Here is a 230,686-nt window from a genome sequence, read left to right as displayed (position 1 = left end):
GCGCAGGCCGGTACGGCGATGCTTGCTCAGGCGAACCAGCTCGGTCAGGGTGTCCTCCAGCTGCTCCGCGGCTGATACCGCTCTCTCCGAACGCGATTCCCGGAGGCCTTCTGGCCTCCGGGAATTTCGGCGTACTGCCGATACTTGAGATGGTTGCTCTCGTCGGCGGTTCGCACGTAGACTCGGGATTCGGCATTTATAGTTTGTTTATTTACAGTTATTGTATTAACTGAGACTCGACAATGGCGTCTGCTCCGATCGGAACCGTGCAGGGTCTTGCCAGCGGCATTCAATGGCAGGACATGATCGATCAGCTCATGCAGGCTGATACGACGTCGCAGATCACGCCGATCACCGACAAGATCACCGCGGAGACGAATCAGGAAACCGCGTGGACCACGTACGGCACGGCCGTTTCGACGCTGCAGTCGACGCTCAAGACGTTGATGGACGGCACGGCGTTCAGCGGCTTTACAGTGAACGCGCCGGCCAGCGGCTCGACGGGCCGCACGGTGTTGACGGCGACCGCCGGCTCCACGGCGACTCCCGGCACGTACGGCGTGCAAGTGCTCGACACGGCGGCCGCGCAGCAGCTGAGCGGCAACCTCGTCAGCGACGCCACCGCCGCGCTGAACGTGAGCGGACAGATGGCGGTCGGCGGCAAAGTGATCACGATCGCCGCGTCCGATTCCTTGAACAGCGTGCGCGACAAGATCAACGCGCTCAATACCGGCGCGACACCCACGCACGTCTCGGCCTCGGTGTTGTTCTCCGGGGGCGCAACCGCGCGTCTCGTGTTGACCAGCGACATCGGCGGATCGGCCGGCCTGGATTTGCGCGACGTGCGCGCCGCGAACACCGACCCAAGCGTTCTCGCGGGCCTCGGATTCTTCGACGGCAAGACGGCCAACGTCGGCAGCGACGGCACCGTGAACAGCGCCGCGTTCTCGAGCAGCTCCCAAACCATCTCGACGCTGATCAGCGGCGTGACGAGCTACCCCGCCGCGTCGACGATTCTCGTGAACGGCCAGGCGGTGACGATCGACGTTCAGAACAACAGCCTCACCGACATCGCCGCGGCGATCAATGCGAAATCGCCGAATAGCGCGTCGGTGCAGTCGAACACGTCGGGCGGTGTCACGACATACAGTCTCAAGATTTCCGGCACCGTCACCGCGTCTGCAAACGCCGGCTCGCAACCGATCCTGGATCTGCTCGGATTGAGCCGAGGGACGACGGGAGCCGTCAACCAGCAAGTGACGACGACGAACGTGCTGCAGGATTCGGGCGGCTCGACCGCCGGAAGCCTGACCACGCTGCTGGGCCTCAAGATCGCCGGCGGCAACGGCGCGCAGCTCGGCGACACGTTCACGATCTCTGGAACGAAGGGTGACGGCAGCGCGGTATCGCTCACCGAAACGGTCGACAACACGAAGACGGTCGCCGACATGCTGAACGACATCAGCGCCGCGTTCTCGGTGGCCGGACACAGTGCCACCGCAGCGATCGTCGGCGGCAAGATTCAGCTGACCGATGCGACCGGTGGTGACTCGCAGCTGTCGTTCTCGATCGCCGCGAACAACGAGAGCGGCGTCGCCGATCCCGTCAACGGCGCGAACGTGAGCTTCGGCTCGACGACCGTGACCACCGGCCGGCTGCGCCAGCTCACGGCGGGCAAGGATGCGCGGATTCTGGTGAACGGCGTGCTCGTGACGCGAAACACGAACAGCATCAGCGATGCAATCACCGGCGTCACGCTGAATCTGCAACAGGCGGAAGTAGGAACGACGATTCCGGTGCTCGTGGCGCGCGACAACAGCAAGGTGATATCCGCGGTACAGAACGTCGCCAGCGCCTACAACGCTGTTCGCTCGCTCGTGACGTCGTCGACGGCGCCGGACGGCGCACTCGCCTACGACAGCTCCATGCGATCGTCCTTCAACGCGTTGAAGACCGCCATCCTCGGCAACGTGCCGGGCGTGCCGGTGGGTAACGCGTACAACAACGTGGCGCTCATCGGCGTGACGGTCGACAAGACCGGTGTCCTGAACGTCGACACGACGGCGTTGACCACCGCGCTCACCACGAACGCGGATGCGGTGAAGGCATTGTTCTCGACGAACGCCGCGGTCACCGGCGCGAACCTGAGCTACGTCGGCTCCGGCAACGCGACGGCCACGGGCGGCTACGACATCCAGATCACACGCGCGGCGACCAACGCCTCGGTGTCGAGCACGGCGAACAATTTCTCCTTCGCGGCCGCCGGCGCCGGCACGAACACGATGACCGTCGGCGATGCGTTCACGGGCCATTCGGCCAGCATCACGTTGACCAACGGCGACACACCGGACCTGGTCGCCGCGAAACTCAACGCGAGCTTCCTCGCCCAGGGTGTGCGCGCGACAGCGTCGAGCAGTGCTGGAACGCTCAAGATCACCGGCCAGGACTTCGGCGCGTCAGCCACGCTCAGCGTATCGTACGCGTCCACGGACGCGACGGACATCGCCGGCCAGCTCGGCATCGCGACCGGCACGGTGAACAACGGCCTCGACGTGCAGGGGACCTACTCGAGCGGCGGCACGACCTACGCCGCGACGGGCAGCGGCCAGGCGCTGATCGGCGCCGTCGGCACGCCCGTGGAAGGCTTGATCATGAACTACGCGGGCCTGGTGGACGTCGCCTCTGGCCACGTGGATTTCGCGACCGGCCTCGCGGGCCTCATGAGCAATCTCGCAAATTCCGCGACGGCGGCCGACGGAACGGTGGCGACTCAGAACACCTTCCTCGCCAGCAGCATCGCCACGCTGCAGCAGCGGCAAACCGATACGCAGTCGCGGCTCGACGCGAAGCGGGCGTCGCTCACGGCGCAGTTTACGGCGATGGAGTCGGCGATCTCGAAGCTGCAGTCGCAGGGCACGTATCTCACACAACAATTCAGTCAGCTCTCCTCGCTCAACTCCTCGGGCGGGTAAGCCGATAGTAGGAGTATGAGCTATTCCTCCTACGCCCACGCGGCGACGGCCTATCGCGAACGCGAAGTGTTGACGGCGTCGCCGGCGCGCCTCGTGGTCATGGTCTACGATCACGTGATCGCCAACCTGCATCGCGCGCGCGTCGCGCGAGACGCGAACAAGGTCGACGTTCGCGTCGAGGCCATCAGCAAGGCGCGCGAGGGCATCACCGAGTTGCTCGTGACGCTCGACATCGAGCGCGGCGGCGCGTTGGCCACGCAGCTTCAGTCGCTCTACACCTACATGCTCACCGAGCTCGTTGACGGTGCGCGGCTCGAGGGCGTTCGCCTGGAGCGGATCACCAAAATGGTATCCGAGCTCCGCGACGCGTTCTCGACGATCGCGACCGGCGCCGCCCAGGTTCCGGCAGCCTGATGTCCGCCTCGCGCGCGGGTTCGCTGGCCGTTCACGTCGCGGCCGCCAAGCGGCTGCTCCAGGAACTGGAGCAGCACGCCGTGTCGGCCATGGATGCGATCGGGCAGGAGACCGGCGCGCCGTTTCTCGAGGCGATCGATGAGCGCGACCGGATTCTGACGGAGCTCAGTGAAGTCGTCGAATCGCTCGCGCATGCGCGCGCCGAAGTGCCGAGCGACAAGACCAACGAGCAGGACGCCGAGGCGAATGCCATGCTCGCCGAAATGGCGGAGGCGGCCGCGGCGGCGCTCGAATCGCACGAGCTGTTGCTCGAACGCACGCAGCGCGAGCGCGATCGATTGGCGGCGGCATTGAAGCTGACGCATCGCCCGGATTCAGTCGCCAATCAGTATGCGGCGGCGACGGCGGCTCCTCGCGCCGGCTCCATTTCGGTGACGGGGTGACCGGTCATGCCGGAGGCCAACTTCACGCCGGTGCCGTCCGTCCCGGAGCAATACGAGCTGCTACTTGCCAAGCTGGCCAAAGCTGAGCGCGAGCTCGAGGATCCCGAGTCGGCGGGCCGGAGCCGGCATCTCGAGGAGGCCTCAGGGATCGTCTTCGATCTGCTCTACACGCTCGATTTCCGGCACGGCGGCGAGTTGGTGCCGCGTTTGGCGGCGCTCTACGGCTACATCGCGAACGAGTTATTGAATGTCGGACGGACAGGAGACAGGACACAACTCGTACATCTTCGCGACATGATATCAACACTCATGCAGTCGTGGCATAGCGGTCAGCATGCGGCATAAACTATTGTTTGTTATCGTGCTGCAATCTCAATTCAGTCGCTAAAGAAAATTCCCGTCGCGCCGATACTCAGGTGCGGAGGATATCAATGCACATCTACCCGAAGAACACCGGGCCCATCCGCCCGGAGACGACTCGCCCCTCGGCGCCCAGCGACACGCAGGACGCCGGACAGGTCAGCCCGATCGCTCCGGCGCCTTCGGGAACGGACCGCTCGGACAAGGTCCAGATCTCCGACGCTGGCCGCGCGCTCGCCGCGCGTGACACGAGCGATTCGTCGAGCACGTCGAGCCTCGACCCCGCTCGTGCTGGCCGCATTCGCAGTCGCGTCCTCAGCGGCGCGTACGATACGCTCGAGGTCGTCGACACGGTGGCCCGCCGACTCCTCGATAGCGGCGATCTGTAGCCGCCGGCTTCGCCTGCCTCATCCGCTTCGCCTGCTTTCGCTGCTTCCGCCGCTTTCCTCAGCCCTCGAGTTGGTGCTCATTCCATGAAGTTTCTCGTCGTCGACGATTCCGCCACGATGCGGCGGATCATGATCAACGCGCTTCAGCGCATCGGTTACAACGATGCCGTGGAAGCGGCCGATGGCTATGAAGCGCTCTCGTTGTTCGACGAGAGCATTGGGTTCATCATCACCGATTGGAACATGCCGGTGATGAGCGGGCTCGATTTCGCACGCGCGGTGCGCGCGCAGCCCAACGGCATCACCGTCCCGATTCTGATGGTCACTACTCGCGGCGCCCGCGAAGACATCGTCACCGCGGTCGAGGCGGGAGTCAACAACTACATCCTCAAACCTTTCACGCCGGCCATTCTGAAGGAGAAGATCGACCGTCTTCTCGCAGGAATGGGTGCCGCCGCCTAAGGAACTGTCTCCATGAGACCCCCGGAAGCGTTGCTGTACGACTCGGAAGCATCGTTGCGGTTGGTCGATCACGCCATCGAAGAGCTGAACACTTCGGGGGCGAAGCTCGACAACGACGCGCGCGGCTTCCTCGAGCACGTGGCCAATCAGCCCGGCGGTTTCGCCGAGTTGTCGAAGACGCTTCTCCGCGCGTATGCCGAGACGGTGGGTATCGTCCAGCGCATTCGTGAGAGCACCGGCATGGGTGACGACGCCGGCATCGACAAGCTCCAGCAGATGCACGGCCGCCTGCACGAAGTCTCCACGGCCACCGAGTCGGCAACGACCGACATCCTCGACGCGGTGACGCGCACGATCACCCTGGTCGACAAGCTCGACGACGTGGACGCCGAGACGCGGAAAACCATGATCGCGTCGATCAAGGAGGAGCTGGGCGGGTTGACGAATCACCTCCAGTTCCAGGACATCACGGCGCAGCAGCTCCAGCACATCGCCAGCCTTCTGGCGGACATGCGCCGGCGTATCGCGCAGATCATCACGATCTTCGCGCCCGGAACGCAGCTCCCCGCCGAGTCGCCGCACATCGACGCGACCGCGTTCGATCCGCACGCGACGGCCGTCGCCTCGCCGGAAAGCCAGGCGGTGGCGGACGAGATCTTCTCGGTTCGCAAATCCCAGAAAAAGTCGGCGTAAGCCTCGCCGGCACCGGTACTCTGCACCATCAACGCCCGGGCCTCGGCCCGGGCGTTAGCATTTGTATATGGGCATATCGGCGGAGCCGGGTACGGAGCGGCGCGCGCGCGTCGTGGCGATCTCCGGATCGAGCGGGCTCGTAGGCTCGGCGCTCACTCGGTCGCTCGAGGCAAGCGGTCATTCAGTGCGGCACCTCGGCCGCGGCGCCGCGGCGGCGACGGGACTCGACGGCGCGGACGTCGTGGTGAATCTCGCGGGCGAGAACATCGCGCAGCGCTGGAGCGCCAGTGCGAAGCGGCGCATTCGTGAGAGCCGCGTGGTGACGACAACGAGCATCGCGGAGGCGATGGCGAGCATGCCCCACGGGCCGCGCGTCCTGGTCAGCGGATCGGCGATCGGGATCTACGGCTCTCGCGGTGACGAGCTGTTGGATGAGGCGAGCACGCTCGGCGACGATTTTCTGGCGTCGGTGTGCCGCGACTGGGAAGCGGCGACGGAGCCGGCGCTCGGCGCCGGCGCGCGCGTAGTTCATTTGAGAACTGGCATTGTGCTGTCGCCCCACGGCGGCGCCTTGGCCAAGATGCTGCCGGCTTTTCGGCTAGGCGCGGGTGGCCGAATGGGAAGTGGCAGGCAGTGGATGAGTTGGATCTCGCTGCCCGACATGGTGCGCGCGATCGAGTTCGTGATCGAGCACGCGGATGCGAACGGGGCGGTGAACATCGTCGCGCCCGGTCCCGTCACCAATGCGGAATTCACGACGGTGCTGGCGCGCGTGCTCCATCGGCCGGCAGTCGTGCCGGTGCCGAAATTTGCGCTCTCGTTGATGTTCGGCGAGATGGCCGATGGGACGGTGCTGGCGAGCCAGCGTGTGACGCCGACGCGGCTCGAGCGCTTGGGCATGGAGTTCGAGCACCCCGTGCTGGAATCGGCGCTCCGAGCCGTTCTTGACTAGCGACGACCTTACGCGATCAATGCGCTCAACCGATCGCTGAACACGCGGCTTGCCGTCAGGCGCGTACCGTCGCGCATGATCACGATGTACTCGCCGTGGAACCACGGCTCGAGCTCCTTGATTCGATCGATGTTCACGATCGCCGAGCGGTGAATGCGCACGAAGACCTTGGGATCCAAGCGCGCCTCCATGTTCTTCATGCTTTCGCGCAGCAGGTGCGCGTCGTTCTTCGTGTGAATCTTGACGTAATTGCCGCTCGCTTCGACCCAATCGATCTCTTCGGTGCGCACGAAGAAGACGCGGCCGCTCGACTTGACGATCAGGCGCTCGGAGTACTTCCGCTCCTCGCGCAATTCCTCGAGCAGCGAGACGAGGTGCGAGTCGATCACCGCGGTGGTTTGAGACGATGCGACCTTCGTGCGCGCGCGCTCGAGCGCCTTTTCGAAGCGCGATTGATCGAACGGTTTGAGCAGGAAGTCGAGCGCGTGGATCTCGAACGCGCGGATGGCGTGTCCGTCGTGCGCGGTGACGAACACCACGGCGGGCATGCGGGCCGGATCGAGGTTTTCGACGACCTCGAAGCCGTCCATGCCGGGCATCTGCACGTCCAGGAACACGAGATCGGGCTGCGTACGCTCGATCATCTCGAGCGCGGCGATTCCGTCGCCGCACACGCCGACGATCTCGACGTCCGGCTGTTCTTCGAGCAGCGACTGCATGCGGTCGCGTGCGAGCTCTTCGTCATCTACGATGAGCGTGCGGATCTTGGTCGATTCGGTCATGATGGTTCCTCATTGCGGCGCTTCGCGCCTTCACTCGGAATTCCGCCGAGAGGGCTCATGGATTGTTCCTCATTGCGGCGCTTCGCGCCTTCACTCGGAATTCCGCCGAGAGGGCTCATCAGTCGGCCGCCGTGCGTTCGAAGGGGTGAAAAGGGATTGCCATCGTGACATGGACGCCTTCGCCCGGAGCGCCACGAAGCGCGAACATCTGGCGTTCGCCATAGAGGTGTGCCAGACGCTGCCGCGTGCTTGCCAGGCCCACGCCTTCCTTGTGGCCTTCGCGAAGTCCACGTCCATTGTCCACGACGTCGCAGCGCAGCATGTCGCCTTCGCGCCGAACGGTGATCGCGATCGAGCCCTGGCCCAGATCGCCGAAGCCGTGGCGGAAGGAGTTCTCGACGAGCGGCTGCAGAAACAGGTTCGGCACGCGCGCATCGCGCGTCTCGGGATCGACGTCGATCGACACCTTGAGGCGGTCGCCGAACCGTAATTGCATGATCTCGAGATAGCGTTGCAGAAACTCCAACTCGGATTGCAGCGGAACTTCCTGCGCGCCGATGTTCTGGAGGGACATGCGCAGGAGATCGCTCAACGCGGCGACCATGGAGTCGGCGCGTCGCACGTCCTTGTGCATGAGCGCGGAGATCGAGTGGAGCGTGTTGAAGAGGAAGTGTGGTTGCAGTTGCATGCGGAGCATCTGCAGCTGCGCCTGCGCCAGGCGCGCCTCGAGCTGCGACGCGCGCAACGCGCGATCCTTGGAGACGCGATAGTAGATCACCGCGTGATGCACGGCGACGAGCATGCAAAACACGACGGAGTCGAGCACGGTCCACGCGACGAGCAGGCGCATGAACACGAGCGGAAACGACTGGATGCCGCTGGTGGGATCGAGCGTCGTCGACGCGAGCGCGAACAACCCGATGTGCACGACGACGAAGCCGACGAGGCCGGCGACCTGCACGAGCCAATTGCGCGCCCGCTGATGCCCCCACACGGGATAGCGGCGCGCCAGCGCCATGACGAGCGGCGCGAGCAAGGCCCACGCGTACGTGAACACCAGCTCGCCTGGAACGAGGCGGAGCAGCGACACGGGCTCGCCGACGAGCCGGCTGTAGACGTAGCGCTCGATCGAGTACAGCACCGCGACGATCGTCGCGACGCCGAACAGCAGCAGCGTGAAGCCGACCTGGCGTTCGCGCACGACCGCTTGATCGGCGGCGCGCGTGAGCCCGAAAATGCTGTATTCGCCGGTTTGCGCCAGGGCCTCAGGCGCGGGGACCGTGCGCGGTGACACCGGGGTGCGCGGGCGCGGGTTGGGCGAGAACGAGGCGTTCAGAAAATCCGAATCCGGCGTAGAGTCTATCATTCCCTACTGGTGTCGATGTCCGGGGGTTTCGTCCCACCGCTCATCCGTTAGACACCAGAAGGTGAAGAACTGTTTTCAAAGCGCTGTAGAGCTTTTGTAAAAGCGGCGTCGCCATCGTACCGACGTAATCTCGCTGCTCGCGCCGTGTCCGAAAAATACAGAGCCCCTCCGGCTGTGTGCCGGAGGAGCTCTTGTCTTTGACGGCCGGAGCGCCCTCGCCCTCCTGCGAGCCATCCGGGCCTGGGGAACCGCATCGCCCATGCCGTACGGCGCGTGCGATCGCGGATTCACCTCAACCGAACATCACGGAAACTGCGGCGGCGTCTTCTTGTGGAAGTCCGTGGCCGCCTGGAAAGCGTGCGCGACCGACAGAATCTTCTCGTCCTGGAAGATCGGGCCCATGATGTACATGGAAGTCGGCAGCGGCAGCACCGGAGCCGGCGGTGCTGCGGGCGCCGCCGGGACTGGCGCCGCCGTCCGCGTGGTGTCGCCGCCACGGCCGGCGCCGCGACCACCGCGGCCGCCACCGCCCCCGCCGCCGCGACCGAAGTTCTGCGGAATCGCGAATCCCGTCGGCACGACGATCGACGGCGTGCCCACAATGTTGGTGACCGACGTGTCCTCTCCCGGCGAAAAGATCACATCATACTTCTGGAACAAGTCCCACCACTTCTGGCACACTTGCGTGCGCACGCGGTTCGCGTTCACGTAATCGGCCGCGCTGTAGAACTGGGCGACGCGGAAATAGTCCGGCCAGGTACTGAAGAACTCCGTGCGGCTGCGCATCATCACATCCAGCTCGCTCTTGAGCGTCGCCTGTTGGAACGCGGCACCCGATTCCGCGCGCAGAATGAAGTCGTCGAGATAGTCGTAGCCCGGTGTCGGATCGCCGACTTCCTCGACCCTGGCGCCGAGTGATTCGAGAACTTTAATGAAGTTCTGGGCTTCGGCGTTGGGGATCGTGGCGCCCGTCGAGTCGCGGCGCTCGAACATGTTCTGGGTGCCGCGCATCTTGAAGTAGCCGATTCTTAGCTGCGACGGCTTCACGTTCGCATTCCAGTTGAACGGATACTCCTTCACTGAATAGTCGAATCCGTCGGGACCTTGAATGGCGGCGAACACGAGCGCCGTGTCCTCCGCGCTGCGGCAAATCGGGCCGAGCTTGTCGGTCGTCCACGACAACGCCATCGCTCCCGTGCGAGGCACGCGGCCGAAGCTCGGACGGAAGCCGGCGACGCCGCACGTTCGCGCCGGCGACGTGATGGAGCCGTTGGTCTCGGAGCCGATCGCGAAACCGACGCAGCCGGCCGCGACGGCCGACGCGGGACCTGCCGAGGAACCGCTCGATCCCGTGGCTGGATTCCACGGGTTGCGCGTGCGCTCGCCGAACCAGATGTCGCCCTGTGCGAGCGCGCCGAGTGTGAGCTTGGCGACGAGAATCGCGCCGGCGTCGTCGAGGCGCTTGACGACGGTCGCGTCGTAGTCGAACGCCTGATTCTTGTACGGCAGCGCGCCCCACGTCGTGGGATAGCCTTTGACGGCGAGCAGGTCTTTCGCGCCCCAGGGAATGCCGTGCAGCGGTCCGCGATATTTCCCGCGCGAGATCTCGGCGTCCAGGTCCTTCGCCTGCCGGCGCGCCCGATCTTCGGTGAGATTGATGACGAAGTGCAGCTGCGGATCGTACTTCTTCAAGCGAGCGAGATACATCTCCGTGAGCTCGGAGGGTTTCACCTTGCGCGTGCGCACCAATTCAGAGAGTTGTGATACCGGCGCATACGCGAGCTCGTCGAGGCTCGTCGGACGCGCCATGACGGGCGCGTGACTGCGCTGCATCATCGCCTTCGATTTCGGCGCGAGCTTCTGGCCCGGCGGCACAGGGTCGAAGACGATCGCGGGAAACACCGTCATGTCGAGCGGCACCGCGTGCAACGCCTGCGTTTCGCCGCGCAGGCCGCGCAAACCCTGCGCGATCGCCGTGCGTTGTTCTTCCGTGAACGAGAGGCCGGAGATCGTTTCCGCATCGGCGACCATCTGCGGCGTGATGTCGGGAACCTGCTGCTGTTGAAGCTGAGCCCAGAGCACGCCCGGCAGCAGCGTGCCGCCCAGGCCCACCGAGGCGAAGTACGTCATGAAGGAACGCCGATCGTACGTGTGTTCGGACGTGATGTCAGCCATGACCCAAGAGAGTGAAGGTGAGATGAACCGAGCGATCTAATCCCTACGCGCCGGCAGACGTGCCCGCAAGGCCGCCAAATGTCGAGCCACGGTTGCGCCGGAGTGCGACACGAGACCAGAATGGGTTAGACTCGACAATTCATTCATGCCTTTCACTCAGACGATGGTCGTGATCGGCGAAGAGCAGGCGGGAGAAGGAACCTCTCTGTGCTTCGCCAGAATGTCGACGTGTGTGGCCTGCATTTGTGTTCTGCAGAATACGCTCGTCGGCGTCCACTCGGTGGCGTACAGCTCCGCGAACATGCCTGCCGCATTCGCGGCTGCGCTTGCGCTGATCAACGGCCGGGCGGTCAACGCGCTATACCTCGTGGGATGGCGTCTCAACGACGCGCAGTCCGGGTGGCACGACGTCGCGGGCATTCGGCAGTCGCTCGGATGCGGTGCCGTCCCGGCATACGGAATGGATTTGGCGACCACGCAGTCGAGCACGGACGACTCGAGCTGGTATGTGCCGCACGCGCCGGACGCCGCGCTCGGAAGCGCGTGGCGAACCGTGGCCCCGAAAAAGATCACCGATCTCGCGCTGTTCGCCGATTGGACCGGCGCGACGACCGTCTCGCTCGGCGTGAAGCGGTCGTCGAAAGTCACGATCGGTCCGGCGGATCCCGTGGCGTCGAACGCGCTCGTTCAGAACACGACGGCCAGGACGATGCGCTACTATGCGTTACCCGCACCTGTGAGTACGCCGAGCGTGCATCTGCATCCGCTGACGCAATCCGATTTCACGCAGCTTTGACGGCACGGCCGAGCTTGGCTATGGGCACCGCACCGCGTGATTGACCACGCCGGCCCCAAACGCGAGCTTCCGAGTGCATCGACCCAAGGCATGTTCGTTTTCATCTCGCATCTCACGGTTCCAGTCGAGGATCAGACTGCGTTAGAGCGCCATTTTCATGAGCGCTCGCGCCTCGTCGATTCGTTCCCGGGCTTTCTCTACCTGCAGTTGCTTCGGCCCCAAGCCGGCGAGGCCGCATTCGCGTTCCTGACCGCGTGGGATTCACGCGACGCGTTCTCGCGCTACATGCGAAGCGAAGCGCATGCGATGTCTCATTCGCGCGAGCCCGGCGAGATCATGGCGCGGACGCAGGTGCGGCACGAGGCGTTCGAGGTGCTGATGGATTCGCGCGTCGAGCTGGTATGACGGCGCCCGCCGACGGTCACGGCGCCGCGGAGATCCTGCTGCACGACAAAGAGAGTCTCGCGCGCGCGATCACCGCGAACCTCTACGCCGAGCTGCCGGAGTTGATGGAAAAACACGGCGCGCGCGGACGCGCGAAGTGTCTGGAAGACATGCACTACAACATCGAGCATCTCATCCCCGCCGTCGATCTGCAACAGCCCGGCATGTTCGCGCAGTATGTGCGTTGGCTCGACAGCATGCTGCGCGCCCGAGGTGTCGCGACGCGCGACGTGCGGCGCTGCCTCGAACTGCTGCGCGATGAAACGCATGCCAGATATGCCGAGTCGGATGCGCGTGCGATCGCGACTGTCATCGACGCCGGCTTGGCCACCTTGAGCGCAGATGCCGGCGGATGAAGACGGAAGCCGCGACTTTCCTCGAGGCCCTGGTGCGCGGCGACCGACGGTCGGCGCAACGCCTCGTCGACGGCGTGCTCGATCGCGGCCGCACGCTGCGCGAGCTCTATCTCGACGTCTTCCAGCCCGCGCTGCAGGAGATTGGCCGACGCTGGCAGTACAACGAGGTGACCGTTGCCGAAGAGCATCTCGCGACGGCGATCACGCAGGCAGCGATGGGACGCGCGTTCGAGCGCGTCTACCGTTGGCGTGATTCGCGCTCGCCGTCGTTGATTGCCGCGTGCGCCGACGACGAGCGGCATCAGCTCGGGCTGCGGATGGTCTGCGATCTTCTCGAGCTCGAGGGATGGGACACGACCTATCTCGGCGCTTCGGTGCCGGTCGAGAGTCTCGTGGACATGGTATTGAAGCGGCGTCCCGACGTCGTCGCGCTCTCGGCGTCGATCGGGCCGAATCTGCCGCGTGTGCGCGGCGCCGTCGCCGCGATTCGCGAGAGCGGCGTCTCGCCGATGCCGTTGATCGTCGTCGGCGGCCTCGCGGTTGCGGGCGACGCGAAACTCGCATCGCGGCTAGGCGCGGACCTCACGGCGGTCAGCGCGGCCGACGCGGTGGAATTATTGACGGCGCGCGTCGCACAGCGGGCCTGAACGCGGGTCGCTGACGCCGCACCTCGCGCTCGAACAAGCGCGTCTGCATCTTAGCCCGGCCAACCCCGGTCAACCCGGCCCGCCACAACGGGATACGGCCCGGTGAAACCGCCGGGCCGTCACGTCCGTCATATCTCTCGAAGCATATGACTGAAATCATCATCGAGGGTGTCCTGTTCGCTGCGTTAATCGCGGCTGTGGGCGCCCTTTTCTACTTGGTGCTCTTGTATTTCACACCAGCCGGCGTTCGGGTCCGTCAAGCGCGGAACCGGAGGCGAATCGATCGCGCGGCCGAGCTGGTGTGTCCCATTCACGGCCCGCGCGCCAATTCTGACCTGGTACGCCTCACCAGCGGGGAAGTCATCTGCCCCGATTGTTACAAGGAGACTGTCCATGGGTAGCTCGATCGGTGACCGCCTGTCCTCCGTGCACCTCGGCACTGAAAGTGTCAATGAGCTCGGCCGAAAGGTGCGTCGCATCGTCGGCGTCATCGCGGCGTTGGTGCTCGCGCTGATTCTCTTGCCGACGACGGTCACGTACGTGAATCCCGGCTACGTCGGCATCGTGATCCACCGCGCCGGCGGCGGCGTGGACAAGACACCGCTCGGACCTGGATTGCACCTCAAGAATCCGTTGACGACGGGCATCGAGGAATATCCGGTCTATATGCAAACGCTCGTGCTCTCGAAGAACGCGGTCGAGGGCTCGCCGGCGAACGAGGAGATCAACGTCAACAGCCAGGAGGGACAGCCCCTCTCGCTCGACGTCTCGATGAGCTTCGAGCTGGATCAGGACAAGGCGCCGGCGTTGTACTCGACGTTCCGCCGCGACATTCAGTCGATTCAGCACGGCTACGTGAAGCAGTCGATTCGCCAGGCGCTGCAGGAGGTCATCGGCAACGAGGAGATCGCGGCGGTGATCGGCCCCAAGAAGGCCGAAGCGGTGAACCGGGTGCAGTTGCTGCTGTCACAGCGGCTCGCGCAGTACGGCATCGTCGTGAAGCAATTCACGATCAACGAGCTGCGCGCGCCGCCGGCGGTGATCGAAGCGATCAACCAAAAGAACGTGATGCAGCAGCAGGCGCTCACCGCACAGAACGAGCTTCAGAAGAACACGTTCCAGGCGCAGGGCGACTCGATCAAGGCGGCGGGCTCCGCGAAGGCAACGCTGGTGAACGCGGAAGCGCAGGCGAAGGCGAACGATCTGTTGTCGCGGAGCATCACGGCGAATCTGGTGCAGTACGAGATGGCCAAGCGCTGGGACGGCAAGATGCCGCAGGTCGCCGGCGGAGCGATGCCGTTGTTGCAACTCGGCAAGCCGTAGCGCGATGGTCGTTGGGCGAAAAAAAAGCGGCCGGGCTTATTGCCCGGCCGCTTTCGTTATGACGCCGCGTGCTTCGTTCAGCACCGGTGAAATGTTGCCGGTGTGGCGCCACAGCAGCTTGCCGTCTTTGCCAATTATGAAAGTCGTCGGGACGCCCATGACGGCGTAGCTCTGGCTGATATTGTTGGCTGGATCGTGCGCGACGGTCATTTCGAGCTTGTTCGTCTGGGCGAAGCGGCGGACACGCTCGATGTCGCCGTTGTCGACACTCACCGCGACCACGCGCACGCCGTGCGATGCATACGCATTCTTTAACGAGTCGAGCGCGGCCATCTCTTCCTGGCATGACGCGCACCACGTCGCCCAGACGTTGAGCACCGTCGGTGCTTCGGTCCCACCGACGTGAACCGTGTCGCCGGCGAGCGTTGGCGCGGCGTACGCAGGCACGGCTGCGCCGACGTCGAGCGGATGGAAGGCTCCGCCGTCGCCGCCAGTCTTTGCGCACGCGATCGCGGCCAGGGCCATGAATGCGATTCGTGCGCGCCTCATTGCAACACTCCGCGGCGAACGAGTACCTGTGCGTCACCGATTGCCTCGAGCCCCTTCGGCGCTTTCTTGTCCTTGCTCGCCGCCGCAGCGGCAGCTACCTCGGCGTTCTCGGCGGCGGCGCTCACTTCCGACCATGCGATCGCGACCGAGTCATTGTGCACCGCGAGCACCGGAAACGACGCCGCACGTCCAGCCGCACTGATCGGCATCGCGTCAGCGAAGTGCAGTCCACCGTCGTTGGAGACGCGCACCATGACCTGCGGAATCTGTCGTGTACCGTCATCCCACGCGACGACGACGCGATTGTTCGACGCGAGCGCCATCTGCACGTGAGCCGGCCGCGAGAACTTTGCGGCGCCGAGCGCAGAAGCTTCGCTAAATGTCTTTCCCCCGTCCGTCGAGCGCGCGTAGAACACGCCGGCCGCGCCTTCCTTGCCGGTCCACCACGTGACGTGGAGTGTGTTGTTGTCGTCGACGGCGATCGCAGGCCCCGCGTGCGGACATGCGTCAAAGTTCCAGTTGTCGGCGTGCACGCGAATCGGTTCGCTCCACGTCGCGCCGTGATCGCTCGAGCGCGCGACGACGATGTCGCGAATCGAGCCCGGATACACATGGCGCCACGCCATGAACAACGTGCCGTCCTTCGACGTGGCGAGCGCGGTGCGGCAGCACGGACAGGCCTCGCCCATGTCGACGCGGACGCGCGGCGTCCAGGTCTTGCCGCCGTCGGTCGAACGGGAAATCCACGCGGCGGAGCTTTCGTGGGCACCGTGCATCCCCGCCATCCCCTGCATGGCCGGCGTGTCGTGCATCGAGTGGCTCATGCCCGACATCTCGCTCATCGCCGCCATCGACTGCGCCGAGGTGTCGGCGTCCGATTTGCCGAGCCACGAAACGTAGACCGTGCCGTCGTCCGCGACATGCAACGCGTGGAAGCTGTGCGACCCAAAGATCGCGCCGTCGGTGACCGTAACGGGGACGCTCCACGTCTTGCCGTCGTCGCGCGACGATACGACGCGCAGTGCCGATCGCGGGAAGCGTTCGCCGGGGACGACCTTGCCCACGGTATAGACCGCAAAGAGGCCGCCGTCCGGCGCATAGGCGAGCTTGGGCGGCGCTTCGCCGTGTGCCTCGACGGGCCCCAGCGTGTCGCGCAGCTCGGTGGGAGCGGCGCCGGCGACGGAGACATACAGTCGCCCGTCGGTGCCGCCGTTCGGCGCCGAGACCCAGGCGACCGCCTGTTTGCCGTTCGGCGAGATGGCGAACATCGGCGCGGTGCCGACGCTGGTGGGCGCGCTCAACGTCGCGGCGCCGGCCAGCCGGACCGCCTCGCCTTTCGTGGCGCCGCAGGCCGCGGCGCCAATGAGCAACAGAGTATTACATAATAAGAATGAGTATCTCATATTACCAGAACCGGTAACGAATGCCGCTCGTGAGCGCGCGGCCGAGGCCGAGGAGCTGCCCCGCCGCGCTGGTGGTGGCGTTGTCGGCGTACCGGGCGCCAGTGAGGTTCGTGATCGAGCCGTAGATCTCGAAGCGGTCGTTCGCGCGATACGACGTGCTCGCGTCGAACAGCGTGAACGCCGCTTGATGGATGGTGTGATTGACGTCGAGGAACATGTCCCCATTGAAGCGCGCGCCGGCGAAGGCGGTCCACCGGCGCGTTGGCTGCCAGCTCGCTCCGAGCGTCGCCGTGTTCGCCGGCACGGCGCCGAGCTGGGCGTTCGTCGGGTCGCCCGTGGTCGTGGACGAATAATGGCTGTCGGTGTAGGTGTAGCTGCCGTCGACGCTGACCGCCGATGCGACACGCCACTTTCCGGTCAGCTCGAGGCCCCGCGAGATCGCGTCCTGTCCGTTCGTGTTGAAGTTCACCGATGCGGGACAGTTGGCCAGCGTCGTTCCGCAAATCGCGGTGACCGCCTCAGGCGCCGCGGCGGCATTCGGAATCTTGTATGACGCGATCAGGTCGCTGGTGTTGTACTGAAACGCCGTCGCTCCAAGCGTGACATTCCGCAGCCGATAGTCCGCGCCGACTTCAGCGCCCGTCAGCGTCTCGGGACGCAAGCCGGGGTTGGCGATCGTGATCGACGTCGTCGACGAAAAGCTGCGATAGAGATTGTTGAGTCCCGGCGCGCGAAAGGCGCGGTACGCGGCCCCGCGCAGCGACAGCGCGCTCGTGACCTCGAACCGGGCCGCAAGGCTCGGGTTGAGCGAACCTTCATGCGAGTCGTGGACCGCACCGCCCAAGGTCGTTCCCGCGACGCCGTTGGCAAACTTCGTCATCTGTGACACGCCGCCGGTGTTCGTCCAATAATCGTATCGCAAGCTCCACGTCGTCTCGAGGCGAGGCGTCGGCGTCACCTTCAGTTGCGCGAAACCGCCGAAGAAGCGCTGCGTGCCTCGGCCGAAGTTGGTGCGATTGATCGTCGCGCTCGCGACGTCGGCGGTGGTCGGCCGATTGTACGTGATTGCGCGATCTTCGCCGCCGACGGTGCGGAAGTCAGCGCCGGCCTCGAGGTTCGGAACGCTCGCGCCGAGATCCGTCGTCGCCAGCGTCGCCGACGCGCCGAGCTCGCGATACGGATTGTCGTCGCGCGAGTTCGCGTACTGCACGAGCGGGGCGGTCGTCGCGGTGGTGTTGCAATTCGCCGCCGCGGCCAGATAACAGCCCGCGCCATTCGACTTATCAAAACTCTCATACTGGCCCCACGCGCGCACCTCGGCGCGCGTGTTCTCGCCGAGATACCGGGTGAAGCCGGCCGCGGCGTCCGGACTCTTCTGGAGGTTCGTCCCGAAGCGGTAGCCGCCGACATCCTCGTTCTGCTCGTGATAGCCGGCGCGGAAGAATCCGCTGAACGACCCGGCGGGCGTGTAGTACACGGCGACCTGTGCGTTGCCATTCTTCGCCGACGACGGGCCTTTGCCCGGCACCGTCGAGAGGAATGCATCGGGAGTCGTTTGATAGCCGTCGGTTCGCAACACATCGCCCGAAACACGAATGCCCCATACACCGCCCAACGCGAAGTTCTTGGCGACGGCGGCATTCGTCGTATTGAACGACTGATAGCTGATGTCCGCCTGCGCGCTGTTGTCGATGGGCTTGCGGGTGACGATGTTGACGACGCCCGCGACCGCGAGGTTGCCCCACACGCTCGACGAGCCGCCGCGAAGAACCTCGATGCGCTCGATCGCCGAGAGCGGCACCTTGAACCACTGCGTGGTGCTGTAGAACGGATCGTGAATCGGCACGCCGTCGACGAGCATCAATACTTTGCTGTTGGTGACGCCGCGCAACTTGGTTTGCTGGCCGGTGGGGTCGGTTGTGTAGTATGGCGCGCCGGGGATGTTCATGCCCGGGATGTCGCGCAGCAGCTGATCCAGCGTCCGTGCGGGCGACTGCATGATCTCGGCGCGGCCGATGACAGTAGCGTGGAGCGGAACGCGGTCGAGCGTCGTCGTTGCGCGCGTGGCGGAGACGACGACGGGGCCGAGCGTGGCTTTCGTCGAATCGCTCGGGCGGGTGGGCGCCTGGGCGAGCAGGCGTGACGACGCCGCGAGCAGCGCGCCCATCACAGGCACACACCCGCGGAGGCGGCGTGTTAGAGTTCTGATATTGTTGTGCATTGCCAGGTGTCTGCGTGTAATCGAGACCATTGTTGGCCTCGAGGGTCGGCGAGTGACTTGGCGCGACCTCACGCAGGACGGCGACGGCCATGAGGGCCATCGCGCGGTCGGGATGTGCGAGGGAGCGCCGCGCTAGGCGCGCGGCGGTCCGGTGGTGTAGGGCCGGGCGAATTCCGGCGCGGGCCGCGCAAGCGACTCGACGCTCGGGACCGAGCGCAGCGGGGCGTCGATCAGCGTTGCGATCTCGACGCGCGGCGCATCCGGCGCACGAAGGAGAGCTCCGCCGACCGCGCAGCAGTCGATGCAGGTGCAGTCGTGGTGGTTGTGTCCGGGTTGCTTCGTGTTCGAGCTCGCGTGGTGTGACGCGTGATGCGCATGCATGGCCGCCGCCGAGCTCGTCATGTGCATCGAGCCGTGCATCGAGCCGTGCATCGACGCGGCGATGGCGTGACCGGCGCCGTGCATCGGACACGGCTGCAGCACACCCGGCTCGCCCGCAACGAGCGGGAGCCAGAACGCCAGCAGGCTGGCGAGCGCGCGGAACCACGGTGTACGACGCATTACCTGTAAAATGGCCTGATTCGCGGATTCGTTCCAGAGGACACGTGGCGATGCCCGAACGAAGGCCTTCCGACACGCACGGAATGGAGATACGGCCGTTTGCCGCTCTCGGACTATGGACGATTCAGCACATCCGCCGATTCCGATCCCGGTCTTATTATTCGGGCATGCCGATGGTTCCCTTTGTATCCTTGCCTGATTCCGCGCGCATCTGGGTCTTTGCCAGCGATCGCGCGCTCCGCGGAGCGCCTGCTGACACCATGCTCGCGGAGGTCGATCGTTTTCTTGGCGAGTGGAAGGCGCATGGCGTTCCGCTGCGATGTGCGCGCGAGTGGCGCGACGATCGTTTCCTGGCGATTGGCGTGGACGTGACCGCGGAGAACGCGTCGGGCTGCTCGATCGACGGGCTGTTTCGCACGTTTCAGGAGCTGCAACGCGAGATCGGCGCGCAGCTCATCGGCGGCGGCCGCGTGTTCTATCGTGGCGATGCCGGCATCGAGACCGCGACGCGGGAAGAGTTCGTCGAGCATGTGAAGCGCGGTCACGTGAAGGGCGAGACACCGGTGTTCGATACGACGATCACCGATGCGCGGACGTGGCGGCAGAAGTTCGAGCAGCCGGCGAGCCTGGCCTGGACCCAGCGTTATTTCCAGGAAGGTTTGCCGCGAACCACTGCTTAGAACAACGACCAGATCTGACCAGATCTGACAAGATCTGACAAGAACCGTAACGTCATGGGCGAGATGATACCGCCCGACGCAGCGGTGTCCGCCTTTACAGATCGTGTCAGATTTTGTCTGATCTGGTCGTTGTTATAGTGTTGTTATGCGCACCGGCTTGGGACGCGGCGCACAGACGCTCACGTCAGATCGTCGTCCGTCACCTCGGGATAACTTCGTTCCACCCGCGAGATCTCCTCGGCCTGTCCCGGCGACAACGTCTCCTCCGGATCCAGACACCAGATCCCATCCATCAGCCCCTGTCGCCGTAAGACTTCGTGAATGCCAGGGATGCATCCCCGAAATGCGTGCGTCGCATCGAACACGACGGCGTTGGCGTCCGTGAGTGCGGCACCATACGAGAGCAGCGACGGCTCGTACTCGCCGGTGACGCGCGCTTCCTTGATCGCCGCGAGCAGCGACACCGCGGCGCGCGTCCACACCGCCCACTGTCCGAGCAAGCCGCCGTCGATCCATCGCAAGACGGTCGTTCCACCGACCGCGATCGGAAACGGCGTCAACAAGTCGGCGACGATGTTGTCGTCGTTGCCGGTGTAGAGCGCGATGTCATCGCGTCCCGCCTCGACCACCGCGCGCACGACGTCGATCGTTTGATAACGATTGAATGGCGCGATCTTGATCGCCCACACGTTCGCGATCTCAGCGAACTCGCGCCAGAAACGATGCGATAGCACGCGTCCGCCCACCGCCGGCTGCAAGTAGAACCCGAACAGCGGAATGATCTCGGCAATGGTGCGGCAGTGTTCGAGAATGCGATCTTCACTCTGGTCGCGCCACGCCCCCAGGCTGAGCAAGGCCGCGTCGTATTGGAGCTCGCGCGCGATCTGCGCTTCGGTGGTGGCCTGCGCCGTGTGTCCGACGACGCCGGCGATCATCGCGAACGGACGCGGTGAATCAGCGAGCTGCGATCGCGCTTCGTCCATCGCGATTTCGAGCACCGGCCGAAACAATCCGATGTCGGGATCTCGAATGGCGAACTGTGTCGTGTGCACGCCGACCGCCAAGCCGCCGGCGCCGGCTTCGATGTAGTACCGCGTGAGTCCGCGCTGGCGTGCCTCGTCGAGCCGGCGGTGTTCGTCCAGCGCGAGCGGATGCGCCGGAATGACCTGTCCAGCGCGGAGATGCTCGCGGATGCTCGGGCTCGAGACAGCGGCGTCAAAACTTTCCATCGCGTGCCTCGAACTTGGTGGGTTTGCCTAGCAACGAACCGCCGTTCTTTACCCAATCCGCGACCCAATCGATCATTCGCTCGACGCTGACCTCCGGCGCCGAGAAATTGTCGCGCATGCGCGACGTGTTGCTCACGAGTGCATCGGGTCGCTCGGCGCCAGTGAACGTTGCCGCCTTTCCAAGGTGTTCGGCGAATTTTTCCGCAAGCGCGCGAACGCTGAGCAACTCGCCGCCCGTGACATTGACGACGAACGGCGGCGTCGCCGTCTTCGCCAAGCATTCGATCGCGATCCGATTCGCATCGCCCTGCCAGATGACGTTGACGTACCCCATCTCGAGGGGCACCGGCTCGCCGCGAAAGACGCGAAGCGCGAGATCGACGAGCACGCCATATCGCAGATCGATGGCGTAGTTCAATCGCACGATCGAGACGCGCGTGCCGCGACGCTCGGCGTACCACTCGAACACGCGCTCGCGGCCGAGACATGACATGGCGTATTCGCCGATCGGCCCCGTCGCGTCGGATTCTCGCGCGCCGCCCGACGCCACCGGCGTGAGCGGATACACGTTGCCGGTGGAGAACGCGACGATGCGCGCATCGCGATAGTGCTCGGCGCAATAATCGGGAACCAGCGTGTTCATCGCCCACGTCGTCGCCGGCGCGCCCGCGGTGCCAAATTTTTGTCCCGCCATGAAAATCACGTTCGGCGCACGAGGCAGCGTTGCGACGTCGGCGCGGTCGAGCAAATCGCAGGCGATCGTCTCGACGCCCGCGTCGTTGAGTTGACGCTCGGCGTCGCGCGACGACCAACGGGACACGGCGATCACACGGCGATCGTAGCGCGCTGCACGCCGCACCATTTTCGCGAGTGTCGGCCCCATCTTTCCGCCCGCGCCCAGGATGACGATATCACCGGGGCACGCGTTCAGCGCGGCGGTTGTTTCCGCGCGCGGCGTCGAGAGGAGGTCGTCGAGCTCCGCTTCGGTCATCTCACGCCGCGGCTGCGTTCTGAGCGTAGCGTTTGATGCGGCCGACCATCGCGTTCAGTCCGACTTCGCGACCCGACAAACCAATGCCTTCCATGATCTGGTGCACGAAGTCGTTGGGAATGGCCAGCGTCGTGGCCGGGTCCTGCTCGTTGATCGCCGAGAAGAGAATGGCGAGAAACGCGGCGATGGTCGGCGATTGCCTGATGTTGAGGTCGGCATAAAAGTGCATCTTGCCGTCGCGATATTCCGGGAAGAGGTCGACGCGCGTTTGGCACTCGGGCACCGAGAAACTGCCCCGCTCGACGTCACGAAACCGGTCGGGCAGTGGCTCGAGCTTCTTGGAGTAGTGCACCAGAGCCTGCATTTTTTCCTCACGGCTCATTGCACGAAAGCGTTCGATCACGCGTGCGATGGTCCGAGGGAGCTCTCCCGATGACGTTGCCTCGCTCATGGTCGCATTCAAGTGTGAGCGTGAGGCCGCGTCAAGTCACGCACACTTCCGCAAGGAGCAGCACATGCCGACACGCAGCGCGAGCGCGAAATGGGAAGGCGGATTGAAGAACGGCCGCGGATCGTTCACCGGTCAAACCGGTTTGGGCGGTCAATACAACTTCAGCTCGCGATTCGAGAGCGGAACGGGGTCGAATCCAGAGGAGTTGCTCGCGGCGGCGGAGGCTGCGTGCTACAGCATGGCGCTGAGCGCGGGGCTCGAGCGCAACGGCACGCCGGCGACGAGCGTGGAGACGAAAGCCGATTGCACGATCGACAAGGTCGGCGATGGGTTCGGGATCACGAAGATGCAACTCACCGTGCGCGCGAGCGTTCGGAATCTCGACGACGCGACGTTCCAGCGGATCGCGAAAGAGACGAAGGACGGCTGTCCCGTCTCGAAGGCGCTCAAGGGCGTGGACATTCAATTGGCGGCCACGTTGTCGTCGTGAGAAACGTGAAGCGTTTCTCGAAGACGGTCGGCTAGCGTACTGACTGCCGATCGTCTTCGCCGCGCTCAGTCGGCGTAGTACTCCTTGATGCACATCGTGACGACGCGCTGCAGCAGGCGCACGTGCTCGTTCGGCTCCTTGATCGAGCGGACGATGGGCAACGAGTACCAGATGTCCTTGAGCACGACGAGCAGCTGTTCCGGCAGCATCGACTGCTCGCGGGCTTCAGCGGCCATGGCGTGCAGCGCGCGCCCGAGACCTTCACCGCTCCCCGGCGCGCTGACGTACGCGTTCAGCGCGGAGCGCACGGCCTGAATTGTCGCGTCGGACAGCGAGCCGGGGCCGGGGCTCGAGTCATGGACCATCATCATGATGCACGAATGTTTACCGCGGCGTCATGCGAGTCAAGGGCAGCGGGGAAGAATTACGACTGGTGACGGCAATCTCCGGCGCACTTGAATAGTGCCGCCCGCCGCCGCAGGCTTACTCCTCCGTTCACCACACGAAACATCGCGCTCACCGCTCTCCCCCCGCTCCCCGATTTCACCGTTTTCACCGTTTTCACCGTTTCACAATTCTCATGGCTACCCCTTCAGTCACGCACTATTCGTGGGATGAGATGCCCAAGGAACAGGTCTCGCCGATGCTCGACCGGCGGCTCATCACCGGCGATCGCATGATGCTCGCGCACGTGTACCTCAAGAAAGGCTGCATCGTCCCGAAGCATTCCCACGAGAATGAACAGATTACGTATATCCTCGAGGGCGAGCTGAAATTCTGGATCGGCGATGACGAATCGCAGATCGTGCACGTCAAGGCGGGCGAGGTGCTGCACATTCCGTCGAACGTTCCGCACAAGGCCGAAGCCGTCGTGGACACGCTGGACGTGGACATTTTCGATCCGCCGCGCCAGGACTGGTTGAACAAGACCGACGCGTACCTCCGGAAATAGGCGAAGCCCGCATGGACCTGGGGCTACGCGGAAAGACCGCCGTCGTCGCCGCGGCCAGCCGCGGCCTTGGCCGCGCGATCGCCGATGAGCTGGCGCGCGAAGGAGTGCGACTCGTCATCTGCGCACGGGGCGCCGATACACTCGACGCCGCGCGAAAGGAGATTGCCGACGCAACCGACGCCGACGTTCACTCAGTCGTCGCCGATCTCTCCGAGGCAGCGGGAATCGAACGTGTCGCCGCTGCGGCGCGAGAAGCGTTTGGCCACGTCGACATTCTCGTCAACAATGCCGGCGGGCCACCGGCCGGACCGTTCGAGAAGCATGACTGGGACGTCTGGCAGCAGGCGGTGAATCTCACGCTTCGCAGCACGGTCGAGCTGACGCGCGCCATGCTGCCGGGCATGCGCGAACGAAAGTGGGGCCGCGTGATCAACGTGACGTCGATCGCCGTGAAACAACCGGTGGAAAACCTGATGCTGTCGAACAGCGTGCGCTCCGCCGTGACCGGGTTTGCGCGCACGTTGGCCAACGAAGTCGCGATCGACGGTGTGACGGTGAACAACATCCTTCCTGGCTACACACGAACCGAGCGCGTCGAGCAGTTGGCGGCCGCAAACGCCGCGAAGGAGGGGCTCGCCTCGCAGGACATTCTCGGCCGGTTCGAGCGCGAGATCCCGATGCGCCGGCTGGGTGAGCCGCGTGAGTTCGCGGCACTGGCGGCGTTTCTGGCGTCGGAGCGGGCGAGCTACATAACTGGACAGTCGATCGCGGTCGATGGGGGATGGATTCGCGCGCTGTTATAGCCGCGATCGAGGTGAGGCCCGCGCGCGCAGCGCCGCGGGCCTAACTGCCCCCACCCTGTGGTTGCGCTCCAACAGCCAGGTCCTTCGCGCCCGGCCCGTGATGGAACACCGTTCGGCTCGGCAGCGCAAACTTGAGCTGGTCCGCGTTGAAGCGGCGCAGAATCTCGAGGTTGATCGCCTGCTGAATGTTCATGTACACGTTGTACTCGGGATCGAGCACGTAGTACACCGTCTCGAGGCGGATGCCCGACTCGGTGAAGCTCGCCACGTGACTGCGGTCGAAGCGCACCGGCTTCTGCGCCGTCACGATTTGCTCGAGCACCGTCGGCAGCCGCTCGAGCACGTCGGTGGACGTGTCGAACGGCACATCGAGATTGAACGTGGCCCGCCGCTGGAACATGCGGCGATAGTTTCTGAGCCGCGATTTGAGCACATCGCTGTTGCCGATGATGATCTGCTCACCGGTCACGCTGCGAATGCGCGTCGTCTTGAGTCCGATGTGCTCGACGATGCCATTGATGTTGTCGACGCCGATGTTGTCGCCGACGTCGAACGGCTTGTCGAACACGATCGCCAGCGCGGCGAGCAAGTCGCCAAGAATGTTCTGCACCGCCAGCGCGATCGCGATCCCGCTGACACCCAGGCCCGTGATGAGCGGTGTGATCTCCACGCTGAACACCGATTTCAACGCGGTGATGAAGATCAGCAGCCAGATCACGACCTTGGCGCCGACGCCCATCGCCGTGATCATCGCCACGCTCGTGCGGTCGTGCGTGCCCGTGCGACGCTTGAGATGGAGCTCGACCCAGAACGCGATCGCCGCCACGGACCAGAGGGCGAGCTGCCAGAGGAGAATCAGCTTCGTGAGGGGCGGAATCAGCGGCGCGATCCGTCCGTGCAGCGACAGACTCGAAATGCCGGTCAACACCGCGAGCGCAACGAGCACCCACGTGCGCGTTCCCTTCAGCAGATCGACGATCAGGTCGTCGATCTGATTCGTCGTGCGCGACGCGAGCGCTCCAATGCGTGAGATCAGCACGCGTCGCACCACGAGGGCGACGAGCAACACCACGGCCGTCGTCAGGCCGGCGGTCAACCACGCGCGCAGCGAATTGCTGAGGAATTGCCGATCGAGCAAATCGGCAACAGGTGCGGGCACGATCATGCCCTACAATCTATCTCGACCGAACTACAGCGCTGCAGCCGCTTCCATCTCGGCGGAGACACGGCGGCGTTTGACGACCAAGTCGCCGTCGCACGCATCGCAGGTGCAGCACTGCCACGCCGGTTCCACGTCCTCGCCGAAGTAGTCGAGAATGAAACGCGTGCGGCACTGCGCGCTCTGACAGTAGTTGATCATCGAGCGCAGCTTCGCGCGATCCTGCACGCGCCGCTCTTCGTAGTCGGTGAGGTCGGCGCTCAGATCGACCTGCGTCAGGCGGTTCTGGAGACGCTCCCAGCTGCCGCCGCGATACTCGCGCACGAGCCCATGCCGCTTGAGCAGCACGAGGACGATGCGCGCTTTGCGCCGTGCGACACCGGATTTTTCCGCGAGCTCGTCGATGAGCGCGGTCTCGCCCAGCGGCACCTGCTCCAACACGATGGCAACCTTCGCCGCCTCTTCCACATCGGGATACTTGCCGCCCAGGAAGTATGACTGCACCCGGCTGTCTTCGACGCGGTAAAAGAGCGTACACGTCGCGGGGAGTCCGTCGCGCCCGGCGCGGCCCGCCTCCTGATAGTACGCCTCGACCGATCCCGGAAAATGGTAGTGCACCACGAAGCGAATGTCGCGCTTGTCGATGCCCAGTCCGAACGCGTTCGTCGCGATGATCGCCTTGAACTCGTCGCGCATGAAGCGATCCTGCGTCTCCTTGCGCTCCGGACCGTTCAGCTTTCCGTGATAAAGTCCGATCGGAAAATGCGGCGAAAAATGTTCATGCAGCCGCTCGGCCTCACGCACCGTCGCGACATAGATGACACCTACGCCCGGACTTTCGCGCAGCACCTGCTCGAGCGCCGCATCCTTCATCGCTTGATTGACCGTGCGCTTGACCTCGAAGCGCAGATTCGGCCGCGCGAATCCCGTGACGGTGACGTGCGGATCCTTCATGCCCAGTTGTCGCGCGATGTCGTCGCGCACTTCCTGCGTCGCCGTCGCGGTGAGCGCAAGAATCGGCGGCCGCCCCAGGCGCTTGACCACGGAGCCGAGTGTGAGGTAGTCCGGCCGGAAGTCGTGTCCCCACTGGCTCACGCAGTGCGCTTCGTCGATCACGAACAAGCTCACGGTGCGAGTGAGCAGCCGCTCGAAGAATTCGCGATCCTTGAATCGCTCCGGCGTGAGGTAGAGGATTTCACCGCCGCCGTCGCCGACGCGCTGCGCGAGATCGCGCGCTTCGGCATCGGTCAAGTGCGAGTGCATCGCGAGTGCGTCGACGCCGTGTGCCGCGAGCTTGTCCTGCTGGTCTTTCATGAGCGCGATCAGGGGACTCACGACAACCGTGAGTCCCGGCAGCATCAGCGCGGGCAGCTGATACACGAGCGATTTGCCGCTGCCGGTGGGCATGACGACGAGCGCGTCCTCGCCGCCTAGGACGGCGTCGATCGGCTCCCACTGACCTTTCTGGAAATCCTTATGACCAAAGCGGTCGACGAGGACGTGACGCGCTTTGGTCTTGAGCGACGTAGGCATCGCTCAATAGAAAGGCACGAAACGGACCGTGAGCGAAGCGCGTGGCGACGCCGAGTCACAATGGACACCGGCGTCGTCACATTATCGCCGCTTCTCTACGACGGCTTAGTTGTTCGAGACGTGCGTCTGCGCATCGGTACCGCGGATCTCGATCTTGCGCGGCTGCGCCGCATGGGCCTTCGGGACGGTGACCGTGAGGAGACCGTTCGCGAAGTCGGCACTGATCTGCTCGCCGTCCACGAACTCCGGCAGGCGAATGGCACGCTCGAACGCGCCGAACACGCGCTCGGCGGCGTAGACGCGGAGCTCGCCTTGCTTGGAGGGATCGAGCGGCGACGGCTTGGTGCCGCGAATGACGAGCACGTTCTGCTCGAAGCTGATGTCGACCCTGGACGCATCCACACCAGGCAGCTCGGCGTACATCACATAGGCGTCTTTCTTCTCGACGACGTCGACGGCCGGAACCCAGACGCGGGCATCGCCGGTCCAGTTGGTCGAGAGGGCCTGGTCGATCGCGCGGTTGAGGGTGAGCATGCGATCGAGCGTGGAGTTGAGGCTGTTGGCGTTGCGGTTGGTCAGCATGTTCGGTTGCTCCTGTTCTCCTGTGTTTGTGTCATGAGATCGCCGCCGATCCACGGTGGCGGGGTATCAGAGAAGGCAGCGCGTGTGCCCAGTCGGGTGCGCCAAAGTGGCAAACGTCGCGGGGGGCGGTCGATCACATCGGCAAACCGGGACCCGGGACGTTGTTCGAAATGGCAGTATTTTTCACGTCATCCATTGCTGTGTTCAGGATGACACGACTACGAGGCATCGATGCTCATCAAAAAGCCCGACGACATCAAATCGTCCGAGATCACGACCGAAGAGCAGTACCTGAATCGCCGAAAGTTTCTGGCGGCGGCGGGTGTGGTCACCGCCGGGCTCATGGGCTCGGGCCGCTTGATCCACGCGATCGCTCCCGCGCGCGACCGCGACGCGCGGCAGGACGAGAAGCCGAACACGTACGATGAGATCACGCATTACAACAACTACTACGAGTTCGGCACCGACAAGGAAGATCCGGCGGCGAACGCCCAGAAGTTCCGCACCAAGCCGTGGACGGTGAAAGTCGACGGTCTCGTGAAGAAGAAGGGCGACTATCACCTGGAAGATCTGCTCAAGCCGTACAAGGTCGAGGATCGGACCTATCGCTTCCGCTGCGTCGAAGCGTGGTCGATGGTCATACCCTGGCAGGGCGTGCCGCTGGGCGAGATGATCAAAACGTTCGAGCCGTTGCCGAGCGCGAAATATGTACGTTTTGAGACTATTTATGCACCGGATCAGATGCCCGGGCAGCGCGAGCCGATCCTGCAGTGGCCATACGTCGAGGGGCTGCGCATGGACGAAGCGATGCATCCGTTGACGCTGATGGTCACGGGACTCTATGGAAAGCCGTTGCCGAATCAGGATGGCGCGCCGTTCCGGCTCATCGTGCCGTGGAAGTACGGCTTCAAAGGCATCAAGGCGATCACGAAAATCTCATTCGTGGCGGATCAGCCGAAGAACACGTGGCAGATCGCGAACGCGGACGAGTACGGCTTTTACGCGAACGTGAATCCCGAGGTCGATCATCCGCGCTGGACGCAGGCGAGCGAGCGGCGGATCGGGCAGTTCCGGCGGATCAAGACGCTCATGTTCAACGGCTACGCGGATCAGGTGGCGCACATGTATGCGGGGATGGATTTGAGGAAGAACTTTTAGTGGCGTGTCATCCTCCTGAGCGGGGCCAGGGCCCTGACAGTCATCCTCGCGAGCGCAGCGAGACGAGGATCGGCTTTTGAGTCACGCAGTTGAAACCCGCGTTTCCATGAGCAACTCCTCGTCTCCCTCCCCGTCGCTGCGCTCAGGGTCGGTCGCGAGGATGACCATTCCGTTTGCCCTGTGCCTGACCCCCCTCGCGTACATCGCCTGGAAGTTCTGGCAGAACAAACTCGGCGCGAATCCCATTCGCGAGCTCGAGATCGAGACCGGGCTCTGGACGCTGCGCATGCTCGCGATCACGCTCAGCGTCACGCCGGTCCGCCGCGCATTCGGCTGGAACTGGCTTCAGAAATACCGCCGCATGCTCGGCCTATTCACGTTTTTTTATGCCACGGTTCATATGAGCATGTGGGCCGGCGTCGATTGGTTCTTCGCCTGGGGCGACATGTGGCACGAGATCGTGAAGCACAAATACATCCTGATCGGCATGACGACGTGGCTGATCATGGTGCCGCTCGCGGTCACGTCGACCAGAGGATGGGTGCGCCGGCTCGGCAAGCGGTGGACGAAGCTCCACCGGCTCGTGTACGTCGCGGCGATCACCGGAACCATTCATTACCTGTGGGCGGTGAAGAAGGACACCTTCTTCCCGCTGGTGTACCTGGGCGTGTTCGCGCTGCTCCTGGCCTACCGCGTTATTTCCGCGCGACAGCGATCGTCTCGAGAATCGCGTCCGCGATCGCGCGCATCGGCGGCGGCATAGGCACGTCGTCGCTGCGCGCCGGCCCGGCGCCGCCGCAGGGCCGGTTCGACAAGAAACGGTGAGCGCTTTTGTCATCCGTTACACTTGTCGTGGTGAAGACTCCCGCCCGGCGCCACATCTCACCCAGCCAGCTTTCGATTTTCGCGGTCACCGCGCCCGGCCTCGAGCCGCTTTGCGCGGCTGAGCTCCGCGCGCTCGGCATTCGAGGCAAGGTCGACGAAGGCGGCGTCGCGTGGCGCGGGGACATGGAATCCGTCATGCGCGCGAATCTCTGGCTCCGTACGGCGTCACGCGTGATCGTGCGCGTCGCGGAGTTTCGAGCGAAGGCGTTCTTCGAGCTCGAGCTCAACGCGAAGAAGATTCCATGGAAGCAATACGTTTCGCCCAATGCGCGCGTGGAATTTCGCGTCACGGCGCGCAAGTCGAAGCTGTATCACACCGGCGCGATCGCAGAGCGGCTGGGCGACGCGGTGTCGGCGGCCGTGAAGGGCGTCACGGTCGAGAAGGGCGGCAGCGAGGATGACGACGCCGGCGCGGCGTCGCAGCTGTTCATCGTCCGATTCGCGCACGACGTGGCAACGGTGAGCGTAGATACGTCTGGCGCGCTGCTGCACAGGCGGGGGTATCGGCAGCAGCTCGCGAAGGCGCCATTGCGCGAGACGCTCGCCGCGGCGGTGTTGCTCGGCGCCGGCTGGAATGGAACGACCGCGCTCACCGATCCCATGTGTGGGTCCGGCACGATCGCGATCGAAGGGGCGCGGATCGCACGGCGCATCGCGCCAGGATGTGAACGGAGATTCACATTCCTGGATTGGCCGGGCGTCGATACCGCTCGGTGGGAGACGCTCGTGCGGGCAGCGCGTGAAACTGAGTTGCCGCGATCGCCGGTCGCGATTCAAGCGAGCGATCGCGACGCCGGCGCGATCGATGCGGCGCGGGCCAATGCGGAGCGCGCGCGCGTCGCGAGCGACATCGCGTTCGCCGTGCAGCCGATCTCGGCGTTATCGGCCGCGGAACCTCCGGGACTCGTCGCGATCAACCCGCCGTACGGCGTGCGCGTCGGCGAGCGGGTTCGATTACGAAACTTGTATGCGCAGCTGGGCAACGTGCTTCGCGCGCAGCGGGCGGGGTGGGCGCTCGCGCTGCTCTCGGCGGACACGCAGCTGGAGCGACAAGCGGATCTGGAATTCGAGGAACGGTTTCGAACGAAGAACGGGGGGATCCCGGTGCGGCTCGTCGTCGCGCCGGTGGCGGACGTGACGCGCTGACGCTCCTACTTCTTCACGCCTTCAGTCCCGGTCACGTAGCCAATCGCGAGTGATCCGGCGCGCAGCGGATCCGGCAGGTGCGCCATGATCCACTCGAGAATGCCTTCGGGCGTCTTGATGCGCATGACTGCCTCGAGCAACGCGCGCGGGTCTCCGTTCTGCTGGTAGGCGAAGAGCGCATTCACGGTGGTCGGGTTGTTCAACAACTTCGCCACGTTCTCGAACGCGCCGGGCCAGATGCCGATGCTATCCAGACACGCGACCATCAGATTGATGTGCTCGGGCGTCGCGAAGGGATGCCCGCCGCCCCCGGCGACGCCCATCACGATGGACTCATTGTCGAGAATGGCGAGGAAGTGCCGGGCGAACCCGGCGAGAAAATGGCCGACCCTCGTCAGCGCGTCGAACGACGTGAGCGAGTCGGACGATTCCAGCAACTGCGCCAACAGCTGTTTGAGCCGCACCGGATCGTTGCCGTAGGTGACGAGCGCGTCGAGAAAGCCGCCTGACAGGAGATCCGGCACATCCAGCCAGTTCACGCGCACGCCGCCGTAGGGCACGCACATGATCCAGATCGTCAGAAAGATGACGGGATCGCGGAGCAACTTGAGAATTTCCTCACGTGACCGTCCCGTTTTCGCGGCGATGACGCTCACGAACGCAACGGTGCGGGAGCACTGGTAGAAGTGCTGGCCGAAGTAGCGCGGAATCGCGGCGCCGGAAAACGTGGCGTGAAGACGGCTGTGGCCGAGCGACTTCAACGTGTCGCAGATCATCCTCGCGTCGGGACTGCCAATGTCCGGAACCGAGTCGCGCGGCTTCAGGGACATGTCGTAGCCGAAGTTGAGTGCGAACTCGCTATTGAGCGTCCTCAGGCCCATGAGATCATACAGAAAGCGCCACTGGTCCGTCGTGACGGGAACGACCTGCCCGCCACGCTGTTGCTGCGTCGTGGTCGGAACGATCTGCATGTCCTGCTCGTTGCGCTCCTGCGACGGCTGCGTGTCGCCGCCCAACTGCGTGATCGAACCCTTGGCGAAGCGACGGTCGTTCGAGTTCTGCGTTCCATAAAAGCGTACAAAGCGCACTTTGATGAACTTCACGCGATTCGACGTCAGCGTCACGACAGCCAACGGGCGGTAGCGTGTGCGCTGATTGAACTTCTTCGTCGAGTAGCTCCAGTACTTCTTGGACTTCATCACCTGACTAATCATGACCAGCCCCGCTGTTAGGCGTTCCGCGCCGACTTGATCGTTACCGCGACACCGCGAGACCTTGAGGGTTGGAGCCGGCGGCGTGCGTCGCGACGAGCGTCAAATGACCGGTACTCTGGTTGATCGCGAATATGGAGACGCTGTTGTCGATGCCGTTGCCCGTATAGACCCACTTGCCTTGCGGGTCGCTCACGATCCATTCGGTGCCGACACGTACGCCCTGGGCCGTGCCGATCGACCCGCCCTCCGTGAGCACACCCGTCGTCTGATCGACGGCGAAGGTGTGAATGATGCCGCTGTTCAAGTCCGGCACATATGCCCACCGGCCAGTGGCGTCGACGGCGACGTGCGTCATCGTGCCCGAGCTGGGAGTCGCGATTCCGGTCGCCGTGAGCGTGCCGTCGCTGTTGATCGAGTACGAGTGAACGCGGTTCTGGATGCGTTCCGTGACGTACACGAAGCGGCCGGTCGGATCGACGGTGATGCCGCGAGGCTGCGACGTGAACGGAGGGTTGCCCGGAACGGCAAGCGTGCCGTTCGCCGCGAGCGTCCCGTCGGCGTTGATCTTGTACAGCGAGATCGTGTTGTCGTTCTGATTCGTCGCGTAGACGTAGCGGCTGAGCGGATCGACCGTGAGGGATTGGGCGTGATTGCCGGCCGCCACCGTTCCGATCGCCGTGAGCGCTCCGGTGCTGCCGATCGAGAATTCCGAGATGCTGCTGCCGTTCGCGGCGGAGACGTCGTTCACGACATACACCCAACGTCCCGTTGGATCGACGACGAGCGAGGTCGAGCCCGCGCTCGCGGCGACAGAGCCTCCGTTCGTGAGCGCGCCCGTCGTCTGATCGATCGTCCACTCTGAGACCCGGCCGGCGGTGTGGTCCGCGGCATAGGCGAAATGGCCCGACGGATCGACCGCCACATCATTCGGGCCCGCGGCCGTGCCGGCCGTGCCGGCGCCGATCGCGGTGATGTCGCCGGTCGTCGGGTCGATCGACCACATGCGAACCTGGTTGCTGCCGAACGCACTGGAATACAACCAGCGGCCAGGCTCATTCACGAATACTTGCGACGACGCATTGACGGTGGCGCCAGCGCTCGTCGCGCTCGCCGTGAATGTCTTCGTCGTCCCCGGCGTGACCACCGTGCTGCTCGTGCAGCCGACCGACCCAATGCCGTTGTTGATCGAGCACGTCGGCGCGTTCGCCGCCGTCAGCGCGAGCGTCACCGGTTGCACGATCGTCACATGCGTCGAGAGCGCGGCGAACGACGTGATCGAGGGCGCGATGATGACGTTGAACGATTGCGCGCCGCTCGTGCCGCCACGCGTGTTCACCGTCACGTCTCGCGAGCCGAGCGCGGCGCCCGCATCCACGGTGAAGTCGGCGGTGAGCGACGTGCTGCTCGCGACGTTGACGTTGTTCGCCGTCACGTTCGCGCCGCTCACCGACAGCGTCGTTGCGCCGGGCACGAAGTCCGTGCCCGTCAGCGTGAGCGTCTGAACGCCGCCTTGCGCCCCGTTCGCCGGTGAAATGCTCGAGAGCACCGGCAAGACGGACACGACCGAGAAGGTCGCGGTGTTGCTCGTTCCGTTGCTCGTGCTCACAGTCACGTTGCGCGCGCCGAGATCCGCCGTCGCGCTCACGGTGAATGTCACCGCGAGCGAATTGGTGCTGGTCACGTTGACCGCGCCCACGGTGACGCCGGTGCCGCTGACGCTCACCGATGTTCCGCCGGCGACGAAGTTCGCGCCGGTGATGTTGACGCCCACCGCGGTCGCGATCGCGGCGGCGACGGGATTCATCGACCCGATGAACGGGACCACCGAGAAGACGCGGAACGGAACCGCGGCCGACGTTCCGCCGCTCGTCGTCACCGTGAGATTGTGATCGCCCGCGACCGCCGACGCGGCGATCGTGATGCGTGCCGTCATCGACGTACCGCTCGCCACGTTGACGCTGTCGACGGTGAGGCCCGCGCCGTCGACGTTCACGGTCGCGCCAGGCACGAAGTTGGTGCCGGCGAGCGTGACGGTGACACTCGTGCGCTGCGACCCACCCGATGGCGTGACGGTCGTGACGGTCGGCGTGGGCGGAATGATGGTGAATGACAGCGTCGCCGTGGTACCGCCCGCGTTCGTCACGGTGATCGTGCGTGCGCCCAGCGCGGCGGCGGCGTCGATCGCGAGGGTGGCTGTAAGAGTTGTACTATTAGTAACCGACAATGAACCGACGGTGACGCCCGTCCCGCTGACGGAGACGCTGGTCGCGCCGCTCACGAAGTTGCTTCCGGAAATCGTGACCGGGACGGACGTGCCTAGCACGCCGATTGCCGGCGTGACGCCGGTCGCGGTCGGCGCCGGCGGGTTCACGGTGAACGCCGCCGCGCCGCTCGATCCGCCCGACGTCGTGACCGTGACCGCGCGGCTGCCCACCGCGGCATCGGTCGCGACGGTAAACGTCGCCGTGATCGACGTGGGGCTCGCCACGGTCACGTTGGAGACTGACACGCCGCTTCCGCTGACCGCGACGCTCGTACCCGCGACGAAGTTCGATCCGGTGATCGTCTGGGTGAACGACGTACCGGTCACGCCCGCGCTCGCGCTGAGACTTGCGATCGTCGGCGCCGGCGGATTGATCGTGAAGCCCTGCGTGCCGCTCGTACCGCCGGTCGTCGTCACGCTGATCGTCCGCCCGCCGAGCGCCGCGCTCGATCCCACCACGAGATCCGCGGTGATGGACGTCGCGCTCACCACCTTCGTGTTTTGCACCGTGATGTCGGCGCCGCTCACGGCGACCGTCGTCGAGCTCGCCGAGATGAAGTTGCCGCCGGTGAGCGTCACCGTCGTCGTCGCGCCGCGAACGACGATCGCCGGCGTTACGCCGGTCAGCGCGGGGACAGGCGGATTGATCGTGAACGTCTGCGCTCCGCTCGTGCCGGCGCTCGTCGTCACGGTCAGGCTGCGCGCCCCCAACTCGGCTGTCGATGCGATCGTCAGTGTCACGGTCAGCATGTTCTCGCTGGCCACGCTCACGGAAGACGCGGTGACGCCCGTGCCACTCACGGCGACGGTCGTTCCGCCAGTGACGAAGTTCGCGCCGACGAGCGTCAGCGTCGTGGTCGTGCCCTGCACGCCGGTGCTGTTCGATAGTGACGTGATCGTCGGCGCGGGCAACGGCGCGGAGGTGTGGTCACTCGAGCAGCCCGCCGCGATCAAGAGGGCCGAAACCGTCAACCGCAGCAAGCGGCGTGCATTCACGATGTGCATCAAAACCCCTTTTTGGGCCGCTCGTTTTCGGCCGTGACGAAAGTGTGAAGCGCCAGCGAGCAGGAACTCCGTGCCGGCGGGCAGACAATTATGAAGTGCGGATCAGCGGGACACCACGATGCCGCGCGGGAAATTTCCCGTTGGCCCGGTCCCCACGGCGATCGCGATGCACATCAGGTCCTTTCCTGCCGCTGGCCCGCGACGGCGATGATGTAGCTCAACCGGCCGACTGCTCCTGAAGGGCCATCGCTCTCGATCCCGCGGAGATCCGGAATGGCGAAATGCTCGGCGTCGCCGCCCCAGGCGGTACCGATGACGTCGAACAAGGCGAGAAACGGCTCGCCGATCGGAAGCGAACGGCCGTCACAGAGCAGCCAACCTGCCGGTGCACGCTCACCGCCGAACAACCGGATCTCGCCTACGTATGCGTTGTCGAGCATGACGTCGTCACTCGTTGGATAGAGGCCGTTGCATGCGATGCCGTACTCGATCTTCGAAACCCCCGAGCGGACTGCGGGAAGGCTGAACGTCGTTCGTCCGTCGCCGCCGAACCGCCAGCCGAGCAAGGAGAACAGGGGCTGGTGATCCCCGATTGGCAGCACTCGGCCATCGCACGAGATCCAGTCTTCCGGCAGCCCGCGCGCGAACCGGCGGATTTCACCAACGAAGTGGGACACTTTACGGATTACTCACTGGTCTTGCTCACTGGTCCGGGAGCGTTGTGTAATTGCGAGAACGGTGAACGCGCCATAACGTTGGGCGCCGAGTCTGACCGATTCCTGCCAATTTCTGACTCGCTCTAAGTGATTAACCTCCAAGTACTTGGCCGCCTCGAGCTCACGGGAGCGAACGGGCGCGTTCTCGATTCCGTGCTCGCACAGCCCAAGCGGCAGGCCGTGTTGGCCTACCTGGCGGTGGCTGTTCCGCGCGGCTATCACCGGCGCGACTCGCTCGTGGCGTTGTTGTGGCCCGAGCGTGACGATGAGCATGCGCGCGGCTCGCTCAGCAAAGCGGTCAGTTACCTGCGGCAGGCGCTCGGCGCCGACGCGCTCATCAGCCGCGGACACGCGGAGCTCGGGCTGGATTGGCATTTGGTGTGGTGCGACGCGGCCGGGTTCGAGGACGCGTTCGATCGCGGGGCGCTCGCCGAAGCGATGGCGTTGTATCGCGGCGATCTGTTGCCCGGTTTTCACGTGGACGAAGCGCCCGAATTCGATCATTGGCTCGAGCGGGAGCGCGCGCGGCTGCGCGGACGGGCGTTGCAGGCGTCGCGCATGCTCAGCGAACGCGAAGAGGCCGCGGGTCGGCTCGCTGCATCGATCGAGTGGGCGCGCCGCGCCATGTCGCTCGATGCGTTCGACGAAGCGAGCGTGCGGCGTGTGATCGCAGTGCTCGACAAGGCGTCGGATCGTGCCGGGGCGCTCCGCACGTACGATGAATTCTCAGCGCTCTTGCGTGCCGAGCTCGATGCGGAGCCCGACGCCGAGACGACGGCGTTGATGGAGTCGATTCGCGATCGCCAGACGCCGAGGGCGGAGATGCCCTCCGCACCGCCGATCGATTCGGCCCCGGTGATTGAAACGCAGACGTCGCGTGAGCCCGCCGTCGCCGCCAATTCTGTTCCGCGACCGCGCTCGATCTGGCGTACGCGAATGGCGGCGATTGGTTCGGCGGCGCTGGCGATCGTCCTGCTCGTTGCGTGGGTGATCGTCGGACGAGATCGCGCGGACGCCACGCACGCACGATTCAGCGTCGCCGTTTCGCCCTTCGTCGTCGAGGGCGCGGCCCACGCCCGCGACGTCGGCGAGCGACTCGCACGCGCGATCTCCGCGCGGCTCGATCGAGAAGGCTCGCTGCGCGCTGTTGATGCGGCATCGGCGAGCGCGCGCTTTCGATTGTTGGGGCGTATCGACGCGCGCGGGGACTCGATCGACGTGACGGCGACGCTGTTCGACACGATCGTGGGCCGCGAGCCGATCGCCCACGCCGCCGCGACCGGATTCACGCGCGACGTCGATTCGCTCAGCGCTGACATCGCGTGGCAAATCATGACGTTGCAACCCACCAGCATCGCGCCGCGGGTGCATCAGCCGCCGACGCATTTCACGGCGTCGCTCGTCGCGGTGCGCGCCTTCATGGATGGCGAGCGCGCACTTCGTTCCGGCCGTTTCGCCGAGGCGATGAAAGCCTACAAGTCCGCCGTGGACGCGGACACGACGTTCGCGCTCGGCTACGTCGATCTGAGTCGCGCCGCGATGTGGGCGGGCGATTACGCGATGTCCGACTTCGCGACGCAGCGTGCGTTGCGCTACGCCGATCGGCTGTCGCCGCTCGATCAGACACGCGTGCGCGCGTGGTGGGCCTATGAGGCCGGACGTCCGCTCGAGGCCGACCGGCTGACGCGGCTCGTGCTCGCCAACGACATCGGGACGGCGGATGCGTGGTACGAGCTTGGCGAGCTGCGGTTTCACTGGGGACCGATGCTCGGTTGGACGAAAGACGAGGCGCGCGATGCGTTCGAGCAAGCGTTGGCAATCACGGGCGAAGCGAGCAGCATCGTGCATCTCGCGCGTATCGCTGCCTCGGAAGGACGCGGCGGCGCGCTCGACTCGCTGGTGCGTCGCGCGCTCGCGATGGGAGTGGACGAGCCGCAGGCGCTCGAGCTGCGCGTGTTGCGTGCGCACGTCGCCGGCGATCGTGCCGAGAGCGACCGATTGCACGCGGCGATCGCGCGACTCGACGACAACGCGGCATTCTCGGTCGTATCGTTCGCCGCGGCGAGCACGGCGGAGTATCCGCTCGCGCGCGGATTGGCCGATGCGCTCACATCGCCGCGCCGAGCCCAGGGGTTTCGCGTGAGAGGTGCGATCCTCTCGGCGGAAATGGCGATGGCGCGAGGCAAGACGGCTGACGCGATGACCGCGCTCGTGGCCGGGCCCTTATTGACGCCGGCTCGCTCGATCGAGTATCGCGCGGCGCTTGCGTCGCTCCCGTTTCGCGCGACGCCGAGCGACGAAGCGAGGACGCTGCGAGCGGAGCTCCTCGCGCAACACGATGAAGGGTTGATCGGACCGGGCGCCGACCACTTCGCCGTGAACAGTATTTATCCCCCGCGCCGCGGATATCTGCTCGCGATGTTGTCGCTCAAGATGCAAGACACCGCGAGCGCGATGAAATACGCGCGGCAGCTCGACAGTGCGACCGAGAATGTCGCGGACGCGGCGTACCAGCACAGCGTGGCGCGCCTCGTTCGCGCTGAGGTGCTGCATGGCCAGGGGCGGGCATCCGATGCACTCGCGGCGCTTGGATCCCCGGCGCCGCTGCCCGGCGGTGTGTTGCCCGACGTGCTGCACTATCCGGCGGCGCACGAGCGATTCCTGCGTGCCGAGCTGTTGCGCGCCGTGGGTCGGCCGCGTGAAGCGCTGCGCTGGTACGAGACGTTTCCCGATCCCGGGGCTTATGACATCATGTATCGCGCGCCGGTTTTTCTTGGCGCGGCGTCCGCGTACCAGCAGCTGAGCCTGTCAGATTCGGCGCGACAGATGTCGAGGCGGGCGGCGGCGTTGCTCGCGGACGCGGATGCCGACTGGGCGCCGCTCCTTGCCCGGGCCCGAAGCGGTCCGTGAGGGGTTGAGCCTCAGGGAGCTCGACTGGTCATCGCCAGATTCCTGTGCTCGGTTTTTGCAAGCATCCCTTCGCCGGCCACGGCAAGATGAGGGGCCACCAACCGGGACAGGGAGGAGCGCGCACGACCCGCGCTCGGCCGTACGGAAGAGTCCGGCATCACTCTTGAAGTAATGGAGCAAGCGAGCTCTGGCTCGCAACACCTGGCGTGTCGAAAGCGCCGGGCGGTCGCACACAGACATCACCACTTCGATTTGACCAGCGATCCCCTACTCGCTGGCCATCGGCATCGTACCCCTTTTGTCAGGAGCTGACCGTGGGCGTCGGCGATAGACCCGAATTTCTTGATGATGACGCATCGGCGCCGGTAGAGAATCACGAGCGCGGGCGCGGCGGAAACGGCAATGGCAATGGCGGCCGTCGCGGCGGCAAGAAGGCCGGCGCGAAGAACGGCGGCAAGGCGCGGCGCGCTGAGCGCTCGGCACGCGCCGAAGCGGCCGCGGGCGACAGCGGCGTAGACATCGCCGTCCAGAGCGACAACGACGACGCGATCGACGAATCGCACGAGCCAACGGCCGGGAAGGACCGGCGTGCGTCGCGCGAACGGTCGCTGCATCGGCTCCTTGCCGGCCTCCGCGCGGTGAACGCGGGCGACTTCTCGGTCCGGCTTGCCGCCAACGGCGATCCGTTGATGGCCGAGATCATCGACGTGTTCAACAACGTCACGCAGAAGCAGGGGCGGTTCGTCGAGGAATTGAGCCGCGTCAGCACTTCGGTCGGGCGCGAGGGAAAGATGCGCGACCGCGTGGTGATGGCGGGGATCGGCGGCCAGTGGATGGTGGCGGTCGACTCTGTCAATTCTCTCATTAGCGATCTCGTACAACCGACGTCCGAGGTCTCGCGCGTCATCAAGGCGGTCGCCGAGGGCGACCTGTCGCAGAAGGTGGAGCTGGAGATCGAGGGCAAGCAGGTGCAGGGCGAGTTCTTCCGCATCGGTTCGACGGTGAACCGCATGGTGGATCAGCTCAACTCGTTCGCGAGCGAAGTGACGCGCGTGGCGCGCGAAGTGGGAACGGAAGGCGTGCTGGGCGGCCAGGCGAACGTGCCGGGCGTCGCCGGCACGTGGAAGGATCTGACGGAGTCGGTGAACGCGATGGCGTCGAACCTGACGAACCAGGTGCGTAATATCGCTGTTGTCACGACGGCCGTGGCGAATGGTGATTTGTCACAAAAGATCACAGTCGAAGCGAAGGGCGAAGTGCTGGAGTTGAAGGACACGATCAACATCATGGTCGACCAGCTGTCGGCCTTTGCAAGCGAAGTAACGCGTGTGGCGCGCGAAGTGGGAACGGAGGGCGTGCTGGGCGGCCAGGCGAACGTGCCAGGTGTTGGCGGCACGTGGAAGGATCTGACGGACTCGGTGAACGCGATGGCCGGCAACCTGACCAGTCAGGTGCGAAACATCGCGGATGTGACGACGGCGGTGGCGAAGGGTGATCTGTCGCGGAAGATCACGGTGGAGGCGCGCGGCGAGGTGCTCGCGCTCAAGAACACGATCAATACGATGGTGGACCAGCTCTCGGCATTCGCGGCGGAAGTGACGCGCGTGGCTCGCGAGGTGGGTACGGAGGGCGTGCTGGGCGGCCAGGCGGAAGTGAGCGGTGTGTCGGGGACGTGGAAGGATCTCACCGACAACGTGAACTTCATGGCCGCGAACCTGACCAATCAGGTGCGTAACATCGCGTTGGTCACGACCGCTGTTGCGAATGGCGATCTCTCGCAAAAGATCGCTGTCGAAGCGAAGGGAGAAATCCTGGAGCTCGCGAACACGATCAACGACATGGTCGACCGACTCGGCGTCTTCGCCGACGAAGTGACGCGCGTGGCGCGCGAAGTAGGAACGGAAGGCGTGCTGGGTGGACAGGCGAACGTGCCAGGTGTTGGCGGCACGTGGAAGGATCTGACCGACTCGGTGAACGCGATGGCGAACAACCTTACAGGACAAGTCAGAAATATCGCGGACGTTACAACCGCTGTTGCGAACGGCGACCTGTCGCGAAAAATCACCGTGGAAGCGAAGGGCGAGGTGCTCACGCTCAAGAGCACCATCAATACGATGGTGGATCAGCTGTCGGCGTTCGCGGCGGAAGTGACGCGCGTGGCGCGCGAGGTGGGAACGGAAGGTGTGCTCGGTGGACAAGCCAACGTGCCAGGCGTTGCCGGCACGTGGAAGGATCTCACCGACAACGTGAACGGCATGGCCAACAACCTGACGAATCAGGTGCGTAACATCGCGTTGGTCACGACCGCGGTCGCGAATGGTGATCTATCGCAAAAAATTACGGTCGACGCGCGCGGCGAGGTGTTGGAGCTCAAGGACACCATCAACAACATGGTGGAGAAGCTGCGCATCTTCGCGGACGAAGTGTCGCGCGTGGCGCGAGAAGTGGGAACGGAAGGTGTGCTGGGTGGTCAGGCGAACGTGCCTGGTGTGGCCGGCACGTGGAAGGGCCTGACCGACAACGTGAACGCCATGGCCGGCAACCTGACGGCGCAGGTGCGCAACATCGCGGACGTGACGACGGCGGTCGCTAAGGGCGATCTGTCGCGCAAGATCACGGTGAACGTGCAGGGCGAGGTGCTGGAGCTGAAGAACACGATCAACACGATGGTGGATCAGCTCAACGCGTTCGCGTCGGAAGTCACGCGCGTCGCGAAGGAAGTCGGTACCGAAGGAAAGCTGGGCGGCCAGGCGCGAGTCGAGGGTGTGAGCGGAACGTGGCGCGACCTCACCGAGAACGTGAACGGCATGGCCGCCAACCTGACCGTCCAGCTGCGCGACGTGAGCGCGGTGGCCACCGCCATCGCGAACGGCGACCTGACGCGCAAGATCACCGTCGAAGCGCAGGGTGAGATTCTTCAAATTAAAGAAGTAGTAAACAAGATGGTGGACCAGCTGAACGCGTTCGCGGGCGAAGTCATTCGCGTGGCGCGCGAGGTCGGCACCGAAGGCGTGCTGGGCGGCCAGGCGAACGTGCCCGGCGTCGCCGGCACGTGGAAGTCGCTCACCGAGAACGTGAACGGCATGGCGAACAACCTCACCAATCAGGTGAGAAACATCGCCGACGTGACGACCGCGGTGGCGAAGGGCGATCTGTCGCGCAAGATCACGGTCGAAGCGAAGGGCGAAGTGCTGGCGCTCAAGAACACCATCAACACGATGGTGGATCAGCTGTCGGCGTTTGCCTCCGAAGTCACACGCGTGGCGCGCGAAGTAGGTACCGAGGGCATCCTGGGCGGTCAGGCGAACGTGCCGGGCGTCGCCGGCACGTGGAAGGATCTCACGGACAACGTGAACTTCATGGCGGCGAACCTGACCAATCAGGTGCGCAACATCGCACTGGTCACGACCGCCGTCGCCAACGGTGACCTCTCACAGAAGATCACCGTCGAGGTTCGAGGCGAAGTGCTCGACTTGAAGGACACCATCAACAACATGGTGGAGAAACTTCGCATCTTCGCGGACGAAGTCAGCCGCGTGGCGCGCGAAGTGGGAACGGAGGGCCGACTGGGCGGCCAGGCCAGTGTGCCGGGTGTCGGTGGAACGTGGAAGGATCTGACCGACAACGTGAACGCGATGGCCGGCAACCTGACGGTGCAGGTGCGTAACATCGCCGACGTGACGACCGCGGTCGCGCGCGGCGATCTGTCTCGAAAGATCACCGTCGACGTGCGAGGAGAAATTCTCGAGCTCAAGAACACCATCAATACGATGGTGGACCAGCTGAACGCATTCGCCGGCGAAGTCACGCGCGTGGCGCGCGAAGTGGGAACGGAAGGAAAGCTGGGTGGCCAAGCGAAGGTGCCTGGCGCGGCCGGTGTGTGGCGCGACCTCACCGACAACGTGAACGGTCTCGCGTCGAACCTGACGACGCAGGTGCGAAACATCGCGGACGTCACGACGGCGGTCGCCAACGGCGACCTGTCGCAGAAGATCACCGTCGAAGCGCAAGGCGAGGTGCTCTCGCTCAAGAACACCATCAACAACATGGTGGATCGCCTGCGAGTCTTCGCCGACGAAGTCACGCGCGTCGCCAAGGAAGTCGGTACGGAAGGAAAACTCGGCGGCCAGGCCGAAGTGCCGGGGGTTGCCGGAACGTGGAAGGCGCTCACTGACAGCGTGAACGCGATGGCGAACTCGCTCACCGTCCAGGTGCGCAACATCGCCGACGTCGCGACCGCGGTGACGAAGGGCGACCTGACGCGGCAGATCACCGTCGACGCGCAGGGCGAGCTCGATGAGCTCAAGCAGAACATCAACCAGATGATCGCGAACCTGCGCGAGACGACCGAGCGCAACCAGGAGCAGGACTGGCTCAAGACCAATCTGGCGAAGTTCAGCCGCATGATGCAGGGCCAGAAGGATCTCGAGTCAGTTTCGAGATTGATCATGTCAGAGCTGACACCCTTGGTGTCGGCGCACCATGGCGCCTTCTTCATCGCCGATCAGGACGCGGGCGGGCAGCTGTTGAAGCTCGTCGCGAGCTACGCCTATCGCGCGCGCAAGCATGTGGCGAATCGATTCGCGCCCGGTGAGGGACTGGTCGGACAGGCCGCGCTCGAGAAGCAGCCGATCCTGCTGCAGAACGTGCCTGATGACTACATCCAGATCACGTCCGGTCTGGGTGAGGCTCCGCCACGGAACATCATCGTTCTTCCGATCCTGTTCGAAGGCGAAGTCAAAGCGGTCATCGAGCTCGCCTCGTTCCTGCCGTTCTCGCAAATCCACCAGACGTTCCTCGACCAGCTCGCTGAATCGATCGGCGTCGTGCTGAACATGATTCAGGCGAACATGCGCACCGAGGAGCTGCTGGAGCAGTCGCAGAAGCTGACGCAGGAGCTGCAGTCGCAGTCGAAGGAGCTCCAGCAGCAGCAGGAAGAGCTCAAGAAGTCGAACCAGGAGCTGGAGCAGCAGGCGCGCACGCTGCGGCAGTCGGAAGAGCTGCTCAAGGAACAGCAGGAAGAGCTGCAGCAGGTCAACGAAGAGCTCGAGGAGAAGGCCTCACTGCTCGCCGAGCAGAACGCAAAGGTCGAGCAGAAGAACCGCGAGGTCGAGTCGGCGCGTGTCGCGCTCGAGGAGAAGGCCGAGCAGCTCGCGCTCAGCTCGAAGTACAAGAACGAATTCCTGGCGAACATGAGCCACGAGCTGCGCACGCCGCTCAACTCGCTGCTCATCCTCGCCAAGCTGTTGACAGAGAACAAGGATCAGAATCTGTCGAAGAAGCAGGTCGAGTTCGCGCAGACGATCTACTCGTCGGGCACGGACCTCCTCAACCTCATCAACGACATTCTCGATCTGTCGAAGGTCGAAGCCGGGAAGATGGAGATTAATCCGACCGACCTGCCGATGAACGAAGTGAAGGACTTCGTCGAGCGGACGTTCAAGCCGGTCGCCGAACAAAAGAACCTGAGCTTCGACGTGAACATCGCGGCCGACGTCCCGTCGCCGATCTACACCGACGGCCAGCGTTTGCAACAAGTGATCAAGAACCTGCTCTCGAACGCGTTCAAGTTCACCGAGCGCGGCGGCGTCACGCTGTCGATTCACCGCGCCGAGTCGAACAAGCGGTTCGCGAGTCGTTCGCTGGATCGTGTCGAAGGCGGTGTGATCGCGTTCGAGGTGAAGGACACCGGCATCGGCATTCCGCGCGACAAGCAACAACTCATCTTCGAGGCGTTCCAGCAGGCGGACGGCACGACCAGCCGCAAGTACGGCGGCACGGGCCTGGGTCTCTCGATCAGCCGCGAGATGGCGCGCTTGCTCGGCGGCGAGATCCGCGTCGAGAGCACGCCCGGTCAGGGCAGCACATTCACGTTGTTCGTGCCGGCGCGGTTGCCCGAAGCGGCGATCGACGCGCAGCGCGCACCGAGCGACGAAGGCACGTCACGCCGCCGCGCGTCGCAGCGTGTCGAGTCTCGCGCCGAATCGCCGCGGATTGCGTCGTCACGCCCAACGGCCATCGCTCAACGTCCAGCGCAGGCCTGGGACGACGATCTCGACGATGGCGGCACCGCGACGCAGACGGTCGACGCGCCCGATCTGTCGAACATCGATCTCGAGGATTTGCCACGGCCCGAGGGCTTCGAGGACGATCGCGATGAAATCGAGCCGGGCGATCGCGTCGTGCTCGTGATCGAGAACGAGCCGAGTTTCGCGAAGATCCTGCTCGACATGGCGCGCGACAAGGACTTCAAGGGGCTCGTGGCGCTGGACGGTGACACGGGGCTTCGCATCGCGCATGCGTTCCATCCGGATGCCATCACGCTCGACATCGACATGCCGGGCATTGACGGATGGGCGGTGCTCGATCGACTCAAGCATCACCCCGACACCCGGCACATTCCAGTGCACATCATCACGGGCATTCGTGAACGCCAGCAGGGACTCAAAGCCGGCGCCATCGCGTATCTCGAGAAGCCGGTGTCGAAGGAGGCGCTCGAGGAGTCGTTCACCAAGATCTCGACGTTCATCGACCAGCAGGTGAAGCGATTGCTGGTGGTGGAAGACGACGAGACGCAGCGAAAGAGCATGGTCGAGCTGATCGCGCACGAGGACGTGGAGATCACGGCGGTCGGCACGGCGGAAGAGGCGCTCGACAAGCTGCGCGAAACACGGTTCGACTGCATGGTGCTCGACCTTGGGCTCGGCAGCGGAGCCGACGGCTTCGAGCTGCTCGAGACGATCAAGGCCGACCCGGGCATTCAGGAATTGCCGATCATCATCTACACGGGGAAGGAGCTGAGTCAGGAGGAGGACACGCGCCTTCGCCGCTACGCCGAGACGATCATCGTGAAAGATGTGAAGTCGCCGGAGCGGTTGCTGGATGAGACGGCGCTGTTCCTGCACCGGGTCGAGGCTCGTTTGCCGGAGCAGAAGCGCCGGATGCTCGAGCGGCTGCACAATACCGATGCGGTGTTCGCCGGCAAGAACGTGCTCATCGTGGACGACGACGTCCGCAACATCTTCTCGCTCACCAGCGTGCTCGAAGAGCACGGCATGAACGTCACCTTCGCGGAGAACGGCAAGGACGCGATCGCGAAGCTGGAGTCGACGCAGGGCATCGATCTCGTCCTGATGGATGTGATGATGCCCGAGATGGATGGCTACGAGACCACGCGTGCCATTCGCGAACGGCCCCGGTTCCGGACGCTGCCGATCATCGCGCTCACGGCGAAGGCGATGAAGGGGGATCGTGAGAAGTGCATCGCGGCGGGCGCGTCGGACTACATCACGAAGCCGGTGGACACGGAGCAGCTGTTGAGTCTGATGCGGGTATGGCTGTACCGCTAAGGCCGACGCGATCGCTGCATGGGCCACCGGTCAGTTATGATGCCGAGCTCGAGCGCGTCGAGATCGAGCTGTTGCTGGAGGGGATCTTTCGGCATTACGGCTTCGACTTCCGGTCGTACGCGTATGCGTCGATCCGGAGACGGCTATGGAAGCGCGTCGAAGCCGAAGGGCTGAGCTCGGTCTCCGAACTGCAGGCGGTCGTCTTGCACGACACGAGCGCGATGGAGCGCCTGCTGCTCGATCTGTCGGTGAGCGTCACGGCGATGTTTCGCGATCCGGCGTTTTACGAGACGTTCCGGAACGAGGTCGTGCCGCTGCTCAGGACGTACCCGTTCGTGCGCATCTGGCACGCGGGCTGTTCGACGGGCGAGGAAGTGTATTCCACGGCGATCATGCTGGAGGAAGAAGGGCTGTTGGACCGGACGCGCATCTACGCGACGGACATCAACGATGCGGTATTGCAGCAGGCGCGCTCGGGCATATTTCCGCTCAACCGGATGCAGGAGTACACGGACAATTACATCCGGGCCGGCGGGAAGCGGTCGTTCTCGGAGTATTACACCGCCAAGTACGACGGCGCGCTGTTCAGTCCGTCGCTCACGCGGAACGTGGTGTTTTCGCAGCACAACCTGGTGACCGACCGGTCGTTCAGCGAGTTCAACGTCATCTTCTGCCGCAACGTCCTCATCTATTTCGACCGGAACTTGCAACACCGGGTGCATGCCTTGTTCTACGAGAGTCTGGTGATGTTTGGGGTGCTGGCGCTGGGCAGCAAGGAGTCGCTGCGCTTCTCGAAGTACGAGCCTTGCTACGAAAGGCTGAGTGCGAAGGAAAAGATCTACCGAAAAGTCAGGTAGCGTGGCCTACGAAATCGTGGTGGTCGGGACGTCGTGGGGCGGCCTCATCGCGCTCAAGGAGTTGGTTCGCGGTCTTCCGGCGACGTTCGCGTTGCCTGTCGTCATCGTGCAGCATCGCCATCGACAGTCGGATAATCTGTTGAGCACTCTGCTACAGGACAGCACGCCGCTGCCGGTGTGTGAGATCGAAGACAAGGCGCCGATCGTCGGCGGGCACGTGCACGTCGCTCCGGCCGACTATCACCTGCTGATCGAGGACGGATATTTCTCGCTGAGCACCGACGAACCGGTCCGCTACAGCCGGCCGTCGATCGACGTCACATTCGAGAGCGTGGCCGATGCGTACGGCGCGCGGAGCGTCGGCGTCGTACTCACGGGCGCGAATGCCGACGGAGCGCGCGGCCTCAAGCGCATTCAAGACCGCGGCGGCTTGACGTTCGTGCAACTGCCGCAGACGGCCGAAAGCCCGATGATGCCGGCGTCCGCCGCGGAGTCGGTGCCCGAGGCACGGCAACTGACGATCAGCGAGATCGCACACGCGCTGTCCGCGTTGCCGGCCGCCGAACACACGGCGCGCTCATGACACCGAGCGAGATGGCGAGGCACGCGGCCAAGCCCGATCAAGTCGACATTCTGCTCGTCGACGACCGGGCCGAGAACCTCCTGGCGCTCGAAGCCATTCTCGAGCCCCTCGGCCAGCGCCTGGTGCGCGCGTCGAGCGGCGAAGACGCGTTGCGCTGCCTGCTCGAGCGCGAGTTCGCCGTGATCCTGCTCGACGTGCAGATGCCGGGACTCAACGGCTTCGAGACGGCCGAGCTGATCAAGGCGCGCGAACGCACGAAGTTCACGCCGATCATCTTCCTCACGGCGATCAGCAAGGAAGACGAGTACGTCTACAAGGGGTACTCGGTCGGCGCGGTCGACTACATGTTCAAGCCGTTCCAGCCGGCCATTCTGCGCTCGAAGGTTCAGGTGTTCGTCGACCTGTACGTGCAGCAGCGGCGGATTGCCGAGCAGGAGCAGCGCATACGCGACATCGAGCGGCAGGAGCTCGAGCTGCAGCACATGAACGAGCTGCTGCAGTCCGAGGCGCGGTTCCGCGAGATCGTCAGCTCGGCGATGGACGCCATCATCGTGTTCGACGCGGACGGAAAAGTCACGCTGATGAACGGCGCGGCCGAGCGCATGTTCGGCGTGACGACCGACCACGCGATCAACGGGCCGATTCGCCGGTTCTTCCCCGAAGGGCTCGAGAACGACACGGTTGGTGCGCTGTGTCATACCGCGGATACCGTCCGCACGCAGACCGACACGGTGGCGGTGCAGCCGCACTCGCTCACCGCACGCCGCGCGAACGGCGACACGTTCCCGATCGAAGCCTCGATTTCGTGTCTCGACGGAGCGACGGGGCGCACGTACACGGTCATCATGCGCGACGTGTCCGAGCGCATGCGCCAGGAGCAGGCGCTGCGCGAGCAGGCGACGTCGCTGGCCGAGTCGGCGCGCGAGCTCAAGGAGCTGAACGAGGAGCTGCATCACCGGCAGCTCGATCTCGAACGCGCGATGACGGCCCGCAGCCGATTCTACGCGTCGATGAGCCACGAGCTCCGCACGCCGATCAATGCCGTGCTTGGCTATAGCACGCTGTTATTAGAAAGAATCTATGGCCCGCTGAACGACAAGCAGGCCGAGGGCATCGAACGGACGCAGAAGGCGGCGCGGCACCTGCTCGAGCTGGTGAACGACGTGCTCGATCTGTCGAAGATCGAAGCCGGCAAGATCGATCTGCGTCTGCAGCCGGTCGAGTTCCCCTCGCTCATCGAGGATCTCTTCGTCACCGTCCGCCCGCTGGCCGACGAACACGGCTCGGCGCTGACGCTCGACTTCAAGCCCGAAGAGCCGGTCAAGATCATTTCCGATCCGCGCCGCCTGCGGCAGATCCTGCTCAACCTCCTCTCGAACGCCATCAAGTTCGGCGGCGGCAAGCCGATCGCCGTGTCGTGCGTGTCGAACGACGAGGATGGCGTCACCGTCGAGGTGCACGACGAAGGCGAAGGCATCTCGAAGGAAGATCAGGAGCGCATCTTCCACGAATTCGTCCAACTCGGCAAAACCCAGCTGCAGGACGGCACCGGTCTCGGTTTGCCGATCTCGCGCCGCCTGGCGCAGCTACTGCGCGGATCGCTCACCGTCGATTCCGTGGTCGGGAAAGGCAGCACCTTCACGCTGCGGCTGCCGCAGAACGCGGAGGCGCGCGGCGGCCTGCGTCTCGTCGACCAGGAGATGCCGCGCGAAGCCGCCGACGAGCGCGAAGCGCCGGCGCGCGCCGAGCCGAGTCTGCGCGCCGCGAGCGGTGAGCTCGCGCGCTGATCGCGCTCGTTATTGTTTTAGAATACCAATACTAAAAACTTGCCCCGACGGTCAATTCGGTGGCGTGGTCGCCGAAGCCCGAGCCCATGCCGCGCACCCGCGCTTCGGCGCGCAGGCCGATCGGGAGCAGCGGAATCGAGAATCGCACGCCGGCGGATGCCGAGAGCGTCAGATCGTTCCGATGCGGATCGGGACCGCTGACCGCCCGAAACCAGCCGGCGCCCACGCCGAGATAGGGCCGCACCAGGAGCGGCAGCAGCTGCCATTGCAGCTGCACTTCGGGAATCACGTACGTGCGAGCGGTGTCGTTCACGGTCGGACGGAACACGCCAAGACTGCCTTCCGCGACGAGGGCAATCAGTGGAACGTCGACGCGCAGCGCGCCGATCGGCGCGCTGCCCGACCCATTCAGGTTGTAGTTCGACACTCCACCAACGACCGCAAACGATGGTATCGGCAGCTGCGCCGCCGACGCTTTCGCCGCCACGATCAGGATGACACCGGCCAACATCCGACGAATCATGTCTTGACCTCGGGAATCCGCGCCGTCGCGTGGCCGGCATCATCGAAGAATTCGATGGCCGGCACGCCCGCGGAGTCCACCGCAAGTCGGATGCGCGGCCGGCCTTTCGGATCGGAAAGCAGGAGCATCACCGATTTCGACTCGGTTCGACCCAGGAAGACGCGCCCGACTGCAGCTTGCGTCCAATCCGGCGATCGTCCATCGTCATTCGCTCCGCAGGGATTCGGTGGGATCGACACGCGTCGCACGCATCGCGGGAACCAACGCACTCGCCGCGGCTGCCGACGCGAGGAACAGCGCCACACCGGCGAAGAGTGGGGCGTTGAAGATGTCCTCGTTCGCCGAGAACTGCGCAACCAACATCACGCCATACTTCGTAAAGAGCAGTCCGAGCGCGACGCCGAGCAGCGCGATGATGACGCTCTCACGCAACACCGCGTGCAGGACATCGCGCGCCGTGGCGCCGAGCGCGATACGCACACCAATCTCGCGCCGGCGCTCGGCCACCGAATGCGCGACGACGCCGTACACACCAAACGCGGCGAGTCCCAGACCAAGCGCGGCGAACAGCGTGAAGAGCTTTGCCAGAAAACCGCGACTCTCACGCCCCCGACTCAGGCCCATCGCGTCATCCATGGTGAGGGCGCGCGTGACGCCGGCGGTACGCATCTCCTGCAGGACCGTCGCCGGGTTGCGCGACGTCCGCAGGGTCACGCTCGCCGCCACACCGTACGGACCCATGGCCAGCGTGTCGGCGGGGCCGGGAAGATAGTACACGTACCCGATCGTCGCGCCAAAATCGCTCAGATCCACCAGCTGTGGTTTTCCATGTTCGTCATTCTCACCCACGACGCCGACGATGCGCACGAACGGCCGCTGCGAGCGCGCATTGCCGAGCTTCATGAGCGCACCAACGGGATTGGCGTTCGGCCACAACTTTCGCGCGGTGTATTCGTCGATGACGATCGCCGGTTGATCGCGCTCGCCGTCACGGAAGTCTCGGCCCGCGATGATCGGCAGACCCATCGTGCGAAAGTACGACGGTGAAACGACGTGATATGAATAGCCGGCGACAATCAACTCGCGCACGCCACTCGAGTCCGCGAGCAATGCGCCGCCGCCTGCATACGAGCCGGACATGTCGGCCGCGGCGTTCACGATGCCAGGCAGCGCACGCATGCGTTGGGCGACGGACGAGAGCCACTCGGACTGAAGAATGTATTCCTTTCGCGCCGGCCGACGAATGAAATATCCGGTCGCCAGGCGCATTGGATCGTATCCCAGCCACGCACTCGCTGAATGGATCGCGCCGCGAACCATCACAGTCGCCCCGCTCAACAATCCGAGAGTCAGCGCCAGCTCGGCGACCACGAGAAAACCATATCCGCGCCGATGTCGTCGTGTCGCACCCGTGCCGGCGCCCGACTTCAGCAGCTCATTCGGATCGACGTGCGAAACCTTGATCGCGGGCAGCACACCGACGATGAGAATGCACGCCATCGTTGCGCCGATCGCGAAGAGCAGCACGCGCCAACTCATGCGCGGCTCGACGATGTATTCACCGACACTGGGCGGGATGGATGCGCGAAGCAACGCATTGCCGGCGAACGTCAGCGCCAATCCGAGTCCGAGACCGATCCCCGCGAGCATCAGCGACTCGATAAGCAGGTGCGCGATGATGCGACCACGCGTCGCACCCAACGCCGTCCGCAGCGCGAGCTCACGGCTGCGGGCAATTCCGCGCGCGAGCTGCATGTTCGCCACGTTCGCGCACGCGACGAGCAACACGGCGATAACGGCAGCCATCAACGCATAGTGGAGCGTGCGGATGGCGACTTCTTTCTTGTTTGGCAGATGAATGCGGAAGGCGACGTCGCGCGGTTCTTCACCCGCCAACGCGGCAATCCGCTCGGCCACGACGTCGAGCTCATGCTGTAGCTGCGAGAACGACGTTCCATGCTTGACGCGCATGATGCGCGAGTACATCTCGGCCGGCTTGCTCTTGCCGAGCACCCACGCTCCGGCGTAGTCATCGGCCTGAAAGCGCGAGTATCGCGAGAGCACACCAATCACGGTGTACGTGCTGTCGCCGCTCTTGATTACCGTGCCGACCGGATCGACTCCGGGCGGAAACAGTTGGTCGGCGAGCTGCTCGCCGAGTACCATCGGCTTCGTGCCCGCGTCGACGTCGCTCTGGAGAAAGACTCTTCCCCGAAGAACGCGAGGAGCGAGCAGGCGAAAGTATTCGACACTCACCGGCCCGACGGACGCGTCGGCGTATCGGCCGCCGGCGACCAGCTGAGTGCTGCGATACGACGAGACCGCGTCGAACCACGCTACCTGCTCCACCGCGTGCGTCCCCGAGAGCACCAGGGAGTCGCGCTGCGCGTTGCTGACGCGCAAATGATAATCGCCGAACATCCTGACCGCGAACAATGACTCCGGATCGCGGACGTCGACGCGCGGATGCACGAGGGCGTCGAGCACGCCGTACATGGTCGTGTTGAGCGCGATCGCGAGCGCAAGCGAGAGCACGACGACCGTCGAGAATCCCGCTTGCCTACGAAGCGTGCGAGCCGCAACGCGAACGCGATCGCTGATCATCGGCATTTTCAAAACTCGAAACCTGTTGCAAGGTTCAGATGATTGTTCCTGAACGTACCGCGTGCGTACTCGGTGGACAGGCGCCGCCACTCGAACCCGACGAAGGCGGGTCCCGTCGGATGTACTATGCTATACACCGAGCACGCGTTGTTCTCGTGACGGCTGTTCGCGTCGCGCGCGACGTCCGCCTGTCGAGGCGCATCGAAGCCACAGCCGATACCACCGGACCAGATGCGTCCAACAGGCCGGGCGTTCAACTGCCCCCATCCCGCGACATTGCGAATGGGCTGTCCAAACGAATTGACGCCCTGACCGATCGCTCCGGCGCCCAGTCCGCGCATGAGCTGCCCGCCGTAGAATTCGCCGCGGAACTCGAGCCAGCGCTGGAGTGGCAGACGCAGGTCGCAACCGGCGCCGCGGCTCGCCAGCAGCGAATCGCCGAGCGTCGTCGCGGTGCCAGGAACGGCGAGCCAACCGACGTGGAAGGCGCAGCCGCCTTCTCCAGCGAGTTCATCCTCGCCCCATCGAACGCGAATCCGTGTCTCGAACGACGGACGACGCGAACGCTCGGCGGGGTCGAAGTCCGTGTCGAAGGGCGTTTGCGCATCACCGCTTGCCGGCGCGAGTACGGCGCCTTGCAGCGCGAGCTTGATGTGCGACCCGGTTTCGCCCGTGACACGCAGCTGCGGAAGCCACAACCAAAGATTGCCTGCCCCGACGAAGCCGGGTGTTCCAAACGCCGCGGGACTGATCGGATTCAGAGGCGAGAAGAGCGGAACCTCCTGTCCGGCGAGCACCTCGGCGCGCGACCAACGCAGCGTTCCGTGCGCCGTTCGAATACGCAGCAGAGGAAACGCTCGTCCACCGCTCGACGGTTGTTGGCCGCCATAGAAGTCGACGTCCATGACGCCCGAGAACGTTGCGCCGGCAACATCCGGCACCGTCAGGCGCGCGCCGAGCATCGTTTGGCGAACCGCCATGCCGAAGCCGTGCGCTGAACGCGGCGAGGCGGAGTCGGGGCGAACGAACTGCGGATCATCGACATTGTTCACCGCGCGTTCGTTGCTGAAGGCGTTCATGACGACGCGGCCCGTGATCTCGAACTGCGCGCGGCTATGCGTTTGCACCGCGCTTGCTGCCTGCTCGTTCACCTGCTTTTGCAGCACCTCGACGGCGGATTCGAGCGCCCGGATGCGCGCGATGAGTGAATCCGGCGGCGTCACTCGCGACGTATCCTGCGCGTGCGCGAACGTGGGTGCCGCGCCCAGCGATGCGAGACACGCCGTGATGCAGCGGAGAGAGAAGATCGTCCTTGACGGTAGGGCAATCGGTCCCCAAGAGTAGGAGTGCTCGATTGGGTCCGGCGCCGACCGCGAGTCTCGTTCACGCATCCTTCGCCCTCCGATCATATGTCGTACCGAACACTATTCACGCTGTTCATCGGCGCCGCGCTCGCTGGCGGGGCCACGTCAACCGTTCGAGCGCAGAGTGCCGTCAGCGGCCAGGTCGCGATTCAGGAAAAGGCGAACGATCCGACCGAGGATTTGAGCAACACGGTCATCTATCTGGAACCAACCGGCGGCGTCAAAGGACGACTCGCGCCGACGAATACGTCGATCGCGTTGCAGGCGCGCCAATTCGCGCCGCGCGTGCGCGTGATCACCGAAGGCAGCAAGATCGAATTTCCCAACCAGGATCCATTTACACACAACGCCTTTTCGAAAGCGCCGCAAGGTCCGTTCGATACGGAGGCGTATGGCAAGGGCAAGACGCGCGACAACGTGTTCAAGGCCGCGGGCGTGTATCCCATCTACTGCAACGTGCATCCGAAGATGACGGCCTTCGTCATCGCGGTGAAGACGCCGTACTTCACGCAGGCCGGCAACGATGGACGATTCAACATCGAGAAGGTCCCGGCCGGCAAGTACGCCATTCATGTGTGGCACGACCGCGGCGGCGAACGCGTGGACACGCTCGTGGTTCCCGCGACGGGACTCAAGGATCTCAAGTATCAACTGGACGCACGCGGATACAAATACGTCCAGCACAAGAACAAATTCGGAAAAGACTACGCCAATGGCGGAGACATCTACTGATCGCACGCAGCCGCTGAGCGTCGCGCGGCGCGGCGGGGAACCGACAGTTCCGCTCTCGCCGCCACAACCCACGCCGCCGCCGGCTGCGCCATCGCGCGCCACCCTGGCTCCAAGAGTCGGATTGGCGTGGCGCATCTTCATCGGGACCGCGGTGGTGGTCGCCGTCGTCCTCGTCGTGACGCTCGCGGTTGCGTCGACCGTCGCTTCCAATGCCGCCGATGAAGCGGTGCGCGTGGGCCTCGAGCAAACGGGCCAGCGCGTCAGCGACATTCTCACGCAGCAGCGTGACCGCCTCACTCGGCTCGCCCAACTTTATGCGGCGCAGCCGAGCTTCGCCTCGACCGTCGGCGGCGCGATCGTCGCGAACGATTCGGCGACGCTGTTCGACCAGGCATCCACCGCGGCGGATGAAGTCGGCGCGAACTGGACGCAGATCATCGGCGCCGACGGTATTCGTCTCGCGAAGAGTGACGAGCCGGGCGCGGAGCACGCCGATCTGAATCAGTCGGCGCTCGTGAGCGGCGCGCTCGAAGGCAAGCCGACCGCCGGATTCGGCGTCGTGTCCGACACGATGCTGTTCGACGCCGTCGCGGTGCGCATCGGAAACGGCGCGTTGGCGCCCGTGCTCATGGCCGCGCGAATGATCACCGATACGGTCGCCGCCGGGATCGGCCGGCAGACCGGCAGCGACATCGTGTTTTACGCCATGACGCGGGAGAAGAAGCCGGCGATCATCATCAGTCCACCGAAATTCGGCGGCCTTGCGGAGGTGCAGCGCGGTCTGGAGGGTGCGTTGACCGAGGCGGACACCGGATGGCGGATGGATGCGCACCACATGATGATGATGAGCGGCGAGCGGCGCGAGATCGACCTGGGCGATCGCCGCTACGTCGGCCAGCACGTCGAGCTGCTGAGCGCCGCGGGCACGGAGGTCGGCGGGTTCATCGCGCTGCGCGATCGCGACCGCGAGCTCGCCGGTTATTATAAATTAAGAAATACACTTCTCTTAACAGGCGCGGGCGGCCTGCTGGTGGCGTTCCTGTTGTCGCTGGCGATCGCCCGGCAGATCGTGCGGCCGGTGCGCGCCCTCGTCGGCGCGACGCAGCGCGCCGCGGACGGCGACTACGACGCGGACATTCCCGTCACGAGCCGCGACGAGATCGGAACACTGGCCGACGCGTTCCGGCGTCTGCTCGCCGATCTGCGCGACAAGCAGGCACTCGTCGAGTTTCTCCAGAGCCCGGGGGGTGGACGCACCCTGCCGATTCACGCCGTCACGCCCACGATGGCCGCGCAGGCCATGGGGACTCCTGCGGCGGTGCTCGAGCCGGGACAGACGCTCGCCGTTCGCTACGAGATCACGACAGTGCTGGGTGTCGGCGGCATGGGCATGGTCTACAAAGCCACCGATCGCGAGCTCGGCGAAGTCGTGGCGGTGAAAACGCTCAAACCGGAGCTCGTGCAGCAGGATCCATCCGCGCTCGACCGTTTCAAGAGCGAGATCAGGCTCGCGCGGCGCATCGCGCACCGGAACGTGGTGCGCACGTACGACCTGGGCGAAGTGGGCGGCGTCTACTTCATCACGATGGAATTCGTCGAAGGCAAGTCGCTGAAGGATCTGATTCTGTCTCGCGGACGACTGCCGGCGTCGGTGACGTTACCGATCGCCAAGCAGCTGTGCCGCGCGCTCCAGGTCGCGCACGAAGAGGGCGTCATCCATCGCGACATCAAGCCGCAGAACATGGTCGTGCAGCCGGACGGCGTGCTGAAGGTGATGGACTTCGGGATCGCCCGGCTGACGCAGCGCACCTCCGGCCACACGCAGGCCGGAATGGTCGTCGGCACGCCGGAGTACATGGCGCCCGAGCAGCTGTTCGGCGAAGAGATCGACGAGCGCGCCGATCTCTATGCCGCGGGCGTGGTGATCTACGAGTGTCTCACCGGGCGGCTGCCGCACGAAGCCGACACGCCGATCACGCTCATCACGAAAGTCATCGAGGAGCGCCCGCAGTCGCCGCACGAGCTGGAGCCGGACGTCCCGGTGGCGATTTCTGATATTGTAATGCGAGTTCTCTCAAAGAATCGCGAGCAGCGCCCCCGCGGCGCGAGCGAGCTGCACGATTGGCTGGAGAGCGCCGCGACGACCGACGCGCGACGAACAGCGAGCGTGTGACGACGGTCACGCCCATCGCCCGTCGCGAACGCCCATCGCTATATTCCCCACATGCGTGACCGAAAGATGCGCATCGCCTGCTCTCGGCCATTCACCGCAAGCGGAGCTCGATCAATCTGCCTCCAGTCCTGACGTGGTCGGGCACGAGACCCCTCGCTCAGCTCCGCTGACACCGGACGGCGACCAACGCGCATCTGAGGACGGCGAAGCACTGCGCGTCCTTGCGCATCAGCTCGCCGCCGTGACCGAAACGCCCGCCATGCTCGAGACGCTCTGCCGAGCGGGCGCCGAGCAGTGCGAGGGAAACGGCGCGGCGGTGATGAAGGCCGCCGGCAGCGAAGGAGAAGTCGTCGCGGCGATCGGAGCGCTGATCGTCGCGCGTACGAGGCGCTTTTCGCTTCCGGGCTCGCTCGCGCGCGAGGTGCTGCGCACCCGCGACGTCGTGTCGGTCGACAACTTCAGCGAATCATCACGCCCGCTGACGAAAGTCGTTCCCGAAGTCGCCGTGGGGCCGATGCTGCTCGCGCCGCTGATCGCCCACAACAACATTCTGGGCGTCATCGCCGTGACGCGGGACATCGGCGCGGAACCGTTCGCGCCGTGGCAGGCTCATCGGCTGCGTGTGATCGCCGACTACGCCGCGCTCGCATTATGGAAGTCGGAGCTGTTCGATCGGGCGCAAGCGGCGGATCGCGCGAAGAGCCGCTTTCTCGCGACGGTTTCGCACGAGCTGCGCACGCCTCTGACCGCGCTCGCGGGTTACGAGGAGCTGCTAGTCGACCAGGTGCTGGGTCCGCTCACCGAAAGTCAGCTGGACGTGCTCGAGCGCATGCGATCGGTCACGCAGCATCTCGCCGCGGTGATCGAAGAGGTACTCGCGTTCTCGAGTCTCGACGAGGGCCGCGAAACGGTTCGGCCCACGGATTTTCTGGCCGCGGATCTCGTGCGCGCCGCGGTCGCCGTCGTCGAGCCGCTCGCGCGGCAGAAGCATCTCGAGTTTTCCTGCTCGCTGCCGGCGAAACCCATCCGCATGACGAGCGACGTGGACAAGATCCGGCAGATCCTCGTCAATCTCGCCGGCAACGCGGTGAAGTTCACCGACGCGGGCTCGGTGCATCTCGAGCTGGCGCGGCGCAACGGCGACGTGTGCTTCATCGTGCGTGATACGGGTATCGGCATCGCGAACCGCGACCTCGAACGGCTGTTCAAGCCGTTCGCGCAGCTCGACACGGGACTCACCCGGCGGCACGGCGGGACGGGGCTCGGACTGTACATCTCGCGCGGCTTGGCCGAGTTGCTCGGCGGGCGGATCGAGGTCGATTCGGAGCCGGGAAAGGGGTCGGCGTTCACGCTGGTGCTGCCGATAGACTGAGGCGCGGCGTTGCCGCAGGGAATGGCGCGCTTTGCGCGCGGGCATGGCCGCGTGCAGCGGCGGCAAATGCGCAACGCTGCGTCCCGAGGTAGTGCCTCGCGCGCGTAGCGCGCGGACATCCCCCGGCGCTTCGCGCCGACACCCCCCGCGGCGCAGCCGCGACACACCCGCGCTCCGCGCCGCAGGCGCAGAGCGCCGTTACATTTCTCGTCTATATGTTGCCCATCTCCAGCGTCTACAACGACGGCTACATCGCCGAGCAGTATGACGCGTACCGACGCGATCCCAACTCCGTCGATGAGTCCTGGCGCCAGTTCTTCCGCTTCGCCGAGCAGATCGGCGGACGCGGCGGTGCGGCGACGGGCGTCGACGGATCACTGCTGCGGAAAGCGGCCGCCGCGGCGTCGTTGATCAGTGCCATCAAGAGCTTCGGCCACCTCGCCGTGCAGATCGATCCGCTCGGATCGCCGCCGCCCGGCGCGGCCGAGCTCAAGCCAGAATTCCACGGCATCACCGAAGCCGATTTGCAGGACATTCCGGCGACGGCACTCGGCTATGACACGGGGACGGCGGCCGACGTCGTGCAGCGTATGCGCGATCTGTACTGCGGCGCCATCGGCTTCGAGTTCGAGCACCTGAGCGAAGAAGCGGAGCGCGAGTGGTTCCGCTCGACGATCGAGTCGGGCGCCGCGACCGAGCCGCTCTCACCCGACGAGAAGAAGACGCTCCTTCAGCGCCTCACCGAAGTCGACGGGCTCGAGCGCTTCCTCGGTCTCGCCTACGTGAGCGTGAAGCGGTTCTCGATCGAGGGCGTGGACGCGCTCGTACCGATGCTCGACGAGGCGATCGCGCAGGGCGCGCAGAAGGGCGCGCGGCACATCGTGATCGGCATGGCGCATCGCGGTCGTCTCAACGTGCTCACGAACGTCATGGGCAAGACGTACCGCGCGCTGTTCGAGGAGTTCGAGGGACGGCATCCGGCAACGAACGCCGAGAGCGACACGGGCGACGTGAAGTATCACAAGGGATATCGCGGGGCCCGCGAGGTGCAGGGTGCGGGAACGATCTCGATCGAGCTGGTGCCCAACCCCAGCCATTTGGAAGTTGTGAATCCCGTGGTCGGTGGCGTCGCGCGGGCACGGCAGCGCGTCGAGGGCGGCGCGCCAAACGCGCGCGACGAGGCGAGCGTCCTGCCGATCGTCGTGCACGGCGACGCGTCATTCCCCGGCGAGGGCGTCGTTGCGGAAACACTCAACATGTCGCTGCTGCGCGGCTATCGCGTCGGCGGCACGCTGCACGTCATCGCGAACAATCAGGTCGGCTTCACCACCGATCCGATCGACGCGCGCTCCACGCACTACGCCAGCGATCTGGCCAAGGGTTTCGAGATTCCCGTCGTGCACGTCAACGGCGACGACGCGGAATCCTGTGTGCAAGCGGTGCGATTGGCCGTAGCCTATCGCCATCGCTTTAATAAGGACTTCCTCATCGACCTGGTCGGCTACCGCCGTCACGGGCACAACGAGGCCGATCAGCCGGCGTTCACGCAGCCGCTGATGTACAAGCTGATCTCCGAGCATCCGACGCCGCGCGAGGTATTCGGGGCGCGCCTGGTGCGCGAACGCATCGTCACGGAAGACGACGTCAGCGGCGCCGACAAGGCGCTCAAGGATCGTTTCCAGGCCATCTACCAGGAGATGAAGAAGGCCGACGCGGCGGACACGCACAACGACGAGCAGGCCCCGTCGCCGTCGATGCCCAACGTCGAGACGGCCGTGCGCGCCGAGAAATTGGTGGCGCTGAACGAGCAGCTCCTGAGCTGGCCCTCGACGTTCAAGCTGCACCCGACCATGCAGCGCACGCTGCCGCGCCGGCGCGATGCGATCAGCAAGGGCGGCATCGACTGGGGGCATGCCGAAGCGCTGGCGTTCGCATCGCTGCTCACCGACGGCGTGAGCGTGCGCATCACCGGCCAGGATGCCGAGCGTGGAACGTTTTCGCATCGGCAGGCGGTGCTGCACGACGTGAACACGGGCGAGCTCGTTACGCCGCTCCAGAATTTGCCGCAGGCGAGCGGGGCATTCGAAGTCTATAATAGCCCGCTGTCGGAGACCGCGGTCCTCGGCTTCGAGTACGGCTTCAGCATCGCCGCGCCGGATGAGCTGGTGCTGTGGGAAGCGCAGTACGGCGATTTCGCGAACGTCGCGCAGCCGATCGTCGATCAGTTCATCTCGGCGGGCCGCGCCAAGTGGCGGCAGGAGTCAGGGCTCGCGATGCTGCTGCCACACGGCTACGAAGGGCAGGGGCCGGAGCATTCGAGCGCACGGCTGGAGCGCTATCTGCAACTGTCGGCCGAAGACAACATGACCGTGGCGTATCCATCGACGCCCGCGCAGTACTTTCACATGCTGCGACGTCAGGCCATGCGGCGGCCGCGCAAACCGCTCGTGCTCATGCAGCCGAAATCGCTGCTGCGCATGCCCGAGGCGGCGTCGAAGCTCGAAGATCTCACGAACGGAAGCTTCCGTCCGGTCATCGACGACCCAATCGCTTCACAGAACCGTGATGCCGTGCAGCGCATGGTGTTCTGCACCGGCAAGATCTACTACGATCTGACGTCGGGCGGCGATCGGCCGCCGAACGTCGCGATCGTGCGTGTCGAAGAGCTTGCGCCGTGGCCGCGCGAGATCGGCGATCTCGTCGACCAGTATCCAAACGTCGAAGAAGTGGTGTGGGCGCAGGAAGAGCCGAAGAACATGGGCGCGTGGACGTACGTGCAGCCGCGGCTGCGCGCGTCGATCGGCACGGTGACGACGCTGCGCTACGTCGGCCGGCCGGAGCGATCGAGCCCCGCGGAAGGCTACAAGGCGTCGCACGACGAGGAGCAGGCGCGCATCGTCAAAGAGGCGCGGACCTACACCCCGTCGGCTTCGTCGCGCAAGAAAGCTGGTGTTGCGCGGGGATGATGAAGCGTACGGTATTGCTGTCGCTGATCGCCGCGCTCGTTGCGCCGCGTCTCCACGCGCAGGGACGCGGCGCCGCTGCATTGGGCGAGCTCGCAGCCGGACTCGGCACCACGACGCGCGTGCTGATGATCGGCGCGCATCCCGATGATGAAGACACGCAGCTCATTGCGTACCTCGCGAAAGCGAAGCACGTCGAGACGGCCTATCTCTCGCTGACGCGCGGCGACGGCGGCCAGAACCTCATCGGCAACGAGCTCGGCCCTGTACTAGGCATGATCCGCACCGAAGAGCTGCTCGCGGCGCGGCGCATCGACGGCGGACACCAGTACTTCGCGCGCGCGTACGATTTCGGATTCTCTAAAACGCTGGACGACGCGCTTCAGCATTGGCCGAAGGATTCCATCCTCTCGGATGCCGTGGCGATCGTCCGCGCGTTCCGGCCGCAGGTGATCATCGCGGTATTCACCGGAACGCCGGCCGATGGACATGGGCAGCACCAGTTCTCGGGCGTGATCGCGCGCGAGGTGTTCGACGCCGCGGCGGATTCGGTGCGCTTCCCGCCCTCGAAGCTGGGCGGGCTCGCGCCGTGGACGCCGCTCAAGTTCTATCGACTGCGTCGCGGCGGAGGCGGATCGTTGTCGTTCAACGTCGGCCAGTACGACCCATTGCTCGGCACGTCGTACTCCGAGGTCGCGACGGCGAGCCGGTCGCAGCATCGCTCGCAGGGCCAGGGTGCGCTGCCGCAGCACGGACCGCGATTCAGCGGTGTGGTGCTCGAGGTGTCGCGCGTCTCCGATGTCAACGCGCGCGAGAAAGGGTTGTTCGACGGAATCGACACGAGCTGGGCGCGATTCCACTCGCTTCGGACCGCCGACTCGGTGCGCACGGCGATCGACTCGCTGCCGATCGTCGAAGGACAGGTTCGCGCATCGCTCGATCTGACGCAACCGCAGAAAGTGGTCGCCCCGCTGGAATCGTACGTGCGGCTTGCGTCGCGTGCGGATGCCGGAATCACGTGCACGACACGCGATGTGATCGATCCGGATACGCCGAGTTGCCGGGGAGAGGAAGGAGACCTGGCGCTGGCGCTCAGTGCGACGCGTGAGAGAGCCGTCAACGCGCTGCTCGATGCCGCCGGTGTGATCGTCGAAGCAACGGCGCCGCGCGAGTTGATCGCCGTGCGCGACACCATGCCCGTCACGGTTTCGGTATACAACCGAGGTTCGTCGCCGATCGCGCTCGAGAGCGCGTCGCTGATCGGCCAGCTCGGCGTTGCGTCAAAGCGCGTACCTCCAATTCTGCCCGACAGCGTCGGACGCCAGATGTTGCATTTCGTCGGCGCCGATTCACCGACCATTCCATGGTGGCTGCGCCGCCCGATGCGCGGCGACATGTTCAATCAGCCGTTGTCGGAGATGATCGCGGGCGAGGATCATTTGCAGAGCTCCGGCGTGGAAGTCGTGCTGCGGATGGGCGGTGTGTCGGTGCCTGTCACGGAGGCGCCGATCGTGTATCGGTTCGCTGACCCCGCGCGCGGCGAAGTGCGGCGCCCCGTTGCTACGGTGCCGGAGATTTCGGTGTTGCTGGAGCACGAGATCGAATACGCGCGCGCCAACGCGCCCCTCGACCGCACGCTGCTCGTGTACGTGCACTCGGCCGCCACGGCGCCGCGCGACGTCGAGGTGTCGCTCGCGCTGCCGGCCGGATTGAGCGCCGACAGTTCGCATCGTCACGTGACCTTGCCGGCCTTTGGCGATGCGACGTTGCACTTTCGAGTGCACGGCCGCATGGCGCCTGGCCGCGATTCGATTCGCGCCGTGGCAACGACGAGTGCAAGCCCAGGCCGCACGTTCGCGCTCGGTTTCGTGCCGATCGAGTACGAGCACATTCGGCCGCTGCGCTATTATCGGCGCTCGACCGTCCAAGTCGAGGCGGTGGATGCGACGTTCGCGAATCTTCGCGTCGGCTACATCCGCGGCGTTGGCGACAACGTCATGCCGATGCTCGAGGAGCTTGGCCTCCCCGTCGTCGAGCTCGATCCGGCGACGTTGGCGCAGGCGAAGCTGTCGGGGTTCTCGACGATCGTCGTCGGACCGCGCGCGTACGAAGCGAACAAGGCGCTCGTCACGAACAATCCGCTGCTCATGCAGTTCGTGCGCAATGGCGGCACGATGGTGGTCCAGTACGGCCAGTTTCCGTATCAGCAGCCGGGGATTCTGCCGTATCCGATCACGTTGAGTCGTCCGGCGGCGGATCGAGTCACCGACGAGACCGCGCCGGTGCGTGTGATCGACCCGGGCTCGCCGATCGTGACGCTGCCGAATCGGATTACCGAGCGCGATTTCTCGAATTGGGTGCAGGAACGTTCGTCGTACATGCCGCGTTCGTTCGACGCGCGCTATCGCACGGTGTTCTCGATCAACGATCCGGGTGAGCCGCCGAACGATGCGGCGGTCCTGGTGGCGCCGGTCGGCAAGGGTACGTACATCTATACGACGTTCGCATTTTTCCGGCAGCTGCCCGCGGGGAATCCGGGAGCAGCGCGGTTGTTCATCAATCTGCTGTCGGCGAATCAGAAGGCCGCGACGCGTCCCGCGGTGCGGCGGTCCGAGCAGCCGAAACCCTAGGCTATACAACTTCACTCATGTCGATCGATCCGCGGCTGTTCGCATTCATTGGCGTCGCCGCGGTGTTGACGATTCTGCCCGGCGCGGACATGGCGCTGGTGACGCGCAACGTGCTGGCCTACGGCCGGCGTCGTACGATGCTGACGATCGTCGGCATCTGTCTCGGCTGCGTGGTGCACGCGACGTTCTCTGCGCTTGGGCTGTCGGCGATCCTCGCGACCTCGGCGACGGCGTACAATGTGGTGAAGACCGTGGGGGCGGCGTATCTGGTGTGGATCGGGGTGCAGGCGATACGGGAAAGTGTGGTCATCCCGAGCGGAGGCGCGCAGCGCCGGAGTCGAGGGACTCCCGTCCTGGCGGACGAGCAGCGCTCCGCTGAGAAGGGGGTCCCTCGACTCGCTCCGCTCGCTCGGGATGACATGCCTCTGCTCAAACCCTTCCTCCAGGGCTTCCTCACCAACATTCTCAACCCGAAGGTGGCGATTTTTTATCTCACCTTCCTCCCGCAATTCATCTCGCCCGGCGAGAGCGTACTGCGCCGCAGTTTACTGCTGGCGAGCATTCACATCCCGATGGGCCTCGTGTGGCTCACCGCATACGCGTGGTTCGTCGATCGTCTCGGCGTCGTGCTCACGCGGCCGCGTGTGCGCGCCACGTTGGAGCGTCTCACCGGCGGCCTGCTCATCGCGCTCGGTGCGCGACTCGCGTGGGACCGGCGATGAGTCGCTTTCAACGCAATCTCGCTCGCGTGCTCGGCGTGCAGGTGATCACGCTCGTGCTCCTCTGGATTCTTCAGCGCGTGTACACGCCGTAACGTGAATCCACTCAACTGGGTGATCGTCGTCGGCTGGATCACGTACATCGTGATCGACGGCATCCGCCGCTCGCGCGGGACGAAAGAGATCGAAGGCTACTTCCTCGCCAACCGCAGCTTGCCGTGGTGGGCGGTTGGATTGTCCGTGATGGCGACGCAACTCTCGGCCGTCACGATGATCGGCACGACCGGCCAGGGCGCGACCGACGGCATGCGCTTCATTCAGTTCTATTTCGGGCTGCCGCTGGCGATGGTCATTCTCGGCGTGACGCTCGTGCCGTTTCTGCACGGTGCACGCGTGTACACCGCGTACGAGTTTCTCGAGCGCCGCTTCGACGCGAAGACGCGCTCCCTCACCGCGTTTCTGTTTCTGATCTCGCGCGCCATGTCGTGCGGGACGATCATCTCCGCGCCTGCCGTGGTCTTCTCGGCGATTTTCGGCTGGCCCGTCGCGTGGTCGGTGGCATTGATCGGCGTGCCGGCGATTCTCTACACCATGATCGGCGGCGTGCAGGCGCTGACGTGGGTTGACGTCAAGCAGATGTTCCTGATCGTCGGTGCGTTGATCGCGATGGTCGTCGTGCTGCTGGTGCAGATTCCCGTGACGCCGAGTGCGGCGCTGCATCTCGCGGGGTCGGCGGGGCGGCTCAAGGTGTTCGATTTCTCGTTCAGCCTCACGAACACCTACACGTTCTGGTCGGGCCTGATCGGCGGAACGTTCCTGCAACTCTCGTATTTCGGCACGGATCAGAGCCAGGTGCAGCGCTATCTGTCGGCGAAGTCGGTGGACGAAGCGCGGAGCTCGCTCCTGATCAGCGCCTACTGGAAGATTCCCCTCCAGGCCCTGGTGCTGCTTGTTGGAGTATTGGTATTCGTATTCTATCAATATCATCAACAGCCGTTGTTGTTCAATCCCGCGCACGAGCGCGCGGTGAGACACGCGCAACCCGTGCTGTATGGCCAGCTCGAGCAGCAGTTCGCCGCCGCGTCCACGCCCGCCGCGCGCGATTCCGTGCGGACGCGCGCGCTCGACCTGGCGAGCAAGGTTACCGGGCAGCCGGCCAAGGACGTGAACTACATCATCCCGCGCTTCGTGATCGACCATCTGCCGATCGGCCTCGCCGGCATCTTCATCGCGGCGGTAATCGCCGCGGCGATGAACGCCATCTCCGGCGAGCTGATGTCGCTCTCGACGGCGAGCGTCGTCGACTTCTACAAGCGATGGGTGCGGAGCGACGGCCCCGATTCACATTTCCTCAAGGTGTCGCGGACCGCGACGGCGCTTTGGGGCCTCCTGGCCTGCATCGTCGCGACGTATGCGGTGAACCTCGGCTCGCTGATCGAGGTCGTGAACCGGTTTGGATCGTTCTTTTACGGATCGATCCTCGGCGTCTTCCTGCTGAGCATGATCGCGCGCGCGAACGCGACCGGCGCCTTCATCGGCTTGATCTCGGGCATGTGTGCTGTCGCCGCCGTGAACTTCGGCGCGCCGTCGGTGTCGTTTCTCTGGCACAACGTCGTCGGCGCCGTGACGGTGGTGATCGTCGGCATGCTGGTCAGTTCAGTCACGGGATCGCGCGCCGCGCTGCGCGCCGCCGCTACTCGATAAACCGCACGGAGCTCCCGATGAGCGACGACCGCGAAGTGCCGGCCCTGCCGGATGTACCGACGGTTCGCAAAGGCCAAACCGACGTAGCGCTCAGCAAGAAAGAGTTCGACAAGCGCTTCGACGAACGGTTCTACGATCCCGCGTTCGAAGCAGTCAGTGATGAGATCGCCCGCGCGCGCGACGTCGCGTGGGAGTCGTATCACGAATATCGAAAGAGTCCGCGCACCGAAAAGGCCGGACCCGGCTTCGCCGATCCGGAGCACCCGCTGCCGATCGAATGGCTCGCCGCGCGCCGCGCCATTCACGACGCGCAGCAGGCGCACGATGCACCAGGAGCGAAGCGCCGCATTCTCGTGATCTGCGCGAGCGCGCGTACCGATCAAACCTGCCCGGGCGAGATGTCGAAGACGTTTCGCTTCGCGAATCTGGCAAAGGAGATCGTGGGCGCGGATGCCGAGTGCGAGTGCGACTTTCTCGACCTGAGTGCGCTGACTGCCGAGTATGGGCGTGTGATCTATCCCTGCAAGGGATGTGTGTCGACGGCGATGCCGCTCTGCCACTGGCCGTGCTCGTGCTACCCCAATCATGCAATTGGCCAGGTGAATGATTGGATGAACGAGATCTATTCGCGCTGGGTCGCGGCGCACGGCGTCATCGTCGTGACGCCGGTGTATTGGTATCAGGCGCCGGCCGTGCTCAAGCTCATGATCGATCGGCTCGTGTGCGCGGACGGCGGCAACCCGGATCCGACGACGACGCACGGCAAGCATCCGGACGAGGCGAAGGCCATCGAAGTGAAAGGGTGGGATTATCCACGGCATCTCGCCGGCCGCGCCTTCGGCGTCTTCGTGCACGGAGACGCGGCCGGCGCCGAGACGCTGCGTCGCTCGCTTACCGACTGGATGCTCGATATGCATCTCGTGCAGGCGGGGCGGGCGGTCATCGATCGATACGTCGGCTACATGGACGAGTACGCGCGCAGCCACGACGCACTCGACGCCGACGAAGCGGTGCAGGAGGAAATGCGCAACGTCGCGCGCGAGGTGGTGGCGACGGTCAAGGCGCAGCGGGACGGCCGCTATGACGAACCTGGGCGCGATCTGAAGGATCCACGGCCGAAGTGATCGTCGGCCGTGGATTTCGGCCGCCTAAAGAGTCCGTACCTTTCGAGCATGGCACCGAACCCCACCCGCCCACGCGTCATCATCATCGGTGGCGGCTTCGGCGGCCTGTATGCCGCTCGCCAACTGAAGCATGCTCCAGTCGACGTGACGGTCATCGACCGCACCAATCATCACGTCTTTCAGCCGCTCCTCTATCAGGTCGCGACGGCCATGCTGTCGCCGGCCGACATCGCGGCGCCCATCCGCTGGCTGCTGCGCAACCAAGCAAATACCGAGGTTCTGCTCGGTGACGTGACCGCGGTCGATCCGGCGGCGCACGCGATCGCGACGGGTGATTCAAAGAAATATAACTACGATTATCTAATCATCGCCGCCGGCGCACGCCACTCGTACTTCGGCCACGACGACTGGGAGCGCCTTGCGCCCGGCCTCAAGAGCATCGACGACGCCACCGAGCTGCGCCGGCGCTGGCTCATGGCCTTTGAGCGGGCTGAACGAACCGACGATGCCGCCGAGCGCGCGGCGAACCTCACGTTCGTCATCATCGGCGGCGGGCCAACCGGCGTCGAGCTGGCGGGCATGCTGCCCACCATCGCGCGCCAGGCGCTGCCGCGCGATTTCCGGCGCATCGACACGGCGTCCGCGCGCATCGTGCTCGTCGAGGGTGGGCCGCGCATCCTGCCCGCCATGCCGGAAGAGCTCTCCGAAGCCGCGCGGCGCGATCTCGTCGAGCTCGGCGTCGAGGTGCGCACCAACACACTCGTCACCGACGTCGGCGACGGCTTCGTGAAAATGGGCGACGAGCGGCTCGACTCCCACACCATCTTCTGGGCCGCCGGCAACGCCGCCGCGGCACTCGGCGCCTCACTCGGCGCGCCGTGCGATCGCGCCGGACGCGTGCTCGTGAATGCCGATTTGAGCGTGCCTGGCCATCCGGAGATTTTCGTCGTCGGCGATCTCGCGGCCATGACGAGCCGGGGAAAGCCCGTGCCGGGAGTCGCGCCGGCGGCGATGCAGAGCGGGCGCACCGCGGCGCGCAACGTCGTCCACGCCATTCGTCGCGAGCCGCGCGAGTCGTTTCGCTATCGCAACAAAGGCGATCTTGCGACGATCGGCCGCTACCGCGCGGTCGGCGTGCTCGCCGGACGAAATCTCTCCGGGCCGGTCGCCTGGTGGACGTGGCTGCTCGTGCACATCATGTATCTGGCGGGCTTTCGAAATCGCATAAGTGTTCTCATCGAGTGGGGATACTCGTTCTTCACCTATCAGCGCGGCGCGCGCCTCATCACGACGGGTTCGCCGGCGCCGGCCGCTCGAGGCACGTTACCTCCGGCGTGGTAGCAACGCGGTAGCGACGTGGTAGGTCATCGGCCCAGGGGCAGCGACCTGCGGCCACTCGCCGCGCGATGTTGCGGAATTCCCCGCGAAGCCGTCTAGAAATGGGCCCCGTAGCCCTGTTTTTTGGCCCCCCACCCGGCACCACCAGAGCTTTTTCGTGACGCAGCCCTCCGCCGGCCTCGATTTCGCGCGCATCGGCATTACCGGTGTTCGCTTCGAGGCGCTGTTCGAAGCGGTCCCGCTGGCCATCGCCATTTTCGACGGCGAACAGCGGCTCGTGAACGCGAATGCCCGCTATCGGGAGCTGACCGGCGTCAATGGAACGCCGGTGAAGGTCTCGATCTACGACGCGTTTCCGAACGCGCTCGCCGACCTCACCGATCAGATTGATTCCGCGCTGCGCGGCGGCGCGGTCGCCGCGCCCCTGCGCGTGCCGTTTCAGCATCGCGGCGGACGTCGCCTCATCGAGACGACGTTCGCGCCGCTCAGCGAAGAATCGGGGAGCCGCGGCGTTCTCTTCGCCGGCAACGACGTCAGCGAGCGAGAAGAGCTGCGTGAAACCCTCAGCCGAAACGTCGCGCAGCTCGAGTCGATCTTCGACGTTATTCCCGACTCGGTGCGCGTCTTCGACACCGAAGGGCGCACGGTTCGCTCGAACACGCAGGCGCTGCAGGATCATCCGGGCGGCCAGCCTTCGACGCTGCGCGAGCTGTGGCAGCTCGATCGCCCGCGCACGATCGACGGCACGAGTCTCTTCATGCACGAGCATCCCACCGCGCGCGCGTTGCGCGGCGAGCGCGTGCGCGGAGAGACGCTCGCGGTCCGCCGCGGGGTCGATGGCACGCAGCTGATCATCGAAGTCAACTCGAATCCGCTCTACGACGAGCACGGGAAAATTCGCGGTGCCGTGACCGTCGAACGCGACGTGACGGTGAAGACGCAGCTCGCGAAAGCGCTCGAAGCTGAAGCGAAACGAACCGCCGAGCTCTATGAGCGGGTGTCGACGGAAGCGGAACGTCTCGAGCGAATGGTGCAGGAACGCACCGCCGAGCTGCTGGCGCTTCAGGAAGCGCGGTCGCGCGAGCGTCGCCTTGCCGCCGTCGGCCAGCTTGCGGCGGGCGTCATGCACGACGTCAACAACGCGCTGAATCCGATCATGGCGGCGGCCTATCTGCTCGAGGCCAACGCGGAGAATCCTGACGCGGTGCGCGACTACGCGCAGCGCATCGGCAAAGCCGCGGAGACTGGCGCCGCGACGGCCGCACGCGTCGGGCGATTCATCCGCCAGGAACCGCTCCAGGCCGAGCGCGAGGAGCTCGTCGATCTGTCCGTCGTGTGCGACGAAGTCGTGGCAATGACGCGTCCGCTCTGGGCCGAGCGCGCACGCGGTGGCCAGGTGCACTTCGAGCGCGATCTCGTCGAGCCCGGCACGGCGATGATTCGCGGCATCACCGGCGAGCTCCGCGAGGCGTTGCTCAACCTCGTGCAAAACGCGCTCGACGCCATGGCGGGCGGCGGTACGCTCGGCATGAAGACGCTGGTGTCCGATGGCGAGGTCAAGCTGGAGATTCGCGATTCCGGGATCGGCATGTCGGCCGAGGTTCGCGAGCGCGCGTTCGAGCCGTTCTTCACCACGAAGGGCCGGATGGGCACCGGACTCGGCCTGGCCGAGGTGTATGGCATCGTGAAGCGGCATCGCGGGCACGCGGAAATCGAGTCGACACCGGGCGTGGGGACGACGATTCGGCTGGTTTTCCCAACGGCCGCGGCGACGCCTGTTTCGGAGCCTACAGAAGTGATTCCGCCAAAGAAACGGGTTGCGCGGCGCGTGCTCTTAGTAGAAGATCATCCGGACAGCCGCGAGTTCATGCAGGCGCTGCTCGAGTCCGACGGCCATCAGGTCGACACCGCGATGGGGGTATCGGACGCGACGGCGTTGTTGGAGAAGGCGGATCCCCCGTACGAGGTGCTCGTCACCGACATCGGGTTGTCCGACGGCAGCGGTTGGGATCTCACCGCACTCGCCCGTGGCCGATGGCCGTCGATGCGGATCGGCATCGTCACGGGATGGGAACCACGCGTCGGCGCCGGCGCGGACGGAGATTTCATTCTCCGTAAACCTGTAAGAACTTCAGAGTTACTCGCGCAGGTCGCCGGCGAAGGCTGACCGCGGGAACGATCCGCCTTCACCGCTGGCATTGTGCGCCGCGCGGGGACAGATTCCGTATGATGACAGACCAAGTTTCACGCATCCGCGTACTCGTGGCCGAAGACGATGACAACGCGCGCTCGTTGCTCATCGATCTGCTCAGCACGCTCGGCCACACGATCGTCGCGGAAGTGTCGACGGGCCGCGAAGCGTTCGAGCGCGCCAAGGATGTCGTGCCGGACGTGGTGCTGCTGGACGTGCACATGCCGGATGGATCAGGCATCGAGGCGGCGGAGCGCATCACGCAGACGGTGCCGGGTGTCGCCGTCGTACTGTTCAGCGGCGATCACACGCTGACGTTGAGCGATCGCGACGTCACCGCGACGGCCGCGATTGCCTTCCTTCCCAAGCCGGCGCCGCCGCGCGTGCTCGATTCAACGATTCGCTTGGCCGCGACGCGCGCCAAGGAGTTGATGGCCGCGCGCCAGGATGCCGAGTCGGCGCGCACGGCGCTCGAGAATCGCAAGACGATCGAGCGCGCGAAGGGCATTCTCATGCGCCGTACCGGTTCGTCGGAGCAGGAGGCGTATCGCATTCTGCAGCGCACGAGTCAGGATCGCAGCGTACCGATGGTCGAGATCGCGCGAGCGGTGCTGGCGAGTGAGCCGGGGTTTCAGGAGACGGCGGCGAAAGAAACTCGCTAGGCGCGACACGCGAAGGTTGTCATCCCGAGCGTAGCGAGGGATCTAGCGTCCCGGTATGAGGGCTCAGCCCTCTATCGAGATGTTAGATCCCTCGGTCGTTTCACTCCGGTCGGGATGACTCGCTACTTGCTTCGCACGACGGTGAATTGCACCAACGGCGACACGGGCAACCCACCCGACGTCCAGTCGATCGACGCCTGTGTACCGGCCGGCACCGTGAACCGGAAGTACGCCGCGCCGCCGGCCACGAGCGGCACCGTCGCCGGCGATTGATCCGAAAGTGGCGTGAGCTGCAACGGATATTTGTTGAGCGTCGTGCAATTCGTGTTCGAATCGATGCACAAGTGCGGAAAGATCGAGCGGTGGTTCCAGCTTGGCTCGAGGAACCGCGGGTCCGTAACCCCCGCGACGTCGTCGCTATAGACCGACGTAGCCCAGTCGCGAATCTGTGTCATGATGTTCGTGCCGAACACACCGGCGAGGTTGTTCAGTCCCTCGACCTTGGAGTTGTCGAGCAGCTGCCACGTATCGGCATCCGACGATCCGCGATGGTCGGCGAGGTACCGCAGAAGATTCCAGTCGGCGCCGCGCGTCTCGAGCGAATCGTTGGCTGCATACACGCCGGTCTGTGACGGCATCCCTAGGAAAATCTGGAAGCGGCTGAGATTGTCGCCCTGATTGTTGAAGTACGTCGCCTGATCGTTGATGATGTCGTTGACGCCGATGTTCTGGCGCGGCGACTTGCCGCTCAGACGGTAATACAGCAACTCCTCGGCAATGTGGCTCAAGCCTTCGTTGAGCCACACCGTCTCGAAATCATCCGCATCGTTGATGTAGATGCGGCGGGCGGCGTTGATCAAGTGCTGGTACTCGTGGGCCAGCGTGCCGGCGGTCAGATTGGACACGCCGCTTTTGCTGCGCGAATCGCTGAACACGCCGGCGGGATCGGGCACCAGCATGTAGAACATCTCGCCCTGGTTGCTTCCGGCGCAGCCGCGAACGGTCGTACCGGCGATGACGGTGTCCTTGATCGGGAAGAGATCGCGCTCGAAGGTGAAGCCGCCGATCACGCCATCGCTGCCGCGCGGCGTGAGCTTGTTCACTTCCTTCGTGAACAGGATGAGAATCTTGCCATTCCTGTCGATATCGGTGGGCTGGCCGAAGGCGTTGACGTCGAGCGGATTGATGAGCGTATCGAACGTCGTGGCGAACGATGCGTACTCGGCGTCGGTGAACCCACCCGTCGGATTGGCGCTGTCGGCGACGATGATCGCCGTGTTCGAAGTTGCAACGACACGCGCGCGAACGTTGATGGGTGCATCGCACGCCTGATTGCCGTTCGCGTTGAGCGTGATGGTCTGTCCAATGCTCAGCGACGACGGAATCGCGTTGAACGACGCGCCGGAGGAGGTGCGCTGATTCCGCCATGCACGTGCGGCGGGAATGCGGGCCGCCAATTCGCGCCTCGCCGTTTCACGCAACTGCATGTCGAAGCGCTGCTGCGCGTTCCGTCCCAAACGAAGCGCCGACGACGTGGGCACGACGTTCGCCGATGGCGCCACGTCGGCCGTGGTCAACGGTACGATCCCGGCGGACCGCACCGAGAAGTTGGTCACGGCGAGGCTCGAGTCGGGATTGCTGTTGAAGGCAACCAGCGCGTAGTCCGCGCCGGACGTTCCACCGCTCAAGCAAATGCCGGTGCCGCTCACACCGGGAAGCACGGTGCCGGCGGCCGGCGATTGCACGGCGCCGCCGGTGCTGCACGCACTGGCCGTTGTCGATGTCCCGGCGACGAGATTGAACGTCGTCGACAGCGACGTGCCCGCGACGGTCGCCGTCACCACGACGCCGCCCGCCGACGATCCGAACGTCACCACCGTTCTCGCCTGACCGGCAGCGTCGGTGATCGCGCTTGCGGGTGATACGCTCGCCGCGCCGACCGTGACGACGAAGTTCACCGTCGCGCCGGGCACCACCGTGCCGGCGGTCGTCGTCACCTTCACGACGAGCGGCAACGACAACGCGGTGCCAATGAGGCCCGTCTGTCCATTCCCGGAAACGACGGCAACGGCGGCCGCGTTCGTACCGTTCGTTGTACCAGTTGGCTCGGAGCCGCTGCCGCCACACGCGGACGCAAATACCAGCACCGAGCCAAGGATCAACGCTCCACGCACCTGAGGAGCGAACATGCGACGACCTCCGAAGATCATCAGGACTATTGCCTTGCGGCGTGAATTAAGCCGCCGGAGCGGCTTCGGGTTCGCGCTTGGGACGAGTGAATTCTTCCATACCCAGCCCTAGCAGAATCGTGCCAGCCACGAGCGTGGCCGATGCAAAGAACGGAAGCTCCGGGAAGCGGTCGAAGGCCCAGCCTGCCAGAATTGGAAACACGACGCGAGCAATCCCGCCGAACGTCTGTTGTACGCCCATGTAAAGCCCGCGCTCACGACTGGGAATCACCCGCGACAACATCGCGGTAACACACGGAAACGTGAATGCCGTCCCTAAGGGCAATAGCGCAACGGCGAGGGCGAGCGGCACGAATGGAAGTATCGTCACGGCCGACACCGGCAACAGTCCGCCCAGCTTGGCCGCCAACGCGCCAGGATCGCTCAGACGGTGCGTGAGCGGCATCGCCGCAAGGCCAAGCGCCAACAGCGCCTGGCCGATCCTCGACAGCCGCACCTCGCCGAATCTGTCGACGGCTCGTCCCAGCAGGAACGCGCGCGTCAGCATCGAGATGACACCGATGTACGCGTAGAAATACTGAATTGTGTCCGTCGTCACACCAAACCGCGCCGCCAGAAACAACGCCAGAATCGCATTCAAGCCCTGAAATGCACCAATGCCGATGGCATAGATCCAGATCAGTCTCGGGGCGGCCTCGTTCGAGTGTGTTACGACGCGCAACACCGCCTTTGTCGAGCGTCCAGGAACATGGACACTCGAACGCGCTTCGACCATGTCGCGCGATTCGGCCAGAAAATGGAACGCGAAAATGATGTTCAGGAAACAGAGAACAGCCGCGGCCAAGCCTGGTCCGTGAGCGCCTCCGAAATGCAACGCCTGCCCACCAACCACGGGGCCGAGGGCGACGCCGGCGTTCGTCGCCGCGGACAGCCAGCCCAAGCCTTTCGCACGCTGTTCGGGCGCCACGGCGTCGGCGACGTACGCTTGAATCACGCCGACCGTTCCGCCGCCCGACCCTTGAATCAGCCGCGAGAGAAACAGCAGCCACAATGAATTCGCATATGCGAATACGACATATGCGATCATCGAACCGGTAATGCCGACGATCAGCGCGGGGCGCCGTCCGTATCGATCCGAGAAGCGCCCCCAGATTGGCGCGCTGAGCAGCTGCGCGACGGAAAACGCGGACACGAGCAATCCGACCATGAGTCCGTTCGCGCCGAAATTCTTCGCGTAGAACGGCATGAGCGGAATGATCATCAGCACGCCGACCATGTCGATGAACGCGGTGATCATCAACACGGTCAGCTTGCCGACGTCGGTCTTCTTGGCTTGGGCTCCCCGTTCGGTGGAGGCGGGATTCGGGGATAGAGATTGCGGCATCGAATAAAGGTAGGCCGGTCGCCGAATCCTACTCGGTGACCTTGCCCAGCGCGGCCGGCGGTACGGCGCGTCCGACGACGCCCGCCAGCGCAATGATCGTCAGCGCATACGGGATCATCTCGACGAACTGCGACGGAATCGCCTGCGCGCCCTGCAATTGAATCTGCAATGTTTCAGCGGCGGCGAAGAGCAGGCACGCGAGCGCGGCACGCCAGGGATCCCATCGACCGAAGATCGTCGCGGCCAACGCGATGAACCCGCGTCCCGCGGTCATCTCCGCGCTGAACTGGTGCTGGTCGAGCGCGAGGTATGCGCCCCCGAGCGCGGCGAGCATGCCAGACAACGCCGCCGCGAGATACCGCACGCGATTGAGCGGCACGCCGAGCGTGACGGCGGCCGCCGGATGCTCGCCGGCGGCGCGCACGCGCAATCCGAACGGCGTGTGATACAACAGCCACCCGACATACGCGACGGCGATGAGCCCCAACCAGATCATCGGGTTGCCGGCGAGCGCCGCGATGCCCGTGCCGGTTCGTTCACCGCCGAAACCGGGAATGCGCGGCGAGTTTGCAGAACTGTGAAAGAACAACCGCAGGAAGAATCGCGTCGCGCCGGTCACGAGCAGATTGATCGCGATGCCGACAACGACTTGATCGGCGCGAAAGCGAATGGCCGTCACGGCATACAGCAGCGCGAGCGCGGCACCGCCGGCCAATGCACCAATCAGTCCTATCCAGGGATTGCCCGAGTAATACCCGGCGATCGCGCCGCAGAACGCGCCGCCGAGCATGTAGCCCTCGAGCCCCAGGCCGATGAGACCCGCACGCTCGGAGATCACACCGCCGCTCGCCGCGAAGAGGTACGGTATGGCGATGCGAAGTGTCTGGGCGAGAAAGGCGAAAAGAATCACGCGCGCCTCCCGACACGCAACATACGCCGCACCTCGGGCACCGACGCCGCGACGGCGATGATCACGACGGCCTGCAACACGTCGACAATCTGCTTCGGCACCGCGGCGTTCACCGCCAGGCCGCCTTGCGAGAGCGTCGCGAACACGAGCGCCGCAAGCGCCACACCAATCGGATGGTTGCGTCCCACGATCGCGACCGCGATGCCAAGAAATCCGGCGCCCGACGCGAAGGCCTCCTCGTAGTAGTGCTTGTATCCGAGCACAAAATTCAATCCGCCTAGGCCGGCGAGTGCACCGGAGAGCGCCATCGCGCGCCACCACACGGCGCGCACGTCGACGCCGCCGTACTCCGCCGCCTCGGGCTGCAGGCCCGTGGCGCGCAACTCGAAACCGCGGCGCGTACGAAACAAGAACCACCAGGCGCCGATCACCGTGAGCACGGCGAGCACGATCACGAGATTCGCCGCCGACCCATGGAACGCACCGATGAAATCCGACAACCGCGAGATCGCGCCCGTGTGGATGTCGCTCGTGTGCAACGTACCTTCGACCTTGAGATGCGCGACGACGAAATAGTTCAGCAGTGCGAGCACGATGAAGTTGAGCATGATCGTCGTAATGACTTCGTGCGCGCCGAATCTTGCCTTGAGCACACCCGGCACGCCGCCGACGATCCCGCCGCCGAGCGCCGCGGCGACGATGAAGAGCGGGAGCGCGACAATCGACGGGAGGCTTGCCGGAAGCACGAGACCGAGCAGCGCGGCAAGGAATCCACCGGCCGCGAGCTGACTCTCGGCGCCGATGTTGAACAGCCCGGCGCGCAGGCCGATCGCAACGGCAAGGCCCGTGAACGTCAGCGTGGTCGCCTTGTACAACACCTGGCCGAATCCGTACGCGTTGCCCCAGGTACCCTCGATCAGCAGGCGATAGACTGTGCCCGGGTTCTGGCCAAATGAGAGAATTAGAATATCGCCGACGATCGCCGCGACGAGCAACGCGACGATCGCCGGAAGTACCGCCTCCTCGAGTTGCTCTCTCATTGTTCTCTCAGTTGTCTCACGCGGCGTCTCCGGTCTTCGAGGCGCCGGTCATGTACGGTCCGAGCACTTCTTCGCTCGCCTGGCCGCGTGGCATCACGGTCACGAATCGGCCGCCGTACATCACGGCGATTCGATCAGAGAGCGCGAGAATCTCCGCGAGGTCCGCGGACACCAGGAGAATCGCCTTGCCGGCGTCGCGCGCTTCGCGAAGCCGCGCGTGAATGAACTCGATGGCGCCGACGTCCACGCCGCGCGTGGGCTGCGCGGCGAGCAGCACTTGAAACGCGCGTCCCATCTCGCGCGCGATGACGATCTTCTGCTGGTTGCCACCGGAGAGCGCGCGAGCGGGAAGCGCCGCGTCCGCCGGACGAATGTCGAAGCGCTCGATCTGCTCGCGCGCGTTGCCGGCGATCCGCGGCTGATCGAGCCGCGCGCCCCTCGTGAAATGATGCTGCTGGCCGAGCACGAGATTCTCGGCGACCGAATAGTCGAGGATCAAGCCGCGCAGATGGCGATCTTCCGGAATGTGCGACAGTCCGGCGTCACCGCGCGCTTTCACGGAGAGCGATGTCACGTCGCGAGTGCCAATACGAATCTCGCCGCGCTTTGCCGGGCGCAGTCCAGCGAGTGCCTCGAGCAACTCGGTCTGTCCGTTGCCTTCGACGCCGGCGACGCCCAGGATCTCGCCCGGTGCGATGGAGAAGCTGACGTCGTTCACCGCGACCAGCCGCCGCGCGCTTTCAACGACGAGGTTCTTCACCACGAGCAGCGGCTCCGCCGACGCGTTGGGCGATGTTCTCGATGTGATGCCACGTTCGTCCGCGACGTAGTTCATCGCCAGCGACACATCTCGGCCAACCATCGTTCGCGCGATTTCCTCGGGCGTCGTGTCCGCGGTGCGAAGGCGGCCGACGGTTTTACCGTGGCGCATGACGGTGATCGTGTCGGAGATCTCCATCACTTCATCGAGCTTGTGCGTGATGAGCACGATCGTTTCGCCGCGCGCGCGCATCTGCCGCAGTACTTGCCACAGCTCGTCGATCTCGGGCGGCGAGAGCACCGCGGTCGGCTCGTCGAGAATCAAGATCCTGGCGCCGCGATAGAGCGTTTTCAGAATCTCGACACGTTGCGCTTCGCCGACCGAGAGATCCGACACGAGGCGATCGGCTTGCACCGTCAGGCCCGTCGACGTGCCAAGCTGCATGACTTCACGTTCGGCGCGCCGCGTATCGAGCTGTCCGCCGCGCGTCAGCTCGCGGCCGAGCATGACGTTTTCCGCGACGGTGAGCGTCGGCACGAGCATGAAGTGCTGGTGCACCATGCCCACGCCGGCGTCGATCGCGTCGGCCGTGCTCCAACCTGTGACATCGCGGCCGTTGACTTCCATACGACCGCCGTCGGGCGAATACATGCCGCTCAGCACGCGCATCAGCGTCGACTTGCCCGCGCCGTTCTCGCCAACGAGCGCGTGAATCTCGCCCGGCGCGACCTCGAGCGACGCTCCGCGATTGGCCTGAACGGGCCCGAAGTTCTTCTCGATGTCGGTGAGGCGGATGGCGAAGGGGAGTGTCGGTTCCGCCATACTCATCGTGTGGAGGGGACGGTGATCTTGCCCGAGATGATGTCGGCTTTGATCTGCTCGAGACGCGTGTGTACGCTGTCGGGGATCAGCGCGCGATTGTGCTCGTCGTACACGTAGCCAACGCCGTTCTGCGCGAGGCCGTACGTGTAAATCCCGCCTTTGAACGTGTGATCTTTCACGCGCTTGATCATGTCGAATACCGACACGTCGATGCCTTTCACCATCGAGGTCAGCACGCGGCCCGGGGCTTCGCTGTACTGATCCGCATCCACACCGATCGCGTACTTGCCGGCCTGCCGCGCCGCCTCGAAGACGCCGAGGCCGGTCGAGCCCGACGCATGATAGATGATGTTCACGCCCTGGTTGTACTGATTGAGCGCGAGCTCCTTGCCCTTGCCCGGATTGCGAAATGCTTCGGGCGTGACACCCGCGTATTGCGCGATGACGGTGCAACTCGGACAGACGTACTTCACACCGGCGCGATAGCCTGCTTCAAACTTCTGAATGAGCGGTACGTCCATGCCGCCGACGAATCCGACTTTCTTCGAGTTGCCGACGAGCGCCGCCATCGCACCGACGAGGAAGGAGCCTTCCTCTTCCTTGAACTTGAGCGCGGCCAGGTTCGGCGGCGGCGGGATCGGTTTGCCCGCCGTGTCGGTGGCGATCGCGTAATCGACGACCGCGAAGTTGACGTTGGGATATTCCTTGGCGAGCTGCGTGGCGTCGTCGGTGAAGATGAAGCCGACGCCGATGACGAGATCCATGTGCTCCGCGGCCAGCAACCGCAGTCCCGCTTCGCGATCGCTGCCTTCGCCCGGCTCGATGAGACGGATCTTGGCGCCGAGCTGTTTCTCGGCCAGCACGGCGCCGCGATACGCGCCGTCGTTGAAGGACTTGTCGCCCAGGCCGCCCACGTCGAGCACGATGCCGACGTTCACGGCATTGTCCGACGCGGCCTGCGCGCTCTGGGCGGGATGCACGAAAAGGAGGGCCACGTGGACGACGACCAGCACGCCCACGAGGATGAGCAGCTTTCGCATGATCCAACTTGGTATGTTTAGCCCAAATGGACCAGATCAGAACGCGCTTCCTCGTCGTCGGCAGCGGCGTCGCCGGTCTTCATACCGCGTGGCGTGCCTCGGAGCACGGCGACGTGTTGCTGCTGACGAAGCGTTCGCTGTTCGACAGCGCCACCGCCTATGCTCAGGGTGGAATCGCCGCCGCACTCGGCGCCGGTGATTCGCCCTCGCTGCATCGGCAGGACACGCTGGCCGCCGGCGCGGCGCTCTGTGATGCCGCCGCGGTCCAGGTGCTCGTCGAGGAGGGGCCGGCGCGCGTGAGAGAGTTGCAGACCGCCGGCGCTGATTTCGACCTCGATCCCAAGGGTCGTCTTCAGCTTGGACGCGAAGCGGCACACTCGAAGAACCGCATCGTCCACGCGCATGGCGATCAGACGGGTGCCGAGGTGGCGCGAACGCTCGTGGCGCGCGTGCGTGAGACGAAGCGCATTCGCGTGCTCGAGAAGGCGCGCGTGCTCGATCTCATCATGCGGCGCGGCGCGTGTATCGGCGTGCGCGCGAGCATCGCCGGCCGCGCGACCGAGATCATTGCCGACGCGACTGTCCTCGCGACCGGCGGTTGCGGGCAGATCTATCGCTACACGACGAATCCGGTCGTCGCCACAGGCGACGGCTACGCGATCGCGCATCGTGCCGGCGCGACGCTCGCCGACATGGAGTTCGTACAGTTTCATCCGACGGCGCTCGATACGCGGGAAAATCCGCTCGCGCTCATCTCCGAGGCCGTGCGCGGCGAAGGCGCGGTGCTCGTGAACTCGCGCGGCGTGCGTTTCATGAAAGGCCGGCATCGTCTCGCCGAGCTGGCGCCGCGCGACGTGGTGGCGCGCGCGATCTTTCGCGAGAAGCGGAGCGGCCCGGTGTATCTCGATGCACGAAAGCTTGGCCAGGGATTCGTCGATCGCTTCCCGGGCATCTTCGCGCTGTGTGAGGCGCGCGGCATCGATCCACGCAAGGATCTCATTCCGGTGACGCCGGCCGCGCACTACATGATGGGCGGCGTCGTCACCGATCTCTGCGGCCAATCGAGCGCGCCGCGATTGTACGCCGTTGGCGAAGTTGCGCGCACCGGCGTGCACGGCGCGAATCGCCTGGCATCGAACTCACTGCTCGAGGGTCTGGTGTTCGCCGAGCGTGTCGCGCGGGACGTCGAGAAGAATCAGCGACTCCGGAGCGTCCCCAAACCTGGGAAGTGGAAGGTGCCGCCGCTCGCGGATCGCGGTGCGGCGCAGGTCGCGGCGGATGCGATTCGCGCGGTGATGTGGGATTTCGCCGGCATCGCGCGGACGGCGCGTGGGTTGAACACGGCAGCCGAGCGTCTCGAGGAGATCGGTACGCGATTGCCCGAGGGCGCGACGGAAGAAGTGAACATGCTGCAAACCGCTCAGCTCGTCGTCGAGGCCGCGCTCCGGCGGCGCGAGTCGCGCGGCGGGCACTATCGGGCCGATTTTCCGCGCGCGAAGCGGGATTGGCGGGGGCGGCACATAGAGCTCTAATCGTCGTCATCCTTCGCTTCGCTCAGGATGACACACGCGCTACGCCCGGCATCCCCGGCCATGGTACCTTTCCACGATGGCCACCAGCAGCATCCCACGCTCGCACGACGCGGCAATCGCCGAGCTGCAGTCGGAGATCAAGCAACTCGCGCGCGAGCGGAATGCCGTCGTTCTCGCCCACAATTACGAACGGGCCGAAGTACAGGACGCCGCGGATTTCGTCGGCGACTCGCTCGGGCTCTCGCGCGAAGCCGCGAAGACCAGCGCCGGCGTCATCGTGTTCTGCGGCGTGCACTTCATGGCCGAGACCGCGGCGATTCTCTCGCCCGAGAAAACGGTGCTGTTGCCGGATCTCGCCGCCGGCTGCTCGCTTGCGTCGACGATCGACGGCGACGCGCTGCGGCAATGGAAGGCCGAGCATCCCGGAGCCGTCGTCGTCGCGTACGTGAACACGACCGCGGACGTGAAGGCCGAGAGCGACTATTGCTGCACGTCGGGCAACGCTGTCGAAGTCGTGAACTCGATCGATCCGGAGAAGGAGATTCTCTTCCTCCCCGACATGTTTCTTGGCGCGCACGTGCGGCGCATGACCGGCCGCCCGAACATTCACGTGTGGCTCGGCGAATGTCACGTGCACGCGGGGATCGATCCCGAGAACATCCGCCTGCAGCGCAGCATGCATCCGGAAGCGGAGTTCTTGATTCATCCCGAATGTGGTTGCTCGACGAGCGTGCTCGAAGCGATTTCGGCCGGCGACGTCGACCCCGAGGGCGTGCAGATCCTGTCGACCGAGGGGATGATCAAGCGGCCCGCGCTGTCGAAGGCCGACGAGTTCATCGTCGCGACGGAGGTTGGTATTCTTCACCGCCTGCGGCGCGACAATCCGAGCAAGCGATTCTTCGCCGCGAACGAGCGCGCGTCCTGCGCATACATGAAGGTCACGACGCTGCCCAAGGTTCGTGATGCGTTGATTCACAATCAGCATCGCATCACCGTTCCGCGTGCGGTGGCGGACAAGGCACGGCGCGCCATCGAGCGGATGGTCGCGATCGGCGGCGGCGCTCAGCAGCCCTTGTCGCCGGTGCCCGAAGGTGTAGATCCAGGCGAGTAACGAAGGGGGGTCGTTGCATGGAAATGTCTGAGGGTCGCCACGCGAACGAGCGTCGCTCCGTGCCGCGCACGATCACGCCGCTGTCCGGCGTGCCGGCCGTCGAGATGAGTTTGCTCAAGTTCCCGCTTCGGCAGAGCGAGCTCGAGGAAGAAGTGCGGTGGGCGCTCGAGGAGGACGCCGCGTTCGACGACATCACGACGATCGCGACCGTGGTCTCCGATCGCCGAATGCGCGCCACGCTCGTGGCGCGCGAGAATGGCGTGATCTGCGGCATTCCACTGGCGCTCGAGGCATTTCGTCTGCTCGACGCGAAAGTCTCGATTCGCGTCGATCACGAGGACGGCGCGCGCGTGAAGGCCGGCGAGCCCGTTCTTTTCGTCACCGGCCACGCCCGCGCGCTCCTCTCGGCGGAGCGTGTCGCGCTCAATTACATGCAGCGGCTGGCGGGCATTGCCACGCTCACGTGCAAGTATGTCGATCTGGTAAAAGGCACCAAGGCAAAGATTCTTGACACGCGCAAGACGACGCCGGGCTGGCGCGCGTTGGAGAAGTACGCGGTGCGCGCCGGCGGTGGGACGAATCACCGGATGAATCTCGAGTCCGCGGTCCTGATCAAGGACAATCACCTCGCCGCGCTGGACGGCGACGTCGTGAAAGCGGTGACGCGCGCCCGCGACCTGGCGCCGAAAGGTACGAAGGTCGAAGTCGAGTGCGATCGCATGGAGCAGGTCGAGCGCGCGCTCGAGGCGGGAGCGGACATCATTCTGCTCGACAACATGCCGCTCGCGACCCTGGTGGAGGCGGTGACGCTCGTGAACGGGCGCGCGATTCTCGAGGCATCGGGCGGCGTGAGCCTGAGCACGGTGCGGTCGATCGCGGAAACCGGTGTGGACTGGATCTCCGTCGGCGCCTTGACGCATTCCGCGCCATCGATGGACATCGGGCTCGACTTCGAGTAAACGCCGGACACGTTTATTAGTAAACACTAACAAATCCGTACGGCGATTTTTCCGGCGGACGACGGCGTAGTGAACAGTTAGGCGGTCTTCATGTGTTCGCCACGCCACGGATGTCGGCGAGCAGCTTCTCGACGTCGATCTTGTGCGCCGCGAAGATCGGCGCATAGCGCTGGGACGTCGCGATGCGCTGGAGCATGGCGGCCGCGGCAGCGGGCGGCAGATCCTGCGTTGCCGGATGTGCCGCCACGCCGGGATCTTCTCGTCCCGCCGCGTGCAGCTCCCGCAACGCATCGCGCGCCACATCGCGCGAAAATCCGAGATCATTGAGCACACTGGCGCCGAGATCGCGCTTCTCGCGCACGAGGCCGAGCAGCAAGTGCCCGGTGTCGACATACGTGTCGCCCAGGTTTCTCGCCTCGGACATCGCCTGCTCGAGGACGCGCTTGCTGCGGTTGGAGTACGGCAGATGGTCGCCGCCCGCCGCGTCGGGCTCCGGCGTCGCACGACGCTCCACCTGGGCGCGAATGTCCTTCACCGACACGTTCTGTTGCCGCAGCATGTCCGACGCGACACTGTCGGGATCCGCAACGAGTCCCAGCAGAATGTGCTCGGTGCCAACGTAGTCGTACTTCAAGCGCACGGCCTCTTCGCGCGCCACGGCGAGGGCGGAGCGAACGCGCATGGAAAAGTTGAAGCCGTTCATGTCAGAGGTCCGCGCAGCTCTTGTTGATCTGGCGGCAATCGGCGCAGACCAGCTTGCATTTGCGCCATTCCAGCCGGGCCGAGCCGCAGTAGTCGCAGCATTCGGCGATCTGCGTCGACTCCGGCGCCTGGCCTGTGTCGCGTGAGTCGCGCTGAATGGCGACGCCGGGTTGCACGAACGGTTTGGTATGGCATGGCGGCATGGTGAGAAAAAGGCGATGCCCCCCGAGAAAAACAAGAGCGTTTGACCGCGGTCGAGGGCGCGACTAGTCTCCTTTCGACTTCAACCCGGCAGCGCGATGAGTCGTCACGGCAACAGCTCGAAGAAGGGCACGCACGGCGATTTCAACATGGCGGCCGCGGTGCGTCGCGTCGTCACGACCGCGGGCTTCGAGCCCGACCTCGATGACGCCGCCAAGCGGCAGCTCGATTCGCTCACGGCGCCCGCGCCGGCGCCTGGCGGCGTGAAGGATCTGCGTTCGCTGCCGTGGTCGTCGATCGACAACACGGAGTCGCGCGATCTCGACCAGGTCGAAGTCGCCGAGTCGCTGCCGAGCGGCGACATCCGGTTGATCGTCGGCATCGCGGACGTCGACGCGCTCGTCGGCAAGGGCACGCCGCTCGATCAGCACGCGTACGCCAACTGCACGTCGGTGTACACGGGCGTCGCGGTGTTCCCGATGCTGCCGGAGAAGTTGTCCACCGATCTCACGTCGCTGAACGAGAACGAGGATCGGCTGTCGCTCGCGATCGAGACGGTGGTGAACGGCGACGGCGACGTCACCTCGTTCGACGTCTACCGGGCGATGACGCGCAACACGGCGCAGCTCGCCTATGACGACGTCGGAGAGTTTCTCGCGGGTGGCGCGCCGCCGAAGAAAGTCGCGAACAACACGACGCTGATCGACCAGCTTCGCCTGCAGCACGAGGCGTCGAAGCGGCTCAAGGCCGAGCGACTCCGCAACGGCGCGTTGGAGCTCGACACGATCGAGGCGACACCGGTCGCGAAGGACGGGCGGATCGTCGACCTCAAGGTGGTGCACAAGAACATGGCGCGCGACCTCATCGAGGATTTCATGATCGCGAGCAACGTGGCGATCGCGAAGTTTCTCGAGCGCCAGGGCCGTTCGGGGATTCGGCGCGTGGTGCGCGAGCCCGAGCGGTGGGGGCGCATCGTCGAGCTGGCGAAGGGCCTTGGGACGACGCTGCCGGCCGAGCCGGACTCGCTGGCGCTGGCGAAGTTTCTGGCGGCGCGCCGCCAGGCCGACCCGGACACATTTCCGGATCTCTCATTATCAATCGTTAAATTGATGGGCCCGGGAATCTACGCGCTCGATTTGCCGGGCAAGGATCCGGGCGGCCACTTCGGCCTGGCGACGCACGACTACTCGCACGCGACGGCGCCCAATCGCCGCTATGCGGATCTCGTCACGCAGCGCCTGGTGAAGGCGGCGCTCGCGAACGCACCGGCGCCGTACTCGAACGACGAGCTGGCAACGGTCGCCGAGCACTGCACCGAGCGCGAGGATGCGGAGAACAAGGTCGAGCGGACGGTGCGCAAGACGGCAGCGGCGGTGCTGTTGAGCGACGACGTCGGCCAGACGTTCGACGCGATCGTCACGGGCGCGAATCAGAAGGGCACGTTCGTGCGGACGATCAAGCCGCCGGCAGAGGGGATGGTGGTGAGCAACCACGCGGGGTTTGACGTCGGCGACAAGGTGCGGGTGAAGTTGGTGTCGACTGATCCGGACAGGGGGTACATCGATTTCGCGGGGGAGGGGCAGCGGTAGCTCGGCCGCGCTGCGCTCGAGGGGCTGGCGCGCCTGCGGCGCAGGGGATGACGCGCTTCGCGCGGGCAGCTGCGCGGTTGCGTTTCCTGGCACGTGTACATACATTTTATGGTGACGTATTTACACTGAGTGCGCCCATGACCAAAAAACACGCGAAGTCGAACAGGGTCGGCGAAGCGAAGGTCGCCAAAAGCTACCGCCTGGAGCCCGGCAAGATCGCGGCGGCGCGCAGCGCACTCGGCGCGCCCACCGATACGGCCGCCATTGAGATGGCGCTGGACATGGTCGTGTTCCGCAAAGAGCTGATGAACGGGACGGCGGCCATGCTCGGCGTCGAGATCGACGCGCCGTTCGACGGCTAGCGTTCGAGCATGGCACGACCGGGCCGGAAGTATGCGCTCGATACGAACATCTTCATTCGCGCCTTTCGCGACGAGAACGCCAACGCGAGGCTGCAGGCCTTTCACGCCGCGAATGCGCCCTTCGAGTACATGAGCGCCATCGTGGCGCAGGAGCTCCGCGCCGGTGCCACGCCGCACCACGCGCGCGAGCTTCAGCGTCATGTGCTCGAGCCGTTCGAGCGCCCCGGCCGCTTCTTCGCGCCGTCATACGACACGTGGAAGCAAGCCGGCGAAGTGCTCGCGTCACTCGTCGCCGAGAAGATCGTGGACTGGCGTCACGTTTCGCGAAGCTTTCTCAACGACGTCCTGCTCGCGGCGAGCTGCCGTGAAGCCGGTGTCGTGTTGATGACCGACAATGTCGCCGACTTTGAGCGAATTCAAAACGTGCTGAAGTTCAGCTTCGTGTCGCTTTGATAGCGCGGGCTGCTGCCCCCCGCGCGCAGCGCGCCATTCCCCGCGCGCAGCGCGCCATTCCCTGCGCGTAGCGCGCCATTCCCTGCGCGTAGCGCGCCATTGCTTGCGCCGCAGGCGCGCCATCCCCTGCGCCGCAGGCGCGCCAGCCCCTCGAGCGCAGCGCGGCCGAGTCACGGCTCCCTCCACTCCACGGAGTCTTCCTCGATCAACTCATCCGCCTCACGCGGCCCCCAACTTCCCGCCGCATAGGTCGGCATGCGCTTCGGCTTGTGCTCCTCCCAATACTTGATCAAGGGATCGACCACCCGCCACGCCGCCTCGACCTCATCACTCCGCGTGAACAACGTCGCCTCGCCGATCATCACGTCGAGCAGCAGCGTCTCGTACGCCGGCGCGGTCGTCTCGCCGAACGCCTCGGTGTAGTTGAACTCCATGTCCACCGGGGCGATCTCGATGTTCGACGTCAACGCCACCGCCGCGCCGGGCACCTTCACCTCGAAATTCAGCGCGACGCCTTCGTTCGGCTGCACGCGCATCACGAGCGTGTTCGGGCGCATCGTTTCGCTCGTCTGGTGGCCGAACATCAAATGCGGCGGCGTGCGAAACTGCACCGCGATCTCCGACACGCGCTTGGCCAGCCGTTTACCCGAGCGCAGATAGAACGGCACGCCGTTCCATCGCCAGTTGTCGATGAACAGCCGCACCGCCGCGAACGTGGGCACGATCGAATCTTTCGCGACGTCGCTTTCCTGCGCATACCCCGGGACATTCTGGCCATCCATCGTACCCGCCGTGTACTGCGCGCGCACGGTGTTTTCGGGAATGGCCTCCGGAGTCATCCACCGGATTGATTTGAGCACCTTCACCTTTTCGTCGCGCACCGAGTTAGCCGACATCTGCGCGGGCGGTTCCATCGCGGTGAGCGCGAGCAGCTGCAGGAGATGGTTCTGAAACATGTCGCGGACGACGCCTGCTTCCTCGTAATACTTGCCGCGCGTGCCCACGCCGACATCCTCCGCCGCCGTGATCTGCACGTGATGCACCCACTGCCGATTCCACACCGGCTCGAAGATCGAGTTCGCGAAGCGCAGCACCAACACGTTCTGCACCGTCTCCTTGCCGAGATAGTGGTCGATGCGAAATGTCTGATGCTCGGCGAACAGGCCCAGCACGAGATCGTTGAGCCGCTGCGCGCTCTCGAGGCTGCGGCCGAACGGCTTCTCGATGACGACGCGAATCCATGGGCGTGCGTCGGCCGTGCGCGAGCGCGGCGCCAACCCCGACGCCGACAGGCTGCGCACGATCGGCTCGAAGATGCTCGGCGGCACGGCGAGGTAGAACAGGCGGTTGCAATCCTCGCGCGGACGGCCTTTCTCGATGTCCTCGAGCTTCTTGGCGATCAATCCGTAGTCGTCGGGCTTCGTGAGATCCGCCGACACGAAGCGGAGCCGCGCGCAGAGATCCTGCCACAGCCCTTCGTCGACGCCGTGCAACTCGTCGGACTGCGCGAGCGCGTCGCGCATGTACTTTCGAAAATCATCATCGGTGGTGCAGCCGGCTTCGCGCGGGTCGCGACCGACGCCGAGCACGCAAAAATGCTCGTCGACGAGATGCTCCTTCATGAGCGAATAGATCGCCGGCAACAGCTTGCGGCGGCTCAAGTCGCCGAGCGCGCCGAAGATCACCATCGTGCACGGGTCGGCCTTGTCGCGCACCGACGCCGACGCCGATGCCGGCTGTGCTTGCGTCGTGGGACGCGCCGCGATGGTCGGTCCCGTCATGATTTCTTCACGGCGTGGCCGCCGAATTCGTTGCGCAGCGCGGCGATCACCTTTGCGCCGAACGAGTCGGTCTGCCGCGAGCGGAAGCGGGCCTGGAGCGACAGGGTGATGACCGGCGCCGGCACGTCGAGGTCGATCGCCTCCTGCACCGTCCAGCGACCCTCACCGGAGTCGGCGACCCAGCCTTTGATGTCGGAAAGCTTGGCGTCGTGCGCGAACGCACTTGCGGCGAGCTCGTTCAACCATGACCGCACGACGCTGCCGTACTGCCACACGTTGGCGATCTGCGTCAGGTCGAGATTGGGAAAGAGCTTCGACGCATTCAAGATCTCATATCCCTCGGCGTACGCTTGCAGCAAACCGTACTCGATGCCGTTGTGCACCATCTTCACGTAATGTCCGGCGCCGGTGGGGCCAACGTGCGCGTAGCCGTTCGCCGGCGCGAGCGCCGTGAAGATCGGCTCGCAATGCTTCACCGCCGTGTCAGTGCCGCCGACCATCAGGCAGTAGCCGTTCTCGAGGCCCCACACGCCGCCGCTCGTTCCCGAATCGACGAACGCGATGCCGGACTTCGCGAGCTCGTCGCCGCGGCGAATCGTGTCGTGAAAGTTCGAATTGCCGCCGTCGATGATGATGTCGCCGTTCGACAGGAGCGGCGCGAGCGCGTCGATCGTCTGCTGCGTCGGATCGCCGGCCGGCACCATGATCCACACGACGCGCGGGGTTTCGAGCTGCGCGACGACCTTCTTCAAGTCGTCCGCCGGCGACGCCCCGAGCTTCTGATACTTGCCCATCGCCTCGGCGCTTCGATCGTAGACCACGAGCTGATGCCCGTTGCGCATCAGCCGCTCGACCATGTTGCCGCCCATTCGCCCCAGTCCGATCATCGCGAGCTTCATTCTCGTTCCTCGTTTGTCGTCGTACGTCTCAGGTCTCAGCTCAACAATCCCAGCGCCTGCAGGTTCACGCGCAACTGCTCCGCCGACTGAAACTGGATGGTGTGCATGCCCATCGCCGCGGCGGGATTCAAATTCTGCTTTCGGTCGTCCACGAACACCACGCGCCGCGGATCGGCCTGTGCCATCGACACGGCGCGTGAATAAATCTCGAGCGTCGGTTTCCGAACGCCGAGCCAGCAGGACGAAAAGAAGACCGGAAAAATGTCGCGCAGGCCGAATTCGTCGATGCGATGCACGTTCAGCGCCTCGCTCTCGTTGTTGAGCGTCGCGAGACGTGCGTTGCCCGCCTGCGCGAGCTCGCGCGCCACGGCGATGCTTTGCGGCCACGGCTCGCTCTGCGCGAACATGAACGCCTTGAACTCCTCGCGCGAAAAATTCCGACCCTCGCAGAAGACCGTCACGTCGAGATACTCGTCGAGCGAGATCTCCCCGGCTTCGAGCGCGCCGACGGTTTCCTCGTGGCGGTACTGAAATTCGTCCTCCTCGGACGTCATCCCGAAACGCTCCAGCGCCGCCGATCGCTGCTCGCGATCCCAGCCGTTGCTGCCGAGGACGCCGCCGATGTCGAACAGCACCAGCTCGATGGGAGCCGTCATCCGATCAGCACCGCCCGCGCGGGCGCTCCGTCGAGCCCCGCGAGCCGGATTGGCAACACGCGAAGCTCGTACGGGCCCATGGCCGGGCCGGACAGGTCCAGCCCTTCGATGATCACGACGCCTTTCTCGAGGAGCGTGTGATGCGTGCGATGATGTCCCGAATGAAATTGCTCGACCGAGAAATAGTCCACGCCCACGAGCTTGACGCCAAGCGACACGAGATACGCCGCGCCGTCAGGCGCGAGGTACGTGTAGTCTTTCACGAATTCGCGGCCGCGAACGAATTGCGAGTTGCGCGTCTTGATGAGCACGCGTGTGTGTCCCTTGAGCTCGTGGCGCCGCAGCTCGGCTTCACCCACCGACATGACGTCGGCTTCCATCGCGATGACGACGGCGGGGCCCATCATCGCGTCGAGCGGCAATTGATCGATGGTGGCGCCGTTCTCGAACATGTGCTTCGGCGCATCGACGTGCGTCCCGGTGTGCGAGCCGAACGAGAGCGACGACACGTTCGAGCTGTCGCCCTTCGCGATCGACTGCTGCGGTTCGATGCGGATTTCGGGATTGCCGGGATACACAGCGCCGCCCGTCGCGATCGGCACCGAGATGTCATAGATCGTAGCCATCAGCCTCGTGTCTCCAGAATAGCGTCCGGAATTCCATAGCCCACATTGTCGCGGACGCATTGCGCCACCCGGCGCCGCGTCTCGTCTTGCGGCGATTGCAGCGATACGCGCGCCGCACGGAAGCGCCGGCCCGACTCCACCACGAACAGATCGCACAGGTCGAGCTCCGCGTCCGCGCGCGGGGCGCCGATCTCGTCGATCAACTTCTGCGTTCGCGCGAGCACGCACGCCGTGGCGAAGAGCTCGATCGCCATGTCCGACAACCGCTCCAGCTCCTGCTGCCGGTCGACGACGTCGCGCCGGTACTCGCGAATGATGCGTTGCGTCGCCGCCTGCAGGTCGGCGACGTGCTTCTCGAGGAATTCCTTGTGCTTCGCCAACCGCTCGTGCAGGTGAACGTCGAGCGTTGGCGTCGCGCCGAGTGCGCTGCGCAAACGTGAGGCCGCGAAGCCGCTGATCAAGCCAAGATTCTTTAGCGGCCGCCTGAGCGCCGAGCCGACTTCCTTCAACTGCTCGGCGGGGCCCTGAATGCCGTTGAGCGCGATGAAGAGCCGCAGAATCTCGTTCGTGCCTTCGAAGATGCGATTGATGCGCGCGTCGCGCAGGAGTCGCTCGTACGGATACGGCTTCACGAAACCGCGGCCCCCGGCCAATTGCACCATTTCATCCGCGGCCCGCCACAGCATTTCGCTCGCGAACACCTTGCAGCACGCCGCCTCGAGCGCGAAGTCGCTGTCCGGCCTGGACGCAAGATCCGCGAGCTCGCCGAGCATTGCGTCCGACGCGTACACGTCGGACGCGGTGCGCGCGAGCTTGCGTTGAGTAATCTCGAATTCCACGATCGGCTTGCCGAACTGCACGCGCGATTCGGTGAACCTGGCCATCTCACCAAGCAGCTCTTTCGTGCCGGCGGTGCAGCCGGCGGCGAGCGTCAGCCGTCCGCCGTTCAGCACGTGCACGGCGACAGCGAAGCCTTTTCCCACGGTTCCGAGAACGTGATCGCCCGGCACCTGGAGATCGGTGTATTGCAGCTCCGCCTGCGTCGAACCGCGAATGCCGAGCTTTCGTACGGTGCTGACGACCTCGAAGCCCGGCATGTCCGGGCGAATGATGAACGCCGTCGGCCGCTGCACGTGCTCGCCGCGGCGTTCGGCCGGCGTTTGCGCGAACGTCGTGATCACGCCCGCGCGATGCCCGTTGCCAATCCACTGTTTCCGGCCGTTCAGAATCCAGTGCGAGCCGTCGTCACTGAGATGCGCGGTCGTCTTGATGTTCTGCGCGTCCGAACCGATGTCGGGCTCCGTCAGCGCGTACGCGGCGAGCGTCTCGCCCCGCGCGAGCATCGGCAGGTATCGCTCCTTTTGCGCCGGCGATCCAAACAGCACGATCGCCTTGGAGCCGAGCCCGCAGTGCACGCCGATCAGCACGGCGAGCGACGGATCGAGGCGCGACACCTCGCCGAACACACGCGCGTAGCCGGTCGACGAGAGCCCTACCCCGCCGAATTCGGTAGGGATCGTCAAGCCCAGCAGCCCGTGCTCGGCGAGTGCGTGAATGGTCGGTTCCGGAATAGTCTCTTCTTCGTCGAACCGGGCCGAATCGATCAAGCCCTCGGCGCGCATTTGGTGGAGCGCGCGGATCAGCCGTCGAACGGTCTGCGCCTCGAATCGGTTGGAGACGTCCAGTGCCGGGGGGTAGGGGAAGAGCAGCTCGTCGTGCAGGGCACCGGAAAAGACGCCACGGACAAATGAGGGCATTTGTCAAACCTACCGGGTCCCGGGCGCCTCGAAAGGAATCAGTAAAGCCCCATTTTGGCTCTGGCCCCCGTCCTTACAACTGACTGTATTAGACAGTATGCGCCGCTCTCCCCGGCTCGTTGGTACGGTCGCCCTGCTGATACTCGCACTGGTCGTGTGCGCGGTATTGGCGTATCAGGCGTGGGATGCCGGCCGGTCTCAGCAGCGCACGGCGGACAGCGCGATCCGGGACTACGCGAAGATTGCCGATTGGCAGCTGGTTCAGCAGTCGAAGTACGCGCTCGAGAGCCAGATCATCGTCTCGCTTTTCTCCCCCGCCTCGCGCGTGAACCCCGACTCGCTCCCCGAGACGGTGGTGTCGCCCGCGCAGGTGGAGGACGCGGCGCATCGCATCGCCGGATTCTGCACGTGCCTGTCGGGCGTTCGGTACTTCTTTCGCTACGACTGGCGCGACGGCACGCTGCGCACGACCGACACCGACCTGTCCGACGCCGACCTGGGCTGGGCGCGCGATACGATCGTCTCGTTCGTGAAGACGATGCCGCCGCCGGATCGCGGCATCATGACGTTTGGCTCGCCCGACGGCCGCAGCGGTCCGATCAAGAACCTGGCGGTCATCCTCACGAACGACTCGTACGCGATGGTCGTGGGCGAACGAAACGGCAAACAGGTACTGCTGGTGTTCGTCGTCGTGCGCGACGCGGACAGCGAGCAACCGGTGGTGCTGTACGGCTACGCCACCGATCCGTGGTCGTTCATCGCGCCGCTCCTCGACACGATTCGCGGCACCAACGGCGGCCGCAGCACGCTGCTCGCCGAATCGGTGGTGCACGGACTCCAGGCCGATTCGATTCTCGCCATCTCTGTCACGAGCCTTAGCGGCAAAGAGATCTACAAATCGGGCTGGGGCGCGCCACGCTACAGCGCGCTCGACACGATCGAGGCGAACTACGGCCGCTTGATCATGCGCGTCAGCGTGAACCCGAAGTTCGCCGGCCAGCTGCTGGTCGGCGGTATGCCGGGGACGCGCCTTCCGCTGCTGATCACACTGTTCGTGATCGCCGCGGGTCTGTTGACGATGTCGCTGCTGCAGCTGCGCCGGCAGCAGGAGCTGGCGCGCCTGCGCACGGAGTTCGTGTCGGGCGTGTCGCACGAGCTGCGCACACCGCTCGCGCAGATTCGGTGGTTCGCCGAGCTGCTGCACATGAACAAGCTGCGGACCGAGGAAGAGCGGGCGCGATCCGCGGGCATCATCGATCAGGAAGCGCGGCGCCTGACGTATCTCGTCGAGAACGTGCTCAACTTCTCGCGCGCGGAGAAGGGCACGAATCGCGTGTCGCTGGCGCCGGCGGATCTCGATCACGAAATCAGCGAGGCGCTCGAGTTGTTCGCGCCGCTCGCGCGTGCGCGAAAGATGACCGTCGAGCCGCGTCTCGACGCGAGCGCGGTGGTCATGCTCGATCGCGATGCGCTGCGCCAGGTGCTTCTCAACCTGCTCGACAACGCCGTGAAGTACGGCCCGTCCGGCCAGACGATCGTCGTTGGTTCGACGATCTCCGGCGATCGCGTGCGGATTTGGGTCGAGGATCAGGGCCCCGGCATTCCGCACGAGCACCGGCACCAGGTGTGGGAGCCGTACGTGCGTCTCACGCGCGAAGCCGAAGCCACGACGGGCGGAAGCGGCATCGGTCTGTCCGTTGTTCGAGAATTGGTATCGCTCCACGGCGGCCGCACGCGCGTGGAAGGAGCGCCTGGCGGTGGTGCACGCATCGTCATCGAGCTGCCGCTGGCGCAAACCGACGGCTCAACGTCTTCAACTCCCCCGGGCGACGCATCGCCCAATCCCGAGTCTCCCGTGCAACTCAAGGCGGTCCCATGACGTACTCGACTCTTGCCAACTCCCAGTATTCCGCGACCGACACTCTTCCCCTGACCATGGCCCGCATTCTCATCGTCGAAGACAACCCAGACCTGGCATACGGACTACGCACCGGACTCGAGATCGAAGGCTACGACGTCCAGATCGCGGAGGACGGCGAAACCGGACTCGAGCGTGCGCGGTCGTGGCGGCCGGACCTGATGATGCTCGACCTGATGCTGCCGGGGATGGACGGCTATCGCGTGCTCAAGACGCTGCGCGAAGGCGGAGCAGATATGCCGGTCCTCATTCTGACCGCCCGCGGCGAAGAGGCCGACAAGGTCCTTGGCTTCCGTCTGGGAGCAGATGATTACGTCACCAAGCCCTGTGGAGTGCTCGAATTGCTCGCACGCGTGGGCGCACTGCTGCGTCGCTCGCGTCTCGCCGACCAGCGAAATGTGACGCCGGACACATTGGAGCGATTCGGAAGCGTGGAAATCAATCCGGCATCGCGCACTGTCACGAAAGAGGGCACTCCAGTTGCACTGAGCCCTAAAGAGTTCGATCTATTATTGGCGCTGGTGCGGCGCCGTGGTGCCGTGGCGTCACGCGTCGAGCTGCTGCGAGAGGTGTGGGGACATCGCGTCGAGGTGATGACGCGAACGGTGGACATCCACATCGCCGAGCTGCGGCGCAAGTTGGAGGACGATCCGTCTCAACCGCGGCACATCCTGACCGTGTGGAAGGCGGGCTATCGATTGGAACCATGACTATGAACGAATCCCGCAGCCTGCGATCGCACATTCTGGCAACCCCGCGACTTCTCGTTGTGGGGTTGCTGTTTTTCACCGCGTGTCATCACCAGCCGTCGGCGCCGGTGCCGGCGCCGGCCAAGCCGACACCGAAGCGCGAACCGGTGCCGGGAATCGCGAGCGCGTCGTCGCTCATTCAAGCGATGCGCGAGAAGTATCCGTCGTGGTATCGGACGGTGAGCTTCTCGCAAAAAACGACGATCAATCCGCCGAGCGGCGGCGAGATCGTGCAGTCGTGGTACGAGGCGGCGAAGCTGCCGGGCCGGCTTCGCATCGATACCGACGCGGCGTCGAAGAGCGGAACGCTGTTCGCGGGCGACAGCGTGTACTCCTTCTCGTCGGGCAAACTCACGCGGACATCCGCCGATCTGAACGAGCTGCTGGTGCTCGGCTTCGACGTCTACACACAGCCGGCGTCGCGTACGGAGGCCCAGCTCAGGTCGCGCGGCTTCGATCTCTCGCGCTTTCACGAGGGAACTTGGGACGGGAAACGGATCTACGTCGTCGGGGCGATGCGCGGCGACACGACGTCGAAGCAGTTCTGGGTGGACGCCGAGCGTCTGGTCTTCCTGCGTCTGATCGAGAACTCGGCGCTGGGCCGCAACGACATTCGTTTCGAGGAGTACCGGCCGATCGGAAACGGTTGGATTGCCGAGCGGGTGGAGCAGATCGTCAACGGCAAGCGGCGGCTGCTGGAGGAGTACTCGAACGTCCGCGTGGGCGAGCCGCTGCCGGACGCCTTGTTCGAGCCGCGCTCCTGGGCGACGGCGCCGCGTTCGGGGGGCGGATCGCGCGTTAATTAGTATACTCTAATACTCTGCGCCACCCATCTGTTTGCGCGGCGTGACGCTGCCCTTGCCCGCGCGTCAGGATACCGGTATTACACTTCGCTGAATGCCGACTGGGAACGTGCAGGCGATCGCGTTGATCGCGGTCGGGCTGGCGGTCGTCGCCGCGACACTGGCGATGTTCGTCCGCAAAATCATCCGCCAATCCGTCGAGCTCGAGCGCGCCAACATCGAGCTCGCGGAAGCTGTCAGCGCGGCCGAGGTCAGCCGCGCGCGCGCTGAAGCAGAGGCAGGCCACAAGGCCCGTCTGGCCGCGCTGCTCGACGCCGCGCTCACGAGCGCGCCCATCGGCCTGGGCTTCTTCGACCGGCAGCTCCGCTTTCTGCGCGTCAATCGCACGCTCGCCGAGATCAACGGCCGCGCGATCGAGGATCACATCGGCGCGACCATCCGCGAGATCGATCCGCGACTCGCCGAAAAGGTCGAGCCGCAGTTGCGCCGCGTGCTCGCCACGCGGAAGCCCGTGACCAACGTGGAATTCGCCGCGACCACCCCCGGCGCGCCTGGCGAGATGCGCAACTGGCTGTCGAGCTACTACCCGATCATGACGGACAACGGTGAGCTGTTCGGCGTCGGCGTCGCGGTCACCGATCTCACCGAAGTGAAGAAGCTCGAGGAGCAGCTGGTACAGGCGCAGAAGATGGAGGCCGTTGGCCGGCTGGCCGGCGGTGTCGCGCATGACTTCAACAACCTCCTCACCGTCATCAACAGCTACGCCGAGCTGATTCTGTTCGACCCCGAGATGTCGAAGGGGCGCGAGGAGATCGAAGAGATTCGCGGCGCCGCGGCGCGGGCGGCCAAGCTCACGCGGCAGCTGCTGGCGTTCAGCCGGCGGCAGGCGATGGAGCCGCGCATCGTCAATCCGAACGATGTGCTGCGCGGCGTCGAGGTGCTGTTGCGGCGTTTGATCGACGGCAACATCACGATGGTCACGGATCTGTCGCCCGAGACGCCGCTCATTCGCGTCGACCCGGGTCAGCTCGAGCAGGTTGTGATGAACCTCGCGATCAATGCCGCGGACGCCATGCCGGACGGCGGCACGCTCGGCATCGTGACGGACAGCCGTGCGATGCCCGAGGAGGTGCTGCGCCGGCACGCGGAAGTGAAGCCGGGTCTCTATGCGACGATCGAGGTCGGCGACACGGGCCACGGCATGAGCGCACAGACGATCGCGCAGATCTTCGAGCCCTTTTTCACGACGAAAGAGCCGGGACGAGGAACGGGGCTGGGACTCTCCACGGTGTACGGCATCGTGAAGCAGTCGGAGGGGCACATCGACGTGCAGAGCACGCCGGAAGTGGGGACGGTGTTTACGGTGTATTTGCCGGCGGTGGGTGATCTGGGGTAGAGCGTGCCTGTCATTCCGAGCGCGCTTGTCATTCCGAGCCTGCTTGTCATTCCGAGCCTGCTTGTCATTCCGAGCGCAGCGAGGAATCTTCTGTCCCGGTAGAGAGACTGGCCGCTCTACCCCCACGCAAGATTCCTCGCTTCGCTCGGAATGACTATGCGAAAATTTGTTCTCCTGGCTCTGCTTGCCGCGTCCACCTCACCAGCCCAGGAACTCAAAGGCTCGGGCACCGTCGTCCTTCACGCCGCTCGCGTCATCGACGGCAGCGGAGCGGCACCGATCGCCAATGGCGTCGTGGTCGTCACCGACGACAAGATCGTCGCGGTCGGGCGGCAAGGGGCGGTCACCATTCCCGCCGGCGCGCGCACCATCGAGCTTGGCGACGCGACACTGCTGCCCGGCTTCATCGACGCGCACACGCACATCATCGGGCGCGAGCTCAAGGACCCCGAGTCGAACGACGCACCGGTGCGCGACTACGACGGCACCGGCGCGATCATCGGCGTCGCCAACGCGCAGAAGACGTTGATGGCCGGCTTCACGACGATTCGCAACGTCGGCGCGCCGAACTTCGACGACATGGCGCTGCGCAAAGTGATCGGCGAAGGATTCGTCATCGGTCCCCGCATGGAAAACGCCGGGCACGCCATCGGCATCACCGGCGGACATTGCGACGAGAACGGCTACAAGCCCGGCCTCATGGACGGCAATCCACAAATCGGCGTCGCCGACGGTGTCGACCAGATTCGCGCCGCCGTGCGCTATCAGGCGAAGTACGGCGCCGACGTGATCAAGATGTGCGCGACAGGCGGCGTGCTCTCCGAGGGCGACGCGGTCGGCGTCCAGCAGTACACCTACGAGGAGATGAAAGCGCTCGTCGACGAAGCGACGAAGCTGGAGCGCAAAGTCGCCGCGCACGCGCACGGTACCGAAGGCATCAAGACGGCGGTGCGCGCGGGCGTCGCGTCGATCGAGCACGGCTCCTTTCTCGACGACGAAGGCGCGAAGATGATGGCGCAGCGCGGCACGTTCCTCGTGCCCACACTCAGCGCGGGCGAAACAGTGGAGAAGGCCGCGCACAGCGGCGTACTCACCGGCTTGCGCGCGCAGAAGGCGCTCGCCGCGGCGTCAGCGATGCGGAACGCGGTCAAGATCGCGGTGCGCGACGGCGTTCCCATCGCGCTCGGGACCGACGCCGGTGTCGGCTCGCACGGCACGAACGGTCACGAGTTTACGCTGATGGTCGAGTGGGGCGGGATGACGCCGATGCAATCGATCGTCGCCGGCACGTCGAACGGTGCCAAGCTGCTCGGCTGGAGCGATCGCATCGGCACGCTCGCGAGCGGCAAGCTGGCCGACGTCGTCGCGGTCCCCGGCGATCCGCTCCAGGACATTCACGTGATGGAGAAGCCGTCGTTCGTCATGAAGAACGGGTACGTGTACAAGAGCAGCTCAGTGACGCCGGTGCTGCCGTAAACACGTAAGTCAAACCTTGCCACGGACGTGACTTCGGACGGACACGGACCGGCACGGAGCTACGTCAACCTTCTAAACGAACAGCCCCATCCGCTTCATCAACTCCGCGAACCGCGGCTCCTTCCTGAGCGGATCGAAACTCGACCGCACGTTCGCCCAGATCAGATCACTGGCGCGAACGTCGGCCGCGGCCTCGAGGAACCCGAGCGCACGATCGAACTCGCCGAGTGCGACGGGAATCGGCGCAAGGTGCGTCGGCGAGGTGTACGTCTCCGCGGCGCGACGCTCGAGCCCAGTCTGAATGCCGCGCGCGCGATCGTGCTCGCCCGCGAGCGCGAGCATGTAGCCGAATGACGCCAACGTCTCCGTGCTGGCGCCCGACAATTCCACCGAGCGCTCGGCATTCATGCGGGCCGCGTCGAAGTCGAGCAGATGCGTGTAGGCGCGTCCGAGGAAGAAGTACGCGGGCGCGAACGCCGGATCGAGCTCCAGCGCCGACTTCGCCGCCTCCACCGCCTCCTTGTACTCGCGCGCATAGAGCAGCACGCTGCTCAGCGTCACGCGCAACACCGGCGACAGCGGATCCATCTTGAGCGCCGTGCGAATGGCGCTCACCGCATCCGCGAACTTGTGCCGGGGCGTGAGCACCGCCGTCGCCAAACCCTGGTGCGCCGACGGCAGCTGAGGATTGAGCGAGATCGCCTGGCGAAAGGCCTGACCCGCCGCGGTGAAGTTCCAGTCGTAATGCGCGAGCACGTGGCCGAGCGCCACCCGCGCTTCGGCCAGTGCGGGATCGATCGCGAGCGCCGCCTCGGCGGCGACGCGTGCCTTGGGCATGGCCTCGCCCGGCGCCGCCGCGCCGTATACGGCGAGCGACACCCAGACGTCGGCAATCGCGGCGTGCGCCGGTGCATACGTCGGATCGGCGGCGATCACCTGCTCGAAGCAGTCGAGCGCCTTCCGCATGCTGGTGCTCGTCCGCTGATTCCAGAACGCGCGTCCGCGCAGGAAAATGTCGTAGGCATCGATGCGGGTCGCCGCCGGTGTCGGCGCCGGAGCGGGCGTATCGCCGACGAGCGTGGCGTTGAGCGCCGTCGCGATCGACTCGCCGATCTCGTCCTGAATCGCGAACACGTCGGCGAGCGTCCGATCGTAGCGCTCGGACCAGATCTGGAATCCGTCGCGCGTATCCACCAGGCGCGCGGTGACACGCAATCGATCGGTCGCCCGCCGCACGCTGCCGAGCAGCACGTTCAGCACGCCGAGCCGGCTGCCGATCAGACGCACGTCGTCTTGATGCTTCTTGAATGAGAATGCTGATGCGCGCGCGCACACGCGAATGGTGCGGCGGCGCGAGAGCAACGTCAGGATCTCTTCGGTGATGCCGTCGGAGAGATACTCGTTGTCGGGATCGCCGCTGAGATTGTCGAACGGCAGCACGGCGAGCGACGGAAGGACCTCCGTCTCCTCGACGGAGCGCGGTGCGCTGGTCGCGAACGCGCTGGCGCGCATGGCGCCCTGCAATGCTTCCTCGAAGTCGGCGGCCGTCGCGAAGCGATCGTCGGGCTCGAGCGACAGCGACTGCGTGATGACGCGCTCGAGCTCCTCGGGAACGTCGGGTCGCTTGTCGCGCGCCAGCGGCGGAACGCCCGAAAAGCGTCGGGCCAACACCGCTTGCGCATTCGTTCCGCCGAATGCGCGCTCGCCGGTCAGCATCTCGTAGAGCACCGCGCCCAGACTGAAGATGTCGCTGCGGGCGTCGATGAACTGTTCGCCGAGCGCCTGCTCGGGGCTCATGTACGCGATGGTACCGATCGCCATGCCGGTTTGCGTGCGATCGTCCTCGGTGGTCGACGACGAGATGGCCTTGGCGACGCCGAAGTCCGCGACGAACGCATGACGGCCGGCGAGCATGATGTTCGCCGGCTTCACGTCGCGATGAATGATGCCTTGGGCGTGCGCATATCCCAGCGCATCCGATACCTGGGTCGCGATGCGCACCGCGTCCTCGATCGGCAGCCGGCCCTCGCGGTCGAGGCGATCGCCCAGTGATTCGCCGACGACCAGCGGCATGACGTAGAACGGTGTGTCGAGCACGTTGCCCGAATCGAGCAGGGGCAGAATGTGCGGATGCGACAGACGCGCCGTCAGGCGAATCTCACGCACGAACCGCTCGGCAACACCATGCTCGGCGAATGCCGACCGCAGCAGCTTGAGCGCAACGTGCCGCTTGTGCTTGTGGTCGAGCGCGAGATAGACGGTGGCCATGCCACCTTCACCGATCTCCCGTTCCAGCGCGTACGTTTCGGCGAGCGCGTCGCGGTATTCGTCGAATGTGTGAATCAAGCGATGGGCGATGGGCGATGGGCGGTGGGCGCTGGGCGGTTGCGCGTTGGACGCAGGGTGTCCGAACCTCAGCGCCCTACGAAGTTCTCGCCCGTCTACCACGAGCGCAATGTATGTCGCGACACTCGCGCGCGTGTGCGCGAGGGGATATGTTCGCAGCATCGGGCGTCACGCGGCGGCGAGGGCTTCCGCCGTCCGCCCATCGCCCAACGCCCACCGCCCATCGCCAATGCAGTGCCCTGCCTGCCGCGCGGAAATGCCCGCCGGCATGAAGTTCTGCGGAAACTGTGGCGCCGCCCTGCCGCAGGAGTCGTCCGACTCCTCCGCGGAACGGCGGCAGCTCACCGTCGTGTTCGTCGACCTCGTCGGATCGACCGCGCTCTCGGAGTCGCTCGACCCCGAAGAATTGCGTGACCTGTACACTAATTATCAGTCGGAGTGCGCCCGGATCATTCGGCGCTACGACGGCCATGTCGCGCAGTACCTGGGCGACGGGATCCTGGCCTACTTTGGCTACCCGATCGCGCGCGAAGACAACGCTGCTCGGGCCGTGCACTCGGGCCTCGAGATTCTCGAGGCGATGTCGAAGGTCGACGTCAACGGGCAGCGGCCGCACGTCCGCGTCGGGATTCACACGGGCCTGGTCGTCGTCGGCGACGTTGGCAGCGGCGAGAAGCGCGAGCAGCTCGCATTGGGCGAGACACCGAACATCGCGGCGCGCATTCAGGGCGAAGCGCAGCCCGACACGGTGTTCGTGAGCGAGCCGACGCGCCGCCTGATCTCCGGCCACTTCAAGGTCGAGGACCTGGGCGAGCGCGCTCTCAAGGGCATCACGAAGCCGATGCGCGTCTTCCGCGTCATCCGCGCGAACGACAGCACCACGCGCTTCGCGGCCGTTTCCGCCGGCGGCATGGCGCCCTTCGTCGGCCGCGAGCACGAGCTCGAGAGCGTTCGCTCGCGGTGGCAGCAGTCGAAAAATGGCGCGGGCCAAACGCTGATTCTGCGCGCCGAAGCCGGCATGGGGAAATCGCGCCTTGCCGGTGCCGCGAAAGAGTTTGCCGCGACGGGTCCGCACGAGCTGTTCGAGGCGCAGTGTTCGCCGTATCACGCCGGCAGTGCGCTGTATCCAATCGTCGACATGCTTGCGCGCCGGCTGCTGTTCGAGAGCGCGGGCTCGCCCGAGGCGAAGCTTGCGGCGCTCGACGCGTTCCTGGCCGGCCGGCGCATCAATACGGCCGAAGCGATGCCACTCGTTGCTCCGCTGTTCGGGTTGCAGACCGAAGGACGCTACGCGCCGAGTGATCTGCCGGCGGAGAGACACCGCAAACGCACGCTCGACATGCTCGCCGACCTATTGCTGCGCTCGGGATCGGCGGATCCCGTGCTGGTGCTGATCGAGGATCTGCACTGGGCAGATCCGTCGACGATGGAACTGCTCGGCCTCGTGATCTCGCGCCAGGCGATGTCGCGCGCGATGGTGGTCTGCACCACGCGCCCTGAAGGTGTCGTGGCGCGAAGCTCGGCGCCGAACGTCACCGAGATCGTGCTGCAGGCGCTGGCGCGACAGGATACGCAGGCGCTCATCGCGGGCGTCGTCGGACGGAAGCCGCTGCCACAGGCGCTGACGCGCGAGATCGTCGATCGCACGGCGGGTGTCCCGCTCTTCGTCGAAGCGGTCGTGCGCACGATCGTCGAGTCGGGCGTGCTGCGCGAGCTCGAGGATCGCTACGAGCTGATCGGACCGATGCCGGCCGGACTCATTCCGGCCACGGTTCACGATTCTCTCATGGCCCGCATCGACCGACTTCGCGCGGATAAATCGGTCGCGCAGCTCGCGTCGACGATCGGCCGCGAGTTCACTTTCGAGCTTCTCCAGCACGTCTCGGGACGCGACGAAGAGTCGCTGCGCCGCGCGCTCGAGCACATCACGGAGCTCGATCTGATCTCACGGGTGGGGATTCCGCCGCGCGCGACGTACACGTTCAAGCACGCGCTCATGCAGGACGCAGCGTACGAGTCGCTGCTGCGCAAGACCAGACAGGAATACCACGGGCGCATCGCGACCGCGTTGCTCGAGCATTTCCCCGAGACGGCGGAGACGAAGCCGGAATTGCTGGCTCGGCACTTCGAGGGCGCGGGGCACACCTCGGACGCAATCGACTACTGGATGAAGGCGGGTTTCCAGGCGCAGGAGCGTTCGGCGGTCGAGGAGTGCGTGGGCCACCTGCGCAAAGCGATCGCCCTGCTCTCGACGCTCCCGGAAGACGATCCCGATCGTATTCAAAAGGAAATGAACGCGCAGCTCGCGCTCGCGCCGGCACTGATGGCCACGCGCGGCTGGGGCGCGCGCGAAGTCGAGATCGCGTGCAATCGCGCGCGCGACTTGTGCGAGCGCGCGAACAACGGCCAGGGTTTGCTCGCCGCGCTGTGGGGCTTGTGGACGGTGCTCTTCGTTCGCGGCGAGCACGGGCGCGCGCTGGCCGAGGCGAAGACGGTGCTGGACATCGCGCTGGCGACCGACGTGAAGATCTTGCACGTCGCGGCGCGCCACGGCATCGGCTACACGCACTTCTTCCGCGGCGAGTTCGAGGAAGCGCGCTTTCACGCCGAGAAGGCGTTAGAGATCTTTGATCTGGAGCAGGAGAAGGAGCTCGTGCGGGTGTTCCAGATTCCGTCGACCGTCTGCTGTCTGGCATTTCTGACGATGAGCCTGCGGCTGACGGGCCACATCGATCAAGCGGCGAAGCGGCTGCGCGAGCTCGAGGACCTGGTGCAGGCGCTGGCCAATCCCGCGTGCACCAGCGTGGGCCTCGGCATCGCGATGTATTTCTACCTGGACACACGCGACGTTCCGACGGTGGCCGCGAAAGCGGATCAAGGCTATTCGCTGTCAGTGCAGAAGGGATTTGCGTTCTGGGCCGACACCATGCGCGTGTACAGCGGCTGGGCCGAGGCGATGCAGGGCGACGCGTCCGCCGCCGTGCCGCGCATTCGCTCGGCGATCGACGACTTCGTCAACAACGAGTCGGGCATCTACGTGCCGACGATGTACATGATGGTCGCCGACGCGCTGCGCGCCGCCGGCGACCCCGAAGCCGCGTTGGATTCTCTGCGGACCGCGCTCCGTATCGCGGGCGAGCAGGACGAGCTCTACTACACCGCCGAATTCCACCGCAACATTGGTGAGATCGAGCTGGGGCTCGGCAACACGGAGCACGCCGAACGGAGCTTCCGCGCGGCGATCGACATCGCGCGCGGACAGGGCGCCCGATTGCTCGAGTTGCGTGCGGCGCTGCTGCTCGCTCGCATGCTGGCCAACGCCGGCGAGCGCGACGAAGCCCGTGCGTTGCTCGAGCCGCTCGACGCGTGGTTCACCGAAGGCCGCGACAGTCCGGAGCTGCGCGACCTGCGCACGACGCTGGACGCGTTGGTCGCCGGCGACTCCGTCTCCATGCCCGCCTGACGGTGACGGCGACGATGGCGGCCGGCGCACGATGAGTCGGTACGACATCGTCGTCTTCGGAGCGACGGGCTCCGCGGGGCGCGCCATCGCTTCGTATCTCGACCGCGTTGCGGCCGCGAACGGAATTCGTTGGGCGGTCGCGGGAAGGAACGCATCCGCGCTCGACGCGCTCCGTCGCTCGCTGCGCACGAAGCCCGGCGCCATCGTCGCTGATGCGCTCGACGACGCCGCCGTCCGCCGCATGGTCGGCGAGACTCGCGTCCTCCTCGCCGCGCTCGGTCCGTTTGTCCTCTACGGCGAGCCGGCGCTTCGCGCGTGCGCGGAAGCGGGCGTGGACTACGTCGACATCACCGGCGAGACGGCGCACGTCCGCCGAATGATCGACCGCTACCACGCGCGCGCCGAACACTCGGGCGCACGCATCGTCCCGCTCTGCGGCTTCGACTCCGTTCCGTCGGACCTTGGCGCGTTCCTGCTCGCGGAGCACGGTCGGGCACGCGGCGCCGAGTTGCGACAGGTGAAAGGCTATTTCCAGTATGCGGGCGGCTACAACGCCGGCACCGCGGCCTCGACGCGCGAGCTGTGGCGCCGGCCAGCCGATCTTCAGGCTATGAGAGATCCGATATTATTGAATCCTCATGAAACACAAACGGATGCCGAGCGGGCGGGGAACGCCGATCCGGCAGGCCCGATCGCCGATCAGGACCTCGGCCGATGGGTCGCCCCCTTCTTCATGGCGCCGATCAATACGCGCGTGGTTCGCCGCAGCGCCGCGCTGTTTCGCGAGTGGGGGGAACCGTACGGCGCCGGATTCCGGTATCAGGAATACTGGGACACGAATTCGCCGCTCGGATTCGTCGCGGCATCGGCCGCGTCGATGGGAATGGCGGCGTATCAGCTGATGGCCCGTCAGCCGGGCGCGGCCGATTGGATTGCGCCGTTCGCGCGCGGGGCCTTTCCCGACGCCATGCGCCCCGCCAATCCGTATTTCCGCGCGCAGTTCGTCGGCAAGTACGACGATGGCACGAGCACGTGGGCCGAGGTGGCCGATCGGGGCGATCCCGCGACGGACGTCACCGCGAAGATCGTCTCCGAAGCCGCGCTCGCGCTCGCCGATGATGGCGCGGATCGCACGAGCACGCGGCGCGCCGGCATTCTCACACCCGCGACCGCGCTCGGCTTACGCCTGGTCAGTCGGTTGCGGAATGCCGGTGTTGGGATGCGGTGCCCCGCCTGCCGCGTCTGAATCGTGATCGTGTCCCCACGACTGATTTGCCGGCTCGCCCGCATACCAATCTTCGTCCCACGACTGCGGTAGCGGAAACACGCGGTCCGCTTCCGTGCCCGCGGCGGTGCGCGTGACGACGAACTCCGGCTTCTGCGCGTCGCGACTGAGCACGTCGAGCACGACGTTGCGCCAATAGAGATACCGATCGCGCGCGAGAGCGATCGCTTCGCGCAGCAGATCGCCTTCCTTCCACATCAGCAGCACGATCTGCCACCACTTGGCGAGATCGTCGCCCGCCGCGTCGATCATCGCGCTCAGCGGAGCGAAGTGCGCGTTCAATTCGTGCAGGCGCGGCTGTGACGGCACGGACTCCAGGCGAACGAACGCCTTCAGCTTCGCCGCGGCGCCGACGGCGTCGTTTTCCATGGCGACGAGACCGTCCAGCATGCTGCGCGCGGCGTCGTGCGCCTCCGCGATCTTCGGTTGATCGTCCGGCGAGTGCGTCGTCTGGAACTTGTCGATCTGTTTGCCGAGTCGAAACAGGTTCTCCCAACCGGATTCGATCGTCGTGCGAAGATCGACGATCGGCTCGAGCGCTTTGAGCAACGCCAAGCGATCGTCCGCCGGCTCCTTGCCCGGCGCCGACTTGGAGTTGTCGACGATCTGCTGCAGGACCGCGAGCTCCTGATGCGCGAGATACACGCCTTCCATGCCGACCGTATCCTGCTCGAGCTTTTGGCGAAGCTCGGTGCGGCGGCGCAGCCAGCGTGCTTTTCGGTTCCAGTTTCCCCACTCGCCCGAAAGAATCGACTCGATCACGGCTTGCGGATCGATCGCGCGCACCGCGGCGCGTGCTTCGTCGACGGTGAGATTCTGGCCGGCGCCCGAGTACGTGTGTGTGCGCCATTGAATCGCCGCGTCGGCGAGCCGGCGTGGATCAGCGTGATCCTGGAGCCATGTTGCACCGACGCCCACGCCGGGCGTCGTAGACGTTCCGTCGAAATACGACTTCGCCGGCATCGCCGTGCCGGGTTGATCGGGGTCCTGTGGCTCGCGCTTCGGCAAATGCCACTGGTCATCGGCCGCGCGATGCAGCATCAACTCACCTAAGGCTTCCGACATCGATACACGCATCCAGAATGGCCGCACCGGCTGCACCATGTACGTCACGCCGCCCTTGCCGTCGACCGGACGCGCCACGAGTCCGAGCAGCGAGACGAGCGGCTGGGTCGGATATTCATGAATGCGAATGCGGAGCGGAGCTTCGATCTCGCGCAGGTCGAGAATTTCATCGAGTGTACGGTGCACTCGAACGATCGACTGATAGCACGAGCGATCGGCGTCTCGAATGTCGCGGAATTGTTTGAGCGTGTAGATCGAGAAGGGGACGCGATTGCCGAGCAGCTCGAGCGACAACGCGCGGGCCGCGTCGAACGTGGCTCGGCGCTCCTCATTCGCCGGCCGACCCGCGGCGTCTTTGCCCGCCGCGGCGCGTTTGCGCAGCAGCTCGAGCTTGAGCATCGAGCCCCAGCGATCGGCGACGTCGCGCCACTCGACCGGATTCGAGTCCGACGCCGCTTCGCCGACGATGACCTCCAGAATCCCGCGCCGCGAGGCCTTCTGGCCTTCGCCGACCGCGGGCAGAATCTCGGTGCCGACGTGCAGGAGCGTTTCCTGTCCGCCTTCGTGCGGCGAGTTGTCGCCCAGCCACGCACTCTGCTGCCGCGCGAACTTTGCGATCGTGCTCGGAATGCCGAGCACTTCGGATCGCGCGTTCGCCGCGGTGGCCGTATCGAGAAAGGTGAATACCGGAACGAGGCCGACGCCCTCGAGCGACTGTTCGCCCTTGGCGCCGTCGACCTTGACCCACTGCACGGGCACGAGCAGCGCGACTTCGGCGTCCGCCCAATCGCCGATGTTGTCCGTGCCCGAGGTGACGTCGCCGTATGTCGTCGCCGTGAAGTACACGTAGGCGAACCGGCTCGGCGCATCGCCGGCCCAGAGGGAGAAGCGGTATGCCGCCCGGCCTTCCTCCAACGGCGCGTTCAGGTACTCGGCGATGAACCGCGACAGCGTCTCGCGATCGGCGAGCAGCGGGAGTGTTCTAATTGTAGTATTCGAGAATCGGAACGGCCCGGCGACCGCCTTGTTCCCCGCGCCCAGCGTGGTGTTGAACAGCGCGGGCATGGCGATCTTGGTCGACGTGGACGGCGCGACCGGTTTGTCGTGCTCGTCGTGCCACGCGCTGTCGCGGCTCCGCCAGGCGATGTTGTAGCCCGGCAAGTACGTCATGTTCACGTCGTACCAGAACGGCAGCACCGGCTTGATCTCGACGACGTCCACGCCGGCGCCGCGCCACTTGCGATCGACCGCGAGGCCGAGCGTCTCGACGATCGGGAGCGACGGCCATTGATAGAGCTTGACCGTAAACCCCGCCGACGAGTCGCCGAGCAGAATTCGCTCTTCGCCGAGCGCGCCCGCGCGATTGAAGGACGTGTAGTGCATGGGGCCGTTCGTCAGTGCCTGAAACGCGAAGCGGCTGGGATCTTCGGATAACCTGAATTGCTTCAGGTTGAGCGTGTTCGCGACGATGTTGGGGCGCATGGGAAAGCCCATCTGCATCATGCGCGTCATCATGGCGAGGTAATTGTCGCCGCTGGAGCCCGGGTGCATCGGCATGATGCCGAGGCCGGCCATCATCCCGACGGCGTCGCGCCCGTAGCCCGCGATCGCTTCGGCCACGTTGGTCGCCATGCGCCATGGCGTCATCGGGCCGGCGCCGGTCGGCGGCATGCGCAGCATGGACGGCGCGCGTTGGCGCTGAATCTCCAGGAAGACGCGCTGCTCCGGTTTGTCGCCCGCGTACAGCTCGGGGAACACCGGCGTGCTGAGCGACGCTTCGGTGATCGGCGACGTGGGATCTGTCATCCAGTCGCTCACCGTCGGCGTCATCTTCGCCGGCGACTTGGGCCAGCCGTACACCGCGCGGCCGGTGGCCATCGACAGATCGTCGTCGACGTAGATGAACGGGCAGATCGACGCCCAGTCGTGAAAGACCCAGCGGCCGTTCACGTAGCGGTACCACTCCAGCGGCACGCAGAAGAACACTTCGCGCTGGGCGAGCCACCCGACGTTTGCGACGTCGATCGCCATGCGCCCGTAATCGAGCAGCATGAGATAGACGTACGGCATCGGAACGCGAAAGTAGCCGAGCTCGCGCGGAATGATGTTCAGATAGTTGTTACAGAATTGCTGCAACGCATCGAGGCTGGCGCGCAGCGGAAAGACGAGGTTGGTGACGCCGCTAAAGGACAAGGGCGGCTTGATCGAGAGGGAATAGTCGCTTCCCTGCGGCACGCTGAAGCGCGGCAGGTGCAACGAAGAATCGTCTTTCATGCGTTAGTTCCTCTCGATTACCCACGTCGGTAGTGCTTCGATGAACCGCTTGTCGCGCGAGTCCGGCAGGTGATCGTACAGCAGCGAGAATTCGTGATGCGCCGCGCCGGCGAGCCCCTGCGCCACCTGCCGCGCGTAGTCGATGCAGTCGTAGTAGTCCATGCGCGACCGAATCCATCGCACGTCGCCGAGCGAGCGCTCCGGTCGCGGCAGCGACAACACGTGGCGAATGCGGGAGCCTTCGTCGTCGGCGGCCAGCGCCAACAGGCGAATGAGCATGAGCGTGCGCTTGCCTTCCCAGATGTCGCCGCTCAGTTCCTTGCCGTATGCGGTCGCGTCGCCGACGAGGTTGAGCAGGTCATCCTGGATCTGAAACGCGGCGCCGAGGAAGAAGCCGAAGCGAATGCAGGCGTCGGCGTCGAGGTCGCCGTGCGATCCGATCAGCGCGCCGACGCGGCTCGGGTGAATCATGCCGAGCCAGCAGGTCTTCTTGAGCACCATCGCGAGATAGTCCGCTTCGGCGACGTCAGTGACGTTGTCGCGACGCCAGCCCAGCTCCAACGCCTGCCCTTCGGCAGACTCGCGCGCCATGCGCTCGGTCTCTTCGAGAATGCGAAACGCGAGCTGCGGTCCGAGAAGCGCGCGATTGTCGATCAGCGGACGGAGCGCCAACAGCGAGAGCATATCGCCGACGTTGATCGCGAGCGGTACGCCTTCGTTGCGGTGCATCGTCGGGCGGCCGCGACGCTCCTCGCTCTCGTCCTCGATGTCGTCGTGGATGAGCATGGCGTTGTGCATCATCTCGATCGACGCGGCGGTGCGGACCGCGGCGTCGATCGGCGCGCCGAACGCGCGCGCGGTCGCGATGCACAGTGTCGGACGAAACGCTCGGCCGCCGCGCAGCGGATAGTCGGCGGCGAGATCGTACAGGTAGCGCCGGGGCTCGCTGCGAGGCAGATACGTAAAGAGAATGGACCGCGTCGCTTCGCCGTACTCGCGAAGCAGCGACGGAACGAGATCGCGTATCGGAGCCGACGCGGTGGCCACTCGGGCTCTAAACGGGCACGCCGGCCGACCGCGGCGCCTCGACGTCCACGCACAACTCGCCGCGGCGCACGCCGCCCGAGTCGCGAATGGTGCCGTGGTAGTGTCCGGCGGTTTGCGACGCCGGCACGCTCACGTGCACGCTGACGCGGCCCGGTTCGCACGTGATCGTCGGCGCGGCAATGGATGACGCGCCCGGCTCATCAGGATTCTCTAATGCGTCGACGCGCAGCAGCAGCCATTCCGCGCCCGCATCGAGAGTCACGGTGACCTCGGCGGGATTGACCGATGCCGTGCGCACCGCGATCGCGGGTCGAGGCTGGGCCGCGCCCGTCCACATCGCGAACGGATTCGGTGCGCCGGTGGGCATGAAGGCCATCATGCTGTCGGTCCACATGCGCATCATCTGGATCCACGGCGCGAACATCGGGTTCGACGACATGTTGCCCCCGCCCCATGGTCCTCCGCCGCTGTTGAACGGACCGCCGCCGTTGCCCGCGCCGCCGCCGCCCGTCGAATACCCGCCGTGTTGGTGTCCCACGCTGCCTCCCCCAAAGTTCCCGTAATTCACGGGGTTCCCGGAATTCCCGGAATTTCCGTTGCGTCGCTGGCTCGCGGCCGTTCGGCCGCGGCGCATGTACTCATCGACCACCGCGTATGCGGTTTCCACCCCGCGCTCGACTGCACCGCGCGTCGTTGCATCGACCGCGCCGACGACTCCATCGACGACGCGCCGCGCGGCTTCGAGTCCGCGATCGACCGCGCGACCATAGCTGTAGTCGCGCTCGTGCCGCGAATCATTTTTGCTGTCGGTGTCGCTGGTGTTGCTCGTCTCTCTGCCGCTGCGCTTCTCTTCGGGCGTCGCCGGCTGCGCGCTCGATCGCCTGGGACCACCGCGTTCAGGCGGCGTACGCTTCCTTCGCTTGGACGGCACGTGCGCCTCGTGGGCAGCTCGGTTGGAGATGATGACGACTCAAGGATGATCGTATCCGACGATTTCCTCGAGCGGCGGATGCTGCGAGAGTGCGTGTGCCGCCAGCCGCCCCGACATCACGGCCGACTCGATGCAACCCGAGTCGAGTCCGGACGCGGTCCAGTCGCCGGCGATGGTGAGATTGTCGAACGTCAAGTCGAGCGGGGAGATACGATACCTCGAACTCCCCGGCAGGGAAAGGACGTATCGGTCGCTCGGATTTACGTTAGCAGTGAAGTATTGGCTGTCGATCGCCTTGCTTCCCCGCGCAGTCGAACCGGCAAGGAGCGACCAATCGAATCCACCGTTTGCATTGCATGCATTCGGCCAGATCTCGCGGACGTCGCGATCAAGAAAATCGATTGCGTTCTGTCGAACCTTCGCGCGCTGCGCGCGCGCGAACTCCTCCGTGACGCCGTCCGGTGGGATCGCGTCCGGCAGTACACTGCAGAAGTACGCGACCGAACCAACATCCTCGGAAAAGCTCTCTTCCGGTATGAGATGGGACATGTCGGCCCAGGTATCGAACGGCTCGACGAATCCCGACAGGTTGATCGGCGGATGCGGCCAGCCAAGTTGTGCCGCGTCGGCGCGAACCCAGAGTTGGAGTGCCTGCGTCGGCACTGACTTCACGTGACGCACCATGTCGGCCCAGCGCGGACTGCGCGCCAGCAGCTCGCTCGCCACGTACGGAATCGCACCAATGCTCACGCCAAGCACGACGAAGTCGAAGTCGGTGCCGACGCGAAGTGTCTTGCGTCCGACCCGCCGCTCGTCCCAATGCGCCTCGAACATTCGACGCTCGCGCTGCAGCGTCGCACCATTCGCGAGCTGCGCGTAATCCGGCTCGGCGGGCCACGATGGCACGCCGTGAACGTCGACCAGCGGCTGATACTCGCCGCCCGATTTGATTTTCGCCTGCACGTCGAGCTCGAGCGCGTCCACATAGGGGAGGCCGGGTGCGTTCGTGGGCGAGAGACAGACATTTCGAAGGCGATGAAAGAACTCGAATCGCACGCCGCGGCGCTTGAGCACTTCGTAAAGCGGCGAAAAGACGACGTCGCCCATGCCGGCGCTCATCCGCCAGAAGAGGGCGCCGCGGTAGGTGAAGAACATGCGCATCGCGCCGCGGAGAGCGACGCCGGCGGCCAGGCTCGGGCGATTGACGTCGCCGTCCTCGAAGGCGAAAGCCAGATCGTAGATGCCGCGCATGAAACCGGAGTCGACCGAGCGTTGTGAGGCGCCGTGCATCATCAGCCACTCGCGCCAATCGTAGTCATTCAACGCATCGAAGCCGCGCGGATCGAACGCCAGCCCATGCACGGTCGAGCCGCGCAGAATCGCCAGAATGATGTCGGCGACTTGCCACACGCGGAGCAGCGCCGGATCGCGATCGACGAGCGCCTCGAGCTGCCGGCGCGCGACGGCCGCGATCGATTCGATGAGCCGGGTTTGCGTGTCGATCGCCGCGCAGACCGGCTCGGGCGCCATGGTATCCAGCAGCACGAGCAGCGTCTCCACCGCCTCGACGATGCCGCCGAGTGCCGCGAGCTGGCCGAATCCCGAGAGCGAGGGTGTCGTGCCTTTCGGCTGTGCGGATCGAAGCAGCGCCGCGAGCAGCGACGCCGATTGACGCAAGTAATTCGCGATCGTGAACGGGCTGCCGCTCTCGATCGGATCGCCGGGCAGACCGCGTCCGCAGGGAAATTGCGCGAGCCACGCGTCCCAGGTGCCATCGCGCGTGCGATCGACGACCGCGACGTCGTGCGCGGGTGTGAACGCCTCGCGCCAGTCATTCAGTCGACGCTCGACACCGTCCGCCGCCCGCTCGGCATAGCACTCGCGCATCAAACGGAATGCGTTCTCGTAGAAGCCCATCCACAAATGGAGGCCGTGCTCTTCGATGCGGTCGTGCTTGCCGCGCCCCGACGCGCCTTTGCCGCCAAGTCGCCAGCCCATCTGATACACCGTGACCTCGAACTGGCCGGCGAGCTCGGGACGCGTGAGCTCGAAGGCAGTCGTTAGCGCGGCACAGCCGCCGCCGATGATCGCGACTCGACTCGGCCGATCGGCTTCGGGTGGTGTTCGTTGTCGATGAGAACGACGGGAGGGCATGCGGCGAGCAATGTGCGGCAACCGGGGCGACTTCGTAAGGTCGTAGAACAACAGCAACGGCGCACGCGGACTAACGCGGGCACGGCACGGACTTCCGCGGACGAAAACCACAACATCCGCAATCCGATTCAGAATCGGTGACCCCGGGCCTGATTTGCTTTTTTTCGCTTGTCGTCCCGGTCTTGCGGGGTTGTGGGATCGTTCGCGTGAGCCCGCGAAGTGTCAGGGTTAGTCCGCGCGCGCCCGCTGTTGCCTTGTCGCGTTTGTTCGAATCGCGATCAACTGTTCGCGCAGCATCGCAGCCGACGTTGCCGGTTCATCACACGCATAGTTTTGGCAAACGTACGCTGTCGAAGCTCCATCGCGCGCAGGACGGTCTCGCAGAAGTGCCACATCGCTCGTGCCGGGGCGCCCGCCCGCGACGACCAGCGCCGGGACGTATTCATCGCCGGCGGTGCGCATCATCGCGCGAAAATCGTCCGAGCTCGGGTCGCCGACGAGCGCCAATTCCACCGCACCGTTCACCACCATGTCGGCGCAGCCGAGCATATGGCCGAACGCGGTGGGGTAGCGTGCGATCGCCGGCGCGATTGACTCGAGCACATGAGTCGCGCGGCGGCGCGCATCCGCATCGTCGAACAGCTCCGCGATTCGCAGCAGCAGTTCCACGGCGAGCGACGTACCCGACGGCGTCGCGTTGTCGGTGATCTCGCGCGGCCGAGTGATGAGCGCTTCGTGATCGGAGGCCGTGTCGTAAAATGCGCCGGCCTCATCGTCCCAGAACCAGCGCACGACGCTCGATGCCAGCTCGCGGGCGCGCTCCAACCATCGGCTGTCGAAGGTGATCTCGTACACCGCGATCGCCGCGAGACCGAGCGCGGCGTGATCCTCGAGAAATCCGGTGATGCGCGCCCGCCCATCCTTGAACGAACGCAGCACGCGTCCGTTTTCAACGAGCCGCTCGAACAGAAACTCGGCGCTTTCGATGGCGACGCGCCGATAGTCCTCGCTATCGAACGCACGCGCCGCCTCGGCGATGCCGCACACCATCAGCCCGTTCCACGACGCGAGCACCTTGTCATCGCGGCCTGGCCACACACGCGCCTTTCGAACGTCGTACAACCGTCGCTTCCCGCGTTCGACGAGCTCGCGAAGCTCGGGCTCCGAAAGCTTGAATCGCGCGGCGATGGTCCTGGCGTCGCTTTCAACCGCCAGAATGTTTCGGCCTTCAAAGTTTCCAGTTTCCGAAACGCCCCAGTATGCGCGCAGCACCGGGGCATCGGCGCCGAGCGCGGCATCGAGCTCCGCGGCGCTCCAGATGTAGAATCTTCCTTCGTGCCCTTCGCTGTCGGCATCGTACGAGGAATAAAAGCCGCCGTCCGGAGCACGCATCTCGCGAATCGCCCAGTCGATGGTTTCCTCGGTGACGCGCCGAACTTCGTCGTCGCGTGTCGCCTGCCAGAGGTGGCTGCCAAGTCGCACGAGGAGCGCGTTGTCGTAGAGCATCTTCTCGAAGTGCGGCACGAGCCACACCGCATCGACCGAGTAGCGCGCGAAACCGCCGCCGATCTGATCGTAGATGCCGCCGCGCGCCATCTTGAGAAACGAGTTGGAAACCATCGCCAGCGCGTTCTCCACGCCACGTCGTGCCCAGTACCGCAGCAGAAAATCGAGCGACATTGTCTGCGGAAATTTTGGTGCGTCGGAGAAGCCGCCGTTCCGTTCGTCGTAGTGGCCACTCAGCGCGCGATAAGCAGCGTCGAGAAGCTCGCTCGTGAGCGGGCCGCTGCTGCGCGTTTGGCTAGACGTCTGCTCGTACATTTCGCGGACGGCCGCCGCGGTGCGCTGCACTTCGCCCGGCTTGGCGCGATACGCATCGGACACCGCCGTCAGGATGCGCGTGAACGACGGCATGCCGTGCCGGTCGTCCGTCGGGAAATACGTTCCGCTGTAAAACGGCACGCCGTCGGGCGTGAGGAACATGGTCATCGGCCAGCCGCCGTGGCCGGTCATCGCCTGCACGGCCTGCATGTAGATGGCGTCGATGTCCGGCCGCTCTTCGCGGTCGACCTTGATGTTGATGAAACGCTCATTCATGAGCGCGGCCGTCGCGTCGTCCTCGAACGACTCGTGCGCCATCACGTGACACCAATGGCACGCCGCGTAGCCGATGCTCAGCAGGATCGGCTTGTCTTCGTGCTTCGCACGCTCGAGTGCCTCAGGGCCCCACGGATGCCAGTCCACCGGATTGTCCGCGTGCTGCAGGAGGTACGGGCTGGTTTCGCTCGCGAGTCGATTCGGCATTGAACGGCGTGTAAGCTTGTGAGAAACCAGCGCAGTCGTCAGTTTGTCGGCACTCGCCGGCGCTTCGACAGAAGGGCCGAAGAAGGGCCGAGCAGGGTGGTTCCACGCTCAAATCATACTGCATTGCCTAGTCCCAAGCGTCATGACGGTCAGCAGCATGCCCAGCATGTCCAGCATGCGCCGCATCACGATCACCCGCGCCGCTTCGCGCTGCGGACGTCGCTCGTCGTCGCGATCCTGATCACGTTGCTCACGTTCATCACGGTCGCGTTCGCCGTCGATCCGGTGCGCGACGCCGCGACGCTGCAGCCCATCGGCGAGGCGAGCCTCAGCCGGCCCACGTCGTATCTCGCGATCGAGCCGGTGTCGAGCGTTCTCGATACGGTCACGCTCCTCACCGTGGCGCAGCACATCGCGCTGGTGATCTGGGTGATCGTCCTGTTCGCGATCGCGCGAATCGTTCTCGCGCGCTCGCGGAGCACCACGGCCCGCCGCGAAGTATGGGCCTCGCTCGCGCTCCTCGGCGCGATCTTCCTGACATATGCGGCCGCCGCGATGCTGCCGCGTCCGATGGCGCAGCTCGAGACGTCGGACCCCGGCGTGTTGGTCGCCGATTTCCACGCGCACACGAAGTACTCGCACGACGGGCGCAGCGGCTGGAGCGAGGATGACGTGCGGGAGTGGCATCGTGCCGCGGGGTTCGATCTCGCGCTCATCACCGATCACGCCACGTTCGAGGGGGCCGAGCGCGGCGTGGCGTCGAACCCGCCCCAGGCGGGGCAGGGCACGCTGATTTTGCAGGGGCTCGAGGCGTTCTATCGCGGCGAGCATGTGAACATTCTAAATGCCGGGCGGCGCTACAAGGGAATTACGACGCCGGACCTCAAGGATGTCGATGAGCAATCGCTCATGATCGCGAGTCTGCTCGTGCAGACCGCGCCCGTGCTCATCGAAACGATGCCCGGGAACCTCTCGAAGGTCGTGGCGGCGGCGCCCGGACAGGCGGGGATGAGCGCGATCGAGATCGTCGACGGTTCGCCACGTGGACTGTCGCAGACGCGGCGTGACCGGCAGCGCATCATACATCTCGCCGACAGCCTCAACCTGGCGCTCGTGACGGGTTCCGACAATCACGGCTGGGGGCGCACGGCGCCCGGCTGGACATTGCTCGCGATTCCCGGATGGCGCGGCATGACCGCCGATTCGATTTCGCGGATCGTCGAAGACATTCTGCGCGTCGGACGACGCGACGGAACGAAGACCGCCGAGCGTGTCGTGGCGGGCGGGACCACGGCGACCGGGTTGGTCTTCGCGCTGCCCGCGATCGCATGGCGGATGTTCACGACGCTCTCGGCCGATGAGCGCGTTGCCTGGATGATCTGGACGTGGGGGTTGGTGTTGATCGGCCGAGCGGTGCGTCGGTATCGCGTGCGCCCGTCTATCGCGACGTGACGGCGTGACGGCGTGACCTCTCACCGCACGAACGCCGTCGCGATCGTCAGCATCGCGGCCGTCGTTCGGTTGATCTTCGCCGCGATCATTCCCGTCTTTCCCGACGAGACGTATTACTGGGAGTGGTCGCGCCATCTCGCGCCGGGGTACTTCGACCATCCCTTCGGGATTGCAGTCCTCATCCGGCTCGGGACACTCGCGCTCGCGCCCTTTCGCGCCGCGGTGACGCCGCTCGGAATTCGGCTGGGCGTGATCATCGCCGGCTGGATTGCCGCTATGGCAACCATTGCCATCGCGCGCCGCCTCGCGGGCGACGGGGCCGCGACGCGTGCCGCCATCGTGATCACCGCGATGCCGCTTGCCGCCGCGGGACTCATCCTCGCCACGCCCGACGTGCCCGTGCTGATGATGACCGCGGTCGGCTTGTATTGCGTCGTGCGCGCACTCGAGCATCCGCCGCGAAGCGCCGATTCGTTCCGATGGTGGATTGCCACGGGCGTCTCGCTCGGGCTCGCATTCTCGTCCAAGTACACGTCGATCTTTCTGCCCGCCGGCGTCGTCGTCGCAATCCTCATACGCCCGTCGCTGCGCGCTCGGCTGCGAGAGCCGGGGCCGTACCTCGCGTGCATCATCGCGACGATCGTCCTTCTGCCGGTACTCCTTTGGAATCGAGAGCACGGCTGGATTTCGTTCGTGTTTCAGCTCAGGCACGGTCTCGCCGCACCGCAAGGTTCGGCGCTTCTCGCGGCGTGGAAGCACGAGGGAGACTTCTGGGGCGGTCAAGCCGGACTCGCGTCGCCCATTTTGTTCGTGATGATGGGTATCGCGGTTTATCGGTCATTGACGAATGGTGTCATTCTGAGCGCGAAGCGCGAAGGACCCCTGCCCTCGGCGCACAGGGATCCTTCGCTCGCTGCGCTCGTTCAGGATGACATAGAATTCATGCTTGCCGCCGTGACACTGGTCTCCTTCGGCTTTTTCATCTACAGCGCCCTACGCCAACGCGTCGAGCCAAACTGGCCCGCCCCGGCATACATCCCGGCGATCGTGTTGATCGCCGTTACGCCATGGAATGTCGCCGCGAGCAAATGGCTTCGCGCTGGAGTCATCTTCGCCGCGGTGATGTCGGCGATCATCTACGTTCAGGCGCTTGCGCCCGTGCTGCCGATTCCCGCGCGCAAGGATCCGATCGGCCGAGCGTTCGGATGGCGCGAGCTGACGCGGAGCGCGGACAGCACCGCGGACGCAGTCCGCCGCGAAACGAATGCCACCACATGGCTCGGCGGCGATCGATATCAGGAAGCATCCGAGCTTGCGTTCCACGACCCCGTTCATCCCACGACGTTCGCGACGAATCTCACCGGCCGGGTGAATCAGTACGTGCTCTGGCCCGGCTTTGCCGATGTCGCGCAAACCGGCGACAACCTGGTGCTCGCGCTCGACGAGTCGAACGGTCCGCACGACGTGGTCAGGGCGTTGGCGCCGTACTTCACGTCCACGCGGCGCGGCGAGCTCGTCTCGCTTCGTCGCGGCGCCGGCGAAATCACGACGCGTCGCTTGTGGGTGCTAGTCGCCTGGCGCGGAGGCTGGCCGGTCGCGGCCCGTTAGCGCGCGGTCGATCGGCTCCAGCCCGGCACGCTGTCCGGCTCGAACGCCTTCCAGCAGCTTGAGCAGCTGCCGCTGTTCGGTGTCGCTCAGATTTCCGACGGCCACTTCGTCGGCCTTTCGCATTTCTTCATCGAGCGTGTCGAGCACTTCCAAGCCGCGCGACGTGATGAAGCAAAACACCTGACGCCGGTCGGGCGACGTCCGCTCGCGTCGAGCGAGGCCCGCGGTCTCGAGCTTGTCCAAGAGCCGCGTGATACCCGGCGCCGCGTGAATCATGCGATCGCGAATGACGAGCGTCGGCAGCCCTTCTTCGCCGGCGCCGCGAAGAATGCGCAGCACGTTGTACTGCTGCACGGTCACACCGGTCCGAGCGACGACCTGCGCGAAATGGCGCTCGATCAGCGCCGCCGTTCGCAAAATGCTCACGGCAACTTCTGCCTTGACCGAGTGAAACGGACGACGTTGGGCGATTTCCGTTCGGATGTCGCCGTCGTTCTGCGCCATTGGATCCCCTGGCCTTCCCGGCTCTGCTGCTGCTGTCGAATGCACGCTTAGGGGATGATAGGCGTTTGTCGCGCCAAGCGCGAGCGGTCAATGATCGATTCACTGCCCAATATTGTATCCATCGCCCGCCATCACCGTTCGCCGAGTGGTTCCGACGGTTCACCGAATAGTTGAAGACGGGTGCCCAGGTGCCGACGTAGGGTCCGGGCATGAGAAAGCTTTCACGATTCATCGGCTTGGCCCTGCTCTTCGCGGCGGCCCGCACGGTCCTGACGGCGCAAACGCTGCCGGCGCCAGCGCACGTGCTGCGCGGCACGGTCAGTTCGCGCACCGGCGCACCTGTGACCGGCGCGAGTGTCTTTCTGCTCGAATCCCTTGACGCCACAACGACCGACGAGGCGGGCCGGTTCACGCTGCGAACGTCAGCGAGCGGGCAGGTGACGATCGTCGTCCGGCACATCGGCTTCGCGCCGGTGTCGATCGTCGTACCCGTCGACACGAGCGCCGATCTCGCTATCACGCTCCTGGCACAAGCGGCCACACTCGCCCCCATTCGCGTTCAGGCCGGCGCCTACACGGCGGGCAACGAACGCGGCGTCACGCTGAGCGCGCTCGAGGTGGTCACGACGCCCGGTGCGACAGGCGACATCGCGCGCGCGATTCAGACCCTTCCCGGCGTGCAAGGCGTCGACGAAGGAACCGGCCTATTCGTGCGCGGCGGCGACGTGAGCGAGACCAAGGTCCTGTTGAACAACACCGTGATGTTGTCGCCGTACAACTACGAGACGCCGACCGGCAATTACACGGTCACCGTCAATCCCTTTTTGCTGGACGGCATCTTTTTCAGCTCCGGCGGTTTCGGTGCGCGGTACGGCAACATCCTGTCCGGCGTCGTTGATCTGCGCACCGCCGGCCGTCCGGTCCAGAGCTCAGAGACCGCCGCGATCGGCTTAGCCAGCGTGTCCACCGGCGCCGACCTGTCCCTTTCGCCAACTCTAGGTGTACACGCGACCGCGACGCGCAACGATACGCACCTGCTGTTCAAGGTGAATGGCGCGACGCGCGGTTATGATCCCGCGCCGAACGGCACCGACGTCAGCGGGAGCGTCGTCTACAACTATCGTCCGACCGCCGAAATCAAAACCTTCGCTATCGATCGCCACTCGGCGCTGGGCATCGGCGTCGATGATCCGTCGTACAGCGGAGGCTATGCGGCGGACATTCACAGCTCGATGGTGCAGGCCGGCTGGAAGGATCTGTTCGGCTCCGTCGCGCCGACGATCAGCATGTCGTACTCCACCGTGCATCGCGGCGAAGAGTTCGGCGTGTTCGACCTGGGAGACGTCGAGCGCTGGTCGCAGATCTTCGGTCAGGTTGCGTGGACGGCCGCCGAGCGGTTGACGCTGCGAACGGGCGGAGATGCCGATTGGCGCGATGCGCGGTTCATCGGATCGATTCCCGTGTCGGTCGCCGACGGTGCACCGGGTGCGCCGATCGTGACGTTCGATTCGCGCGCCGCGGGCGATCGCACCGGTGAGTTCACCGAAGCGGACGTGCGCGCGCTCGACGATCTGCGCTTGATCGCCGGCCTGCGCTCGGACTACTCGAGCTTCACGCGCCGCCGCACGATCGATCCACGCTTCTCGGTGGCGTATCAGCGCGGCGACGCGACGTTCACCGCGGCGGTTGGCGAGTACCACCAGGTGTCTGACCCGCTGTACTTCGCGTCAGGCATCGGAACGCCGGGCTTGGGCCCGATGTCCGCGCGCCAATTCGTGCTCGGGATGCAGCTGGGCGAAGACAAGCAGCTGGCGCGCGTCGAGCTCTATCACAAGTCGTACGACGATCTCGTTGGCTTGACGCACGACAAGCTCGTCGTGGGCGGCGGCACCGGTGAAACAAACGGTGCGGACGTCTTCCTACGCCGCCAGCTATGGCCGTTCTTCTCGGCGCGCGCGACATACAGCTTTCTGCACGCGCGCCGCACGGATCCCAGCACCGCCGTGCTCACGCGGTCGCCGTTCGACATCACTCATTCAATGACGCTCGTTGGCGAGCAGGCGTTGCCGGCGGGTTGGAGCGTGAGCGGCGCCTGGCGATACGCCACCGGAAAGCCGTTTACGCCGGTGGCGGGCGCGACATTCGACCCTTCACGGCATGTCTGGGAGCCGGCATACGGCCCGGCCAATTCGCAGCGCATGCCCGCCGAGGAAAAGCTCGATCTCGCGGTGTCGCGCTACCTCCGTCTCGGTTCGCACAACGCGCTCGTCTACTACTTCTCGGTCGACAACGTCCTCGATCGCACGAATCTGTACGAATACGCCTACACCGCCGACTACAGCCGCCGTATTCCGGTGCGCAGTCTGTTCAATCGCTCGTTCTATCTGGGTGCGTCACTCACACATCTTGGAGGTTGATCATGTCTCGTACGACTGTTCTTGTGCTTGTCGCGGCGATCGTTGTCGCGCACGGCACCGCGAAGGCGCAAGACGCACCCGCCAAGTGGGCGGACACCATCAGCGGCGAACTGAAAAAAGCGAATCTGAGCGGTGACATTGCCGCATACACGTCAGCGCGCGCGCTCGCCGAACGCGTCGCGACGGCGTATCCGAGCGACGGACTGATTCTGCATTACGCGGGCTTCGCGCTGTATCAGGAAGCGAGCATGATCATCGGGCGCGGCGGCAATGCCACGCCGCTCCTGAATCGCGCGCAGGACTACTTCACGCGGTCGCTCAAGACGCACCCGCTGGCGGAAACGCATGCGCTGATGGCGTCGATCGACGGCCAGCTCATCGGCGCCGATCCCTCGCGCGCGATGGAGCTTGGCATCGCCTCGCAGGAAGAGAATACCGCCGCCGTGGCGATGGCGCCGAAGAATCCACGCGTCTGGCTCATTCGCGGCATCGGGTGGATCTTCACCCCCGAGGAATACGGCGGTGGATTGGCCAAGGCGAAGGACGACATTCAGCACGCGATCGACCTGTTCGCAACAGATGCGCCCAAGCCGGGCGAGCCATCATGGGGACATGCGGAAGCGTATGTGTGGCTCGGACAGGTGTACGAGAAGCTGCATGACAAGACGAAGGCCGAAGCCGCGTACAAATCGGCGCTCGCACTCGCGCCGACGTTCGCCTGGCCGCGGACGCTGCTCGCCGCGTTGAAGTAGCACGCACCGGAGATTCTGATGCAACGTCGCGCGAAATACTGGACGTGGTACGGACTGGCGTGGATTCCCATGGCCTTCATCTATGCCGTGGTCGTCATGCAGATGCAGCACGCGTCGTTCGGCCGTGGACTGGTCGAAGGCTTGAGCTACGTCTACGTCCCGGCGATTCTCGGAATCGGCGTGTGGTGGCTCACGGGCAAACTGCCGTGGCCGCCGCGGCACCTGTGGCATCTCGTGGTTGTCCACCTGGTCTGCGCCGCACTCTTTGCCGCGACCTGGGAGGTCACCGAATTCCTGCTCATTGCCTGGGGCACGGGATTCTACGCGGCACGCGTCATCGTCAATCAATTCATCGGCTACGAGGCGTTCGACAGCCTGTTCTTCTACGCCGCGATCGCGGCGGGTTCACACGTCATTCGCATCGGCGTACGCTTGCGCGAGCAGGAAGCGCGCGCGGCACGCGCCGAATCATTGCGCGTCCAGGCGGAGTTGGCGGCATTGCGCGGTCAGCTCAATCCGCACTTTCTCTTCAATACCCTGCATACGCTCGTTGCCCTCGTGCGGCGCGATCCGCCGACCGCCGAACATGCGCTCGAGCAATTCGGCGATATGCTGCGCTACGTGCTCGACGTCAAGCGATCTCGGCGTGAAGATGGCCCGCTCGCCGACGAGCTGAAGTTCCTGCGCAGCTACCTGTCGCTCGAGCAGCTTCGGCTCGGCGACCGCTTGCGCGTCGTCGAACAGATCGATCCCGACGCGCTCGATTGCGTGCTGCCGTCGCTCACGCTTCAGCCGCTCGTCGAGAACGCGATCAAGTATGGCATCGCACCGCGGGCGTCAGGCGGAACGATGACGCTGACCGCCACGCTCGTCGACGACGCACTCGAGTTGGAGGTTGCGGACGACGGTCCCGGCGCGCCGCCGACTGTCCTTGCCGATGAGCGCAAGGACGGAAGCGGCGTCGGTCTGCGTGCCGTGCGACAGCGCCTCGACGCGCGATACGGCCGCAGCGCGGCATTCGTCGTCGTCACCGCCCCGAATGAAGGGTTTCGCGTGCGCATTCGTCTGCCCGCGACGTCGGTTAGCGGTACACCGGCCGGCACGGTCGCGTGAAAATGCGCGCCGTCGTCGTCGAGGACGAACCGATCGCCCGCGATCAACTGCGCGACTTACTCGCCGGCATCGACTGGATCGAGTGCGTCGGTGAGGCTGCCGACGGAAAGACCGCGGTCGCGATCATCGATGCGCTCAAGCCCGACCTCGTGTTCCTCGACATCGAGATGCCCGAGTTGAGCGGCCTGGACGTGCTTCGCCGGATCCGGCACGATCCGGCGATCGTGTTCACCACCGCGTACGATACTTTCGCCGTCGCCGCGTTCGAGCTCGAGGCGATCGACTATCTTCTCAAGCCCTTCGGCGCCGAGCGATTGAATGCGGCGCTGGATCGCGTTCGCCGCGCGGTGCGCGACGTGAGCGATGAACCGGTGGGCCGCCGCGCGACAGAGGCGTTCGATCAACTCGCGGCCGGCGGACCGTTGACGCGCATCTTCGCGCGCGATCGCGGCCGCATCATTCCGATCGCGGTGAACGACATCGAGCGGTTGGAAGCGGACGACGACTACGTCGCGGTGCACGCGCGCGGGCGGCGCTACCTCGTGTACCTCGGCATGAACGAGTTCGAGGCCCGGCTCGATCCTCGGCGTTTCCTTCGCATTCATCGTTCGCACATCGTGAATCTGGATCACGTTGCGGCGATGGAGCCGTTCGACGGGACGCGCTTGCAGCTCGAAATGCGCGATGGAACGCGATTGGTCGCGAGCCGGACGCGATCGAAGGAATTGAGAGGCCTGGCGATCTGATTAGGTTGAGCGGTAGCCTCCGCCTTCCAGGGTCCGATCATGCCACTGTCCACCGATCTCGCGGCGTATTTGTCGTCGAACCAGCAGCGCGCGCTCGACGAATTGTTCGAGCTCTTGCGCATTCCCAGCGTCAGCGCGCGCTCCGAGCACAACCCCGACACCGCGCGTGCCGCGGATTGGGTGGCGGACTCGATGCGCAAGATCGGTCTCACCGCCAACGTACATGCGACGCCCGGCCATCCGATCGTCGTCGGTGAGTGGCGGAACGCGCCGAAGGGTGCGCCGACGATCCTCATCTACGGCCACTACGACGTGCAGCCGGCGGAGCCGCTGGAGTTGTGGGACAGTCCGGCGTTCGAGCCGACGATTCGCGACGGCCGTATCTATGCACGTGGATCGGTGGATGACAAAGGCCAGCTGTTTCTGCACGTGAAGGCCCTTGAAGCGCACTTGAAAACGCGCGGCAAATTGCCGGTGAACATCATCGTCCTCGCCGAAGGCGAAGAGGAAGTGGGGAGCGAGAATCTCACCGCGTTCATCGAGGCACACACCGATCTCTTGAAGTGCGACGGCGTCGTCATCTCCGACTCGGCGATGTTCGCGCCCGGGCTTCCCTCGATTCTGTCTTCGTTGCGCGGCTTGGCGTACTTCCAGATCGACGTGCAGGGACCAACGACCGATTTGCACTCCGGCAGCTATGGTGGCGCGGTGATGAATCCGGCGATGGCGCTCGCGCGCATTCTCGCCACCATGCACGATGCGAACGGCCACATCGCGATTCCCGGCTTCTACGACAAGGTCCGCGACTGGGGCGAGCAGGCGCGCAAGGACATCCGCGCGCTGCCGTTCAGCGATGAGAATTTACGAAAGGAGACGGGCTCGCCCGACTTGTTCGGCGAGAAGGGCTACTCGACGCTCGAGCGTTTGTGGATGCGTCCGACCTGCGAGGTGAACGGCTTGCTGAGCGGATACACGGGCGAGGGCGCCAAGACCGTGCTGCCGTCGAAGGCAATGGCGAAGGTGAGCTGCCGCCTCATTCCGGATCAGGCGCCTGCCGAGATCGAGGAATTGATGCGCGCGCACGTGGAGCGCGTGAAGCCGGCCGGTGTCACGGTAACGGTGACCCACTTGCACGGCGGCACACCGTGGCGCGCCGAGCTGAATGGTCCGCTGTTCGACGCCGCGCGGCGCGCGCTCAAGGCGGCGTACGAGAAGGAGCCGGTGATCGTCGGCGAGGGCGGCTCGATTCCGGTCGTCGGCGATTTTCAGAGAATTCTCAATGCGCCGGTGTTGCTGGTGGGGTTTGGGTTGCCGGGGGAGAATGCGCACGCTCCGAACGAATGGATTTCGGTGGACAACTATGAACGCGGCGCGGTCGCCATGGCGGCGCTGTGGGACGAACTGGTCGTTCCGGGTTAGGCCCGCGCGCGCTAGCTCCGGCCTCACACTCGCGGCCTTAGGCCGCGGCCCTCACCATCCGCGGCGAAGCCCGCGGGCCTCACCAAGCAGCTAAAACTTCCACTCTCGGATAATAAAGCCACCAATCGTCCGCTGCGTTCTCCACTGCGGGGCGTTCAGTTTCGGTTCCAGCAACACGATCCGCGGCTCGAAGCTCGCGCTGTACGTCCAGCCGCCATTCGTCCGATGCTGGATCGCCACACCAAGCTGTCCCGCAGATTCCTGCCCGCTCACGAACGTGCGCGGGTTGACGTACTTGCCCGCCTCGAACTTCGTCTGCGTCAGGAAATTGCCGATCCCCTGACCCGAGATGTCCGGCACGTCGGCCGGCGTGATGTTGAATACGTCGAGACCGAGCGCGCGGCCTGTCTGTACCTGCACCTGATCCACCGCCACGCCAAGCGCCACGCTGGCCAATCGGCGCACCGCGACTTGCGCGCCGACACCGAACAAATCCATCGTCGCCGCCGAACCCGCCACGCTCGACGATCCCGACGCCAGCAGCGTCGTCGTCGACTGCCCGAACGCGAGCAGGCTGAGAAGCTCCGACTGCGTCTTCGGCGGCTGTGCGTCGCTCTCGAGCGACAACGTCGGCTTCTTTAACGTGCCGCCGATCAGCACGCGAATGTCCAGCGTGCCGCGCGACGCGAGCTGCACCGCATACTCGCCCGTGACCTGCAGCGTCGGATTGAGATCCGGACTCCCGATGAACATGGCCGAGCCGCGCGTGATCTGGAACCGCTTGCTCAGGAAATTGTACTCGCCGCGATCGGTGCTCACGATGCCGGTGATCGCGAACGACTGCGCCAGCTCGTGAATGATGAGCGGCTCGTCGGTGTACACCTCGACGTTCGCTTCGCGGTTGCGCACCCAGACGTCGCGATCGACCGCGAGCGTCACGTCCATGCGCAGATTCGCGACGAGCGGCGACGGTGACGGGAAGAGATCGCGATCCGCGGTGATGGCGGTGTCGAGCACGTTGAAGAGCGCCGGGTCGCCCGCGCCGATCAGGTGCCGGCCCGTCGGCTCCGGCGCGTACACCACACCTTGAACGATCGTCACGGCGCCGCTCAGATACGGCGACTTGAATGGTCCCGTCAACGCGAGCCCCGCATCCACGCCGATGTTCGCCATGTCGTTGTTCATCAACTGCGCGCCGCTCGAGACCAGATACAGATTGAACGACGGTTCGCGCCAGTTACCGACCGCCAACGTGCCACGCACGCGAACGTTGCCCTTCGCGTTTCCCGCGATCGAATCAACGTAGACGGTGTCGTTCGCCATGCGAATCGATCCCGCCAGGTTGTTGATGGTGGCGCCCGTCTGATTGAGCGTGACCGTTCCGTGATCGAGCGTGACCGCGCCAACGAGCGTCGGACGGCTCAAGGTGCCGCGCATCGCGAATTTTCCCGAAGCCCGCCCATGCACGTTCGACACGAGATCGGTGAATTGCGGCACGAGCTCGAGCGGCAGACTATCGGCGACGACGTCGACCTGCATCGGCTCGGGTAAGAGGCGCGGACCCGTCACGCCGCTCAGCGCGAGATTGATCGGCAGCCGCGCATCGGCCGTCGCGAGCAGCTGGCTGCTGTTGCGTAAGGCATCGATGTGAGAGACGAGCTGCTCGTCCGCGTAGCCGAACCGGCCGCGGAGATCGGGCATCACCGTGCCGTTGTACGTGCCGCTCACGAGCGCGAACGCGCCGCGGAACGCGGGGTTCGTCATCGTTCCCGTCATCGACCCATGCAACATCAGCACGCCGGTGATCTGAAGATCCGACTGGAGAATGTCGGAGATGTTCGCGACAGGGAACTGATCGACGTCGAGCGTGAAGTCGGCGACGCCATTCGTCGGCAGCAATCCGTTCGCGTAGAGACGCCCGTTGCCGCGGTCGCGCAGTTCGAAGTGTTCGACGCGAATGCCCGGTCCGCCCCACACGACGGTCGACGGATGCGGCATCGACCAGTACGCCGTATCGAACCGGAACGTCATGTTGGCAAGCTGCAGCTCTCGGCGATCGGGATACAGCGCGTAGTCGCCGCGCGCGCCGTACTCGCGATTGTCGCCTTGCCGCACCACGAGCTCCACGTGACCGCCCGGCGTCGCATACGTGACGCGCGCGTTCACGGTGTCGAACGCAAAGCCCATCGCGCTCACGCCGCCCGCGTCGAGTCCCACCGCAAGTTTCGATTGCGGAGAGCGAGCGTTCGTCCACACGTACTCGCTCGCGAACTGCCGAATCGAATTGCCGCGGAACACGATGTTCTCGCCACCCGCACGGCCATTCAGATCGAAATCGTAGATGTTGCCGCGCATCTTGCCGGCCGCATACACCTTGCCGGTCATCGTATCCGCGGGCACGGCCTGCGGCACATTGACGACGAGCTTCGGGCCCGGCCGCCCGTTGATCAGGCGTTCCATTTCCGTCGCGCGATCGATGCGCGCCGAATCCGCCTTCGCACGGCGCACCGCCCGCGCGACAACCCCCGGCCTCGGCTGCACGGGCGCGGTCGAACCCGGCGTCTTCGGAAGCCACCGATTGAATGCGCCGAGTGAATCGACGGCGACGTTGTAGGTGAGCTCCCCGCTGCGGCCGCGCACGAGACCAAACGTGCCCGACACGTTCGCCGTGGTGTGAGCGCCAAGGGCGTAGAGCTTCTGAATGTTCGCGAGTCCGTCGGCGACGCTCGCGCGAATCGACACCGTGTCGACCGCGATGCTGTCCCAGCGCGAGGTGGAGAGATCGGCGGCGAGCGCGGTACGCATCGTCGGCAAGCTCGTTCCTCGGCCGCGCACCACGGCGTGCGCCGTGAGCGACGTGATCGGCGCTTTTGTATCGACGGTGCGGAGATTGATGGTGAACAGGTTCGCCGTGAGGTCGTAGCCTTTCTCTTTGCTTGCGAGATCGAGCGCGCCACGCGCATCGAAGTGACCACCGTCGGGCAGACGAAGCGCGGTTTGCAATCGCAAATTCGACAGCGTTCCCGTGAGACGAATCGGCCCGGTTGCGCTTCCCTGCAATCCCGCGGCGGGAAAAAAGCGGCCCACCTCGACGAGCGACACGGGCCGCGCGGTCACGTCGACGTCGAACGCCTTGCCGCCCGACAGGCGCATCGTCGCCTTGCCCGCCACCGCCGACTGCGTACCGCGGTCGCGCAGATCGAGATTCATCGTCGCCGCGAACTCGGTCTTGGTCGAGCCGTTCACCGTCGCCGAGCCGGTGAGAATGCCGCCGATCGGCAGCGTCGGATCCCACGTGCGCGCCATGTCCACCTGCAGCGGAAGCATCTCGACCTTGAGATCGCGCGCGCGCACGCCGCCGTTGTCGAGGAAGCCGATCTCGCCCACTCCCGTCACTCGGCTCGCACCTGCTTGGGTGTCGTCGAAGCGCACGTCGCCGTTGACGGCCAATGCATGCCGTCCGCCCTGCACGGTCGCACGCCCCGCGAACACCCCGCGGCGCGGCGACCTGAAGTGCGGAATGAGCTGCTCGAGCGTTTTCGTGCTGAGGCCCGAGAAGCGGAGATTCGTATCGTGAATCGAGATCGTGTCGGCGAGCGTGATGCCGAACGAACCGTCGGCCCTGGCTGCGCCCATTACGATATCGGCATTATGAAACACATATGTCTGCACCGACCCCTTCCACGACATGTCGAGATCGAGCTTGCCGTGCCCGTCGGGCAGCCGAGGATACACCCAGCGCATGTCGGCGAAGTTCGCCGGATCGCTGTGCACCTTGAGCGTGATGTCGCCGGAGCTGAACGCGTAGCGCCCGTCGCCGTTGGCGCGCGACTGCGGCAGCGCGACGTACGCGCCCTTCCACCAGATCGAATCGTTGTTGAAGGGGAACGTCCCCTTGAGATCCCGCACGAGCGCGCCGGGCGCGCGGAAGGGAAACGCATCCATCCGCAGCGACGACACTTCGAGCAACCGATCCTTGCGACCGGGCTCGGCAAGGCGCAGCAGCGGAAAGGTCCCCGTAACCGAGTCGAGCTGCACGGTCTTTTGAAATCCGCCGGGGACCCGCGAGATCATCAACCGCGAACCGCCGCCCAGGGCGACGCGAATGGCGCTGTCGCGCGCCGCCTGTGTCTTCAGTCCTTCGCCCGGCTTCCACTCCGAGCGAACGATGAGTTGTCCGTTGACGACGGACGCATTGGTGAACCGCAGCCAATCGAACCATCCGGTTTGTTGGCTCGCGGGCTTGGGCGTCGTGTCGCGTGGAAAGATCCGCTGCCAGTTCCATGTGCCGCCGGGCGGACGGTCGAGGACGATCAGCGGCTTCACGAGCACGGCATCGTCGATCCAGATGTGCTTCCGCAGCAAACCCATGATCGAGTAGTCGCCCTTGAACGATTCGACCGCCACGAACGGCTTGCCGCTGCTGTCCGTGATCGCGAGGTCGTGGATGGTCATTCCAGTAAGCAGGTTACCGGAGAGCCGACCGATCGTGACGTGCCCGTGCATCGTCCCGTTGAGCGTGTTCACCGCGAACCGCCGCACGCGCTCGCGCCCCCAGTCCGTGCCGGTGAGCACCAGCACCGCGATGATCGCCAGCAGGATGAGCCCGACGATCATCGACAGCCCCACGAGAATGCCGCGTCCCCAGTGGAGCTTCTCGTCGGGCGGTACGACCGTGATGGTGTCTCGCCCGTCGCCCAGCGCTCGACGCCCCTCGCCTTCGCGCCACGCCGCCACTAGTACGCTTCTCCGATCGAGAAGTGCAGCGTCAGGTGGTTGAGAAAGGTCTTGCCGTTCGCGAACGAGCGGCTGACGGCGAGCGGCACGATCACTTGCTTGCCGGTGCTGTCGCGCACCGCCGTCACGACGCCAAGTTTCTCGACACGATTCGGGTTGATGCCGATGTCGACGCGAATCGGACCGACGGGCGACGCGTACCGCACGCCGAATCCGGGCGTGATCGCGCCCGTGCCATGGATGAAATTGCTGACCGTCTGCAGTCCCGCCACCGGCGCGCTGCCGACGATGCCGCCGTCGACGAACACCGCGCCCACGAGATGCCGCAGCGATTGCCCGAGCGGAAGCGGCATGCGGTACTCGAGACTGCCTTCGACCAGCGACGTGCCGCCGAGTGGTTGCGGAATGAAGTCGCCGTTGGAGAGAGCGGGCGTGTTCGGATCGCAGAACTTCACGCCCGCGAGTGTGGCCGCACAGCGCCCACCGTTGATGCTGGTCGCGCTTTTCACCAACGTCGAATCGTCGACCGTCAAAATGCGCGGGCCCAACTGGCTCTCGGCGAATCCACGCACGGAGTTCGCGCCGCCCGCGTAGAAGCGTTTGCGCGGGTGCAAAATGCCCGCGTCCGGTCCGGTACCGAGTGGGCGCACCCAGCCCAGGCGAAGATGGCCGCTGAACACGGACTTCGACCCGCTGCGATGCGTGTAGAACGCGCCGTCCATGAACGCGCGGTTGTAGCGATAGTCGGAGAACGTGAGCGCCGACGCGTTCTCGAAATCGAGCCGGAGCACGTACCCCTTGGTTGGCGAGAACGGAACGTCGGAGCGGTCGATGAACCCGGTGAGCGTCAACGGCGAGAGCGACTGGTGCGAGCGTAGCGTGCTGATCGTCGTTCCGTCGCACACGCCGAAGTTGAAACAGAAATACACGTCGCTCGCTTCGACCCGATTGAGCTCGAAGCGGTAGTTGACGCTCACCGGCGCGCGCAGGCGAACGATGTGCGTGAACGTCGCCTGGCCGCCGTATCCCTGATCGATGAACACGCCCGGGTTGATCGTGCGGTGCGCGAACGTGCCGAAGCCCGCTTGATCCGCCGGCCGCTGGAGAAACGCCGGCTGCTTGAAGTCGATGCTCGCGTTGTACGTGGCCTGAAGGAACGGTGACGCGCTCGCGCCGAACGGCACGTCGGCTTGCACGTCGCGGAACAATCCGCGACCCTGGAGCGAGCTCGCGAGCAGATTGCCGACGGTGCCGTCGATGTCGAGCCGCCGCGCGCCGCCGAACAGATTGTACGCCGTGTAGTGTCCCTCAACCTGCAGGAAGTCGAGGCTGCTGATGCCGGGTCCGACGCGCGCCTCGTGCAGCGGCGCTTCGGTGACGTCGATGTTGATGTTCTTCACGCTGTCGTACTGCACGGGCACGTCGATCGCCGCCAGCTGGAACAGGTTCGACTCGTACAGATTGCGCTGGCTCTCGAGAATGTCCGTCTGCCGGTACAGATCACCGGTGCCGAAGGTCAGTGAATTGAGCACCGTCTTCGCGTTGATCCGCTTGATGCCCGATATCGTCACCCGGCCCACCGTCGTGCGATGGTTCTCGATCAGCGTGAGCCGGACGTCGGCCAGCCGACGCGCCGTGTCGACGCTGACCGTCGTGTCGACGACCGCGTCGCCGTAGCCCTGGTCCCAGAGCTCGTTCTGGAACATCACGCGCATGGAATCGAGCTGCAGGAGATTCAGCGGGTCCTTCGCGTGCAACGTCGTGAGCCGGTTCCGAATCTTGGTCGGAATGAGCGCCGTGTCGTACGTGATGGCGATCTTGCGAATGAGGGTCGGCGGTCCTTCCGTGATCTTGAACGCGACGTGCACCTGACGCCGTGCCGTCTTCTCGACGGTCGTGTCGACCGTCGCGTCGCGATAGCCGATTTTCCAGTAGTAGAGCCGAATGCGCGTGACGTCGCGACGGAATTCGTTCTCGTCGAAGTAGTGCTTGTCCTCGAGCGTCGGCGAGTGGCTGAACAGACAGAAGGGCAGGAGCAACAAGCTCCTGCACTTGGACGCCTGTGTCGAAAGACTCTTCTGGAGGTCGTTCAGATCGGCGTGTTTGACGCCGGTGAACGTGAGCTTCCGGACTTCAGGCGCTTCGCGTTGTTGATTACGCGTGTTCTGAGCGGCGGCTGTCGGTGAGAACACGGCAACCGTCAAGAACACGCATATGAGGGCGTGGCGCATGACGGCCAACTGTAGAGCAAGCTATAGACCCGAAGGCGTATTGTTGTGGCCGGTTAGGCCGCCTGCTTCGCGATGGTTGGGCCGCTTCGCGATGGTTGGGCCGCGCCTACGGCGCCAAGCGCCGGCCCCACCCTGGCGGCCCTAGGCGCCGCCGCCCACACCACCCGCGCGCAAAGCGCGCGGGCCTCACTGCCGCCGCGACTACAGCCCGGCCAGCAACTGATCGTTGCTTGGCGTCGCCGCAATCCGCTTGATCAACCACTCCATCGCGGCCTGCGGCGGCATCTGCGCCAGCCCCCGCCGCAGCGTATACACGCTGTCGATCTGGTCCGGCCGGAAGAGCTTCTCCTCGCGGCGCGTGCCGCTCGTCCCAATGTCGATCGCCGGATAGATGCGCTTCTCGGCGAGTCCACGATCGAGCTTGATCTCACAGTTGCCCGTGCCCTTGAACTCCTCGAAGATCACGTCGTCCATGCGCGAGCCGGTTTCGACGAGCGCCGTCGCGATGATCGTCAGCGATCCGCCGCCCGACGACTGCGGAATGGAGCGCGCCGATCCGAAAAAGGCCTTGGGCTTCGCCATCGCCGTGGCGTCGAGACCACCCGAGAGCGTGCGACCCGTGCCGCGTTCCGCCGTGTTGTGCGCGCGCGCCATGCGCGTGAGTGAATCGAGCACGATGACGACGTCCTTCCCGCTCTCGACGAGTCGGTGCGCGCGATTGAGCACCATCTCGGTGACTTCGACGTGACGCGCCGCCGGTTGATCGAAGCTCGACGACACGACTTCGCCGACGCCCCAGGAGATTGCTTCGCTCACTTCCTCCGGACGTTCGTCCACGAGCAGAATGAGGAGCGCCGCGTTCGAGTGGTTCAGCGCGACGCCTTCCGTGATCGCGTGAAGCAGCGTCGTCTTGCCGGCGCGTGCCGGTGCGACGATCAGCGCCCGCTGACCGTAGCCGATCGGCGCGATGAGATCCACCGCGCGCCGGGTGAGCTCCGGTCCGCCCTTGGCGGGCCGTCCCGTTTCGAGGAACAACTTCCGCTCGGGATACGACGCGGGAAGCGAATTGAAGTCCGGGCGCTTCGCGGCGGCCTGCGGATCGGCGTCGTTGATGGTGCGAATCTCGACGACCGTTGGACGGCCGCGTTGATCGACACCGATCGTCGCGTCGATGAGATCCGCTTTGCGCAGCGAGAACTGTCGCACGACGTGCGGCGGAACGTACGCGTCGCCCGCTTCGGCGAGATAGCTGTTGCCGGACCGCCGGATGAAGCCTGCGTCGCGTGCGGAGTCGAACCAACCGCGCGTTTCGCCGGTGGCCGTGAGTTGAATGGGTTGCTGCGGCTGTCCGCCGCCCTGGTTGCGCTCACCGCCTTGATTGCGCTCGCCGCCCTGACTGCGCTCGCCACCTTGATTGCGGTCGCCGCCATCACGCCCGTCGCGACGCGGACCACGTCCGCGCCCGCGGCGATGTCGGCGTCCGTTGCGGCGATCGTTGAAGCTGCCGTCGCGATCGCGGTGTTGATTGTGGCGATCGTATCCGCCTTGCTGATTTCTTTCGCGGTAGCCGCCGCCGCCGCTGGTGTCGCTCTGTTGCGATCCGCCGCCGGCGCCACTCCCACCGCTTCCGCCGCCGCCGCTTGTGACGGATGGCGCGTTGTCGGAAGAGTATCCGCCGCCGCTGCTCGGACCACTCGGTCCCGTAGTTGTTTGTCCGCCGCTATCCGCCGCGGCGTCGCTACGCTCACTACGATCGGCAGGTTCGCCGCTACGGTCGGGGCGTTCGCCGCTGAACGTTTCCTCGCTCGCGGCGCGCTCACCGCGCGGTGCGCGCGGTTGGCGTGGCTCTTTCGGTCGGCGGCCTCCGCGCGGTTCGCGCGGTTCCCGAGCTTCCTTCGGCTCACTCGACTCGCTCGACTCGCTCGACTCGCTCGGTGCGTCGGCACTACCGCCGCGATCGCGACTGGATGCTGTTTCGGTGCTCACACCGCCGGAATCGGCAGGTGGTCCGCCACCGCCTTCGCCGTCCTCGCGATACGGATTGTCGCCCGTCTCGGCGTTGGACTGATTGGACGGACGTCGACCACGTCCGCGACGAGGTGGGCGTCGACTTTCGCTCATGCAACGTGTGGTGAAAAGGTGATTCTCGGTACTCGGTATTCGAGTCGCTCACGCCCGCTTCGCTTCTCAGGTTCGCGGGCCCTGCTTCATGCTTGTCGAGCGGATTTGTCCCGGCGATTGCCAAAGGACGTATGCTCGAAGAGATCGCTCGCGAATGGCTGCGCGCGATGGATACGATTGTGTGACGGGGCAAAAATCGACGCGACGCGTGCTCTGCTGTCGGTATCGTCAACCCCGCGGATACCACACGCGATGCCGACGATGCTGGCGCTACGGCGCGGCTCTCGACGTCAGGTCCCGATATCGTCCCTCAGTCATCGAGGGATACAGAACCCGGACGTACCAGCCGGAGGGACTACGTCGCGGTCGTGCCGGCGGACGCCAAGAGTATCGCCACGAAACCAGTTTGGCGCAACCCTGGATACCGCCGCTCTCCCAATCCCGGCACCCCCGCGGTGCGAACTTCGTGCCGAATTGGGGCGGTCCCGGTCGGGAAGACCCTTAGCTTATCAGGCATGGCTACCCCATCCAGCCCATCCCCCAACCCTTATTACGATCCAAGTCGCGATCTCGTTGCGCACATCCAGGCCTACGAGCGTTCCGGCGACGTGGGCACGCTGCTCGACGCCCTGCGCGATCTCGCCGCTCGCGCCACCCCCGAGGCGCTGAAAGGCGCCGCGAAGCCGTATACGAGCATGCCCGAAGTGGTGGTGCCGCTCTACGAGCGCATCGTCGCGGCGAGTCCGAACGATGCGCAGGCGATGGTCGTGCTCGCGAACGCGTACTGGCTGACCGGCCGCGGTCCCGCGGCGGTGAACGAGCTCGCGTCGCGCGCGAAGTCGGTCGATCCGACGAATCGCGGCGCGTGGCACCTGTGGGCCTTGGCCGAATCGAGTGTGAGAAAGCGCGTCGAGCGCTGGCTCGAGGTCACGAAGCAATTTCCCGCCGATCAACTCGCGCGCGCGGCCCTCGCGGACAACGCGACGAGTCTCGCGAGTGAGGAAGACGATCCTGTCGCCCTCAAGCTGGCGGTCGATACGTACGAAGGCCTGCTCGCCGAATCGACGCAAACCGCGCAACGGCTGGCGTTGGAGGAGACATTGAGAAAATTAAAGAACTGGAATGCCGGGTCGGCTGAACACGCGCACTGATGAATGACATGGAAGGTGTGAGCGTATGAGCGACTTCAGTCACACGCATGGCGAGGCGCCGGCCGGTTCTGCTGCGTCCGCGCTGGCCGATTTTCGCGAGTTTCGCGAGCGGATGAACACGGAGATTCTCGGCGAGAACAATCTCGTCATCAATCGCTTCTTCGCGCTCGATGGTCGTGCGTACGAACAAGGCGCGCTCGATGTGAAGACGAAGGAGTTGCTGGGCCTCGTCGCGTCCCTTGTGCTGCGTTGCGACGACTGTGTGACGTACCATCTCGTGCGATGCGCCGAGGAAGGCGTGACGCGTGACCAGGTGTTCGAGACGATGTCGATTGGGTTGATCGTCGGCGGGTCGATCGTGATCCCGCATCTGAGGCGGGCGGTGGATCGGTGGAGTGAGCTGGAGCGGACGGCCGGGAAAGGCTGATGTGGCGCATGGTTGCCTCGATTCGGGGCGATGGCCGGACGCGATGGATCGTGAGCGCGTCGTGAGCGCGTCGTGAGCGCATCGTGAGCGCGTAGGCGGGCGGCCAAACAAGGTCGTCCGCCTTTTCCTTGTGCATCACAGTTCTGTCACGTATAACCTTGCACCCTCGCGACGCCGCGGCCCACCCACGTCGTTTCGCAGTTAGCTGGATCTATCACAATGTCTGCTCGTGTACGCGTCGAGATGCTTGGCCGCGCGGTCATCTATGTTGGTGACCGGCGCGTGGAGCCGAGCGCGGAGATGGTGTTTGCGGCGCTGTTGATGTTGGCGCTCGAAAGAGGGAAGGGATTCTCGCGGCAACAGATGGCGGAGATGTTGTGGCCGGACGCGCCGTACGCCACGCGCGCTGGACGGCTCCGCTGGTTGTTGTCGAAGTTGCGGTCGATGGATGTACTAATCGACACGCGATCGACGACGGCTGCGCTCGAGACGAAGGATGTGGAGTGGGATGTAGATGACCTCGGGACGTCCGAACTCACACCGCAGATGGCGATCCTTTCGGGCTATGCACCGGCATTTTCACGGCTGTTTGAGTCGTGGCTGGGCGAATGGCGCACGAGGCTAACGGCGCAGGCAATTCAACTCTTGTCGCAGCGCTTGGAGCGCGCGATCAACCGACGCCCGTGGCCAGAGACACGCGCGGTTGCTGACGCGGTACTCAGCCTCGACCCCCTGCACGAGCCGGCGATCCTGGCCTGCGCTGAGGCGCTCGTTCGAGTCAGTGCGCGGAAGCGAGCAATTTCACAACTCGAAGACTACCTCTCCGAAATTCGTGAAAGGTCTCCGCATGCGGGGCTGCGCGTCGCTGTCTACCTGAACCAGATCAAGAATGAAACGAGTTCATCGAAGGACCAAACGCCATTTGTAGGACGGTCCGAACATTTACGTCACGTCGACTCAATGCTGACGGAGCTCGGTCGAGGAAAGGGTGGAGCAATCGCATTCAGTGGACCCGCTGGAATTGGTAAGACCCGCCTGCTTGAAGAAGCCCGCAATCGAGCGATAGCGGCGAACATTGTAGTCGTCTCTATTCGCTGTCAGCGAAGCGACGTTGATCGGCCGCTCGCCGGTGTGATCGATCTTCTGACGCAATTGTTAGAGTTGCCTGGTGCACTGGGATGCGAGCCGGCCAATCTCACGTTTCTTCGCAAACTCACGCAGCCCGAAGTGAGCCAGCCCGAGCCGGCGTTCGATGTCAGCAGCTCAAATCCAGTCGACCGTCGCATTCAAATCGCGGCGGCGCTCTCGGATTTACTCGGGTCGATAGCGCTCGAGGCGCCGCTTCTCGTTCAGGTAGAAGACATTCATTGGGCGAATCCGTCCGCGGGCTGGCTATGGGAGCAGGTTACCGACGCGAGCGCAGAGTTGGCGATCGGCTGGATGTTCAGCCTGCGTCCGGTGTTAGAAAAGCTGCCGATCGGAGAGCTTCCAGTCATTCCGATCGGTCCGTTGGACGAAGCAGCGAGTCGCGAATTGGTTGAGCAGACGGCGTCGTCGTCGCATCGCGGGTTAGATCATGCGGCTGCCGAAGCGATCACGAGCCGTTCAGCCGGAAGCCCATTGTTCATTCGCGAACTTTCACGACAATGGAAAGTCGGCAACTCTGCTGACATGCTACCACCATCGCTCAACATACTTATCGAGTTGGCGCTGACAAAATTGACGCGGCACGCACTACGAATTCTTCAATCGGCAGCCCTTCTGGGCACATATGCGACTGTTGAGCGAATTCAGAAAGTAAGCGGGTTGACTCAGAGTGAATTGATTGAGGCCCTTCTCGAGTTGGACGCGGCTGGGATTCTCACCACCGATGGGATCGGAGCGATGCACGGTCACGTGTTGTGGGCAGATGCCTCACTCGCCCGTCTTCCATCGAGCGTCAAGATAATACTACACACGTACGCCGCGCGGGCATTCCATGAAGAACATGCTGAGCGGTCTGATTGCCTGCTGTTGTGGCAGAGCGTTCAACATTGGCTGGACGCCGGTCAAACCGAACAGGCAAGAGCGGCCATTGTTAGCGGAGCCACGCATCTGTATCGCGCGGGCTTTCTGAGAGATGCAGCGGTTGCATTTGCTCGTGCCGCCGGGCTCACAGGCGACACGCGCGAGCACTTGATGTTGCTCCGACTACAGGTGGATTCGATGTGGCGAGCCGGAATGTGGACTGACACGCTTGCCGAAATCGATAAGTATCGGGAGCTGGCATGCAAGGTTGATCCCTCGTACAGCGGTCATGATGATCTCGAAATCGTGCGCTTTGACATGAAGCTTGCAGACTTCGACCGCGCGACCGAATTGCTATCCGCTACGCTCGACTGTGTGCGAACGAACCGGGCTACTCGGGAGCATCGGCTTGCCGCGGCCCGAACGGCAACGAAGATCGCGACATTCGTCTGCCCAGATGCATTACACGAACTCAACGACTTCGCGCTCCACTATGAGCCAAGTTCGCCGGCCGAAAACTGGGACCGTCTGCGAATTCGGCTCATGTTTGAGGAACGCGTGGGAAGCATGGTGATAGCGTGCGAGTTGGCTGCAGAGCTTCTCGCGGAAGCGCGAAAGGCCGATGATGTGCACGGCGTTGAACGTGCTTTGAACATCTACGCACGGTCGCTTGCCTTTGCTGGTCGGCTAGACGACGCGCGTTCTGCATGGTCACAAGCGTTCGACCTCGCGAGACGAACTGTACTAACCCACGCTATGGGTTCAGGCCTCGACAATATGTTGGCCGTGAGCATTGACGTCGATGCTCCTGAAGACACCCGAGCACTACTCGAATCCGCTAAACCTACGTGGCAAACTCTTGGAGCGTACGGGGCCAGGCTGTTTATCGACTTAACAATGCGACATCACGAAGCAGCGCAGTTCGTCCGAGAAGCTCGGTTTGATGACGCGTTGCGCACCATACCGAGTATCGAAATGTGCCTATCGATACCGGTTACCCGCTTTCGTGCCCAAGCTCTCGCAACGCATCTCGGCTCTCGCCTAGGTCTTGCGCATCATTCCGGAATTGGTGACATCGCGTCAGCGCTGTCGAACTCTTTTGACTCGTCCGACTACTGGCTTGATCGACCAGCAGCGTTCTTTGCTAGTTATCTCCAACAATTCGGCGCACCCGGCGAGGCCGAAGCCTTCGCGAAGCGATTCATCTCAACCATCCGCCGCGAACTCTACCCACCACCCGCCGAGTTGATCGCACTCGCCGCGAACGCGCCCGCAACGGTCTAACAAATACAAAGGGCCGTCTCAAGAGACGGCCCTTTCGTTCGTCAGCAGCCTCGAGGGCTTTCACCCCGCAGCATCCTGCGTATGCCGCGGCGCCAACGCGGCGACGGCGTCCGTCATATCCCGAAGATCAAACGGCTTCCTCAGAAAGTGACACTTGCACGCCGCGATGAGCTTGTGCGCGCGCTCGGTAATGTCACCGGTCATGAATAAAGTCTGATACCGGAGATGCGGCTGATGCCCCGCCGCCACCTCGAAGATCACGTCGCCGCGCATATCGGGAATGCGCAGGTCGATCAGCATGACGTCCACATGCTCGCTGCGGATGATCGCGAGCGCGCTCTCGCCGGACTGCGCCGCGATGGCTTCATAGCCAGCGCGCGACAGCGCCATCGTGAGGGCCTTGCAGATCGAGGGTTCGTCATCCACCACCAGAACCCGTACCGCCGGACGCTGGACCATCTGCTCCTTCGACTGTGTGCTCGGAATGGGCGCCGGCGGTCGCGACGCCTGACCGCCAGGGTTTCCGAGAATGACCTTCCACGTCATGACTTTCGTCTCCTGCGCCGCACCTGCTCCGCGAGCAGAGCGACCAGCGCATCTTCGTCTACGTCTCTTCGAACCTGCTCGGTCGTGAATCCGGTCAACTCACGCATCTGCTGCGAGAGCTGCCACGGGGAGTGATAGCCGGCCTTGGCTGCCACATCCTTGATCGACCGTCCAGGATCCTTCAAATAGGCATAGGCACGAAGCAGCCGAGCCGACACCACCAAGGCGCGCGCCGAGTAGATCCCGGCGGGCTCGAGATTCCGATACAGCGTGCGGAGGTTCATCCCCGCCGCCGTCGCGAGATCTTGAGCATTTTTGAATCGTACCGGCGACCGAAACAACTGGTCGACCGCCCTCACCACCACCACCGGCAAGCAGGACAGCGGGCTTGCCAGTTCCTGCAGCATTCGATCCCCGAGGGAGAAAGCGGGGATGCCTTCGATTAATTCCAGAAACTTCCGAGGCTCGTCGTCGAAGCGACTGAGTACCACATGTTCGACGCCGGATTTTGCGAGGCGCACGATCGCCTTGATCGATGCGGGCGCCAACGACGTATAGACGATCACCGGAAGTGACGGAAACTGCCTGCGAAGTGACTCGAGTGCTTCGATCTCGACGGAGCCCGTCGCGGCCGGATCGGCGACAACGAGATCGCTAACGAGATGTTGCACCGTGGTTTGAAGCTCCGCCCACGTAACGACTGGTGTGAGCGTATGCTCCGAACCGAGCACAATTCTGAGATGCGAGAGGAGCGAGCGCGGGAGAAAAGCGACGACGTCCAAGCGGGTGCCGGTCGTGGGACTCGTGACACAAAAGCGAGTAAACCTGACACAAAATGCGAGTTTACGCTCCGAGCCGCGAGCCTACTGTTCCGTGCAGATGTTTCCCGCCAAGAAAACACTGCAGAACCCTAGTCCAAATAGACGGAGATCGCGCTGATGAACCGCCGCCCGCTTGTCCTCCTTGCCCTCGTGATTGCCTCCATGGTTGCGTCCGCCTGCTCCGACATTTCGGCGCCCAAGCGGGATGGTGATCTGCCGTGCAGCGGCTTCGTCGATTCGTCGGGTCGCTGCATCGAACCGTAATTCACTCCATTTTTTCAGCATGGGCCCGGGACTAGTTTCCGGGCCTTTGTCTTATATGGCCGCTACGGCCTCTCTCATTTCGTGTATCGCTTCAGCCACTTCCTGAACATCAGCGTCGAGATCCGGCGCCTCGACGTCGAGACTAACACGACGACCGCTACGCGCATCAGCTAGCGCGGATTCAGCTTCGAACAACATTTGATTGAGCCCGTAACGCGACGCCATTTCTATGGCCTGCTCCAGATACGGCACACCGTCTGGCGCGTTTCCAAGGGCGTGATAGCCCCGGCCAACGTGAAGCAGATACATGATTCGGAGCTGCGGCGAGAGATCAGCGTCCCCAAGCTCGCGACGGTATTTGTCGAACTGAAGTTCGATGCGTTGTTGCGCTGCTAGTTCCATCAAGTTCAACTCTGCGACCCAGCGAATGTATTGTTCTTCCGCGGTCGCGACGAGCACGAGATAGGCATCACGTGCTGCCTTCAGCACGCCGAGGAAGCGAAATGCCGTCGCAATGTTGGTCAGAATACGATCGCGCTCACGGTTCGACGATGTAATCGCGAGCGCGTCGTATGAGTAACGAATCGTGCGCTCATATTGACCCGATAGACCGGCGATATAAGCGCGGTCAATCAGCGCACGCGACTGGACGTCCGCGAGCCCTTCGCATCGCGCCTGACCGATAGTCTCCTCGAGGATAGACTCGGCGCGGGGAAAATTGCCGCGCGCAGTGGCGATCTTCGCGTCGCCTAAACGGCCGCGAAGTATTCCTATCATGTCACCCGCCGCGTGCGCGACTTCGGTGGCTCGCTGATACGACGTTGCGGCTGCATCCAACTCACCCATCGTCCGCAAGCAAAACGCGAGCTGCAGGTTCGCCGCAATCGCTAAATCCGAATCCTCCACCGGATGCGCATGCGCCACAATCGCCCCATACACATCCGCCGCCAACCCCCACTTCGCCTCATACTCCAACGCCTGACCATACGCCATCAACCGCGGACACAACGCATGCAGATCGATCGCCGTCGATGACACCATCACATCCACCACCGACGTCAAAATCCGCTTGATCGGCGTCGTCTCCGCAATCTGCGCAATCGCCTCCCGCACCGCACTCACACCCCACGAATCCACGCGAGACGCCGTCGGCCCATCCGCTATCCACGAATCGACAAGACGCATCACCACCAAACCGGCACTCACCGAGCGCCAGCCCGCATCCGTCTCCTCCATCCGCCCCAGCTCCTCGAAAAACGCGAGATGCCGCAGCACACCATCCGAATCCATCACGCCCGACCTCCACTCGCCGGCGAGTAGTGCTCCAGTCTGCACACATCGAACACGCTGCATACGTCGCATACATATACCTCTAAGCCATATATCGGCACCCGCCCCACGATCATCAAGCCCCTGTTCATGTCATTGACACCCGCGAAATGTGACGTTTTCCACATTTCGGTAATCCTCGTCACAAAACTCAAATAAACCGCCCCATTCCATCCCGTTCCATTCCACCCCTGCAACAAAACAACGCTACACACACTCGATTGCTGATGGTCGCGACGCCCACCGCCACCACATTGGACGCGTCAACCCGCCGACGGCACCCACGCCACGCTGGACACACGCCGCCGCCACACACCCCGCGTCCCTCGTCCCCCTCGCGATCCGCAATCAATCATGCATTCCGCCACCACACCCACGTCCATCCTCGCCGCCGCACTCCTCAGCGCCGCGGCCCTCATCATTCCACCGCGCAATACCCCACCCTGTTATACAACGCTCATCGCCGTCGTCGCCCAACCGCCATCGCACATCATCCGGCGCATCGCCACCACCGGAACACGACGCTTCGATGACGCCGGCAGCGGCACCCGCGCCCACTGCACACCCAGCGACACCACCGCACGCTCCACCCTCTTCCGACTCCTCACCCAACAACTCGGCACCGCCGATTCGGCATCTACCACCTGGGTCGACATCGCCAGCACCGACTCGCAAATCGTCCGCGGGGTTCTACCCCGCATCCTCGCCGCGGTACCAACACACGCGACGACATTCACGTTCGTCGAGCTCGTTTACGCGAACACACCGGGATCACTCGACCCCGCGCCGCCACGCCTCGCGCGCGCCGACTCGACCTACGCACGCTGCCTCGCCGACAACGCAGACCTCGAGCGGCGCAACGCGGCCTTCCGCTACGCGTGCTGATGCGCCCCAACGGATTCACACTGTTCGAAATCGTCCTCGCGCTCGCGCTCGCGGCCCTGGTCATCGAAACCGCCGCGTACACCCTCGACCAGCTCGAGACCCAGGGCCGACACATCCAACGCGACGCCACCGACAACGCGCGCGAAGGCACGGGCAACGCACTCCTCACCGACCTCCTCGCCAACGCCATGCCCTCGAACGATACGACGCAGAACTTTGCAGGCGATACGCACTTCGTCCAATACCGCACGCGATGCGCCGAGCCCGCAGGCTGGTCGACGACTTGCGTCATCACCCTCCTCATCGACTCCACACGCGATAGCAGCATCATCTACGCCCAAACCCACGACGGCGGTCTCCTCCCGCTCCACCGCCAACTCGGCACCGCATCCTTCCTCTTCCTCGGCACCGCCGGCGCCGATTCAACATGGAACACCACGTGGCGGACCGCGGTCACCATCCCCGCGGCTCTGGGGATTACCAGCGCACACGACACAACGGTCTTACCAATCGGAGCCGCACGTGATTGATCGCTCCGTCGCCCGCCGCCGCCGCAAGCGCACAGGCTTCGCGATGCTCACCGTCCTCTGGGTGATCACCGTCGCCACGATATCGACAATCGCCTTCGCGCTCACCGGCCGCGTCTCCATCGACGCGGCACGCAATCGCGTCCATCACCAACGCGCGTACTGGCTCGCGATCGGCTGCGCACGAAAGACGCAATCGACAATCGACGCCACCCTCCGCGACGCGATCAACGATGCAGCGGCCAATCGCGCATGGCGCACGCTCGACGCCATCGCCACGTCCGCCTCACACGACACGGCATGCACCATCGCACTCGAAGCCGCCGGCACGCGCATCGACATCAACACGGCCACCGACGAAATGCTGCTCCGACTCGCCGCGGACCAACAACTCCCCAACGCCGACGCTCTCGTCGCCCGCATCGACTCCGCCCGCGACTCAACACGTAGCGTCGTCCTGCTCGACGACGACCGCCATCTCCGCGCACTGCTCTCGTCATTGGCACCATCATTCGATTCCACGCTCACCACCGAACCCGGCCGCCTCTCACTCGCCAACGCGCCCGCATCCGCGCTCGTCGCCACGCCGGGCATCTCGCGCGAAACCGCCGACGCAATCGTCGACCTCCGCACCAGCAACGGCCCGCTCGACGCGCTCACCAACATCCTCGGCCACCTTTCCGCAACCGCCGCCGACTCGCTCATCGCACGATTCCCCGACGCACAGCGCCTCACCACGCCCGATCCGGACGCGTGGCTTCTTCGCGTCTCCGCCTCCAGCGGCACGCCACCCGCAACGGTCGCATTGCAATGGCGCCTCGTCCGCGTCGGCCGCCAAACGCGCGCGATCGCGTTTAGAGTTCTCTCATGACGGCGATCGTCGGCGAATCGCTGTCCATCGTTCGCCTGCGCCAGCTCATCGACACGGTCGCGCCCACCCGGCTGCCGGTCCTCATCGAAGGTCCAACCGGCAGCGGCAAGGAGCTCGTCGCCGCACGGCTCCACGCCGCCAGCCGACGGTCGGGCTCACTCGTCGCGTTCAACGTCTGCGCGCTCGGCGATTCAATGTTCGAGGACGCGCTCTTCGGCCACGTCCGCGGCGCCTACACCGGCGCCATCGGCGAATCCCTCGGATTCCTGCGCGAAGCAAACGGCGGTTCGGCATTCTTCGACGAGATCGGCGGCCTGCCGCTCGCCCAACAAGCCAAGCTGCTGCGCGCAATCGAAACGGGCGTGTTTCGCCCCATCGGCTCGAGTCGCGACGCACGCAGCGACTTCCGGCCCATCGCAGCCACCAACGAACCGCTCGCGTCCCTGATCGCCGACGGCCGCTTCCGCGCCGACCTCGCCCATCGCCTGAGCGGAATCGTCCTCACCGTTCCGCCACTGGCCGATCGCATCGAGGACATCCCAATCCTCGCGGCGCACTTCACCCGCCTTTCCGACGCCTCGTGCAAGCTCACACGGCGCGCGGAGTGTCTGCTTCAGCAACGGGCCTGGCCGGGCAACGTCCGCGAGCTGCGCCAGGTGATCGACACGGCGGTCGTCCTGTCGCGCGACCAATCGACGCTCGACGCCGACGCGATCGAGCTCGCACTTCGCCACCGCTCGTCATCGCTATTGATCGCCGCGCCTCCCGGAATTCCGGCGCGCGAGCCATCCAGCCGCGAACGCGACCAGCTGGTCGCACTCCTCCAGGACGCAGACTGGAACACCCGCCGCCTCGCCCGCCGGCTTGGCATCCATCGCGCGACGGTCTACCGTCGCGCGAAACGGCTCGGGATTTCGATGCGGATCGAGTGTCGCGTTATGGGCGCGCCACTGCCGCTACTCTGACGACGCAGCCCGCTCCTCGACCTCACCCTCAGCAGCCTCGGCAGGCCGTACGTCACGGACTTTTGGGCCGCGTTCGAGTACTTCATTACAGCAGGCCAACAGCACGGCCTCGAGCGCCTCGATGCCGTCATCGGTCGCCTCGAGGAACAGATCCTTCACGACCGACTCCGCGCGCTCCAGCTGATTGATCAGCATCTTCGCATGGACCCGGCTCGGCATCACGCCGCAGACCTTCGCGGTGGCTCGATTGCCGATCGGCTTGCGCAGAACGATCACCGTCGCGCGCTTGCCGGGTTGCATGAAGTAATCGGACTTCGCCGTCCGCTGGTTCTTTTTGTTTTGATTCGACGGTCGCGCTCGCCGTCCCTGTCGGGCCATGTCGCTCCGCTCTCGACGCGGTTTTCACATAAAGAATACATCAGGTGGCCAGTCCGCGCGCCACCCCGTATGATAGCGCAATCGCACCAAATTCGTTGAGCACGGATTGTGCTTTCTGGAGGTCGAATCCGTGGAGGTAGTCGTGAAGAAGATCCTGTTACTGTTGGGAGCCGGCCTACTGATGGCCGCTTGCTCCGATTCGCCCAGCGCTCCATCAGCGGCCAAGGCGCCCAATGCGCACCCGCAGCGCGACGAAATCACCTGCCGAAGCGGTTACATCGTCGCCTACGATCAGGACGGCAACCCGTACTGCGCGCCGATCGACGGCAGCGCTCCCAGCCCCTGATCGCTCGTGGGAGCGGCCGATCAGGCCTGCTCCCGATGTTCGTCGGCGGCTGCCGCCTTCCGCGCCAGCCGCTCGACCAGCGGTAGATCGTTCGCGGCCGTCGCCAGGTCGCGCGCCCGGGCGTAGCACCGCGCCGCCGTGGCAAAATCCTCTCGGACCTCGCTGATCCTGCCCATGATCTCGAGACACTCCGCCTGCCGTACGGGATTGCGGGCCGTCGTGAAATGCCCCAGCGCTTCCGTCAGCAGGGACTCGGCAGCCTCGAGATCACCGATCGCCACGTGCGCCGCCGCCTGATTCTGCACCGCGGTCAACAGCACATCCAACGCGTTCAGCCGGCGGGCGATTCCGACCGATTCCATCCCGATCTCGATCGAGCGCTCCGCGTCGCCCCGATCCAGCGCCGCCTTCGCCGCGTTCGCGAGCGCGATCGCCAGGCCGACCTCGTAATTCGCCGATCGAAATGCCGAAATCGATGCGTCGAAATACTCATCTGACTTCTCGAACTCCCGGCGTTCGGCGGCGCTCCGCCCGAGATTCTGGAGCGTGATCCCGCGCACGCGATGCGACTGCGCCAGCGCCAGGGCTTCGAGCGCGATCACGTCGGCGTCGTCGAAGAACCCCTGCAGCTGCAGCGCGCCCACCTCGATGTTCAGCGCTTCGGCGGCCAGGTCGTTCGTGCCGATCGCTCGGGCGATGCGCACCGCTTCGCGCGATTCGACTCGCGCCTCGGCCCAGCGCGCCATGCTGCGATACACCCGCGCCACGCGCAGCCGCGCCTCGGCCTCTTCGGGCTCGGTCGGACGCGCCGCGAGCGCATCGCGATACGCCTCGAGCGCCCGCTCCAGGGTCCCCGCTTGCTCGAATCGAAACCCGCGTTCGAGATGTGCGCGCGCCGCCGAAATGGTCCGGCTTGGCTCGCTAGTCGATTCCATGTATGAGTTGCAGCGAGGTCTGTTTTGGCGTTGCGCTGAACAATAGCTTAAGGATATCCGCTTCGCTCACTCTAGACGGAGACCGGCATGGACGAGAAACAGCTTGCGAAGCTCATGAAGAAAACCATGGCCAAAGCCAACAAACCGAAAGCGTCCCAACGGCGTACATATGATGCGACGCTCGACGTTACGCGGCCCAGGGAAAACGACAAGGATACCGAGGCGGCCGAGCTCTTCGAGATCATGAAGAAGAGAGAGTTCTAAACTTTCTCGGCGGAATTCCGAGCGTAGGTGCGAAGCGCCGAAGTGAGGAACAATAAATGTCCAAAATAGAAAAATCAGACGCGGAGTGGGCAAAGGAGCTCACTCCCGAGCAATACCGCATCGCGCGCGAAAAGGGAACCGAACGCGCGTTCACCGGCCAGTATTGGGATTCTCACACGCCCGGCGTCTACAAATGCGTGTGCTGCGGCGAGCCGCTCTTCACGTCGGACACGAAGTTCGACTCCGGCTCGGGCTGGCCGAGTTTTTATGATGCCCTCAATGCGGGCGCGATCGCGACGGAAGAGGACAACGGCCACTTCATGCGGCGGACCGAGATCCACTGCGCCAAGTGCGGCTGTCACCTCGGCCACCTGTTCGACGACGGACCGAAGCCCACCGGTCTTCGCTACTGTGTGAACTCCGCGTCGCTCAAGCTCGACGAGAAGAAGTAGCCTTACGGCACCGCGACCTTCGAGTCCGGGCTCCGGTGGTCGTTCGCGCCGTACGCGACGCCGTCGCGCACGATGATCGAATGGCCGTCGCCCTGCACGCCGCCGAAGCGAACGGCATGACCCATCGCCTTCAGGCGCTCGGCGGTTGAATCCGGAATCGCGCCGCGCTCGAACGTGACTTCGTCGGGCAGCCATTGGTGGTGGAAGCGGGGCGCATCCACGGCCTGACGCACGTTCATGTCGAACGCCGTCGCGTTGAGGATGATCTCCATGACCGTATTGATGATCGTGCGCCCGCCCGGCGACCCGGTCACCATGAACAGCTTGCCGTTCTTGGTCAGAATCGTGGGGCTCATCGAGCTGAGCATGCGCTTCCCGGGCGCGATGAGATTCGCCGGCGTGCCGATGTCGCCCGTGACGTTCGTCTCGCCGGGCTTCTTGTTGAAGTCGCCCATCTCGTTGTTGAGAATCATCCCTGTGCCGCGAACGACGACATGCGAACCGAATCCGCCCTCGAGCGTGAAGGTGTTCGACACGGCGTTGCCGTCCTTGTCCACGACCGAGAACTGCGTGGTCTCATCGTGCTCGGTCGACGCGATCTGCGACACGATGTCCTTGCCCAGCTCGACGCTGCTCGACGCGTGATTGGGGTCGATCGTTTGGGCGAGCGACTTCGCGTACGATTTCGACATGAGCCGAGTGAGCGGCATGTCCTTCACGAAATCCGGATCGCCCAGGTAGCGGGCGCGATCGAGATAGCCGCGACGCATCGCTTCGATTTCGTAATGCAGCGTCTGTGGCGCCTGGGGCCCGAGCTTCGCGATATTCAAGTTCTCTAAAATGTTCAGCATCTCGACCATCGTCACGCCGCCGCTGCTCGGCGGCGGCATGCCGATCAACGCATAGCCGTTGAAGGTGCCGGTGATGGGCTTGCGCGCTTTCGCTTCGTATGCGGCGAGATCCTTCTTCGTGATCAGCCCGCCGTTTTCGGCCATCGTCGCGGCAATGCTGTCGGCGATCCAACCGGTGTAGAAGGCGTTCGGCCCTTTCGTGGCGATCGCGCGCAGCGTTCGTGCGAGATCCTTCAACACGAGCGTATCGCCCTTCGCCCACGGTCCGCCGCCGGGTTTGCCATACGCGGCGACCGACGCGGGATACCGCGCCATCTGGCCGGCGACTTCGCGATTGAGCGAGCGCGCGAGCGCCTCCGACAGCTCGAAGCCATGCTCGGCGAGCTCCGCGGCCGGCATCACGACGTCCTTCCACGCGAGTGTGCCGTACCGCTTGTGCGCCATGGCCAGACCGCGAACCGTGCCCGGCACTCCGGGCGCGAGATAGCCCGTTGCCGTGCGCTGGCGAACGATCTTGCCCGTCGAGTCGAGGTACATCGTCTGCGTCGACTTGAACGGTGCGCGTTCGCGATAGTCGATCGCGACCGGTGCCCCCTTCGCGGGCCGAACGATCATGAAGCCGCCGCCGCCGATGTTCCCGGCGCTCGGGTGCGTCACCGCGAGCGCGAACGCCGTGGCCACCGCGGCGTCGATGGCGTTGCCGCCTTTGCGGAGGATCGCCGCGCCGACGTCCGACGCGGGCGCCGACGTCGACACGACCATGCCATGCTTCGACGAAACGATTCCGCTGTCAGTTTGCGCGCCAACCGCGCCCGCGACGCAGATTGTACACAGCAGGGCGGTGACGCGAGCGAGGGGGCGAAGCATTCGGAAGCCTCTGGTTGCCGAGTGTAAGGGAACTTACTGGCGAGTTGCCGCCACTGTCGAGGCGCTGGACCAGGCGTCAGTATTGTCTCGGACACTCGATCGTTTCGCGCTCGCGCTCGCATTCGCACGTGCGAGCGAGCCACTCATCACAGCGTCAACCATGTCAACCGACCGCCGCACATTCATCAAAGCTTCCGCCGTCGCCGCCGGCGCGATTGGCCTCGATACGCTGCCGAAGATCTCGATGGCGCAGCCGCCGGAACTCCTGGGTGCCGACGCGCCGAGCATCGAGCGCGCGGCCAAGTCGCTCGACATTCTCATTCTCGGGGGCACGGGGTTCACGGGGCCCGAGCAGGTCGAGTATGCGATCGCGCGCGGGCACAAGGTCACGCTGCTGAATCGCAACCGCACGCGTCCGGATTTTTTCAAGGGGCGCGTCGATCAGCTCATCGGTGATTTGAATGCGGACGTCAGCGCGCTCAAGGGCCGGAAGTTCGACGTTGTGATCGACAATCCGACGACCGCACCGGCCTGGGTGCGCAACGTCGCGCAGTACATGAAAGGGAACACGAATCACTACATCTTCATTTCGACCATTTCGGTTTATCCCGACAACAGCCACGCGTGGGTCGACGAGAGCGATCACACGACGCCGGCGCCGGCAGGCGTCGATCTCTACGCGGTGAAGCCGGCGGATTTCGGCCGCATGTACGGCGTGCTCAAGTCCGAGTCCGAGCATGAAGTCGCGCGGCAGTATGCGGACATGTACACGATCATTCGCCCGGGCCTCATCGTCGGTCCGCTCGATCGGTCGGATCGATTCACCTACTGGCCGTACCGCATCGACAAGGGCGGGGAAGTGCTCGCGCCGGGCACGCCGAACGATCCGGTGCAGATCATCGATTCGCGCGATCTCGCCGAATGGACCATTCGCGTCGCGGAAAACCACACGCTCGGAACGTTCAACGCGACCGGTCCGGCGAAGCCGTTGTCGCTCGCCGAAATGCTGTACGGCATCAAGGCGGTGACGACGGCCGGCGCGCAATTCACATGGGTGCCGTGGAGCTTTCTGCAGGAGCAGGGCATTCGGCCGTGGTCGAACATGCCGGTCGTCGTACCGGATACGCCGGAGCGCGCCGGGTTTTCGCGACGGAGCGTCGACAAGGCGATTGCCGCCGGTCTGACGTTCCGTCCGCTCGCGGTCACCGCGAAGGATACGCTCGACTGGAACAAGACGCGTCCAGCCGCGGAGCTCGAGGCGTTGTCGCAGGGAAAGATCGCGGGGATTTCCGCGGAGCGTGAGGCGCAGGTGCTCGCGGCGTGGAAGCAGAAGCAGGCCTCGAAGTGATGACATCGGCAACCGAAGGGCAGCACGAAGGTCGGTTGCATCGGTTGCTTCGCCGCGCGGTGGACGTGCGCGCGGATGAAGTGCGTCCGATGATGATCTCGTTCTTCTTTTTCTTCTTCCTGCTGAGCAGCTACTTCGTGCTGCGTCCGATTCGCGAAGCGGTCGCCGCGGCGTCGGGCGTCACCAAGCTGCCGTGGTTGTTCATGGGGACGCTCGCCGGCACGCTCATCTGCAATCCCCTTTTCTCCGGACTGGTCGCGCGCCTGCCCGTGCGCCGAGTGATTCCGATCTCATATCACTTTTTTACGGCGTCGTTCCTTGTGTTCTACGTGGTGCTGCGTTTCGTGGCCGCGGGCGAAGGATCGACCGTCGCTCTCTGGATGGGACGCGTGTTCTACGTCTGGATCACGGTGTATGCGTTGTTCAATACGTCGATCTTCTGGACGCTGATGGCCGACTCATGGCGCAGCGAACAGGCGAAGCGCGTGTTCGGATTCATCGGAGTCGGCGGAACGGCGGGATCGATCATCGGGTCGGCCGCGACGGCCTCGCTCGCGCCGTTCGTCGGCGCGGTGAACATGCTGCTCGTGTCGGCGGTGCTCATCGAGCTGGCGGTGCTGACCATCACCGTGTTCAAGCTGGAGTCGACGGCGCACGACGTTCGGCCGAACGGCGCGCGCGACCGCGAGGTCATCGGCGGCAGCGTGTGGGCCGGGTTCACGCACGTGGTGCACTCGCCATATCTCTTTGGAATTTGCATATTCCAGATATTGTATGTCTTCGGATCCACGGTGCTGTATTTCGCGCAGGCCGACATCGTCGGCCATCGTTACACGACGATGACGGCGCGAACGGCCATTTCGGCGGACCTCGAGCTGGGGGCGCAAACGCTCACCGTGATCACGCAACTGTTCTTCACGGGACGCATCCTGCGCTGGTTCGGCCTGGTGGTCGGTCTCGCCGTTCTGCCCGTCGTGAGCATGCTCGGCTTCGGCGTGCTGGGCGCGTTTCCGGTCTTCGCGACGGTCGCGGTGTTCAGCGTCGCGCGGCGCGGAATGAACTTCGCGGTGACGAATCCCGCGGTCGAAGTATTGTTTACGGTAGTACGCCGCGAGGACAAGTATAAGGCGAAGAACGTCATCGAGACGTTCGTCTATCGCGGCGGCGATCAGCTCGCCGCGTGGAGCTATGCTGGGCTCGCGGCGCTTGGACTGGGGTTGGGCGGCATCTCGTTCGTCGCCGTACCGATATCGGCGATCTGGCTGGGACTGGCGGTCTGGCTCGGCCGCCGGCAGGCACAGCTGGCCGCGGGCGATGCCGCTCGGCAGTATTCGCCTTCGGGGCCGATGTCGGGGCCGATGTCGGGGCCGATGTCGGGACCGGGGATCGTTGAACCTTCACGCCAACCGTTATGACCACCACTACCTCGACGACAGCGATCCTTCGTCCGCAAGCCGACGAATACTTGTCGTATTACGGCAAGTACATCTCGCAGGTGCCGGACGGCGATCTGCTGTCCCTGCTGCGCGAGCAGCTCATCGATTCCGTCGCGCAGATTCGCGCGCACGGCGATCGGGCGGACTTCGCGTACGCACCCGGCAAGTGGACCATGAAAGAAGTGGTTGGCCATCTGTCGGATTGTGAACGCATATTCGCATATCGCACACTGCGCGTCGCGCGCAACGACCAGACCAATCTTCCCGGATTCGACGAGAACGCGTTCGTGACCAATGCGAATTTCTCGCGCCGGTCGCTCGATGATTTGCTCGAGGAGCTGCAAGTCGTCCGCACCGCGACGATTCACCTCGCCCGCCAGCTCGACGAAGACGAGTTGACGCGCCGCGGCTCGGCCAACGGCGCCGAGATTACGCCGAGGGCGCTGTTGTACATCGTGGCGGGGCATGAGCGGCATCACGTCGGGCTGCTCCGCGAGCGGTACTGGACGTAAGCGAATCACGCAGTCGTCGTCGCGCATCGGCGAAGGGGGGCATATGATGCGCTGGTGGTTGAGCTCGCGCGCGGTGCGTATCACCGCGCTCGTGGCCGCGGTGGTCAGCGTCGTGTTTCACGCCGCGGCGATCACGGCCTGGGTGTTCGCGACGCTGCCGCAGCCGAACGTCGAGCAGGGCAGCATCGCGAATCACGTCTTCTACATTCCGCCGCCGGACCGCGCGCCAACCGCCGGCGGCGAAAAGACGGAACGCGTGACGTATGTGAAGGCGCCAATCGAGGGCCCGGGGACGGGCGAAGGCGCGCGCATGATGGGCGAGGCGCGTCCGACGTCGGCCGATCAAACCGTTGGGCGCGACACGGCGACGACGGCAACTGACACCGTCGCCACGCGCGCTGGTCCGCCGGCGACGGGGCAGGACTCCGTATATTCGGTACTCGACGTGGACACCGCCGCGGTGCGCTCGACATCGAGCGCGGCGCCGGCGTATCCACTCAAGTTGCTGGCGCAACACATTCAGGGATACGTGGACGCTCAATACGTGGTGGACACGACGGGATTCGCCGACACGACGACGTTCATCGTGCTCAAGGCGACGCACAACGACTTCGTGACGTCCGTGCGTGAAGCGTTGCCCTACATGCGCTTTTCGCCGGCGAAGATCGGCACGGCCAAGGTGCGGCAGCTGGTGCAACAGCAGTTCAGCTTCCGCATCACCGACACGAACACCGTGGCGCCCAGGGTCAAAAAACCATAATCGTGCGACATACGCTGCGCCTGCACGGCGTCATCGTCGGCCACTCGGAGCTCGAGCACATCGAGCCCGGCACCGGTCGCGCGTGGGGAGCGTTTCGTCCCGGACTTGGCTACGAGCTCGTGCAGCCTGTCTTTCGACTCTTCGCGCACGCGGTGCCGCGCGACGGATCAGCGCGAGATGAAACGGTGCTCGCGCGCTACTACAAGGCGCGCGATGCGTTGCAGCTCGAGCTGCAGGATGCGAACGGCGCGCCAATTCCGACGTCGGCGATTCACATCGCGGACTATTCGGTCGAGGAGGGTGCGAGCGCGATCGAGCTCGATGTGCTGATCGCCGACGAGTCATACTGGGAGCGTCGAGGCGCGCGTTAGTCTCGCGCGCGCGAGTCTCGCACGTCGATGACCGTGGACAGAGTCGATCGCTCCGGGCCGGGGATGTCTCCCGGCGAGCGGTACACTCTCGTACGTCCGAACGCGGTACCCTCTCGAACGCCCTACGCCCCGACGAGCGCCACGAGACGATCCACGAACGCGGCTTGCGCGGCGTTCATTTTTTCACGCGCCGTCGCCACATCGAACCAGGCGCAACGATCGACTTCCGGAAACTCGATCCACCGTCCCGATCCGCGCGGCCACTCCGTGCGCATGCTGTTGCTCTGAATCGCATCGGGATCCGCGTCGCCTTCCCAGGCCCAGGCGTGAACCGTCTTGCCGGCCTTTTGCTTGATCGCGCCGAGTGGAAGGAACGGCCCCGCGGGTTCGATGCTCGTCTCCTCGCGGAATTCGCGGCGTGCTCCGTCGAGGAGATCTTCGCCCTCGTCGACGATGCCTTTCGGAATCGTCCAAGCCGCCGCGTCGCGCTTGGACCAGAACGGTCCCCCCGGATGCGCGAGAAACACCTCCAACGCGCCGTGCGAACGTCGAAACAGCAACAGCCCCGCGCTGACCGCGGCGCGAGCCGTCACCGATGACGGAGGCCGAGTCCGGCCGCGACGGTGTCCGCGAAATCGTCAACCGCGTCGAGCGTGCGCGCGACGAATTGCTGAAATGCGTTGCGGCGAATCCACGAATCGGGATGGCGCGCGTGGCGATTGGGCGGTTCGGGCGTGGCCGTCGCGACCGCGGTGCGCGGTCCGCGCGGTGGAGGCACGAGCGCGCCACTCGGCTGGGTCGGAGGAATGTCGGCGTTGTCCATGACGATTCCTACGCGCCCACCGCGGCGTTGGTGTCTCCGGTTCGGTCGAACGTGAGCTCGAGGGCTTCGCCGGCCGGCACCGCGGACCAGCGATCGAACAGCGCGGCGCGGCGACGACGAATGGCGTCGAGTCGCTCGGCGGTCATGCGGAACGTCGTTGGCGGCAGCCCGTGCTCATTGCAATACGTATCGATCTTCCAGTTGAAGTCTTCCGCTGAATCCCGCTGACCACTGGCGCGCTCGACGTCGAGGAACCCGACGATCAACTCCGCAAGAAGCGCTTCGTCGGGAATCGCGGCAACCCCGTTCGCCTCGAACGAGCCGATGTCCCAACCCTCGGCGACCAATCCGTAAAACGCGCGGCGAAATCCCAAGGTCGACTCGACGGCAAAGTGCGTGAGATCGTGGAGCGGAAAGAAGCGGCCCTGCGAGCCTTCCTGCCGCTGCCACGTCACCGAGCCGTCGGCGCGCGTGCAGCTCAGCGCGGCGGAGCCATCCGTCTTCTTCTTGATTCGGATCACGAGGTCAGGCATTCGCTACGCTCCGAGCGAGTCGCGCGCGGCGGTGGCGCGTTTCCCAGATGTGTCCGACGACGAGTCCGATCACTGCACCGAAGAGGCCGCCGGTGATCGCACCGACGACGGCGGCGATCTCGAAGTCGGCCAGCCCGCGTCCCGCCACGTGTCGTCGCACGCCGCCGAGTACGACACTCCAGGTCGCGGTGGCCCACCAGAGTGAGAGAAACACTCCGCCCGCGACCGCGAAGCCGTTCGAGAGCGCCTCGCGGCGCGGCTCGTAGAAGTCGTTGACGATCGTGCCCAGCCGCGCCTGATCGCTCTTCCATGCGTTTCCGCGCATCCACCCCGACCGCAGCACGACCACCGACACGAGCGAGACGCCGACCGCGACCCACACGGCCGGCGTTTGCGTCCGCGGCAACATCGCCTGTTTCGTATACTGTAATACTAAAACGCTCACGACCGCCAGCAACAGGGCGTAGTAGAAGGCGATGCGGAGCGGCGAGTTCATTCGAGCATCACTTGTTCGACGTCGTCATGACCGGCGGCGCCTGCTTCTCCCACAGGAAGCGGTGCAGGAAGTCCGTGCTGTGGTTCCAGACGGCGATCCACCGGCTGTGAATCAACGACTCGTGCGTGTCGTCCGGGTTCACGGTGAGCTCATAATAGATGCCGTGCGCGCGCAGGAGCTGCACGAGACCGATCGTCTGCGAGAAATCCACATTGCGGTCGTCGTCGCCCTGCACCAGGTACACCGGCGATTTCCAGGTGTTGATGTGCGCCGCCGATGACGACTGATACGCGAGGTTCGTCGAATCGAGTGAGCTGCCGTAGAGGTGGACGCCCGCCATGTCCACGCCCGCCACGAAAATGTCCGAGTTGCGCGCGAGAGCCTGCGAGGTGAGCAGGCCGCCATACGACAGGCCCCAGATGCCGACGCGGGCCGGATCGACGTCCGGGCGTGACTGCAGGTATTTGCCGCCCGCCAGCACGTCCTGATACTCGGAGTTGCCGCGCCCTTCGGTGTTCGGCGCGCGGCGGAACGAGTTGCCGTAGCCGATGCCGCTGCGGTAGTTGATCGAGAGGACGATGTATCCCTGCGACGCGAGGTACTCGTTGTACGCGTACGCCCAATGATAGAACTGCATGTAGTGGTAGGCGGGGAGCATCTGCCGCACCGGCCCGCCGTGCACGAACACCACCGCCGGCCGCTTCTCGCCCGGCTTGAGATCCTTGGGCAGGAACAGCTGATTATGAATCTCTAAACCATCGGCGGCGTGCGTGATCACGATCTCCGGCGTCACGTGCGCGCTCTGCGGGAAATCCTTGAGCATCGCCGCCGTCGGATACACGATCTTCGTCGAACCGCCGTCGACCGGGACAATGCCCACCGACGCGGGTTGACTCGCGCCGAAGTACAGCACGGCCATCGACTTTCCGTCGGCGAGCAGCGTCGGCGAGACTTCGACACCGTCGTCGGTCGAGATCTGGCGCGGCGTACCGCCCGTCACCGGCACGGCCCAGACGTGCCGCTTCTCGATGTCCTTGGCGTTCGTCGCGTAGTAAAACGTCTTGCCATCGCGCGACACCGTCGTCGTCACGAACGTGCGATCGGCGACGCCGTCGTTGATCAAGCCGTCGGTCGTCGTCAACAGCACGGGCTCCGCGTATCCGCTGCCGCTCACCGGGACAGAGAACCAGCGATCCCACTCGTCGTTCGGACGTTGCGCGGTGAAGACGACGTGATCGCCCGCCCACTCAATGCCGTTGATCGCGTTGAACACGCGCTCGTTCGGCTGATTGTGCCAGAACTCGCGCGCTCTGCCAGTCGCGACGTCGGCGACCATGAACGACAACGTGTAGCCGCCCGGGAACGCCGCGCGATACAGGCCATCGATGCGTTGCGGAGTCGAGTCGTTCGCCTGGCCGAAGCCGCCACGACCGCCGCGTCCACCGCCTCCGTTCCCGCCGCGACCACCGCGCGCCGCGGCCGGACCCGCGGGGCCACCAATGCCGCCGGCGCCTTGCTGCGCCTGATTCCCGAACGGCGTGCCGGGGCGACGAATGAACGCGATCTGCTTCCCATCCGCCGACCACACCGGCGCGGTATCAAAGTCCACACTCGGCGATACGAAATCGACGCGACGCGTCTTCATGTCGAACACGCCGACGAACGAGTGATTGTCGCGCGTGCTCACGAACGCGAGCTTCGATCCGTCGGGCGACCACACCGGACTGCTCTGACGACCCCACTCCTTGATGAACGGCACGCCGCCCGTGTCGATGCCAGCCGTTACGCCTTTCGCGACACGTGCATGGAAGATCTGCCCGTCCCGCACGAAGACAACATGCTTGCCGTCCGGCGAAAGCTCGGGACCACTCCCGCCGCGGCCGCCGAATCCGCCGGCTTGCTGCGTCTCGGTGTTGGCGATCGATGCAAGCCGCCACGCGCCGCTGCCATCGGTCTTCGCTGCCCACACCGCGCGATCGGGGCCCGCCGGATCGTGCGACGGATTCGCAACCCAACCCGCGCGATTCTGCGCGGATCCGCGCACGAAGATCGCGACGGAGCCGTCGTCGGACAATTTCACCGAGCTGACGTCGACGCCGTCATCGTTCATGAAGTTGGTGAGGCGCACCGCCTTGTACGCCGGCGCGACGGCCGTGTACACGTTGCGCATGCCGCGCTCGTACGTGACCCACGCCAGGCGATCCGCTTTTTTGGCGGCGCCCATCTCGAGCGGCGACGGCGGCGACATGAATTGCTCGAGCGTCGGTCCGGCCACTCGCTCCGGGGCGACCGCGGCCGCTTTCGCGTGGTATTGCGGTCCTTCCTGACGCGACGGCGTGTGATTCTGCGCGGCCGCCGGCACCGCCCCAGCGACGAGCGCAACAAGTGGAACGAGCGACGCGCAGGCGGACGAACGAATGCGTGACATGATCAATCTCGAGGAGGTGGGACGCTCTGGAAGGTCATCAGGCAAACGCTCTGGCGAGCCAGACCGTTGCATCCATGATTTTGCGTCCCGTGCGCGCTCGCCGCTAGCCAGGCAACGCTCGATGCCGTCCAGCACGGCACGATCTCTGACACCCTCAAAAGGGCGATGACCCTGCTGCGCCTGAACGAACGCGGACTCTACTGCTCGGCCGGCGACTTCTACGTCGATCCGTGGGAGCCGGTGTCTCGCGCGGTGATCACACACGCACACGGCGACCACGCGCGTTGGGGCTCGGCGAACTACCTCTGTTCGCGCGAGGGCGCGGGTGTGCTTCGCACACGACTTGGCGCCGAGTCCCCGATTCAGGCCGTGGAATGGGGCGAGGCTGTGAACATCAACGGCGTTCGCGTCTCACTGCATCCGGCGGGTCACATCCTCGGCTCGGCACAAGTGCGCGTCGAACACCAGGGCGAGGTGTGGGTGGTTTCGGGCGACTACAAGACGGATCCGGATCCGACGTGCTCGCCATTCGAGCTCGTACGATGCCACACCTTCATTACCGAAAGCACCTTCGGCTTGCCGATCTACCGATGGCCGCCCGAGTGGCAAGTGTTCGATCAGATCCGCGCGTGGTGGCAGACGAACGCGCACGCCGGCCGCGCGTCCGTGCTCTTCGGCTACGCGCTCGGCAAAGCGCAGCGATTGCTCGCCGGCCTCGCTGACTGTGACATCGGCCCGATCTACACGCACGGCGCCGTCGAGCGATTGAACGCGGATTATCGCGCAGCCGATGTTCGAATCGCGAACACGCGTTATGCCGGCGATCTGCCTCGCGGGCACGGCTTCGCCGGCAGCTTGATCGTCGCACCGCCGTCGGCGTCGGGTAGTACGTGGCTGCGCCGCTTCGGTGAAATCTCGACGGGGTTCGCGTCTGGCTGGATGCGCGTGCGCGGTGCGCGCCGGCGCCGCGCGGTCGATCGTGGATTCGTGCTCTCGGATCACGTCGATTGGCCGTCGCTGCTCGCGGCCGTGGAGGGAAGCGGGGCCGAGCGAGTGTGGGTGACGCACGGAACGCGTGAACCGCTCGTGCGATTGCTGACCGAGCGTGGCATCGACGCGCGCGCGGTGTCGAGCCTGTGGAAGGGCGAAGAAGATCTCGATCCCCTCGACCTCGCCGGGGAGGATGTCCCGGCGTGAAGCGTTTCGCCCAGCTGTACACCGCCGTCGACGAGACCATGCGGACCACGGAGAAAGTGGACGCCATGGCGGAGTATTTCCGCACCGCGGCCGCCGCCGATGCGGCGTGGGCGGTCTATTTCCTGAGTGGCGGCCGGCCGAAGCGGCTCATTCCGGTGCGGCGGCTGGCGCAGTGGGCCCTCGAGGAATCTGGTATACCAGAATGGTTATTCGAGGAGTCTTATGACTCGGTCGGCGACCTGGCGGAGACCATGTCGCTGCTGCTGCCCGACGCGACCGGCGAATCCGACGTCCCGCTCCATCGATGGATCGAGGAGCGAGTGCTACCGTTGGCGCGGCAATCGGAAGACGAGCAGCGCGAAAGCGTCATGCAGGCGTGGCGGCAGCTCGGCGGAGCCGAGCGGTTCGTCTGGAACAAGTTGATCACGGGCGGATTTCGCGTTGGCGTATCACAACAGCTCGTCGTCCGCGCGCTGTCACGGGCGACGGGCGTCGCTGAAGCGGTGATCGCGCACCGGCTGGCCGGCAAGTGGGAGCCAACGCCGGCCGCGTACGCAGCGCTGTTCGCGACGGAGACTGATGACGCGGATCTCTCGCGTCCGTATCCGTTCTACCTGGCATACGCGATCGACGATGAGCTGGAAGCGCTCGGCGAACCGGGCGAATGGCAAGCGGAATGGAAGTGGGACGGCATTCGCGCGCAGGTCATTCGCCGGAAGAGCGAGACATTCATCTGGTCGCGCGGTGAAGAGTTGATCACCGACCGATTTCCCGAGATCGCGACCGCGGCGGAGTGGTTGCCTGACGGCACCGTGCTGGATGGCGAGATCATGCCGTGGAAGGACGGCCAGCCGCTTCCATTCGCCCAACTGCAGCGGCGTATCGGACGAAAGACCCTCGGCCCGAAGATTTTGAGTGAAGTGCCGGTCGTTCTCATCGCGTACGATTTGCTCGAGATCGACGGCCGCGACGTACGCGGCGAGCCGTTGGCGTGGCGACGTGAGCGGCTCGACCAAGTGCTGCTGCAAGCCGCGACGAGCGTGTTCGTGTCGTCGCCAATCGTTACGCTTGGCAGTTGGAGCGACGCGCGTGGCGCGTACGATCGCGCCCGAGCCATGTGCGCCGAGGGACTGATGTTGAAGCGTCGCGATGCGGCGTATGGTGTTGGCCGGCGAAAAGGCGGCTGGTGGAAATGGAAGGTGAAGCCCTACACGATCGATGCGGTCATGATCTATGCGCAGCCAGGGCACGGCCGGCGCGCGTCGCTGCACACGGACTACACATTTGCGGTCTGGGACAACGGCGTGCTGGTCCCGTTCGCGAAGGCGTACTCCGGACTGACCGATGCCGAGATTCGCGAGCTCGACGCGTGGATCCGGCGAAACACCGTCGAGAAGTTCGGACCCGTTCGCTCGGTGAAACCGGAGCAGGTATTCGAGCTCGGCTTCGAGGGAATTCAGATGTCGCCGCGGCACAAGTCGGGCGTAGCGGTGCGCTTTCCGCGCATTCTCAGATGGCGCACCGACAAAAATCCGGATGAGGCGGACAGCGTGGCGACGTTGCGTAATCTGATGCATGCACCGGATCATGCGTGATCGCGTGTGATCACGCGTGATGCTCGGCGAACCGGCTACAACAGGTCGAGCGGTTGGGCGCGAATCACGAGCTCCTTTTGGCGGAACGCGCCTTCGAGGTCGTTGCGATAGCGTCGCCACCAGTCACGGTCGATGTCGTCGACCATCACCTCGTAAACGACGATGTCGTCCTGGTTCGTGCGGCCTGTATCGTCGTCTTGCCAGAGACCATGCGCCGGCGCTCGGGTGTGCTCCGTCAAACCGCCGAATCGTTCGGTCAGCTCGCCTCGCACGCGACGAAACAGTTCCTCGGGTTGTCGCTTTCCTTCATTGTCGAACAGCGGCAGTAGCAGTTGAACGAGATTCATTTCCCGTTCACGTCCGGGGCGGCATATTCGTGAGTCGATACATCAGCAGTGCCGCGCGCTTCGTCTGCGGCCCGAGCCAGCGCAGATCCGCGGTCTCGCTCTCGGTGTGGTCGTCGTGGCCCGACAGCCCGATGCCGTCGATCAACATCGGAACGACGTGCGCAACGAACGACACGTCTGCCGCTCCCGCGCGCGAGGGGTCGACCGCCTCTACGCCGCCGAATCCGAGATCGCGGCTTGCCTTGTCATACATGGCGAGCAGGCGGCGATTGCCATCGGTGGGCGCCATCGGCGGGTAGCCTTCGTCGAACGAGATGTCCGCGTTGGTCAACGGAAGGTGGTGTGAGACGACGTCCCGCATCGTGCTCTGCGCCTTGGCCAATTGCTCGGGCGACAGCGTCCGCAAATCACCCGTCACCACCGCATGCTCGGCGACGACGTTGCGTTTGCCCGACGCTTTTCCGACGGTGCCGTCCGTGTCCACGTCCACGAGCGTGCCGCCGACGATCATGCCCGGATTGAACGTGAGATACGGCTCGTTCGACAGCCGGGTGTAGAACTCATGCACGATCCGCGACGCCTCGTACACCGCGCCGGCGCCGACCTCGGGTTTAAAAATCTGTGATGAATGCGCCGGGTGCCCGGTCGTGCGCACCGTCCAGGAACCCGCGCTGCGGCGCGAAATGACGGCGGTGCGGGGATCGGCGGCGCCGTCCTCGAAGCCAAGCGCAACGGTCGCTCCCTCCGCGGCGTCGACCAGCGTACGGCGCGCTTCGGCGGTCGGCGTGCCAGAATCCTCTTCGTCACCGTCGAACACCACCGTCACATTCATTCGATCGAGCGTGCCCGCATCCTTGAGCGCCTTCAAGGCGTAGAGGATGATGACGTCGCCGCCCTTCATGTCGATGACGCCCGGGCCGCGCGCGGTTGAATCGTTCAGCCGCTGGAAGCGTTGAAAGGGACTGCTCGGCTCGAAGACGGTGTCGAGATGGCCGATCAGCAGAATCTTTGGGCCGGGCCCTGGGTGTTCGGCGACGAGATGGCCGGCGCGATGAAACGCGGCGCCATCAACCCACCGCGTACGAAAGCCGAGTGAGTCGAAGCGCGAGCGCAGCACGTCGGCGACCTGCCGAACGCCGGCGAAATTCATCGTGCCGCTGTTGATGTTCACGATGCGCTCGAGCAGGGCAAGCGCCTCGGTGTTATGCGCATCGACCGACGTCGCGACGGCGCGTTCCGCGGTCGAGAGTGCTTGCCCGCGGGCGTCGGCAGGCGCGGCGCCGAGAACGAATGCGCCGAGGAGCGCGTATCGTTGAATGAGCATGGACATGGATCGGAATCTATTTCGCGGCGTCGCATGGCGCTTGGGATTGGCGGCGCTTCTCGTGGGCGTGGCGTGTGCCAAAGACGCCGCGCCGGCCGACCGCGTTCGCGCGAATCTTTCGACGTTGAGAGACATCGTCACGGTGCCGACGCGAGCACGGCCCGATCTCGTCGAGAACTCGGCGGCCGTGATGAGCGCGCAGTATCCCGGTGTGCTGTACACCGTGAACGATTCTGGAAATGAACCGCTCTTGTTCGCGCTCGACACCACCGGTGCGGATCGCGGGGTATGGCGCATCGCGGGCGCGACGAACGTGGATTGGGAGGCGGCGTCCATCGGCCGATGCGCGAACGATGCGCGGCCGCGCTGCGTCTATATCGGCGACGTTGGCGACAACGAAAGCTTTCACTCGTCGCGCACGATCTACCGCGTCGCTGAGGCGGAGCCGAGGGATTCGAGCTTCACTGGAGCGCTGTCGCCGGACAGCGTGTCGTATACGTATCCCGACGGCAAGCACGACGTCGAGGCAATGTACGTCGCGCCGAACGGCGACACGTTTCTGATCACGAAGCGGCCGGAGCGTGCCCGCACGCTGCATCTGCGTCCCGCGCTCGTGTACCGCTTGCCGGCGAGCGTATGGACTCAGCGGAACCGTGTCGTGGCCGAACGTGTAGACAGTCTACCTATCGTTCCCGGGTCCACGCCGCTGCGCACGATCACCGATGCCTCGCTCTCCTTCGACGCGAAGCATCTCGCCGTGCGGACGTACGGTGAGCTCTACATTTTCGCGACGGATTCACTCACGGGGCGGGTGAATCACGCCGTCGGCGCCAGTGTCTGCGACATTGCCCCGCTTGGTGAACCACAAGGCGAAGGCGTGAGCTGGGCGCGGAATGATGGACGGTTCGTGTTCTCGAGTGAAGGGCACGGCGTTCCGCTGCACATCGCGAACTGTCCGCTGCCGTAGCTCGCTGTCCCGTTCACTTCACGTCGGCGCCGGCTTCCTCGAGCAGCTCAGCGAGGAGCGACCGATGGCACAGTGATTCATCCTCGCAGTAGCACCCGACGGAGAAGTCCGTCTGCTTCGACAGTTCGGCGAGAAGCTCGAGGAGACGCTGCTTTTCCGGTTTCTTCATCTCGGCCCGGTACCGGCGCGCGAAGGCTTTCCATCGAGCAGGAGTCCAAGGCTCCGACATCGCAGAGGAAACAACGGCCGCGCTCGGCGCCAAGTCGGGAAACCAGAGATCGAAGTAGTCGCGTCGCGCGTAGTCCGCTTTTTTCACGCCGCGGGGCGGCCGGCGCACGGTGCCTATCCGCAATCCCTCACCGGGCTCGCGCGGACTGCCAAGGCGAACGATTCGAATGGCCACGATGCGCGCTCGCTACTCGCCGTTCCAGTCGCCGCGATCGTTCAGGCGATCGTGCGCGTAGCGGATGGCGAAGAGATGCGCATCGCCAACGTCGTCGGGGACGGGCTCCCATCCCATGAGCGCGTCCTCATATTCGTCCGCGGCCTGCTCCTGCGCTTCGCGGACGCTGCCATGCAGGGTGTCGCCGCCGAATTCTCCGTGCGCGGTGTACCGAAAGAGCATCGTGCTGGTCGCGTCCTCGGACACCAGAAGGACGACATCCGGCATTGGCAGCATGCGATCGGGATCGAGCGGATGATCCGTGGTCTGGACGACGTGGCGCTCGCCGTTCAGCGGTCCGACCAGGGCGACAAGCCGGGTCTTGGCATGACTCATCAAAGATGGTCCTCGGCAATGGGCATCCCGTATGATTGCGCCGCAGCGCGCGCGGCGGGAGTCACCGGCGTATCTTTTTTCTCATGAGTCCGGGTGAGCTTCCCACGCTGTCGCGCGACGAGCTGTTGCGATACAGCCGCCATCTGATCCTGCCCGACGTCGCGCTCGACGGCCAGCGGAAGATCAAGGCGGCGCGCGTGCTGCTCGTCGGAGCGGGTGGGCTCGGTTCGCCGGCGGCATTATATCTCGCGGCCGCGGGCGTCGGAACGCTCGGCCTGGTCGACTTCGACGTCGTCGACATGACGAACCTGCAGCGACAGGTGCTGCACGGGGTTTCGTACGTCGGCAAGCCCAAGCTCGAGTCGGCGCGCGCCCGCATTGCCGATCTCAATCCGAACGTCGACGTGCGGACGCACGAGACGCGGCTGACGTCGGCCAACGCCCTGGAGATCTTCGAGCAATACGACATCATCGTGGACGGCACCGACAACTTTGCGACGCGCTATCTCACCAACGACGCGTGCGTGATGCTCGGCAAGCCGAACGTGTACGGCTCGATTTTCCGCTTCGAGGGTCAGGCGTCGGTGTTCGCGACCACCGACGGTCCGTGCTATCGCTGTCTTTTTCCGACGCCGCCACCACCGGGCCTCGTGCCAAGCTGCGCGGAAGGCGGCGTGCTCGGCGTGCTGCCCGGCCTGGTCGGCACCATTCAAGCGACGGAAACCCTGAAGATCATTCTTGGTATTGGCGAATCGCTCGCGGGGCGGTTGTTGCTGATCGACACCATGACCATGCGCTTTCATTCGGTGAAAGTGCCGCGCGATCCGGAATGTCCGGCCTGCGGTCTGCGCACCATTGACGCACTCATCGACTACGACGAATTCTGCGGAACACCGCATGGAGCGACGGTGGCAGCGAACGACATTCCCGAGATCTCGCCGCGCGAGCTCGCGACGCGGTTGGAGCAGCACGACGACTTCGACTTGATCGACGTGCGCGAACCCTATGAATGGAACATCGCGCACCTTCCGACGGCGCGACTGATTCCCCTCGGCCGCATTCCCACCGAGATGTCATCGCTGGACAACTCACGCGAGCTCGTCGTGTACTGCCGCAGCGGCATGCGCAGCGCCGACGCCGCGCGCCAGCTTCGCGCGGCCGGTTTCCGCGTCAGCAATCTCGCCGGCGGCATTCTGCGCTGGAGCGACGACGTCGATCCGGCCGTGCCGAAATACTAGAAGTCAGCCGACGATCAGTTCGGGCCGTGCGTGTGCGAACGCGGCCCAGATGTCGTAGATCCGATCGCCGAGCGAATAGTATCGCTGATCCACCTCGCCGAGCTCGGTGACGCGATATGAATCGCGAAACGATTGCGCGGTGTGCTCTTCGTAGTGTGGCAGTATGCGCGCGCGTTCGCTCTCGTGCGTCGCGATCGCGGCGCGCATGACCGACGCGTACTCCTCGGCGCCAATGAGCTCGTATCCGGCAAGCGCGTTTCCGGCGAGTTTACCGTACGGATTGAAAAAGAACTGATTGAAGCCGCCGTTGTTCACCTCGACGTCCACGAGCCACGTGGTGTAGATCGCGGCGGTGCCCGGCGGCAGCAAGCTGACGATCGCATCACGGCTGATGCCTGGCGCAATGAGCCGCAGCTCGACGTGTTGCACGATTGCGCTCGCGACGTCGTCCGCCGAAAGCGACGACAGGAGCTCAGGTGTCAATACGGCGAACTTCGGGTCGGGCCACGGGCTATTCATGTTCATTCGTCTGGTGCTGAATGCTTCGCGCGGCAAGCAGCGATTTCGCGGAAGTGAGCTCAAAGAGATACTTCGCTCGATGATACAACGGACGCAGTCCCGCTCGTTGCATGTTGCGGTATGATGGGTTCGGTCGTTCCGCGGTATCGACCGACGTGTCGGCACTGACCCAATCGCATCCAAGGCGTCCTGCGTCACGCACGCGCCGAGCGATGAGCGCCGACTGCGCGCCGCGGCCCCGCGCATCGGCTGCGGTGCCCGCGATGCCCATCCACGCGGCGCGGCCGTGAACGAACATCGCGGCGCCGGCTACCGCTCTGTCGCCGTCGCGCGCGAGATAATAGTGCCATCCGTCGTCGCCGACCGCCGAAGCGATCATCGGTGAAATGTCGGATGGCACGCCGAGCGGCGGCGCGACCGTCGCCTGAAATTCGGCGGCGTGCGATGCGTCGATTTCCACGATGTCGAGCGGAGTCTCGGCATTCGGCAAATCGTCGCCGATCGCGCGCCAGAACTTCACCGTCGGTGAACGCAGCGTGCCGCCGTAACGACTGAGCAGCTCCGCAACGTCGGAAGGCTGCGCCCCGGGAGTCCACTCGATCAACCAGCGCGGCACGCCGGCGTCGACATACGACGCCGTCACACGTCGGAGCTCGTCGTCGGTCAATGGTTGCTCGAGGCCCAGGCCGATCGTTCGGTTGATCGTCGCGACGTCGGCGCGCGACGCGAGCAGCGTCACCACCGCTCCGCCGCGATGCACCTGAATACCGTGTCGTTCGCGAAACTTGTTCGGCGTGGCGAACAACAGCTTCGTCCAGGCCTCACCCTCGACGCGTTCGATCTCCCGCGCGCTCGGCTCGATGCTCATGCCGCGAGAGAATCCATCACGGGACCGGGCGACGCGCTACGGCGATCATGTGCCCTCCGGCATCGACTAGCCCCGGATTGTCGCACACCGCGACTTCCAGATCGCGCAGACGGTCCGCGGCATGCGCGTTCACCTCGATGTTCGGCACTCTCGAATACTGCGGCAAAAGCGGGTTGGCCGACGCCAACTTCTCCACTGCCAGGCCGGCATCTTCGATCGCCGACCGCAGCCCGCGCGAAGTGAACAGCGCGATCGGATGATGGAACTCGGCGCTGCGTTCGCGCGTGTAGATGACATCCGCGCCGCCGAGCACCGCCGCCAGGTCCATGTGCAGATCGAATTCGTCCAGCACTTTGGCCGCGTCGAGCGGACCTACCAGGCGCAATGTTCCATACAACGAGATGACGCTGAGCAGCACGACACCGCCCGGTCGCACGACACGCGCCAACTCTCGTAAAGCCACCGGGTGTCGGTCGCGCGTGTACGAAAGCACACCGCCGTAACACACGATGAGATCATACGACGCGTCGTCGATTGATTCGAGATTCGTCACATCGAGCTCGCGCACAGCGGCAATCTTGTCGAGCACGCCGCGCTCGGCGAATCGTGCGCGCGCGAGTTCGAGCTGCACCGGCGACAAGTCGGCGACCGTGACGTCGGCGCCGAGCAGGGCGAGGTCGATGGCGAAGCGGCCTGGGCCCGAGCCGATGTCGAGCACGCGCATGCCGGGTCGCGCGTACTCGTCGAGAAACCGTTTGTGCACGGCATAGTTGGTTCGTCCCTGCACAGTGGACTCGAGTCGCAGCCACTCGCGATCCGCGAACGTGTCGAAGTACTGTCGAACGGAATCGGCGTTATAGGTCATCAACCAGCTCGCACGACGCGGACGGTCACCGACAGTTGGCCGACGTGGCGCATGGAGTGCTCTGCCCCGTGCACGAGACAGCCGATGACCGTCGACGGCAGTTGCGCGCGACCAACGCCGCGAAAATCTCCGAGCGTCGCGGCGTCGGTCGCGCGGAGCTGATCGATGGCCGTATCGACGCGCGCATCCAGTGCATCGAGTGCATTCGACACATCGGCCGCGGCGAGCGGTTCACGTTCGCGTTGAATCGCCGCGAACTGCTCGGCGGACAATCCCTCGCCGCGCGCGTACGTGAACAGCCGGTCGATCACCCCGGCCATGTGGCGGACATGGAACGCTGCCGAGGCGACGCCTGCTGGACGCGCGTTCCATTGGTCGTCGGTCAGGCCACCGACCATCTCGTGAACGCTCTCGCGAACCTGTAGTAGAATGTGCGCGACCGGCTGCAGGACGGCTGGTACACCGTCGATTGGGCCGCGCTGCCACCACTCCGTTTCGGCCATGCGAATCCTCCAACGGGGGCACGCTCGCGCGCTCGAATGTGAAAATGTACAGGACGGATCAAGCGGTTGTATCTGGGCCGAAACATCGACCCTCTTGCTATTTCTTTGATGACACATCAGAGTGAACGTGTTCGCGGAGCCGGCTCGCCCCCACGACAATCCCGCCGCGAACGGAACGTCGTCACCGAGGTACCCTATGCGCACTTGTACCGCCCTTGCCGCGGCGCTGCTGACACTGCCTCTCGCGCTCGGAGCGCAGCGCATTCCACTGCCGCGTGTCAGACCGGCACAGCCTCAGCCTCGGTCAGAGCCTGAACCCACCGCGGAGCCGGTTGCACGGGCGTTGGCGTATCAGCGCTCCCGTTGGTCGGGCGAAGCGTACACGATGGTCAGCAGCATGATGGTGCCCACGGGCGTCGGGACGCTGTCGCGCTACTCGACCCTCGGCTCAGGCACGCATGCTGATTATCGCGTCAGCGACCGATCGTCCGCCACGGTGGATCTTACGTACTCGCCCCTGGGCGGACCGATCCTGACGACAGCGGAGATTGGCGGTAGATACAAACCGCTCGGCCTCGACGCCGAGATTCGTCCGTATCTCGATCTGCGCGGCGCCTACCTCCGAATGTACGACGTGTACAGTGCACCGCTCGAAGCGGGGAGCGTCATCGATCCCGTCGGAAATTCGTCGCAGTTCGCGCAGGAGGCCCGGTATAGCCGCGGTGTCGGCGCCGTTGCGGGTGGTGGCTTCGAGTATACGCTCACGAATACGATCGCGCTTTCTACCGGCATCGCCGCGATGCGCACGAACATGGTCGCGTTCTCACAGAGCGGTCCGGCCAACATCGCGACGGGAACGCGTTTCTGGATGACCTCCGTTCGCTACCTGTTCGGCATCACGTACAATCCCGGCCACTATCAGAGCACGAACAACCCGCGGTAAGGAAAGAGCCGCGGCTGTCTTGAAAAACGGTGTACCGGCTCAGGCCTGGTACACCGTTTTTCCGTCCACGACGGTGCGCACGATCGTAATGTCCTTGATCCGATCCGCCTTCACCGTGTGCGGATCGTCCGCGAGCAGCACGAAGTCCGCGAGCTTGCCGGGCGTGATCGATCCCTTGAGCGCTTCCTCGTGCGACGCATAGGCGCCGTTGATCGTGTTGACGGCGAGCGCTTCGTCCACCGTGATGCGCTGGTTCGCTCCCCACGTCTTTCGATCCCAGCCGGTGCGCGTGACCATGCCTTGCATGCCCATCAGCGGGGCGAAGGGTCCCGGCTGAAAGTCGGAGCCCGCGGCGGCGTGGATGCCGGCGTCGAGCATGGTGCGATACGCCATGCTGCGCGTCATCAGCTCCTCGCCATAGTAGACGAACTTGTCGCTGTTGTAGTACGCATACGTCGTGAACATCGCGGGTACGGCCCCGAGCGCCTTGATGCGCCGAACCAGGTCGTCGTTGATCAGCGTGCAGTGCGTGATCTTAGGCCGCGCGTCGGCGCGCGGCGCCAACTGTTGCGCCCGCTCGAACGCGGTCAGGTACATCTCGATGGCGACGTCGCCGTTCGCGTGACAGTTCACTTGAATGCCGGCGCGATGCATGCGCTCGACCCACGCGTTGAGGTCGGCTTGCGTTTCGGTCACGTTCCCGGTGTAGCTCGTGCCCGGGTACGGCTTGCTCAGCGCCATCGTGCGTTCCGAAAACGATCCATCCACCGTATGCTCGGAGGTGGCGCCGAACTTGATCCAGTCGTCGCCGAATCCCGACCGGATGCCGCTGGAGACCATTGCGTCGAGCACGCGCCCGCTCGCTTCGTAGCTGACCCGGTGCAGCAGCTCGCCACGATCGCGCACCTCCTGCAACGCCGTCAGGTCGCCGCCCTCATGATGCACGGTCGTGAGGCCGTAGCGCACGAATTGTTTAGAGATATGTGATAGGCCGTCGCGCTCCCGCTGCGCGCGCTCGTCGGGCGAGTACGACGGAGCGCGGCCAACGCGGTCGAGCGCGGCCCGCGCACGGTCGGTCACTCGGCCCGTGAGGTCGCCGGTCGCGTCGCGGTCGAACGTCCCGCCCGCGGGATTCGGCGTGTCACGAGTGATCCCCGCCAACTCCAACGCCTTGCTGTTGTAGAAGGTGGTATGTCCGCCGCGATGACGAACGGCCACGGGGTGCTCGCTCGAGACCCGATCGAGATCGTGTCGCGTGAGCGGACGATTGTCCTTGAGCTTCGTGTCGTCGAAGAAGTAGCCGTTGACCCACGTGCCGGCGGGCGTCGTCGCCGCGCGTGCCCGCAACTTCTCGACGATGCTGTCGATCGTGACGAACTCCACCTCGAACGGATTGCCGACGAGCACCTCGTACAGCAGCAGGGTGCCGCCCGCGTGGTTGTGGCAGTCGGCGAATCCTGGCACCACGGTCATTCCCTTCGCGTCGAGTGTCTGCGTGCGCTTGCCGGCGAGCGCTTTGATGTCGCTCGTCTTCCCCAGCGCGACGAATCGTCCACCGCTCACCGCGAATGCGTCCGCGCGCGGAGCGGCAGCGTCCATCGTGTAGACTTTCGCGTTGAGCACGACGAGATCGGGATCGACGGTCCGCTCGAGCAGTCGCGCGAGCGTCGATCTCACATCGTGCCTTCGCGAGTGCGCGAGCACACCCACGACCCCAGTCGCGGTCAGGCCCATGAACTCTCGGCGCGTCTGGCGGTCGGTCATCGCTCTCTCTCCCCGTAACGCGGTGTGCTCGATCCTACTTCGCGCGATGAAACGGCGATAGGTCGGGAATCAGCACCAGTGCACCGACACCCAGATTGTGGCGCTGGAAGTAGCCGCCGTTCACCTCGAGCGCGTAGCGGTACGGAACGCCGGGCGGGTACGGAGGGCAGCCCTGGATCAACATCGCCGTGCATGGCGTCATGGCGCGAATGGCGCGAATGACTCCCGCTGAATCGATGTACGCGATGTCGAGCGGAAGCAGTGTGCGAAACATCCAGAAGCCCGCGTCGGCCGACTGCGTCGAGTCGAACGCGAACAGCATTCCCGCATTCTCATCCAGGTGATGCCGCTGCATCAATCCCATCGTGTGCTGCGTGTCGCTCATCGCGAGTTGCACGCGCAGCGGAAGCGTGTCGCGCCCGGTCGTCAGTCGAATCGTCGTCGAGTCATACGTGACGACGTGTTGATCGCCCTGATCGTCGTCCGCGGCCGTTTTTTCGTGACATGCCGCACAGAACAACGAGATAACGAGCATCGATGCAAATACACGAGGCAGGAACATGCGCGCTCCCAATGATCATTGAGTCGATGTAGTGAATCGAGGCGGCATCGCAGTGCTTTACTACAAAAAATAAGTTCCCGCGATATCACGCCGAGTTGTGTCTCGAAGGCGTTTTCATAGGAGAAATGACACGCTCTTCGATGTGGGAACGGCGGGCATGGCACTTGGATACTTCACGCTCGACGACACGACTTCTTCGCCACCCCCGGCGCCGCAGCGTCAGTAGAATCTCCCACATCAGGACTCGAGGTCAGTATGAAAAGATGGATGCACGGTCTCGCCGCGGCCATGACGGTCGCCGCTCTGACTACTGGATGCTCGAACTCGGATTCCCCGACCAATCCCACGACGGTCGCACCGTCATTCGCCAAGGGTGGCGGCGGTGGTGGTGGCGGCACGGCCATTCCCACGCCACCACCTTCGACCCTCGCACCGACGATCACGGTCACCTCGACGCTGTTTCCAGGCACCAATGTGCTCGTGAGCCAGCCGGTGACGATCGAAGTGGTCGCAACGAGCGAAGCCGGTAATCGTCTCGCCCCGACCGTGACCTTCAATGGCCCCGCGAGACTGACGCTCGTTTCATCGGCTGTCGGGAATAATCCGCACGGTGGCGGTCCGGGCAGCACGGTGAACATCTACACATACTTGCCGTCGCGCGATCAGATCGGCAGCCTAGAAATCGCCACCTTCGTCGCGACGAGCAGCGCGAACGCGGCGCTCGCGACGCCGGCCACGCTGTCGTTCGGCACCGTGCAGGAAGCGCCGTCGCCAGTCTCGAACCTCACCGCGACGAGCGCGGGCGATCACATCGAGGCGCGGTGGACGGCCTCGATCGGCGGCGTCGGCACAGTCACGTACACAGTGCAGGCGTGTTACCGCACGGCGAACCTCCGCACGCAGCCGTCGCAGTGCGACGTGATCGCGACGACGACCGACACGCAGACGTTGAACATTCCTCTCGTCAACCAAAACCCAACGGTGGCGCCGAGCGCCGGCGTCGCAAACTACATCGCGGTGATCGTCACCGCGGTTGACGCCGCAGGCCACGAAGCTCCGCCGATTTCCGCGGTCGTGCAGTAATTCGATCGAGGCGGCGAAGCGCCGCGACGGTATTGCCGCCGCGGCGCTTCGCCGCCTCGATTTCACCCTTCGCGGGCGATGCGCGCGGCGACCTCGGCTTTCATCGCCGCGAAGTCCATTCCATGTCGCGCATAGTACCCCTGTGCTCCAATCCCACTCGGTGTCGAGCGCAGATCGCGCAGCGCTTCCTCGAATCGCTCTTCCGTGAGAGCGCCGCCGGATCCCAGATAGCGGAAGTCGTCCTCGGTGAAACCGATGCGAAGGTATTCCGCAGTGATGAGCGGCATGTAACGATCGCAAAGCGCGAGCTCGGCATCAGTCATGAGGACAAGCTACTCGCCGCGCAGCACGAGCGCCGGATGCGTCCGCGCCGCTCTCCGCGCCGGAACGAACGTCGCAACGAGCGTCACCATCACGAGTACCGCCGTGGCGCCGCCGAGCTCCGCGATGCTGTTCGGCCTGACCTCATACAAGAGCGTGCGCAAGAATCTCGTCGTGCCGAGCGCGACGACGACGCCGATGCAGGTGCCGATCGCAACGAGCTTGACTCCGTCATTCAGGACCAGGCCGGCGACGCGCGACGGCGCAGCACCGAGCGCAAGACGAATTCCAAACTCTCGCACGCGCCCGCTCGCCGCATACGACACCACGCTATACACGCCGATCACGCCAAGCAACAACGCGGCGGCGCCGGCGAACGCGATGAGCAGCATCGTGAGTCGCACCCGTGCCGTCGCATCATCGACCAAAGCGCCAAGCGAGCTGACTCTCGATGCAGGTACGCGGCGGTCCAGCTGCTTGAGCATTTCCTGAAGATCCGACGCGCTCGGAAGTCGTGTCCCGTGTATCGCATATTGCACGTCCTGCGGGCGGAATGGCACGGCGTGATTGTCGGGCGGGAGACCGTCGCCGTCGCGCAGGAGTGGGAAATACACCGTCGGCACATAGCCGTCCTCGATACGCTCCCAGTGGACGTCACCGACCACGCCAACGATCGTGAATATCGACGGTGGCTCATTCTCGCGCGTTCTCGTGATACGCCGGCCAACGACGTCCGTCGTTCCGAAAAGACTCATCGCAACGCGCGCACTCAGGACCACCGCCGGCGCGCCCCGCAGGTCGCCGGACCGGAAGCTGCGTCCGGCGAGCAGCGGAATTCCCATCGTGTGGAAATATTCGGCACTCGCCATGTTACCGGATGCCGCCACCGGTGACCGCGCCACATCATCGCTCGGCCGAAGCTGCGACTCGAGCAACGGCGCGCCGTGGCTCGCGAGCGGAAGCCGCAACGCAACGCCGACCGACGTCACGCCGGGCAGCGCGCTCAGGCGATCGAGCACTTTCGCGTGAAACGCCGCGTCCGCGCCATAGGACGTGTACCCATCCCAGGGCAACGACACCTGGAAGGTCATAGCGTGCTCGGGTTTGAACCCGATCTTCGCGTTGCGCAGATTCCAGAAGCTGCGGCCGAGTAGCGCCGCGGCGACGAGCAGCACCAGCGCGATCGCGACCTGAAATGTCACGAGACCACTCTGCGCGCGCCGCCACGCCCGGCTTGATGTCGATCGCGACGCGCGCAGGCGATCCACCAAACCTGCGAAACCCGCGCGGGTCATCGCGGTAAAACCAACGATGCCGCCAATCAGCGTGGCGCCGGCGACGACCAAACCCATCGTGCCCGTCGTGAAAGTGACTTCGTGAAGGCGCGGAATCTCGCGATCGGTGAAGCCGAACTTGGTCGACAACGCCAGCACGGCTATGGGAAGCGCGACAACGGCCGACGCGAGCCCAAGCACCACTCCTTCGATGATGAACCTCTGCGCGAGCGCCACACGCGTGGCGCCGAGCGAGAGCGCGATGGCGATTTCCAAAGCGGAGCGCTCTGTTCGCAGCAGGAACAGATTGACCACGTTCGTCGTCGCAACGAGCAGGACGACAGCGACGAGACAGCCGAGCAGAACGAGTTGCGCTCGCACGGGCCCAACAGTCGCCGCCTTGAGCGACGCCACCGAAACACGAGCGTGGCTCTGTCGGAGCTGCTCCGCGGTGATCGTCGGGAAGCGAATGGCGAGTGTCGGAACGAGCGCGTTCAATTCCGCCTCGGCGGCGCGCAGATCGACGCCGTCTCGCAAGCGGCCGACAACGGTCAATCCGCGCACCGTGATGTCGGGTCGGCGCACCGGAATCGGCGCGGGATAGTAAACGCTCACGGATGGCGACGGAAAATCGAACGTGCGCGGTAGCACGCCAATGACCATTCGCTCTCCGCGGTTGATGTCGACACGCCGTCCGATGATTTTCGGGTCAGCACCATAACGTCGTTCCCAGAGCTCCTGTGAAATGAGAATGGGAAGCAGGCGTTCGCCGTACCACGACGTGTCGCTTGGTAGGAACAGCTGGCCAAGGACTGGGCGCACACCGAGCAGCGTGAACACACTCGGGGTCATCAGGGCGACGGTGACACGCTCGGGCGTGTCGCCGTCCGTGAGGATGAAGCTGTCGTTGGTGAAATACGCGCCAAGCTCGGTGAACGAGTGCGCGCTCTTCATGAAATGGAAAACCGTGGCCGCCGAATTCAGATCGCCCGATCCGGCGATGGCGTCCGTATGGAAGCTCACGCGCACGAGGCGATCGGGGTCGCGATACGGCAAGTCGCGCAACAGCACACCGTACACGATGGCGCCGATGCCGGCCGCCGCGCCGATTCCGATGCCGAGCGTCGCGACGACGCCGATGGTGAATGCCGGCGCGCGACGGAGGCGCCGAAGCGCGAAGCGTGCGTCGCGCGCGAGATGGTCGAGTGCGACGACTCCGCGCGCGTCGCTCGTTTCCTCGCGGAAGCGCTGCGTACCGCCGAAGCGGAGCAGTGCGGCCCGCCGAGCGTCAGCTTCGCTCATTCCTCGGCGAACGTTCTCCGCCGTTTCCATGTCGAGATGAAAGGAAAATTCCTCGTCCTGTTCCGTCGCAACGCGGGAGCGGCGGCGGAACATTTCTCGGGCGCGAATGAGCGCGGCACGCACGCGGGTCAGTATCATGTCGTCACTCCGCGGCGAGCACGAGCGCGACGGCGGTAACGAAGCGATCCCAGGACGCGCGCTCCTGCCCCAGCGCGCGCCGTCCCGCCGCGGTGAGCCGATAGTACTTGGCGCGGCGGCTGTTCTCGGTGATGCGCCACTCGGTGTCGATCCACCCGCGCTGCTCGAGCCGGACGAGGGCGGGGTAGATGGAACCCTGGCCGACCTGCAGGGCGTCGCGGGAAAGCTGTTCGATGCGGTGGGTGAGTCCCCAGCCGTGCATCGGCGCGAGCGAGAGCGTCTTGAGAATGAGCAGGTCCAAGGTGCCTTGCAGAACCTGTTCGTTGGCGGCGGGCTTGGCCACGCGTTCCTCCCGGATGTCGGGAGGAACATGATACCGCTCCTCCCGAATGTCAATAGGAGCGTTCGCGGGCCCTTGCGCCGACGGCAGTGTCAGGTCTATACATAGATGTGAACAGTATAGAGATCCGATGCCAGAATCCCCGCGCCTGCTCGCCGGCACGCTCGACCTGCTGATCCTCAAAACCCTGTCGCTGGGGCCGATGCACGGCTACAGCGTCGCGCAGCACATCCACCGTCTGTCGAACGACGCGCTTCGCATCGAGGAAGGCTCGCTCTATCCGGCGCTCAAGCGCATGCAGGTGAAGGGCTGGGTGACGTCCGAGATCAAACGCACGCCGACCGGACGGCAGGCGCGCTACTACCGGCTCACCACCGCGGGCCGGCGCCAGCTCTCGGAAGAGGAGGAAGTGTTCAAGCAATCCGTGGCGGTCACGGCGCGCGTGCTGCGCGGGTCGGAACGATGACACTCCCATGACGTGGCGCGAACTGATCGGGCGCATCGTGGCGTGGCGCCGGCGCGATGCGCTGCTCCGCGAGCTCGACGACGAGCTCGAGGAGCATGTGCGGCTGCTCGTACGCGATCTCGAGCTGGGCGGAATGTCCCCGGCCGATGCACTCGCGACCGCGCGACGACAGGTCGGCCACGCCGGCGCGCTTCGCGAAGAAAGCCGGGATGCGTGGACCGTGCCCGCGATCGAGACGGTCGTTCAGGATCTCAACTACGCGGTTCGCGGTATTCGCCGCGCCCCCGGTTTCGCGACCACGGTGATTCTGACCTTCGCACTCGGCATCGGGGCCAACGCCGCGATGTTCGCCGTCATCGATCGCCTGATGCTGCGGCCGCCGGCGTACCTCGAGTCCCCGGCAACGGTCAATCGCGTCTATCTCCAGACGACGTACCGCGGCCATACCAGCGCGAACCCCATCTTCCCCTACCTCCGCTACCAGGATCTCCTGGCCGCCTCGCACAGCGTCGCGGGCGTCGCCGCGTACTCCGAGTGGCGCTTCGCCGTCGGCAGCGGCGACGCGTCCACGGTGCGGAAGGTCGTCGGCGTCACACCGTCGTTTTTCAACTTCTTTAATGCGCCGCCCGTGCTCGGCCGCTACTTCGTCGCGGCGGAAGACTCGGGAGCGACGGGAGTTCCCGTCGCGGTCTTGAGCCACCAACTGTGGGCGACCGAATTCAATTCGGCGAACGTGGTGGGCCGGCACCTCAAGATCGGGGTGATCGACTACACGATCATCGGCGTCGCGCCGAGCGACTTCGTGGGCACCACCGAAGGCGCGGCACCTGACATTTTCGTGCCGCTCACGACCATTCCGCCAAATCTCGGGTCGTGGAGCGTCGAGTCGTTCCGCCGCGATTACAACTGGGATTGGGTACAGATGTTGGTGCGGCGCAGGGCCGGCGTGAGCGTCCGGGCGGCGTCCGACGAGCTCACGGTTGCGTACCGGAGAAGTCGCGCCGCGTCGCGGGCGTTGAATCCTCGTGTGCTGGCCGACTCGCTGGCGCATCCGATCGCGATCGCCGGTCCCGTCAACCTTGCGGCCGGTCCTGACGCCGGACCCGAGTCACGCGTCCTCCTTTGGGTGATGGGCGTGGCGATCATCGTGCTCGTCATCGCGTGCGCGAACGTCGCGAACCTGATGATCGCCAGAGTCATTCGTCGACGTCGCGAGATCACGGTGCGCCTTGCGCTTGGCGTCGGGCGCGGCCGATTGATCGCGCAGTTCCTTACCGAGGCCATGCTGCTCGCTGTGTTGGGGGCCGTGGCGGGCGTCGCCGTGGCCCAGTGGGGCGGGGCGGTCATCCGAACGATGTTGCTGCCGCAGAATGCACCGTTCAACGTCGCGACTGATTGGCGAACGCTGGCCGTCGCGTTCGGATGCGCCACCCTCGCCGCGCTGTTGACGGCGATCGGCCCGGCGCTCGCGGCCGCGCGGACTGATTTGGCGGCGACGCTCAAAGCGGGGGCGCGAGAAGGAACCGTTCAGAGATCTCGCATGCGGACGATGCTGGTCGTCGCTCAGGGCGCATTGTCGGTGGTGCTGCTCGTCGGCGCAGGACTCTTCGTGCGGAGCTTCGCCAACGCGCGCGCCGTGCCGCTCGGGTACGATGCGCGGCCGGTGATCGAAGTGGTGCCCGACTTTCGCGGTTACTCGATGGACAGCGCGGCGTCGGTGCTCGTTCGGCACCGGCTGCTCGCGCAGGTACAAGCGCTGCCTGGCGTCGTCAGCGCGGCGCGCGTGAATAGCATGCTGTTTGGAACCAACACCGCTCAGGTGCTCGTCGAGGGCATCGATTCCGTCGAAGCGCTGGGGCGATTCAACATGCAGATCACGTCGCCGGAGTATTTTCGCGTCATGCAGACGCGTCTCTTGCGCGGGCGTGCGTTCACGGAGGGCGATCGCGACGGCAGGCCGCTCGTCGCCGTGGTGAGCGATGCCATGGCGCGCGCGCTCTGGCCGGGTCGCGACGCACTCGGCCAATGCATGCGCGTTGGAATCGGGGCCCACCCCAAGGCCGCCACCGCGCCGTGCACGACCGTGATCGGCATCGCCGAAAATACCGCGCAGCAGAACATCTCGGACGATCCGCGCTTCATGTATTATCTGCCCGTCGATCAGGTCGCGCCGCACCAGGTGTCGACGATGTACGTGCGCATGGCACACGCCGACGTGCGCGGCGACCTCGAGCGCATACGTCGCGGCGTGACGCGAGCCATGCCGGGTGATGGGTTTGTCGTCGTGCGACCGCTCCAGGCCGCGGTCGACGATCAAAGTCGATCCTGGCGATTGGGTGCGACGCTGTTCGTGGCCTTTGGAGGATTGGCGTTGGCGGTGGCGATTGTTGGATTGTACGGCGTCGTGAGCTACTCCGTGGCGCAACGAATGCACGAAATGGGTGTGCGCGTCGCACTCGGCGCACGCGGCAGCGACGTCGTGCGTCTCGTGGTACTGCAGGGGATTCGTCCGATCGCGGCCGCCATTGCGATTGGCCTCGCCGCGGCGTGGATGCTTGCGCCCCGCGTGCAGCCGCTCTTGTTCAGGCAGTCGGCGGTCGATGCGACGACATATGCGCTTGTCGGTGCGACGATGCTCGTCGCGGCGGTGCTCGCGAGCGTGATTCCCGCCGCGCGAGCGGTGCGAGCGGATCCGAGCGTATCGCTTCGCTCGGATTGAGTGGGTTGCCGCGTCACGCCGCGAGACGCGACCGCGAGAACGGCGGCGCAACAGCGCTGCCGTTTTGTATCTCAGGGCAGCGTGTATTCGAAATCATACAGGTGCTCGCCGTCCTTCACGTCGATCGCGAGCGTGCCGGTAATCCCGGCCAGTTCACCGGTGCCAGAATCCGGCACGACACTAATCTCTAAAGTCGCCTTTCCGCGATTCATCACGCCGCGATGATGCAGCGCGAACGTTCCGTGCTTGCCGCCGAGTGTCGCGGTCACGCGCTCGACGGCGACATACACCTGCGAGCCGCTCGTCGTCGTGCCGACGGTGAGCATCTGGCCCTGCGTCGTACCGGTCAGATCGCCGTGTAGCTGTTTGTCGCTCGACATGCGGCCAAGCATCGCGTCGTTCGCGATGTCTTCCATCGCGAGTGCGTGGAGCTGCACGTCGAACGTTCCCTTCGCATGCGTCGTCACGAGTCGTTCTCCTGATTTATCGGATTAGCGGAATTCATGCGCGGAATGCGTCAGCTGTCCCACCTCGAGCTCGCGGAATCGGCGGCCCACCACCGAGATCGACGCGCCGTCGTTCTCCACACGGCCCTGCACCAGCACGAACGGCGCGCGCTTCACCACTTCTTCATTCGGCGCCACAAGAGGCTGCGGCACCACGATGTTCATATAACCATGCTCGTCCTCGAGCAACAGGAAGATCGTACCGCCGGCGGTCGCGGGACGTTGGCGCACGGTGACGAGACCGCCGACCGTCACCATGCGGCCATTGGGCGTTTCCATCAATTGCTTGCTGTCGATCGCGCCACCGTGTTGCAACATCTCGCGCACGGACTCCATGGGATGCCCGTAGATGCTCATGCCCACGGCGTGATAATCCATGAACACGAGCTGCTGCCGGTCGAGCGGAACGGGATCGTGATACGACACCTTCGCGGGCGCGAGCGGCAGCACGTCGCCGCATGCGCGCAACCCTTCCCACGCCGCGTGCCGCCGGTCCTTCGCCCACACCGCGAACGCATCGGCCTGCGCGAACGCAATCACCTCGCCGCGCGTGAGCCCGCCGCGGCGCACGACGTCGCCGATCGACGTGAACGGCCCACCCTTGTCGCGCGCGGCGCGGAGTTGGTCGATGTATTTGTCGCCGATGCCTCTGACAAACTTCCACCCGACACGAAGCGCGCAGCGCTTCGTGTCGTCCTGAGCCGAAGGCGAAGGACCTCTCTCTGCCGCGGAGAAGCCCCCCGCAGCGAAAGGGGTCCTTCGCGCTTCGCGCTCAGGATGACACATTAGCGCTTCTTGTTCTTCGCGCGCTTCAACCTCTTCCGCCGTACACTCCCAATCCCCCGTCGCCAAACACGGCGGCCTGACCTCGACCCCATGCCGCTTGGCATCGTGAATCAACGTCGAGATGGGATAGAACCCCATCGGCTGCGCGTTGAGCAGCCCGATGAAAAACTCCGTCGGATGATGCGCCTTGAGATACGCCGTCACATAGGCGATCAGCGCAAAGCTCCATGCATGCGATTCAGGAAACCCATAATTCGCGAAGCTCACGAGATCGCTGCAGATCTTCGCCGCCACCGCGTCCTCGATGCCGCGCGTCAACATCGCCCGCTTCAAATCCACGAGCGCGCGCTCGAGCTTTTCCTTCTTGCGAATGTTCCCCATCGTTCGCCGCAACAGATCCGCCTGCGTCGCGGTATAGCCGCCGAGCTTCATGGCGATCGCCATCGCCTGCTCCTGAAAAATCGGGATGCCCTGCGTGCGCGCCAGCGGCTCCTCGAGATCCGGATGCGCATACACCACCGGCTCCAACCCCAATCGCCGCTGTGTGTACGGATGCACGAAGCTCGCCTGAATCGGGCCGGGTCGTATCAACGCCACTTGCACGACCAGATCGTACAAGTGGTCAGGCTTCGTGTGTAATATCGAATTGATCTGCGCGCGGCTCTCGATCTGAAACATGCCGATCGTCTCGCCGCGCTGAATGAGATCGTACGCCTTCGCGTCGCGATCCTTCACCTCGTACATGTTCGGCCGCGTTCCCGTGCGCTTCTCGATCACGTCGTACGCGATGCGCACCATCGCCAGCGCACCCAATCCCAGGAAGTCGAACTTCGGCACGCCGATCATGTCGAGATCGTCCTTGTCGAACTGCACGATCGTGCGGCCCATCGTCGTCTGCTCCACCGGCAAATAATTCCCGAGCGGCGCCGCCGAGAGCACGAAGCCGCCGACGTGCGTGGACCGCAGCCGCGCCAACCCGTCAAACGCGGGCAGCGCCGCGAGGAGCGCCCGGCCGCGCGCATTGTCGAGGTCCATGCCGCGCCCATCCGCCACTTCCATGACCGCACCGACGCATTCGCCCGGTTCGTCGCCGTGGACGCGTTTCGAAATCTCTAATGCCTGTTCCGGCGCGTAGCCCAGCGCGCGCATGGCGTCCTGAATCGCCGTCGGCGCGTGGAACAGCTGCGTCACCGCCGTGATCGCGGCATGCTTGCGATCGTAGTTCTCGTACATGTAGTTCAACACTTCCTCGCGCCGCTCGTGCTCGAAGTCCACGTCGATGTCCGGCGGCTCGGCGCGCCCATGCACGCGCGCGTCGGACAGAAAACGCTCGAAGAGCAGGCCGTGCTTCACGGGATCGACCGCCGTGATCTCCGTGCAGAACGCCACCACCGAGTTGGCCGCGCTGCCGCGCCCCTGACACAGAATGCCGATGCTCTTCGCGTAGCGTACCGCGTCGGCCATCACCAGAAAGAAGCCCGCGAATCCCAGGCGGCCGATGAGATCCAGCTCGTGCTCGATCTGATCCTTCTGTTTTTGCGAGACATTCCCCCACCGCTTCCGTGCGCCTTCTTCCGTCAACGCGCGCAGGGCGGCGACGTCGTCGACCGAGCTCATGCCGGCGCCGAGCTTCGCTTTCCGAAAGTCGGGCAGGGGAGGGCGCATCCAGTCGAGCTTGAAGATCTCGCACTCGCCGGCGATGCGCGCGCTCTCACGCAATCCCTCCTCGCGGCCGCGCCAGCGCTGCGCCATCTCGTGCGGTGAGAGCAGCCGCCATTCCGCGTTCGGATGCAGCAGTCCGCGCTTGGCCGCATCGTCGATCGTGAGATCGTAGCGCAGCGCGGTCAACATGTCGTGCACGAGTCGGCCGGCGTCGTCGACGTACCGCGGATCCTGCGTCGCCACCCACGGTATACCGTTCGATTCGGCGAGCTCGATCAGTTCCGACGCCAGCGCCGCTTCGTGGCCGCCGGTGTAGTGCAGCTGTACTTCGATGGACAACGATCCGGGGGCGAAGCACTCGCGCCATTGCGCCAAGCATCGCTTCGCTTCGCTCGACGTGATACCCTTGCCGGCTCGAAGCAACGACGCGAGCGCTCCCGTCGCGGGTCCGGTCAACGCATGCAATCCTTCCGCATGCTCGGCGACATGGGTCCACGTCACCTTCGGCCGTCCACGACGCTTGCCCTGCACCTTCTTGTCCCACTCCTCCCATTGTCCCACACGCGCGAGCGTCACCAGTGCGGCGAGGTTCTGATAGCCACGCTCGGTACGCGCCAGAAACGCCGCCGGATGTCCGTCGACGACGAGCTCCGCGCCGACGATCGGCTGCACCGGGCGCTGGCACTCGGGACAGTCGCCATCGTCAAGCTCGTCGTGCTGCTCGGCGAGCGCGCACAATGCGTGTTTGGTCGGCGCCATCGCCTCGACGGCGAATCGGGCGAGGCCGCCCAGATCGGCGGTATCAGTAATCCCTAAATGAGTATATCCTAACGTCCGCGCGTGATGCGCCAGCGCCTCGGCGGAGATGGCGCCGTCGGAAAACGAGAAGCAGGTGTGCGCGCGAAGCTCGACGTACATGCGCCGTCAGAAACTCACTTCGAGCAGATACGACGACCCCGAAGGCCCCGTCGCGAAATGGCCGTAGCCGCGAATGTTGCTGAGCGCGCCGCGGCCCAGGCCGGGGATGATCATCCACCGCCCCTTCGCCACGTCGTTGTCGTACGTGCCGACGTCGTTCATCACGAAGCTGCCGCTCTTGCCATTCACCGTGCCGGTGACGAGCGCAAAGCCCACGAAATGCGCGATGTCGTCGGCGTACGCGAGCAGATAGCACAGCGATGCCTCGCCCTGAATGCTCCCCTTCATCTCGTACACCGAGCGGACATGCGAGAATCGCGGTTGTCCCTCGATGCGGTCGTACGGTTCTTCATCCCAACTCACTACGTCGAACGCTCCCTCGAGCTGCGCCATGATCCAGTCCTCGTACGATTGATCCCGATGCGCCGATGCGCGATACCGCTCAGTCCCACCAGCCGTGAAGAAACCAGTCCGACGTCTGCTGCCTCGCACCGCGGAACAACCACACCATCATCCCGTCCTCGCGCACGCAGCGGAAATACTCGCGCGCATACGCCGCATTCCATTGGCCGCCCGACACGCGATCGGGGCCCGCGACCTCCACGAGATCATGCCATTCGTTGTCGTCGAGATAGCGTGTTGGTATTTCGTGATCGCGGCGCGGCGCGGTGTCGACCGTCACCACTTTCGGTGTGGGCAGGAGCTGGAGCGTGAGCGAGCTGTCGCGTTTGTCATCGCGCGCTGCTTTGTCATTCCGAGCGAAGCGAGGAATCTGACGTCCTTTGCGCGTGGCCTGCCGTTCGATCGTGATGGCAGATCCCTCGGTCGCTGCGCTCCCTCGGGATGACACACCGGCACGCGCCCGCGACTTCCACTGCGTCCTGAGCTCCAACAACGGATGCTCGTCGTTCACCGGCTGCACGACGACGTCGCCCTGATCGTCGGTGAGCTGCACGATCGCATCTTCGACCGCCGGCGCGCTCGCGAAGCCGCGATCGAACAAATCGCCCTGCGCGCCATGACTCCCCACCACCGACTCCACGCGCAACACCACACCCATCACCGCGTCGGGCAGCGTGATGACGTCCAACGCCTCGCGCACCAGCCGCATCCACCGCTTCTGCTCCGCGCTCGGCCGCGACGATCGCACGAGATGCGACCGCTGCATCCGGTTGCCGAGTGAGAAGACGAGCGACATCTCGCGCGCCTTCTCGCCTCGCGCCGCGAGCGCCGTGCACACCGTTCCGGCGAGCGAGTTGATGACAAACAGCAATCGCTCCGGATCCTTCAGCCCGTACTCCACCCACTCGACGCCCGCGCTCGGCAACTCGCGCGGCGGCGTCTTGAACAACCAGCGCGCCTCCTCCGCTCGCGCGCGCTGCCAGAACCGAACACCTTCCACGCCGAGGCGCACTTCGATGGACTCGGCGTCGAGCGCACCGAGCGCACCGCAGGTTTCGATGCCGAGCCCTTGGAGCAGCGCCGCGAGATGCTCGGACGGAGAGAGAACGGAGAGCTTGTACGGCGCGATGAAGCTCGCGTCGGTGCCGGGCTTCACGATGATGAGCCGCGTCTCGCTTCGCGTTGCGCTGTGGGTGGCCGCGACTTCGGCCGCGACCGGCGTCATCGCCACGCCGGCGTGCACGTCGTCGTAGCCGTAGTCGCTCGCGATGCGCAGCATCTCTTCGGCGAGCTTGCCGCCGTGCAGACCGCGTGCGTCGCCCCAGACGAGCGAGCGCTCGCCGACGGCCACACGCGGCGCCACACCGAGCAGCGACGCCGCCAGATCAGCGGGGAAGTCCGCGCCGGTCGGCCAGCTCGGACTCCAGAGACAGACGTAGCTCATGATTCATCACCGGCAAAGGAAATTCCGCATGCGCGTTGTGTCCCACGGTGCGCGCGTGCACGCGTACCGTGGCGTCGATCGCTTCCGCCGGCTCGCCGAACGGCGTGTGCCGCCAGCGGTAGCGGACGAGGCGCGACGTGAGACGGAGGCTCGCCATCGACGTCGCGTCGCCGATCGTGACCAGCGCCGAGCCGCCCTCGCGGGCCGTGCGCGTGAGGCGCACGGTCTCGGTGCCGTGGGGATCACAACCTGCTAATACCAGAAGTGAAAATCCGCCCGACCGCAGCAGCTCTTCGGCGGCGCGCAGCGCGTGCAGCCGCGACGACGGCCGGACGAGAAAGAGCCCGTCGGACTCGGCGACTCGAAACGTGTTGTCGCGCGTCCAGAACGCGCCCGCGACCGTGCTATCGCCGTCGATCCACGCCGCGCGTTCGCCCTGCGCCGCCGCGGCATGGCAGGCGGCACGAAGGATGGCCGTGGCACCGCCGCGCGGCTGCCACACCGAGAGCCGTCCGCGCGGGAGCCCGCCGTTGGGCAGGATGCAATCGAGCGCGGCAATTCCGGTGGCGACGTGCTCCGTCGTCTGCGCCCCGCCAGCGGTACCAGAGGTACTGGTAAGCGGCGTAGCGTCGGGAAAGCGCTGCTGGATGAGTGCGCGGAGCGCGGCAACCTGGGACGACATCGAGCCTGAAACGCGTAGAGGTCCAGTCCAATTTTTTATTCCTCGCTGCGGCGCTTCGCGCCGCAGCGAGGAATGCACCCCGACCTTGCGGGGGGAGGGAAGCTACCCCGAACAGAAACCGAAAGCAAGAACCAAACCTCGGATTTTGTACGCGTTATTCAGAGGAGAATCTCACGTTTGTGATGTAGATGATGATTTCCACACGGCGAAGCCGAGTGGCTGGAAGGACTTAGCGGTGCATCAGGACAGCCTCGACATCGGCAACGCCGTAGCCGTAGCCGGATTGGCCGCACTGGACACATCGGCCGCATCGGCCCCATTCGCGCCAAGCGTGAGCTCGAGCTGCTCGGTGCCGGCGAATCGTTCTTCGATCGCTTCGGACGCGCGCTCGTCGGCGGCGCCCCACCGGCCGTACGGCACGCCGTGCCTGGCGCAGAGCTCCGTCATCCGCCGCTTCAATCGCGCGCTGTACGTGCCGCTCACCTTGTGATCGAACGCGTACGTCGCCCAGTAGCGTTTCGCGAGATGCGGAAACTCCTGCTCGATGAATGGCAGATACCGCTGACGCGCCGACGATCGCAGACGCAGCGCACATGCATTCACGTACGCCGCGCCGCGCTCGGCCACCGACTTCACGAGGTGCTCGAGCGCCGCGGGATGATCGGTGATCGCCGGCAGCACCGGCATGACGTTGATGCCGACGTCGATGCCCGCTTCGCTCAATCGCGCGAGCGCGCGGAGACGCGCCTCGGGAGTCGGTGCGCGCGGCTCGACCGTGCGCGCCAGCTCGCGGTCGGTGGAGATGAGCGAGAGGTGCACCGTGAGCGATGAGTGGCGCTTGATGCGCTTGAGCACGTCGATGTCGCGCGTCACGAGCGGACTCTTGGTGATGATGGTGACCGAGAGTCCCGGATGCTCGGCCAGCACCTCGAGACACGCGCGCGTGACGCGAAAGCGCCGCTCGGCCGGCTGAAAGGGATCGGTCGCCGTGCCGATTACGATAGTTTCATCTTTCAACAACGCTAAATGCTTGTCCGATCCATGGCGCAGCGTACGCCGCAGCACGTCGGCCGCGTTGGTCTTGACGAAGATCCGCCGCTCGAACGCGAGCCACGGGACCATCGTGTCGCGCGCGGCCTGAAGATCGGCGTGCTCGGGATTGGCGGTGGCGTGGCGATCGACCACCCAGCGATGCGCGTATCGCGCGTAGCAGTACGCACACCCGAAGGCGCAGCCGATGTACGGGTTCACCGACCAGAACCCCATCTGCGTCACATCCGGTGGGTTCAGGACGTTCTTCGCGATGGTGCCGAAGTAGCGAATGTCCTTCTGTTCGCCGACGACGGGCAGCGGCTTGCCGAGCACGTCGGCTCCGAACATTGCGGTCTGCTGAAACTGCGTCTGCGGTACGCCCATGCGCCTCCGAGGGGCATGGATCGTACCGAACAAAGACCGAAGACGCAAGAGGTCGCGAGCCGAGCAGTTACCTCCAGCCGACGACGAACCCATGCCCGGTCGGCGCCGCGAAGAAGTGCGCATACGCCGGATTCCGGCTGATCCGCCACGTCTGCAGCGCCGCGATGCTGCCATACAGCAGCGTCACCTCGGTCTTCGTCATGACGTGCGTGCGCGCCATGAAATCGACGTCGCTCACCGAGCCCCAGCGGCCGATGGTCAGATAGAAGACCGTCGTCCCGATCCCGCCGCCGAGGATCCCGCGCTCGAACGCGCTGCCTCGCGCGTGGGGGATGTCGAGAATCGCCTCGTCCAGAACCGTCTGCACGTTGAGACCGGCCGAGGAGAACCAGAACTGCTTGCGCGGCTCGCGTCGTGCGCTGATGCCCGAGAAGACGGTCGGCCGAAACGTGTCGAAGCCGAACGTGGGATGCGCACCCTCGGCGATTGAGGTCCCGATGTGGCCCATCTCATGGAGGAGAATGCTGGTCGCGACGCCCAAGCTGAAGTCGCGCACGTAATGCGGGCCGTGAACGGACGCCGAGTCGGGCTGCTGGGCGCCGAGCCCCGGCGCCGAACAGAAAAATCCGAAGGCGACGATGGCTCGCTTCAGCATACGGCTGTAGAATCTATCGCATGCGCCAGAAACTGTCGGACCTCGAGATCCAGCGTGCCCTCGGCGGACTGTCGGGTTGGTCGCGCCGCGGCGATGCGCTGACCAAGACGTTCGCGTTCGATCGCTTCGCGGACGGCATCGCGTTCGTCGATCGCATCGCGAAGATCGCCGACGAGATGGATCATCATCCCGACATCGACATTCGGTACACGAAGATCACGATCGTGCTGTCGACGCACGACGCGGGCGGCATCACGCAATCGGATCTGACACTGGCGGAACGGATCGAAGGCGTGCGGTAAGTGCCGTAGCGAGCCGCGATCACAATCCCGCGAAGAGATCGGCGATCATCGCCTGCGGTTGCGCCACGCCGGCCGCGAACGCCAGATGTTCGACGTCCTTCAATGCGCTCGAATAGAATGCGTGCGCTGATCCTTGTTGCGTGGCGTGCGCCTTGAACGCGGCGTCCTTCACCGCCTTGAATTCGCGCACGCCGATCGCGCACGTCGGCGGCACGCTCTCGATCGTGAGGCGAGGATCGGGCTGCGGCATCGTCCAGGCGTGGTAGAACAGCCGCTTCGCCGCGTGCGGCGCGAGATGCTGTGCGTCGAACGCCGTCAGGCCCGACAGAAAGAATGCGGCCGTCGCGACGCGCGAGATCGCGGAATGATCGCGATGCCCGGTGGGCGCGCCTTCGGGTCCGAACGTGATGACGACGTCGGGTCGTTGGCGGCGGATGAACGAGACAATGTCGTTCGTCAGCTCAATTGGATCGGCTTGCTCGAGCGCGCCGTCGCGATAGCCGGGCATTTCGACGGGATCGATGCCGAGCAGCCGGCAGGCGACGAGCACTTCATTGCGGCGCAGAGCCGCGAGCTCTTCACGAGACGAAACGGGGACGGCGGCTGATTTGCCGGCGTCCCCGTTCGTTGCACACCACAGGCTTATCTGATGGCCGGCGCTGGCGTACTTCGCGACGATGCCGCCGACACAGAACGTCTCGTCGTCGGGATGCGCGAAGATCAGCGCGATTCGGCCCAACGTCGACGCCCGCGTTGACCGAGCTTACCGGCGCTTGCCGCCGCCCAGGAGCATGAGAATGAACATGAACATGTTGAGCAGATCGAGATAGATCTGCACCGCGGCGATGACGTAGTCATCCTGGCCGAACGTGCCGCTGCGCAGGATACGCCACGTATCGAACACCAGCAGGCCCGAGAAGATCAGCACGCCGACGGAGGCGATCCACAGACCGGCCGCGACGCTCTGCACGAACATGTTGATGATCAACGCCGCGAACAGCACGAGCAGCCCGATCATGAAGAAGCTGCCCCACGCGCTGAAATCGCGCCGGCTCACGAGCGCGTACAGCGTCAATCCGCCGAAGGCGACGAGAGTCAGCGCGGCGGCCGACGTGACGGTGCCCGGTGCGCGCGCTTCGGTGAGCGCGAGGATGGGCGCCAGCCAGATGCCTTCGATGAACGTGAACAGCAGAGTGAGGATGACGTTCTTCGGAAAATCCCGCGCGGCGCGCTGCGCCATGATCAGCGGGATGAACATGCAGATGAACGTGATGAAGGGATGCTGCATCACGCCTTGCATCAGCGCCGGCTGCGTGAACGCGAAGGCCGAGCCGAGCATGGTGACGAGAATGCTCAGGAAAACCAGGCCGTAGGTGCGGCGAACGAGCGTCGCGCGTTCCGCGCCCGTGCGAACCTGAATGGCGGGTGCGTAGGAGAAACCCATGATGTCGAAGAACTCCGTTGGAGTAGACCTTATCGAAATAATACCCTGACGCGGGGCGGCGGTGCCAGCGGCTGAGGGCGCTGGGCGCCTGATGCTTGGCGCCGGGTGCCGGGCCCCTAATGCGACGAGGGTCCGCCGCGCGCGGTCACGGTCACGTCGCCGTTCATGGTGTGCATACGCACGACGCGGCTCGAGCTCCCGATCTGCGCGACGAGGTGCCCCCGTGTGACGGTGCTCGATCCGCCACTCGGCGTAAAGTCGCTATGGACGGAACCGTTGGTGACACGCAAGTCGAACGCGCCTTGCATGGTCGCCGGCAGGTCCGCGAAGATGCCGCCGTTCATCGTCTCGACCGAAATCGAATCGCTCGGCGCGAGCGAGTCGGTCGACAAATGCACGTCGCCGTTCATGGTCTTGAGCGAGAGCGGGCCGGACACGTTCGTCGCGCGCACGTTCCCGTTGAGCGTGTGAGCGCGAATGCCGCCGGTGACGCCGTCCGCGTCAACGGATCCGTTGGTGGCCTGGCCGTCCACGGCGACGCCCGGCGGGACTGCGACGACCATGTTCGCGACGGCGTCGCTCGAGCGATGGAACAGGCTGAACATTGCCAGGAAGCCGCCGCTTCGCGCGCCGCGATACCCGCGCGCGCCGCACCGGCCGCTCGAGCGCCACATGGCGCACACGTAGTAGTCGTTGCCGGCTCGCGTCACGGCGAAATGGATGTCGCTTTGGCGGCCGCGGCGCCATCTCGTGCTGCCGCTCACGACGACTTCGTTGCCCGCGGCGCGATGGACGGTGACGTTGCCCGAGCCGTCGAGGATGTGCACGACTGCGCCGGGTTGCATCGGTTGTGTCCAACGAAATGCGTCATCGTTCGAGCCGGCGCGACTGCACCCGGACATGGCGGCGGCGGCAACGGCGAGCGTGAAAACACGGCGGGTGATCATGGCATATCCTCCTGTTGGAGAATACGCGCGATCACCCGCCAAAGTTACTTGTGCTGCGACCGGCCGTTTACCGGCGGTTTATCGTTCCTCACTTCGGCGCTTCGCACCTCCGCTCGGAATTCCCCGGTTCAAGCGATTCAGGCTAGCGCTTTCTAAGCTCCACGTTGCCGTTCACTGTCTCGAGCTTGATGTGCGGGCCGCCCGCGCGGCCGATATGGGCGCGAATGTGCTTTGGGTCGAGCCGGCCGCTCACCGTCATCTCGAAGTTCGTGTTCAGCGAACCGTTCACGGTCTCGAGATCGACGTCGCCGCCGAATTCACCCGTAAACTCGACGATCACGTTGCCGTTGACGGTCTCGAACTTCATGTCCCCGTCCGAGTCGAGCTTGCCCAATTGTGCGCGGACGCTGCCGTTCACGCTCTCCGCGTTGACGCGCCCGCCGCTCGTCCCGACGCTCACTTCACCATTCACGCTCTCAGCGCGCACTTCAGAAGTGGCGCCGTCGACCGTCACGTCGCCGTTCACGGTTTCCATCTCGACCTTCACGCCGCGCGGCACGAGCACGCGAAACTCGACGCTCACGTCATTGTTCCGATTGCGCCGGCCGCCCGAGTTGTTGTTGTGGTCATCGTTGCAGCGCGTGGCATCGCCCCAGACGGCGCAGATCGTCACGTCGTCGCCATTCTTCTCGTTGAAGAAGTGCACGACGGATGGATCGCCGCGTCGCCAGTGCTTGGTCGCGACGACTTCGACGTTGTCGCTGGTCGACGCACCGACGGTGATCGGTCCGTTCAAATTCTTGACGTGAATCCAGCGCCCGGCCGGAACACGGCCGGTCCAGTTGAATCCGTCTCCGCTCTGACGCGTCTGCCCGGCCGCGGGCAGCCCAATGGTCGCGATGAGCGTGAGTGCTGCAAGAGAGCGTTTCATGGAGTTTCTCACCGGCTTCCCTGACGCAACCTAAGATCGCCGCTGACGGTGCTTACGTCGAGGCGCCGTCCACCGCCGCCGATCCGGGCACTCAGCGACCGCCTGCTCATACGTCCGTTGCCGAGCGTCACCGGAAAGTCGCTGTTCATGTCGCCGCTCACCGTGGACATCGTGAGATCGGCGCCGAAGTCGCGCGGCACTTCGAGCGTGATGTCACCGCTCACCGAATGAAAGTTGAAGGCGCCGTTGCCGGTGAGCTCGTCCACCGCGACGTCGATGTCGCCGCTCACGGTGTTCGCGCGAACCGCCGACGCATGCAAATGTTGAAGCTTGAGATCGCCGCTCACGCTGTTCGCGGAGACGTCGCCATGCGCGCCGTTCATGTCGATGTCTCCGCTCACCGTGTTGGCGGCGACGACCACGTTCGCGGGAACCGCCACATCGAGCGTCATGCTCACATGATCCCAGTCGCGGCCGTTGTGGCTGTGACTGTGGATGCCGTCTTCGTCGCAGCTGTCATCGCTGTCGTCACGCAGCACGCACACGTTGATGCCGCGCGAGGACTCGTGCACTTCCGCGTGAATTCGGCCGAAGCTGCTGCTGTTGCCGCGCTTGGTGCCGATCACCTCCACCTTTCCGCTCGTCGAGGGGATGACTCTCACGTCGCCATTGATGTTGCTGATGGAAACATTGCTGCCGGCGGCCAGCGCCTTTTCCCAGTGAAAGTCTCCGCCCTGCGCGAACGCGGGTGCGGCCAGCGCCGCGAGCAAGACAACCGAAGTAAACCGAGGCATGGTGGGGATCCTGTTCGTAGTGTGCGGTGTCGGACCGGTCAGGGCCGAGCCCCGCGTCCGTTGGATGAGACAGTCACATCGCCACTGAAGGTTTCAGCCGAAATGCGCGCGCCGCCGCCGTTGATCTCGAACGTGAGCCGCTTGGAGTTGGACGATCCGATGCCGTGCTCGCCCGGCCGCAGCGTGATCGGGAAATCGCTCTGGATCTCGCCGTTCCAGGTCGATACGGTGAGCTGCGCGCTCGCATCGCGCGGGATGTGCAGGCCGACGTCTCCCGAATTCGTCGAGAGATCGTATCGGCCGGCCTTGTCGATCGTTCCGTCATAGGTCACGTCGCCGCTCGTCGTCTTGGCACGGACGACTTTGGCCGTGACGCCGCGCATGTCGACGTCGCCGCTCACGGTCTGCACGTCGACGTCGCCGCGCACGTCGGACAGCTTCACGTCGCCGCTCGTCGATTGAATCGACACGTCGCCGTTGATCGCGCCGGCGCTGATGCCGCCCGACAGCGTGTTCACCGCGAGGCGAGTCGCGTCTTCGACGAGAACGTCGCCGCTCTGCGCGTACGCCTCGATTTCTCCACGCGTCCCGCGCACCGAGATGTCGCCCGACTGCGAGCGTAGAATCACGCGCACGCCGATCGGCACCGCGAGCTCGATGCGGTTGTCGCCTCCGTGCCGGTTGGTGATTTCGATGCTCATGCGCGCGGGCGACGATTCAAATTGCAGGTTGTTGTTGTCGCTCGACGCGCGCACGTGAACGGTGCCCGCCTGCGAGCCGGTGACGAGGATGTCGCCGTTGCCCGCGGTGACCGTCACGGTTCCGTTGCGATCGAACGCGACGGTCGTGTCGATGCGCGACCGCGCGTCGCTCCGAATCGTGTGCCGCTGCGCCGCGGCGTCGCGTGCCAGGCCGGTCGTGAGACCGAGCCCCAGCGCCAGCGACAGGACTACCGAAATGCGTTTCATGAAGCGCTCACATCCTCGTCGGCAGCGCGGCCGCCGTGCGGAGCAGTTGAACCTTGGTATCGAGCGCGTCGTTCAGCGACTCGATGAGGAAGCGGCTGTGCGGATCTTTCGCGAGCGCGATCCGGCACTGCACGATCGCATTGTCGATGATCGCGAGATTCTTGTCGATGACGGCCACCGTCCCCGAATCGAGATCGCCGCGGCGCGAATTCACGATGGTGCGAAGCCGCTTGATCTCGGAGCTGTAGGTCTGTTCGATGGAGGGTTTGGTTGAGACGGGGCGTATGGGCGTCGAGGCGTCGGGGTGTCGAGGCGTCGAGGCGTCGAGGCGTCGAGGCGTCGAGGCGGTTGGCGGAGAGATCGTTGCGACCTGAGTCGGCTGCGTTGGCGACTTCGATGGCGTCACGGCAACCGGCGGCGCAACAGACGCCATTGAACGCTTTGTCAGCTCGTGCGTGATGGTCGCCGTGACCGCGACCAACGCCGCCGCAGCGATACCGAACGCCACACGCCGTTTCCACGCCCCGACGCCCCGACGCCCCGACGCCCCGACGCCCAATTCAACCACCGGCGTCTCGATCCGATCCGCGATCCCATTCCACAAATCACGCGATGGCGTAAGCGCCGGCAAATTCGCCGCGTCGATACGCAGCTTGCGCAAGTCAGCGAGCAGAGCGCCACACTCGGCGCACGCCAGCGCATGCGCTTCCACGGCGGAGCGTGTCGGCTCGCTCACCTCACGCTCGAGAACATCCGCGAGCGCGTCGGCGAATTGACCACAATCGAACTGGCTCGAGTTTGGTGTCGTCATCGGTTCAGTGCCTCCCGCAACAGGAGTCGCGCACGGTGCAACTGCGCTTTCGTGGCCCCTGATGTCACGCCGAGCATCTCGGCGATTTCCTCGTGTTTGTAGCCTTCGACGTCGTGGAGGACGAAGACGCGGCGCGCGCCTGGAGGAAGCCGGGTGATCGCTTCCTCGAGATCGAGGAGATCGCCCGGGGCGAGCGGCATGCCGACCACACCAGCGTGGGCATCCATGCCGCCTGCTTCGTCATCGTTCTCCTCGAAGCGTGTGCGTTGCCGTCCATCCGTCTTTCGCGCGTTGAGCACGACGTTGACCGTGAGTCGATGAAGCCACGTCGCGAACGAGCTTTCGCCGCGAAAGAGATTCAGCTTTTGCCACGCACGGACGAAGACGTCCTGCGTGAGCTCCTCGGCGCGCGTGCGGTCGTTGACCATGCGAGCGCAGAGAGAATACACCTTGTTTACATGTTGTCGATATAGTCGCTCGAACGCGACTCGATCTCCGGCCGCCGCGCGCGCGACGTCCGAATCGCCGTTGCCGATGTGATTTGAAGATGCTTCGATAATGGCCACAGCAGCCATGTGTTCGGAAACTCCATCCAGACAATCACTTGGATGGTTCCGCGGGTCAGAAGGTTTGAACGGTGTCTCGAATCAGCTGAGGCAGGTCGGAAATGCTTTCCAGCCAATGACTTGGGTTACCGGGTTCGAGCTCGGTCCGGTGGAATGCGCCCCAGGTGGCCGCCACGGTGGCCACGCCGGCGGCATTTCCCGCCATCACGTCGTGCACCGAGTCCCCCACGAAGAGCGCTTGTTCGGGCGGACAGTTGAGCCGCTGCAGTGCTATCCATACGGGCTCGGGATCGGGCTTATGTCGAGTAGACGCGTCGAGGCCGACCACCGTTTCCATGCATGAGGCGAGGCCAACGAGCGCAAGCGCGCGATACGCCAGCCATTCGGACTTGCTCGTGACGACGGCGAGCTCGTGTCCGTGCGCCCGAAGCTCATGCACGGTCTCGACGACGTGCTCGTAGCAGCTGATCAACCGGTCATGATGCTCGAGCTGGTATTCGCGATACGCGGCGATGAGCGCGTCGCGATCGGCTTCGTCGCGGGCGAAGCGCATGAACATGGTCGGCAGTGGAATCCCGATCCCTTCGCGCCACGCGGCGTCCGAGATCCACTCGCGGCCGAGCTTTTCGAAGGCGTATCGCGCCGAGTTGACGATGAGCGTGATCGAATCGACCAAGGTTCCGTCGAGGTCGAAGAGGATGGCGGCGCGCGCTCGTGTGGCCATCACGGAAGCTAGCTGCTAGGATGCACCGCATGCCTGTCCCGACGGAGCTTCGGCGCCGCACGTTGATTCTCGTCGCGTCCATCGTCGGCCTGGACGTGGTCGTGATCGCGATCTACTACGCTCTGCACATTCGTGAGCGGCCGCTGAAGACGCAGGAGACGTTCGTGGCGGTGTGGGTGGTGCTCACGTTGTTGGTGGTGGTGACGCAGATGAAGGAGATTCGGAAGTTTCGGCGTCCGCGGTAACTGCATTGACCACGGACAATGGCGGACGTTCACGGACAGGCACGGAGATGGCGTTGAAAACAGTCTGAACGGCGTTTCAAGTTGCCTGCTTATTTGAGAACACCCTCGGGACGCTTCGTTCATGAAGCATCTCGAGGGTGTTCTCAAAAAGCTCCTCTCACCGGCAGTTGACTGCAGTTCACGCCGTCTCCGTGCCCGTCCGCCGTTGTCCGCCGTTGTCCGCCGTTTGTCCGCCGTACCGCTTGTCCGTGGTACCGTTTGTCGTAGTAACAAAAGAGCCCGACCTTTCGGTCGGGCTCTCGTTGTTCTGTGGAACCGTGAATTAGCGGCCGATCTTCGTTACGTTCTCGGCCGCGGGGCCCTTGGCGCCCTGGACGATGTCGAATTCGACGCGCTCGCCTTCGGCGAGGGTGCGGAAGCCGCCGCCCTGGATCGCCGAATGGTGGACGAAGCAATCCTTCTGACCACCCTCGGGCGTGATGAAGCCGAAGCCCTTCGCGTCATTGAACCACTTCACGGTGCCGGTAGTGCGTGCCATACCAATACTCCTAAGAATGTTGATGTGTCGTCGGAGTATCGGGGGAACCGTACATACCGACCCACAGTTACAGTGCCGCCCAACTTAGTGGGTTTGGTTTCCACGCGCAATAAACGTCTGGCGGACTGAGCCGAGGCCAGGTGGCGAACCCTGTTTCATCGCGTAGCTTCGGATCAGGGACCTGCGGGGTTCGGAACCGGGAGATCGCGGCGTGTCGAGAGCGTTCGTCAATGAAGATGCGGGATCGGGTGCTCCGCTCAAACGATATGTGCTGCCGGAGCGCGGCGATCCCTCATATGACGCCGTGGCCGCCGAAGTGCTGCTCGAGGCTGCCCGCGAGGGCGACACGGAAAGCGCCGAGCGCGCGACCGGCTACTACTGGGGCGAGCCGAAGCTCGAGGATCACGTCCGAAAGATTCTGCTTCGCGCGCAGGCGCAGGGCGACGATCGGCTCGAGACGCTCGCGCGACGCTTCCTGCGATAATCCGGGAAATTCGTCATTCTCGGCCTACGCACCGCTTCGGCTCGGGATGACGACACGACGACATGACGACAGGCTGGACGCCACGGCGCATTCCAACCATCTTGTCCCTTAGAACGTCTAAGGGAGCATCATGGCGCGTACGAACGTCGATCTGCTTCAGGGGACCCTCGACCTGATCGTGCTCAAGGCCCTCTCCTGGGGGCCGATGCACGGCTTCGGCCTTGCCCGCTGGATTCAGCGCACGACCGAGGACGCGCTTCAGGTGGAAGAGGGCTCGTTGTATCCGGCGCTCTATCGCATGGAGAATCGCGCGTGGATCAAGGCGCAGTGGGCGCTCACCGAGAACGGCCGCCGCGCCAAGTATTACAAGCTCACGGCCGCGGGCAAAAGGCAGCTCGCCGCCGAGCTGGCGACGTGGGCGCGCATGAGCGCGGCGATGGGAAAGATCGTCGCGGCCACCGACGCGCCGGGCTGACGGCCCATGACGCTCGACGACGATCGTCCGCCGCCATGGCGCCGCTATCTGCGACTCGCCCGCGAGAATCCCGCGCGCGACGTCGACGACGAGCTGTCGTTTCACCTGCAGTCCACGATCGATGAATTGCTTGCCGCCGGCATGACACTCGACGGAGCATGCGCCGCGGCGCGTGCGAAGTTCGGCGACGTAGAAGGCATCAGCAAAACGTTGTATTCGCTGAGTCAACAACGGGAGCGACACATGACGCGAGCGGAATGGATGGATGCGCTGAAGCAGGACGTCGCGTTCGGGCTGCGCCAGCTGAAGAAGGCGCCGGGATTCACGTGCATCGCGCTGATCACACTCGCGCTGGGCATCGGCGCCAACGCCGCGATCTTCAGCGTGGTCAATACGGTGCTCCTTCGCCCGCTGCCGTTCGCCAACACCGACCGCGTGTTGCGTCTGTCGCAGCGCAACGGCAACGACGAGATGTGGAGCGTGCCGTTCGGCAACTACGACACCTGGCGGCGCGAGGCGTCGGGCTTCGAGGAGATTGGCGCCCTGTTCGGCGGTGGACGGCGCACGCTGACCGGTCACGGCGATCCAACACCCATCCTCACGTACAACGCCAGCGCCGGCTATTGGAAAGTTCTAAAGATCAATCCCGTCGTCGGCCGGTACTTCACGGAGGCCGAAGACCGCGACGGTGGACCGCAAGTCGTGGTGTTGTCCGAGGCGCTGTGGCGAAACCGCTTCGGCGGAGCCCGCGACATCCTCGGCCGCAGCATCACGCTGAGCGGACAGTCGTATCAGGTCATCGGTGTCGCGCCGTCGCAGTATCTCCTGCAGCCACCCGACGAAGCCGCGTGGGTACCGCTTGCGGCGTCTGCCGCGCGCCTCAGCGATTTTGGCGACCACGAGCTCAGGGTCTATGGTCTCGTCAAGCGCGGCGTCGCTCCGACCGCCGCCGTCGCGCAGCTCCAGCAGATCGATACGCGGCTCGCGCACGAGCATCCACATTCGTTCTACGACGGCGGCATCATCGCGCGCACGCTCGAGGACGCGCTGTTCGGCGATTATCGCAAGAGCCTGTATCTGTTGATGGGCGCCGTCGCGGTCGTGCTGCTCATCGCCTGCGCGAACATCGCGAACCTGCTGCTCGCCCGCGCCACCGTGCGCCGCACCGAGATCGCCGTGCGCGGTGCCCTGGGCGCGAGCCGTCGTCGCATCATCGCGCAGCTGCTCGTCGAAAGCGTGCTGCTTGCGATCGGCGGCGCGGTGCTCGGTCTAGCCGTCGCGTATGCTGGAACGCGCTTCCTCGTGAGCAGTCCGCTGCCCGTGCCACGTCTGCACGACGCTCGGCTCGATTGGCCGGTGGTGCTGTTCACGCTCGGACTCGCGGTGTTCTGCGCGATCGTGTTCGGACTCATTCCGGCCATCCGTGCGGCACGCCTCGACCTGCAGCAGACATTGCGCGACGGCGGCCGCGAGTCGCGAGGCGGCGGCAACTATCGCGTGCGCCACGCACTCGTCATCGCACAGCTGTGCCTTACTCAAGTGCTGTTGGTGGGCGCCGGCCTGCTCATTCGCAGCGCGATAGCCGTGAACGCGGTCGACGTCGGCTTCAACACGAAGAATCTGCTGCTGTTCAGCACCGGATTGCCGAGCGCGCGATACGACGGTCCGGAACGGTTGGAGGCGGGACTCGAGCAGTTGACGGCCGGCATCGGCGCCATTCCCGGCGTGCGTGGGGTGACCTGGACGCAAACCGCGCCGATCTACGGCGGCGGATGGAACTGGACCGCGAAGCGCGAAGGCAGCGACGGGCACGACGCAGGCGCGGTGGTCGCCGACATGCGCTTCGTGAGTCCGGCGTACTTCACGACGCTCGAGCTTCCGGTGTTGCGCGGCCGCTCGTTCACCGCGGCCGACGGCGCCAAGGCGCCACTCGTCGCGATCGTCTCGCGCGGACTCGCGGACAAGCTGTGGCCGGGGCAGGATCCGGTGGGACGACGAATCTCGAATGGCGGCGATCGGTGGCGCGAGGTCGTCGGTCTCGCCGCGGACGTGCATTCCAACGGACCGCAGAACGCCGTTCCTGAAGTGATGTACATGCCCGCGGCGCAGTCGGGCAACAGCGGCGTGACGTTCATCGTGCGCGGCGGCGTTCCCGTGACGACCCTGATGCCCGCGATTCGCAACGCGGTGAAATCGGTCGACCCGCTGCTCGCGATATCCGGGGTCTCGACGATGGACGAGGCGGTGGGCAACCTCTTCGCGCTCGACCGATTCATGCGCTGGCTCCTCACACTCCTCGGCGCCACGGGTCTGGTGCTGGCCGTGGTCGGCATCTACGGCGTGATCTCGTACTTCGTCACGCAGCGGCATCACGAGATGGGCGTGCGCATCGCGCTCGGCGCGTCCGGCGCCTCCGTGCACTGGCTCGTGGTGCGCCAGGGACTGGTGTTGACGGCCATTGGCATTCTCGTCGGCGTTCCGGCAGCGCTTGCCGCGACACGTCTTCTCCAATCGTTCGTGTTTGGTGTGACCGTGCGCGATCCGGCGACGTTCGTCATCGTGGCTGGACTGCTCGCGGTCGTGGCCATCGTCGCGGGTTATATTCCCGCGCGACGCGCCACCCGCATCGATCCACTCGAAGCCTTGCGAGCATCATGAATTGTTGGGGATGGTTCCTCGCTGCGGCGCTTCGCACCTCCGGTCGGAACTCCGCTGAGAAAGTGTGCGCTGGATAACTCCGCTGGTCCTGGGCGTTGCACTGGTTCTGCTTGGCGCGTTCATCGCGCTGCGGCCGTTGTTCACGCATTTCGCGACGCTCACGGGGCCGCGGTGGCTCGACGTAACCTTTGCGTTCGTCTTCATTTTCCGCGGCTACCTCAACATCAAGACCGCGCTTCAACGGCGCGCGAAGGCGTTGGCACAGGGCTAGCTACCAGCCGCGGCGTATGACGCAGACGAACCAACCCAAACGCACGCACGCGGCATTCACCGAGATCGTCATTCGCAGCCTCGGTGAATTCGTCGACCGCGTGACGCCGGCCGAACCCGACGCCGTGTCGGGCCGCCGCCGCGACACGGGCGTGTATCGCGGCGCGCCGCATGCCAACGCGCCGATCCTCACGTCGTTGGATCGACTGGGAGGCACGCATCCGCCGCACACCAAGGCGGAGCTCGAGGAGCACGTGCTGCGCAACTACATTCGCTACGCACGGCCGCACGTCGACGGCAGCTCGACGAACGATTGGGAGGAGCTGTTCTCCGCGCAGCACCACGGGGTGCCGACGCGACTGCTCGACTGGACGTACTCGCCGCTCGTCGCCGCGTTCTTCGCCACGCGGCCGAGCCGCCAGGACGAGCACGATCGCGCGGTGTGGCGGCTGGACTGGCAGCGGGTGCATCGCGGATTCAAGCTGCCACCGCTCGCGCTGCTGCCGCGGGACCTCGACGACATCTTCGGCGAAGGCAAGCACGCGACGCCGTGGCAACTCTTCAACCGCAAGTCGGACAAAGACGCATTCGCCCTGCTGGTCGAGCCGCCGTCGCTCGACCAGCGCATCGTCGCGCAGGCCGCGGTGTTCACGATGTGCAGTGATCGCACGCGCTCGTTCGACGAATTCCTTCGAGCGCACGATCTGGCCGACGCGCTCACGAAGTACATCATCCCCGCGGACGTCGTCGATCTCATGCGTGATCAGCTGGATCTGGTGGGCGTCGATGAGCGCCGGCTCTTCCCCGATCTGGATGGTGTCGCCGCGGCAATCAGGCGTTACTACGCCTAGCGCCGCGGTGGGAAGTTCGGCGCGCGCCGATGTTATCTTCTCGCCATGGTTTTTTTCAAAAGAAAGAAGAAGGCGCCAGAGGAGGTTCAGCGCCTCGATTGGAAGCTGATGGAGCGGGGCGCGATCGCGTTGTACTATCGGTCCGCGGTGCTCTCCGCCGACATCGGGTGGTTCAAGCAGCAGACGTACGTCGTGCATGAGCTGAACGCGGCGACGTGGGCCACGCCCGATGCATTTCACGACGACGTCAAACGCGTACTCGGATTTCCCGACTACTACTCGCGGAATCTCGCGTCGTGGGTCGATTGCCTGCCGGAGCTCGAGGTGCCGGATGAAGGCGGAATGCTCCTCGTCTTCCGGCGCTACGACGTGTTCGCGAAGGCGCAGCCGCAGCTTGCACAGACGATCCTGGACAGCATCGAATCCACCTCGCGGCGCTTTCTGCTCACCGGGCGCCGGCTCATCGCCCTGGTGCAATCCGACGATCCACGCATTCGCTTCGAGCGTGTCGGTGCGCTGCCCGTCACCTGGAATCCGCGCGAATGGCTCGAGACAGACCGCGGACTGGGCCGCGGGGACTAGTCGTTCTCCTCGGCGAAAGGGGGTCCCTCGACTCGCTAACGCTCGCTCGGGATGACAGGCGCCAGTTGCTTTCGCCGCGACGGCGGGGAAGTTTAGACACGGCGTTCGTCCACCCACTTCACCATCGCCTCCGAGATGCGTCACGCACTCCTCTACAGCGGCGCCTACGAGTCCAATTACAACGGGCTCAAGCCAGGCACCACGTCGTACACGAGCACCGACGGCTCGACCCGTCCGCTGGTGTGGCCGGACAAGATCGACGGCGTGCGCGTCGGCTACATGGAACGGTCGGGGAAGAAATTCTACGCCGTCCGCGTTCAGTACGACGATCACGACATCGTGCTGGAGACGCCGGTGCACGTCGATCCGGAGCGCCATCTCAACGCGCGCCGCTTCACCGCGGATCCCATGCGCATCACCGACGATGAAGCGTCGGCCCTGCTCGACGACATCATTCGCGACAATCCGGACAAGCAGCCGGAGCTCGCGATGATGATCAACAAGATCAATCAGGTTCGGCGCGCCGCGCGGCAGCAGAGCCCCGAGTCGTAAGCGACCGTTCCACTTCGCCGGCGGCACGCTGGCCGCTGGTGATCGCGCCTTCGACGGTGCCGGTCGCACCGTCGGCGCCCGTTGCTTCGCCGGCGAAGAACAACGTGCCGCGAAGCGGTTTGGCGAGCGCGTCAGGCGCGTTCGCGCCCCCGACGGTTTGGTAGCTGTACGCGCCGCGCGAGAAGGGATCGTGAATCCAGTCGTGCGTCCATGCCGCCTCGACCAGCCCGCGCATGCGGCGCGCGGGAATCTTGAATTGTCGTGACAGCGCGTTGATCGCGGCGTCCTCGATCTGTTCCGAGGCCAATTGTGAGAGCTCGCGCGCGCCCGGACCGCCGTGCCAACCGACCATGATCGGCGCGGTGACGGGATACGACGTCCACCAAATCGGAAATTGTTCGTCGTTCGTGTGGACGAAGCTCGCAGTGTCAAAATCCTCGGTGCCGACCTGTTTCGCGAACCACTCCGTCGCCCAGAAGCGTTCGGTGAAGCGTAGCGTGATGCGAACGACCGCGCCCATGTCTATCTGGTCCAGGGCCGGCCGTTTCGCTCGCAGATCGGGATCGAATTCGATGGCGCCTGTTTCGCCGGGCGACGCTTGGAGCACGCTCGCCGGGACGGCGACGATCGCGGCGCGCGCATCGATCGCCGGACGGGCACGACCGTCGGGATGCGCCGCCTCGACCGACACGTTCCCCGGGGCCCATCGCACTCGCGTCGCGATCGCCGACGTCCGAATGCGGTCGCCAAGTGGTGATGCGAGCCATTCGATGACGCGGTCGTAGCCGTCGAGGACGCGGCCGATGCGTCGTTCGCGCACGTCGCCGCGGGGGCTGCCGCCATCGGCGAGGGCACGCTCGCTGATGCGCGCGGGATCCGCCGCGTGAAAGCCCTGCACGAACTGCAGCGTCAAGCGGCGTTCGTTCGCCAGCCGCCTGCCTCCAGGGCGTGTCTTTAGAAAATCATCAAGCGAGCGATCGGGTGTTCGCTTGGCATCGAGCCGCCGCATGACCGTGTCGAGCCGCCGCCAGAAATCATCCATGCGCCGAATGCTGTCACCGGCGATCTGCCACCGGCGTCCGCTGATGTCGTACGAGGCCAGGCGCGCGCGATGCAGAATGCTCTGGGTTTCGGTCGCGCTGCCGTGAATGAATTCGGCGCCCAGCTCGATCGGTATGGGAGTGCTGCGGTCGCGCAGCGTGAAGACGCGGCCGCCGACGCGTTCCCGCGCCTCGATGACGAGCACGTCGTATCCGCGTTCGTCAAGCGCATGTGCGGCGGCCAGTCCCGCCGCGCCCGCGCCGATGATGACGACGTCCGCCTTATTGGTCGTTCGGTGCATACGTGTCCAATGTAGGAAGCAAGTATCCGGCTCTCCGCGAGCCTGCTCTCGCAATCCCCCGGTTCACCGGCTAAATTGCATGGGTAACGAGCAGTAACCAGCAAGCTCCTTATTCCCTTCGCCCCCTGACATAATGGACGGCACTACCGCCCAGGCGATTTATCGCGAAGAAAAGGCTCGCGCGCTTCAGGAACGTCGGATTTCCCACGCGCAGCTGATGGCCGAAGCAAAGGAAGCATTCGCTAAGATGTTGGCCGACGCGCAGTTAGCCCGTAAGGGCGGCCGGCCGAAGAGCAATCCCAACGCACCGGGTGCCGCCGCCAAACCAGCTGCGCCAAAGCCCGTTGCCGTGGCTCCGGCGCCTGCCAAAAAGGCCGTTCCGGTGAAAGCCGCCGCGGTGAAGGTGGTGCAACCAAAGGCCAAGCCCGAGGCTACCAAGCTCAAGGCGGTCCCGGCCAAGAAGGCGTCGGCGACCAAGGTTCGCGTCACCGCCAAGCGTGCCCAGCCGGTGAAAGTCTCCGCCAAGAAGCCGGCGAAGAAGGTCGCGCCCGCGCAGGCACGCGCGAAGAAACCGCTCGCTCGTACGAAACCGACGAAGAAGCGGTAGTTTCTTCGGCCGATGCGCGTCCGTCGCGTAGTCATCGGCCTCGTAGCGGGATTCATCATCGGAAGCGCGATCGGGAGCTCAGGCAACCCGATCGCGCTTCGCGTTGCCGACGCCTTCCAGCCAGTTGGCCAGCTGTGGGTCAACGCGATCCGGATGACGATCGTGCCGCTCGTCGTCTCGCTCCTGTTCGTCGGCATCGCGTCGCATCACGCCGCGGACGACGTTGGGCGCATCGGCGGCGCCACCATCGTCACGTTCTTCGCGCTCCTCGTGTTCGCCGCGGCGGTCGCGCTGGCCCTCGCGCCGTCGCTCATCGCCGACATGAAGCTCGACCCCAATGTGGCCGCCACGTTGCGCGCCGCCGCGCAGTCGAGCGCGACACAGACCTCGCAGCAGGTCACGCAACTGCCAGGATTCGGGGCATGGGTCACTGGACTCGTGCCGGTGAACGCGCTCAAAGTGGCGGCCGACGGCGCGATGCTGCCGCTCATCGTCTTCACACTCCTCTTTGCGCTCGCGAGCCGCCGCATCGACGACGCACTGCGTGCCGCCCTCGTCGAATTCTTCGGCGCCGTCGCCGCCGCAACGACGACGATCGTCGACTGGATCATCTACGTTGCGCCGATCGGCATCTTTGCGCTCGTGCTCGGCGCGGCGAGCCGGGCCGGAGTGGCGCTCGCCGGGGCGATGGCGTACTACGTGCTTGCGATCTCCGCGCTGCTCGTGCTGTTCGCACTGCTCATGTATCCGATCGCGACGTTCGTCGGCCGCATTCCCCTGGGCTGGTTTACGCGCGGCGTGTTTCCGGCGCAAGCGGTGGCGCTGAGCTCGAGCTCCTCGCTCGCATCGCTGCCCGCGCTCGTCGAAGGATCGCGCGCACTCGGCCTGCCGGTGCAGGTGGGCGGCTTCGTGTTACCGCTGGCGGTATCCGCGTTCAAGGTGGCGACGCCGATCACGTGGATGATGGGCACGTTGTTCCTGGCCAAGCTGTATGGCGTCACGCTCGGCACCGGCGCGCTCGTCACGCTCGCGCTCACGTCCGTGGCGCTGAGCCTCACCATTCCCGGCGTTCCGCAGGGCGCTCAGCTGCTCCTGGCGCCGGTCCTCGTGAGCTACGGCATTCCTGCCGAAGGCATCGCGCTGCTGATTGCGGTCGACACGATTCCAGATCTCTTTGGCACGATGACGAACGTCACCGGCGATCTGATCGTCGGCACGGTCGTCGGACGACACGCGGTTGCGGACACCGTGGACGCGACCGCATCATCTGTTCATGCGTGACGGAGACTTTCATGTTCGGGGCAAGGAGATCTCCCGCGTCGAGGGGTTGAGCGACGCCGTGTTCGGATTCGCCATCACCTTGCTCGTGATCTCGCTCGAAGTTCCGAAGTCGGCCGACGAAGTGTTGTACGCGATGCGCGGGTTGCTGGCGTTCGCCGCGACGTTCTTTCTGCTGTTCATGATCTGGCGAACGCAGTTCACGTTCTTTCGCCGGTATGGGCTCGAGGACAATAGGACGGTGTTCCTCAACGCCGTGCTGATGTTCACGGTGCTGTTCTTCGTCTATCCGCTGAAGTTCGTCTTCTCGACGATCGTCGAGCGCCTGCTCTGGCACACGGCGCTCCGAGGCCGAGTGCAGCCGGAGAGCTTCAACAGCCGTGGCATGCTGCTGTTGACGGTTGCGTTCGGCCTGGGCTTCGCCGCCGTCTTCGGCGTGTTCTCGATGATGTACGCACACGCCTACCGGCTGCGCGACCACCTGAAGCTCAATCCCGTCGAGGTGTACGACACGGAAGGCGCCATGCGCGCGACGCGGAACGCGACGGTCATCGGGGTCGTGGTGGCGGCGTCCAATGCCGCCATGGTGCTCGTCGGGCCGGACAACGACGCGATCGCCTACGCCACGATCGTCGCGATGTTCGGCCTCATTTTCCGGCAGGTGCGGTTTCGCCGGCAGCGCGTCACGGGCCGCCGCGCGATTCTCGCCACCATGGCGCAGGCATCGACGTGAACCGCGTCCGCTCGCTGGCCGTCGCGATACCGCTGGCCGCGGCATGTGGCACATCGGACAATGCCGCGACGAAGCAGGCGGTCGCGTCATCATCCGCGCCGGCCATCGCCGCGGTCGGCAGCTCGCAGTGCCCGTCGACCGGTCTCTGGGCGCAATGCTCGGTCTTGTATCGTCTCGATCGCGCCGGTGTCGCGCCTCGCCTCGATTCCACGGCGAAGCCCGAGGAAAAGCGGCTCACGGGAACGAGCTTCCTGGTGAAGATCGGCCGCATCGCATCGCTCGACGTCTTCATCTACCCCGACTCGATGGCGCGCCGCGTCGACGGCGCCAAGCTCGATACGACGCAATTCGTCGATGGACAGGCAACACAAACCATTCGCCGCGAGCGAACGTTGATTCAGAACGGCAATCTCATCGCGCTGCTGACGAGTCTCAACGAACGCCAACGCGAGCGCGTCGCAAACGCGTTGGGCGCCGGCGCGCCGCAGCCGGGGTCGCAATGAGAGCCGGCGCACGAGTCGTCGTTTTCGCCGTGGCGGTCGTCGCCGGCACGTCGTGCACGATACCGTTCGCGCACCGCGGTGCGCCCGATCCCAATCGTCCGGTCCCGGACAGCTTTCTCGTCTCGTTCGAGACGAGCCGAGGACGATTCGACGTGATGGCGCGGAAGGCGTGGGCGCCGAATGGCGTCGATCACTTTTACACGCTGGTCGGCAATCGATACTATGACGGCGCGCGCTTCTTTCGCGTCGTCAAGAATTTCGTCGCGCAGTTCGGTCTTGCCGCCGATCCCGAACGAACGGCCGCGTGGCGTTTGCGTGCGATCGCCGATGAGCCGGTGAAGCACACCAACGCGCGCGGCGTCATCGCCTACGCGCGTGGCGGGCCGGGCACGCGCTCGACGCAGCTGTTCATCAATCTCAAGGACAATGCGCGGCTCGACACGTTGAACGGCTTTGGATTCCCACCCATCGCTGAAGTCGTATCGGGCATGGACGTCGTCGACTCGTTGTATTCGGGCTACGGCGAAGCGACGCCGCGCACCGGCGCGATCGCGGGGCGCTCGGGTCCGTCGCAGGATTCGATCGGACGCCAGGGCAACGTCTATCTCCAACGTGGGTGGCCAAAGCTCGATTACATCAAGCGCGCGCGTATCGTGCACGAGTGGCGTGGAGCGGACGAGCCGTGACGTCGGCGGCCGCTCACGGCGCGGAGCTCAAGAAGGAGCTCGGCTTACGCGATCTCGTGCTTCAGCAGATCGTGTACGTCGTCGGCGTCACATGGGTGGGCGCGGCCGCGAAGCTCGGCCACGCGCAAGTTATTTTCTGGCTCGCCGCGATTGTCCTGTTCTACTTGCCGCAGGCCGCCGTGGTGATCGATCTCTCGCGACGCATGCCGCTCGAGGGTGGACTGTATCAGTGGGCGCGCCTGGGGTTGGGTGAGCTGATCGGATTTCTCGTCGCGTGGAATTTGTGGGTGTACGGTGTCGTGCTGATCGCGACGATCGGACTCATTGTCGGCACGGCGTTGTCCTACGCCTTCGGCCCGAGCGCCGGCTGGTTGGCCACGAACAAGACGTTCACGCTCGTGCTCAACGCGTTTCTGTTGGCCGCATTGATGGTGTTGGCCGTGCGGGGATTGGGTGTGAGCAAGTGGCTGCACAACGCGGGAAGCATCGGGCTGCTGCTGGCCTTCGCGGCGTTGATCATTTTGCCGTTGGTGCACATGGCGCGCGGCGGAACGCCAGAGCCCGCGCCGTACTCGGTCGCCATGCCCGCGCTCTCCCTGCTCAGCATCAACATCTTCAGCAAGCTCGCGGTCGGCGCGTTGAGTGGATTTGAATACGTCGCGGTCCTGGCGGGCGAGACGAAGGATGCGTCACGCACGATCGCGAAGGCGACGTTGATCGCGGCGCCGATCATTGCGCTCATGTTCATCTTTGGAACGAGCTCGGTGCTGGCGTTCATTCCGATCGACCGCATCGACCTGGTCGGGCCGATCCCGCAGGTGTTGCGCGCCGGGATTGGATCGCTGGGCGTGGGCGCCGTCCTGGCCGTGGTGGCGATTCTCCTGGTCACCGGCCGTACGATCACCAATACGAGCATCCTGCTCACGGCGACGTCGCGCATGCCGATGGTCGCCGGCTGGGATGATCTTCTACCGCGCTGGTTCACGACGTTGCACCCGAAATACCGCACACCGATCAACTCGATCCTCTTCGTGGGCGTCATCGCGGTCGCGTTTGGAGCGGCGGGCATCTCCGGTGTCGGCCGGCAGGAAGCCTATCAATTGCTCGACAACGCGGCCGGCATCTTTTACGGACTGACCTACATCGTGATGTTCGCCATCCCGCTATTCGGTCTTCGGAACGCGCGACCGCGGCCGAGTCCCGCGCTGCGTGTGGCCGCGGCGTCGGGATTTGCGGTGAGCGTCCTGTACGTCGTGCTGTCGATCTTCCCGATCATCGACGTGCCGAGCTGGTGGAGCTTCGCGGCGAAGATCTCTGGCGTGGTCATCGCATTGAATGCGGTCGGACTGGCGATCTACGTGGCAGCCGCGCGACGCCGAGCGATTCGCGCGGCGGCGTTCGCCGAGTGAGCAGCATGCGCGCCCTCAGCGTCCTGCTCATGGCCGCCGTACACGCGCTTCCTGTCGCGGGGCAACAATCGGATTCGGCGCGGTGCGACTCGATCGTTGGCGCGTCACGCGCCGACAGCGTCCAGGCGGCGCTGTTTCTATCGGTTCGCCGAGTCGACGGGCCACCGTTCGTCGGCGAGCAAGCACACCGCATTCTCACGAGCATCGGGTCCGGGTTCGTCGCACCGCGGCCATTCCGGTTGAACGTGTTCTCCGGTCCCTCGCTCGCGCGAACGCTGCGTGTTCGCGGCGGGGACACGGCAGTGACCCTGCGCGCGCCCACGGTTACCGCGATCTATCGCGTCACCACGTCAGCCGCGGGCATCGAGGAAATACTCGTCACGCGCGCCGGGCTCATGACGGGGTTCGACTCCGCCGCGGTGGATGCCATTCGGACGGGAGCGGTCGCCAATCCCGCCTTCGCACCGCTGAGTGGCGACTACACGACGAGCTTCAACGTGGTCTGGTCCACCGACTCGACGGCCGGCGCCATGCGATTGGCGTCCGCGCAATTCCCACGAATGCCGGTGGTGGACGCGAGCGCGCTGGAGAACGACCCACCACCTCCATTCCCGCCGGCAGCGCGCGCGAACGATCTCGACGAAGGCGAAGTCGTGCTGCGGTTTGTCATCGACCTGGACGGGTTGCCGAATTTCGACACCATCGAGCTCGTTCGCTCGACGGATGCGAGCTTTACCCGCGCCGCGCTCGTGGCGCTGTCGAAGCATCGCTTTCGGCCGGCGACCATTCGCGGGTGCGCGGTCGCGCAGCAGGTCGAGTACGCGATGACATTCTCGCTTCCCGAGCCGCCGACGCATTGACGGACGAGGCCTTCGGCTGTCCATTTGCCCCGTCCGGCTGGCTGGTCAACCTCCCCACTCTGACCGGGAACCATGGCAGCACCGCTTCCGCTACTACCAGAGCAACGCAGCTTCGGCGAGACGCTTCGCCCCGACAACTGGTGGCTTCAGCCCGTCGTCGTCTTCACGATCCTCGGCGCGTTCGTCGTCTACGCGACCTGGGCGGCATTTCAAAACGCTCATTACACGTATGGGCCGTACCTGTCGCCCTTTTATTCGCCGGAGCTCTGGGGCGATCCGCGCACGGCATGGTTCGGCGCGAAGCCCGGTTGGTGGCCGGGACTGCTGCCGTTCTCGCCGGCACTGATCATCCTGCCGTTTCCCGGCCTCTTTCGATTCACCTGCTACTACTATCGCGGCGCGTACTACAAGGCCTTCTGGGCCGATCCGCCGAACTGCGCGGTCGGTGAGCCGAGAAAGTCGTATCTCGGCGAGCGGTCGTTTCCGCTGATTCTCCAGAACGTGCACCGCTATTTCATGTACATCGCGGTGATCTTCCTGTTCATTCTCGCGCACGACGTGTGGCGCGCGCTGTGGTTCGATGACGGGGCCGGCGGCGTGAAGTTCGGCGTTGGCGTCGGCACGCTCGTCCTCGCGCTCAACACCGTGCTCCTGAGCTGCTACACGCTCGGTTGCCACTCGATGCGCCACATCGTCGGCGGATTCTTCGATCAGCTCTCGCGCCACCCCGTGCGGAAGAAAGCGTACGACTGCTCGAGCTGTCTCAATCGGTGGCACATGAAGTGGGCGTGGATGTCGCTGGTCGGCGTCGCGTTCGCGGACCTCTACGTTCGGCTGTGCTCGATGGGCATCTGGCACGACTGGAGGCTGTTTTGATTGTTGGTGATTGTTCCTCACTACGGCGCTACGCCCCTCCGCTCGGAATTCCGCAATAATGAGTTTTGTAGAATATCAAACTACTGAACACGACGTACTCGTCATCGGCGCGGGCGGCGCCGGCCTGCGCGCGGCGATCGAAGCGTCGGCGCACGGCGTCAAGGTCGGTCTCGTCTGCAAATCGCTGCTCGGCAAAGCGCACACCGTGATGGCCGAGGGCGGCATGGCCGCGGCGATGGGCAACGTCGACGATCGCGACAACTGGCGCGTGCACTTCGCCGACACCATGCGCGGCGGGCAGTACATCAACAACTGGCGCATGGCCGAGCTGCACGCGAAGGAAGCGCCCGATCGCGTGAAGGAGCTCGAGGCGTGGGGCGCAGTGTTCGATCGCACCGCCGACGGCCGCATTCTGCAGCGCAACTTCGGCGGCCACCGGTATCCGCGTCTGGCGCACGTCGGCGACCGCACCGGCCTCGAGCTGATTCGCACGCTGCAGGATCACGGCATCCATCAAGGCATCGACGTCTTCATGGAGGTCACGGTCGTCACCCTCCTCAAGGACGGTGACCGCATCGCCGGCGCTTTTGCCTACGACCGCGAGCGCGGCCGTTTTCGTCTGTTTCAGGCAAAATCGGTCATCCTCGCCACGGGCGGCGTCGGACGGGCGTTCAAGATCACGTCGAACAGCTGGGAGTACACGGGCGACGGCCATTCACTCGCCTACCATGCCGGCGCGGCGCTCCAGGACATGGAGTTCATCCAGTTCCATCCCACCGGCATGATCTGGCCGCCGAGCGTGCGCGGCATTCTCGTGACGGAAGGCGTGCGCGGCGAAGGCGGCGTATTAAAGAATCGTGATGGCAAGCGATTCATGTTCGAGAACATCCCCGACAACTACAAGGCGCAAACCGCCGACAATCCCGAAGAAGGGTGGAAGTACACGCAGGGCGACAAGAATTCGCGGCGCCCGCCCGAGCTGCTCACGCGCGACCACGTGGCGCGCATGATCGTGCGCGAGGTGCGCGAAGGACGCGGCTCACCGCACGGCGGCGTGTTCCTCGACATCTCGTGGATCAAGGAAAAGCTCCCGAACGCCGAGGAGCACATCAAGCGCAAGCTGCCGAGCATGTATCACCAGTTCATGCAGCTGGCGGGCGTCGACATCACGAAGGAACCGATGGAGATCGGCCCGACGTGCCACTACATCATGGGCGGCGTGCGCGTCGACGGTGAATCGCAGATGTCGACCGTCCCCGGACTCTTTGCGTGCGGCGAAGTCGCCGCCGGGCTGCACGGCGCCAATCGACTCGGCGGCAACTCGCTGTCGGATCTCATCGTGTTCGGCAAGCGCGCGGGCGAACATGCGGCATTGTTCGCCAAGCAAAACGGCGCGGCGAAACCAAATCAGGCCGACGTGGATGACGCGGCGCGCATGGCACTCGCGCCATTCAATCGTGAGAGCGCGGAAGGACCGTATCAAGTGCAGGAAGCCCTGCAGGAAGTGATGCAGGACAACGTCAACATCGTTCGCGCGCAGGAGCAGATGGAATTCGCGCTCGGCGAGGTCGGCAAGCTCAAGCACCGCGCCGAGCAGGTCGGTGTGAAGGGCAATCGCGAGTACAATCCGGGCTGGCACACCGCGCTCGATCTGAAGAATCTGCTCACGGTGTCCGAGGCGATCACGCGCTGCGCGATCGAACGCAAGGAAAGCCGCGGCGGACATTTTCGCGATGACTATCCGGAGAAGGATCCGGCGTACGCGACGTTCAACCTCGTCGTGCAGAAGGGACGAGGAGGCGACGGAGAGATGGAGCTGCGCCGCGAGCCGATCGCGTCCATGCCCGAGCATCTGAACGCCGTGATCGAGGAGATGAAATGACGGCTCCGGGTGGGCGACCAAACGATGCATTCACCGCCGCGCAGCAAGCACAGGATGCGGCCGCGAAGCACACGACGCGCACGTTCAAGATCTGGCGCGGCGATCAGGGCAAGGGCGCATTCGTCGAGTACCAGCAGGACGTCGTCGAGGGCATGGTGGTCCTCGACGCGGTCCACGAGATCCAGGCGACCCAGGCGAACGACCTGGCCTGCCGCTGGAACTGCAAGGCCGGCAAATGCGGATCATGCTCGGCGGAAATCAACGGCATGCCGAAGCTGATGTGCATGACGCGCCTGGCCGAGCTCGACGTGGACGCGCCGGTGACGATCGAGCCGATGCGCGCCTTTCCGCACGTGCGCGATCTCGTGACCGACGTGTCCTGGAACTACGAGGTCAAGAAGAAGATCAAGAAGTTCACGCCGCGTCCGCCGGACGCCGCGGACGGCACGTGGCGCATGCAGCAGAGCGACATCGATCGAGTGCAGGAATTCAGAAAATGTATCGAATGCTTTCTGTGCCAGGATGTCTGCCATGTCCTGCGCGACCATCACAAGCATGATGGGTTCATCGGCCCGCGTTTCCTGGTCCATACCGCGGCGATGGAGATGCATCCGCTCGACACGGCGGATCGCGTGCCCGAGCTGCGCAAGGAGTTCGGGATCGGCTACTGCAACATCACCAAGTGCTGCACCAAGGTGTGTCCCGAGCACATCACGATCACCGACAACGCGATCATTCCATTGAAGGAGCGCGTCGTCGATGAATACTTCGATCCGATCGGCAAGCTGGTGAAGATCTACTCGCGGCGGAAGAAGTAGGACTCCTTCGTCGGGACGGGGGTCCCTCGACTCCGGCGCTACGCACCTCCGCTCGGGATGACATTATTTGGGCAAATACCGTGCGGGGATCGGCATATCCGGCCGCTCGCCTTGCCAGTACACCGTCACGACCCACCAGCGCGTGCCGTCGTTCAACATCTGAATGCTGTTGATCCCGCGCGCGAACGGCGTCGAGTCGTTCGCCTGGCGGCGGGACTCGTACGTGCTGAATGCCTCGGTGATCGTACCGAACGTGTCGGCGGTGCGCTTGATCTCGCGCTCGAAGAAGCCATTCTCGTCCATGCTCGTCTTCACGGCGTCTATGTACTCGTCCGGCGTGTACACCACGGTCGTCGCCTTGTGGTCGGGCCCGATGCGCGTCGGAATGAGTCGCGCGCCGGGAACGAACAGCGAGTGAAAGCGATCCCAGTCGCGTCGCTGGCACGCCGGACCTGAGATCGACTCGTACAGTGCGGCGACGATCGCGTCCTGCGTCGCGACGTCTTTCGGATCCGCCGTCGTGCGCGGCGGCGGCTCTACGTACGTCTTGCATCCTTCGGGCGGCGCGCCCCGCGGCACCGCCTGCATGCGAAACGTCTTTGCGACCGGCGGGCTGCCCGTCACCTCCATCACCCCTCGGAAATACATGCCCGACTTCTGCGCGCGCACGAGAAAGTCGAGATGCTCGGGCTGGTCGGTCATCGCCTTCACGAATTCGAAGTCGCCCGTGTTCGCCCGCATCCCGGTCTCCGTGCCCGGCGGGACGATCGGCACATACTGGCGATCGTACTGCGCGAGGGCCGCGCTGTCGTGCGCGTTGAACGCCGAGAGCCATCCCGCGAACACCTTGCCGACGGGCGTGGATGGAATAGTGCTCTGTGCGGCGGCGTTCGCGGCCGCGAGAACGGTCAGGCTCGTGAGCAGGCGCCAGCGCATGCGACCCTCGAGGCGTGAGTGGAAGGATCTGAGAATACGGCGCGCGTCGCCTCTATTGCAACCGGTCGCCACCGCGCCACATTTCACGATGACACCGGACCCCGGTGAGAGGAGACCCCGGATGCAATTGAAACCAATCACTCGCGAAGGCATTCCCGCCGCGCTCGAGAAAGCCGAGCGGTATCGCTTGCTCAACGATTCGTCGGCGGCGGAAAGCATTTGTCTCGACGTGCTCGACGTCGACCCCGACAATCAGGAAGCACTGATCTCGCTGCTGCTGTCGATCACCGATCAATTCGTCGACGAGATGTCGGACGGCGTGCGGCGCGCGCGCGCGGTGCTCCCGCGGTTACGCGACGAGTACGATCGCCACTACTATGCGGGCATCGTCTCCGAGCGACGGGCGCGCGCCTATCTGCATCACGGCGCGCTGGGTTCCGCGGACGTGGCGTCGGAAGCGTTTCGCGAAGCGATGGGTCACTACGAGCGCGCCGAGCACATGCGGCCGCCGAGCAACGACGAGGCGATTCTTCGCTGGAACACGTGCGTGCGCATGCTCGGCCGTCACGAGCGGGCACCGGCGCATCAGGAGTACGAGCCCGCGCTCGACGACTGAGCGTTCGTCAGAGATTCTCGCGAACGTTGCGTTTGAAGTCCGCGATCGCTTTTTCGTTCCGCTTGTAGAACGTCCACTGCTTGATCCGTTTTGCGTCGACGAGCCGCGACGCGACGAGCAGGCGCATGTGCTGGCTCACGGTCGGTTGGCTGACGCCCAGCTTCTCCGCGATCAACACGCCGCACACGCCGTCGGTCTCGAGATCGCCGTCGATCTGCGCGCGGAAATGTTTCGCCGGCTCCTTGAGCCAGTGCAGAATCTGAAGGCGTCGCTCGTTGTCGACGGCGGTCAGGCAGCGGAGGAGATGCGCCGAGCTGAATCGCGGATGCGCGGCGCTCATGTGAAGCTCATGTGAAAGTCATGTGAATTGCACCGCGGTCGTATTGCCGCCGCTGATTACGACGGCCACGCGTTCGTTCGCGGCCGGCACGTACTTCCCCGAGAGCAACGCGGCAAACGCCGTCGCACCGCCCGGCTCGGCGACGATGCGCAGCGCGTTCCACAGGAAATGCTGCGCGGCCCGAATGTCGTCGTCGGAGACGAGCACCGCGCCGGCGATCACCGGCTTCACGACGTCAAACACGTGCGTGCCGACGCTGCGCGGCGCGAGCGAATCGGCCGCGATGCACGTCGTGTCGATGTCGGTGTTCACGGGGCGTCCGGCCTCGAGCGCCCTGGACAGTGTCGGCGCGCCCGTGGGCTCGACGCCGAAGACGCGTACCCGGTGCTGATACCAGGCGGCGACACCGCCGAGCAATCCGCCGCCGCCGACGGCGACGAGCACCGTGTCGGCGTCGGGAACTTGCTCCTCGAGCTCGACGGCGACCGTCGCCTGGCCGAGCATTGTTTCGCGCTGATCGAAGGCGTGCACGGAGAGAACGTCGCGGTCCGCCGCCCAGGCTTCGCTCGCCGCGAGTGCGTCGGCATACGACGCACCGCCGAGGACGAGCGTCGCGCCGTACGAGCGAATGCGGTCGATCTTGGCGGGTGACGAGATGACCGGCGCGAAGATCGTGGCGGGAATGCCGAGCTGCTGCGCGGCGTACGCGACGGCGGCGCCGTGGTTGCCGCCGGTCGCGGCGAAGACGCCTTCGGGTGGAATGTCGCGGAGGAGCAGGTTGGCGAATGCGCCGCGCACCTTGAATGAGCCGGAGTGTTGCAGCAGCTCGAGCTTGACCGTGGCGGGCGGAGCGCCGGCCGCGTCCAATTCGATGACCGGCGTGCGGCGAATGTAGGGGGCGATGCGTCGCGCCGTATCGCGAACAGCGTCGGCGGTGATGAACGGCGCGGACGTCCGGACGTCGTCGGGCACTGCGGGTAGCGGCATCGGTTTCTCGACGAGTAGTTAGCCACTTAGCTAATTAGCTAACTAACAATACGTACGCCTTGCCTCGAGCCGCAAGCCGCCGTCATGCGCGCCTCGGCGGGAACTTGACAATCGCCGTCTCGGCGGCGTACATCGGCTAGCCTCTCACCCGTCCCCGCCAATGACCTCACGCCGCCACTTCCTCGCTCGCGCGCCGCTGGGCACTGCCGGACTGCTCGCCGCCTGCCGCCAGGCGTCGGCCGCCCACGACACCGCGTCCGTCGCGCAAGCCGGCGCCGCCGCGCCGATGCAGGCCGGCTCTCCCGCGACGCGGCCGCTGCTTGCCGCGCTGCCCGCCGGTGCCGCGGTCTTGCGATGGACCCCGAAGCACGAAGAGCTCGTATACACGTTCGGCGGCGCGGCGCCCAGACAGCGCATCAAGTCGGGCACGCGCATCGTGACGTGGACGGAGGACTGCTTCGACGGCGCGGTGAAGACGGCGGCCGACTTGCCGTCCAAGGTCATGCCCGCGGGGCACGACAATCCGCAAACGGGTCCGTTCTACGTCGAAGGCGCGGAGCCGGGCGATACGGTCGCGGTGCACATTCGCAAACTCGAACCGGCGCGCGCGTATGGCGTGTCGTCGTTCGGTCCTGGATTCGGCGCGCTCGTCGGCACCGATCAAACCGCGATGTTGGGTCCTGACTTTCCCGAAACGACGTGGCGATACGACGTCGATGCCGCGCGCAACGTCGCACGCAGCACCAGCCGCGACGCCAAGCGCGCCTGGGAAGTGCCGCTCGCGCCATTCCTCGGCTGCCTGGGCGTGGCGCCGGCGGGCGGGGAAGCGCGCACGACGATCGTGCCGGGCAACTTCGGCGGCAACATGGATTGTCCCGAAGTACGCGCGGGAAACACCGTCTTCCTCGGCGTCAATGTACCCGGCGCGCTGCTCTCATTCGGTGACGGGCACTACGCGATGGGCGAAGGCGAGATCATGGGCGCCGCGATCGAAGGCGCGATGAACGTGGAGGTGTACGTCGAGCTGCTGAAGCACACGGCCACGCCGGTGCCGCGCATCGAGAACGCCGACGAGATCATGTTCGTCGGCAGCGGACGGCCGCTCGAGGATGCGGCGCGCGTCGCGTTCAAGGCGATGGTCGGCTGGGTGCAGGCTAACGCGAAGCTCTCCGAGCTCGATGCGTATCAGTTCGTCTCGCAGAATTCGCGCGCGCCGATCATTCAGATCGTCGATCCGGAGTACACCGTTCTCGTCAAGATCGCGAAGTCGCGTCTGCCGACGAACGCGAGCTGACGCGCGTCAACACTTGGTTGCCGGTGCCACGCCGAACAGCAGTGTCGCGCGTTTGGTCGTATCGACGACTGATTTCGCTGTCACGCTGTCGGTGCCCCCGCGCGTCGTGCATTGCGCCGTGACGAGCCCCGTTTGGTCGATGCGAGCGAGCGTGGTGTCGTTCGAGCGCCACGTCACGGCGTGCGAGACGCCGGCATCTGCATCGACCACGGCGACGAGTCGCGCCTGTGCGCCCGCGTTCGGAAGGAAGTCGGCGCCGAATACAGCGACCGAACGGACCGGCGGTGCTCCGGCGACCGGCTGTAGCGTCACGGCCAAGCTCGTCGTGAGGACGGTGCCGCAGTCGCCCGCCTGCACTACCACGTTTCTGAGTGTCGTGTCGCGGTAGAAAGGTCGTCTCAACAGAATGTCGAAGGTGCCGGTCCCGGTGTAGAGGTCGAGCGTGAGACTATCTCGCACCTGCCCGCCCTGGTTGCTGGCGCTGCCGCGCACCACGAATGCCGAGTCTCCGGATGCGGCGGCTTGACCCTGCGCGTTGCGGATGGTGAGTTCGACGCCTGGTCGCAGCACCACGGTGCCGGGTACGATGAATCCGCCGCAGCCGACACCCGGCTGGGAATTGTCGTTGCTGCACGCCGCGAGAGCGACGGCGAACACGGCGACTCCGATGGTGACTCCCACAAAACTCTTCATCACTGCGCTCCGGCTGGTGCGAGGTCTCTCACCGCCCAACTATGCGTGGCGCGCCGGAGTCACCCGATCGATCAGAAGACCGGCAGGATCGGGTTGTAGGGCGCCTCGAGGGCGGCGATCTCGTCGGCGCTCAACGTCACGTCGAGCGCGGCGAGGGCGTCGTCGAGCTGGTACATCTTCGTCGCGCCGACGATCGGCGCCGTGACGTCGCGCTTCGAGAGCAGCCACGCGAGCGCGACCTGCGCCATCGGAATACCGCGATCCTTCGCGACGTGCTCCACGACGTCGACGATCTCCCAATTCACGTCGGCGTAGATTCGTTCCGCGTACGGGTCGTTCTCCGATCGAATGCTGGCACCCTTTTGCTCGGCGCGTGGCCGCGTGAGCTTGCCGCGTCCGAGCGGCGACCACGGGATGATGCCGATGCCTTCGGTGCGGCAGAGCGGAATCATCTCACGCTCTTCCTCGCGATAGAGCAGGTTGTATTGCGGCTGCATGGAGACGAATCGCGCCCAGCCGTTGCGCTCGGAGATGCTGAGGGCGCGCATCAGCTCCCAGGCAAACCCTGAGCTGGCGCCCAGGTAGCGGACTTTTCCGCTCTCGACGAGGTGATTCAGCGCGGCGAGCGTCTCGTCGACCGGCGTCGTGTGATCGAAGCGATGAATCTGATACAGATCGATCGTCTCGACGCCGAGTCGCTTGAGACTCGCTTCGACGCCCTGCGTGATGTGCTTGCGCGACAGGCCTTTCATGTTCGGGCCGTCGCTCATCGCGTTGAAGACCTTCGTGGCGAGGACGATCTCGTCCATGTTCGCCATCGAGCGCAGCGCGCGTCCCGTGACCTCCTCGCTCGCGCCGAGCGAGTACATGTCGGCGGTGTCGAAGAAGTTGATCCCGGCGTCGAGCGCCTTCTTGTAGAAAGGCCGCGCATCCGATTCATCGAGGACCCACGGCCGCCACTTGGACGAGCCGTAGCTCATGCAGCCGAGACAGATGCGCGAGACGGTGAGGCCGGTGTGGCCGAGGGTGGTGAATTGCATTGGGCGTTGGGCGTTGGGCGATGGGCGCTGGGCGACGCCGGTAAGATAGCGCTCCGGCCGGTTCACACGCCCAACGCACGGCAACCTATCGCGCCCGGCCGATATCCCTCAGTCTGCCTCGCGCCTCGGTGTTGGTCGAATCGCGTTTGATCGCCTCGTTGAACGCGGCGGCGGCGGCCGTCGTGTCGCCGCGCATCAACAGGATGTTGCCGCGGAACACCGACATGGCCGACGAGCCTGGAAACAGCTGCTCGTTGAAGTCGAGCAGTGCCAGCGCGTCACTCACCTTGTTCGCGCGAGCGGTGCGGAAGGCGGCGGTGTTCAACGAGGCCTCGCGAAAGTCATACGCGTCGCCGTTGACGTAGCGCTCCTTGAGCGCACGATACGCACGCAGCGCCGAGTCGGCACCCGAGGCAATCGCCGCGTCGGCGACAATGGCTGACAGTGGAGTCGGTTTGCTCACGCCTCGATGGCACGTTCGGCACGTCACCTGAATGCTTTGCGCCGAATGCCCCGGCAACGTGTCGACGCGACGGTTGATCTCCTGGGCCATCAGCATCATCTGTCGCGCGATCGCCTTCGTCTGCTTCTCATCCGAGGCAAAATCGAATTGCGCGAGCGGCTGCCCCTCGCGGCCCACATGACAGAATTGGCATCGCACGCCGAGGTCGATGGCGAAGTTGCGCATGATGCCAACGACCTGAATCGGCGGCGTGTTCCGCGGGATGATCTTCGTGTTGACGAGGGAGTCGGGCGGAAACTTCCCGGGGGCTTGCGCGCTCAGCGAGGCGGATGCCGCACAGGTCATGAAGACCAAACGAGTGAATCGCAGGAAGCTGATGCGACGCATGATTCGGCTCGGGCGTTGGGGGTGCCACAAGCTCAACGTGCCGGGCGATTACGCCACAACGACCGTACAAGAATTACAAAGGCCGAACAGGAGACGGTTCAGCCTATTCCCAGCTACGGCCTTCGCCGAGATGGGCGAGCAGCGGACGCGTCGACTGCCACAGGTCGCGCACGCGCTCGCTGCGCGGACGGCGTCGCCACGCCGGCGGACGTTCGCGGATGTCGCCACGCCACGCGTCGAGATCGCGTCGCGTCGGACGCGACGGAGTTTCGGTTGGGCCAGAAGGTGGCAGCGACTCGTCCATGGTGCGTACTCATTACCGGGTTCGACTGCGAGAACAGCTTCCCAATGATGAGTGTCGGCGGGGGCGCGCCGAACTAAAGCGCGGGGGATTGGAACAAGATGATCGCCGCCACGCGGTCGACCCCCGACTCGCTCGGTGCCGGCGGCCGCGCGTTCAATTCTCCGAATGCCGCGATGGATCGCAGCCACGCCTCGTCCGGCAAGTCCGCCCGCACCAACATCTCCAAGACACGTTCGGCGCCCTCGCCGAGTGGCGCGGCGACAACAGCGCGCGCGGCGTCAGCCAACGGCGCAAGCTGCGCTCGGCGATGCCGTGGTGCATGCGATAGCGCCCGACGCACACGCTCGAGCGCGGTGCGGCGCGAACGGGCAGCGGCGGCCGCGGACAGATCGACGGCGATAGCGCCGCGCTGATGTTCCAGCCAGCGCGACAGACACCTGGACGCGTCGGCAAGCGCATTCGCGTCGATAGGCATGTCAGGTCCTTCCGCGAGAGCGAGTGCGCGCAATACCGTTTTCGCGTCGCTCGAGATTGGTCCGTCGATCTTCGCGACGAGCCGCGATCGGCTTCCATTCGCAATGAGCGCGAGAAAGCCGCGCGTGCTCGAGACGACGGCGGCCGAGAGCGGATCGGCGGCTCCGGCAGGAATGCGGGGCGAGGCCCATCGCCGAAGATGTGTGAGAATCGTCGCATGCAGCTCGGCAGCGCCGGATTCGCCCGCCCCGTCGCCGAGCATCGATGGAAGAATCTGGCCGGCGATGCCCACCGTGCGCCGTGCGATGCTGAGCTTCGCGCGCAGCCGCTCGTCGATGCGCAGCAACGCATCAGCGCGGGCGGGCGGCGCAAGCGCGTAGACGGAGACGGTCGCGTGTCGCGAACCAAGCCGGCGCACACGACCGACCCGCTGCTCAAGACGCGCGGGGTTCCATGGAAGATCGAGATGCACGACGACCGATGCTTCCTGAAGATTCAGTCCTTCGCTCAGCACGTCGGTCGTGAGCAGTAGATCGATGCGATCGACATCGCGAATGGGTCGGGCGGCGGTGCCGGGCTGGAATTGCGTGAGCACGTCACGTCGCGAAATGCGGCCGCCGGCAACGCGCGCACCGGCGGCGGTCAGCGCGGCAACGCCTCGACTGCCCGACAGCCGACGCCAGAGTGCCGCAACCGTCTCGGCGTAATGACAGAATGCGATGACACGCTCACCGGAATGCCGGTCACGAATGATTCGCAGTGCGTCGGCGCGCGCATCGTCCGGATCGTGCCCAGACCGCAAGCGCGCCAGCAGATGCTCGAGCGCGGCGAGATGCGCGGCGATCGCGTCACGCAGCGCGTCGACATCAGATGACGCGTCGTCGCCGGCGGCGACCACCAGCTCGGGAAAGGCGAGCTGCATGGCGTCGCCGAGGTGCGTCCATGCGGCGAGCTCGGCGCGCGACGGCATGACACCGGTACTCAGCGCGTCCGACAGCGCCAACGCCTTCGTACGCCGCCGACGCAGCGCGGATACCAACGCCGCGCGGCTCGACGTCCACTGGTGCACGAAGCCACATGTCAGCAGCGCCGCGGCGAGCGACTCATCGCGCGCCGGCACCGGCGGCGGAAGCGCGAGCAGATCGTCGGTGCAATCGTCGTCGACGTCCAGCTCGATGCGAATGGGGCCGAGCTGCACGGGCAGCGTGAGACGCTCGGGCTCGGAATCGCGTACGACGTATGCCGCAAGCTCGGCTTCGTCCATCGACCATGCTCGGCGCCCGAGAAAGAGTGCCAGCTGCGCGGCGAGGTCGTTGCGCGCGTTTTGAATCGGCGTGGCCGACACCAACAGGACTTTCGCGCGGCGGCAGAGCGTGGCAGCCGCGGCGTATCGCCGTGTCGCGGGATTTCGGAAACGATGCGCCTCGTCGACGAGAACGATGGATGGCTCGAGCGTAGGAATGTCGCCGCGGCTCAAGCTCTCATGCGTGACGATGCGCGCGGCAACGCCGGTCGTGGCAAGTGCGTCGCGCCACATGTCTCGAAGCGACGACGGGGCGATCACTATGATCGCACGTTCACGCGACGCAACCGCCAGTGCGGTGTACGTCTTGCCGGTGCCGACGCGATCGGCGAGCAACGCGCCGCCGTGATGCGCGATGAGCTCCAGCAGCCGGTCGGCCGAGGCGCGCTGGTGCGGTCGGAGTGTGACGTCGCCCAGCGTGTGCGGCGCGCTCGCGGTCGCGTCGAGCATTGCATGAGCAATAAGGGCCCGTACGCCGGGGGCGCTCACACCGGGCTCACCCCGCGCTCCACGCCACGAGCGGAGCGACGTCGTCGTGAACGATACCGTACGCCTCGGTCGCCGCCTCGAGCAACTCGACGTCGCTGATGCGCGCGCCGAGTGCGCCGCGTCGGCCGATCTTCGCGAGTGCGTGGCGTACGTCGTCCCACGGCGTGGGAATCGGCAAGAGCGCCATCGTCCAGCCGAGGTAGCGGTGATAGCCGCCGCGCGCCGGTTCGGCCACCGCATTCAACCACGCGCGAGCCAGCGGACCGTTGAGCAATGCGGCAAATGCGTGTGCATCGCACTCATCGCGACAGCGAACGACGTAGCAGGTGTTCAACGGAATGCGTTCGTCGCCCGCGGGCAGCACGGACGCGCGCAGTTCCTTTCCGACGTCGGCCCACACGACGCGCGGCCGATCATTTCGCGCGCTCTCGACGCGAAAGAGAGACCACCACCGCGCGCGGTTGCGTGCATCGCTTCGATTCACGAGCGCGTGCCGCCACTGCGCGAGCCAACGACTCGTCAGCGCGGGGAGCTTGTGGCTAGCCGTGCCGTCGGGATCGTGCGTCCAAAGAATGGACTCGTAATTCGCCGGCACGCACCACGGACGAAGCACTTCGCCGCGTAACAACGGGCGTACGCGCGAACGCTCGACGGTGATCGCCTGACCGTCTGACGTGACGACCTCCGCGAGCTCGCCGTGCGCATCGACGCACTCGACGATGAATGCATCGTTGCAACCGCATTTGACGCCGAGGTACGGGCGGCCCAGCGCGCTTTCGGCGAGGGGCTGACCGATCCGGCGTATGAGGTCGAAGGCGCGCCGCGCTTCGGGTGGAAGCAGCACCCACGGTGCGCCACGAGACTCATCGAATGCCGCCGAGTCACACGGCGCACACCAACGAAACGCGTGCTGTCCTTTGTGATGCACCGCGAACTTCGTGTCGCAGATGCGAGGAGTGTCGTCCGCGGGCCTGCGCGCGACGATGAGCGAGGGGTAGACGGCCGCGTCGAATGCAGCCGGAGCCTCGGAATAATCTTCGAGCGTCAGTACTCGAGTCTTCTCGAACAGGAGGTGTCGAACGCCACCTCCCGCGAGCGAACGCCAGAGCTTCGACGGAACGAGCAGGGCCATTGCGCCGTCTGGCGCGATCAGCTCGCTCGAGCGCTCGATGAAGAGCGAGGCGACGTCGATCTGCGCGGCGAATCCGGCGCCGGCGCCGGCGGAGGTTGCGCCTGCCTCCCAGGCGGCGGTACGCGCGACGGCGAAGTCGCGTCGGATGGCGGCACGTTGTTGCACGGGAATTCGATGCAGCCGAACCCACGGCGGATTGCCGACGATGAGCGAGAACCCGCCGCGCGCGCATACGTCGGCGAAGTGCGTTGGAAATGAGAAGGGCAGCGCACCGCCGTTTGCGATCGTACGACGCGTGGTTCGAAGCGCTGCGGCATGTCGGCGCAACCCGGCGGCTGCGTCACGTTCGGCGGCTGATGGGCGGTATCGTCCGCCGAACAGATCGCGTCCGCGCCGTGCGGAGAGAAGATCGCGCCGGCGGGCGGCGACTGATTCGAGATTGGCGTCGATGACGGCGAGGGCGCGCGCGCGCTCGGTGTGATCGAGCTCGCGGGCGAGCGATTCCTTTCGCGGGCCGGTCGCGCGCGCATAGCGTTCGCGAAGACGAGCGACTGATCTGTCGCCGCGGACTGGCGTCGATTCCTCGTTGAAGCTTGCGCCCTGGAGAGCGTCGCCGACGCGCACGTTGCGATCGAGATTGGGCAGCGGCATGACGGCGGCGGGATCGGTCTCGTCGCTGTCGATGACGACGGACAGCCAGAGGCGGAGCTGACACAGCCAGACGGCGGTTGGATTGACATCCACGCCGAAGATCGAGCGCGTGAGGATACGGCGGCGAATCTCGGACATCGGGCCGTCGTCGCCGAGCTCGCGGGCGCGGTCGGCGAGTCGCTCGAGTGTGTGGACGAGGAATGCGCCCGAGCCGCAGGCGGGATCGAGCACGGCGGCGCGCGCGAGATCGTCCCGCGTGTGAATTGGTGTGGCCTCGAGGCCGCAGCGCGTGACGCGTTCGACGAGCGCGAACGGGGTGAAGAAGGCGCCGGTCTTTCGTCGCTCCTGATTGGCCATGAGCGACTCGAAGGCACGACCGAGCATCTCGGGGTCGACGGCGGCTTCGTTCCAGGAGGCGGATTCTTCGTGGGCGGTGAATCGGTATTGCCCGAACACGTCGAAGAGGAGCGCGCCGTAGGCGTCGTCGGAGAATGAGACGTGGCGGGATTGGCGCTCGAGTGGCGTGCGCGAAAAGAGACCGCCATTTAGGAACGGAACGTTACCAAATCGGAGGGCGAGCGTGGCGCGCGCGGATCGTGGTGTGTTGAGCGTGCCGAAGAAGAGCGGCCGCAGGATGCGGCTACGAAAACCGCCGCGGTTGGCGACGCATTGCTCATAGTGGCGCGCGATGAACGCGTGGTCTCCGGCGAGCCAGCCTTTCGCCTCGAGGAAGGTGAGGAAGAGCAGGCGCGAGGTATCGAGTAGCGCGAGCTCGCGCCGGACGGCGGCGCTGCCGGCGGGCGATGACTCGGTGAGCTTGCCGATCGCCCCTTCGAGCGCGCGATAAAAGCGGATCGTCAACGCATCTCGGCCCAGGATCTCGACCCAGCGCGCGTGGGTGAGAAGATCGCGCGGGCCGGCGGCGGCGGCGAGGGAACGCACCGTCTCCGCATCGCTGTCGGCGAGGCGGCTGCGTTGCGCCACGAGGGCCGCGATGCGCGGTGGGCGTCTGTCATCTGTCCACGCGGCGATCGCGAGCGAATCGGTTTCGGGTTGGACCGCGAGTACGATCCACAGGACGTGCGGCGCGCGCGAGGCGAGCCGAGCGGCGAGGCGGGGGATACGGTCGCGTAGCGGAGTGCCGTCGCTTACCGACAGGAGCAAGGCACGCAGCGCACCGCGCCCGGTCGCGATGCGCGCGTCCGAAACTCCTTGAATGATGCCGAGCGACTGGCGGGTAGGCGTGTCGAGCGGGGCGACGTCGCCGGCGCAGCCGATGGCGCGCGCGAGAGGCACGAGGCCATCGATGGAGTTGGCCGCGAGCAGGAGTTGCGCGGCTGCGTGGAGTGTGGGCACGCGCCGACTCTAGTGACGTCGAGCGCGGTGACCGCGACCAGTTCGTTGCGTGGGCGATCAAAAAACACGAATGCCGTTTTCGTGAGCGATCGCGCGGCGCAATGGCGCGGTGTGCGTTCGAATGGTCACGCATGGTGGCGTCGGCGACGGCACTGTGCAGCATGCTCATTCAAACGACCAATGCGTTGATGCTCGCCGGTGGACTGAGCCGAGAGTATCTGCTGCATCACAAGGTATGTCCGAAGGCGATTGGGGACGACGGCGCGCTGATCGTTGCCGCGGCGGAGCATGCGCTGCGCGGCAGCGCGTCGGATCTCGCGTACGTGTATCAGCGCGCGGTGACGTTCGAGACCGTGAAGCAGGATGAGCTGGAGCGATTGATCGAGCGTCTCACGACACGGTCGGAGCGGTCGATCGAGCTTGCGCGCGCCGACGTAGCGGCGGACGATCTCACCACCGACGTGCGCGATCTCGCGAACCAGCCGCCGGTCATTCGGTACGTCAATTTGCTCGTGCGCGACGCGTATGACGCGGCGGCGAGCGACATTCATCTCGAGGCGACGCGGACGGGATTGTCCGTTCGCTTTCGGGTGGACGGTGTGCTCGTGCCGGCGCCCGAGCCGCCGGCGCATTTGCATCATGCCGTGGTATCGCGCATCAAGCTGCTCGCGGAGCTGGACATCGCGGAGCGGCGGCGTCCGCAGGATGGGCGCATTCGCGTGCGGCTCGAGGCGCGCGAGTTGGATCTCCGCGTGTCGACCGTGCCGACGATGTTCGGCGAGAGCGTCGTGCTTCGCCTGCTCGATCACGGCGGGCGTCCCGTCACGCTCAGCGAGTTGGGGATGTCGCCGACTGTATTCCAAGCGACGTCGCGGTTGGCGGGGAAGCCGCATGGGATGCTGCTCGTGACCGGGCCGACGGGCAGCGGCAAGACGACAACCTTGTATGCGGCTCTGCAGCAGCGTGACGCGACGGTCGAGAAGATCATCACCGTCGAAGATCCGATCGAGTATCAACTGCCGGGCATCACGCAGATGCCGGTGCACCGCCAGGCGGGCGTGACGTTCGGTGCCGCGTTGCGCGCGATTCTGCGGCAGGATCCCGACGTCGTGATGATCGGCGAAATGCGGGACAAGGAGACCGCGGAGATCTCGGTGCAAGCGTCGATGACCGGGCATCTCGTGTTCAGCACGCTGCATACGAATGATGCCGTGAGTGCGATACCGAGGCTGTTGGACCTTGGCGTTCCGGATTACCTGGTGGCGGCGACGCTGGAAGGCGTGTTGGCGCAGCGGCTCGTGCGGCGGATCTGTGATGAATGTCGCGTCGAGTACGAGCCGAATCCGGAGACGGTTGCGGCGGTCGCCGGGCGCGATATGCGGCGGGCGACGCTGGTGCGTGGGGAAGGATGTCGCGCCTGTCGAGGCACGGGATATCGCGGGCGCGTGGGGATCTTCGAGCTGCTGACCGTCACGGATGCGCTGCGCGATGCCATCGCGGCGCGTGCGCCGCGTGCCGAGCTGCGGGCGCTTGCTCTCGAGGCGGGTTTCGTCGCGCTGCGAGAGGACGGCTGGCTCAAGGTCGAGTCGCAACACACGACGGTGGAGGAGGTGGCGCGTGTGGTGCAGGACTGAGCGTTCCGCGCGCGGCGCGCGCCGGCGCGGGCATCTGCGTTCGCCCGGCGGCTTCACGCTGATCGAATTGCTGGTGACGATCGCGATCATCGCGACGCTCGCGGCCATCGTGGCGCCGTCGCTGTTCGGCAACATCGGCGAAGCGCGGAGAAATACCGCGAAGAGTCAAATTCAAATTCTCTCATTGGCGCTGGATGCGTATCGCCTGGACAATGAGGGATTTCCGACGAGTGCGCAGGGGCTCGAGGCGCTGCGGACATTGCCGGTGGCGGATTCGCCGCCGAACTGGAAGGGCCCGTATCTCCGCCAGATCGTGCCGCTCGATCCGTGGGGCCGGCCGTACGTGTACGTCTCGCCCGGGGTCGCGAATCCCAATGCGTACGACTTGTACACCTTGGGCAAGGATGGGCGCCCGGGCGGTGATGGTGAAGATGCGGACATGACGTCGTGGAACGGGCCCGTTCATCAATAGCGACTTTCAATGGAGCGAGTGCGTGCAGACAGTGTTTGCGTATCGGGCGGCGCGCGCCGACGGCGACCTGGATTCGGGCGTCGTCGATGCCGAGTCGTCGCGCGAGGCGCGCGAGGTGCTCGCGTCGCGGGGGTTGTATGTGCTGGCCCTCGAGAGTCGTGAGCGCGGACAGGCGCGCCGCCGTCCGCTGCCGATCGCGGAATTGGCGTTGGGGCTTCGAATTCTCGCCGACTTGCTCGATGCCGGATTGCCGGTGGGGCGCGCGTTGCAGGCGTTCGAGGAATTGGCGCCGCGCGGTTGGCGGCCGGCGCTGCCGCACATTCGGCAGTCGGTGCGCGAGGGGCAGAGTCTGGCTGCCGCGCTGGCGTCGGCGCCCGTCGAGATACCGGCGCTCGTGACTGGTATTGCGCAGGCGGGCGAAGCGGGCGGCGGCATTGGGCCGGCGATTCGCCGGGCGGCGGATCTCATGGAATCGTCGGCGCAGATGCGTGCGTCGGTGCGAGCCGCGCTCGCGTATCCCCTGGTTGTTGCCGCGGCCGGGGTATTGGCCGTCACAATTCTCATAACCGTCGTGTTGCCACGGTTTGCGAGGATACTGGCCGATCTCGGACAAACGTTGCCCGCGTCGACGCGTGCAGTGCTCCATGGCGCGGCGGCCTTGCACGCCGGCTTCATACCCGGTGTCGTTGCGCTTGGAGTTGGAATCGCGGGATGGCGGTCATGGACGCAGACTGAGCGGGGCCGGCGTGCGTGGCACCGATTGTTGTTGTCGATTCCGATGATAGGGCCGGTGCGCGCGAGTGCGGGGGCGGCGCGGATGGCGCACTCGCTTTCGGCATTGCTCGACAGCGGCGTGACCATCGCGGCCGGCCTGGTGTTCGCCGCGCGTGCGACTGCCGACATGGAGCTCGAGTATCGATTGCTGCGCGCTCGGGAGAGTGTCGCGGCGGGCGAGCCGCTCTCGCGTGCGTTGGAAGCAACCAGAGGCGCGACCGCGACGGCCGTGAGATTGGTGCGGGCCGGCGAGGAGTCGGGCCGAGTGGCGTCGATGCTCGCGCATGCCGCGCGTATCGAGCAGGAGCATGCCGATCGGGTGGTGCGAACGGCGGTACGAATGCTCGAGCCGATGTTGCTGCTCACGTTTGCCTCGGTCGTCGCGTTGATCGCGGCGGCACTGTTGCAGGCCATCTACAGTGTTCGGCCGTCGTGATGCCGGCGCGCGAAAGGCCCGCTGGATCCACGATGGTCGAATTGCTGATCACGATCGTGTTGGTCGGCATCCTGGCGTCGGTGGCGACGCTTGCGGTCCGGCGATATACGCCGCCGCCGAACGCTCCGGCAACCGTGCTTGCGGATTCATTGCCGATGGTCGTGAGGACCGGACGCGCGCTGACAGTGCAATTCACGGTTGGCGGCAGCGTTGCGATGGCGACGTTGAATCCAGACGGGAGCGTCGTCGCCGATTCCGCGCTGCACGTCGATCGCCTGACCGGGCACAGCGCCGATGCGCGATAGACGGCGTCGCGGGAGCGCGTTGCTCGAGGTAATGATTTCGCTCGTGGTGCTGGGCTCGAGCGGCGTTGCGATGCTCGCGGTGCTCGGGCAAACCTCGCGTACGATGCGCAGCGCGCGCGATACCGAGCGAGAGGTGACGCAGGCGTCGGCGGAGCTCGACCGATTCGTGATGTATGATCGGGCGAAGCTCATTGCGTTCGTCGGGCGATCAATGGTGCGCGGGTGGACGTTGGATGTCACGCAACCGGCGCCGGAGCTATTCGACGTCGCGATCTCCCGCGACGGCGCCGCGCCGTTGCTGAGAACAACGTTCTATCGCCTGGACACGACTGATGCGGGTGGACCGCGATGACCACCGCGTGCGGATTCGCGATTGGCGTGCAGGACGTCCGTGCGGTCGTGGTTCGCTCGGGCGTGGTTCGCTGGCATGGTGCCGAACCGCACGATGATGCGCGGCGGTTGTCGACAGCGATTGCGGCGCTCGTGGCGCGGATGCCGAAGTCGGCGGCGGGCGCGCGAACGGTCGTCGCCATCGGACCGGCGTGGTGTCAGGTAAAGCCGCTGTACGGGTTGCCGAATCTCAAACAACCGGCGCTGATCGATCAGCTCGTGCGCGAGAATCATCAGGCATTTTTTCTGTCGACGGGAACGCCGCTCGTCGTTGCGGAGGTGCATCACGGTCGCGATGGTACGCCGTGGGGTGCGACGTTCGATCGGGCCGTGCTCGACGAGGTCGTGCGAGCGTTGCGTGCCGCGCGAATGAAAATCG

At 65.0% G+C, this 230,686-nt stretch carries 202 protein-coding genes (1 of these 202 cut by a window edge); 107 read left to right on the top strand and 95 right to left on the bottom strand.

Annotation, left to right across the window (positions count from 1 at the left end):
- The 9 genes from VN706_25745 to VN706_25705 all read left to right on the top strand — a co-directional run.
- Positions 1–75 carry the 3' portion of a flagellin gene (locus VN706_25745; GenBank protein HXT19057.1) on the top strand. The gene continues 1,782 nt to the left of window position 1, outside the view, so 75 of the gene's 1,857 nt are visible here — the last part of the coding sequence; the start codon falls outside the window, past its left edge; the stop codon is at positions 73–75.
- Positions 76–242: 167 nt separating this feature from the next.
- Positions 243–2,972 carry a flagellar filament capping protein FliD gene (fliD, locus tag VN706_25740; protein HXT19056.1) on the top strand — a complete coding sequence of 910 codons (2,730 nt, stop codon included), beginning with the start codon at positions 243–245 and terminating at the stop codon, positions 2,970–2,972.
- A gap of 15 nt (positions 2,973–2,987) precedes the next feature.
- On the top strand, positions 2,988–3,386 hold the full coding sequence (fliS, locus tag VN706_25735) for a flagellar export chaperone FliS (GenBank protein ID HXT19055.1): 399 nt from the start codon (positions 2,988–2,990) through the stop codon (positions 3,384–3,386).
- Positions 3,386–3,829 (top strand): hypothetical protein, encoded by a 444-nt coding sequence (locus tag VN706_25730; protein HXT19054.1) that lies wholly within the window; start codon positions 3,386–3,388, stop codon positions 3,827–3,829. Before fliS ends, VN706_25730 begins: the two co-directional genes overlap by 1 nt.
- Positions 3,830–3,835: 6 nt before the next feature.
- Positions 3,836–4,174 carry a flagellar protein FliS gene (locus tag VN706_25725; protein ID HXT19053.1) on the top strand — a complete coding sequence of 113 codons (339 nt, stop codon included), beginning with the start codon at positions 3,836–3,838 and terminating at the stop codon, positions 4,172–4,174.
- A gap of 86 nt (positions 4,175–4,260) precedes the next feature.
- Positions 4,261–4,578: a hypothetical protein gene (locus tag VN706_25720; protein HXT19052.1), complete on the top strand. Its 318-nt coding sequence runs from the start codon at positions 4,261–4,263 to the stop codon at positions 4,576–4,578.
- Between the two features lie 84 nt (positions 4,579–4,662).
- Positions 4,663–5,040, top strand: coding sequence for a response regulator (locus tag VN706_25715; GenBank protein HXT19051.1), 378 nt, complete (start codon positions 4,663–4,665; stop codon positions 5,038–5,040).
- Between the two features lie 12 nt (positions 5,041–5,052).
- The gene (locus VN706_25710; GenBank protein HXT19050.1) at positions 5,053–5,733 is read left to right on the top strand and encodes a hypothetical protein; all 681 of its coding nucleotides are present in this window, start codon (positions 5,053–5,055) and stop codon (positions 5,731–5,733) included.
- A gap of 67 nt (positions 5,734–5,800) precedes the next feature.
- On the top strand, positions 5,801–6,685 hold the full coding sequence (locus VN706_25705) for a TIGR01777 family oxidoreductase (protein ID HXT19049.1): 885 nt from the start codon (positions 5,801–5,803) through the stop codon (positions 6,683–6,685).
- A gap of 8 nt (positions 6,686–6,693) precedes the next feature.
- Here VN706_25705 and VN706_25700 read toward each other — a convergent pair whose 3' ends face one another.
- From VN706_25700 to VN706_25690, 3 genes are all read right to left on the bottom strand, one after another.
- Positions 6,694–7,467 carry a LytTR family DNA-binding domain-containing protein gene (locus VN706_25700; GenBank protein ID HXT19048.1) on the bottom strand — a complete coding sequence of 258 codons (774 nt, stop codon included), beginning with the start codon at positions 7,465–7,467 and terminating at the stop codon, positions 6,694–6,696.
- Positions 7,468–7,585: 118 nt separating this feature from the next.
- Positions 7,586–8,833: a histidine kinase gene (locus VN706_25695; GenBank protein HXT19047.1), complete on the bottom strand. Its 1,248-nt coding sequence runs from the start codon at positions 8,831–8,833 to the stop codon at positions 7,586–7,588.
- A gap of 303 nt (positions 8,834–9,136) precedes the next feature.
- Entirely contained in the window at positions 9,137–11,008 is a 1,872-nt protein-coding gene (locus tag VN706_25690) for an amidase (protein ID HXT19046.1), read from the bottom strand.
- A gap of 145 nt (positions 11,009–11,153) precedes the next feature.
- On the opposite strand from VN706_25690, the gene VN706_25685 reads away from it, so the two are divergent.
- The 5 genes from VN706_25685 (at position 11,154) to VN706_25665 (ending at position 14,574) form a co-directional block, all read left to right on the top strand.
- Positions 11,154–11,804, top strand: coding sequence for a hypothetical protein (locus VN706_25685; protein ID HXT19045.1), 651 nt, complete (start codon positions 11,154–11,156; stop codon positions 11,802–11,804).
- Between the two features lie 90 nt (positions 11,805–11,894).
- On the top strand, positions 11,895–12,209 hold the full coding sequence (locus VN706_25680) for an antibiotic biosynthesis monooxygenase (protein HXT19044.1): 315 nt from the start codon (positions 11,895–11,897) through the stop codon (positions 12,207–12,209).
- Positions 12,206–12,604: a hypothetical protein gene (locus VN706_25675; protein ID HXT19043.1), complete on the top strand. Its 399-nt coding sequence runs from the start codon at positions 12,206–12,208 to the stop codon at positions 12,602–12,604. The genes VN706_25680 and VN706_25675 overlap by 4 nt, the downstream gene beginning before the upstream one ends.
- A complete protein-coding gene (locus tag VN706_25670; GenBank protein HXT19042.1) occupies positions 12,601–13,251 on the top strand; it encodes a cobalamin-dependent protein in 651 nt (216 codons plus the stop codon). Before VN706_25675 ends, VN706_25670 begins: the two co-directional genes overlap by 4 nt.
- A gap of 393 nt (positions 13,252–13,644) precedes the next feature.
- On the top strand, positions 13,645–14,574 hold the full coding sequence (locus VN706_25665; GenBank protein HXT19041.1) for a prohibitin family protein: 930 nt from the start codon (positions 13,645–13,647) through the stop codon (positions 14,572–14,574).
- 36 nt (positions 14,575–14,610) lie between these two features.
- Here the strand turns inward: VN706_25665 and VN706_25660 are convergent, their stop codons facing one another.
- From VN706_25660 to VN706_25645, 4 genes are all read right to left on the bottom strand, one after another.
- On the bottom strand, positions 14,611–15,123 hold the full coding sequence (locus VN706_25660; GenBank protein ID HXT19040.1) for a TlpA disulfide reductase family protein: 513 nt from the start codon (positions 15,121–15,123) through the stop codon (positions 14,611–14,613).
- On the bottom strand, positions 15,120–16,526 hold the full coding sequence (locus tag VN706_25655) for a sialidase family protein (GenBank protein HXT19039.1): 1,407 nt from the start codon (positions 16,524–16,526) through the stop codon (positions 15,120–15,122). Before VN706_25655 ends, VN706_25660 begins: the two co-directional genes overlap by 4 nt.
- Before the next feature lies 1 nt (position 16,527).
- Positions 16,528–18,747 (bottom strand): TonB-dependent receptor, encoded by a 2,220-nt coding sequence (locus tag VN706_25650; GenBank protein ID HXT19038.1) that lies wholly within the window; start codon positions 18,745–18,747, stop codon positions 16,528–16,530.
- Between the two features lie 132 nt (positions 18,748–18,879).
- On the bottom strand, positions 18,880–19,308 hold the full coding sequence (locus VN706_25645) for a hypothetical protein (protein ID HXT19037.1): 429 nt from the start codon (positions 19,306–19,308) through the stop codon (positions 18,880–18,882).
- 167 nt (positions 19,309–19,475) lie between these two features.
- Between VN706_25645 and VN706_25640 the strand changes: the two genes are divergently transcribed.
- Positions 19,476–19,988, top strand: coding sequence for a hypothetical protein (locus VN706_25640; GenBank protein ID HXT19036.1), 513 nt, complete (start codon positions 19,476–19,478; stop codon positions 19,986–19,988).
- 179 nt (positions 19,989–20,167) lie between these two features.
- Here VN706_25640 and VN706_25635 read toward each other — a convergent pair whose 3' ends face one another.
- The 3 genes from VN706_25635 to VN706_25625 are packed head-to-tail and all read right to left on the bottom strand — an operon-like array spanning position 20,168 to position 22,659.
- The gene (locus tag VN706_25635) at positions 20,168–21,217 is read right to left on the bottom strand and encodes a dihydrodipicolinate synthase family protein (protein HXT19035.1); all 1,050 of its coding nucleotides are present in this window, start codon (positions 21,215–21,217) and stop codon (positions 20,168–20,170) included.
- Entirely contained in the window at positions 21,204–22,208 is a 1,005-nt protein-coding gene (locus VN706_25630; GenBank protein HXT19034.1) for an NAD(P)-dependent oxidoreductase, read from the bottom strand. Before VN706_25630 ends, VN706_25635 begins: the two co-directional genes overlap by 14 nt.
- Before the next feature lies 1 nt (position 22,209).
- Positions 22,210–22,659: a SufE family protein gene (locus VN706_25625; protein ID HXT19033.1), complete on the bottom strand. Its 450-nt coding sequence runs from the start codon at positions 22,657–22,659 to the stop codon at positions 22,210–22,212.
- 64 nt (positions 22,660–22,723) lie between these two features.
- On the opposite strand from VN706_25625, the gene VN706_25620 reads away from it, so the two are divergent.
- Complete coding sequence (locus tag VN706_25620) at positions 22,724–23,149, top strand: OsmC family peroxiredoxin (GenBank protein ID HXT19032.1); 426 nt, start codon at positions 22,724–22,726, stop codon at positions 23,147–23,149.
- A gap of 65 nt (positions 23,150–23,214) precedes the next feature.
- Here the strand turns inward: VN706_25620 and VN706_25615 are convergent, their stop codons facing one another.
- A complete protein-coding gene (locus VN706_25615) occupies positions 23,215–23,520 on the bottom strand; it encodes a hypothetical protein (GenBank protein HXT19031.1) in 306 nt (101 codons plus the stop codon).
- Between the two features lie 209 nt (positions 23,521–23,729).
- On the opposite strand from VN706_25615, the gene VN706_25610 reads away from it, so the two are divergent.
- The gene (locus VN706_25610) at positions 23,730–24,101 is read left to right on the top strand and encodes a cupin domain-containing protein (protein HXT19030.1); all 372 of its coding nucleotides are present in this window, start codon (positions 23,730–23,732) and stop codon (positions 24,099–24,101) included.
- Positions 24,102–24,112: 11 nt separating this feature from the next.
- Entirely contained in the window at positions 24,113–24,904 is a 792-nt protein-coding gene (locus VN706_25605) for an SDR family oxidoreductase (GenBank protein HXT19029.1), read from the top strand.
- Positions 24,905–24,944: 40 nt separating this feature from the next.
- On the opposite strand, the gene VN706_25600 is transcribed toward VN706_25605, so the two are convergent.
- The 3 genes from VN706_25600 to VN706_25590 form a co-directional block, all read right to left on the bottom strand.
- Positions 24,945–26,063 carry a mechanosensitive ion channel family protein gene (locus VN706_25600; protein ID HXT19028.1) on the bottom strand — a complete coding sequence of 373 codons (1,119 nt, stop codon included), beginning with the start codon at positions 26,061–26,063 and terminating at the stop codon, positions 24,945–24,947.
- A gap of 30 nt (positions 26,064–26,093) precedes the next feature.
- Positions 26,094–27,596, bottom strand: a complete 1,503-nt coding sequence (locus VN706_25595; protein HXT19027.1) for an ATP-dependent DNA helicase RecQ — start codon at positions 27,594–27,596, stop codon at positions 26,094–26,096.
- A gap of 105 nt (positions 27,597–27,701) precedes the next feature.
- Positions 27,702–28,178, bottom strand: a complete 477-nt coding sequence (locus VN706_25590; protein HXT19026.1) for an Hsp20/alpha crystallin family protein — start codon at positions 28,176–28,178, stop codon at positions 27,702–27,704.
- Positions 28,179–28,409: 231 nt separating this feature from the next.
- Between VN706_25590 and msrP the strand changes: the two genes are divergently transcribed.
- From msrP to VN706_25575, 3 genes are all read left to right on the top strand, one after another.
- A complete protein-coding gene (msrP, locus tag VN706_25585) occupies positions 28,410–29,336 on the top strand; it encodes a protein-methionine-sulfoxide reductase catalytic subunit MsrP (GenBank protein ID HXT19025.1) in 927 nt (308 codons plus the stop codon).
- A gap of 160 nt (positions 29,337–29,496) precedes the next feature.
- Positions 29,497–30,099: a protein-methionine-sulfoxide reductase heme-binding subunit MsrQ gene (locus VN706_25580; protein HXT19024.1), complete on the top strand. Its 603-nt coding sequence runs from the start codon at positions 29,497–29,499 to the stop codon at positions 30,097–30,099.
- Between the two features lie 92 nt (positions 30,100–30,191).
- Complete coding sequence (locus VN706_25575; protein ID HXT19023.1) at positions 30,192–31,367, top strand: THUMP domain-containing protein; 1,176 nt, start codon at positions 30,192–30,194, stop codon at positions 31,365–31,367.
- 5 nt (positions 31,368–31,372) lie between these two features.
- On the opposite strand, the gene VN706_25570 is transcribed toward VN706_25575, so the two are convergent.
- The 3 genes from VN706_25570 to VN706_25560 all read right to left on the bottom strand — a co-directional run bounded on the left by VN706_25570 (position 31,373) and on the right by VN706_25560 (position 36,526).
- Positions 31,373–32,581 carry a hypothetical protein gene (locus tag VN706_25570; protein ID HXT19022.1) on the bottom strand — a complete coding sequence of 403 codons (1,209 nt, stop codon included), beginning with the start codon at positions 32,579–32,581 and terminating at the stop codon, positions 31,373–31,375.
- A 40-nt stretch (positions 32,582–32,621) separates the two neighbouring features.
- Entirely contained in the window at positions 32,622–35,840 is a 3,219-nt protein-coding gene (locus VN706_25565; GenBank protein ID HXT19021.1) for a beta-propeller fold lactonase family protein, read from the bottom strand.
- A gap of 182 nt (positions 35,841–36,022) precedes the next feature.
- A complete protein-coding gene (locus VN706_25560) occupies positions 36,023–36,526 on the bottom strand; it encodes a tail fiber protein (GenBank protein HXT19020.1) in 504 nt (167 codons plus the stop codon).
- A 126-nt stretch (positions 36,527–36,652) separates the two neighbouring features.
- On the opposite strand from VN706_25560, the gene VN706_25555 reads away from it, so the two are divergent.
- From VN706_25555 to VN706_25535, 5 genes are all read left to right on the top strand, one after another.
- Complete coding sequence (locus VN706_25555; GenBank protein ID HXT19019.1) at positions 36,653–39,475, top strand: BTAD domain-containing putative transcriptional regulator; 2,823 nt, start codon at positions 36,653–36,655, stop codon at positions 39,473–39,475.
- Positions 39,476–39,789: 314 nt separating this feature from the next.
- Positions 39,790–46,824, top strand: coding sequence for a HAMP domain-containing protein (locus VN706_25550; protein ID HXT19018.1), 7,035 nt, complete (start codon positions 39,790–39,792; stop codon positions 46,822–46,824).
- On the top strand, positions 46,809–47,681 hold the full coding sequence (locus VN706_25545) for a protein-glutamate O-methyltransferase CheR (GenBank protein ID HXT19017.1): 873 nt from the start codon (positions 46,809–46,811) through the stop codon (positions 47,679–47,681). Before VN706_25550 ends, VN706_25545 begins: the two co-directional genes overlap by 16 nt.
- Before the next feature lies 1 nt (position 47,682).
- Positions 47,683–48,264: a chemotaxis protein CheB gene (locus tag VN706_25540; protein ID HXT19016.1), complete on the top strand. Its 582-nt coding sequence runs from the start codon at positions 47,683–47,685 to the stop codon at positions 48,262–48,264.
- On the top strand, positions 48,261–50,051 hold the full coding sequence (locus tag VN706_25535; GenBank protein HXT19015.1) for an ATP-binding protein: 1,791 nt from the start codon (positions 48,261–48,263) through the stop codon (positions 50,049–50,051). The genes VN706_25540 and VN706_25535 overlap by 4 nt, the downstream gene beginning before the upstream one ends.
- Before the next feature lie 31 nt (positions 50,052–50,082).
- Here the strand turns inward: VN706_25535 and VN706_25530 are convergent, their stop codons facing one another.
- The 4 genes from VN706_25530 to VN706_25515 all read right to left on the bottom strand — a co-directional run bounded on the left by VN706_25530 (position 50,083) and on the right by VN706_25515 (position 54,569).
- On the bottom strand, positions 50,083–50,574 hold the full coding sequence (locus tag VN706_25530) for a hypothetical protein (protein ID HXT19014.1): 492 nt from the start codon (positions 50,572–50,574) through the stop codon (positions 50,083–50,085).
- A complete protein-coding gene (locus VN706_25525) occupies positions 50,571–50,702 on the bottom strand; it encodes a hypothetical protein (protein HXT19013.1) in 132 nt (43 codons plus the stop codon). Before VN706_25525 ends, VN706_25530 begins: the two co-directional genes overlap by 4 nt.
- A gap of 76 nt (positions 50,703–50,778) precedes the next feature.
- The gene (locus tag VN706_25520) at positions 50,779–53,184 is read right to left on the bottom strand and encodes an ABC transporter permease (protein HXT19012.1); all 2,406 of its coding nucleotides are present in this window, start codon (positions 53,182–53,184) and stop codon (positions 50,779–50,781) included.
- A gap of 2 nt (positions 53,185–53,186) precedes the next feature.
- Positions 53,187–54,569, bottom strand: coding sequence for a hypothetical protein (locus VN706_25515; GenBank protein HXT19011.1), 1,383 nt, complete (start codon positions 54,567–54,569; stop codon positions 53,187–53,189).
- A gap of 18 nt (positions 54,570–54,587) precedes the next feature.
- On the opposite strand from VN706_25515, the gene VN706_25510 reads away from it, so the two are divergent.
- From VN706_25510 to VN706_25460, 11 genes are all read left to right on the top strand, one after another.
- Complete coding sequence (locus VN706_25510) at positions 54,588–55,274, top strand: hypothetical protein (GenBank protein HXT19010.1); 687 nt, start codon at positions 54,588–54,590, stop codon at positions 55,272–55,274.
- The gene (locus VN706_25505) at positions 55,255–57,447 is read left to right on the top strand and encodes a protein kinase (GenBank protein HXT19009.1); all 2,193 of its coding nucleotides are present in this window, start codon (positions 55,255–55,257) and stop codon (positions 57,445–57,447) included. The genes VN706_25510 and VN706_25505 overlap by 20 nt, the downstream gene beginning before the upstream one ends.
- Positions 57,448–57,688: 241 nt before the next feature.
- A complete protein-coding gene (locus VN706_25500; GenBank protein HXT19008.1) occupies positions 57,689–58,819 on the top strand; it encodes a HAMP domain-containing sensor histidine kinase in 1,131 nt (376 codons plus the stop codon).
- A 215-nt stretch (positions 58,820–59,034) separates the two neighbouring features.
- Positions 59,035–61,785, top strand: a complete 2,751-nt coding sequence (locus VN706_25495) for a 2-oxoglutarate dehydrogenase E1 component (protein HXT19007.1) — start codon at positions 59,035–59,037, stop codon at positions 61,783–61,785.
- A complete protein-coding gene (locus VN706_25490; GenBank protein ID HXT19006.1) occupies positions 61,782–64,412 on the top strand; it encodes a PIG-L family deacetylase in 2,631 nt (876 codons plus the stop codon). The genes VN706_25495 and VN706_25490 overlap by 4 nt, the downstream gene beginning before the upstream one ends.
- A 17-nt stretch (positions 64,413–64,429) precedes the next feature.
- Positions 64,430–65,134: a LysE family translocator gene (locus tag VN706_25485; protein HXT19005.1), complete on the top strand. Its 705-nt coding sequence runs from the start codon at positions 64,430–64,432 to the stop codon at positions 65,132–65,134.
- 93 nt (positions 65,135–65,227) lie between these two features.
- Positions 65,228–66,835, top strand: coding sequence for a sodium:solute symporter (locus tag VN706_25480; protein HXT19004.1), 1,608 nt, complete (start codon positions 65,228–65,230; stop codon positions 66,833–66,835).
- 17 nt (positions 66,836–66,852) lie between these two features.
- Positions 66,853–67,959: an NAD(P)H-dependent oxidoreductase gene (locus tag VN706_25475; GenBank protein ID HXT19003.1), complete on the top strand. Its 1,107-nt coding sequence runs from the start codon at positions 66,853–66,855 to the stop codon at positions 67,957–67,959.
- A 48-nt stretch (positions 67,960–68,007) separates the two neighbouring features.
- Positions 68,008–69,300 (top strand): NAD(P)/FAD-dependent oxidoreductase, encoded by a 1,293-nt coding sequence (locus VN706_25470; GenBank protein ID HXT19002.1) that lies wholly within the window; start codon positions 68,008–68,010, stop codon positions 69,298–69,300.
- 154 nt (positions 69,301–69,454) lie between these two features.
- A complete protein-coding gene (locus tag VN706_25465; GenBank protein HXT19001.1) occupies positions 69,455–71,464 on the top strand; it encodes an ATP-binding protein in 2,010 nt (669 codons plus the stop codon).
- Positions 71,465–71,559: 95 nt separating this feature from the next.
- Positions 71,560–72,150 carry an ANTAR domain-containing protein gene (locus VN706_25460; protein HXT19000.1) on the top strand — a complete coding sequence of 197 codons (591 nt, stop codon included), beginning with the start codon at positions 71,560–71,562 and terminating at the stop codon, positions 72,148–72,150.
- Positions 72,151–72,272: 122 nt separating this feature from the next.
- On the opposite strand, the gene VN706_25455 is transcribed toward VN706_25460, so the two are convergent.
- Genes VN706_25455 through VN706_25430 form a run of 6 tightly spaced genes read right to left on the bottom strand, consistent with a single transcriptional unit; the run spans position 72,273 to position 80,295 of the window.
- Complete coding sequence (locus VN706_25455; GenBank protein ID HXT18999.1) at positions 72,273–74,339, bottom strand: hypothetical protein; 2,067 nt, start codon at positions 74,337–74,339, stop codon at positions 72,273–72,275.
- A gap of 46 nt (positions 74,340–74,385) precedes the next feature.
- On the bottom strand, positions 74,386–75,723 hold the full coding sequence (locus tag VN706_25450) for an MFS transporter (protein ID HXT18998.1): 1,338 nt from the start codon (positions 75,721–75,723) through the stop codon (positions 74,386–74,388).
- Positions 75,724–75,751: 28 nt separating this feature from the next.
- Positions 75,752–76,633 carry an ABC transporter permease gene (locus VN706_25445; protein HXT18997.1) on the bottom strand — a complete coding sequence of 294 codons (882 nt, stop codon included), beginning with the start codon at positions 76,631–76,633 and terminating at the stop codon, positions 75,752–75,754.
- Positions 76,630–77,673, bottom strand: a complete 1,044-nt coding sequence (locus tag VN706_25440) for an ABC transporter permease (GenBank protein ID HXT18996.1) — start codon at positions 77,671–77,673, stop codon at positions 76,630–76,632. The genes VN706_25445 and VN706_25440 overlap by 4 nt, the downstream gene beginning before the upstream one ends.
- 16 nt (positions 77,674–77,689) lie before the next feature.
- Positions 77,690–79,261, bottom strand: a complete 1,572-nt coding sequence (locus VN706_25435) for an ABC transporter ATP-binding protein (protein ID HXT18995.1) — start codon at positions 79,259–79,261, stop codon at positions 77,690–77,692.
- Positions 79,258–80,295, bottom strand: coding sequence for a BMP family ABC transporter substrate-binding protein (locus tag VN706_25430; protein ID HXT18994.1), 1,038 nt, complete (start codon positions 80,293–80,295; stop codon positions 79,258–79,260). Before VN706_25430 ends, VN706_25435 begins: the two co-directional genes overlap by 4 nt.
- Before the next feature lie 26 nt (positions 80,296–80,321).
- Here VN706_25430 and VN706_25425 point away from each other — a divergent pair, with 26 nt between their 5' ends.
- The 3 genes from VN706_25425 (at position 80,322) to nadC (ending at position 83,897) form a co-directional block, all read left to right on the top strand.
- Complete coding sequence (locus VN706_25425; protein ID HXT18993.1) at positions 80,322–81,827, top strand: L-aspartate oxidase; 1,506 nt, start codon at positions 80,322–80,324, stop codon at positions 81,825–81,827.
- A 76-nt stretch (positions 81,828–81,903) separates the two neighbouring features.
- Positions 81,904–82,938 (top strand): quinolinate synthase NadA, encoded by a 1,035-nt coding sequence (nadA, locus tag VN706_25420; GenBank protein HXT18992.1) that lies wholly within the window; start codon positions 81,904–81,906, stop codon positions 82,936–82,938.
- A 59-nt stretch (positions 82,939–82,997) separates the two neighbouring features.
- The gene (gene nadC / locus VN706_25415) at positions 82,998–83,897 is read left to right on the top strand and encodes a carboxylating nicotinate-nucleotide diphosphorylase (protein ID HXT18991.1); all 900 of its coding nucleotides are present in this window, start codon (positions 82,998–83,000) and stop codon (positions 83,895–83,897) included.
- A gap of 88 nt (positions 83,898–83,985) precedes the next feature.
- Here the strand turns inward: nadC and VN706_25410 are convergent, their stop codons facing one another.
- Positions 83,986–84,600 carry a Clp protease N-terminal domain-containing protein gene (locus VN706_25410; protein HXT18990.1) on the bottom strand — a complete coding sequence of 205 codons (615 nt, stop codon included), beginning with the start codon at positions 84,598–84,600 and terminating at the stop codon, positions 83,986–83,988.
- Position 84,601: 1 nt separating this feature from the next.
- Complete coding sequence (locus VN706_25405; protein HXT18989.1) at positions 84,602–84,802, bottom strand: hypothetical protein; 201 nt, start codon at positions 84,800–84,802, stop codon at positions 84,602–84,604.
- Positions 84,803–84,898: 96 nt separating this feature from the next.
- On the opposite strand from VN706_25405, the gene VN706_25400 reads away from it, so the two are divergent.
- The 3 genes from VN706_25400 to VN706_25390 are packed head-to-tail and all read left to right on the top strand — an operon-like array spanning position 84,899 to position 87,204.
- Positions 84,899–86,389: an RNB domain-containing ribonuclease gene (locus VN706_25400; protein HXT18988.1), complete on the top strand. Its 1,491-nt coding sequence runs from the start codon at positions 84,899–84,901 to the stop codon at positions 86,387–86,389.
- 47 nt (positions 86,390–86,436) lie between these two features.
- Positions 86,437–86,751 (top strand): hypothetical protein, encoded by a 315-nt coding sequence (locus tag VN706_25395; protein ID HXT18987.1) that lies wholly within the window; start codon positions 86,437–86,439, stop codon positions 86,749–86,751.
- 9 nt (positions 86,752–86,760) lie between these two features.
- Positions 86,761–87,204, top strand: coding sequence for a type II toxin-antitoxin system VapC family toxin (locus VN706_25390; GenBank protein ID HXT18986.1), 444 nt, complete (start codon positions 86,761–86,763; stop codon positions 87,202–87,204).
- 170 nt (positions 87,205–87,374) lie between these two features.
- Here the strand turns inward: VN706_25390 and zwf are convergent, their stop codons facing one another.
- Genes zwf through VN706_25365 form a run of 5 tightly spaced genes read right to left on the bottom strand, consistent with a single transcriptional unit; the run spans position 87,375 to position 92,923 of the window.
- Positions 87,375–88,985 carry a glucose-6-phosphate dehydrogenase gene (zwf, locus tag VN706_25385; protein HXT18985.1) on the bottom strand — a complete coding sequence of 537 codons (1,611 nt, stop codon included), beginning with the start codon at positions 88,983–88,985 and terminating at the stop codon, positions 87,375–87,377.
- Complete coding sequence (gene gnd, locus VN706_25380; protein ID HXT18984.1) at positions 88,982–89,884, bottom strand: decarboxylating 6-phosphogluconate dehydrogenase; 903 nt, start codon at positions 89,882–89,884, stop codon at positions 88,982–88,984. The genes zwf and gnd overlap by 4 nt, the downstream gene beginning before the upstream one ends.
- Before the next feature lie 35 nt (positions 89,885–89,919).
- On the bottom strand, positions 89,920–90,540 hold the full coding sequence (locus tag VN706_25375; protein ID HXT18983.1) for an HAD family phosphatase: 621 nt from the start codon (positions 90,538–90,540) through the stop codon (positions 89,920–89,922).
- Positions 90,537–91,166 carry a cyclase family protein gene (locus VN706_25370; protein HXT18982.1) on the bottom strand — a complete coding sequence of 210 codons (630 nt, stop codon included), beginning with the start codon at positions 91,164–91,166 and terminating at the stop codon, positions 90,537–90,539. Before VN706_25370 ends, VN706_25375 begins: the two co-directional genes overlap by 4 nt.
- Complete coding sequence (locus tag VN706_25365; protein ID HXT18981.1) at positions 91,166–92,923, bottom strand: acyl-CoA dehydrogenase family protein; 1,758 nt, start codon at positions 92,921–92,923, stop codon at positions 91,166–91,168. The genes VN706_25370 and VN706_25365 overlap by 1 nt, the downstream gene beginning before the upstream one ends.
- Before the next feature lie 97 nt (positions 92,924–93,020).
- Between VN706_25365 and VN706_25360 the strand changes: the two genes are divergently transcribed.
- The 5 genes from VN706_25360 to VN706_25340 all read left to right on the top strand — a co-directional run bounded on the left by VN706_25360 (position 93,021) and on the right by VN706_25340 (position 99,265).
- On the top strand, positions 93,021–94,802 hold the full coding sequence (locus VN706_25360; protein ID HXT18980.1) for a HAMP domain-containing sensor histidine kinase: 1,782 nt from the start codon (positions 93,021–93,023) through the stop codon (positions 94,800–94,802).
- Positions 94,803–94,858: 56 nt separating this feature from the next.
- Positions 94,859–95,551 carry a response regulator transcription factor gene (locus tag VN706_25355; protein HXT18979.1) on the top strand — a complete coding sequence of 231 codons (693 nt, stop codon included), beginning with the start codon at positions 94,859–94,861 and terminating at the stop codon, positions 95,549–95,551.
- Positions 95,552–95,553: 2 nt separating this feature from the next.
- A complete protein-coding gene (locus tag VN706_25350; protein HXT18978.1) occupies positions 95,554–96,396 on the top strand; it encodes a hypothetical protein in 843 nt (280 codons plus the stop codon).
- A 91-nt stretch (positions 96,397–96,487) separates the two neighbouring features.
- Positions 96,488–97,789 carry an ATP-binding protein gene (locus VN706_25345; GenBank protein ID HXT18977.1) on the top strand — a complete coding sequence of 434 codons (1,302 nt, stop codon included), beginning with the start codon at positions 96,488–96,490 and terminating at the stop codon, positions 97,787–97,789.
- Between the two features lie 156 nt (positions 97,790–97,945).
- The gene (locus tag VN706_25340; protein ID HXT18976.1) at positions 97,946–99,265 is read left to right on the top strand and encodes an amidohydrolase family protein; all 1,320 of its coding nucleotides are present in this window, start codon (positions 97,946–97,948) and stop codon (positions 99,263–99,265) included.
- 72 nt (positions 99,266–99,337) lie between these two features.
- Here VN706_25340 and VN706_25335 read toward each other — a convergent pair whose 3' ends face one another.
- Positions 99,338–101,611, bottom strand: a complete 2,274-nt coding sequence (locus VN706_25335) for a protein kinase (protein ID HXT18975.1) — start codon at positions 101,609–101,611, stop codon at positions 99,338–99,340.
- Positions 101,612–101,840: 229 nt separating this feature from the next.
- On the opposite strand from VN706_25335, the gene VN706_25330 reads away from it, so the two are divergent.
- Together VN706_25330 and VN706_25325 are read left to right on the top strand one after the other, a co-directional pair.
- Complete coding sequence (locus VN706_25330; GenBank protein HXT18974.1) at positions 101,841–105,074, top strand: adenylate/guanylate cyclase domain-containing protein; 3,234 nt, start codon at positions 101,841–101,843, stop codon at positions 105,072–105,074.
- 31 nt (positions 105,075–105,105) lie between these two features.
- The gene (locus VN706_25325; GenBank protein ID HXT18973.1) at positions 105,106–106,320 is read left to right on the top strand and encodes a saccharopine dehydrogenase NADP-binding domain-containing protein; all 1,215 of its coding nucleotides are present in this window, start codon (positions 105,106–105,108) and stop codon (positions 106,318–106,320) included.
- On the opposite strand, the gene VN706_25320 is transcribed toward VN706_25325, so the two are convergent.
- The 5 genes from VN706_25320 to VN706_25300 form a co-directional block, all read right to left on the bottom strand.
- Positions 106,255–109,698: a hypothetical protein gene (locus VN706_25320; GenBank protein HXT18972.1), complete on the bottom strand. Its 3,444-nt coding sequence runs from the start codon at positions 109,696–109,698 to the stop codon at positions 106,255–106,257. The genes VN706_25325 and VN706_25320 overlap by 66 nt on opposite strands.
- A 3-nt stretch (positions 109,699–109,701) precedes the next feature.
- Complete coding sequence (locus VN706_25315) at positions 109,702–110,745, bottom strand: polyprenyl synthetase family protein (GenBank protein HXT18971.1); 1,044 nt, start codon at positions 110,743–110,745, stop codon at positions 109,702–109,704.
- 7 nt (positions 110,746–110,752) lie between these two features.
- Positions 110,753–111,676 (bottom strand): hypothetical protein, encoded by a 924-nt coding sequence (locus tag VN706_25310; protein HXT18970.1) that lies wholly within the window; start codon positions 111,674–111,676, stop codon positions 110,753–110,755.
- 39 nt (positions 111,677–111,715) lie between these two features.
- The gene (locus VN706_25305) at positions 111,716–113,830 is read right to left on the bottom strand and encodes an FAD-dependent oxidoreductase (GenBank protein ID HXT18969.1); all 2,115 of its coding nucleotides are present in this window, start codon (positions 113,828–113,830) and stop codon (positions 111,716–111,718) included.
- A gap of 228 nt (positions 113,831–114,058) precedes the next feature.
- Entirely contained in the window at positions 114,059–116,134 is a 2,076-nt protein-coding gene (locus VN706_25300; protein HXT18968.1) for a thioredoxin domain-containing protein, read from the bottom strand.
- Positions 116,135–116,257: 123 nt separating this feature from the next.
- Between VN706_25300 and VN706_25295 the strand changes: the two genes are divergently transcribed.
- Together VN706_25295 and VN706_25290 are read left to right on the top strand one after the other, a co-directional pair.
- A complete protein-coding gene (locus VN706_25295; protein HXT18967.1) occupies positions 116,258–117,586 on the top strand; it encodes a hypothetical protein in 1,329 nt (442 codons plus the stop codon).
- 12 nt (positions 117,587–117,598) lie between these two features.
- A complete protein-coding gene (locus VN706_25290) occupies positions 117,599–119,194 on the top strand; it encodes a glycosyltransferase family 39 protein (protein ID HXT18966.1) in 1,596 nt (531 codons plus the stop codon).
- Here the strand turns inward: VN706_25290 and VN706_25285 are convergent.
- The gene (locus tag VN706_25285; protein ID HXT18965.1) at positions 119,153–119,620 is read right to left on the bottom strand and encodes a MarR family transcriptional regulator; all 468 of its coding nucleotides are present in this window, start codon (positions 119,618–119,620) and stop codon (positions 119,153–119,155) included. The genes VN706_25290 and VN706_25285 overlap by 42 nt on opposite strands.
- A gap of 287 nt (positions 119,621–119,907) precedes the next feature.
- Here VN706_25285 and VN706_25280 point away from each other — a divergent pair, with 287 nt between their 5' ends.
- The 5 genes from VN706_25280 to VN706_25260 are packed head-to-tail and all read left to right on the top strand — an operon-like array spanning position 119,908 to position 126,145.
- Entirely contained in the window at positions 119,908–122,115 is a 2,208-nt protein-coding gene (locus VN706_25280) for a TonB-dependent receptor (GenBank protein ID HXT18964.1), read from the top strand.
- Between the two features lie 2 nt (positions 122,116–122,117).
- On the top strand, positions 122,118–122,867 hold the full coding sequence (locus VN706_25275; protein HXT18963.1) for a tetratricopeptide repeat protein: 750 nt from the start codon (positions 122,118–122,120) through the stop codon (positions 122,865–122,867).
- A gap of 18 nt (positions 122,868–122,885) precedes the next feature.
- Positions 122,886–123,980, top strand: coding sequence for a histidine kinase (locus VN706_25270; protein ID HXT18962.1), 1,095 nt, complete (start codon positions 122,886–122,888; stop codon positions 123,978–123,980).
- Positions 123,981–123,982: 2 nt separating this feature from the next.
- Positions 123,983–124,726, top strand: a complete 744-nt coding sequence (locus tag VN706_25265; GenBank protein HXT18961.1) for a LytTR family DNA-binding domain-containing protein — start codon at positions 123,983–123,985, stop codon at positions 124,724–124,726.
- A gap of 39 nt (positions 124,727–124,765) precedes the next feature.
- On the top strand, positions 124,766–126,145 hold the full coding sequence (locus VN706_25260; GenBank protein ID HXT18960.1) for a dipeptidase: 1,380 nt from the start codon (positions 124,766–124,768) through the stop codon (positions 126,143–126,145).
- Between the two features lie 90 nt (positions 126,146–126,235).
- Here the strand turns inward: VN706_25260 and VN706_25255 are convergent, their stop codons facing one another.
- The 3 genes from VN706_25255 to rho form a co-directional block, all read right to left on the bottom strand.
- Positions 126,236–130,882: a translocation/assembly module TamB domain-containing protein gene (locus tag VN706_25255; GenBank protein HXT18959.1), complete on the bottom strand. Its 4,647-nt coding sequence runs from the start codon at positions 130,880–130,882 to the stop codon at positions 126,236–126,238.
- On the bottom strand, positions 130,882–133,074 hold the full coding sequence (locus tag VN706_25250) for a BamA/TamA family outer membrane protein (protein ID HXT18958.1): 2,193 nt from the start codon (positions 133,072–133,074) through the stop codon (positions 130,882–130,884). Before VN706_25250 ends, VN706_25255 begins: the two co-directional genes overlap by 1 nt.
- 240 nt (positions 133,075–133,314) lie before the next feature.
- Entirely contained in the window at positions 133,315–135,234 is a 1,920-nt protein-coding gene (gene rho / locus VN706_25245) for a transcription termination factor Rho (protein HXT18957.1), read from the bottom strand.
- 515 nt (positions 135,235–135,749) lie between these two features.
- On the opposite strand from rho, the gene VN706_25240 reads away from it, so the two are divergent.
- The 3 genes from VN706_25240 to VN706_25230 all read left to right on the top strand — a co-directional run bounded on the left by VN706_25240 (position 135,750) and on the right by VN706_25230 (position 140,103).
- Entirely contained in the window at positions 135,750–136,385 is a 636-nt protein-coding gene (locus tag VN706_25240) for a hypothetical protein (GenBank protein HXT18956.1), read from the top strand.
- A 25-nt stretch (positions 136,386–136,410) separates the two neighbouring features.
- Positions 136,411–136,812 carry a carboxymuconolactone decarboxylase family protein gene (locus VN706_25235; GenBank protein HXT18955.1) on the top strand — a complete coding sequence of 134 codons (402 nt, stop codon included), beginning with the start codon at positions 136,411–136,413 and terminating at the stop codon, positions 136,810–136,812.
- A gap of 219 nt (positions 136,813–137,031) precedes the next feature.
- Positions 137,032–140,103: an AAA family ATPase gene (locus VN706_25230; protein ID HXT18954.1), complete on the top strand. Its 3,072-nt coding sequence runs from the start codon at positions 137,032–137,034 to the stop codon at positions 140,101–140,103.
- Between the two features lie 60 nt (positions 140,104–140,163).
- On the opposite strand, the gene VN706_25225 is transcribed toward VN706_25230, so the two are convergent.
- The 3 genes from VN706_25225 to VN706_25215 all read right to left on the bottom strand — a co-directional run bounded on the left by VN706_25225 (position 140,164) and on the right by VN706_25215 (position 143,027).
- A complete protein-coding gene (locus VN706_25225) occupies positions 140,164–140,562 on the bottom strand; it encodes a response regulator (GenBank protein ID HXT18953.1) in 399 nt (132 codons plus the stop codon).
- Positions 140,563–140,645: 83 nt separating this feature from the next.
- Entirely contained in the window at positions 140,646–141,215 is a 570-nt protein-coding gene (locus VN706_25220) for an AraC family transcriptional regulator (protein ID HXT18952.1), read from the bottom strand.
- A gap of 570 nt (positions 141,216–141,785) precedes the next feature.
- Positions 141,786–143,027 (bottom strand): hypothetical protein, encoded by a 1,242-nt coding sequence (locus tag VN706_25215; GenBank protein HXT18951.1) that lies wholly within the window; start codon positions 143,025–143,027, stop codon positions 141,786–141,788.
- A 390-nt stretch (positions 143,028–143,417) separates the two neighbouring features.
- On the opposite strand from VN706_25215, the gene VN706_25210 reads away from it, so the two are divergent.
- The 4 genes from VN706_25210 to VN706_25195 are packed head-to-tail and all read left to right on the top strand — an operon-like array spanning position 143,418 to position 146,311.
- On the top strand, positions 143,418–143,948 hold the full coding sequence (locus VN706_25210; GenBank protein HXT18950.1) for a hypothetical protein: 531 nt from the start codon (positions 143,418–143,420) through the stop codon (positions 143,946–143,948).
- Positions 143,948–144,478: a hypothetical protein gene (locus VN706_25205; protein ID HXT18949.1), complete on the top strand. Its 531-nt coding sequence runs from the start codon at positions 143,948–143,950 to the stop codon at positions 144,476–144,478. Before VN706_25210 ends, VN706_25205 begins: the two co-directional genes overlap by 1 nt.
- The gene (locus tag VN706_25200) at positions 144,471–145,346 is read left to right on the top strand and encodes a hypothetical protein (protein HXT18948.1); all 876 of its coding nucleotides are present in this window, start codon (positions 144,471–144,473) and stop codon (positions 145,344–145,346) included. The genes VN706_25205 and VN706_25200 overlap by 8 nt, the downstream gene beginning before the upstream one ends.
- On the top strand, positions 145,343–146,311 hold the full coding sequence (locus tag VN706_25195) for a sigma 54-interacting transcriptional regulator (protein ID HXT18947.1): 969 nt from the start codon (positions 145,343–145,345) through the stop codon (positions 146,309–146,311). The genes VN706_25200 and VN706_25195 overlap by 4 nt, the downstream gene beginning before the upstream one ends.
- Here the strand turns inward: VN706_25195 and VN706_25190 are convergent.
- Positions 146,303–146,611 (bottom strand): hypothetical protein, encoded by a 309-nt coding sequence (locus tag VN706_25190; protein HXT18946.1) that lies wholly within the window; start codon positions 146,609–146,611, stop codon positions 146,303–146,305. The two genes, VN706_25195 and VN706_25190, sit on opposite strands and share 9 nt — an antisense overlap.
- A 220-nt stretch (positions 146,612–146,831) precedes the next feature.
- On the opposite strand from VN706_25190, the gene VN706_25185 reads away from it, so the two are divergent.
- Entirely contained in the window at positions 146,832–147,035 is a 204-nt protein-coding gene (locus tag VN706_25185) for a hypothetical protein (protein HXT18945.1), read from the top strand.
- Between the two features lie 20 nt (positions 147,036–147,055).
- Here VN706_25185 and VN706_25180 read toward each other — a convergent pair whose 3' ends face one another.
- Positions 147,056–147,970, bottom strand: coding sequence for a hypothetical protein (locus VN706_25180; protein HXT18944.1), 915 nt, complete (start codon positions 147,968–147,970; stop codon positions 147,056–147,058).
- A gap of 87 nt (positions 147,971–148,057) precedes the next feature.
- On the opposite strand from VN706_25180, the gene VN706_25175 reads away from it, so the two are divergent.
- Both VN706_25175 and msrB read left to right on the top strand, forming a co-directional pair.
- Complete coding sequence (locus tag VN706_25175; GenBank protein ID HXT18943.1) at positions 148,058–148,234, top strand: hypothetical protein; 177 nt, start codon at positions 148,058–148,060, stop codon at positions 148,232–148,234.
- 56 nt (positions 148,235–148,290) lie between these two features.
- Positions 148,291–148,686 carry a peptide-methionine (R)-S-oxide reductase MsrB gene (gene msrB, locus VN706_25170; protein HXT18942.1) on the top strand — a complete coding sequence of 132 codons (396 nt, stop codon included), beginning with the start codon at positions 148,291–148,293 and terminating at the stop codon, positions 148,684–148,686.
- Between the two features lie 2 nt (positions 148,687–148,688).
- On the opposite strand, the gene ggt is transcribed toward msrB, so the two are convergent.
- Positions 148,689–150,404 (bottom strand): gamma-glutamyltransferase, encoded by a 1,716-nt coding sequence (gene ggt, locus VN706_25165; protein ID HXT18941.1) that lies wholly within the window; start codon positions 150,402–150,404, stop codon positions 148,689–148,691.
- A 160-nt stretch (positions 150,405–150,564) separates the two neighbouring features.
- Here ggt and VN706_25160 point away from each other — a divergent pair, with 160 nt between their 5' ends.
- From VN706_25160 to VN706_25140, 5 genes are read left to right on the top strand one after another with little or no spacing between them, the layout of a single operon-like run.
- Positions 150,565–151,752, top strand: a complete 1,188-nt coding sequence (locus VN706_25160) for an NAD-dependent epimerase/dehydratase family protein (GenBank protein HXT18940.1) — start codon at positions 150,565–150,567, stop codon at positions 151,750–151,752.
- A complete protein-coding gene (locus VN706_25155) occupies positions 151,752–153,167 on the top strand; it encodes an MFS transporter (GenBank protein ID HXT18939.1) in 1,416 nt (471 codons plus the stop codon). Before VN706_25160 ends, VN706_25155 begins: the two co-directional genes overlap by 1 nt.
- The gene (locus VN706_25150) at positions 153,164–153,700 is read left to right on the top strand and encodes a DinB family protein (protein ID HXT18938.1); all 537 of its coding nucleotides are present in this window, start codon (positions 153,164–153,166) and stop codon (positions 153,698–153,700) included. The genes VN706_25155 and VN706_25150 overlap by 4 nt, the downstream gene beginning before the upstream one ends.
- On the top strand, positions 153,654–154,460 hold the full coding sequence (locus tag VN706_25145) for a hypothetical protein (protein ID HXT18937.1): 807 nt from the start codon (positions 153,654–153,656) through the stop codon (positions 154,458–154,460). The genes VN706_25150 and VN706_25145 overlap by 47 nt, the downstream gene beginning before the upstream one ends.
- A 2-nt stretch (positions 154,461–154,462) precedes the next feature.
- Complete coding sequence (locus tag VN706_25140; GenBank protein ID HXT18936.1) at positions 154,463–154,831, top strand: hypothetical protein; 369 nt, start codon at positions 154,463–154,465, stop codon at positions 154,829–154,831.
- A 122-nt stretch (positions 154,832–154,953) separates the two neighbouring features.
- Here VN706_25140 and VN706_25135 read toward each other — a convergent pair whose 3' ends face one another.
- From VN706_25135 to VN706_25115, 5 genes are read right to left on the bottom strand one after another with little or no spacing between them, the layout of a single operon-like run.
- Positions 154,954–155,424: an NUDIX domain-containing protein gene (locus VN706_25135; GenBank protein ID HXT18935.1), complete on the bottom strand. Its 471-nt coding sequence runs from the start codon at positions 155,422–155,424 to the stop codon at positions 154,954–154,956.
- Positions 155,421–155,654 (bottom strand): hypothetical protein, encoded by a 234-nt coding sequence (locus VN706_25130; GenBank protein ID HXT18934.1) that lies wholly within the window; start codon positions 155,652–155,654, stop codon positions 155,421–155,423. Before VN706_25130 ends, VN706_25135 begins: the two co-directional genes overlap by 4 nt.
- A gap of 8 nt (positions 155,655–155,662) precedes the next feature.
- Positions 155,663–156,187, bottom strand: a complete 525-nt coding sequence (locus VN706_25125) for a hypothetical protein (GenBank protein HXT18933.1) — start codon at positions 156,185–156,187, stop codon at positions 155,663–155,665.
- Positions 156,180–156,683 carry a hypothetical protein gene (locus VN706_25120; protein ID HXT18932.1) on the bottom strand — a complete coding sequence of 168 codons (504 nt, stop codon included), beginning with the start codon at positions 156,681–156,683 and terminating at the stop codon, positions 156,180–156,182. Before VN706_25120 ends, VN706_25125 begins: the two co-directional genes overlap by 8 nt.
- A gap of 7 nt (positions 156,684–156,690) precedes the next feature.
- Positions 156,691–159,111, bottom strand: a complete 2,421-nt coding sequence (locus VN706_25115) for a prolyl oligopeptidase family serine peptidase (protein ID HXT18931.1) — start codon at positions 159,109–159,111, stop codon at positions 156,691–156,693.
- Positions 159,112–159,276: 165 nt separating this feature from the next.
- On the opposite strand from VN706_25115, the gene VN706_25110 reads away from it, so the two are divergent.
- Both VN706_25110 and VN706_25105 read left to right on the top strand, forming a co-directional pair.
- Complete coding sequence (locus VN706_25110) at positions 159,277–160,308, top strand: ligase-associated DNA damage response exonuclease (protein HXT18930.1); 1,032 nt, start codon at positions 159,277–159,279, stop codon at positions 160,306–160,308.
- Positions 160,305–161,903 carry an ATP-dependent DNA ligase gene (locus VN706_25105; GenBank protein HXT18929.1) on the top strand — a complete coding sequence of 533 codons (1,599 nt, stop codon included), beginning with the start codon at positions 160,305–160,307 and terminating at the stop codon, positions 161,901–161,903. Before VN706_25110 ends, VN706_25105 begins: the two co-directional genes overlap by 4 nt.
- Before the next feature lie 35 nt (positions 161,904–161,938).
- Here VN706_25105 and VN706_25100 read toward each other — a convergent pair whose 3' ends face one another.
- The gene (locus VN706_25100; GenBank protein HXT18928.1) at positions 161,939–162,250 is read right to left on the bottom strand and encodes a hypothetical protein; all 312 of its coding nucleotides are present in this window, start codon (positions 162,248–162,250) and stop codon (positions 161,939–161,941) included.
- 7 nt (positions 162,251–162,257) lie between these two features.
- Complete coding sequence (locus VN706_25095; GenBank protein HXT18927.1) at positions 162,258–163,580, bottom strand: M20/M25/M40 family metallo-hydrolase; 1,323 nt, start codon at positions 163,578–163,580, stop codon at positions 162,258–162,260.
- Between VN706_25095 and VN706_25090 the strand changes: the two genes are divergently transcribed.
- Positions 163,579–164,541, top strand: coding sequence for a hypothetical protein (locus VN706_25090; GenBank protein HXT18926.1), 963 nt, complete (start codon positions 163,579–163,581; stop codon positions 164,539–164,541). The two genes, VN706_25095 and VN706_25090, sit on opposite strands and share 2 nt — an antisense overlap.
- Before the next feature lie 13 nt (positions 164,542–164,554).
- On the opposite strand, the gene VN706_25085 is transcribed toward VN706_25090, so the two are convergent.
- Positions 164,555–164,944: a DUF488 family protein gene (locus tag VN706_25085; GenBank protein ID HXT18925.1), complete on the bottom strand. Its 390-nt coding sequence runs from the start codon at positions 164,942–164,944 to the stop codon at positions 164,555–164,557.
- Between the two features lie 12 nt (positions 164,945–164,956).
- Positions 164,957–165,319: a hypothetical protein gene (locus VN706_25080; protein HXT18924.1), complete on the bottom strand. Its 363-nt coding sequence runs from the start codon at positions 165,317–165,319 to the stop codon at positions 164,957–164,959.
- A gap of 83 nt (positions 165,320–165,402) precedes the next feature.
- On the opposite strand from VN706_25080, the gene moeB reads away from it, so the two are divergent.
- Entirely contained in the window at positions 165,403–166,557 is a 1,155-nt protein-coding gene (gene moeB / locus VN706_25075) for a molybdopterin-synthase adenylyltransferase MoeB (GenBank protein ID HXT18923.1), read from the top strand.
- 3 nt (positions 166,558–166,560) lie between these two features.
- On the opposite strand, the gene VN706_25070 is transcribed toward moeB, so the two are convergent.
- From VN706_25070 to VN706_25055, 4 genes are read right to left on the bottom strand one after another with little or no spacing between them, the layout of a single operon-like run.
- A complete protein-coding gene (locus tag VN706_25070) occupies positions 166,561–167,076 on the bottom strand; it encodes a DUF4375 domain-containing protein (GenBank protein ID HXT18922.1) in 516 nt (171 codons plus the stop codon).
- Positions 167,069–167,944 (bottom strand): hypothetical protein, encoded by an 876-nt coding sequence (locus VN706_25065; GenBank protein ID HXT18921.1) that lies wholly within the window; start codon positions 167,942–167,944, stop codon positions 167,069–167,071. The genes VN706_25070 and VN706_25065 overlap by 8 nt, the downstream gene beginning before the upstream one ends.
- Positions 167,945–167,960: 16 nt before the next feature.
- Positions 167,961–168,809 (bottom strand): class I SAM-dependent methyltransferase, encoded by an 849-nt coding sequence (locus VN706_25060; protein HXT18920.1) that lies wholly within the window; start codon positions 168,807–168,809, stop codon positions 167,961–167,963.
- Positions 168,809–169,312: a DinB family protein gene (locus VN706_25055; protein ID HXT18919.1), complete on the bottom strand. Its 504-nt coding sequence runs from the start codon at positions 169,310–169,312 to the stop codon at positions 168,809–168,811. Before VN706_25055 ends, VN706_25060 begins: the two co-directional genes overlap by 1 nt.
- 196 nt (positions 169,313–169,508) lie before the next feature.
- On the opposite strand from VN706_25055, the gene VN706_25050 reads away from it, so the two are divergent.
- Positions 169,509–170,255 (top strand): hypothetical protein, encoded by a 747-nt coding sequence (locus VN706_25050; GenBank protein HXT18918.1) that lies wholly within the window; start codon positions 169,509–169,511, stop codon positions 170,253–170,255.
- Positions 170,256–170,294: 39 nt separating this feature from the next.
- Here the strand turns inward: VN706_25050 and VN706_25045 are convergent, their stop codons facing one another.
- Positions 170,295–172,019, bottom strand: a complete 1,725-nt coding sequence (locus VN706_25045) for an amidohydrolase (protein HXT18917.1) — start codon at positions 172,017–172,019, stop codon at positions 170,295–170,297.
- A 34-nt stretch (positions 172,020–172,053) separates the two neighbouring features.
- Positions 172,054–172,581: a DUF192 domain-containing protein gene (locus VN706_25040; protein ID HXT18916.1), complete on the bottom strand. Its 528-nt coding sequence runs from the start codon at positions 172,579–172,581 to the stop codon at positions 172,054–172,056.
- 255 nt (positions 172,582–172,836) lie between these two features.
- Here VN706_25040 and VN706_25035 point away from each other — a divergent pair, with 255 nt between their 5' ends.
- Entirely contained in the window at positions 172,837–173,664 is an 828-nt protein-coding gene (locus VN706_25035) for a hypothetical protein (protein ID HXT18915.1), read from the top strand.
- 62 nt (positions 173,665–173,726) lie between these two features.
- On the opposite strand, the gene VN706_25030 is transcribed toward VN706_25035, so the two are convergent.
- Genes VN706_25030 through VN706_25020 form a run of 3 tightly spaced genes read right to left on the bottom strand, consistent with a single transcriptional unit; the run spans position 173,727 to position 177,042 of the window.
- Entirely contained in the window at positions 173,727–173,987 is a 261-nt protein-coding gene (locus VN706_25030; protein ID HXT18914.1) for a hypothetical protein, read from the bottom strand.
- Between the two features lie 9 nt (positions 173,988–173,996).
- A complete protein-coding gene (locus VN706_25025) occupies positions 173,997–176,699 on the bottom strand; it encodes an ADOP family duplicated permease (protein HXT18913.1) in 2,703 nt (900 codons plus the stop codon).
- 4 nt (positions 176,700–176,703) lie between these two features.
- The gene (locus VN706_25020) at positions 176,704–177,042 is read right to left on the bottom strand and encodes a PadR family transcriptional regulator (protein ID HXT18912.1); all 339 of its coding nucleotides are present in this window, start codon (positions 177,040–177,042) and stop codon (positions 176,704–176,706) included.
- Positions 177,043–177,169: 127 nt separating this feature from the next.
- On the opposite strand from VN706_25020, the gene VN706_25015 reads away from it, so the two are divergent.
- Together VN706_25015 and VN706_25010 are read left to right on the top strand one after the other, a co-directional pair.
- On the top strand, positions 177,170–177,505 hold the full coding sequence (locus tag VN706_25015; GenBank protein ID HXT18911.1) for a PadR family transcriptional regulator: 336 nt from the start codon (positions 177,170–177,172) through the stop codon (positions 177,503–177,505).
- 7 nt (positions 177,506–177,512) lie between these two features.
- Positions 177,513–180,224, top strand: coding sequence for an ADOP family duplicated permease (locus VN706_25010; protein ID HXT18910.1), 2,712 nt, complete (start codon positions 177,513–177,515; stop codon positions 180,222–180,224).
- A 71-nt stretch (positions 180,225–180,295) separates the two neighbouring features.
- Here VN706_25010 and VN706_25005 read toward each other — a convergent pair whose 3' ends face one another.
- The 7 genes from VN706_25005 to VN706_24975 form a co-directional block, all read right to left on the bottom strand.
- Positions 180,296–180,691: a DUF3224 domain-containing protein gene (locus VN706_25005; protein HXT18909.1), complete on the bottom strand. Its 396-nt coding sequence runs from the start codon at positions 180,689–180,691 to the stop codon at positions 180,296–180,298.
- 24 nt (positions 180,692–180,715) lie between these two features.
- Entirely contained in the window at positions 180,716–184,096 is a 3,381-nt protein-coding gene (locus VN706_25000; GenBank protein HXT18908.1) for an error-prone DNA polymerase, read from the bottom strand.
- Positions 184,097–184,102: 6 nt separating this feature from the next.
- Positions 184,103–184,489 carry a DUF3224 domain-containing protein gene (locus VN706_24995; protein HXT18907.1) on the bottom strand — a complete coding sequence of 129 codons (387 nt, stop codon included), beginning with the start codon at positions 184,487–184,489 and terminating at the stop codon, positions 184,103–184,105.
- A 49-nt stretch (positions 184,490–184,538) separates the two neighbouring features.
- Positions 184,539–185,942 carry a hypothetical protein gene (locus VN706_24990; GenBank protein ID HXT18906.1) on the bottom strand — a complete coding sequence of 468 codons (1,404 nt, stop codon included), beginning with the start codon at positions 185,940–185,942 and terminating at the stop codon, positions 184,539–184,541.
- A complete protein-coding gene (locus VN706_24985; GenBank protein HXT18905.1) occupies positions 185,884–186,624 on the bottom strand; it encodes a hypothetical protein in 741 nt (246 codons plus the stop codon). The genes VN706_24990 and VN706_24985 overlap by 59 nt, the downstream gene beginning before the upstream one ends.
- A gap of 240 nt (positions 186,625–186,864) precedes the next feature.
- Positions 186,865–188,040 carry a radical SAM protein gene (locus VN706_24980; GenBank protein HXT18904.1) on the bottom strand — a complete coding sequence of 392 codons (1,176 nt, stop codon included), beginning with the start codon at positions 188,038–188,040 and terminating at the stop codon, positions 186,865–186,867.
- A 67-nt stretch (positions 188,041–188,107) separates the two neighbouring features.
- Positions 188,108–188,695, bottom strand: a complete 588-nt coding sequence (locus VN706_24975; GenBank protein ID HXT18903.1) for a hypothetical protein — start codon at positions 188,693–188,695, stop codon at positions 188,108–188,110.
- A gap of 20 nt (positions 188,696–188,715) precedes the next feature.
- Between VN706_24975 and VN706_24970 the strand changes: the two genes are divergently transcribed.
- On the top strand, positions 188,716–188,997 hold the full coding sequence (locus VN706_24970) for a 4a-hydroxytetrahydrobiopterin dehydratase (GenBank protein ID HXT18902.1): 282 nt from the start codon (positions 188,716–188,718) through the stop codon (positions 188,995–188,997).
- A 19-nt stretch (positions 188,998–189,016) separates the two neighbouring features.
- Here VN706_24970 and VN706_24965 read toward each other — a convergent pair whose 3' ends face one another.
- The 9 genes from VN706_24965 to VN706_24925 form a co-directional block, all read right to left on the bottom strand.
- Positions 189,017–189,736, bottom strand: coding sequence for a PIG-L family deacetylase (locus VN706_24965; GenBank protein HXT18901.1), 720 nt, complete (start codon positions 189,734–189,736; stop codon positions 189,017–189,019).
- 24 nt (positions 189,737–189,760) lie between these two features.
- Entirely contained in the window at positions 189,761–190,441 is a 681-nt protein-coding gene (locus VN706_24960; GenBank protein ID HXT18900.1) for a Bax inhibitor-1/YccA family protein, read from the bottom strand.
- Between the two features lie 116 nt (positions 190,442–190,557).
- Positions 190,558–191,388, bottom strand: a complete 831-nt coding sequence (locus VN706_24955; GenBank protein ID HXT18899.1) for a DUF4097 family beta strand repeat-containing protein — start codon at positions 191,386–191,388, stop codon at positions 190,558–190,560.
- A 142-nt stretch (positions 191,389–191,530) separates the two neighbouring features.
- Positions 191,531–192,319 carry a hypothetical protein gene (locus VN706_24950; GenBank protein HXT18898.1) on the bottom strand — a complete coding sequence of 263 codons (789 nt, stop codon included), beginning with the start codon at positions 192,317–192,319 and terminating at the stop codon, positions 191,531–191,533.
- An 8-nt stretch (positions 192,320–192,327) separates the two neighbouring features.
- The gene (locus VN706_24945) at positions 192,328–193,113 is read right to left on the bottom strand and encodes a DUF4097 family beta strand repeat-containing protein (GenBank protein HXT18897.1); all 786 of its coding nucleotides are present in this window, start codon (positions 193,111–193,113) and stop codon (positions 192,328–192,330) included.
- Between the two features lie 38 nt (positions 193,114–193,151).
- Positions 193,152–194,081 (bottom strand): DUF4097 family beta strand repeat-containing protein, encoded by a 930-nt coding sequence (locus tag VN706_24940; GenBank protein ID HXT18896.1) that lies wholly within the window; start codon positions 194,079–194,081, stop codon positions 193,152–193,154.
- Positions 194,082–194,088: 7 nt separating this feature from the next.
- Positions 194,089–194,892, bottom strand: a complete 804-nt coding sequence (locus VN706_24935) for a zf-HC2 domain-containing protein (GenBank protein HXT18895.1) — start codon at positions 194,890–194,892, stop codon at positions 194,089–194,091.
- Entirely contained in the window at positions 194,889–195,467 is a 579-nt protein-coding gene (locus VN706_24930) for an RNA polymerase sigma factor (protein ID HXT18894.1), read from the bottom strand. The genes VN706_24935 and VN706_24930 overlap by 4 nt, the downstream gene beginning before the upstream one ends.
- Positions 195,468–195,513: 46 nt before the next feature.
- Positions 195,514–196,182 carry an HAD-IA family hydrolase gene (locus tag VN706_24925; protein ID HXT18893.1) on the bottom strand — a complete coding sequence of 223 codons (669 nt, stop codon included), beginning with the start codon at positions 196,180–196,182 and terminating at the stop codon, positions 195,514–195,516.
- A 29-nt stretch (positions 196,183–196,211) separates the two neighbouring features.
- Here VN706_24925 and VN706_24920 point away from each other — a divergent pair, with 29 nt between their 5' ends.
- Positions 196,212–196,427 (top strand): hypothetical protein, encoded by a 216-nt coding sequence (locus VN706_24920; GenBank protein HXT18892.1) that lies wholly within the window; start codon positions 196,212–196,214, stop codon positions 196,425–196,427.
- Between the two features lie 322 nt (positions 196,428–196,749).
- On the opposite strand, the gene VN706_24915 is transcribed toward VN706_24920, so the two are convergent.
- Complete coding sequence (locus VN706_24915; protein HXT18891.1) at positions 196,750–196,965, bottom strand: cold shock domain-containing protein; 216 nt, start codon at positions 196,963–196,965, stop codon at positions 196,750–196,752.
- A 211-nt stretch (positions 196,966–197,176) separates the two neighbouring features.
- On the opposite strand from VN706_24915, the gene VN706_24910 reads away from it, so the two are divergent.
- From VN706_24910 to VN706_24880, 7 genes are all read left to right on the top strand, one after another.
- Positions 197,177–197,449 (top strand): hypothetical protein, encoded by a 273-nt coding sequence (locus VN706_24910; GenBank protein HXT18890.1) that lies wholly within the window; start codon positions 197,177–197,179, stop codon positions 197,447–197,449.
- Positions 197,450–197,579: 130 nt separating this feature from the next.
- Positions 197,580–197,924 (top strand): PadR family transcriptional regulator, encoded by a 345-nt coding sequence (locus tag VN706_24905; GenBank protein ID HXT18889.1) that lies wholly within the window; start codon positions 197,580–197,582, stop codon positions 197,922–197,924.
- Between the two features lie 6 nt (positions 197,925–197,930).
- Positions 197,931–200,582: an ABC transporter permease gene (locus VN706_24900; protein ID HXT18888.1), complete on the top strand. Its 2,652-nt coding sequence runs from the start codon at positions 197,931–197,933 to the stop codon at positions 200,580–200,582.
- A gap of 64 nt (positions 200,583–200,646) precedes the next feature.
- Complete coding sequence (locus VN706_24895) at positions 200,647–200,853, top strand: hypothetical protein (GenBank protein ID HXT18887.1); 207 nt, start codon at positions 200,647–200,649, stop codon at positions 200,851–200,853.
- 16 nt (positions 200,854–200,869) lie between these two features.
- On the top strand, positions 200,870–201,703 hold the full coding sequence (locus VN706_24890; GenBank protein HXT18886.1) for an FRG domain-containing protein: 834 nt from the start codon (positions 200,870–200,872) through the stop codon (positions 201,701–201,703).
- Between the two features lie 45 nt (positions 201,704–201,748).
- Positions 201,749–202,285: a barstar family protein gene (locus VN706_24885; GenBank protein ID HXT18885.1), complete on the top strand. Its 537-nt coding sequence runs from the start codon at positions 201,749–201,751 to the stop codon at positions 202,283–202,285.
- Positions 202,286–202,420: 135 nt separating this feature from the next.
- Positions 202,421–202,837 (top strand): hypothetical protein, encoded by a 417-nt coding sequence (locus VN706_24880; protein HXT18884.1) that lies wholly within the window; start codon positions 202,421–202,423, stop codon positions 202,835–202,837.
- Here the strand turns inward: VN706_24880 and VN706_24875 are convergent.
- Positions 202,791–204,179, bottom strand: a complete 1,389-nt coding sequence (locus VN706_24875; GenBank protein HXT18883.1) for an NAD(P)/FAD-dependent oxidoreductase — start codon at positions 204,177–204,179, stop codon at positions 202,791–202,793. The genes VN706_24880 and VN706_24875 overlap by 47 nt on opposite strands.
- A gap of 133 nt (positions 204,180–204,312) precedes the next feature.
- Here VN706_24875 and VN706_24870 point away from each other — a divergent pair, with 133 nt between their 5' ends.
- The 10 genes from VN706_24870 to VN706_24825 all read left to right on the top strand — a co-directional run bounded on the left by VN706_24870 (position 204,313) and on the right by VN706_24825 (position 213,831).
- Positions 204,313–204,786, top strand: coding sequence for a hypothetical protein (locus VN706_24870; GenBank protein ID HXT18882.1), 474 nt, complete (start codon positions 204,313–204,315; stop codon positions 204,784–204,786).
- 12 nt (positions 204,787–204,798) lie between these two features.
- Positions 204,799–206,067, top strand: coding sequence for a cation:dicarboxylase symporter family transporter (locus tag VN706_24865; GenBank protein ID HXT18881.1), 1,269 nt, complete (start codon positions 204,799–204,801; stop codon positions 206,065–206,067).
- Positions 206,060–206,797: a TMEM175 family protein gene (locus tag VN706_24860; protein ID HXT18880.1), complete on the top strand. Its 738-nt coding sequence runs from the start codon at positions 206,060–206,062 to the stop codon at positions 206,795–206,797. The genes VN706_24865 and VN706_24860 overlap by 8 nt, the downstream gene beginning before the upstream one ends.
- Positions 206,794–207,300 carry a hypothetical protein gene (locus VN706_24855; GenBank protein HXT18879.1) on the top strand — a complete coding sequence of 169 codons (507 nt, stop codon included), beginning with the start codon at positions 206,794–206,796 and terminating at the stop codon, positions 207,298–207,300. The genes VN706_24860 and VN706_24855 overlap by 4 nt, the downstream gene beginning before the upstream one ends.
- Positions 207,297–207,986 carry a peptidylprolyl isomerase gene (locus VN706_24850; protein ID HXT18878.1) on the top strand — a complete coding sequence of 230 codons (690 nt, stop codon included), beginning with the start codon at positions 207,297–207,299 and terminating at the stop codon, positions 207,984–207,986. The genes VN706_24855 and VN706_24850 overlap by 4 nt, the downstream gene beginning before the upstream one ends.
- Complete coding sequence (locus VN706_24845) at positions 207,983–209,395, top strand: APC family permease (protein HXT18877.1); 1,413 nt, start codon at positions 207,983–207,985, stop codon at positions 209,393–209,395. Before VN706_24850 ends, VN706_24845 begins: the two co-directional genes overlap by 4 nt.
- A gap of 5 nt (positions 209,396–209,400) precedes the next feature.
- Positions 209,401–210,255 carry an energy transducer TonB gene (locus VN706_24840; protein HXT18876.1) on the top strand — a complete coding sequence of 285 codons (855 nt, stop codon included), beginning with the start codon at positions 209,401–209,403 and terminating at the stop codon, positions 210,253–210,255.
- Positions 210,256–210,327: 72 nt separating this feature from the next.
- On the top strand, positions 210,328–211,131 hold the full coding sequence (locus VN706_24835; GenBank protein HXT18875.1) for a hypothetical protein: 804 nt from the start codon (positions 210,328–210,330) through the stop codon (positions 211,129–211,131).
- A gap of 58 nt (positions 211,132–211,189) precedes the next feature.
- A complete protein-coding gene (locus tag VN706_24830) occupies positions 211,190–213,013 on the top strand; it encodes a fumarate reductase/succinate dehydrogenase flavoprotein subunit (protein HXT18874.1) in 1,824 nt (607 codons plus the stop codon).
- The gene (locus tag VN706_24825) at positions 213,010–213,831 is read left to right on the top strand and encodes a succinate dehydrogenase/fumarate reductase iron-sulfur subunit (GenBank protein HXT18873.1); all 822 of its coding nucleotides are present in this window, start codon (positions 213,010–213,012) and stop codon (positions 213,829–213,831) included. Before VN706_24830 ends, VN706_24825 begins: the two co-directional genes overlap by 4 nt.
- 63 nt (positions 213,832–213,894) lie before the next feature.
- Here the strand turns inward: VN706_24825 and VN706_24820 are convergent, their stop codons facing one another.
- Positions 213,895–214,767, bottom strand: a complete 873-nt coding sequence (locus VN706_24820; protein ID HXT18872.1) for a hypothetical protein — start codon at positions 214,765–214,767, stop codon at positions 213,895–213,897.
- A gap of 121 nt (positions 214,768–214,888) precedes the next feature.
- Here VN706_24820 and VN706_24815 point away from each other — a divergent pair, with 121 nt between their 5' ends.
- Complete coding sequence (locus VN706_24815; protein ID HXT18871.1) at positions 214,889–215,383, top strand: hypothetical protein; 495 nt, start codon at positions 214,889–214,891, stop codon at positions 215,381–215,383.
- A gap of 7 nt (positions 215,384–215,390) precedes the next feature.
- On the opposite strand, the gene VN706_24810 is transcribed toward VN706_24815, so the two are convergent.
- On the bottom strand, positions 215,391–215,723 hold the full coding sequence (locus VN706_24810; protein HXT18870.1) for a helix-turn-helix transcriptional regulator: 333 nt from the start codon (positions 215,721–215,723) through the stop codon (positions 215,391–215,393).
- An 18-nt stretch (positions 215,724–215,741) separates the two neighbouring features.
- Complete coding sequence (locus VN706_24805; protein ID HXT18869.1) at positions 215,742–216,710, bottom strand: threonine/serine dehydratase; 969 nt, start codon at positions 216,708–216,710, stop codon at positions 215,742–215,744.
- 160 nt (positions 216,711–216,870) lie between these two features.
- Here VN706_24805 and VN706_24800 point away from each other — a divergent pair, with 160 nt between their 5' ends.
- Positions 216,871–218,004 carry an acetamidase/formamidase family protein gene (locus VN706_24800; protein ID HXT18868.1) on the top strand — a complete coding sequence of 378 codons (1,134 nt, stop codon included), beginning with the start codon at positions 216,871–216,873 and terminating at the stop codon, positions 218,002–218,004.
- A gap of 6 nt (positions 218,005–218,010) precedes the next feature.
- Here VN706_24800 and VN706_24795 read toward each other — a convergent pair whose 3' ends face one another.
- The 6 genes from VN706_24795 to VN706_24770 all read right to left on the bottom strand — a co-directional run bounded on the left by VN706_24795 (position 218,011) and on the right by VN706_24770 (position 226,296).
- Positions 218,011–218,661, bottom strand: a complete 651-nt coding sequence (locus VN706_24795) for an Ig-like domain-containing protein (GenBank protein ID HXT18867.1) — start codon at positions 218,659–218,661, stop codon at positions 218,011–218,013.
- Positions 218,662–218,768: 107 nt separating this feature from the next.
- Positions 218,769–219,737 (bottom strand): aldo/keto reductase, encoded by a 969-nt coding sequence (locus VN706_24790; GenBank protein HXT18866.1) that lies wholly within the window; start codon positions 219,735–219,737, stop codon positions 218,769–218,771.
- 85 nt (positions 219,738–219,822) lie between these two features.
- On the bottom strand, positions 219,823–220,587 hold the full coding sequence (locus tag VN706_24785) for a c-type cytochrome (GenBank protein HXT18865.1): 765 nt from the start codon (positions 220,585–220,587) through the stop codon (positions 219,823–219,825).
- 103 nt (positions 220,588–220,690) lie between these two features.
- Positions 220,691–220,891 (bottom strand): hypothetical protein, encoded by a 201-nt coding sequence (locus VN706_24780; GenBank protein ID HXT18864.1) that lies wholly within the window; start codon positions 220,889–220,891, stop codon positions 220,691–220,693.
- Positions 220,892–220,964: 73 nt separating this feature from the next.
- On the bottom strand, positions 220,965–223,118 hold the full coding sequence (locus VN706_24775; GenBank protein HXT18863.1) for a helicase-related protein: 2,154 nt from the start codon (positions 223,116–223,118) through the stop codon (positions 220,965–220,967).
- A gap of 46 nt (positions 223,119–223,164) precedes the next feature.
- Positions 223,165–226,296, bottom strand: a complete 3,132-nt coding sequence (locus tag VN706_24770; GenBank protein HXT18862.1) for an N-6 DNA methylase — start codon at positions 226,294–226,296, stop codon at positions 223,165–223,167.
- A 131-nt stretch (positions 226,297–226,427) separates the two neighbouring features.
- Here VN706_24770 and VN706_24765 point away from each other — a divergent pair, with 131 nt between their 5' ends.
- From VN706_24765 to VN706_24740, 6 genes are all read left to right on the top strand, one after another.
- Positions 226,428–227,930, top strand: coding sequence for a GspE/PulE family protein (locus tag VN706_24765; protein HXT18861.1), 1,503 nt, complete (start codon positions 226,428–226,430; stop codon positions 227,928–227,930).
- Positions 227,914–228,402, top strand: coding sequence for a type II secretion system major pseudopilin GspG (gspG, locus tag VN706_24760; protein ID HXT18860.1), 489 nt, complete (start codon positions 227,914–227,916; stop codon positions 228,400–228,402). Before VN706_24765 ends, gspG begins: the two co-directional genes overlap by 17 nt.
- A 22-nt stretch (positions 228,403–228,424) precedes the next feature.
- Positions 228,425–229,612 (top strand): type II secretion system F family protein, encoded by a 1,188-nt coding sequence (locus VN706_24755; protein ID HXT18859.1) that lies wholly within the window; start codon positions 228,425–228,427, stop codon positions 229,610–229,612.
- Positions 229,613–229,644: 32 nt separating this feature from the next.
- Positions 229,645–229,917 carry a hypothetical protein gene (locus VN706_24750; GenBank protein ID HXT18858.1) on the top strand — a complete coding sequence of 91 codons (273 nt, stop codon included), beginning with the start codon at positions 229,645–229,647 and terminating at the stop codon, positions 229,915–229,917.
- Positions 229,907–230,269, top strand: coding sequence for a hypothetical protein (locus tag VN706_24745; GenBank protein HXT18857.1), 363 nt, complete (start codon positions 229,907–229,909; stop codon positions 230,267–230,269). Before VN706_24750 ends, VN706_24745 begins: the two co-directional genes overlap by 11 nt.
- A partial coding sequence (locus VN706_24740) for a hypothetical protein (protein HXT18856.1) occupies positions 230,266–230,686 on the top strand: 421 nt, incomplete at its 3' end. The genes VN706_24745 and VN706_24740, both read left to right, overlap by 4 nt.

This window comes from Gemmatimonadaceae bacterium, assembly GCA_035606695.1.
Classification (GTDB): domain Bacteria; phylum Gemmatimonadota; class Gemmatimonadetes; order Gemmatimonadales; family Gemmatimonadaceae; genus JAQBQB01.
The sequence above is the reverse complement of the archived record's forward strand: the minus strand, read 5'-3'. Positions and strand labels throughout refer to the sequence as shown.

Coding starts and splice junctions, on each gene's coding strand:
- fliD (HXT19056.1), top strand. CDS start 243: ATGGCGTCTGCTCCGATCGGAACCGTGCAGGGTCTTGCCAGCGGCATT.
- fliS (HXT19055.1), top strand. CDS start 2,988: ATGAGCTATTCCTCCTACGCCCACGCGGCGACGGCCTATCGCGAACGC.
- VN706_25730 (HXT19054.1), top strand. CDS start 3,386: ATGTCCGCCTCGCGCGCGGGTTCGCTGGCCGTTCACGTCGCGGCCGCC.
- VN706_25725 (HXT19053.1), top strand. CDS start 3,836: ATGCCGGAGGCCAACTTCACGCCGGTGCCGTCCGTCCCGGAGCAATAC.
- VN706_25720 (HXT19052.1), top strand. CDS start 4,261: ATGCACATCTACCCGAAGAACACCGGGCCCATCCGCCCGGAGACGACT.
- VN706_25715 (HXT19051.1), top strand. CDS start 4,663: ATGAAGTTTCTCGTCGTCGACGATTCCGCCACGATGCGGCGGATCATG.
- VN706_25710 (HXT19050.1), top strand. CDS start 5,053: ATGAGACCCCCGGAAGCGTTGCTGTACGACTCGGAAGCATCGTTGCGG.
- VN706_25705 (HXT19049.1), top strand. CDS start 5,801: ATGGGCATATCGGCGGAGCCGGGTACGGAGCGGCGCGCGCGCGTCGTG.
- VN706_25700 (HXT19048.1), bottom strand. CDS start 7,467: ATGACCGAATCGACCAAGATCCGCACGCTCATCGTAGATGACGAAGAG.
- VN706_25695 (HXT19047.1), bottom strand. CDS start 8,833: ATGATAGACTCTACGCCGGATTCGGATTTTCTGAACGCCTCGTTCTCG.
- VN706_25690 (HXT19046.1), bottom strand. CDS start 11,008: ATGGCTGACATCACGTCCGAACACACGTACGATCGGCGTTCCTTCATG.
- VN706_25685 (HXT19045.1), top strand. CDS start 11,154: ATGCCTTTCACTCAGACGATGGTCGTGATCGGCGAAGAGCAGGCGGGA.
- VN706_25680 (HXT19044.1), top strand. CDS start 11,895: ATGTTCGTTTTCATCTCGCATCTCACGGTTCCAGTCGAGGATCAGACT.
- VN706_25675 (HXT19043.1), top strand. CDS start 12,206: ATGACGGCGCCCGCCGACGGTCACGGCGCCGCGGAGATCCTGCTGCAC.
- VN706_25670 (HXT19042.1), top strand. CDS start 12,601: ATGAAGACGGAAGCCGCGACTTTCCTCGAGGCCCTGGTGCGCGGCGAC.
- VN706_25665 (HXT19041.1), top strand. CDS start 13,645: ATGGGTAGCTCGATCGGTGACCGCCTGTCCTCCGTGCACCTCGGCACT.
- VN706_25660 (HXT19040.1), bottom strand. CDS start 15,123: ATGAGGCGCGCACGAATCGCATTCATGGCCCTGGCCGCGATCGCGTGC.
- VN706_25655 (HXT19039.1), bottom strand. CDS start 16,526: ATGAGATACTCATTCTTATTATGTAATACTCTGTTGCTCATTGGCGCC.
- VN706_25650 (HXT19038.1), bottom strand. CDS start 18,747: ATGCACAACAATATCAGAACTCTAACACGCCGCCTCCGCGGGTGTGTG.
- VN706_25645 (HXT19037.1), bottom strand. CDS start 19,308: ATGCGTCGTACACCGTGGTTCCGCGCGCTCGCCAGCCTGCTGGCGTTC.
- VN706_25640 (HXT19036.1), top strand. CDS start 19,476: ATGCCGATGGTTCCCTTTGTATCCTTGCCTGATTCCGCGCGCATCTGG.
- VN706_25635 (HXT19035.1), bottom strand. CDS start 21,217: ATGGAAAGTTTTGACGCCGCTGTCTCGAGCCCGAGCATCCGCGAGCAT.
- VN706_25630 (HXT19034.1), bottom strand. CDS start 22,208: ATGACCGAAGCGGAGCTCGACGACCTCCTCTCGACGCCGCGCGCGGAA.
- VN706_25625 (HXT19033.1), bottom strand. CDS start 22,659: ATGAGCGAGGCAACGTCATCGGGAGAGCTCCCTCGGACCATCGCACGC.
- VN706_25620 (HXT19032.1), top strand. CDS start 22,724: ATGCCGACACGCAGCGCGAGCGCGAAATGGGAAGGCGGATTGAAGAAC.
- VN706_25615 (HXT19031.1), bottom strand. CDS start 23,520: ATGATGATGGTCCATGACTCGAGCCCCGGCCCCGGCTCGCTGTCCGAC.
- VN706_25610 (HXT19030.1), top strand. CDS start 23,730: ATGGCTACCCCTTCAGTCACGCACTATTCGTGGGATGAGATGCCCAAG.
- VN706_25605 (HXT19029.1), top strand. CDS start 24,113: ATGGACCTGGGGCTACGCGGAAAGACCGCCGTCGTCGCCGCGGCCAGC.
- VN706_25595 (HXT19027.1), bottom strand. CDS start 27,596: ATGCCTACGTCGCTCAAGACCAAAGCGCGTCACGTCCTCGTCGACCGC.
- VN706_25590 (HXT19026.1), bottom strand. CDS start 28,178: ATGCTGACCAACCGCAACGCCAACAGCCTCAACTCCACGCTCGATCGC.
- msrP (HXT19025.1), top strand. CDS start 28,410: ATGCTCATCAAAAAGCCCGACGACATCAAATCGTCCGAGATCACGACC.
- VN706_25580 (HXT19024.1), top strand. CDS start 29,497: ATGACCATTCCGTTTGCCCTGTGCCTGACCCCCCTCGCGTACATCGCC.
- VN706_25570 (HXT19022.1), bottom strand. CDS start 32,581: ATGATTAGTCAGGTGATGAAGTCCAAGAAGTACTGGAGCTACTCGACG.
- VN706_25545 (HXT19017.1), top strand. CDS start 46,809: ATGGCTGTACCGCTAAGGCCGACGCGATCGCTGCATGGGCCACCGGTC.
- VN706_25535 (HXT19015.1), top strand. CDS start 48,261: ATGACACCGAGCGAGATGGCGAGGCACGCGGCCAAGCCCGATCAAGTC.
- VN706_25530 (HXT19014.1), bottom strand. CDS start 50,574: ATGATTCGTCGGATGTTGGCCGGTGTCATCCTGATCGTGGCGGCGAAA.
- VN706_25525 (HXT19013.1), bottom strand. CDS start 50,702: ATGCTCCTGCTTTCCGATCCGAAAGGCCGGCCGCGCATCCGACTTGCG.
- VN706_25520 (HXT19012.1), bottom strand. CDS start 53,184: ATGCCGATGATCAGCGATCGCGTTCGCGTTGCGGCTCGCACGCTTCGT.
- VN706_25515 (HXT19011.1), bottom strand. CDS start 54,569: ATGCGTGAACGAGACTCGCGGTCGGCGCCGGACCCAATCGAGCACTCC.
- VN706_25510 (HXT19010.1), top strand. CDS start 54,588: ATGTCGTACCGAACACTATTCACGCTGTTCATCGGCGCCGCGCTCGCT.
- VN706_25505 (HXT19009.1), top strand. CDS start 55,255: ATGGCGGAGACATCTACTGATCGCACGCAGCCGCTGAGCGTCGCGCGG.
- VN706_25495 (HXT19007.1), top strand. CDS start 59,035: ATGTTGCCCATCTCCAGCGTCTACAACGACGGCTACATCGCCGAGCAG.
- VN706_25490 (HXT19006.1), top strand. CDS start 61,782: ATGATGAAGCGTACGGTATTGCTGTCGCTGATCGCCGCGCTCGTTGCG.
- VN706_25485 (HXT19005.1), top strand. CDS start 64,430: ATGTCGATCGATCCGCGGCTGTTCGCATTCATTGGCGTCGCCGCGGTG.
- VN706_25475 (HXT19003.1), top strand. CDS start 66,853: ATGAGCGACGACCGCGAAGTGCCGGCCCTGCCGGATGTACCGACGGTT.
- VN706_25470 (HXT19002.1), top strand. CDS start 68,008: ATGGCACCGAACCCCACCCGCCCACGCGTCATCATCATCGGTGGCGGC.
- VN706_25455 (HXT18999.1), bottom strand. CDS start 74,339: ATGTTCGCTCCTCAGGTGCGTGGAGCGTTGATCCTTGGCTCGGTGCTG.
- VN706_25450 (HXT18998.1), bottom strand. CDS start 75,723: ATGCCGCAATCTCTATCCCCGAATCCCGCCTCCACCGAACGGGGAGCC.
- VN706_25440 (HXT18996.1), bottom strand. CDS start 77,673: ATGAGAGAGCAACTCGAGGAGGCGGTACTTCCGGCGATCGTCGCGTTG.
- VN706_25435 (HXT18995.1), bottom strand. CDS start 79,261: ATGAGTATGGCGGAACCGACACTCCCCTTCGCCATCCGCCTCACCGAC.
- VN706_25430 (HXT18994.1), bottom strand. CDS start 80,295: ATGCGAAAGCTGCTCATCCTCGTGGGCGTGCTGGTCGTCGTCCACGTG.
- VN706_25425 (HXT18993.1), top strand. CDS start 80,322: ATGGACCAGATCAGAACGCGCTTCCTCGTCGTCGGCAGCGGCGTCGCC.
- nadA (HXT18992.1), top strand. CDS start 81,904: ATGGCCACCAGCAGCATCCCACGCTCGCACGACGCGGCAATCGCCGAG.
- VN706_25410 (HXT18990.1), bottom strand. CDS start 84,600: ATGAACGGCTTCAACTTTTCCATGCGCGTTCGCTCCGCCCTCGCCGTG.
- VN706_25405 (HXT18989.1), bottom strand. CDS start 84,802: ATGCCGCCATGCCATACCAAACCGTTCGTGCAACCCGGCGTCGCCATT.
- VN706_25400 (HXT18988.1), top strand. CDS start 84,899: ATGAGTCGTCACGGCAACAGCTCGAAGAAGGGCACGCACGGCGATTTC.
- VN706_25395 (HXT18987.1), top strand. CDS start 86,437: ATGACGCGCTTCGCGCGGGCAGCTGCGCGGTTGCGTTTCCTGGCACGT.
- VN706_25390 (HXT18986.1), top strand. CDS start 86,761: ATGGCACGACCGGGCCGGAAGTATGCGCTCGATACGAACATCTTCATT.
- zwf (HXT18985.1), bottom strand. CDS start 88,985: ATGACGGGACCGACCATCGCGGCGCGTCCCACGACGCAAGCACAGCCG.
- gnd (HXT18984.1), bottom strand. CDS start 89,884: ATGAAGCTCGCGATGATCGGACTGGGGCGAATGGGCGGCAACATGGTC.
- VN706_25375 (HXT18983.1), bottom strand. CDS start 90,540: ATGACGGCTCCCATCGAGCTGGTGCTGTTCGACATCGGCGGCGTCCTC.
- VN706_25370 (HXT18982.1), bottom strand. CDS start 91,166: ATGGCTACGATCTATGACATCTCGGTGCCGATCGCGACGGGCGGCGCT.
- VN706_25365 (HXT18981.1), bottom strand. CDS start 92,923: ATGCCCTCATTTGTCCGTGGCGTCTTTTCCGGTGCCCTGCACGACGAG.
- VN706_25360 (HXT18980.1), top strand. CDS start 93,021: ATGCGCCGCTCTCCCCGGCTCGTTGGTACGGTCGCCCTGCTGATACTC.
- VN706_25355 (HXT18979.1), top strand. CDS start 94,859: ATGGCCCGCATTCTCATCGTCGAAGACAACCCAGACCTGGCATACGGA.
- VN706_25350 (HXT18978.1), top strand. CDS start 95,554: ATGAACGAATCCCGCAGCCTGCGATCGCACATTCTGGCAACCCCGCGA.
- VN706_25345 (HXT18977.1), top strand. CDS start 96,488: ATGCCGACTGGGAACGTGCAGGCGATCGCGTTGATCGCGGTCGGGCTG.
- VN706_25340 (HXT18976.1), top strand. CDS start 97,946: ATGCGAAAATTTGTTCTCCTGGCTCTGCTTGCCGCGTCCACCTCACCA.
- VN706_25330 (HXT18974.1), top strand. CDS start 101,841: ATGCAGTGCCCTGCCTGCCGCGCGGAAATGCCCGCCGGCATGAAGTTC.
- VN706_25325 (HXT18973.1), top strand. CDS start 105,106: ATGAGTCGGTACGACATCGTCGTCTTCGGAGCGACGGGCTCCGCGGGG.
- VN706_25320 (HXT18972.1), bottom strand. CDS start 109,698: ATGAAAGACGATTCTTCGTTGCACCTGCCGCGCTTCAGCGTGCCGCAG.
- VN706_25305 (HXT18969.1), bottom strand. CDS start 113,830: ATGCCCTCCCGTCGTTCTCATCGACAACGAACACCACCCGAAGCCGAT.
- VN706_25300 (HXT18968.1), bottom strand. CDS start 116,134: ATGCCGAATCGACTCGCGAGCGAAACCAGCCCGTACCTCCTGCAGCAC.
- VN706_25280 (HXT18964.1), top strand. CDS start 119,908: ATGAGAAAGCTTTCACGATTCATCGGCTTGGCCCTGCTCTTCGCGGCG.
- VN706_25275 (HXT18963.1), top strand. CDS start 122,118: ATGTCTCGTACGACTGTTCTTGTGCTTGTCGCGGCGATCGTTGTCGCG.
- VN706_25270 (HXT18962.1), top strand. CDS start 122,886: ATGCAACGTCGCGCGAAATACTGGACGTGGTACGGACTGGCGTGGATT.
- VN706_25265 (HXT18961.1), top strand. CDS start 123,983: ATGCGCGCCGTCGTCGTCGAGGACGAACCGATCGCCCGCGATCAACTG.
- VN706_25260 (HXT18960.1), top strand. CDS start 124,766: ATGCCACTGTCCACCGATCTCGCGGCGTATTTGTCGTCGAACCAGCAG.
- rho (HXT18957.1), bottom strand. CDS start 135,234: ATGAGCGAAAGTCGACGCCCACCTCGTCGCGGACGTGGTCGACGTCCG.
- VN706_25240 (HXT18956.1), top strand. CDS start 135,750: ATGGCTACCCCATCCAGCCCATCCCCCAACCCTTATTACGATCCAAGT.
- VN706_25235 (HXT18955.1), top strand. CDS start 136,411: ATGAGCGACTTCAGTCACACGCATGGCGAGGCGCCGGCCGGTTCTGCT.
- VN706_25230 (HXT18954.1), top strand. CDS start 137,032: ATGTCTGCTCGTGTACGCGTCGAGATGCTTGGCCGCGCGGTCATCTAT.
- VN706_25225 (HXT18953.1), bottom strand. CDS start 140,562: ATGGTCCAGCGTCCGGCGGTACGGGTTCTGGTGGTGGATGACGAACCC.
- VN706_25210 (HXT18950.1), top strand. CDS start 143,418: ATGCATTCCGCCACCACACCCACGTCCATCCTCGCCGCCGCACTCCTC.
- VN706_25205 (HXT18949.1), top strand. CDS start 143,948: ATGCGCCCCAACGGATTCACACTGTTCGAAATCGTCCTCGCGCTCGCG.
- VN706_25195 (HXT18947.1), top strand. CDS start 145,343: ATGACGGCGATCGTCGGCGAATCGCTGTCCATCGTTCGCCTGCGCCAG.
- VN706_25190 (HXT18946.1), bottom strand. CDS start 146,611: ATGCAACCCGGCAAGCGCGCGACGGTGATCGTTCTGCGCAAGCCGATC.
- VN706_25180 (HXT18944.1), bottom strand. CDS start 147,970: ATGGAATCGACTAGCGAGCCAAGCCGGACCATTTCGGCGGCGCGCGCA.
- VN706_25175 (HXT18943.1), top strand. CDS start 148,058: ATGGACGAGAAACAGCTTGCGAAGCTCATGAAGAAAACCATGGCCAAA.
- msrB (HXT18942.1), top strand. CDS start 148,291: ATGTCCAAAATAGAAAAATCAGACGCGGAGTGGGCAAAGGAGCTCACT.
- ggt (HXT18941.1), bottom strand. CDS start 150,404: ATGCTTCGCCCCCTCGCTCGCGTCACCGCCCTGCTGTGTACAATCTGC.
- VN706_25160 (HXT18940.1), top strand. CDS start 150,565: ATGTCAACCGACCGCCGCACATTCATCAAAGCTTCCGCCGTCGCCGCC.
- VN706_25155 (HXT18939.1), top strand. CDS start 151,752: ATGACATCGGCAACCGAAGGGCAGCACGAAGGTCGGTTGCATCGGTTG.
- VN706_25150 (HXT18938.1), top strand. CDS start 153,164: ATGACCACCACTACCTCGACGACAGCGATCCTTCGTCCGCAAGCCGAC.
- VN706_25145 (HXT18937.1), top strand. CDS start 153,654: ATGAGCGGCATCACGTCGGGCTGCTCCGCGAGCGGTACTGGACGTAAG.
- VN706_25130 (HXT18934.1), bottom strand. CDS start 155,654: ATGGACAACGCCGACATTCCTCCGACCCAGCCGAGTGGCGCGCTCGTG.
- VN706_25125 (HXT18933.1), bottom strand. CDS start 156,187: ATGCCTGACCTCGTGATCCGAATCAAGAAGAAGACGGATGGCTCCGCC.
- VN706_25120 (HXT18932.1), bottom strand. CDS start 156,683: ATGAACTCGCCGCTCCGCATCGCCTTCTACTACGCCCTGTTGCTGGCG.
- VN706_25115 (HXT18931.1), bottom strand. CDS start 159,111: ATGTCACGCATTCGTTCGTCCGCCTGCGCGTCGCTCGTTCCACTTGTT.
- VN706_25110 (HXT18930.1), top strand. CDS start 159,277: ATGACCCTGCTGCGCCTGAACGAACGCGGACTCTACTGCTCGGCCGGC.
- VN706_25100 (HXT18928.1), bottom strand. CDS start 162,250: ATGAATCTCGTTCAACTGCTACTGCCGCTGTTCGACAATGAAGGAAAG.
- VN706_25090 (HXT18926.1), top strand. CDS start 163,579: ATGGATCGGAATCTATTTCGCGGCGTCGCATGGCGCTTGGGATTGGCG.
- VN706_25095 (HXT18927.1), bottom strand. CDS start 163,580: ATGTCCATGCTCATTCAACGATACGCGCTCCTCGGCGCATTCGTTCTC.
- VN706_25080 (HXT18924.1), bottom strand. CDS start 165,319: ATGAGTCATGCCAAGACCCGGCTTGTCGCCCTGGTCGGACCGCTGAAC.
- moeB (HXT18923.1), top strand. CDS start 165,403: ATGAGTCCGGGTGAGCTTCCCACGCTGTCGCGCGACGAGCTGTTGCGA.
- VN706_25070 (HXT18922.1), bottom strand. CDS start 167,076: ATGAATAGCCCGTGGCCCGACCCGAAGTTCGCCGTATTGACACCTGAG.
- VN706_25065 (HXT18921.1), bottom strand. CDS start 167,944: ATGAGCATCGAGCCGAGCGCGCGGGAGATCGAACGCGTCGAGGGTGAG.
- VN706_25060 (HXT18920.1), bottom strand. CDS start 168,809: ATGACCTATAACGCCGATTCCGTTCGACAGTACTTCGACACGTTCGCG.
- VN706_25055 (HXT18919.1), bottom strand. CDS start 169,312: ATGGCCGAAACGGAGTGGTGGCAGCGCGGCCCAATCGACGGTGTACCA.
- VN706_25050 (HXT18918.1), top strand. CDS start 169,509: ATGCGCACTTGTACCGCCCTTGCCGCGGCGCTGCTGACACTGCCTCTC.
- VN706_25045 (HXT18917.1), bottom strand. CDS start 172,019: ATGACCGACCGCCAGACGCGCCGAGAGTTCATGGGCCTGACCGCGACT.
- VN706_25040 (HXT18916.1), bottom strand. CDS start 172,581: ATGTTCCTGCCTCGTGTATTTGCATCGATGCTCGTTATCTCGTTGTTC.
- VN706_25035 (HXT18915.1), top strand. CDS start 172,837: ATGAAAAGATGGATGCACGGTCTCGCCGCGGCCATGACGGTCGCCGCT.
- VN706_25030 (HXT18914.1), bottom strand. CDS start 173,987: ATGACTGATGCCGAGCTCGCGCTTTGCGATCGTTACATGCCGCTCATC.
- VN706_25025 (HXT18913.1), bottom strand. CDS start 176,699: ATGATACTGACCCGCGTGCGTGCCGCGCTCATTCGCGCCCGAGAAATG.
- VN706_25015 (HXT18911.1), top strand. CDS start 177,170: ATGCCAGAATCCCCGCGCCTGCTCGCCGGCACGCTCGACCTGCTGATC.
- VN706_25010 (HXT18910.1), top strand. CDS start 177,513: ATGACGTGGCGCGAACTGATCGGGCGCATCGTGGCGTGGCGCCGGCGC.
- VN706_25000 (HXT18908.1), bottom strand. CDS start 184,096: ATGTACGTCGAGCTTCGCGCGCACACCTGCTTCTCGTTTTCCGACGGC.
- VN706_24995 (HXT18907.1), bottom strand. CDS start 184,489: ATGGCGCAGCTCGAGGGAGCGTTCGACGTAGTGAGTTGGGATGAAGAA.
- VN706_24990 (HXT18906.1), bottom strand. CDS start 185,942: ATGAGCTACGTCTGTCTCTGGAGTCCGAGCTGGCCGACCGGCGCGGAC.
- VN706_24985 (HXT18905.1), bottom strand. CDS start 186,624: ATGTCGTCCCAGGTTGCCGCGCTCCGCGCACTCATCCAGCAGCGCTTT.
- VN706_24980 (HXT18904.1), bottom strand. CDS start 188,040: ATGGGCGTACCGCAGACGCAGTTTCAGCAGACCGCAATGTTCGGAGCC.
- VN706_24975 (HXT18903.1), bottom strand. CDS start 188,695: ATGCTGAAGCGAGCCATCGTCGCCTTCGGATTTTTCTGTTCGGCGCCG.
- VN706_24970 (HXT18902.1), top strand. CDS start 188,716: ATGCGCCAGAAACTGTCGGACCTCGAGATCCAGCGTGCCCTCGGCGGA.
- VN706_24960 (HXT18900.1), bottom strand. CDS start 190,441: ATGGGTTTCTCCTACGCACCCGCCATTCAGGTTCGCACGGGCGCGGAA.
- VN706_24955 (HXT18899.1), bottom strand. CDS start 191,388: ATGATCACCCGCCGTGTTTTCACGCTCGCCGTTGCCGCCGCCGCCATG.
- VN706_24950 (HXT18898.1), bottom strand. CDS start 192,319: ATGAAACGCTCTCTTGCAGCACTCACGCTCATCGCGACCATTGGGCTG.
- VN706_24945 (HXT18897.1), bottom strand. CDS start 193,113: ATGCCTCGGTTTACTTCGGTTGTCTTGCTCGCGGCGCTGGCCGCACCC.
- VN706_24940 (HXT18896.1), bottom strand. CDS start 194,081: ATGAAACGCATTTCGGTAGTCCTGTCGCTGGCGCTGGGGCTCGGTCTC.
- VN706_24935 (HXT18895.1), bottom strand. CDS start 194,892: ATGACGACACCAAACTCGAGCCAGTTCGATTGTGGTCAATTCGCCGAC.
- VN706_24930 (HXT18894.1), bottom strand. CDS start 195,467: ATGGCTGCTGTGGCCATTATCGAAGCATCTTCAAATCACATCGGCAAC.
- VN706_24925 (HXT18893.1), bottom strand. CDS start 196,182: ATGGCCACACGAGCGCGCGCCGCCATCCTCTTCGACCTCGACGGAACC.
- VN706_24920 (HXT18892.1), top strand. CDS start 196,212: ATGCCTGTCCCGACGGAGCTTCGGCGCCGCACGTTGATTCTCGTCGCG.
- VN706_24915 (HXT18891.1), bottom strand. CDS start 196,965: ATGGCACGCACTACCGGCACCGTGAAGTGGTTCAATGACGCGAAGGGC.
- VN706_24905 (HXT18889.1), top strand. CDS start 197,580: ATGGCGCGTACGAACGTCGATCTGCTTCAGGGGACCCTCGACCTGATC.
- VN706_24900 (HXT18888.1), top strand. CDS start 197,931: ATGACGCTCGACGACGATCGTCCGCCGCCATGGCGCCGCTATCTGCGA.
- VN706_24890 (HXT18886.1), top strand. CDS start 200,870: ATGACGCAGACGAACCAACCCAAACGCACGCACGCGGCATTCACCGAG.
- VN706_24885 (HXT18885.1), top strand. CDS start 201,749: ATGGTTTTTTTCAAAAGAAAGAAGAAGGCGCCAGAGGAGGTTCAGCGC.
- VN706_24880 (HXT18884.1), top strand. CDS start 202,421: ATGCGTCACGCACTCCTCTACAGCGGCGCCTACGAGTCCAATTACAAC.
- VN706_24875 (HXT18883.1), bottom strand. CDS start 204,179: ATGCACCGAACGACCAATAAGGCGGACGTCGTCATCATCGGCGCGGGC.
- VN706_24870 (HXT18882.1), top strand. CDS start 204,313: ATGGACGGCACTACCGCCCAGGCGATTTATCGCGAAGAAAAGGCTCGC.
- VN706_24865 (HXT18881.1), top strand. CDS start 204,799: ATGCGCGTCCGTCGCGTAGTCATCGGCCTCGTAGCGGGATTCATCATC.
- VN706_24860 (HXT18880.1), top strand. CDS start 206,060: ATGCGTGACGGAGACTTTCATGTTCGGGGCAAGGAGATCTCCCGCGTC.
- VN706_24850 (HXT18878.1), top strand. CDS start 207,297: ATGAGAGCCGGCGCACGAGTCGTCGTTTTCGCCGTGGCGGTCGTCGCC.
- VN706_24840 (HXT18876.1), top strand. CDS start 209,401: ATGCGCGCCCTCAGCGTCCTGCTCATGGCCGCCGTACACGCGCTTCCT.
- VN706_24835 (HXT18875.1), top strand. CDS start 210,328: ATGGCAGCACCGCTTCCGCTACTACCAGAGCAACGCAGCTTCGGCGAG.
- VN706_24830 (HXT18874.1), top strand. CDS start 211,190: ATGAGTTTTGTAGAATATCAAACTACTGAACACGACGTACTCGTCATC.
- VN706_24825 (HXT18873.1), top strand. CDS start 213,010: ATGACGGCTCCGGGTGGGCGACCAAACGATGCATTCACCGCCGCGCAG.
- VN706_24820 (HXT18872.1), bottom strand. CDS start 214,767: ATGCGCTGGCGCCTGCTCACGAGCCTGACCGTTCTCGCGGCCGCGAAC.
- VN706_24815 (HXT18871.1), top strand. CDS start 214,889: ATGCAATTGAAACCAATCACTCGCGAAGGCATTCCCGCCGCGCTCGAG.
- VN706_24810 (HXT18870.1), bottom strand. CDS start 215,723: ATGAGCGCCGCGCATCCGCGATTCAGCTCGGCGCATCTCCTCCGCTGC.
- VN706_24805 (HXT18869.1), bottom strand. CDS start 216,710: ATGCCGCTACCCGCAGTGCCCGACGACGTCCGGACGTCCGCGCCGTTC.
- VN706_24800 (HXT18868.1), top strand. CDS start 216,871: ATGACCTCACGCCGCCACTTCCTCGCTCGCGCGCCGCTGGGCACTGCC.
- VN706_24790 (HXT18866.1), bottom strand. CDS start 219,737: ATGCAATTCACCACCCTCGGCCACACCGGCCTCACCGTCTCGCGCATC.
- VN706_24785 (HXT18865.1), bottom strand. CDS start 220,587: ATGCGTCGCATCAGCTTCCTGCGATTCACTCGTTTGGTCTTCATGACC.
- VN706_24780 (HXT18864.1), bottom strand. CDS start 220,891: ATGGACGAGTCGCTGCCACCTTCTGGCCCAACCGAAACTCCGTCGCGT.
- VN706_24775 (HXT18863.1), bottom strand. CDS start 223,118: ATGCTCGACGCGACCGCGAGCGCGCCGCACACGCTGGGCGACGTCACA.
- VN706_24765 (HXT18861.1), top strand. CDS start 226,428: ATGGTGGCGTCGGCGACGGCACTGTGCAGCATGCTCATTCAAACGACC.
- VN706_24750 (HXT18858.1), top strand. CDS start 229,645: ATGGTCGAATTGCTGATCACGATCGTGTTGGTCGGCATCCTGGCGTCG.
- VN706_24745 (HXT18857.1), top strand. CDS start 229,907: ATGCGCGATAGACGGCGTCGCGGGAGCGCGTTGCTCGAGGTAATGATT.